Source organism: Saccharothrix sp. NRRL B-16314, from assembly GCF_000716595.1.
Taxonomy (GTDB): Bacteria; Actinomycetota; Actinomycetes; order Mycobacteriales; family Pseudonocardiaceae; genus Actinosynnema.
Window position 1 is genome coordinate 57,672 of sequence record NZ_JNXC01000006.1, and the last position, 230,686, is coordinate 288,357.

Below are 230,686 nucleotides of genomic sequence, written 5' to 3' on the forward strand. Positions count from 1 at the left end.
CGGTCGCCGCCGTCACCAACACACCGCCGGCGAAGGAGCGCGAGCCGCACCTCCTCGACCGGATCAACCAGGTGGACAGCTACGCCGACTGGCTGACCGGGCGCGGCCTGGTCGACGTCGAGGTCGTGGCGCACGAACTGCGGTTGGCCATGACGCCCGAACTGGCCTGGCTGGTGATCATCGGTTCCGGGTTCCGGCGCGGTCTCGCCGGGCTCGACGCCGACACCGTCGAGGCGGTGCGCCGGCAGTACCTCGACTTGCTCCGCGCGGATGGCGTGACCGAACTCGACACGACGACCTTGATCGGCTCGGGCACCACCGGCTCGGCACAGGAGCAGTAGGCACCGGGGCGGGCGAAACCTGTTCGCCCCGGCCGAACCGCGGGCGGTCCACTGTGGACAGCCCGGTCGAGGTGCTCAGTTCCGGCTCGTGACCGGCTCGGGTGTCTCGACCTCGCGGCGGCGGCGCTTCTTCGACGCGGCCAACGACGCCGCAGCGGACTTTACGTCGTCGCCGACACCGACCAGGAGGCTGGTCAGCATTGCCTCGTAGGCCCGGTCCGCACCGACCGGGTCGATCAGGTACCCGCCGAGTTCGAGGTTCACCAGTCCGTGCGTGGTGATCCACATCTCGTGGGCGACCAGCAGCGGGTCCGCTTCCCCGAACCGGCCGGCGGCGATGCAGCGGCCGGCGCAGTCGACCACCGTGGCCAGGGTGTACCGACCGTGCTGGCGGTCGTCCTCGGTGAGCGAGAAGCCCGCCAGGGACTGGCCGCCGAACATCACCGCGTACAGGTGGGAGTTCACCCTCGCGTTGTGCCGGTAGGCGTGGCCGAGCACGGCCATGTCCGCGACCGGGTCGTCGGTCTGCCGCACCCCGGCGAACTGCTGCTCCAGCCGGGCGAAGCCCTCGTGCACCATCTCGCGGACCAGGCCGCTCATGCTGCCGAAGTAGGTGTAGACCGCCATGGTCGAGGTACCCGCCTCGGCCGCGATCTTCCTGGTGGACAGCGCGCCGGCGCCGTGCTCGGCCAGGAGCCTCGCCGCGATGTCGACGAGGGTGGTTCGGGTGTCCGGGTCCAGCTTCCGCGGGCTCACCCCGGCAGTGTTGCACAACGCCGTTATTCTTCACCTGACAACGTTATGCGAAACGCGGAGGCCGCCGTCCGGGCCGCGGAACCGCGCGGACGGGCCGGTACCAGCCCATCCGCGCGGCAGGGGCGGCCGTCCAGTCCTCAATGGACATGCACGCCGCCCGTGCGCACGGCTTCCGCGCGGGCTGGGGGTCCCGAGGGGGAAGCCGAAACGCGGCCCCGGGGCGGGCTCGACCCGCTTCGACACCGTGATCCGAAACCCTACTAGGGGTCAGTCCTGACAAGCAACCAAGTTGGTGCGGGTCCGCACATCACCCGGCCGGACGCGTCCATCCGTACCGAACCGCGCTCAGGTGGGCGAAAGAGCACGGGAAACCCTTGCGGCGTCGACGATGCGTGCTTCGATAACGTTGTAATGGGATCGACCGGGCCAGGCGCTCGCACCAGGAGGAACCATGGTCGACTTGCACCCCCAGTCCCGCACCGCCGGGGGTTCGCTCAACACCAGCCGGCACAAGGTGTCGCTCTACGCGTTCATGGTGATCGTGCTGGCGCACTGGGTCGAGCACATCACCCAGGCGGTGCAGATCTACGTGATGGGCTGGCCGGTGCCCGCGTCCAAGGGTGCGCTCGGCCTGTGGTTCCCCTGGCTGGTGACGTCGGAGGTCATGCACTACGGCTTCGCGCTCGTGATGCTCGTGTTCCTCTTCCTGCTGCGCAAGGGTTTCGTCGGCCGCTCGGCGACGTGGTGGACCATCGCGCTCGGCTTGCAGTTCTGGCACCACATCGAGCACCTGCTGCTGATCATCCAGTCGTCCACGGGCGCCTACCTGCTCGGCAAGCCGGTGCCGACCAGCGTCATCCAGCTCCTCATCCCGCGGGTGGAGCTGCACCTGTTCTACAACTTCGTGGTGTTCGTGCCGATGGTGGTCGCGATGCTGGTGCACCGGCGGCCGACTCCGGTGGAGCGGACGGAGATGCGCTGCACGTGCGCCGTCCCGGTCGGTGCGTCGGCCTGACGCCCGTGCACAACCACGGCGCCGTCGGCCTGCCGCTCGGCTTCACCCTCCTCCGGCTGATCCTGCTCGGCTCGGTGACCGTGGTCGCGTGCTGGGCCCTGGTCCGGCCCTTCGTCCCCGCCGCGCAGGGTGTCGTGACCCGGCGGGTGGTCACCGGGTCCGCCGGTTTCGGCGGGATCGTGGCGCTGCTCATCGCGGATGCGTCGTGGATGCCGGGGATCGCCGCCGTGGCGTTGATCGGCCTGCTGGTGGTTCCCCCGGTGCTTCGCCAGGCGCAGCCGGTGCTGGGCCGGTGCGTGGTGGCCGCTGCCGTGTCCACGACGGTGGCCGCAGGGGCGTGGCTCTCCGGGCCTCCGTCGGCGTTCGCCTACATCGTGCTGATGGCGGCGTTCGTCGGGGTGGCGTGGCTCGCGCTGTGCCCTCCGACGGTGCCGGTGCGGCTCGTCGGCGCGGTGCTGGGCGCTGCGCTGCTGGCGGGCCTCGGCCAGGTCACCGTCTCCGGGCAGCTCGCCACGCCACCCGCCGGCGACCCGCTGCTGACGCGGGTGGCGCTCGGCGACCGCCCCGTGGACGTGCTGGTGGTGCCGCACATGCCCGGCTGGAACCTCGTGCAGACCACGGATGTCCCGTTGTCGGTGGGCAACGCGCCGTCCGCCCTCGTGCCGGCGTTGTCCCGGACGGGGGTCGGCGGGCGGTGGGCGTTGGTGTGGCTGGCCGAAGGGCGCGGCGAGCTGTGGCTGGACCGGGCGGGCGAACGGACCACCGTGCCGGTGAACCCGGGCCGGGTGGCGTGGGCCGGGCCGGACGTGCGCGGGCCGGAGGGTCCGGACTACGCGTCGGCGGTGCTGGCGGCGAAGTTGACCGGCAGGCGCGGTGACCTGCCGTGGCCACGCCTGACCGACGCGGACGCGGCAGTGCTGCGCGCCTGGGTCGCGTCGGTCAGGGGGCCGTTCACGGTCGTGGCGGACACGTCGGACCGGGCGGTGGAGGCGTCGAAGGTCGTGCACGAGGAGGCCGCACGCCTCGGTTACGCCGTCACGTCCGGCGCGCCCGACGTCCTGGTGCTGGGCGGCGTTCCCCCTCCGGGTCGCCACCACCTCGCACCGTGGCTGGCCCCGCCGGACCTGACGACGACCGAGGCGCACCGGTACGTGCGGGTGTTGTCCTCCGCCTTCCCCGGTGCCGCGCCGTCGAGTTCGGGTCTGGCGGCGTGGACCGGCTGAGCACCCGTTGTCAGAGGACCGGGTAGCCCTTGAGCCCGACGTACGTCGTGAACGTCATCCTGTTCCCGCCGGCGGGAGCGGGCAGGCCGAGTCGGCGGTTCACCAGCCGGTCCAGACCGCCGCAACCCTGTGCCCCCGGCACGGCGAACTCGTTGTCCTCGATGGTGAACTTCAGCACCTTCGGGTCGGTGGAGATCACTTCGTGCCGGCCGACCCTGATCGGCCTGAACTTGATCGGGTCCTCGTCGCTGCCGATCGTGCAGGTGCCCGGCAGCAGCGGGGAGATGACCCCGAGCTTCAGGTGCTGCTCCCCCATGCGGTCGCCGACGGAGAGGAAGTCGGAGTAGCCCGCGTACTCGAGGCGCAGGTCCAGTCGCAGCTTCGGGTTGTGCGCGTCCGTTCCCGGGACGCCGAGCAGTCCGCCGGGCACCGGGGTCGGGTCGGCCCGCAGCGCGCCGAAGACCTGGGCGAACTTCCCGTCCAGCTGCCCCTCGGCGAACGTCAGCCGCATCGTCCCGGTCGGCTGCTCGGGCAGGCTGCCGAACCTGAACGTGCCGCTGGACACCAGCACCTCGCACCGCCACAACGCCGGATCAGCACCGGCCGGGATCGACGGGCAGTCGGCGAAGTCGAAGGTGGGCACAGCGCCGTTGGTGGGTGCCGGGTCGTTGGTCGGTGCGGGGTCGGCCGATGCTTGTGGGGTCACCACAGCAGCGAACCCGATCGCCGTGGCGCAGGCCAGCGCCACCGCAGAACCACGGCGGGAAGTCTTCGATCTCGTCATGCCGAAGAGCTTTCCCCGCCGCGTCGCACAGATGATCAGGCGAACCCCTGGGATCACCCCGAATCAACCCCGGACTCCGACTGAGGGTCGGCGGTCGCGGGTCCTCCTTGCCGGACTCGTCGGCGCGCGGATGCCGACACGTTCACACCGCGCCGTTCTGCTCCTCCGCTGACCGAACCCGACCGACCGCTTCCGCCGCCTTGATCGCCTTGATCGCCGCCGTCCTGGCCGCCCCCGCCGCCTCGTCGGCTTCGTCCATCGCGTCCACCGCCGCCCGCACGGCCACCTGAGCCCGTTCAGCCGCTTCGGCCGCGCGCCCGGCGGCTTCCTCCGTCAGATCGGCCTGCTCCCGCGCGCCGGCCAGCCTTGCGGCGTCCGCCTTCTCCCGCGCGAGTTCTGCGGCGGTCAACGCCTGCGCCGCCGCCCGATCGGCGTCCCCCACGGCCTTCTCGGCCCGCTGTGCCTGCACCATGTCGCCCAGTGCCGCCGCGGCCTGATCTCGCAGCGACCGCACGTGTCCCTCGCCGAGGGTGATCTCGATCGTGTCACCGATCACCAGGAACGCCGTCGCGCCCAGGCGTCCGCGCAGGTCGATCGACACGTACTCGTCCAAGTGCATGCCCAGGCTGGTCACCAGCTGGTTGCCGCTCACGAAGCCGATCCCCGTTCGCACATGTGCACCTCGATCGTGTTCACCGCAGGCATGAAAGCCTGCGTGCCGGACAACGGTTTGCAAGATCAGAGTTAAACACGTACGTGCCTTTTCAAGCGCGACTCATCCGGGTGAAGTCGCTACTCGATCGAGTGTACGTACGGTAAACACGTACTGCCGCCCTGCGTGGGTGATCACGAAGAGGAGTGCCGCCTTGGCGATGAACAGCGACGACAGCGCGATCAGCCAACGTCGTCAACTCGGTGCCGCGATGCGCAGCTTCCGCAAGGAAGCCGACATCGACCGCGACGCCGCAGCCGAGCTGATCGACGTCACCGGTCCGACGCTGACGCGCAAGGAGAAGGGCCAGTTCAAGTTCCGGCGGCAGGAGGTCGAGACGCTGGCCAAGGCCTACGGCGTGGACGACGACGAGATCGCCATGCTGGTCGAGCTGGCACGGGAGGTCCGTGCGAGTACCAAGCGCGGCGAATTCCCGATGTTCGTGCCGGTGAAGTCCCGGGCGTTCCTGGAGCTGGAGCGCGACGACGCGGTGGAAATCCTGGTGGTGACGCTGACTTTGATCCCGCCGTTCTTCCAGACCGAGGCGTACATGCGGGAGTTGTGGCGACGCAGCGGCGACTTGCTCTCCACCGAGCACGTCGAGGAGCTGGTCCGACTCCGCAAGGCCCGTCAGCAGGTGGTCACCCGGTCGAACGCACCCCTCATCCGCGTGGTCCTCCACGAGTTCGCGCTTCACCTGCCGGTCGGCGGCCCCGACCTGATGCGCGAGCAACTCCGCCACCTGGCGGTGGTGTGCGACCTGCCCAACGTCGAGATCCAGGTCCAGCCCAGTTCCAGCGGCGCGTACCCGGCGATGGATTCGAGCTTCAACCTGCTGCGCTTCGCCAACGGCCCGACCGGCGACGTGGTGCAGGTCTACGGGCACGCCGAGTCGTTCTACCGCGACCGGGAGACCGCAACCGCGCCGTATCGGGTCGCCTGGGACCGGCGGAAGGTCGCGGCACTGGACTTGCAGGCGTCGAAGGCGCTGATACTGGACGCAGCGGCCCGTTTCGGGGCCGCAGGCGACAGCAGCCCTGCGACCTAGCGAGATGACGTGATGACCGAACACCTGACGTGGCGCAAGTCCTCCTTCAGCACCGGAGACGGCAACGGCAACGAGTGCGTCGAGCTGGCGACCCTGCCCGACGGCGGGATGGCCGTGCGGGACAGCAAACAGGGGCGGACCAGCCCGATCCTCACCTTCACCCCCGGCGAGATCACCGCATTCGTCCACGCCGCCAAGGCCGGGAACTTCGACACCCCCGCCTGAATCCCGAAACCCCACCGCACGACCAAAACGGTTCCGGTCGCCCCTGTCGCCGAGGGGCGACCGGAACCGCCGGGCCAGGTGGCCTAGTTGATCGGTACCCGCACCACGACCATGCCGTCCAACAGCCACGCGTCGATCCGCTCCACGTCCACCGCAGCCGGAACGGTCGCGCAGTAGTAGAACGTGCGCCGGGAACCGGTCGGGCGCACCGTGATGCCGACCCGGTCGCGTCGGACCGGTGTGCCGTCCGCGTGCAGGTCGTGGTCGCGGATCTCCACCCGCACGTCCTCGCGGTGCACGTCGTGCAGCAGCGTGGCGAAGAAGTAGGCCTGCTCGGTCACCGCGACGTCCACCGACAGAGGTCGGTCGTCGGCGATGCTCAGGTCCCAGTCGAGCCCCAGGTGCCGCCCGATCCGGTCCCACCACACGTCCATGTCGCGCACCGGGTCCGGCCAGTCCTCCGGCTCGGCGCCCGCGCAGGGATTCCGCCGCCGGACTGTCAGCCGCTCCACCACGACGTCACCTTCCCGTTTACCCCGACGTCTGACCGGGAAGTACCCCGGTCCACCGCGTTTCACGCTCGGGCGAACGGGTGAACGCGTGCGGTGGTACGCCGGCGGCGGGTTGATTCGGCCGAACCTACGACGGGTACTCCATCCGCGCACGAGACAACTGCCCCCAGTCCGAAGGAGCATGGAGGAGGACCAGCCCATGCACCGCGAGAGCAGCAAGCACGGCCCGGCCAAGGACGACGAGCTCAAGCACGAGCTGGAAGCCACCTTGCGCGGGAACCGCCCGAGCCGGTCGGAAGAATGGCGCGACCCCGAACTGGCAGCGGACGACGACGTGACGGCTCCCGGTATCGACGAGCCCCGCTGACCCGCATCGACGAGTTGACCGCCTCGACGAGCCTCCCGCAAACCCCGAGCCCCACCAACGGACTCCGGCCCGCACACGAGGGACGACGTGTGCGGGCCGGAGGTCTGATCAGCCGATGAAACCGACCGTCAGCAACACGTTCGCGTAGTGCCGGACATCGCCGGTGGCCACGCAGACCGCGAGTTCGGGCGAACGGCACGCCTCGTAGAAGTCCTGCCGCGCCAACGGTTGCAACGGCAGGTCCGGGCCGAGGAGCTGTTCGTAGTTCGTCCACGCCTCCGGCGTCGAGAGGTCGTCCGGGCGCATGGTGTGCACGAACTCCACCGGGGTCGCCGACAGCACCGGTTCCAGCACCTCGTCCACCGTGACCAGACCGGGCCGCAGGTTGAGGTGGATCAGCGTGGCCCGGTGGTGGATGTTGGTCCGGTGCGCGTAGTTGGAGTCGGCGAGCAGGACCTTCGACCCGTGGCCCGCCGTGGCCAGGGCGTGGAGCAACGGCGGGTGCAACAGGGGGTAGCGCAGCACTTTTCTGACGACCTCTCGATGTGACGGCGGTAGAACCCACGTCGTGGGCTGCTCGGGTGAACGTCCGAGGATGTCATTCCAGGACGAACGTGGCGTCGGCACGGGCGACCGAGTCCGACGCGGTGGTCAGGTTGACGGTCGTGCCGTTGTGGCGCAGGTACTGGCCGGCGAAGTTCTGCGCCTCGAACGACACCCCGGAACCCGAGGCGAGCCCCGTCCGGCGGAAGAAGCTCGCGTCGGCGCGGAACGCCGCCGTGCCGTCGTTGCGGTCGACCCAGAACTCGTAGTTGCGGTGCCGCAGGTAGTAGCCCGGGAAGTTGGTCGACTCCAACGACACCGTGCCCGAGCCGTTCAGCCCCGACACGACCCGGAACTGCGAGTCGGCCAGCGGGTTGACGTTCGCCTCGACCCGCGCCCGGTACTCCCAGTGCCGGACGAACCGGTCCGGGTAGTTGTACGACTTGAGCCGGACCGGCGTGACGCCGTCCGCGACCGGGGTGCCGAAGTTCGGCGTGCCGTCGGCGTTCCAGTAGACCTTCTGCACGCGGGTGCGGCGGTTCGGGTCGCGCAGCGGGTCGCCGCTGATGTCGCGGTAGTTGCGATCGTGGTAGACCAGGATGTCGCTCTGCCCGTCCTCGGACACGGTGAACGAGTTGTGGCCCGGCCCGTACTGCCCGGTCGAGGCATTGCTCTCGAACACCGGGTTCGGGCTCTTCGTCCACGACGACGCGCTGAGCAGGTTCGCCGACGCCGACGCGGTCAGCATGCCGAGGCAGTAGTTCGCGTCGGTGGCGCTGGCCGAGTAGGTGAGGAAGATCCGCCCGTTGCGCTGGATCACCGTCGGCCCTTCGGCGACCTTGACGCCGCCGCGCATCTCCCACGCCAGCGTCGGCACGGTCAGCCTGGTCACGGTGCCGGTGATGCTCCACGGGGTCGAACCCATGCGCGCCAGGTAGACGTTGGAGTTGGTGGCGATGCCCGGTTCCGACTGCGCCCAGGTCAGGTACCGCACGCCGTTGACCTCGAACGTGGACATGTCCAGGGAGAAGGTGTCCCACGGGACGTTGACCTTCCCGCGCTCGGTCCACGTGCCGGTGAGCGGGTTGGCGCTGCTGTTCTCCAGCACGTACGGCCGGATGCGCCACACGTCGTCGGTGCGACCGGCGGCGAAGTAGACGTACCACTTGCCGTTGATGAAGTGGATCTCCGGCGCCCAGATGTGCGCGCCCATCTCACCGCTGCTGTGCTTGCGCCAGATCACCGACTCCGGCGCCGACGCCAACCCCTGGATGGTGGTCGCCCGGCGCAGCACGAGCCGGTCGTACTCCGGGACGGTCGCGGTGAAGTAGTAGTAGCCGTCGGTGTGCTTGAAGATGTGCGGATCCGCGCGCTGGTTGGCCAGCGCGTTCGTGTACTGCACCGCGGGGGACGCCTGTGCTGCGGGCGTCACCGCCACGAGACCGGCGAGCGCGGTGGCGACCGCCACCGCCACCACGGCGAGCTTGCGGGCGAGCCACCGGGGAACAGCACTGTTCATCGGTTCCACTCCATCGCGGGGTCGGGACAGGCGTGCTGTTAACGCTAACAGCGAGGCTTGCTCCAGCTCAATACCCCATTACGCGGCAGTTGCGACTCCGATGGCGCAGACATCCGCTCATTGGTCCGGTTCGGCTCGCGACGTCGTACTCCGAGCCAGTTCGGGACCGTCGACCGAGGCAAGGCGGTCCGATCGGGCATTTCCGCCGCGGCCGTACTGCGTGCACGCCTAGCACTGTTAGCGATAACAAGATTATTACCCGAAGCTCTTGCCGCCGACGAAAAGCGTGCGCTACGTTCGCCGGGAACCACTCCCCCGCCGCACCGACGGCAACCGAACTTGCCAGGTGGGCGGACGCGACTCTCCCCCCGTCCGCCCACCCGGCGTCCACCCTCGTCCAGGCGGTGGCTACGGGCGGAACGCGGCGAGCCCCGCCTCCCGCATCCGCCCGGCGGCGATGAGCGCCTCGACCTTGCCGACGTTGATCCGCGACCACGAGCTGGTCGCTCGGCGCGGCGAGTACCGCTGCAGGTAGTAGTCCTCGTCGAGCGCCCTGCGGTGGCTGTCGATCCAGCCGTGGCAGAGGGCGACGTCGAGGGCTTCGGTGATCGTGACCGACGTCCGGGCCGACCCCTTCTTGGCGATCCTGATCCAGACATCGGCCGCGCGGGCGTGGTGCTCGGCGAGCCAGGACTCCCACTCGGCGGCGTCCGCGAAGTCGATGACCTTCGCACGATCGAGCGTTTCCATCAGGTCCTCCTGGGTCCGACGACGACTGGACCCATCATGCGGAGGCAAAGTGCTCACCGAGTGAGCACTTTGCCGCTCGGCCATGGTCTCGATGTGGGCCGGCGACTCAGCCCGCACCAGGAGGACGAACTCCTCGGCGTCGTCGTCACGCGCCGAGGCAGGTCAGGCGGTCAAGCGTCGGACTCGCGCCGTTCGACCATCGTGTCGGGCGCGGACTCGGGGATCTCGGTGCGCACGTCCGAATCGCGCAGCACCTCGCGCGCCTGCGCCTCCGGGTCGGCGCTGCCCGTGTCGAGTTCCTCCGGGAGCAGGTTGGCCCGCGTCCGCGCCCGGCGGTCGACGTCGTTGCGCTCGTCGAACACCTCCGGCCGGTCGAGGTCGTGGGCCCGCCTGACGCGCGACTCCTCGTCCGCCGACAGTTCCGTCGTGCCGAGGTCGAGCGGTTCCTGATCCGTCATGTGCTCTGCCATACCCACCGGGCGGCAGTTTGACGCCACCTGCCCGCGCGGTCAGGGGTGGGACCGGGACCTGCTGTGGTGGCGGCGGGCCTTGAGGCGGTTGCCGCAGCCGGTCATCGAGCACCACAAGCGCCTGCCGGTGCGCGAGGTGTCCTGGAAGTGCAGGACGCAGTCGGGGTTCGCGCACTTCCGCAGCCGGTCCGGCGTCGCCGCGCGCAGCCGGACGTAGTCGTGCAGGCAGGCCCACGCCGCACGCCACCCGGGATCGGCCACGTCGGCATGCTCGACCAGACCCCGCTCGTCCACCGCCAACCGCACCCGCCCGTGATCGAGCAGGGAGTTCAAGGCAGCGCAGTCCGCCGGGTCCGCGATCACGGCCGCCAGCGCGTCACGCGCGTCGCGGAGCTGCTGCCGGGGCACGGGCTGCGCGGACTCCAGATCCCGGTCCGCCAGCCACCCCTCCGTCAGGTCGACGTGGTCCAGCAGGTCGTAGGCGACACCGCCCGCCACCCAGCGCGTGTTCAGCAGGTCGATCCCCAGCGGTTGGTCCACGAGCGGACGGGCGGGCCAGCCCTTCGCCAGGAGGGCCGCCGCCAGCGCGACGTCTGCGCCGAGCACGGCGACCACCCCCTAACCGTTCAGACTCGCTTGACAGGTTAACACGCACGTGCCTAACCTGGCCGCGCCCTCTAACCCTTCAAACGCAGTTGAACGGTTAGATAGTCCGAGCCAGGAGAAGACGATGACCTCGTACCGCCACGCCGACATCAACGGGCAGCGCGTGTTCTACCGGGACGCCGGCCCGGCCGACGCCCCCGTGCTGGTGCTGCTGCACGGGTTCCCCACCAGCTCGCACATGTTCCGCGAGCTGATCCCGGCACTCGCCGACCGCTACCGCGTCATCGCGCCCGACCACATCGGCTTCGGCCACAGCTCGGCCCCGTCCGCGGACGAGTTCGACTACACCTTCGACGCCCTCACCGACATCACGCTGGCCCTGCTCGACCAGCTCGGCGTCCGGGAGCACGCGCTCTACATCCAGGACTACGGCGCACCCATCGGGCTCAAGATCGCGTCACGCCACCCGGAGCGGGTCACCGCGATCATCACGCAGTCCGGCAACGCCTACACCGAGGGCTTCACGCCGTTCTGGGAACCGCTGTTCGCCTACGCCACCAACCCCGGCCCCGACACCGAGCCGGCGGTGCGCGCCCTGCTCACGTCCGACGCCACGCGCTGGCAGTACACCCACGGGGTCAAGGACCCGAGCCGGATCAGCCCCGACACCTGGACCCACGACCAGGCCCTGCTCGACCGCCCCGGCAACGCCGAGGTGCAGCTCGCCCTGTTCCGCGACTACCGCCACAACCTCGACGCGTACCCGGCGTTCCAGCAGTACTTCCGCGACACTCAGGTGCCGCTGCTCGTGGTGTGGGGGCGGCACGACGAGATTTTCGGCCCGGACGGCGCGCGCGCGTTCCGGCGCGACCTGCCCGACGCCGAGATCCACCTCCTGGACACCGGCCACTTCGCCCTGGAGGACAGCCTGGACACCATCGCCGGCTACATCCGGGGCTTCCTCGGCCGAGTGCTGAACCAGTGATGGCAGCGTTAACAGATCCCGGTCACCCTCGTTGACCTGACGGGGCGTCCACGCAGCCCAGGCGGGCGAGGGCGTGTGTTAGCGATAACAGACAATCCTTGCCCGCCTCGGGCGGACTGCGTTACGGTGCCTGGAAGCGCTCCCGGCCAAGGTGACCCCTCGGCAACACGGACCGGAGGCGCCTCACGATTCCTGCTCGCAAGGAGGCGACGCACGAGTCCGTCTCCGTCCACTCCGGACACCCCTCGCCGCCGCACCCGATCCCCCGAGACATCGAGGAAACCGTGGCTGCACTGAGGAAACGCGCCCTGACCCTGTTCGCCGCGCTCGCCATGACGGCCGTGTCCGTCACGGTCGCGCCGCAAGCGTCCGCCTACCCGGGCCCCGGCCTGGTGACCGGCGACATCAACGTGCACGACCCGAGCGTCGTCAAACGGCCCGGCGGCGGCTACCTCGTCGCGCACACCGGCGACAACGTCGCGCTCAAGACCTCCACCGACCGGACCGCGTTCCGCAACGCCGGCGCGGTGTTCCCCAACGGCGCGTCCTGGACCACGACCTACACCGGCGGCAGCCGGAACCTGTGGGCGCCGGACCTGTCCTACCGCAACGGTCAGTACTACCTGTACTACTCCGCCTCGACGTTCGGCTCGAACCGGTCGGCGATCTTCCTGGCCACCAGCACCAGCGGCAACTCGGGCACGTGGACGAACCAGGGCCTGGTCGTCGAGTCCCGCACCTCGGACAACTTCAACGCCATCGACCCCGACCTCGTCGTGGACGACCAGGGCCGCTGGTGGCTGAGCTTCGGCTCGTTCTGGTCCGGGATCAAGATGGTCGCCCTGAACTCGTCGACGGGCAAGCGGTCCGACACCACGATCCGGTCCATCGCCGGGCGCAACGGCGGCGCGATCGAAGCGCCGAACATCGTCAAGCGCGGCTCGTACTACTACCTGTTCGTCTCGTTCGACCTGTGCTGCCGCGGCGCTTCCAGCACGTACCGGGTGATGGTGGGCCGCTCCACCGACGTGACCGGGCCGTACCGCGACCGCAACGGCGTCGCCATGACGTCCGGCGGCGGCACGGAGATCCTGGCCGGGCAGGGCAGCATCCACGGCCCCGGCCACCAGGACGTGTTCGGCGACAGCGACAGCGACATCATCGTGTACCACTACTACGCGGACAACGGCGCGTCCCGGCTGGGGATCAACCTGCTCGCCTTCGACTCGGCGGGCTGGCCCTACCTCCGATGACGACGATCCCGGTCCCCGCCCCAGGACACCGCGACCAGCGGTGGCCCGGGGGCGGCGGGCCGCGGACCGCACCCCTCACCGCACCCAAAGACCTCCGATCGGCCGCCGCGAGACTGCCGAAGTGGGCATTGACGTTCGCGCAATGTGCTCGTAGCCTCCCGGAAAGCGCTTTCCCCTTCGCATCGCGCGGCACGCTCCCAGCGGTCACAACCGGAGGAATCTCGAATGGGTGCACTGAAACGTTTCAAGGGCGTGGCGACCACAGTGGTCGCGATGCTTGCCGTCACCACGGCCGCTGCTTGCGGTGACGGCGGCAGCGGCAGCGGTGACGAGACGCAGGCCGGTCCCGCCACCCTGCGCTTCTCGTGGTGGGGGAACGCCGAGCGCGCCGAGCTGATGCAGAAGGCGATCGACCTCTTCCAGCAGAAGAACCCGGAAATCAAGGTCACGCCGAGCTTCCAGGAGTTCGAGGCGTACTGGCAGAAGATGGCCACCGAGACCGCCGGCGGCAACGCGCCCGACGTGCTCCAGATGGACTTCGCCTACATCCGGGAGTACTCGGACCGCAAAGCTTTGTACGACCTGAAGAAGCAGGACGGCAAGAACCTCGAACTCGGGGACCTGCTGCCCGGCCTCAAGGGCGCGGGCGAGATCGACGGCAAGCTGTACGGCGTGCCGGTCGGCGGCAACACCTGGGGCTACATCTACAACCCGGCGTTGTTCGCCCAGGCCGGCGTCGCCGAGCCGAAGGAAGGCTGGACCTGGGACGACTACCGCGAGGCCATGGCCACGATCATGGCGAAGACCGGCGTGCACGGCGGCGGCAACTACGTCGGCAGCTACTACAACCTGGAACTCCAGCTGCGCCAGGAGGGCGGCCTGCTCTACACGGAGGACGGCAAGCTCGGCTTCGACAAGGCCCGGCTGGCCAAGTTCTTCGGCGAGGGCAAGCAGCTGGTCGACTCGAAGTCGACGCTGCCGATCGAGAAGAGCGTGCAGATCAAGCCCGCGTTCGCGCTCGAAATGGACCTGATCGCCGGTGACCTCGGCTGGGACAACTTCATGGCCCGCTACGACAAGGGCGCCAAGGCCGAGCTGAAGCTCGGTCCGGTGCCGACCGACAACGCGGGCACCAGCGGCCAGTACCTGAAGCCGTCCATGCTGCTCAGCGTGTCGCAGAAGAGCGAGCACCCGGCGGCGGCGGCCAAGCTGGTCTCGTTCATGGCGAACGACCCGGAGGTCGGCAAGCTGTTCGGCGCGAACCGCGGCCTCCCGCCGACGAACGCCCAGCGCTCCGCCGTTCAGCTGGACGGTGCGCTCGCCCTGGTGGCGGCGTACGAGGAAGACCTGAAGGACAAGTTCGGCAAGACGCCGCCCGCGCCGCCGAAGGGCGCCGGCACCTTGGAACAGGCGTTCATCCGGATCGCCGAAGAACTCCAGTACGGCCGCATCTCCGTGGACGAAGCCGTCGACCAGTTCTTCACCGAGGCTGAGGAAACCCTCGGGTCGTGAGCAGGGCGACGATCACGCCGGACCTCGACGACGGGGTTCGCACGACGGGGTCGACGGGTCCGCGCAAGCGGGCCCGTCTGCCCGGCGACGGCATGGCGGGCTACCTGTTCCTCTCCCCCTGGCTCATCGGGATCCTCCTGCTGACCCTCGGGCCGATGGTGACCTCGCTGTACCTGTCGTTCACCGACTACGACCTCTTCAACAGCCCGACGTGGATCGGCCTGGAGAACTACGAGAAGATGTTCTCCGATCCGCGCTGGCTCAGGTCGGTGCAGGTGACGGCGATCTACGTGGCGCTGGCGGTGCCGGTCAAGCTGGCCGCCGCGCTCGCGGTGGCGATGCTGCTCAACAGCAAGCGGCGCGGGCAGGGCTTCTACCGGGCGGCGTTCTACGGCCCGTCGCTGATCGGCGGCAGCGTCAGCGTCGCGATCGTGTGGAAGATGATGTTCAGCGACGACTCGGTGGTCGACAAGCTGCTGCTCGGGGTCGGTATCGACACCGGCGGCTGGGCGGGCAACCCCGACTACTCGGTGATGATGCTCGTGCTGCTGGCCGTGTGGCAGCTCGGCGCGCCGATGGTGATCTTCCTGGCGGGGCTCAAGCAGGTGCCGCGCGAGCTGTACGAGGCGGCCGAGGTCGACGGCGCGGGCCGGTGGCGGCAGTTCCGGTCGATCACCCTGCCGATGATCTCGTCGGTGGTGTTCTTCAACCTGCTGCTGGAGACGATCAACTCGTTCCAGGTGTTCACGTCGGCGTACGTGGTCGGCGGGCCGAACGGGCAGCCGGCCGGCAGCACGCTGTTCTACACCATCTACCTGTTCGACCGCGGCTTCGGCGACTACCGCATGGGGTACGCGTCCGCGATGGCGTGGATGCTGCTGCTCGGCGTGGGCCTGGTGACCGTGTTCCTGTTCCGCACCGCGCGCGGGTGGGTCTTCTACTCCGGTGACTCGGGGGACAAGCGATGAGGCGACGAGTGGCCACCTCCGACAAGGCGGGTGGGACCGCCAGGGTGCGCAGTGTGGTGTGGCACGTCGGCGTCCTGCTGCTGCTCGCGGTGGTGCTGTACCCGATCGTGTGGGTGCTGGCGGCGACGTTCAAGCCGTCCGAGGACATCGTCGGCAGCCTGCGACTGCTGCCGAGCGAGGTGACGACGGCGAACTACGACCGGGTGTTCGAGGGTGTCGTGGGCGTCGGCATCGGCCGGTTCTTCCTGAACTCGGCGGTGCTGGCGGTGCTGTCCGTCGTGGGCACGGTCGCGTCGTCGGCGTTGGCGGCCTACGCGTTCGGCCGGCTGCGCTTCCGCGGCCGGACGGTGATGTTCGGCATCATGATCAGCACGCTGCTGCTGCCGTTCCACGTGTTGATCATCCCGCAGTACATCGTGTTCCAGAACCTCGACCTGGTCGACACCTACGTGCCGCTGCTGGCGGGGAAGTTCCTGGCGTCGGAGGCGTTCTTCATCTTCCTGATCGTGCAGTTCATCCGGAACCTGCCGCGTGAGCTGGACGAGTCGGCGAAGATCGACGGCGCGAACCACTGGCGGGTGTTCTGGGACATCATCCTGCCGCTGTGCCGGCCGGCGCTGATCACCACGGCGATCTTCACGTTCATCTGGAGCTGGAACGACTTCTTCGGGCCGCTGATCTACCTCAGCACGCCGGACAAGTACCCGCTGCCGTTGGCGTTGCAGCTGTTCATCGACGAGACGTCCGGCTCGGACTTCGGCGCGCTGATGGCCATGTCGATGCTGGCGCTGGTGCCGGTGATCCTGTTCTTCCTGTTCTTCCAGCGCTTCCTGGTGGAGGGTGTGTCGACGCAAGGGCTCAAGGGCTGAGGAGTCGGAGGGGTGACGGGATGAAGCGGTTCGCCTTGTTCGGGGAATGCCTGACCGCGGGTTTGCTGGTCCTGCTCGTGGCGCTGCCGGTGGTGACGTTGCTGCCGGCCCTGGCCGCCGGGTGCGCGCACATCAAGGCGCACGTCGACGGTGAGACCACGGCGGTGCGGGCGTTCTTCGAGCGGGTGCGGGCCGCGCTCCCCGGCAGTTGGCCGGTGTCGATCGGGGTGCTCGCGGGCTTCGCGGTGCTGGCGGTCGACGTGGTGTTCCTGCGGACGCGCGTCGCCGGCGGTGGGTTCGTGGCCGTCGTGTGCGTGGTCGCGGGGATCGGGCTCGCGGTGGTGGTCCTGCGCGCGGCGGCTGCCTGGTCGCCGGACGTGCGGTGGCCGGACCTGATGCGGGCGGCGTCGCGTCGCGCGGTCGCTGACCTGGGCGGGTCGCTGCTGCTCGTCATGTCGTTCGGCGTGCTGCTGATCGTGACCTGGCAGCTGCCTCCCCTGCTGCTGCCGATGGTCGGCTGCGTGCTGATGGCGTCCGTCGCGGTGGATCGCCGCCGGGCCGGACACCTTACCGAAAAGGCCCGCTGACCTGGGGTTTTCCCAGTTCGGCGGGCCTCTTCGAGCGGGTCTGTCAGTCGTTGCCGGATTCCAGGGCGACGTGGTCGAGCAGTTCGTCGTCCGCCACCTCGCCGCGCGAGGCGATCACCTCGGCGCCGCCCTCGGGCATCGCGCCGATCAGCTCGGTCGAGGCGACCTGCGCGGCGCTGATCAACGCCGACTGGCGGCTGCCGACCATGCCGAACCCGGCGTACAGCTCGAGCTTGGCGCGGGAGTCGGCGATGTCGAGGTTGCGCATGGTCAGCTGGCCGATGCGGTCGACTGGGCCGAACGCCGAGTCCTCAGTCCGCTCCATCGACAGCTTGTCGGGGTGGTAGCTGAACGCCTGGCCGGTGGTGTCCATGATGGAGTAGTCGTCACCGCGGCGAAGGCGCAGCGTCACCTCGCCGGTCACCGCCGTGCCGACCCAGCGCTGGAGCGACTCGCGGATCATCAGCGCCTGCGGGTCCAGCCAGCGGCCCTCGTAGAGCAGCCGGCCGAGCTTGCGGCCGTCGTTGTGGTACGCGGCCAGCGTGTCCTCGTTGTGGATCGCGTTGACGAGGCGTTCGTACGCGGCGTGCAGCAGCGCCATGCCCGGCGCCTCGTAGATGCCACGGCTCTTGGCCTCGATGATCCGGTTCTCGATCTGGTCGGACATGCCCATGCCGTGCCGGCCGCCGATGGCGTTCGCCTCCAGCACCAGGTCGACGGGGGTGCCGAACTCCTTGCCGTTGATCGTCACCGGCCGGCCCTGCTCGAAGCCGATCGAGACGTCCTCGGCGGCGATCTCGACCGCGGGGTCCCAGAACCGCACGCCCATGATGGGCTCGACCAGCTCGATGCCCGCGTCGAGGCTTTCCAGCGCCTTGGCCTCGTGCGTCGCGCCCCAGATGTTGGCGTCGGTGGAGTACGCCTTCTCGGTGCTGGCCCGGTACGGCAGGTCGCGGGCGATCAGCCACTCGGACATCTCGGTGCGGCCACCGAGCTCGTCGACGAAGGCGGCGTCCAGCCACGGCTTGTAGATCCGCAGCGAGGGGTTGGCGAGCAGGCCGTAGCGGTAGAACCGCTCGATGTCGTTGCCCTTGTAGGTGGAGCCGTCGCCCCAGATCTGCACGTCGTCCTCGAGCATGGCGCGGACCAGCATGGTGCCGGTGACCGCGCGCCCGAGCGGCGTGGTGTTGAAGTATGCACGGCTGCCCGACCGGATGTGGAAGGCGCCGCAGGCCAGCGCCGCGAGCCCTTCCTCGACCAGGGCCGCCCGGCAGTCGACCAGCCGGGCGATCTCCGCGCCGTACACGTGGGCGCGTTCCGGGACCGTGGCGATCTCGGGTTCGTCGTACTGGCCGATGTCTGCCGTGTACGTGCACGGCACCGCGCCCTTCTCACGCATCCACGCGACCGCCACCGAGGTGTCGAGTCCACCGGAGAAGGCAATGCCGACGCGCTCGCCGGCGGGAAGGGAAGTGAGCACCTTGGACACGCCGCTGATTATGCACGGTTATGAATGACCATACAAACCGGGGCTCAGGTCACCGGTACGCCGGGTACACGGCCTGGCTCGGCGGCAGGTCCGGCCACCGGTGCCGGAGTGCGGCGATGGTCCGCTCGAACCAGGCGCGCAGACCGAAGGGCGCCCGACGCGGCCGAGGCGTCCACGGCCACCTGGAGGGTGTCGAGCAACTGCCCCCGCCGGGAGAAGCCCAGCGGGTGCGGGTCGTCGCGGGCCAGGAGCTTGGGCAGCCGCACGCCGTGCCGGGCGGACCACCCCTCGGTCACGGGCGTGACGGACCGAACCGCCGCCGGCGCGCCCGACCGGTCGTCGAGGAGTGCGTCGAGGAGTTCGCCGACCCGTTCCGCGACGTCCGACCGCACGAGTTCAGGCGCTCTCGCGGAGGACCAGCGTGGACGGGTAGCGGGTGAGCGGTGCCGTGGTGCGGCGGTCCAGCACCGCCGTGGCGGCTCCGGCGGCGATGTCCTCGACGGGGTGGGTGGCGGTGGTCAGGCGGCTCAGGGCGGCGAACGCGATGTCGTCGAAGCCCGCGACCGCCACGTCCCCCGGCACGTCCACGCCCGCGCGGCGAAGGGCGGACAGGGCTCCGAGGGCGGACAGGTCGCCCAACGCGAACACGGCGTCGGTGTCCGGCCAGCGGGTCATGATCTCGGCCGCGGCGACCTCGCCCCGTGCGGCGGTGAAGTCGCCGGGCACCAGCCGGGGTGGCGCGCCCGCCTCGTCCACGACCCGGCGGTAGGCGGCGACGGCGCGCTCGGTGCACGGCAGCCACGGCGCCCCGGTGATCATGGCGACCCTGCGCCGGCCGCCGGCGAAGAGGTGTCCGACCACGCTCGCGGTGCCGGCGGCGTTGTCGACGTCGAAGGACGGCACGTCCCGTGAGCCGATGCCGATGGCCGCGATCCGGCCACGGGCGGATTTCGGCACCACGTCCAGCGCCGGTCTCGTCGGGTTGAGCAGGACGATGCCGCCGATGCCCCGGTGCTCCGCCAGCCGCCCCAGTTCGGCCGGGTCGTGCAGCGGCAGCCAGTGCAGGGACACGCCGACCTCGTGCGCGGCGGCGACTTCGGCGGTGGCGGTGACCACGCGGCCCACGTACGGGTCGTTCAGCACGTGCGCGGTCTGACCGCCGACCACGACGGCGATGCGCGTGCCGCTGCGGGTGGCCAAGGCGCGGGCGGCGGCGTGCGGGACGTAGTGCAGTTCGGCCGCGGCCGAGGCGACCCGGTGACGCGCAGCCTTCGACGCCGGTCCCCTGCCGCTGAGCACGCGCGACGCCGTCGCCACCGACACGCCGGCGAGCCGTGCCACGTCGTCCAGCGTCGCGTCGCGCTGCTTCCCCACCACAGCGCCGAGTGTGCCGGCTCTTGTGGTGGAAGCGCTTCCACGGGTGGGGTCGACTTGTCTTCGAGGAGAGGAACCCGCATGTCGACCACCGAGGTGACGTCCGACCCGGCCGCCGTCCGCGGCACCACGATCGGGGTGGCCGTGGCGTTCGGGCTCAACGGCGTGGCGGTGGCGTCGTGGTTCGCCCGCGTCCCCGCCGCCCGGGACGCGCTGGGGCTCGGCGTGGGCGCGCTCGGGCTGCTGCTGCTCGCCATGTCGGCCGGCGCGACGTTGGCGATGCTCACGGCGGGCGAGGTGACGCACCGGCTAGGGCCGCGGCGGACGGTGGTCATGTCGACGACGGGAGTTTCGGCCGGGCTGGTGGTCGCGGGCGTCGCCATCGGCGCCTGGCCTTCGGCGGTGGCGACGGCGGTCGGGCTGTTCGTGCTCGGCTACGGGTCGGGCACCTGCAACGTGGCGATGAACGTGGAGGCGGCGGCGGTCGAGCGGGTCATCGGGCGGACGGTGATGCCCCGGTTCCACGCGATCTGGAGCCTCGGCACGGTGGCCGCCGCCGGGTTGACCGCGTCGGCGGCGTGGCTCGGGTTGCCGGTGACCGCGCACCTCGTGGGCGTCGCGGCGCTGGTGTCGGGCGGCACGCTCGTCGCCGCCCGTTCGTTCCGGTACGGCGGTGAGCCGGTCGGCGCGAAGAGCGGTGTGCTGGAGGCTTGGCGTGAGCCCCGCACGGTGCTGATCGGGTTGCTGGTGCTGGTGCTGGCGTTCACCGAGGGGACCGCGAACGACTGGGTGGCGGTGGCGTTCGTGGACGGCTACTCGTTCGGGCCGGCGGCGGGCGCGGTGGTGTTCGGCGTGTTCGTGGCGACGATGACGTTCGGCCGGGTCGTCGGCACCGTCGCGCTCGATCGCTGGGGCCGGGTCCCGGGGCTGACCGCCACCATGCTGCTGGCCATCGGCGGTGTGGCGATGGCGGTGCTGGGCGGCTCACCGGTGGTGGCGGTGGCCGGCGTGGCGTTGTGGGGCCTCGGCACGTCGCTGGGGTTCCCGGTGGGGATGAGCGCAGCCGCCGACGAGGAAGGTCGGGCGGCTGCGCGGGTGAGCGTGGTGGCGGTGATCGGGTACACGGCGTTCCTGGCCGGACCTCCGGTCGTCGGGTTGCTCGGTGATCAGGTGGGTGTCCTGAGGGCGCTGCTGGTCGTGCCGCTGCTGCTGGTGCCGGCGCTCGCCCTCGTCCCGGTGCTCCGGCCGCGGTAGCGCTACTCGGTGCGCAACGCGGTGGCGGTGGACGTCCTGGCGGCCCAGGTCGCCGGCAGCAGCGCGCCGACGATGGCGATCAGCAGACCCGCGACGCCCATCAGGAGCAGTTCGGGCAGGTCGTGGACGGCGAAGACGGAGGCGGGCAGGCCGAGCCCGGCGCTCTTCTCCATCGCGGGCATGACCGCTCCGTGCAGGGCGACCCCCGCCGGCACGCCGATCGCGGCGCCGACGACGCCGGTGACCAGGACCGACGAGACGACCATGGTGATGGTCTGCTTCGGCGTCATGCCCAGTGCCCGGTGGACGCCGATGTCGCGGACGCGTTCGCGGGTGTCCAGCACGACGGAGTTCAGCACGCCCAGGGCGGCGACCGCGACGAGCATCAGCGTGAGCGTCGCGGTGAGGCTGTTGATCAGCACGATCGTGTCGCTGCCACCATCGGTCCGGGCAGGCCGGGCGGACGTCCCGAGCGGCTTCAGCGCGGTGTCCAGGGCGCCGATGTAGGCGGTGACGTCGGTGCCCGGCCGGACCGCGATGTGGTGGCTCGCGCCCATCGGCCCGGGAGCGGCGGCGAACGTGGCCTCGTCGGTCAGGACCACCATGCCCTCGCTGGACATCTCGAAGACGTCGCCGACGATCCGCACGGTCACCGACTTCCCGCCGTCGTCCAGGGTGACGGTGTCGCCGACCTCCGCGCCGGTGGCGGTCAGGAACGGTCTGGCGGCGACGGCCTCGCCGGGCGCCTGGAACCACCTGCCGGCGACCATCTCGTAGCCGTCCCAGGTGGCGTCACCGCTGAACGAGACGATCGTGCTGGTGCCGGCCACGCCCGCGACGCTCACCCGGGTCCTGGTGGTGCTGTAGTGCGCACGGGTGCCTGGCTGCGCTTCGACTGCGGCGGTGACGGCCGCCGAGTCGACGTCCAGCCGCGTGCCCGGCCCGGACGGGACGGCGTTGCCGTTCCCCTCGACGCCGATCCTGACGTCGGCGTTGTCGTGGTCACGGGCGATCTGCAACTCGTTGAGCGACGACGCCAGGCCGACGGCGAACGTGACGGCCGTGGCGCCGAACAGCACCGCCGCGCCCATCGCCATCGCACGGGCCGGCCGCGCGAACGGACGGGCCAGACCGAGGCCGACCGGTCGGGGCAGCGGCAGGCGCGCGGTCAGTCGCGCCGCCCACCGACCCCGGCCGTGACGCGGGGTGCGACCGACCGCGATGGCGTCCACCGTGCGCAACCGCCCGGCCCGCAACGCGCTGGTCAACGCGGTCACGGCCACCATCCCGAGCGCACCCGCGATCACCACGGCGGCCACCACGGGCGACACGGCCGACGTCACCGTGCCGTACACCTCCTCGGTCTCCGCGAGCACCGGGATGGTCAGCAGGTTGCCCACGACGACACCGATCGCGGTGCCGACCGCGGCCGGGATCAGGGCTTGCGCCACGTACGCCCACACGACCTGGGCCGGGGTGAACCCGAGGGACTTCAGGATCCCGATCCGCCGCGTCCCCGCGCCGACCGCGCCCGCCACCACGTTGCCGACCACCAGCAACGACATGACCAGCCCCAGCAGCCCGAACGCGACCAGGAACGGCACGAACACCGCGACCGCGCGATCGGCCGCCTTCTTCAGCACCAGCCACGACTGCGACCCGCTCAACGCCCCTTCCGGTGCCAGCGCCGCCACCGCGGCACGGCCCGCGTCGACCTGTTCGGCGGTGTCGGCGGTGGCGAGGCGGTAGAGCACCTGGTACCCGGTAGGCGCGGTGATCAGCGACGGGAGCACCCAGCCGTCGGCGGTGCGGCTGATGGACCTTGCCACGCCCACCACCGTCAACGTGGGGCTGCCGGGCAGGTCGGGGAAGGTGAACCGGCGGCCGACGCCGGACCCCTCGCGGTAGTGGGCGAACGGACCGTCCGCCGACACCACGATCTCGTCCACCGCGTCGGCCCAGGCGCCGTCGGTCAGCGTCACGGCGTCCACCGGGCCTCCCGGGTCCGCCCGGCCCACCACCGACATGGGCGCCGGGTCACCGGGGCCGTCCGCGGTCGGGGTGGTCGTCACGGTCGGGAACGGTCCGGCCGACGCCGTGACGCCCGAGGCGGACGCGGTGGCCGACAACTGCGCGGACGTCGTCCTGCCCGCGTCGAACTCCGCGGCCAGGTGCGCGCCTTTCTGCTCGGCGAACGCGTTGTCGAACGGCGCGGCGGACGCGACCAGCAGCGAACCCCCGAGCACGGACGCCGTCACCGCCATCGTCGTGGCGAGCCCGATCACCACGGTCTGCACGCGGCGGCGTCCCACGCCCGACCGCACGACCCTGCCCAGCCCGCTCATCGGGTGGGCTCCGGGTTCGCTGCGACGTCCCCGGCGATCTTGCCGTCGACCAGCCGGATCGTGCGCCTGGTGCACGACCGGGCCAGCGCGAGGTCGTGGGTGACCACGACGATGGTCTGGCCGTCGGCGTTCAGCTCGGTGAGCAGCGCGCTGACGTCCTCACCGGACGCCGTGTCCAGCGCACCGGTCGGTTCGTCGGCGAGCAGCAGCGCGGGGCGGTTCATCAACGCCCTGGCCACCGCGACCCGCTGTCGCTCACCGCCGGACAGCCGACCGGGGTAGGCACGGGCGTGCCGGGCGATGCCGAGCGTGTCGAGCAGTTCCGCCGCACGCCGGCTCGCCTCACCGCGGGCCATGCCCGCCAACTGCGCGGGCAGCACGACGTTGTCGGTCACGGTCAGGTCGTCCAGCAGGTTGAAGAACTGGAACACCATGCCGATCCCGGCCCGCCGGAAGCGCGCCGACGCGGCCTCCCCCAGCCCGTCCACCCGCTTGCCGGCCACCGTGACCGTGCCGGTGTCCGGCCGGTCCAGTCCCGCGATCAGGTTCAGCATCGTGGACTTGCCGCTGCCGGACGGGCCGAGGATCGCGACGGCCTCCCCCGCGTGCACGGTCAGCGACACGTCCCGCAACGCCGGTGGCCCTTCGTCGTACCTGCGGCTCACGTCACGCAGCTCGATCACCGGCGTGGTCATGGTTTCGGTCTCCCTCGATCGTCTCTTCAGGCGGATCGCCTTTCCGGCGCGGTGGACGCTAGGAGCGCGGCGGTTCCGGGCGCGTCGGTCGCGGGAGGCATTTCCGGTAGCCCGCCGGGATGAGGGCGGTCCGCGTCATCCCTGCGATGTAGGCGAGCGGTGTGCATCGAGGGGGCGTGCGGGTGGATGCCGCGGCGCACGGCCGTCCGAGAGAATGAGACGGTGACGAGCGCGCCGGTGGCGGACCGATTGCGGCACTGGGCCACCCTGGTGCTGCTCCCGACCGGTCCGCTCCCCCGGCCCGCGCGGCGCAACTACGTCTTCGACGTCGTGCTGGCGCTGGTGCTCGGCATCGTGTCGGTGGAGTACGCGCTCGACGCGGGCGACTTCCCCGCGCCGGTCAGGTTCCCCGGCCAGGACCTGTCCGAGTTCCGGACCGAGCCGGGCGGTGAGGTCGGCGCGGTGGTCGTGGCGGTCGTCTCGTCGGCCGTCCTGGCACTGCGCCGCCGGTACCCCCTGGTCGTGCTGTGGATCGTGCTCGAAGCGAACCTGATGACGCCGACGGAGTGGCCGAGGCTCACGTTCTACGCGTGCGTCATCGCCGCCTACTCGGCCGCCGCGTACAGCCCGCACCGGCCGCCGGCGTTGGCGAGCCTGGTGGTGACGGTGCTGTCGGTCGCGGTGCTCCGCGATTCGGAGCTGCCGGTCGTGCCGAACCAGTACGTCCCGCTGGTCGTCCTGGTGCCGCTGATCGTCGCGGCGAACGGCCTGCGCACGTGGAAGGTGCGGACCGACGAAGGGCTGGCGCAGGTGTCGGCGCTGGAACGCGAGCAGGCGGAGGCGTTGCAGCGGGCCGTCGCGCACGAGCGCTCCAGGATCGCCCGCGAGCTGCACGACGTGGTGACGCACCACGTGAGCGTGATGACGATCCAGGCCGGCGCGGCCCGCAAGGTGATGGCGACGGCGCCCGACCAGGCCGAGGAGGCGTTGCTCGCGGTGGAGGCCGGTGGGCGGGCGGCGATGACGGAGCTGCGGCACGTCATGGGGCTGCTGACGATGGACGGCGCCGATCCGGCCGAACTCGCGCCGCAGCCCGGCCTCGATCAGCTGGAGGCGTTGGTGTCCCGGGTGCGCGACGCCGGGTTGCCGGTCGAGCTGACCGTGACCGGTGTGCCGCGCCCGTTGCCGTCGGGGGTCGAGCTGACCGCGTACCGGGTGGTGCAGGAGGCGTTGACGAACACCGTGAAGCACGCGGCGGGCGCGCCGGCGACCGTGACCGTCGACTACGGGGCCGACGACCTCCGGGTGGACGTGGTCGACACCGGCGGCGAGCCCGGTCCCGGTGCGGCCGGCGGTGCCGGGCACGGGTTGATCGGCCTGCGTGAGCGCTTGGCCGTGTACGGCGGCACCCTGAACGCCCGGCGGCGCCTTGGCGGCGGGTACCGCGTCACCGCCCTGATCCCCTTGGAGGCACCGTGACCGGATCGCTGCGCGTGGTGGTCGCCGACGACCAGGCGCTGGTCCGCACCGGTTTCCGGATGATCCTCAGCGCCGACGGCATCGACGTGGTGGCCGAGGCGGCCAACGGCGCGGACGCCGTGGACGCGGTCCGGCGCACGCGGCCCGACGTTGTGCTGATGGACATCCGGATGCCGGAGCTGGACGGGCTGGAGGCGACCCGGCGCATCCTCACCGGCGCGGACGGCGAGCCGCGCGTGATCATCCTGACCACGTTCGACCTCGACCACTACGTGTACGCCGCGTTGTCGGCCGGTGCCAGCGGTTTCCTGCTCAAGGACGTGACGCCGGAACACCTCGTCGCGTCCGTCCGGATGGTCCGGGCGGGTGACGCGTTGCTGGCCCCGACGATCACCCGGCGGCTGGTCGAGAGGTTCGCGAACCGGGGTGCGGACACCGCCGCCCCACACCGCGACCTGGCCGCCTTGACGCCGCGTGAACTGGAGGTATTGCGGCTGTTGGCGCGGGGGTTGAGCAACGCGGAACTCGCCGATCGGTTGCACCTGTCGGAGGCGACGGTCAAGACCCACGTCGCCCGGATCTTGGCGAAACTCCGGCTGCGGGACCGGGTGCAGGCCGTCGTGGTCGCCTACGAGACTGGTCTGGTGAGCCCTGGCGGGGAGGGTTAGGTGTCCCGGTGTCGTGCGGCCTGTTGGGCTGGCGTGGCCTGCTCGGCTGGCATGGTTGGCTCGGCTGGCACAGCTCGTTCGGCTGGCGTGGTCTGTTCGGCCCGTACGGCCGGTGTGGCTGGCGCGGCCTGTTGGGCTGGCGCGGTCGGTGTGGTCTGTGCGGCCGGCGCGGCCTGTTCGACTCGTGCGGTGATCTCCTCGGCCTGGCGGTAGTGGTCGGCGGCTTCGGCGTGCCGTCCCAGCGCCCTGGCCAGGTTGCCGAGGTGGCGGGCGGTGGGGCCGAAGGTGAGCAGGCCGCTGCCCGCACCGGCCAGTTCCCCCGAAGCCGGAAGCAGCCGGGCGTAGAGGCGTTCCATCATGGGTCGGTCACCGGCTTCGACGGCGATCTCCGCGTGCAGACAGGTCCGCGCTTCGAACAGCAGGTCGTGCGGCGAGTCCGGCACGTCGGCGGCGAGGGCTTCGTCGCGCTCACCCCGCGCCAACAGGACCAACGGTCGCGCCCAAGGCTCGTACGGGCCCCAGTCGGCGTCCTGCACCTCGCCGACGCCGAGCAGTGCCAACGGCAGGATTCCGCGCTCCAGCCCGGACATCCCGGTGCCGGTGAGCCTGGTCGCGGCGGCGCGGTAGGCGGTTCGGGCTTCGGGCCGTCGGCCGGTCGCGGCCAGCCGGAGTGCGGCGTACCAAGCCGTGAACACACCGACCAGCGGCAGGTCGTGGCGTTCGGCGAGCACGTCGGCGGCGGTGGCGTGGTGGTCGGCGGACGGCAGGTCGGCGAGTGCGGCGTGGGACTGGACGAGGATCAGGTGTGCCAGCACCTCGAACGTCACCAGGTCGTGGCGGCGGGCCAGGTCGAGGAGTTCTTCGCCGATGCGGGCCCGTTCGGGCGCCAGACCGGCTCGGTGGAAGGTCTGGAGGAAACGGCCGTTCAGCGCCAACGCGAGCAGCGACGGGTCGTCCAGGTCACGGGCGATCGTCTCGGCTTCGCGTGCCGCCGCCAGTCCGCGTCGTCCGGCGTCGGCCCGTCGCTCCATCGCGATGGTGATCAGGAGGCGGGCGCGTTCCGCCTCGTGCCCGGGCGGCAGGACGGCGAGGGTGCGCTCGGCGGCCGTGACGAGTTCGGCGGACAGCGCCTCGTCGTCGTTGGTCGTCCAGATAGCGGGCACGTCGAACGAGCCGATCGTGCGGGCGACCCGCACCGGATCACCCACCGCCGCCGTGACGGCCTCCGCGCGGTACCGGCGTGCCTGCGCCAGGTCACCGGTCACGGCGAGCGCCCGCACCAGCCCCATCAACGCCTCCAGGCGAGCCTCACCCGGACCCGACCGGTCCAGCGTCTCCCGCCACAGGGTCGCGGCTTGGTGCGGTGCGAACCGGCGTTCCGCGCGTTCGGCCGCCGCACGGGTGTAGTGCGCGGCACGTGCGGCGGTGGCGCGGTTCCCGGCTCGCAGGAGGTGGTGGGCGATGGCCTCCACGTCGTCCGGCCGGGTCCGCTCGATGACGTCGGCGGCTGCGGCGTGCCACCGGGCACGGCGGGCGCGCGGGATGTCCTCGTACAACGTCTCGTGGACGAGTGCGTGGGCGAAGCCGAGGCGGTCGGCGTTCCGCTCGACCAGGAAGCCCGCGAGCACAGCGGATTCGACGGAGTCCAGCACCGCGTCCTCGTCACCGGCGAGCTGGATCAGGACGTCCAGGTCGACGTCCTGGCCCAGAACCGATGCCTGGCGCAGGTGGGTCCGAGCCGTGTCACTGAGCTTCGTCAGCCGGTGGCGGATGACGTCGCGGACACCGGCGGGGACGGTGCGGAGGGCTTCGTCGCCTTCGGACTGCCAGAGACGGGTGAGTTCGCGGACGAAGAACGGGTTGCCGCCGCTGCGGGCGTGGACCGTGCGCACGTCGGCCGCCGTCATCTTGTGGTCGGTGATGGCGTCCACCAGTTCCCGCACCCCGGGTTCGGTCAGGCCTCCGAGGTAGATCCGGGTCGGTTCGGCGCGGGCGGCCCGGCCCAGGGCCTCGGCCAGACCGGCGGAGATGTCGGTCGAGCGGTACGTGCCGACGACCAGCACGGGTCCGGTGTCGGCGTCGGCCAGCGCGGTGAACAGGGCGAGGGTTTCCTCGTCGGCCCAGTGCAGGTCGTCGAAGACCAGCAGGACCGGGTTCTCCGCGGCGATCGCGGCCAGGTGCGAGGCGATCGCCCGGTGCCGGTGGAACCTCGCGGCGACGGGGTCGGCATGTCCTGCCGCGGCAAGGGTTTCGCTCATCTGCGTCCACGGCCAGGCAGGGGGTGCCGGTAGTTCCGGGCACGTGCCCCAGGCGGTGGTCCAGCCGGCGGCGGCCAGTCGTTCGGCCAGGGCACCGGCCAACGCGGTCTTGCCCGCCCCGGCGGCGCCGGAGATCAAGGCGAGGCGCGTCGCCCGCGCCAACGCGGCCAACTCCGCGGTGCGACCGACGAACGGGTGCTCGGGAGGCGGCTGTGGGGTTTGGACGGTGAGGTGTGTGGCCTGGGCGAGGACGTCCGCCTCCAGCTGCCGCAGGCCTTCACCGGGGTCGACGCCGAGTTCGGTGCGCAGGACTTCACGTGCCTGGCGCAGCGTCGCCAACGCGTCGCCCTGCCGGCCCGTCCGGTACAGCGCGAGGGCGAGCAGCCGTCGGCCCTCCTCGCGCAGCGGATGCCCCGCCACGTGCGCCCGCAGGCCCGGCACCGTCTCGGCCGCCTTACCGAGGGCCAACGCCGCCTCGGCCCGCCGTTCCACGGCCAGCAGCCGCACTTCGTCCAGCCGGGCAGCCTCGCCGCGTGCCCAGTCGTGGTCGAACTCGGCATAGGCGGGTCCTCGCCACCGGCCCAGCGCGTCGTCCAACAGCACGAGGGCCTGCCCGGCGCGACCGTCCGCCAGCAACCGGGCCGACGCCGCGACCTCGTCCTCGAACCGCCAAGCGTCGACCTCCTCCGCCCGCAACGCGTAACCGGGCGGCGCGGTGACCAGCAGCCGGGCGGGAGTACGGGGTGGACGGTCCGGTTCCAGGGCCTTCCGCAGCGCGCCGACGAACGTCTGCACGGCGCCCAGAGCACCGTCCGGCGGGACGTCCCAGAGGTCGTCGATCAGCCGCGTGACCGGCACGACCCGTCCCCTGGCCACCAGCAGCCGTGCCAGCACGGCCCGGTGCCGCAGGCCCTTGAGGTCGACCGGCCCGCGCTCGTCCTCGGCCTCCAGCGGCCCCAACACGCCGAAACGCACCATCGCCGGACAACGTAGCCGACCGGCCGTCCGGGCACCGCTGATCCGACGCTGACCGGGCGCTGATCGCGGTACCGCAGAGTCGTCCACCGAGGACGTTCACAGCAAACACGAGGAGCCACGAAATGCCCCCGAGGATCACGTCGTTCACCCGGCAGCGAGTACTCGTCGCCGACGGTGTGTCGCTCAACGTCGCCGTGGGCGGGTCGGGCAGCCCGATCGTCCTCCTCCACGGCTTCCCGCAGACGCACCTGATGTGGCGGCACGTCGCCGTCGACCTGGCCGCCGACCACACCGTCATCTGCCCTGACCTGCGTGGTTACGGCGACAGCGACAAGCCGGCCGATGACGGGCAGGCCTACTCCAAGCGGACCATGGCGGCCGACGTGGTGGCCGTCGCCCGTGCTTTCGGGCACGAGCGGTTCGCGTTGGCCGGGCACGACCGGGGCGCGCTGGTGGCGTTCCGCTTGGGCCTGGATCACCCGGACGTGGTCACCCACCTGGCGTCGTTGGACGTGCTGCCGACCCTCGACATGTGGGACGTCATGCACGGCACGACGGCCGCCGTGGGCTTCCACCTGTACCTGATGGCGCAGCCGCCGGGGTTGGCGGAGACCATGATCGCGGCGTCGGCGGACGCGTTCTTCGGCCACTTCCTCGACGTCTGGGTGAACGACCCGACGTCCATCCCGGCCGACATCCGTGCCGCTTACCTGAAGGCGTCCCGTGAGGCGGTGCCGTCGATCGTCGCCGACTACCGGGCGTCGGCCACCGTCGACGTCGAACACGACCGGGCCGACCAGGTGGCCGGCAACCGACTGCGGATGCCGGTGTCCGTGCTCCAGCAGGACTGGGGTGCCGCCCTCGGTTTCGACGCCGCCGCGCGGTGGCGTGAGTGGGCGACCGACTTGGAGCACAACACCGTGTCGTGCGGTCACTTCATGGCGGAGGAAGCACCGGCCGACGTCGTGAAGGCGTTGCGGGACCTGCTCGCCCGGTAGTGCACGAGTGTTGAATTCATGCGTTCCGAACGTAGGACTCACGTGTCCTGAGCGTAGGACTCACGTGTTCTGAACGTTGGACTCACTGGTCTGGGTGTTGGGCTCGCGTGTTCTGGAGGTGCGACTCGCGCGGGCGCGGGAGGATCTGGTTCATGGGCAAACGGATCTTGGTGACGGGTGGGACCGGGCTGCTGGGCCGCAGGGTGGTCGAACGGCTCGAACGCGACGGCCACGACGTGCGGGGCCTGAGCCGTCGCCCGCAGCCGTCACCGGGTTGGGTGGTCGCTGACCTGAAGACCGGGCAGGGGGTGCGGGAGGCGGCGGCCGGGATGGACGTGATCGTGCACTGCGCGACCGCGTTCGGCCGGGGTGCGGAGGCCGCCATCGCGGGCCGGGTGGTCGAAGCGGCCGGACAAGCCGGCGCCCACCTCGCGTACGTCTCGATCGTCGGCGTCGACCGCGTACCTCTGCCCTACTACCAGGGCAAACTCGCGGCCGAACGGCTGATCGAGCGGTCCGGCCGACCGCACACGATCCTGCGGGCCACCCAGTTCCACGACCTGCTGCGCGTGCTGTTCGCCGGAGCGGCCCGGTCACCGGTGATGCCGGTGCCCGCGCTCCGCTTCCAGCCCGTCGACGCGGGCGACGTGGCCGACCGGCTCGCGGACCTGGCCGTCGGAGAGCCGCTGGGCCGAGCGCCCGACTTCGCCGGACCGCAGGTCAGGGACGCCCGCGACCTGGCCGGGGCGTTCCTCCGGGCCACCGGACGCCGACGGGCGGTGGTGCCGGTCCGGGTGCCGGGCCGCACCTTCCGCGGCTACCGCGACGGCGGCCACCTCGCCCCCGACCGCGCCGACGGCACCGTGACGTTCGAGGACTACCTGGCCGCGCACCCCGACCCGTGGGCGACCTCGTACCGGGGGAAGCGGTCCTGAGGGAGTGGCTGCGCGACGGGCTCATGTCGTCGCCGTCAGCCGGGGCCTGACCGACGCGGTCGCCCTCGGGGTGGCGCGTCCGGCTGTTCTCCCGGAGCTGTCCCGGCACGCGCTCGGCGGGCCCGCAGCGAGCCGGGCCGCGCCGTCACCGACGGGTCGCGCCGGGTCTTGGCCAGGCTCGCGACGGTGACGACGACGAGCACCACGACGATCACGGCCAGGCTGACGAACGTCGGCACCTCGGGCACCCTCGGGTCGATGTCGGCGTGCGCCCACTGGAGGATCAGCTTCACCCCGATGAACGCCAGGATCAGCGACAACCCGGTCGACAGGTACACCAGCCGGTCCAGCAGCCCCTTCACCAGGAAGAACAACGCCCGCAACCCCAGCAGCGCGAACGCGTTGCAGACGAACACGATGTAGGGCTCCTCGGTGATGCCGAACACCGCGGGGATGGAGTCCAGCGCGAACAGCAGGTCGATGCTGCCGATCGCCAGCAGCACGACGAGCAGCGGTGTGGCCACGAACCTGCCGTCGTCGCGGGTGAAGAGCTTCCCGCGCACGTAGTCGTCGGCGATCGGCAGCACCCGCCGGGCGGTCTTGACCACGATGTTGTCCTCGACGTCCGGGCTCTCGTCCCGGTGCCGGAACAGCTGCACGGCCGTGTAGAGGAGCAGCAAACCGAAGATCAGGAACGCGAACGAGAACAACGACAACAGCGTCGCGCCGACCGCGATGAACACCGCGCGCAGGGCCAGCGCCATCACGATGCCGAACGTCAGCACCTTGTGCTGGTGCTCCTCGGGCACCGCGAACGTGGACATGATGATCACGAACACGAACAGGTTGTCGACCGAGAGGCTCTTCTCCACCAGGTAGCCGACGAAGTACTCGGTGCCCAGCTCGCCTCCGTTGTGCAGCGTGAACCACACGCCGAACAGGATCGCGACGGCGATGTAGAACACCGACCAGCCGGTCGCCTCGCCGATGCCTACCCGGTGCGGGCGCACGACGGCGTGCACCATGTCCACCGCGAGCAGCAGGACGATCAGACCGATCGTGAGCACCCACGTGAGTCCGCTGACGGTCAGCACGGCGTCAGCGGGCGGACGTCGGCGGCACCGGCCGGGGCATCGGCTCGGGTGGCACCGGTTCGGGTCCGGGCGGCTGTGGTCCGGACGGCCGGGGTCGGCCCGGCGACGGGTCCGGCGGGATCAACGGGTCGGGCGAGTCGGGCTCGTGCCCCCGCGGGTTCGGGCCCGGCGAGTGCGGACGTTCGGTCACGACGTTCCTCCTGGTAGCGCCTGGTCGCGGTCGCGGTGCACCACCGCCACGGAGCACGGCGCGTGGTAGAGCACGGCGTGGCCGACCGAGCCGAGCAGCGCACGGCGGATCGCGCCGCGGCCGTGGCTGCCGACGACGAGCAACGCGGCCGTGCGGGCGTTCTCCAACAACGCGTGCGCGGGACCGTCGAAGGCCACCGCCCGGCTCACCCGCACGTCCGGGTACTCCTCGCGGTGCGGTGCCAGGCTCCGGTCGATCAACGCCTCGGCCTGCGCCTCCACGTGCGGCCGGTTGGCGTCCTGGTTGCGCAGCGGGGCCAGCGCCTCCAGCGGCAGGTCGGCCCACGCGTGCACGGCGAGCAGGTCGCCGCCGCGGCGGGAGGCGTACTCGAACGCGAAGGCGACCGCCCGGTCGCTGGTCTCCGACCCGTCGACCCCGACGACCACCCGGCCGTCCTCGCGGCCGTCGCCGCGCACCACCACGGTCGGGCCGTGGTGGGCGTGCACCAGGTCCGCGGTGGTCGAGCCGAGCAGTGCCCGGGACAGCCCGGAACGCCCCGACGAGCCGACCGCGAGCAGCTCCGCACCCCGCGCGACCCGGCTCAGCACGTCGGCCGAGTAGCCGTCCTCCAGCGACGTGCGCACGTCCAGCCCAGGAGTGCGCTGCTCGCACTCGGCGGCGACCTCGGCCAGTTCCTTCTCGGCGAACCCGCGCACCGCCTCGTCCGTCACCGCGTCGGGCAGCGGCACGGCCATCGGCGACATGGCCAGTTCCGGCATCGGCCCGCGCAGCACGTTCACGACCAGCAGGCCACACCGCCGGCTGGCCGCTTCACGCGCGGCCCAGAACGCGGCCAGCCGGGACGGCTCGGAACCGTCGAAACCGACCACGACCGCGCCGTGCGCGCCGCCGTGCCGAGGGCTGGACATGCACCACCTCCGCGGTTCTCCGGGAACCGGAGGAATACCCCGGCGAGCGCACGGGGTAACCGGTTTGAGCCTGGACGTAACGTCCGGCGCGGCCGACGCGACGCCACTGTCACACCGCCCGGTCCACGGAGGAGCGTTGCGATGACCGATCTGCACCCGTCGGACGGGGATCTCGCCGTCGAGACGACCGAGGTGCGCGGCCTGTCCGTCACCCGGGTCACCGGCGACGTCGACGTCGTGGGCGTCGACCTGATCCGCGCCGAGTTGGACGCCCAACTCGACCTGCGGCCCCCGGCGCTGGTCGCGGACCTGTCCGACGTGACCGTGCTGGGCTCGCTCGGCATCGCGGCCCTCCTCGAGACGCACCACCGCGCGGTCGCGGAGGGCGTGCCGTTCACGGTCGTGGCGAGCCGCCGCTCGGTGGTCCGCCCGCTGCGCCTCACCGAGGTGGACCGGTTGCTCAAGGTGGTCCCGACGCTGGACGACGTGGCCACGACCCGCGCGGGCTGACCCCGACCCGCCGCGTAGCCGGGCGGCGACCGGGGTAGTCCGACGTGTGGGGTCGTTGTCGATCGACCACGGGTTCACCGCGTACGGCACTTCCCACTGGGTCGTGCTGGTGCTGTTCGCGGTGGGCGTCGCGGCGGTGGTGGCGATCGGGCGTCGGCGGCCTTCACGTCGGTTCTCGCGCTGGTTCGCGGGGGTCGTCCTGGTCCTCGAAGTGGCCATCCACGCGTATCTGATGCTGCCGCCGCGCTGGGACGTCCAGCACTCGCTGCCGCTGCAACTGTCCGACCTGGCCGGGCCGGTCGCGGCGTACGCGTTGTGGTCGCAGCGCCGGTGGGCGTTCGCGCTCACCTACTACTGGGGGCTGACGCTGAGCGTCCAGGCCCTGGTCACGCCGGTGCTGCGGGTGGACTTCCCCGACCTCGGGTTCCTGCTCTTCTGGGCCACGCACCTGTTCGTCGTCTGGGCGGCCGTCTACCTGACCTGGGGGCTCGGCCTGCGGCCCGACTGGCGCGGGTACCGGCTGGCCGTGTTGATCACGGTGGTGTGGGCGGCGGCGGTGTTCGTGCTGAACCTGGCGCTCGGCTCCAACTACGGCTACGTCAACCGGAAGCCGCCGACCGGGTCCGTGCTGGACCTCCTCGGCGACTGGCCGTGGTACCTCGTGCCCGAGAGCGCGGCCGTGCTCCTCGTGTGGGCGTTGATGACGTGGCCGTGGACGCGGCGGGGCAGCCGAAGGTCATGAGCGAGCCCCAGGAGGTCCACCCGAATGGGGGCCCTAAGGTCGTCCCCGTGGAACCGGGGGGAATCATGCGCAACGTTGTGATGGGCGCTCTGGTCGTGCTGTGCGCGGTCAGCGGCTGCTCGACCGCGAGCACCGACGAGGTGCCGGCGGCTGCGGTGGCTGAAACGGTGGCGACGACTGCGGCGACGACTGTGGGAACGACTGCGTCAGCGGTGCCGGTCCCGTTGGCCAAGGACGAGGCCGCTCGGCGCTACCTGGACATCGTCAAGCCCTACAACGAGGCGTTGGAGCACTTAGAGCAGGGCCTCAACGATGGCCGCCCGATCGCCGAGGTCCAGGCACTGGCCGACGCCACCGCCAAGGCCAACCAGGCCCACGTCGCCGAACTCCGGGCCGTCGTCTGGCCCGCCGACGTCGTCCCGGCCATGACGGCGTTGATCGCCGAATCCGAGCCGGCGCAACCGCACTGGGACCGCGCCGCCCTCGCCCCGACGCGGGAAGCGGTGATCGAGGCGGTCAAGGCCGCGATCCCGGGTGGTAGCAGCGAGGCCGCCACCACCATCCGCACGCTGCTGTCCCTCGACAAGTACGACGAGCGCGACTACCCCTGAGCTACCGGCGCATCTCCTCGACGGTCGCCAGGGTGTCCGCCAGGCGTTCGCGTTCCTCGGCGGTCAGCGGAATCGCGCTCAACTCGGCCAACACCTCCGCGGCGCGCGTCCGGTCCTCCAGGATGAACGCCAGTTCGGCCCGGTAGGCCAGGGCTTCCACCCGTTCCACCGGACTGGCGTCCTCGGCCTTGGCCAGCGCGCCGTCGAGGATCTTGGCGGCCTGGGCCACGTCGCCGCGGCTGTCCGACTGCACGACGGCGTTCTCGACCGCCTTGGCGAGCTTGCCGGAGGGCGTGGTGGGCGTGGCGGATTCGGCGGTGTGCGCCGCCGGGAAGATGCGGATCCAGTTGCCACCCGGGTCGATCACGGTGAAGCCGGCCAGGCCGTCGACGTTCTTGCGGGGACGCGGCCGGGTCATCCGGGGAATTCCCGCCACCGGCACCTTGCCGTACGCCGCGCGCAGCCCTTCGGCGAACGCGCTGTGCAGGACGCCGGTGTCGGGCACCTGGATCACGCAGCTGCCGTAGGAGTCGGCCGGGTTGAAGCCCGGGATGGTGCCGAAGTGCAGTTCGATGTGGTCCAGGCGCATCCCCAGGTAGGGGTTGGGTTTGGTCTGCCGGTACGTGCGCTCGAAACCCAGCGCCGAGTAGAACTCCTCGACGTCGTCGATCGACGCGCAGGGCAGTAACGGGATGACGGTCATCGGTCCTCCAACAGGTCGCCGAGGTCGCGCAGCGTGCCGGTGACGGCGCGGAGTTCGGCGAGGGCGATGCGGCCGGCCAGGTCGTTGGCCCAGGCGGCCTGACGGCGTTCGACCTGGCGCAACGCCGACCGGCCGCGTGGGGTGAGCGCCAGGAGCTTGGCGCGGAGGTCTTGCGGGTTGTCGTGGAACTCGGCCATGCCGTCGCGGACCAGGCTGGTCGCCGTCTGCCGCACTGCTTGCCTGGTCAGGCCCATGATCCGGGCCACCTGCGCGATCGTGCACGGCCCGTGGTCGACCACGCCGAGCACCTGCCACCGGGCGCTGGTCAGGCCCGCGGGCTCGGCCAGCTCGTCGCCGGCGGCGAGGAGCAGTCCGTTCACCCGGAACACCTCGAGCAGCAGGGCGGAGAACTCACGTCCACGGTCGGACAGCGCGGTCACAGCGGACAAGGTGCCAGATTGACAAGTACCTGTCAAAGTGGGGCGGGGTGAAACCCGGTGGACGCGCGGGCGGTGGGCAACGACCATGCGCACGGTGACAGCAGATGACGTGCGTTTCGTCGAGTTGGACGGCCGTGTCCTGGCCGCCCTGCTCGCCGGTGACCTGACTGCGGCCGAAGTGCCGTTGACCGACTACTTCCTGACCGACCGGGCGCGGTGGGTGTGGCGGTACCGGCTGGACCAGATCGCCGCCGACCCCGAGAACGCCCGGTGGATGGCGCGGCTGGCCGTGGTGGTCGGCGGCGGTGCGGTGGACGGTGCAGGCGGCGGTGTGGTGGACGGCGGTGCGGTGGGCGCCGGCCGGATCCGCGGCGGCGCGGGCGGCGGCGCGGGCGGCGGTGGCGCAGGCGGCGGTGTGGTGGGCGGTGGCGCAGGCGGCGGTGTGGTGGGCGGTGGCGCAGGCGGCGGTGTGGTGGGCGGTGGCGGTGTGGTGGTGGGGCACGGTGGGTTCCACGGGCCTCCTGACGAGTCCGGCATGGTCGAGATCGGGTACGCCATCGACCCCGCCTTCCGCCGTCGTGGCTACGCGCGGGCCACGTTGGTCGAGTTGCTGCGCCGGTCCGCCGCCGAACCGGACGTTCGAACCGTCCGGGCGACCATCAGCCCGGACAACGCGGCGTCGCTGGCGACCATCGCGGGGTTCGGGTTCGTGGAGGTCGGCGAGCAGTGGGACGACGAAGACGGGCTGGAGCTGATCTTCGAACGCCCCGCGTGACGCTGACCCCCGCGACCCCGGCCCCAGCGACCTCGACCCTGGTCACCGACGGCCGGAAGCCGTGCCGCCGCCCAGGTTCCGGTTCGACAGGAAGCGCATGTACTCGTCGTGGTCGAGCGGGTTGCCGTCCGTCCTGGCCCGGGTCGGCGCGGCACCGCGGACGCGACGGGCGGGGCCCGGCTCGTGCCGGATCGCGCCCTCGCCGCGGGTCAGGCCGGGCAGCGCTGCCGCCAGGTCTTGCAGCGCCCTGGCCGGGATCACGCCCGGCACGACCCACGTCGAAACGGACTCCACCGCCGGACCGGACTCCACCGCCGGACCGAGGTCGGCACCGACCGACAGCAGAAGACCGGTCACCGCGCTCAGCGAGTCGCCCGGCACCTCGACCTCGACCGCGTAACCGGGCTCGTAGACGGCATTCCCCGCCCGCTCGAACGCCTGCACCACCACCAACGGGGTCAGGTTGCGGAAGTCGGCGGCCACGGTCATCGGCGCGAGACAGCCGACGTGCGTGATGGTCACCGCGCAGTCGGTCACCTCCCAGCCGTGCAGGCCCTGCTGGAGCGTCGCCATCACGGCGTCCTCGATGGCGCGGTGGTACGCCTTCGGCAGCAGCCCCGATTCGGCCTCCCTGACCAGCGTGTTGCCGGTGCCCGCCGGCAAGGGCTCGACGCGCACGCCCACCGTCTGCCAGAACTCGTTCGGGCCCCGCTTGCCGAACTCGTGGACGGCCTCGCCCCGACGCGTCGGCCGTTCGAAGTACACCGGCCGAACCTGCTCGAACACCGCGTCGATCCCGTACTCGCGCTGGAGGCGTTCGGCGATCACCTCCCGCTGCACGGCCCCGTACAGGAGGACCGACGTCGCACCGCCGGCCGCACGGGTCCGGATCAGCGGGTCCTCGTCCGCCAGTCTGGTGAGCGCGGCGTGGAGTTCGGCTTCCCGGCCGTCGCACGCCGGTCGGACGACCGACTCCAGGATCGGCGGCGAGAAGTGTGCCCGCAGCGGCCGACCGTCCGAACCCAGCCCGACTTCCGAACCCGGCCCGACGTCCGAACCCAGCCGGTCGCCCACGCGCACCAAGGGCAGACCGCGGAGCTTGCCGATGTCGCCCGCGGTGAGCCGGCGGGCCGACGCGTCGCCCACCACCTCCAGCCCGGCGACTCGCCCCCGGTACTCCTCGACGACACCGGAAGCGTCCCGACGGCGGAACGTCACCTGCTGCCGGCCGCGCAGCACACCGGAGAAGAGACGCAGGTAGGCGACCTTCTCGCCTTTGTCGGTGCGTTCGACGGCGAACACCGTGCCGCGAAGGTCGTCGGACCGCACCGGGCGCGGCGCCAGCAACTTACTCAGCCCGTCCGTCAACTCCGCCATCCCCGCGCCCGACATCGCCGAGCCGAAGAACACCGGGTGCACCAGTCCGCGGGACGTCTGGTCCCGGAGCGGTCCGATCAGGTCCGCGGGCACGTCACCGTCCACCACGCGACCCAGCAGCGAGAGGTCGTTGTCGGCCAGCAGCTCGGCCACCTCCAGCGGGAACGCCTCGTCGCCGGACCAGCGGGACGACACCGGCGGACCGCGTGCCGAGCCGTTCGACCCGCACCACCGGCACGACGGCGGGGGTGAGCCTCCGGCGGATCTCCGCCAGCAGGGCGTCCTGCCGGGCGCCCATCCGGTCGATCTTGTTGACGAAGACGAGCGTCGGCAGCCGCAGCCGCCGCAGCGACCTCATCAGCACCCTGGTCTGCGCCTGCACGCCCTCGACCGCCGAGATCACCAGGACGGCGGCGTCGAGCACGGACAGGGCGCGTTCCACCTCGGCGATGAAGTCCGGGCGCCCCGGCGTGTCCACGAGGTTCACCCGGAGATCACCCGACAGAGGGTCACCCGACAGGGGGGTGCGCAGCACGAACCAGGCCACGGCGGAACGGATGGTGATGCCGCGACGCCGTTCCAGGTCGCCGGCATCGGTTTGGGTGTCACCGGCGTCGACGCTGCCGAGCCTCGGGATGGTCCCGTGGTCGAACAGCAGCCGCTCGGTGAGACTGGTCTTACCCGCGTCGACGTGCGCGAGCACGCCAAGGTTGAGAGTGGGGATGACGGTCCTCGGAGGTGTGGGTAGGGGCACCGGGCCGGACAACACCGACGAGTCGCCGCATCTCGAACCTCCTCAGGAATCGACCTCTCCACGGATCGACAGAGCCACCATAGGGACCACACCGAACGTCCGCCGGCCAATTAGACCGGCGCTGGAACGGCACGGGGCCGCGCGGTGGCACACCGCGCGGCCCCGTCCGGACAGCGGCTCGTCAGCCGTCGAAGCGGAACACGTACAGACCGTGGTCACGGTCGCTGGCCAGCACGTACTGCTCGCCGGTCTCGTCCTTCCACACCTCGACACCCCAGAAGTTGTTGCCGCCCTCGTCGATGAAGGCGCCGACCTCTTCGATGCCGTCCTTGCCGTACTTCACGACCCGCAGCCCGGCGGCGTAGTACGACAGGTAGGCGGTGTCGCTGTTCTCCGGGTCCATCGCCACCTCGTGCACGGACAGGTCGCCGAACCCGCGCGCGTACGCGGCGTCCTGCGACTCCGGCACGGCGTAGGTGTCGATCTGCCGGATGGAACCGGTGGCGCCCGGCCGGGTCGGCACGTCGGTGCCGAACAGCCGCACGTAGCCCCAACCGTCGAACGCCGCCCGGATGGTGGTCGCCTCGCCACCGCCGGCCGGGGTGGTCGTGGTGCACGCGTTGGCCTCGGTGACACCCGGCACGCCGAGCAGGCGGAGACCGGCGTACCGGTTGGCGAACACGAACGGGATCTCGCCCGAAGCCGCCATCGACACACCGCTCAGGCAGTCGGTGCGGTGGTTCTGGAACACGATGCCCGCCGTGTAGCCGGCGGCAACGACGGCGTCCAGCTTGACCTGGAAGCTGCACGTGCCGCGCTCGACCAGGGCGGTGCCGCTGCCCGCGGGCAGCGTGCCGCAGGCGTCACCGACGTAGGTGACCACGCCGCTGATCGTGGTGTTCTCGTCGATCTGCTTGGCGTCGGGGGCGGGGGTGGCGGAGTACTCGGTGCCGGCGTACGGCCCGGAGTCGATCTTCGCCACGATCCGGAACGGGCTGAAGTCCTCGTCCGTGCCGATCATGAACTTGCGGTTCGGCGACAGCTCGGACTGGTGCGCGTTGCCCTCGGGGCTGATCTCGTGCCCGCGTGCGGCCCGCTCCTCGTCCAGCGCCGCGTAGTCGCTCTCGGCGATCAGCGTGACCTTGCCCGGACGCGGGTCGGTGACGTCGAGCAGGACGTACCCGCCGTCCCAGTAGTTCATGTTCATCACATAACGACGACCGACCTTGGTGATCATCATGTCGTGGCTGAACACCGACGTCAGATTGCCGGGGTCGGCCTGCTCGACGCCGAACACCGCGCCGAGGTCGAGCTCGTCGTTGACCATCACCGGGTGGAACGGGTCGGTGATGTCCATGATGTCGACGTCGTTGGCCTCTTCGTCGTCGACCAGCACGACGTAGGTGCGGTTGGTGAACACGTCGGTCCACATCCGCATGCTGTGCGTCTGGTTCGGCGCCGCGTCGAGGCCGCCCTGCGGGTTGGTGAAGTCACCGGTGTGCAGCGCCACGGGCTTGGGGCTGCGCGGGTCGGTGACGTCCCACAGCGAGATGCCGCCGGAGTTCGGCGTGGGCGCCGCGTTGGGGCAGGTCTCGTTCTGGTGGATCAGCAGGTCGCCGCGGAAGTAGGCGTTCTCGACGCGCTCGACCTGGATGCCCTCGCCCGCGTACGACCCGTCGCTGGTCGGGATGAACGCGCCGGTCACCTCGGCCGGGTGGGCGGGGTCCGAGATGTCCATGACGTGCACGCCGGTCCGCTCGCACGTCGGCTCGCGGAACGCGGTGAGGTAGGCGTAGTCGCCGAACGCGGTCACGTCCGCGATGCGCCCGGTGTTGCCCGCGCCGGACGGGTTGGTCACCGCGGCCTTGCCGACCAGGGTCACGTTCCGCGACACGGCGGGCAGGTGGCCTTCGTCCCCGTCGTGCTGCTTGTAGGAACCGTCGGCGACCCCTTCGCCCGGGAAGTCCTCCCGGGCGCCGCCGTGGTCCGGGTGGGCGCCGGACGAACCGGCGGTGGCCAGGCCCAGCGTCAGGATCGCCACGCCGAGCAGAGCAGTTCTGCGGACACGTCGTGTACGTCTACCGCGCATTGTCAAACCTCCGAAATCGGAGCCGTTACGCCTTACGACGCTCGCACCCTACGTATCCCGGTACTAATTGAATAGACATGTCCGGTTGCATTTCGAACAACGGGCGTTCAGGCGCGCGGTGCCCTGCGGCGGGCGAGCACGACGCCGCCCACGACGAGCAGCACCAGCACCGCGAGCAGCGGCCACGGACCCACGGCGGTGACGGCCTCGACCAGAGCGCCCTGGACGGCCGCCGCCGCGTCGATCACCGGGTCGGCCGGATCGCCCTCGCCGAAGAACAACCGGAGTTCGTAAACCCCGTAGTAGGCGACGTAGGCGCCGACGAGGACGAGCAGCACGCCGCCGATCCGCGACATGTGGGGCAGCAACGTCCTGGTGCGCGTGGCGAGGGTGCTGTCGGTCATGGTGGCGGCGACGGCGAGCACGCCGACCACCAGCCCCATGCCCAGCGCGTAGGCGAGGAACGCCACGATGCCCTCGACCACGTCCGCGCCGCCGAGCGCGGTGCCGACGACCGCGAGGAACGGTCCGATCGTGCAGGACAGCGACGCGATCGCGTAGGCGACGCCGTAGCCGAACATCGACCCCAGCCGCCGGGTCGGCGCGCCCTTCGTCGGCTTGGGCAGCAGCAGCGAGAGCGTCTTCCCCGCCACCAGCAGGCCGCCGGTGACCACGAGGGCCGCGCCGATGACCACGGTGACGAACGGCAGGTAGCGCTGCACCGACGCGGCGACCGGTGCGATCACCACGCCGAAGACGCCGAACACCACCGCGAACCCGGCGGTCATGACGGCGCTGGCCGCCAGCGCCCGGCCGATCGCCGCCGTCCGGTCACGGCCGTCGTCGCCGTGCACGACGAGGGCGAGGTAGGCGGGCAGCATCGCGAAGCCGCACGGGTTGACCGTCGCGACCATGCCCGCCAACGCCGCCAGCAGGACGACCTCGGTCATCACGACCCCGCGAGCGCGGTGACCCGGTCGCGGAGCTGCTGCTCGGACAGCTGGGTCGTCACGACGTCCACCTTGCCGTCCCGGCCGACGAACGCGTACGCGGGCTGCGCGGTGACGCCGAACCGCTTCCACACCGCCGCGTCCTTGTCGGCGAGGTGCGTGAAGCCGCCGAGCGCGAACCGGTCCACGAACTTCGCCATGGCGGGCACCTCGTCCAGCGCGGCGACACCGAGGAAGGTGACCGCGCCGTTGTCCTTGGCGGTGGCCGCCACACCGGGCGCCTCGCGCTGGCACTTCGGGCACCACGGCGCCCAGAACCACAGCACCGCGGGCTTGCCGGCGAGGCTCTCACCCGAGAAGTCGGCCCCGGCGACCGTCTTGGCGGTGAACTTCAGCTGCTCGGCCACCGGCGCGCTCGGCGCGGGCTCGGGCGAAGCCGTCGAACCGGGTGTCGCGGTGCTGGACGTCGTCGGCGCCGCGGTCGTGGACGGCGAACCCCCGCTCGACGTCGGCGCAGACCCGCAGCTCACCACCAGGGTCAGCAGGCAGACAACGGACGCGGACTTCCACAGCATCGACCACACCTCCAGGGGACAGGTCTTGATCGTCCCCCACCGGAGCGCGAAGTGGGCCATTACGAACCGCTGACGTTCGCCGGACGGCCGGTCGACGCCGGTGGAACCCCGAACCCCCGAACGAACCCCCCGAACGCCCGGAGCACCGGAGCGCGGACGGTCGACCGCCCGTGCTCCGGTGCTCCGGATCAGTCCCCGCCCCCCGACGGACGTGGAACCGTTCCCCCTGCTTCCCCCTGCCCCCTCGTTCCCCCGGTGTATCACCTGCGCCGGCCTGCGACGGTTCCCCAACCCCTCGCTGACCTGCACCAATAATGATCCACTGGTGAGGGCCGGACAACGCCGCACCTCGGCCGCTCCGCCACCGGGTTCTTTGCCGAGCACCGGCAAGGAGGGCTTGAAGACGCGCCTCGGGCCTTCGACGCAGCCGGACGAGCGCGGATGCGAAGCGTTAATTCCATACCACGGAACGCATTGTTAGAAAATCTCCCACTTGGCCGCTGTGGGCAACCAACCCGGGTCCTAAGCTGGCCGTCGACCCCTGCCGCATCCCTTGCTCCCACCCGGTCGACCCCGGGTCGACGAGGGCTGCCCGTCGAAAGGACAGTCCCATGCGTAACGGTCGATTCCGCACCGCCGTCGTGGCCGCTGCCGCCGCCCTGTTCACCATCGCCGGCGCGACCAGCGCCGCCGCCGCACCCGGCCCGTCCCACGAGGACGTCGTCTTCCAGCCGGCCGCCGAAACCCCGGTCACCGCACTGGTCACGAAGCTGACCCACGCCCAGGCCGCCGACCGCTTCCGCGCCGCGGGCATCACCTGGTCGTCCAGCGGCAACTGCAGCAACCGCTACAACTCCACCTGCACGTCGTTCGACCAGATCAACCTGACCACCGTCCAGGGCGCCGAGACCCTGAAGCGCGCCAGCGGCTGCTCGATGAACATCACCGGTGGCACCGAGACCGGCCACGCCAGCGGCACCTACAGCCACTGGAACGGCTACAAGCTCGACTACAGCCTCTACACCTGCCTCGGGAACTACATCCGCGGCAACTTCTCGTACATCGGTGGCAACAAGTGGCGTTCCGGCTCCGGGAACATCTACTACCTGGAGAGCAACCACTGGGACGTCACGTACTACAACTGCGGCGGCTGCTGAGCCGCTGTGCCGAGGTGGGGGGATCGGTCGCCACGACCGGTCCCCCCACCCACTCCTCAGCCGAACGCCTTCACCTCCAGCAGGCCGACCGAACCGGCCCCGCTCTGCAGCACCACCCGCAACCGGGTCGTGCTCACCCCGGTGAACGTCACCTCGTGGTACCGGTCAGGCCCCACCGGGTACCCGCTCGCCCCGGCCACGTCGACGTAGGCCGAGCCGTTCCAGTGCTGCAACCGCCACGACGCGGGCACCCGCACTCCCCCGTTGTCGTCGAAGAAGTACACCTGCGCCGACCGCACGGACCTCGCCGCGTCCCACGTCAGCTCGGCCCACTGCTCGCCGGTGTTCGGCCAGGTGCCCCACCGCCGGTTGACGGTGTCGTCGGACGCCGGCGGATCGATGCCGTCGTTGACCGCTGCCACGGACTCCCACGGCGACGTGTAGGACGCCGACGGCGTCGCGGTCAGGGCCAGGTTCACCGGCGGTTCCGGTTCGCCACCGCCGCCGCGGTGGTAGACCTTCACCTCGGTCAACCCCGTCTTGAACCCCGGGGCGTGGGTCAGCCGGACGCGGACCCGCTGCGTGACCACCGGGGTGAACCGGACCTTGTTGTAGTTGGCGCGCGGCGTCACCGGGGTCTTCGACTGCGCTGCCGCGCTCACCCACGCGCTGCCGTTCCAGTACTGGACCTCGTACGACGACGGCGCCCGGTAGCGGTTGCCGGCCCGGTCGTCGCGGAAGTGGAGCCTCACCTCGTCGGCCGTCCGCTGCTGCCGGAAGTCGATCTCGTACCAGTCCGAAGCGTCGGGTGAGCCCGAGGTGCCCCACAGCGGTTCGTTGGTCGGAAGCCCGTCGACCGCGGCTCCGGCCGAAGTGCCCGAGGCCGTGTACGACGCCGTGACGGCCGCGCCCTGCGCCAGGTTGGGCGTCGTGGAGGTGAGGTCGACGCCCGCCTTGGCGAAGACGTCCACCATCAGCGCGCCGGTGTGCGCCACGTCCTGCGGAGCGCGCAACCCGGCGACGGCGACGTTGTGGTTCACCACGCCGGCCCCGGACGGGAACGTGACCTGACCGGTCGCCGGGTCGTAGACCACGCGGGTGAGGCGGTCGACGGTGAACGCCCGCGTGCCGTTCAGGTAGACCGAATACCCCTGTGGCACGCCGTTGTAGCGGGTCACGCCGTCGGCGGGGTCGTCCCACACCACGCTCAGGTCCATGTTGCGGTAGCGCAGGTTGTTGACCGCGAAGTGCGACCAGCCGATGTTGATCGGCGAGAGCTCGATCCGGCTGTCCGTGCGGGGCCGCAACCCGGCCACGTCCTCCACGACGGTCCAGTTGCTGCTGCCGAGGATGTTGTGGTGGATCCACGACCGGTAGTCGATGGTGCGGGAGCCGGCGTTCCAGTTCGCCCAGAACTCGTTGGCGTCCGGCCATTGCGTGTTGCCGCCGACGTACTGCGCCCAGGTGTTCCAGTAGAGCAGCTTCTTGTAGTCCTCGGCGGTCATCCACTGGTTCGGGTAGTTGCGCAGCACCGACGAGTACAGCCTGAACTGAACCGTCGAGTTGATGGTGGAGAAGTTGTTGGAGCCGGGGTGGCCCGCCTGCGCGGCCTCCGCCTTGTCCCGCTGGTTGGCCGTGTAGAAGGGGAACACCGGGTACTCGGCCGGGTCCGCGAACAACCGGAGCGCCTCGCGGTACTGGGCCGTGTTCGGCATCAGGCCGACCGAGTACGGGTAGTAGTTGTTGATCTCCTTCCACGGCACGTGGGCGTTCGTGGCCACGTGCTTGTGCTCCAGCAGCTGACGGGACGGGTTCCACAGCGTGTTCACCACGCCGTTGCGGATGCGGTCGGCCAGCGCCTGCATCTCGTTCGCCTTCGCCGTGTCGCCGATCAGCGCGTACGCCTGCTGCGCGGCCATCGCGCCGCTCCACACGTACGCCGTCTCGGCCCGGTCGAGGTTGCCCGCCCGCCAGTCGAACGACACCGCGTCGGCGTCGTTGCCGGTCATGGCGCCCCAGTCGTACTCGATGACCCCGTTGCCGTTGGAGTCGTAGGTGGCCAGCTGGCCCTTCACGTCACCTTCGGCGTACTTGGCCAGGTTGCCCGCGACGCCGGGCTGGCCGCCGTGGATCTGGTAGCTGCGCCAGGCCGCCTCGGAGATGTACTGGGTGTAGGAGTTGGACCAGTTCTCCGGGTCGCCGGGGTTGTCCATGAACCGGCCGCCCTTGGACGACTGGCCGACCGACAGCCACGGCCCGTACGAGTAGACCGGGTCGCGCAGGTACTTCAGGTCGTCGATGTGCATCGGCTGGGTCAGCGCGATCGCGTTGTTGTAGCCGGTGACGCCCTCGATCGGGACGGGGAACTGGAAGTCCTGGCCGGGGATGTCGACGTCGAGGTGGTTGAAGCGCATCAACCACCAGCGGTAGTAGACGTTCTTCTTGATCGCCGGGTCGGGCACGTCGATGTACGGGATGTTGTCCGCCCACCAGCGGTTGTAGTCGCGCACGTGGGTGGCGAACGCGACGGACGGCGAGTGGCCGCGGTAGGCGTTGTACTCCGTCAGCGACTCCGGGATCTCGTCGGTGACGAAGCCCATCACGACCTTGGCGGTGGCCGACTGGCCCGCGCCCAGCGTGACCGACCGGGTCAGCGCGCCGCTCGCGGCGGTGAACCCGTCCGCGGCCAGCCTGGGCCGGATGGTGGTGAGGTTGTTCTTCACCTGCCGTGAACCGGTCAGCTCCGCGCCGCTGACCGTCGTCGCGTACGGCGAGGTCACGCGCAACGGCAGGGTCGCGGACGCCGACCCGGTGTTGGTGACGGTCAGGTTGGTGACGGCGACGTTGTTGTGCGTGATGAACTTCGCCACCTCCACCCGCACGCCGGCGCCGGTGTAGACGCCCTTCCAGTGGCTCGGTGCCTGCCAGCGGCCCGACACCTGCTCGGTCAGCGTCCCGGAGCCGACGGTGACGACGTAGGCGTTCTGGCTGCTGATGTTGTCCCAGTACGCCGCGTTGCCGCCGAACCCGATCACGGCCGGGTTGTGCGTGTTCATGAACAGGCCGCGCCCGCGGGTCATCAGCCACGTGCCGGCCGGGTCGTTGCCGGGGCGGGCCAGCAGGCGGTCCACCCAGAAGTCGGTGCCGCCGCTCTCGGCGTCGTAGATGGCGCGCATGGTGCTGCCGGTGCTGTAGCCGACGGGCGGCGCGGGCACCGACGGTCCGGTGAACGTGGGATAGCCGATGGTCTGCGCGGCGGACGCGGACTGCACGGGCACGAGGAGCGAGCCCAGCACCACGACGGCCGTCAGCAGCCGGGTCACGCCTGGAACGCTTGCCATTCCAGCACTCCCGTCGAGAAGTCGGGCTTCGAGGTGATCGACAACCGCAGCCGAGTGGTGTTCACGGCGCTGAACGTGGTGGTGTTGGAGGTGTTCCCGGCGACGCCGCACGCCGACTGGCCGGGCACGGGCGCGTAGGCGCTGCCGGTCCAGTACTGGACCTGGCACGACGCCGGCAGGTCGATGCCCTGGTCGTCGTCGAACCAGTACGTGGACACGCGGTTGACCGACTTGGCGGTGGGCCAGGTGTACTCGACCCACTGCGTGCCGCGTTCGGGCCAGTTGCCGTAGGCGAGGTTCGAGCGGTCCGCGGAGTTCGCGGGCGTGCCGCCGTTGTTGACCGCGGCCAGGTTCTCCCACGGCGAGACGTACGAGGTGGAGGCGGTCGCGGACGGCGCCAGGTTCGTGCCCGTGCCGCCCGACGGGTTCGGCGGTGGCCCGGTGGTGGTCTGCACGACCTTGCGCATGGTGCCGTCGGCGTTGAAGTGCAGCAGGTCCACCGCGACGGAACGGCGGAAGTTGCCGCCGCCGGGCGCGTTGGCGTTGTGGTAGACGATGTACCACTGCCCGTTGAACTGCACCACGCCCGCGTGGTTGGTGGTCGACGAGACCTGGTCGAGCACGACACCGCGGTGCGTCCACGGCCCCAGCGGGCTGGTGGCGGTGGCGTAGCGCTGGCAGGCGTAGCTGGACGACGTGACGCAGCCGTTGGTGTCGTTGGCGGCGTACACCATGTAGTACAGGCCGTTGCGCTTGAACATCCAGGGCGCTTCCCAGAAGTCCGTCAGGCCTTGCGGCGTGACCACCGGCCCGTCCAGCTCGATCATGTTGGGCTTGAGCTTCGCCGCGCGGGCGCCCCAGTAGCCGCCCCAGTAGAGGTACGCCTGCCCGTCGTCGTCGGTGAACACGGTCGGGTCGATGTTCAGCCCGGACGAGTTGGGCGTGCTGTCGCTGATCAGCGGTCCGCCCTTGGCGTCGCGGAACGGGCCGAGCGGGCTGTCCCCGACCGCGACGCCGATGTCCATCCACCCCGGTCCGTTGCCGTTGACCGAGGTGTACCAGTAGTACTTGCCGTTGCCCGGCTCGACCTCGCTCGCCCACGCGTCCGCACCCGCCCACGCGAAGGTGCCGATGTTCGCCTTCGCGCCGTGGTCGGTCCATGTGGCGGCGTCCGTCGAGGACAGCACCCGCCACTCGCGCATGAGGAAGTTGTCGTGCCCCACGGGCGCCTCGTCCCGGCCCGCGTAGACGTACATGGTGTTGCCGACGACGAGGGGCGCCGGATCGGCGGTGTAGTAGGCGGTGACGATCGGGTTGGCCGCTGACGCGGTCGGGCCGGCGACGGCGGAGGCGGCGAGCGCGAGCACCGCGCCGAGCTTCGTCGCCCGTGATCGGATGCGCATGGGTGTCCTAACGTCTGAGGTCGTCTCGGGTGCTAGCGGCCGGTGGCGTGCAGGTCGGCCACTTCGGCGGCGGTGAGGGCGCGGCCGTGGACGCGGAAGCCGTCGACGGCGCCGTCCAGGTACGGGTCGCCCGCGTACTGGGAGCGGCCGATCCAGTTCTGCGTGGTGCTGCCGAGCGCGGCAGGCCGAACGGTCAGCGCCGTGTTCCGTGCCGCCTCGACGCCGTTGACGTAGAGCACGCCGACGTCGCCGACCTGCGTCACCGCGACGTGCGTCCACACGCCCGAGGGCAGCGGAGCGGGCGCGTCGACGCGTTGTTCCGCGCCCGCGCCGCCGGTGGTGATGGCGAACCGGAGCCCGCCGGCCGAGCTGCGCGGGGTGAGGAACAGGCACGTGCTCGGGCCGGCGCCGAAGTCGAACACCCGCGCCCAGGTGGTCACCGACCCCAGCCACACCCAGGTCGCCACGCTGAACGCGGTCGCGCCGGCGAGCAGGCCGGCGGGCAGCAGCACGTGCTCACCGGAACCGCCCAGGTCGACCGCCGAGCCGCTGCGGCCCGTGGTCCACCGGGCGCCACCGGCGAGGGTCGCGGTCCGGCCGTTGCCGGTGGCGTCCGCCGCCACCGACCCCGCCGCCTCGTCGAACGGGTAGTGCGCGATGAACGGCGGTGGCGCGGGCGTGTCGGTGACGTTCCAGTACACCGCGTACCGCTGCCCGTGCAGTTGGTAGAACGGCAGCAGCGTCACCTGGCCGGTGCTCGCGGTCGCCGTGTACCGCAAGGGGGTGGTGGTCGCCCGGAGCGTCGCCGGCTGGAGCGTCGGCATCGACGTCAGGTTCGTCGTCCCGTACCCGCCCGCCAGTACGACCGGGCCGTGCCGGACCGCCTGCACGGCGGGGTTGTCCGGTGCGCTCTCCCTGGTCAAGGTCATCGGCAGGCTCACGTCCACCAGGTCACCGCTGGACCACGTCCGGTCCAGCCGCGCGTAGGTGCCCGGCACGACCGGGACGTCCTGCACCACGCCGTTGAGCCGGAGCTGGGCGCCGGCGGCCCAGGACGGGATGCGCACCCGCAGGTCGATCGGGCCGGAACCGGTGACGGTGAGCCGGGTCGCGGGCGACTCGGGGAACCCGGTGTCCTGCCGCACCGCGATCCCCCGGCCCGGCCAGCTGAGCACGGAGGCGATGAACAGGTTGACGTACAACGTGGTGCCCGCGTGGAAGTAGGCGCTGTCGGCGTGCTTGGTGTTGGTCTCCATGCCGGTGCCGTGGCAGCACGTGAAGTCGTAGTAGTCGTTGCTGTAGGTGCGTTGGCCACCGGGACGCAGCGGCACGTAGTAGCTGTGGTGGCCGTGCGCCGACGCCGGGTTCTGCGCGCCCAGCAGGTGGTTGTAGAGGGCCTTCTCGTAGAAGTCGAAGTAGTGCGCCCGCTGGTCGGTGCGGAACAGCTGCCGGGTCAGCTTGAGCATGTTGTAGGTGTTGCAGCACTCGCACGTGTGGTCCGACAGCTCCGACGCGATCCGGCCCGGTGACTTGAAGTACTCGCCGTTGGAGTTGCCGCCGATGGCGTAGGTGTGCGCGCCGACGACGATGGTCCAGAAGTTGGTGGCGATGTCGCGGTACCGGGTCAGGCCGGTGGCGTGGTACTCGCGGATCGCGCCCAGCGCCTTGGGGATCTGCGTGTTGGCGTGATAGCCGTCGAGCGCGTCGGTGTCGACCGCCAACGGGTCGAAGACCTCGGCGTGGTCGAAGTACTGCGCGGCGGTGAGGTGTGCCGGGTCGCCGGTGAGCTGGTACAGGTTCGCCAGCACCTCGTTCATGCCGCCGAACTCGGTCTTCAGCATGTTCTGCCGCTGCGCGAGGGTCAGCCTGCCGTTGCGCCAGCCGACCCAGGCCGCCATCCGGGTGAGCACGGTGAGCGCTTGCGCGTTGCCCGTGAGGAGGTGCACGTCCAGCAGCCCGGCCATGATCTTGTGCAGCGTGTAGTACGGCGCCCAGACCGCTTGGCGTTCCTCGACCCTGGTGATGAAGCCCTCCGGGAACGCGGACAGGTAGCCGGTGTTGAACCCGGCGGCCTGTGCCCGGTCCTGGCAGACGGCGAGCTGGGCGACGAGGTGGTCGCCCTTGGCGCGGAACGCGGTGTCGCCGGTGCGCGCGTAGGCCTGGGCGAGCGCCGTCAGCACGTGCCCCGTGGAGTGGCCGCGCAGCTCGGTGGTCGGCGACTCCCACCCGCCGCACGCGACGGCCGTCGACGGCAGGCCGACGTTGAGCCGGAACGTGTGCAGCAGGCGTTCCGGGTCGAGGAACTTCAGGTAGGCGTGGGTGCGGGTGGTGTTGGACTGGAACGGTCCGGCGAGCAGGCTCACCGCGCCGAGCGGGAAGGCCTCCGCCGACACACCGGCATCCGGTCGCGCGGCGGTGGTGGTCGGGACTGAGGCGTGCGCGGTCGTGCCGGGCAGGGCGGTGGCCGCCGCGGCGACCACCGCCCCCGCGCGCAACACGGCCCGACGGGATGGCGTCGGCATGCGCGTCACCTTCCGTAGCGGTTCTTCAGGTGCCGCCACCAGTCGCGCAGCATCCAGACGTCGAACTCGGTGATCGTGGACGAGCTGCCCGCCTTCATGATGAAGCCGCCGACGCCGGTCGGCGTCCAGTCGTAGAAGTCGTCCAGCCCGAACGTGTGGCCGATCTCGTGCAGGAGGATCGTCATGCTGTCGTTGTTCAGGTTGTTCACGAAGTACTCGCTGGCCATCCGCTGGCCCCAGTCACCGCCCGCGCCGCCGCCGAAGCCCGTGGTCAGCCACAACGACTGGTCGTAGTGCCGCGGGGTGCCGCCGGGGCAGTTGGGATAGCTGCCGTTGCGGTTGAAGAAGCGCCCGCACGCCTCGGCGCACTGCGGCGCGTTCTCACGGATGTCGTTGACGTAGATGTCGACCGAGGAGTCCGTCCACTGCAACTGGGCGCGGTCCCGCACCGCCCAGCCGACGACCTTGATCGGCACCGTGGCGTACGGCCAGTTGTTGTGGCCCACCATGACGTCCGTCCACTTCTTGTACTGCTGGGCGAGCTTGGCGTGGATCTGGTCGCGCAGGGTCGCGGACACCGGTGCGGGCGAGTCCCAGCGCACGCAGAAGTTCAGGTAGCCGCCGTTGGCGAAGACCTGGTCCCAGCCGTAGTTGCGGAACCCGTACAGGTCGCCGTAGGTGCTCTCCTGGTGCGCCCACACCTCGTTGAGCGGGGTGACCAGGTTCGCGGGCGGGTTCCAGCTGCCGGGGTTGCCGGGGTTGCCGGGCGCGTTGGTGTGCGCCTTGACCTCCAGCAGGCCGACGGACGCCGTGCCGCTGGTCAGCAGGACCCTCAGCCTGGTGGTGCCGACGACGTCGAACGTGACCAGGTTGTAGCGGTCCACCGCGATCGGGTACCCGCTCGCACCCGTGACGTCGACGTACGCGCTGCCGTTCCAGGACTGGAGCTTCCACGACGCGGGCACGCGGACACCGCCGCCGTCGTCGAAGAAGTAGACCTCCGCCGCCCGGATCGCCTGGGTGGCCGTCCAGGTCAGGTCGACCCACTGCTGGCCCTGGTTCGGCCAGGTGCCCCAGCGCGGGTTCTGCGTGTCGTTGGAGCGCGGCGGGTCTATGCCGTCCCTGACGGCGGCGACGCTCTCCCACGACGACGTGTAGGACGCGGTCGCCGTCGCCGTCCACGCGAGGTTGTCGCCGGGCGCGGCCACCGCGGTGGTCGGCGAGACCGCACCGCTGACGGCGACCGCGCCGACGATGACGGAGAGCACCGCTCTCTTCCAGGATCGTGCCATGACGATCTTCCTTCCGTTGTGCCGGAAGGGTTCAGCCCTTGATTCCGCCAGAGGTGAACCCTCGGACCTAGCTGTGCTGCGCGGCGGCGAAGATCACGAGGCAGGGCGCTGCCAACGGTCGAGCAAGGTTGAGCACACGGTCGAGCACGGTTGAGCGCGGTCTGGACGGTCTGGACGGGGTCAGGTGGTGGGCAGCCAGACCCGCATGGTCGACGGGCCGCGCCGGGCCCAGCGGTGGTAGGGCACCAGGTCGAGCGAGGTGGTGCCGTGGGTGGTGGCCGGTCGGGGCTCGGCGGGGCCGTAGGGCCACGGTTCCCGGCCGGGCACGTCGAACCGCGCACGCACCGTGACGCCCGCCGCCGTGCCGACCGGCGGGACGGTGTCGTCCACGCGCAGGGTGTCCAGGTCCACGTCGTCGACCGCCTCGGCGCAGTACACGAGCGGCCCGCGTTCTACTGCTACGCACCCGCGCGTCGCGTCGATCCGCGGGTCCGGCGCGGTGAACCGCGGTCGCATGGGCAGTTCCAGCCGGATCTCCTCGCCCACCGCGAACTTGCGGTACACGACGATGTCGCCCGCCGACACGTGACGACGTCCGTACGTGGTCACGAGTTCCGCACCCGTCGCCCACTGCGGCACGCGCAGCGTGATCGACCACGGCTGGTCGTCGGTCTTCGTCACGCGCACGATGACCACGCCGTCCTCCGGGTAGCCGGTGCGCACGGTCAACCCCACCTCACGCCCGTCGGCCAGGCAGGTGGAGACCTCCGCGTCGGCGTACTGGTGCAGCCGCAGCCCGGTGTCGTCGACCGTGACGAGGTAGCACGACAGGGCGGCCAGCAGCCGTGCCGCGTTCGGCAGGCAGCACGACACCTCGAACCACGGCGCGCGCGGTCCGCCGCCGAACCCCAACTGCTCCTCGTCGTCCGGGAGCGCGGCGGGCGCCGTTCGCTGGTGCAGGGTGTGCGCGTAGAAGAACGAGCGTCCGTCGTCGCCGATCGCGGTCGCGACGACGTTGTAGAGGATGCGCTCGATCACCTCGTCGTAACGCCCGTCGCCGGTGGCCAGGAGCAGCCGCCAGGCCAGCATGATCGCGGCGACCCCGGCGCACGTCTCGGAGTACGCCCGGTCGGCGGGCAGCACGAAGTCGTCGCCGAACGACTCGTCCGCGTGCCGCGAGCCCATGCCACCGGTCAGGTAGGTGCGCCGGGCCCACGTCCGGTCGAACTGGGCCGCGACGGTCCGGAGCAGTTCGTCGTCACCGGTCTCGACCGCCACGTCCACCGCGCCGGCGGCGAGGTAGAGCGCGCGCACCGCGTGGCCGTGCAACGTGGTGGCCTGCCGCACCGGCTGGTCGTCGCTGAAGTAGGACCAGCCGAAGTGGTGCGGCGGCAACGTCCGGTGGCCGCGCCGGTCGACGAACAACGCGGCCTGGTCCAGGTAGCGCCGCTCCCCCGTCAGCCGGAACAGCTCCACCAGGCCCAGTTCGATCTCGGGGTGCCCGCAGACGCCGGCTGTGCCGTCGGGGCCGAAGGTGTCGCAGACGTGGTCGGCGGCACGGCGGGCGACCGCCAGCAGCGGATCCGCGTGACCGCCACCGGTCCGAGCCCGCGCGACGGCCGCCTGGAGCAGGTGCCCGGTGCAGTACAGCTCGTGTCCCCACAGCATGTCGCTGTACCGGGCGCGCTGGCCGGGGCGCCCGAAAGCCGTGTGCAGGTAGCCGTCCGGGGCTTGGGCCGCGGCGACGACAGCGGTCAGCTCGGCGATCCGGGCCTCCAGCGCGACACCGCCCCGGCCGACCTCCCAGGACATGGCCTCCAGCAGCTTGTAGACCTCGGAGTCGGTGAACTCCCGGCCACGGCGGTCGGCCCGCGCGGAGTCCGACCCGGCGAAGCCACCCGTCCACCCGAGCCGGTCCATCCACGACCGGGCGTGCGGCAGGGTGGCGGCGGCGTTGACCTCCTGGCGCGAGTGCCAGAAGCCGCCGGTGATCCGGACCTCGCGCTGGCCCAGCGGTCGGAGCGCGCCGCGTGCCGGGACGACGGGGCGCCCTCCGACGGCAGTGCTGTCCGGCGACGTCACTGTCATCCCAACCTCCCGCGGTCCGGTCCCGTCCAGCACTCTGGCAGCCGAAAACCTTTTCGGCAATCGCCTCTTCGGTAGTGTGGAAGGCACCGGCAGACAGCGGTTCACGGTCGTGAAGTGCGTCTACCAGTTCCGCGTTCGACAAACTTTTCGAAATGATTTCGCCGGGAGGTGGCGATCGGACGAGCCGCGTCAGGGGGTGACGAGAGCCTTCATCCGCTCCACCTCGTCGGTCTGGGAGACGGCCACGTCGTTGGCCATCTCCTCGACCCGCACGTCGGTGCCGGACGACAGCACCTCGATCGCCATCGTCACCGCGCCCTCGTGGTGGGCGATCATCAGCTGGAGGAACAGCCGGTCGAACTCCGCGCCGGTGGCGGCCTTCAGCGCCGCCATCTGCTCGGCGGTGGCCATGCCGGGCATGGACTCGTGGCTCACGTCCGGCAGCTCGGCGTTGTGGCCGTGCCCCGGAGCGGATTCGGCGTACTGCCGCTGCCACTGCTCCATCGCGCCGATCTCCGGCCCCTGCGTGTCGTGGATGCGCGAAGCCAAGCCGCGCACGGTCTGGTTCTGCGCGCGTTCGGCCGCCAGCGCCGACATCTCCAACGCCTGCTTGTGGTGCACGATCATCATGGCCACGTACTTCAGGTCGGCCTCGCTCGGCGCGACCCACCGGTCGGTGCCGAAGTCGTCGGGCGACACCGTCTGCGCCTGCTCGCCCGGCCCTTGCGGCACGATGATCGACGGCTGGTCGTCGGCCGTGGACGAGCAACCCGCCAGGACGGCCACCAACACCGCGACGAACACGATCCGCATACCGCTACCCCCTAGTGCGTCCAGTCGGCCGTCAACGTACCCGCCCGTCCGACCAGCGGGAAGTCGCAAAATTCCCGCCGATCAGCTCTGGTCTTTAGCCTTGCGAACGGGTAATACTGCGGCTCCTGCATGGTTGGAAGGGGAACCTGAATGGATGTACGCGATTCGACCGGACGCCGCAGAACGTCGGTCGCGGCCTTGGGTGCTTTCGCGCTCAGCCTGTCCGTCCTGACCTGGGGGCCGCAAGCGACCGCCGCGCCGGACGACGCCGACCTCGCCGGACTGTCCGAGACCCAGTTGTCGAGCCAGGAGCAGTCGGCCACCGACATCCCGGCCGTCGACGAGATCCGCAACTCCCGCAACGTCAAGCACCTGGCGAACCTGCCGAAGCCGGCGCCGTTCACCGCCACCTCGACGTGGTCCGACCTGGCTTTCCAGGGCGACTACGCCTTCGACGGCAACTACGACGGCTTCGTCATCTACGACATCAGCAAGCCGCACAAGCCGACCATCGCGGCTTCCGTGTGGTGCCCGGGTTCGCAGAACGACATCTCGGTCAGCGGGAACCTGCTGTTCCTGTCGACCGACTCGTCGCGCTCGGACAACACCTGCGCGAGCACGTCACTCTCCGCGACGAACAAGAACGCGTGGGAGGGCATCAAGGTCTTCGACATCAGCGACAAGACCAGCCCGCGCTACGTCGCCGCGGTCGAGACCAAGTGCGGCTCGCACACGCACACGCTCGTGCCGGACAAGGCGGGCAAGGACGTCTACCTGTACGTCTCGTCGTACGGGCCCAGCGCGACCTTCCCGGACTGCCAGCCGCCGCACGACCTGATCTCGATCGTCAAGGTGCCGCTGGCGAACCCGGCGGCGGCCTCGCTGCTCGGCGAGCGGGTGCTGTTCCCGGACGGCGGCAACCCCGGTCGTGACGGCACGGTGGAGACCGGCTACGTCCGCGCCACCTCCGGCTGCCACGACATCACCGTGTACCCGGCCAAGGACCTCGCGGCCGGCGCCTGCATGGGTGACGGCGTGCTGTGGAACATCTCCGACCGGGAGAACCCGCGCGAGATCGACCGCGTCCAGGACGACGTGAACTTCGCGTTCTGGCACTCGGCGACCTTCAACAACGCCGGCACCAAGGTCGTCTTCACCGACGAGCTCGGCGGCGGCGGCGCGGCGACGTGCAACGAGAAGATCGGCCCGACCCGCGGTGCGGACGGCATCTACGACGTCACCGGCGAAGGTGACGCCCGCGAGCTGGAGTTCCGCTCGTACTACAAGATCTCCCGGACCCAGGGCGACACCGAGAACTGCGTGGCGCACAACGGTTCGCTGATCCCGGTGCACGGGCGCGACATCATGGTCCAGTCCTGGTACCAGGGCGGCATCTCGATCTGGGACTTCACCGACTCCGCCAACCCCAAGGAGATCGGCTGGTTCGAGCGCGGCCCGCTGCCCGACGGTCGGGGCGGCGGCACGTGGTCGGCGTACTACTACAACGGCTACATCTACTCGTCCGACATGGCCAAGGGCCTCGACGTGCTCGAGATCCGCGACCCGCGGACCGCGCCCGCCAAGGCGATCCGCGTCGGCGAGCTGAACGTGCAGACCCAGGGCACCTACCGCGACCTGTTCCCGCGGTGACCCGCACGGCCTGACCGGATCGACGCACCACGAGGGGCCCGCCGCACACCAGCGGCGGGCCCCTCCGTCTGCCCGTCAGCCGCACGGCGGCGTGTGAAGACTGCATATTCCCCCTTTTAACACCACATTCCCACGTTTCGATACTCCTTAGCGGTGAATTCGTCCACGCACTGACCGATTCCGCGTAGGATCTGGGACGATTCCTCTTCACGAATTCCTCGCGAGGAGTATTTCCATGCCGGACATGACCCTCTACCGGGGTGAGCGCGACAATGTCTGGCCGGCTCCCGCCGTGCGCCTCATCTGGGGCGGTATGACCATTCGGGACCCGTGGCCCGGCGCGCGGCTGCCGAACCAGACAGCGACCGGCGCGTGGTCCGCGCTGTCGCGGGCGATCAGCAACGGCGGCGGTGGTCCGGCCGGGTTCTCGCACACCCTGCGCACGGCGGCCGTCCCCTACGGCCTGACGTTCGCCCGCACGCCGGTGCCGGTCGAGTCGGAGTCCGACCACCACTACGTGATCACGATCCACCACGCGCGCACGTTCCTGCTGCGCTACGGCGGCGTCGGCGGCTGGACGCTGGGCGACGAGGTCCCGTGGGTGACCGACCCGACCCTGGCCGACCAGGACTACGTGGTGCTGAACGGGCCGAGCGTGAGCCGGTCGACGGTCCTGGGCTACGGCCACTTCGCGGGCCCGCCGGAGGTCACCCTGTTCACCGATGTGCCGACGGGGTGGGTGACCTCGGTCAACGGCCTGCCCATCGGCGCGCGGGGTGTGCGCGTGTTGACGGATTCGGCGTTGTCCGAGGCGGAACGGGTCAGGCTGACGAAGCTGCGCCGACCGTAGCGCCACGCCGCCAGGGGAACACCAGGCGCCGGGGAACACCGAGCGGCGCGGGCGTGCGCACCACCGAGCGGCACCACCGTCCGCACCGCCGCGGCCGGACCCGTGCCCGCGAACGGCGTGGCGCGCACGCCGGCGAACCAACCGGATCTGCCCGGATCGGCGCACAGGGCTAGGCCGACGGCCTCAACCGACAACATCAACGGTCACCGTCCGGATCGCGCGACTGGGCCGTTGGGGCGAGTCGCGTTCGGAAAGGGATGAACCCCGGACCCGATTTCTGCAGAATTGCCAACCCGCCTTTCCGGACGGGGTAACGCGTTCCGATCCACCCCCGACATGGGGTTGTCACGTGACGGAAATGCCCCGAATACCGTTGAAACCCCACCAGAAGGGCAGATCCATGGTTCACCCCCGAAGATCCCTAGCGCTGGCCACGGTCGGTGCGCTGCTCCTCCCCTTCGTCGTCGGTGTGCCGTCGGCCTCGGCCGCACCCGTCCCCGGCGAGGACGTCCTCTACACGTTGGACGCGGACTTCGACCAGGGCGTGCTCCAGGACGTCAACCACGACGCCCCGAACAACGACCAGCTCCAGCTGAGCCGCCAGAGCGTGTTCTTCCCGTTCGTCAACGTCGCAGCCTCCGCGCGCGGCACGATGGTCCGGATCGACGTCGACACCGGCGAGATCGTCGGCGAGTGGCTGTCCGCGCCGGAAGGCCGTGGGCGCAACCCGTCCCGCACGACCGTGGACAAGCTCGGCAACACCTGGCTGTCCAACCGGAACGAGGACACCGGCGGCCAGGGCTCGGTCGCCCGCGTCGGCGTGATCCGGGGCGGCACCCGGGCGAACGCCGACGGCACGGCCAACCCCGCCGGCGACTACCTGAAGGGTCCGTTCGGCTACAACACCTGCGCCGACCGCGACGGTGACGGCCTGATCGCCACGTCGCGCGGTCTCGGCGACATCCGGCCGTGGACCAACGCGGGCGGCGTGGACTCGGACGGCGGCGTCGACACCGCGGCCGACGAGTGCCTGATCACCTACAGCCGGGTCGCGGGCACCAACACCCGCACGGTCGCCGTGGACGCGGACAACAACCTGTGGACCGGCGGCTCCAACACGCAGCACCAGCTGATCTCCGGCGCCGACGGGACGCCGCTGTCCGCCCCGGTGAGCTTCGGGTGCGGCGGTTACGGCGGCCTGGTCGACAAGGCGGGCACGTTGTGGTCCGCCCGGTTCGGGGCGAACCTGCTGCGGTACGAGCCGGACACCGCCACGGGTGCCTGCCTCGACACCACGCACGGCGACTACGGCCTCGGCATGGACCCGGTGACCGGCGAGATCTGGCACACCCAGGTCAACTCCGGCAACACGGTCAAGTTGGACCCGGCGGGCACCATCCTCGGCACGTTCCCGCACGGCCACTCGCGCGCGCAGGGCGTCGCGGTCGACATGGACGGCAACGTGTGGGTCGCCCACGCGCTCGACTTCGGCACCATGACCGTCGGCCACCTGCGCACCGACGGCACGTTCGTCGGCAACGTGACCCTGCCGGGTGGCAACGGCCCCACCGGTGTCGCGGTCGACACCAACGGCAAGGTGTGGGTCACCAACATCCACTCCAACAACGCGCAGCGCATCGACCCGAACGCCGGTCCGGTGGGCGGCGGCGGGTTCCCCGTGGGCGCGGTCGACCTGACCGTCGACCTCGGCGCGGGCGCCGGACCGTACAACTACAGCGACATGACCGGGTCGGTGCTCGGTGAGATCACCGCGCCGGTCGGCACGTGGTCGGTGGTGCAGGACGGCGGCGTCGCGGGGCAGACCTGGGGCACCGTCACCTGGAACACCGAGGCCGAGGGCAGCGTGCCCGCGGGCACGTCGATCACGGTGGAGGCGCGCACGTCCGACACCGAGGCGGGCCTGGCCGGCGAGACGTTCACGCCGGTGTCGAACGGGGTGAAGTTCGCCCGGGTCGGCCGGTACATCGAGGTGCGGGCGACGTTGACCGCGAACCCGTCCGGTGACACGCCGGTGCTGTCGGACCTGCGGATCAGGACGTCGGAGCGGACCGGCGTGTTCTCCTGCCAGGCGACCGCGCTGAACCTGGCCGGGATCATCGTGGCCCGCGCCAACCCGCCGGACGTGCCGTGCGTGGACGACTCCAAGACGGTGGCCAACGTCAACCTGTCCTCGGGCATCCTGAACGTGCGGGCGAACGCGTTGACCGCGAAGACCGACCAGACCCCGGACGACCTGCTCGCCACGCCGCCGGCGCCCGGTGACGGCTCGTCGGCCAGTGCCAGGGTCGAGTACACCCGCATCTCCACCCTGCTGGTGAACATCGAGGTGGGCGTGATCGAGGCGAGCGCGTCGGTGACGTGCGACGCGGCGATGAACCCCGTGTTCGCGGGCAAGTCGCGGATCGCGAGCCTGCGGATCAACGGGCTGGCGGTGGACGTGGGCAGCGCGCCGCTGACCATCCCGCTGGTGATCGGCTCGTTGCAGTTGAACAGCACCACGATCACGGCGGACAGCGTCGTGCAGCGGGCGTTCGCGTTGGACACCCTGCTGACCGACGTGGTGCTCGGTGAGGCGAAGGCGAACGTGGAGCCGTTGCCGCGCGAGCCCGGCGGCAGCCCCTGCCGGGTCTGAGTTCCTGCTCCGCCGGTGGCCGTGTGTGACGCGGCTGCCGGCGGAGTCGCTTGTGGACTGAGAAGCTACCCCCGTCAAGGCGAGGGACTCTCAGTTCGGTGCGGGTAGCGTCCCGCCCATGGTTGATTCGGGTCGCACCCGCCGCTGGCCGGCGTACGCGGTGGCGGCACTGTTCCTCGGGTACGCCGCGGGGAAGGCCGTGTTCGCCGCACAGGCCCGCCTGGGATTCCCGGGCGGGCCTCCGGTGTCCGCGGCCGAGGCCGAGGCGTACTTCCTGGACCCCGCCACGGCGCAGTGGTTCGCCACCGCGTCCGGTGTGGCGGGCGCGTGCATCGCCCTCGCCACCGTCACGCCGTGGGGGCGCAGGGTGCCGAGGACGTTGATGTTGTTGGCGCTGGCCGGGATGGCGTTCGCCGTCGTCGGCGGCGCGGGGATCATGGCCCTGGACGGGTTCATCGGCCTGGGCGTGGGCTGGCGGTGGTACCACGGCGTACTCGGACTCGTGGTGGGCGCGCTGTTCCTGGAAATGGTGCGGTCCTACATCGTGGTGACGCGACGTGTCACGACCTGATCGGGCCCGCTTCGGCGCTTACGGCGCGGCGGTGTGCGCGGCGGCGTACGGGTCGATGAAGCTCGCCCAAGCGCTGGGCGCGAACGCGTTGGCGGACAAGGACCCGCTGCCACCGCACCTGCGCGAGAGGTTGCTCGCGCGAGACCCGCTCTTCGTGGCGAGTCACTGGGTGCTGGCCGGCGCGGCGGTCGTCGGTGTCGTGGTCGCGCTCGCCACCGTGCGGCCGTGGGGTGCGGTCGTACCGCGCCGGCTGCTGATCCTGATCGCCTGGACACTGGGTGTCTTCATGATCGTCCGGTCGGTCGGGCTGGTGGGGTTCGGCTTCGTCGGTGACGCGCTCGTGCTGACCGGCGTCCGCCCGCCTCCGGCCGGACACGCGGACCTGGCCCGCACCCTGGCGTGGTGGGACCTGTTGCTGTGGTCGCCCTTCTTCTTGTCGTGGGGCGTCTGCTGGGCAACGGCCGGGTGGCGGCTCGGCAAGCGCGACCGGCGCACCCCGTAGTCGGGACGCGCCGGGAGGTTCGCCGGGTGCACCCGACCTCCCCGAAGTCACTGGAGCGTTCGCCACTCGGCCTCCAGTGAATCGATGTCCTCCTGGGACAGCGACACCAACGGCAGGTCTGACGGCGTGTACCCGCCCGCTTCGGGCCTCTCGGCGTGCCGGGCGATCCCCTCCAGCGCCCGCGACCACCTCTCGGCGAGGCGACGGACCTCCTCGTCGGAGAACAGGGCGGCAGGCCAGGTCCAGGTGGCGGTCAGCCGAGGTCCGCCGGCGTCTTCCCGGACGAGCACATCGAGTTCGAGCGCGTGCGACAGCGGCGTGCCGGGGCTCGCCGGTGCACCGAGGGGCGGTGCACCGGCGAGCGGCGCCCACTCCGGCTCGGCACCCGCCGGGGAGCCGAACCGACCGAGGTAGTTGACCAGGACCTGCGGGCTGTCCAGGGCGGAGAGCCGCGGCCCGGCGACCGGGTCGAGGTAGCGCAGCAGACCGAAGCCGAGACCGTTGCGCGGCACCGATCGCAGCTGTTCCTTGAGCAGGCGCAGCACAGTGCCGACGATCGGTCCCCCGGCGGCGAACTCGTCGAAGTCCACCGGTCCCGGGGTGAGCCGGACCGGGTACATCGTGGTGAACCAGCCGACGGTCCGGCTCACGTCCACGCCCTCCGCGATGTCCTCGGCGATGTCCTCGCGGCCGTGCCCCTCCAGGTCCACCAGCAGGTCCGGCCGGTCCAGCCGGGACCCCACGGCCACGGCCAGCGCGGTCAGCAGGATGTCGTCGACCCTCACGTGGTACGCCTTCGCCACCGTCGTCAGCAACGACTCGGTGCGGTCGGCCGGCAGGACGTGGGTGTGGCTGCGAGCAGTGGCGGCGACATCGCGCGTGCGGTCCAACGGCTTGCCCGCCAGCGGTGTCGCGCCTGGTCGCAACACGTCGAGCCAGTACGGCAACTCGGCCCGGCCCGCCTCGGCGGCAGTGCGCAGCACGCTTGACCACCGCCGCAGCGAGGTGCCCACCTCGGGCAGTTCCGGTTCGCGGCCCGCCCGCACCGCTTCCACAGCGGCCCGCAGGTCCGGCAGCAGGATGCGCCAGGACACGCCGTCCACCACGAGGTGATGGGCCATGATCAGCAGCCGGCCGGGGCGGTCCGGGCACCCCGTGTCGAACCACACGAACTGGAGCATCACCCCGTCCCGCGCCGACAGCCGCTCACGGGCGGCGTCCGCGTGGCGCCTGATGGCCTCGTCACTGGCCTGCTCGCCCAGTCCGGTGAGGTCCACCCGCCGCACGACGGCCTCCGCCCCGACCGTCCCGACCGGGTCGATCGTGAGGGTGAACGGCAGGTCGAGCCGCATCCGCAGCGCGTCGTGGTGGTCGAGCAGGGCCTGCACCGCGCCGGTGAGGTCGGTCTGCCGGAGCGATGCGGGCACCGCGACGAGCACGGCCTGGTGGATGCCGTCGAGCGGGCCGCCGAGATCGCGCCACCAGCGCACGATCGGGGTCGGCTCGACCTCGCCGGTGGCGACGTCGTCGACCGGTTCGGCGGAGCCCGTGTCCTTGTTCGCCCGGCCGGCCGCGAGCTGTGCCAGCCGCTCGACGGTCTTGTGCGCGAAGATGTCCTTGGGCATCAGGTCGAGGCCAGCCTGCCGTGCCCGGGCGACGAGCTGGATGGACACGATGCTGTCGCCGCCCATCTCGAAGAAGCTGTCCGTCAGGCCCACCTCGGTCACACCGAGCAGGTCGCCGAACAACCCGCGCAGCAAGGTCTCCTCCGGCCCGCCGGATGCCTCCGGCCCGGTCGCGCGCGCCCGTTCCGGTCGCGGCAACGCCTTGCGGTCGAGCTTTCCGCCGGCGGACAGCGGAAGGGATTCCAGCGACACGATCGTCGACGGCACCATGTAGTCCGGCAACCGTTCGGCCACCCAGTCGCGCACCGCGGTCACGTCGTCCAGCGCGGGCACGACGTACCCCACGAGCCCGCGCACGCCCGGCTGGTCCTCGCGCACGACCGCGACCGCGGCGACCACTCCCGGGGCGCTCGCCAGCACGGACTCGACCTCGCCGAGCTCGATCCGGAATCCGCGGAGCTTGACCTGCTCGTCGATCCGGCCGAGGTACTCCAGGTCACCCGTCCTGTTGTGGCGCGCGAGGTCGCCGGTGCGGTAGAGCCGGCCGCCAGGCCCGCCGAACGGGTCGGCGACGAACCGGGTCGCGGTGAGTCCCGGCCGGCGCAGGTATCCCCGCGCCAGCTGGGCGCCGCCGATGTAGAGCTCACCGGCCACACCTGGCGGCACCGGGCGCAGAGCCGAGTCCAGCACGTACAGCTGGGTGTTGAACGTCGGCCGTCCGACCGGCACAGCTCCGGTGGGCGTCGCCTGCCCCGGGTCGAGCCGGTACGCAGCACAGCCCACCGTCGCCTCGGTCGGACCGTACTCGTTGATCACCGCGGCGTCCGGGTGCCGTCGGCGCCACTCGGTCAACGACTCGCCCAGCAGCTGCTCGCCGCCGACGACGAGTTCGCGGGACGGCGAGACCGAACCCTGCTCCAGGGTCAGCAACGGCAGGTGGGACGGGGTGACCTTGCTGAAGCCCGGCTCCGGGCCGGGCTCGTCGATCTCGGCGACGACGATCCGGCCGCCGTTGATCAGCGGGCCGTAGAGAGTGGTCACCGCCATGTCGAAGGACACCGGTCCGTGCAGCAACGCCTGCCCGGCAAGGGATTCGTAGCTCTCCTTGGCGTAGTCGAGGTACTGGGCCAGCGAACGGTGCTCGACGGCCACGCCTTTGGGACGTCCGGTCGACCCGGACGTGTAGATCACGTAGGCGATGTCGGACTCGTGGCGGCGCACGCCGGACGGGTTGCCCGCCGGGCATCCCGCGATCGCTTCGCGCACGTCCGGCTCGTCCACCACGAGCGTCCGCACACCCGCGTCGGGCAAGCTGTCGGTGAAGGCCCGTGTGGTGAGCACGAGCACCGGGCGGGCGTCGGAGAGCATGAACGTGAGCCGCTCGCCCGGGTACTCCGGATCCACCGGCAGGTATCCCCCACCGGCCTTGAGCACCGCGAGAACCGCCACGACCAGGTCGGCCGACCGGGGCAGCGCGAGCGCCACAAGCCGTTCCGGCCCGACACCTTCGGCGATCAGGAGGTGCGCCAGGTGGTTCGCCCGTTCGTTGAGCTCGCCATAGCTGATCCCGACACCGTCCGCCTCCACCGCGGGCGCGCCGGGCCTGCGTGCGGCCTGCGCTTCGAACGTCTCGGTGACCAGCGTGGCCGGCCGGGGCCTGGCGGTGTCGTTGAAGTCCCGGACCCAGCGCTCCCGCTCGCCGGGCTCCAGCACGTCGATCCGGTCGATCGGCTGGTCCGGCTCGACCACCACGGCCTTGAGCACGCGCAGGAACCTGCGGGCCATCGCTTCGGCGGTCGCCGGTTCGAACAGGTCGAGGCTGTACTCCAGCCGGCACCGGATCCCCTGCTCCGGGTCTTCCTCGAAGCCGAACAGCAGGTCCACCTTGGCGCTGCGCGGATCGATCTGGTACGGCTCAGCCGCGAGGCCGGGCAGCGACACGGTCTCCGTCGTCGCCTGCTGCACGTCGAGCATCACCTGGAACAGCGGGTTGCGGCCGAGCGAGCGCTCCGGGTTGAGGGCTTCCACCAGCCGGTGGAACGGCACGTCCCGGTTGGCGTAGGCGCCGAGGTCGGACTCCCGGATCCGGTCGAGCAGCTCGCCGAAGCCCGGCGACCCACCGGTGTCGGTCCGGAACACCAACGTGTTGATGAAGCAGCCGATGACGTCGTCGAGCGCGTCTTCGGTGCGGCCGGTGACCGCCATGCCGAGGGGGATGTCCGTGCCCGCGCCGAGCCGGGTCAGCAACGTCGCCACCACGCCACGCAGCACCATGAACATGCTCGCCCGGTGGTCCAGGGCCAGCTGCGCGAGCGCGCGGTGCGTGCCGGGGTCGATCTCGAAGCGAACGGTGCCGCCCGTGTAGTCGCGGTCGACCTGCCTCGGGAAGTCCGTCGGAAGTGGCAGTTCGTCGGGGATTCCGGCGAGCGCGTCGCGCCAGTAAGTCAGCTGACGGCCCAGCGGGCTGTTCGCGTCGCGCTCATCACCGAGCACTTCCCGTTGCCACAGCGCGTAGTCCGCGTACTGCAACTCCAACGGCGGGAACGCGGGCGACCGGCCTTCGGTCCGTGCGGCGTAGGCGGTCGCGAAGTCGCGCGCGAGCGGCGCCAGCGACCAGCCGTCACCGGCGATGTGGTGCAGGATCAGCAACAACACGTGGTCGGTCGGCGAGACGCACAACAGGTGCCCTCGGATCGGCAGCTCGGTGCTCAGGTCGAATCCGGTCGACGCCGCGGCGGTGACGGCCGCGTCGAGACCGGGCTCATCGACGTCCACAGTGGACAGAGCGCCACCGGCACCGGCGGGCTGGAGGATCCGTTGGTACGGCGTGCCGTCATCGTCGGGGAAGACGGTTCGCAGGCTCTCGTGACGGCGGATCACATCCGTCAACGCCTCGGCCACCGCGTCCCGGTCCAGGCAGCCACGCAGCCGCAGCGCGAGACCGGTGTTGTACATGCCGCTCGCACCCTCGGTGCGGTTCATGAACCAGAGTCCGCCCTGCAACAGCGACAGCGGCATCCGGGTGGGCCGTTCCCGCGGGGCGAGGCGCGGCACCGCCGTGGTGGCCAGCGCGACCACCTCGGCCAGCGCGGCCACCGTCCGCCGCTCGAACACGGTTCGCAGCGAGATGTCCACACCGAACTCGGTCTTCATCCGGCCCGCCAGCCGGATCGCGGTCAGCGACTGACCTCCGAGCTCGAAGAAGTCGTCGTCCGGGCCGGTCTCGGCGAGCCCCAGCACCTCCGCCACCAGCCGGCACAGCCGCGCTTCCCGCTCGTCGCGTGGCGCCCGCAACACCGACCCGTCGCTCGCCGGCTCCCGGGGCGCGGCGCGATCGACGTCACCGATCGGGGTCAGCGCGGTGGTGTCCGGTGGCTGTTCCGCGATGACCGTGATCACGCCGTCCGGTCCGCACATCGCCGTGACGCCGGTCGCGTACATCCGCCGCCCAGGCCGGCCACACGGGTCGGCGACCACGGTGGTCGCCGTGCGGGCGGGGTCACCCAGGACGGCGTCCGGGGCAAGGGCCTCGGTCAGGTACAACCGTCCTGGCACTGCCGGTGGCACCGGACGCATGGCGGCGTCGAGAACGTAGGCACCCTCCGCCAAGGACTCGGCGGTCCACGGCGGCGCGGCCGGCGGCACGTCGAACCGGTCGCGAAGGTCTTCCGGCAACGGGTCGTCGCCGAGGACGACCTGCCGGAGCACCCCGGCCGCCCCGGCCGCGAGCACCCGGGCCAGCAGAGGCGCGCCGACGTGTGCCACGGTGACGCCGTCGTCGGCGATCAAGTCGGCCAGGTATGCCGGATCCGACCGCAGCGCCGGGTCGGCGATCACCGACGTGGCGCCGCAGGTCAGCGCCAGCATGGGTTCCCAGGCCGACGGCGCCCAGTCGCCGGGGACGCGGTACAGCACACGGTCCCGGGGATCGATCCGGCAGCGCAGCGACAACAGGTCCAGCCGAGCCAAGGCGGTCGCGTGGGAGACGACCACGAGCCGGCCTGCGTCATCCGGCCTGTAGTCGAGGTACGCGGGACTGGCGGCCGACAGCGGGGCGAGCCGGTCCGCGTCCGTGACCGGCGTCGGGTCGTAATGGGCCCACGGATCGGCCATGTCCACGATCCGGGTGCCGTCCGGCAGGTCCGGCACCAGGCCAGATCCGGTGACGATCGCGATGCCGGGTGCGGCGGCGGCCAGCAAGGCCGCGTTGCGTTCAGCGTCCCCGGCTGGGTTCACCAGCAGGAAGGCCGCACCGGCCCGCTGCACCGCGAGCAGGGCGAGCACCTGGTCCGGAGAGGCGGTGCCGACGACTGCCACCACGTCGCCCGGTCCGGCACCTCGGTCGACAAGCAGCCGGGCGAGCCGATTCGCGTCGCGGTCGAGCTCGGCGCGGCTGACCGCGGTCCCCCGCCACATGAGCGCGGGCACATCGGTGCTCGTGTCCAGCTCGATGTCCGCCAGCGTGCCCCGCCGGTACTCGCGGCGGCTCGCGGCACGCGCCGCGAGCTGTTCCCGCTCCCCCGGTGCGGCCACGTCGAGCAGGGCAACCGGCCGGTCCGGGTCCGCGTGGCCGATACCGCGCAGCAGCCCGGTCAGTCGCTCGTGGTGCCTCGCGAGATCCGCGCCGGTGTAGAGGTCGTGGTTGGCGTGCAGCTCCAGGCTGATGTCCGTGCCCGACCTGCCGTCCACGACCAGGGTCAGGTCCTCCTCGGGGCCTGCGGAGAAGCCGCGGACCTTGCCCGTCGCCTCGCCGAAGACCGGGTCCTCGCCGTACAGCATCAGGTTGACCTCGGGGCCCCACAGCCGTTTGCGGTCACCGACCAGGCGCAGCTCGCGGTGCAGGTCCTCGGCCCGGTAGCGCTGGTGGCGCGTCGCCTGCCGCACCTCGGCCGACACCTGCCCGAACAGCTCGGCCAGCGACATGTCCGGGCGGACCGTGAGCACCAGCGGCACGGCGTTGGACATCATGCCCGGTGTGGTGCGGCCGACCTGACCGGTGCGACCGGTCACGGCGAAACCGAGCACGATGTCCTCGCGGCCGGTCATCAGGTGCAGGTAGGCGGCAATACCGGCGATCGTCACGATCGGCCAGGACACACCGCACTCACGGCCGGTGCGCCGCAGCCCTTCGGTGTCCGTCGCGGGCAGCGTGCCGTTCCGGCGCAGGTGGCCGGGGGGAACACGGGTGGGCCGTCCGGCGAGTCGCGCCGGCTCAGCCAGGCCCGCGCAGTGCTCCAGCCAGTACGACCGGTCCTGGGTGAAGTCGGCCGACTCGCGGTAGGCGACATCCGCGGCGACCAGCTCGGTCAGCGGGCCGAACGGGCTGGGCGGGCAGGGCCGTTCGGCCACGAGCGCGCTGTAGATCTCGGCGACGCGAGCCGTGAACAGGGCAGAGCTGTAGCCGTCCGCGATGCTGTGGTGCAGCTTGATGAACCACCGGTGCTCGTCGTCGGCCAGCCGTAGCAGCGCGAACGTGAACAGCGGACCCGTGGTCAGGTCCACCGGCTCGCTCAGCGCGGCGATCATCCAGCGCTCAGCCGCGCCGGCCGGATCGGCCGCGTCACCGAAGTCCGCGTGGCGGATCGGGCACTTCGCCACCGGCTCGACGACCTGGCGGGCGGTGCCATCGCCGGCGACGAACCGCACCCGCAACGCGTCCACCTCGTCGACCAGGCGTTGGAGCGCCTCGTCGAACAGGGCGGGCGCGAACCGACCGCGGATCTCCACGCACTCCGCGATGCTGTACATCGGGTTGCTGGAGTCCACCTGCTGTGCCAGCCACATGCCAACCTGGCCGGCTGTCAACGGGAGCGGTGATTCGTGCATGCCAGACATCGCACCATTCTCGGTAGGATTACGGTGGCGAAACCACGTCTGCGATCAGTCAAACAACGCGATGGCAGCGACGGCAACGGCACATCGAGAAGCTTGAAATCCCGGGTGGACCGGCGTGCGGGCCTGGACACTGGGCACCATGCCGCCGGCGGGCAGGCTCGACCTGTTCATCCCCGAGTGGGACGCGCACGAGGTGCACCGGCTGCGGATCGACGCCGCCCGCGACCTGGTGATGACCACCGTCGCGGAGGTCGCCGGGGGCGAACCCCGGCCGGCGAGGGTGCTGCCGCCGCTGATCGGCAACCGGTTGCCGGGTGGTGAGCCGATCGTCGACACGTTCGGCGGCCTGGCCGGCGCACCGGGCGAGCAGCCGGACGAGTTCGTGTTCGGCGCCATCGACCCGATGACGGATGACGCTCCCACCACACGCGATCAGGCGGCGGGTTCGTCGGGGTGGCCGAGCTCAGACCAGGAACGGACGGCGGGCCAGGCTCAGACTATCCGCACTTCCGGCACGTACAGTATCCACTTGCCTCCCGCGTCTCTGAACGCCTTCTCCTTCGCCATGATCTCGTCTGCGTGGTTCCAGGCGAACAACAGGGCGTAGTCCGGGTAGGGGTCCGCGAACTCCGCCGGCGGGCGGACCGGGATGTGCATCCCCGGTGTCAGCGTGCCCTGCTTGGACGGGGTGGAGTCGCACACGAACGGGACCAGGTCCGGGCCGATGCCGAAGTAGTTGGCCGTGGTCGCGCTCTTGGCCGTCGCTCCGTAGCCGACGATGCTGTGCCCCTTGCCTCGCAGGTCGGTCAGCAGGTTCAGCAAGGCGTCCCTGGTCGCGTCCACCTTGGACACGAACCGGGCGAACGTGGTGTCGTCGGCGAATCCGGCCGACTCTTCTCCGGCGAGCAGCTCGTCCACCGCCGGGGCCGGGAGGCGGCTGTCGCGGCGGGCGACGGAGTAGCGGATCTGGCCGCCGTGCACCGGGATGCGTTCCACGTCGACCAGTCGCATCCCGAAGCGGTTCGCCATCGCCTGCACGGACTGGGCCGTGAAGTAGTAGAAGTGCTCGTCGTAGATCTGGTCGAATCCCGTCCGGGCGAGCACCTCGCCGAGATACGGGTCCTCGAACACGAACAGGCCGTGGGGCGCGAGCAGCACTTCCAGGCCCGCGAAGATCGAGGCGACGTCGGGCTGGGCGCAGACAGTGTTGGCCGCGTACACGATGTCGGCCGGGCCGTGCTCGGCGCGGATCTCGGCCGCCGACACCGCGTTGAAGAAGGCCTCGTGCACCTGGACCCCGGTGATGCCGGACGGGTCCACGGCCAGGTGGCGCACACCGGCTTCGCCCAGGGTGTGCAGTACCACCCCGTCGTTGCAGCCGATTTCGACTACGAAGGGGTCCGGTCCGGTGAGCGTCGTCTCCAGCCACCGGGCTGCCGTGTCCTGGAAGTGCTTGTGCATCACGGTCGAGTTCGTGGGGTGGTACGGGTACCCCTCGTGGACCATCTTGTCCGGTGGGATCTCGTGCATCAGCTGGACCAGGGCGCAGTCGGCACATCGTCCGACCACCAGCCGGTAGAAGAACTCCGTCGCCAGGTCCTCCGGACGCACGAACGCCTGGGCCAGCGGCTGGCGGCCGAAATCGGCCAGCTCCCGCAAGGGCCCCGCGCATACCCGGCACGCCGTCATGATTCCCCTCCGCTCAGGCTCTGCAGGCAGGCCACCAGGCTTCGTGCCTCGACGTTCACGTAATGGCTGTGCCGCAGCAGTTCCACCAGCTGGTGCACTGTCATCCAGCGGAAGTCGGGGTGCTCGTGCGCCGGACCGGCTTCCACTTCGGCGATCACGTAGCGGTTGCGGGCGTGGTAGAACCGGCCGCCTTCCTCCGACAGCGTGACGTCGTAGCGAATCCGTTCCGGTGGAGCGGCGAGGACGTCGTCCAGGAAGCGCGGACGGGCCTCGGCGGGCAGTTCCTCGTAGTTCTCCGGCGCGCACTGCACGGTCGGCGCGAGCTCGGCGACGTCCAGGCATCCGGGCTGGACGAGCGCGTGCACGAGAACGTGCAGTACTCCGCCGATCCGGCTGACCAGGAACGCGACCACGCCCTCGCCGATCGGCCTGATCATCGGCTGGGTCCACTCCTGGACCTCGCGCCCCTCGGCCCGCACCCGGACCGCCATGACTTCGAAGAACCGGCCGCTGTCGTGCGCGAGGACGTTCCCGGTGTTGTGCCAGTGCCGGACGTCCCTGAGCGGGATCATCCTGGTGTGCACCTCGGCGCGGCTGCGCACGTCGGTGATCCAGTTCAGCACCTCGCCCGTGGCGAGCAGGCCGCCCGCCTCCGGCCCGCAGGAGCGCACCAACGCCGCCTGGAAGCCGGTTCCGTCCGCCACCAGCGCGTCCACCAGGCCGACACCGCTGAACGGCAGGCAGGACAACACCGTCCGGGCATCCATGTTGATCAGGTCGTCGACCGCCAGCAACGCGTGGAGCTGGCCGAGGGTCAGCCACACGAACCCGTCGAGGACCTCGACGTCCTCGGTGACCTCGACCACCATGTTCCGGTTGCGCTTCTGGTAGAACCACGAGCCTTGTTCGGATTGCCGCACGTCGGTGATCACGCGGTGCCGTGAGGTGTCCCGGAAGTACTCCAGGTAAGGCACCGCCAAGCCCTTGTGCACCTGGGTGTAGTTGCTGCGGGTGGCCTGCACGGTCGGGGACAGCTGGAGACCGTTGGCGTTGCCGGGTTCCACCTTGGCCTGCATCAGGCAGTGCAGCACCCCGCCGAACTGCTTGACCACGATGCCGAGGATGCCGATCTCCGGCTGGTTGATGATCGGCTGGCTCCAGCCGCCCACCGGCCCACCCGGAACCCTGACGTCCACCCCTTCGATGCTGAAGAACTTCCCGGAGTGGTGCCTGATGTTGCCGGAGTCGAAGTCCCTCGCCCAGCCGCTGAGCGCGGTCAGCGGAATCGGCTCGACCTCGACGAAGGACCGCAGCCCCATCCCGGTGAACCAGGACCAGAAGTCACCCGGTCCGATGTGGCCGCCGGCCCGGTCGAGCACCGAGCCGGCCAGCAGCTCGGGAATCCGGCGCTCGTCGGCGCGCACCAGGGTCGCTGCGGTGGTGGGGAGATCTGGCACGACGTTCTCCTTGGTGCGAGAGCGGCTGGGGTCAGACGGTCCGCAGCACTTGGCGCAGGGCGTCGATCACCTTGTCCTGGACGTCGCGCGGCAGTGACGGGTACATCGGAAGCGAGAAGATCTCGTCGGCGAGCTTCTCGGTGACCGGCAGCGACCCCTTCAGGTAATCGAGGTGCGCGAAGCCGGTCATGGTGTGCACCGGCCAGGGGTAGCTGATGTTCAGGCTGATGTCGTAGTCCCGCAGCGCTTCGATGATCTTGTCGCGCCGCGGGTGCCGGACGACGTAGACGTAGTACACGTGCTCGTTGCCCGGAACCGTCCGCGGCAGGACCAGGTCCGTGTCACCGAGGGCTTCCTGGTAGCGATCAGCCACGGCACGCCTGCCCGCGATGTACTCGTCGAGCCTGCCGAGCTTGCGGCGGAGGATCTCCGCGTGCACCTCGTCGAGTCGGCTGTTGTGTCCCGGGGTCTGCACCACGTAGTAGCGCTTCTCCATGCCGTAGTACCGCAACCGGCGGAGGTTCTCGTCGACCTCGTCGTCCGCGGTGATCGTCGCACCGCCGTCGCCGTAGCCGCCGAGCACCTTGGTGGGGTAGAAGGAGAAGGCGGCGGCCTTGCCCATGCTGCCGGCGATCCGGCCGCGGTGGCGGGCTCCGTGCGCCTGGGCGCAGTCCTCCAGGATCGGCAGGTCGTGCTCGGCCGCCAGGGCTTCCAGCGGCGCCATGTCGACGCACTGGCCGTACAGGTGCACGGGCAGCAGGCAACGTGTCTTGGGTGTGATCGCCGCAGCGACCTGCCCGACGTCCATCAGGTAGTTGTCGGCGTGCACGTCGACGAAGACCGGCGTCGCGCCGACCGAGTCGATGGCGACCACGGTGGGCGCGGCCGTGTTGGAGACCGTGATCACCTCGTCGCCAGGCCCGACCCCAAGGGCCTGGAGGCCGAGCTTCAGCGCGTTGGTGCCGTTGTCGACGCCGGTGCAGTGCTTGACACCGTGGTAGGCGGCGAACTCCTCCTCGAAGCCGCGCACGCTGTCACCGAGGACGAGCCGGCCGGAGGAGAAGACCTTCTCGACCGCACCGAGGATGTCCTCCCGTTCCCGCTCGTATTCCGGCAAGTAGTCCCACACGAGAGTGGTCATTCGTCTCCGCTCCGCCTCTTGTCGGGCTCTTTGGTCGCCGGCCACGGCTGAACAGCCACATTGCCAATACGCGGACCAGATGGATTACTTGAATTCGACCGTTCCGGCTCCACGCCGGGCAACCCCTATCGCCCCCAGCCGGACCGAGAAGCTGTGACCAGCCGATCGACCTCGGTGTTCAGGGGGTGAGCACAGCTGCCACACGTGCCTAGAATCGGCCCGGAGCGCCGATGCGCGAATTCTGTGGGGTCTGCCGAAGAAAGGAACGCCGTGCCGGACGAGAAATGGGACGGAAAAACGGTCGCCGTCACCGGGGGCGCCGGCTTCATCGGCTCCCATTTCGTCGAGGAACTGCTCGGCCGGGGAGCCACGGTGCTCTGCCTGCACCGGCGGGACCGGCACGGTGTACTGGCTCAGCTGCCGCACACCGGAAGGCTGCGCCCCATCACCGTGGACGTCACCGACGAGGCCGCGCTCGGCGCTGTCTTCCGTTCAGGCGGGATCGACGCGGTGTTCCACTGCGCGGCGACGACAGGCACGTTCGAGGTGCGCCGCAACCAGGCCGCGCACATCCTGGAAGCGAACATGCGGGCGGTGACGGCCATCCTGGACCTCGCCCGCAGGCACGACGTCCCGGACGTCGTGCTGCTCAGCTCCAGCGACATCTACCTGGCGCCGGCCACCGACCCGATCAGCGAGAACGACGACTACCGCACGTCGATGCACTACTCGCCGGACGGTTACTACCTCGCCAAGCTGTACACGGAGATGCTGGCCGAGGCCCACCGCCAGGAGTACGGGTCGAACGTCTTCCTGCCGCGTGCCACCAGCGTGTACGGCCCGCGGGACAACTTCGGCTCCGACATCCCCCGGGTCGTGCCGCAGATGCTCGACCAGGTGCACAGCGGCGGCGAGATCGAGGTCTGGGGCGACGGCAGCCAGACCCGGACCTACATGTACGTCACCGACATGGTCCGCGCGGTGCTGACCATGGTCGAGAAGAACAAGCACCACGTGCTCAACATCGGGACGTCCGAGACCGTGTCGGTGCTCGACCTTGCCCGGCTGGTGTGCGCCGTGCTCGGGAAGCCCGAGCGGATCAGGTGCGACCTGTCCCGCCCCAGCGGCCGGCGCAGCAGGACGTTGGACCTCACCAGGATGCACGAGATCATCGACACGCCGCCACGTCCGCTGAGGGAGGGCATCCGGCAGACCGCCGAGTGGTACCTGCGTCATCGCGCCGGCGCCATGGCGGTCACGTGACCTGGGCCAGTTCGGCGGGCAGGTCGTTGCGGCTGCGGACCTTGAGCTTGCGGTACACCCGCGTCAGGTGCTGTTCCACCGTGCTCACGGTGACGAAGAGCCGCCGGCCGATGTCCCGGTTCGAGTGTCCGAGCGCGGCCAGCGTCGCGACCCGGCGCTCCGCGGTGCTCAGTGTCGTCACGCCACCGGATTCATCCTCCGCCTGGTCCGCGTCGCCCGCCGAGGACGCGGCAGAACCGTTGATGCCGCAGGCCTTCGCTTCTCGTGCCGCGCGACGGGCGAGACTGCGTGCCTCGCGCATCGCCCCGACCTCCCGGAACGCGACGCTCGCTTCGGACAGCGCCACGGCCAGCTCCAGCCTGTCGCCGGACTCGTGCGACAGTTCGGCCGCCTGCCGGAGGATCGCCGGCCGCTCATCGGCCGGGCTCACGGCCGCGAGCAGCCGCAGCGTTGCGCCGCGGACCCGGGTGCTGTCCACCGGACCGGGGTGCGCCAGCTGGTGTTCCAGCAACGTCCTCGCCGCCGCCGGACGGCCGAGGCTCAGCTGGACCGACGCCAAGCCGGTTCGCCACGGGACCAGCCCGGGAACGTCCCGGCCGAGTCCGGTGAGAACGGCGCCGCACTGCTCGAGATCGCCGAGCGCGGCGATGTTCCGACCACGGGCGTGGTGGTACAGGCCGCGGGCGTACAAGTAGCGCATCCCGAAGACACTGCGGTACATGCTCTCGGGCACGACTCGGCCGAGCACTTCCCGCGGCACTTCGAGATCGTTCTGCACCGTCGCGGCACGGACGAGCACGGACAGCGGAAGTCCGAGCAGGACTCCCCAGCTCTGCTTCGGCAGCAGCCCGAGCGCGGCGTCGGCACGTTCTCGCGCACCGGTCACGTCGCCGCGGCGCAGCGCCATGTCGGCGCGCACACCGGTGAGCACGGCGAGCCAGGTGGTTCCCCCTCGGGTCGCGGCCTCGTGCAGCAGCTGGTCGCACCACTTGACCGCCTGGTCCGGGCTGCCCGCGTACTCCAGCACCAGCAGGGCGTTCGCCACGGCATGGATGTCGGTCTCACCGAGGCGGCGCTCCAGGATCAGCTCCGCGCCGGCCGCCGTCCCGGTGTCAACGCCGTACGTCCAGACATCGTTGAGCGTCGCGGCTCGCGCCCACGCGTTGTCCGCGGTCGGTGGTCGACCGTCGAGCCGGCCGTAGGAACCTTCGTAGGCCAGCTCGATCTCGGCGATCGCTTGGGCGTCGCCCGGACCGGAGCGCTTCCTGACCTGGTTGATCAGTTCAACGATCCCGTCGAGGTGTCCGTGCCACAGCGATTGCGTGATCACAGTTGCCGCGTCCCGGGCCGGCAGTCCCCCGGCGCGCAACGCTTCCCGCAAGCTGGTCAGGTGCCGTGCGGCCACGGCAGGGTTGTCACGCCACTCCACGCGCGCGAGCGCGGCCTGGTCCGGTGCGCGGTCCCGCTCATCCCCGCACGCGGCCAGCGTCACGGCCAGGCTGCGTGCCGCCAGGTCGGTGTCGTCCTCGCGAAGCGCCTCCTCGGCGGCGTGGCGCAACACGTCCACCGCCCACCGATCGGGCGCGGTGCCCGCCGCGACGAGCAGCCGGGCGATGTCCATCCAGTCGGCACCCTGCTCGTACAGCAACTCGGCGGCGCGGAGCCGGACGTCAGCCGCGGACTTCAGCTTGTCGGCCACGGTCGCCGCGATGAGCGGGTGGCGCAGCCGGCCGTCGTGGACGAGTCCGGCGACCGTGAGGATGTCGATGGCCTCCTCGGCCTCCTCCGCACCCAGTCCGGTCAGTCGGCCGATCAGCTCGGGCGTGGCGTGCCTGCCCATGATCGCCAGGCCGTGCGCCACGTCCATCAGGTGCGGCTCCCAGCGTTGCAGGCAGTCGAGCACCGCACGCCGATAGGCCGCACCACCGGTCGGGTCCTCCGCGAGAGCCGCTACCAGCAGCGGGTTTCCACCGCTGAGCCGGTAGTGCTCGGCCGGCACCTGGGTCTCGGTCAGCCGCTGGAGCACGATACGCAACTCGGGGCGCCGGGTGACCTCGGCGTGCACCAGCGCGGCGCACGGGCGCGACCGCGCCCACTGCGCGAGGACCATCAGCACCCGCGCGGAGGAGATCCGGCGCCGCAGGTAGGACAGCACGTGCAAGGACAGCGCATCGGCGAACTGGATGTCGTCCACGTTGACGACGATCGGCTGTCGCCGGGACAGCTCGACCAGGGTCGCACCGAGCTCGTGCAGAGCCGCCGCGGCGGTCGTGCCCAGCTCATCCGATCCATCCGAAGTGGACGTCAGCTCGACCGCCGCGAGCCTGGCGCGGCTGGGCAGCCGCGAGTCGCGCATGAGCTGGTCGAGCAAACCGCCGCGCAACGTGTGCTCGGCGCGGGAACCGGTCGCAGTCAGCACCAGCGCACCGCGCTGAGCGGCCTGGCCGGCGAAGGCGCGCAGCAGCTCCGTCTTGCCCGTGGCCAACCCGCCGGTGACCAGCGCCAGACGCCCGCTGCCACCCGCGCAGCCGGCGAGCGCCTGGCGCAGCCGGTCGAGCGCGTACTCGCTCTGCGTGAACATCAAATTGGCTTCCCCTTCCCCAGAAAGCAAAGCCGCCTGACAGCCCATTTGTACCGGGGCGGATTCCCCGGGTGCCACGGCGTATCGAAGTTCTTTGGCCGCACTGCCAACCCGTGCTCGCCACACCTAGCATTCGAACCTGGCCGAGGCGTGTCCGCACGGTAGTCCGGGAGCGTGGAGTGAAGATCCTGATCTATGCATGGGGAAGCCGCGGTGACGTGCAGCCGTACCTGGCGCTGGCCCGAGCCCTCAACGAGGCGGGCCACGAGTCGACCCTCGCCGCCCCGGCGCCGTTCGAGTCCTTCGCGGCCGAGCACGGCGTGCGGTTCTTCCCGCGCGACGACACCCAGTTGCACCTGCTCGAACGAGACGACGTCCGGACCTTGATGTACAAGGAGGCCAGCCGGGTGCTGGGCACCCAGACCAAGGCGGAGAAGAAGGAGTTCAAGGCCGAGGCGAAGGAACTCATGTCGGGCATCCGCCCGATCGTGGAGCGGACCTTCGTGCCCATGCTCGAAGAGCAGTTCAAGGCGGCCGAATACGGTCCGGACCTGATCGTGCCGACGCACGACGACATGGACTACGGGCATTTCGTCGCCGAGAAGGTCGGTGTGCCGCACGTGGTCGCCGAGCTGTACCCGTTCTACACGCCGTCCTGGCACTACCCCAGCATGGCGTTCCAGGAGAAGGAATGGCCTGGCCTCTTCAACCGGCTGAGCCACGTGCTGCCCAAGGTCTTCATCCCGATGAAGCGCAAGGCCGACCGCTGGCGCACCGAGTCGCTCGGCCTGCCTGCCCGCCGCGGCAGGCACAACCGGATGCGCACCGCGGACGGCCGGCCGGTGCACCTGCTGAACCTGTTCAGCGAGCACCTCTTCCCGCGCGCGTCCGACTGGCCGGACAACGTGCACAGCATCGGTTCTCCCCTGCTGCCGGTGGAGAAGCAGTACACCCCGCCCGAGTCGCTGGTGCGGTTCCTCGCCGCTGGTCCGCCACCCATCGCCATCGGGTTCGGCAGTCTGAGCAACCCGGACCCGCACCGGAACGGGCGGATGGTCAGCGAAGCGGTCCGCGCGGCCGGCGTGCGGGCGGTGGTCATCAGGGGCAGCGGCCGGTGCATCGAGATCGAGGAACCGTCCGACGACATCGTCGTGGTGGACAGCGTGCCCTTCGACTGGCTGTGCCCGAAGATCCGCGCGATGGTCCACAGCGGCGGCCACGGCGTCGTGCACGACGTGCTGGCAGCGGGAATCCCCTCGGTTTCGTGCCCGCTGTTCAAGGAATCGGCGCTGTGGGGAAACCAGGTGCGCAAGGCCGGCGCCGGGCTGGAACCGCTCTGGCAGCCGTTCATGACGACCGAGAACCTCACCACCGCCCTGCGGCGACTGGCCACCGACGACACCATGGCCGCCGCCGCCCGCCGGATGAGCGAGAAGATCAAGTCCGAGCCCGGGCACGCCGCCGCCGTCTCGATCATCGAGCAGGTCGCCGCGGGCAAGGTACCGGCCGCGGTCTGAACAGCGGTAGGCCCTCACGCGAGCTTCCGGCGTGAGGGCCTACCGCTGTTCCATCACAGCGTGGTGCGGTCGACCGGGTCGCCCATCGCGACGATCACCTCACGGCTTCCCGTGAAGGGCTTGCGGCTGTGGGCCGTGGAGATGTTGTCCACCAGGAGCAGGTCGCCCGGCTGCCACGGCACCGTCACGGCATGCCGCTCGTAGACGTTGTTCAGCTCGTCGACAACAGCCGCGGTGAGCGGCTTGCCGTCGGCGTGCGCGGTGTTGAACGGCAGGCCGTCCCGGCCGAACTCGTACACCAGGTACTCCCTGATGTCCTCAAGCATGGTCCACTCGTTGAGGAACGCGATCTGGTTGAACCAGCACCGCGCGCCGGTGATCGGGTGGGTCAGCACGGCGGGCCTGGCCTGCCTGGTGCGCAACAGTCCGCCTGGCCGCCATTCGACCGTGATGCCGTTCGCGGTGCAGTACGCCTCCAGCTCGGCGCGGTCCTCCGTGCCGAACGCCTCCTGCCACGGAATGCCGGTCTCCGGGTGGTAGTTGCGCACGAGCTGCCACCCGTCGCCGGTGAAGCCGGCGAAGCGCTCCGCGGGCAACGCGGAAAGCACCGAGCGCGCGTCGGCGATCTCGACCTCGCCACCGGAGTCGGCCAGGCTCAGGCAGGCGAACATCATCATGCCGGGGAACGTCCTGGCGTAGCTCAGCTCGTGGTGCATGCACATCGGCATGTCGTCTGTCCACGCCGACGACGAGTAGACGCCGGGCGAGTACACGTGCCGCTTGGCGAAACCCTCGCGCTCCACCATGAGCTCGTTCGCGAGCCGTCGCGCCACGGCCGCCACTCCCCCGGCGTCGCGCAGATCCAGGCCTCGCACGAGCACCGCGCCGGACTCGGCCACCGTGGCCCGCAGTTCTCCCCGATGCCCCTCCGCCCACTGCTCGGCGTCCTCGACAGTCCGGATGTCGCGGGCCGAGACGACCCTGAGCGACGTCGCCGGTCCGGTGTGGATCGTCGTCATCCAGACCCCGCCTCAGTTCGCCGAGCGCTTGGTCATCGCCACGAGGATGCGGCGGTCGCCGGTGAACGGCCGCCGGCCGTGCGACACCAGGATGTTGTCGATCATCAGCACGTCGCCGGTCTCCCACGGCTCGGCCAGCAGCGGCGGGTCGAACGCCTGCGTGATCAGGTCGAACTCCTCGTCGGTGATGGGCGAGCCGTCGCCGCAGTACGCGTGGCGCGGCAGGTCCTCCTCGGAGAAGATGCTGAGCATGCTGTCCCGCACGTCCTTGGGCAGGTTGTTGACGTGGAACAGGTGCGCCTGGTTGAACCAGACCGTCCTGCCCGTCACCGGGTGCGTGACCAGAGCGGGGCGCAGCTGGCGCGTCCGCAGCATGTCACCGGACCACTGCGTGCTGATCCCGTTCTCGGCGCAGTACTTCTCCACCTCGTCACGGTCGCCGGTCTGGAAGACCTCCTGCCACGGCAGGCCGACCGCGTCGTGGTACGCCCGGGTGTAGACCACGCCGTGCGTCGCGAACCGGTCGACCAGCTCCTCGGGCAGCTGGGCCAGCACCGCGGCGCTGTCCGCGACCGGCGTCTCGCCGCCCGTCTCAGCGGCGAGCGCGCAGTAGAAGAACAGGTTGTCAGGCCAGTTCACCGAGTACGCGCTCTCGTTGTGCTGCGGGATGGACTGGTCGGCCGGGTAGTGCGTGGAGGTGTAGACCTTGCCGGTCACCTTGCTGCGCGGGGTGGACCGCTCGGTGTAGTCCAGCGTCCGACCGCCGATCTCCTCCGCGATCGCGCCCAGTTGCGAGTCGTCCTCGGCCGGCACCTGTTTGATCATCACCGCACCGCAGTCGAGCATCGCCGCGCGCACCAGCTCGACGTTCTCGGTGATCCACGCCCGCGGGTCGTCCCCGCGCGGGCTCACCCGGCACAGCCGCGTGCCGTTGTGCTCCACCACTTCGACGTCGGCGGTCGCGCGCAGCGCGGCGAAGGGTGTTCCGGCCAAAGCAGAATCAGCCATCGGTTCCTCGCAGATCATCCGGTTCCCGGCAGGTGCCGCCAGCCTAGGAAGCAACCGGCCGGTCAAGCGGCCGAGGATGGAACTGTCGATATAGAAGACTTCGAAGCAGGGCGGGCACGGCACAGCGGCGGTGCTTCTATTCCGGCGGAATACCAAGGGGGAGTGGAACCGTCCCCAGAGGGAGGGATGTCCTCGTGACCGAGCACCTGCTGACCGAGGCGATGCCGATGCCGACCGAGGGAGAGGAAGCGCTCCTGTCGTGGGCCAAGCGGATGCGTGACGGAAATCCCGTGTGCTACGACCCGAAGTTCGACATGTGGCACCTGTTCCGGCACGCCGACGCGCAGCGCCTCTTCTCCGACTACAAGACCTTCGCCGCGAACTTCGGTGACAACGAGTCCGAGGGCAACGCCTTCGGCCGGGGCAACCTGACCCAGATGGACCCGCCGGAGCTGACAGCGCGCCGCCAGCTGGTGAGCCAGGCGTTCTCCCGGAGCACGGTGGCGTCACTCGCGCCGCGGGTCACCCGGATCACCGAGGACCTGCTCGACGGGGTCGCCGGGGTGGAACGACTGGACCTCGTCGAGGCCGTGGCCTATCCGCTGCCGGTGATCGTGATCTCGGAGATGCTCGGCGTGCCGTCCAGCGACAAGGCCCTGTTCCGCGAGTGGGCCGACGGGATCTTCGACCCGAACGTGGACGCCTCGGCCGAGCCCGACTCGGGCGACACCATCAAGGCACGGGTCGCGCCCATGCAGGAGTACTTCTACCAGCACGTGGCCGACCGCCGCGCCAAGCCGCGCGAGGACCTGATCACCGGCTTGACCCAGGCCGAGCTGAACGGTGACCGGCTGGACGACGAGGAGATCGTCACGTTCCTGACGATCCTGCTGATCGCCGGCCACATCACCACCACGCTGATGCTCGGCAACACCGTGCGCTGCCTGCACGAACGCCCGGACGTCGCGGCCAAGCTGCGGGCCAACCCGGAACTGATCCCGCAGGCCGTCGAGGAGTCGCTGCGGATGAGGCCGCCGTTCACCTTCGCGGCCCGGATGTCCACCACGGACGTGGAGTTGTCCGGCGTGACCATCCCGGCCGGCAAGGCGGTGACCGCGTGGCTGATCTCGGCCAATCACGACCCGGCGGCGTTCCCCGAGCCCCGCACGTTCGACCTGGAGCGCTTCGCCCCCGGCCAGACCCCCAGCCCGCACTACGCCTTCGGGCACGGCGCGCACTTCTGCGTCGGCGCCCCACTGGCCCGGCTGGAGGGCAAGATCGCGACCGGCCTGCTGTTGCGGCGCTACTCGGAGATCGCGCTGGACGAGGACGACCCGTTCGAGTTCTTCGCCAACCCGGGGACCAACGGCGCCAAGCGACTACCCGTGGTGGTCCGCCCGGCTTGACGGTCCGACCGAACCGGGAGGAGGTGTGCGCCTGACTCGTGACGGCGACGTGTGAATGAGCACCGTGGTGAGGACATTTGCCACGGTGCCCTTTCTGTTCACTCGTTCGACCGGGGGTGAGGCGTTCCGCCGCCCGCCACTCACATCGCCCATCAACCCTTCCCAAAGGGAGAGTTCAGCATGTCCAGAGGAACGTCATCCAGCTTGTCCGAGCGGTCGCCGTGGTTGCAGTCCTTAACGGGACTGCGCTGGTGGGCCGCTCTTCTCGTGGTGGGTCAGCACATCGCGCTGGCCTCCTCCGAATCCTGCCCACCGGAGGGCGGGCCGTTCGGGTGCGCCGTGCTCAGCCAGGGTTTCATGCACGGCTTCGTCGGCGTCACCTGCTTCTTCGTGATCAGCGGTTTCGTGCTCGCGTGGTCAGCGGACCCGGACGCGTCCACAGCCGGGTTCTGGCGGCGCAGGTTCGCCAAGATCTACCCGTTGCTGTTGTTGAGCAACGTGCTGGACCTGCTGATCACCTGGCTCACCGGTGACGAACCGATGCCCTCGACCAGTGCCGTGATCGCCAACCTCTTCGTGGTGCAGGCGTGGGTGCCCGGCAGCGACTTGCCGCTGCAGATGAACCAGGTCACCTGGTCGCTGAGCTGTGAGGTGTTCTTCTACCTCTGCTTCCCGTTCATCTTCGCGTGGCTGTCCCGGCTGTCCACTCGGGCACTCAGAATCCTGACCGTCGGGTTGGTCTTCTGGCCGGGCCTGATCTACTTCGCGGCGACGCTGCTGGCGCCGTCCGCGATGCAGGACCCGGGCTTCGGGTCCCAACTGCTGTACTTCCTCCCGCTGACCAGGATCTCCGAGTTCGCCATCGGGATCACCGCAGCGCTGCTGGTGAAACGCGCCGCGTGGCGCGGGATCCCGGTCGCGGCGGCAATCACGGTCGTGGTGCTGGCGTACCTCGCCGGTATCCCGCTCCTGCCGGAGCTGTCGATGAACGCACCGATCCTGGGCGCCGCGATGGTGCCTGTGTTCGTGCTGCTGATCGTGTCGCTGGCGAACGCTGACCTGACCGGTTCGTTCTCGCCCATGCGGGACAAGGTCTCGGTGCTCCTGGGCAACAGCTCGTACGCGTTGTACCTGTTCCACCTGTTCGTCGCGCAAAGCCTGAGCATGTCGCTCGGGTGGGGGAACTCCTGGCAGATCCTGAGCAACGTGGTGACGATCATGGTCTTCTGCACCCTGGTCGCCTGGCTGTTGTACCAACTGGTCGAACGTCCCATGCAGCGGCTGCTCAGCCCGCCGCCGAAGCAACACAGCCAACCGTCCGAACCGCTTGCCACCACCGCGGCCTAGCAACCGAACCGGGATGGGGATCTGCCGGGCCACCTACCACGTCCGGCAGATCCCTTCAGCTGCGAACGGCGTCGTCGACTTCCGCCTCCACCACCGGCCCGGACGGAGCACCGAGCCCGCAGTGCGGGCATTCCCCACGCCGGCGCAGGTAGTACGCGACAGTCGCGGCGCCGAGGGCGAGACCCCACAACGGCCAGAGCAACCCGGGACCGAGCATCGCCCACTCCTGGGGGTCGATGCCCCGGATGAAGGCCATCCTGATCTCCATGATCCCGGCGGGGACCACGAACACCGACACGAGTCCGGCCGGCACCATCGCCAGCGCGAGCGGTACGCGTTTGCCCTTCTTGAACCAGATCCAGCGGGGGTAGACCTCGCCCCAGCGCTGGACCAGGCCCATGGTGAGCACCGCCCCGCCGATGGCCATCAGCGCGATGGCCAGGCCGCCGATGAACATGCCGGAGTCCACGTTCTCCTCGTAGAACGAGCGCGGGATGCCCAGCGGGATGCCCAGCGCCCACGCGATCCGGGTCGCCGCATAGATCAGCGGGACCACGGTGGCCACCGCGACTGCCCGCCGACCCCAGCGGCCGGCCGCCTCCGGGCTGGTCCACCGCGCGCCGTGAACCCCGCGGCCACAGTGGAGGCACACCTGCTTGATCCGGCGTGAGTACGCCAGCGCGGCCATCGCCCACAGCAGCCCGCCGAGCACGAGGACCAGCAGGTTGATCCGCGCCCACGGCACCAGGTCCCCGACGGTGAGGCCGCCGGGCACCCCGGTGAACGCCCAGATCGGCATGAACGGCAGCCGCGTCAGCAGCATCAACACCCGGAAGTCCGGGATCACGAGGGCGAGCGTCGCCGCGGTCACACCGGCGAAGCCGAGCATCAGCCGGGCGAGGACGCCGTGCCCGCGCCCCTGGGCCATCAGCAGTCCGATGACCGCGCCGGCCAGGCCGAGCCCGGCGATGACCGGCCCGCCCACGCCCGGGTTCGCGCCGGCCAGCAAGGAGAACACGTCGTCCGCTTCCCGGTCGTAGCCGCGCCCGAAGGGGAAGCCGCTGCCTCCCACCGCCCAGTACAGCCCTAGGCAGCCGTAGACGAACGACCACAACGCGGCTGCGTAGCCGGACCACACCGGCCACCGTGACCACGCGGCCGAGACGCGCTTCATCCAGGATCTCCTTCGCTCTGCACTCACCACGATCCACCTTGCCACAAGCCCCTGCCGGGAGGGATCCGTCCCAGGTATGATCCCTCCCCCGCATGGCTTCATTCCGTCATTGCGGTCCGCATGGCTGGGACGGAGCCGCCACACGTGAGCGGACTCCGGAGCCCGAAACCCGCACCGGCTCGGGTAAAGCGGTGGCCTGGATTGATTCCCACCGAGAACCGGAGCTAGAGCCCTGCCAGCCGCTCGGTCAGGATGCGAGCCACGTCGGCGACCGGACCGGCATGCAGCAGCCGCCTGTGTTCGCTGTGCACGGACTCCACGATGATCTCGCCGGCCACGAACGGCCGGAGCCGGCCGACCCTCGCCCGAACCTCCTGTGCGGCCTGATCGGGGTCCGGCGTGGCGACGATGAGCAGCAGGTCACCGTCGAAGACGTCGGGCACGTGCCCGACGGCGAGCTTCCAGTTGTTGTCGGAAACCCGACCGATCCTCATGATCAGCTCCTCGTCGAAGGTCGCCAACGGGCTTCCCTCGGCGCGCAGCGCGGCCATCACCTCGGCGTGCTCCAGCGGGCCCGGCCCGAACACGTCGCGTTCCAGGCCGACGAAGTCCAGCAACGCGGTCAGGACGTTCTGCTCGTCGGTCGCGGTGTTCTGGCCCTCGACCATGTCCCGCGTCATCGGCGGTTGGTCGATGTTGACCAACAACGCGATCTGCTCGCCCCGGCCGCGCAGGCGGGTGGCGATCTCGTGCGCCAGCAGCGCGCCCATCGACCAGCCGAGCAGGTGATACGGGCCGTTCGGCTGCACCGCGCGGATGTGGGCGATGTAGTCGTCCGCCATCTCCGGCAGCGAGCGCGGCAACTCCTCCTCGTGCGCCAGTCCCCTGGGCTGGATCGCGTAGACGGGACGGTCACCCGGGACGTGCCGCAGGAGACCCGCGTACATCCAGCCGAGGCTGCCGACCGGGTGGAGGCAGAACAGCGGCGGCCGATCGCCCGCGGTGCGCAGTGGCAGCAGGACGTCGAGGCCACCGGGCGTGTCACCGCCCTCGTCGCCGTCGCCGAGCAGGCCGAGCACGCCGATCGGCGTCGGCGCCTGGAACAGGCTGCGGTTGGACAGGTCCGCGCCGAACACCGAGCGGATCCGGCTGGTCAGCTGGATCGCCAGGATGCTGTCCCCGCCGAGTTCGAAGAAACCGTCGTCCAGTCCGACCTTCGACACCCCGAGCACCTCGGCGAAGAGGCGGCACAGCAGTTCCTCCCGGGGGGTGCGCGGTCCACGTCCCGCACCGTCCACTTCGAACTCCGGCACCGGTAGCGCCTTGCGGTCGAGCTTCCCGTTCGGCGTCAACGGGAAGCGGTCGAGCGTGACGAACACCGCGGGCACCATGTAGTCGGGCAACGTGGTGCCGACGTGACCGCGCAGGGCAGCGGAGTCGACAGCCCCACCGGCTGGCACGACGTAGCCGACGAGCCGCTTGTCCCCTGGCCGGACCTCGTGCACGAGCACGGCGGCCTTGGCCACCGCGGGATGGGTGGCGAGAACGGTCTCGATCTCACCGAGCTCGATCCGGAAGCCGCGGACCTTCACCTGGTGGTCCACCCGGCCGAGGAAGTCGAGCTTGCCGTCCCGTCCCCACCTGGCCAGGTCGCCGGTGCGGTACATGCGCGCGCCCGGAGCGCCGAACGGGTCGGCGACGAACCGTTCCGAGGTCAGCGCGGGCCGGTTGAGGTAGCCCCGGGCCAGGCCGTCGCCCGCGATGTACAGCTCACCCGGAACGGTGGCGGGCACCGGCCGCAGGTTGCCGTCCAAGACGTACACGGCGGTGTTCCAGATCGGACGGCCGATCGTCGGCGCGCCCGGCCGGTCGTCCAGCACGGCCGCAGTCGACCAGATCGTGGTCTCCGTGGGGCCGTAGAGGTTCGTGACCTCGCCGGCGACGTCGCGCATCGCGGCGGCTTGACCGGCGGGCAGCGCCTCGCCACCCACGAGCACCCGCAGTCCGCGCAAGCTCTCGGCGTCGTGGTCGAGCAGGACCTGCCAGAGCGACGGCGTGGCCTGCACGACCGTCACCCCGGTGCGCACCGCCAAGTCGGTCAACGCCCGCGGCTCCAGCACGGTGTCCTCGTCCGCGACCACCACACCGCCACCGGAGATCAGCGGCACGTACAGCTCGACCCCGGCGATGTCGAACGCGATGGTCGTGACCGCGAGCAGCCGGTCGTCCTGCCCCATCGGGAAGCGCGCCGCCATCGACAGCACGAAGTTGGTCAGCGCGGCGTGCGGCACCACCACGCCCTTGGGCCGGCCGGTCGACCCGGACGTGTAGATCACGTACGCCGGGTGCGTGCCGACCACGCGGACCCCGGGGTCGGTCACCGGGCCGGTCGGGCTGAGCTGGTCGAGCCGCAGGGTGGGAACCTCGCCTGCCGTGGAGCCGTCGGTCACGAGCAGGACGGGATCGGCGTCCGCGAGCATGTGCCCGATCCGCTCCGCCGGGTGGTCCGGGTCGAGCGGCAGGTATCCGGCACCGGTCTTGAGCACCGCGAGCAGGGTGACCACGAGTTCAGCCGACCGGGACACGGCCACCGCGACGAACCGCTCCGGCCGGGCGCCTCGCGCGATCAGCTCGTGGGCCAGCCGGTTGGCCCTGACGTCCAGTTCCCGGTAGGTCAGCTCGGTTCCGCCTGCGATCAGCGCGGTCGCCGTCGGCGTCCGCTCGACCCGGGCCCGGATCAGGTCCGCCACGGTCAGCGCCGGCACGGCAACCGACGTGTCGTTCCAGCCGGTCAGCAGCTGCTCGCGCTCGTCGGCGGCCAGCAACTCGGCCGCACCGAGGCGCTGGTCCGGATCCGCGACCATCGCGGTGAGCAGTCGCACCAGCCGGTCGGCCATCGTCCGCACGGTGTCCCGGTCGAACAGGTCGAGGTTGAAGTCGATGCTGCCGAGCACCGTGCCGTGCCCGCCGTCGGTGAAGTCGAACGACAGGTCGAACCGGGCCGTGTCCTCCGGCATCGGCTGCGGTGCGAGCGTGAGCCCCGGCAGGCTGAGTTCCGCCTGCGCGTTGTCCTGGTGGCTGACCATGATCTGGAACAGCGGGTTGCGCGCCAGCGAGCGAACCGGGTTGAGCTCCTCGACCAGGCGGTCGAACGGCACGTCCTGGTTGGTGTAGGCGGCGAGGTCGGTGTCCCGCACCCTGGCCAGCAGTTCCCGGAACGACGGGTCGCCGGACGTGTCCGTGCGCAGCACGACCGTGTTGACGAAGAATCCGATCAGGTCGTCGAGCGCCTCGTCGGTCCGGCCCGCGACCGTCGTCCCCAGCGGGATGTCCGTGCCCGCGCCGAGCCTGGTCAGCAACGCCGCGACTGCGGTGCGCACCACCATGAAGACGCTCGTGCCCGTCGCCTTGGCGAGCTTGGTCAGGCCCTGGCCGACCTCCGCCGGTATCGGCACCGCCACCACGTCTCCCCTGGTCCCGGCCACGGCCGGGCGGGGGCGGTCGGTGGGCAGCGCCAGCTCCTCCGGCAGCCCGGCGAGCGCCGAGCGCCAGTGATCGAGCCGGCGGGAGATGGCACTGTCCGGGTCGTCTTCGCTGCCCAGCACCTGGCGCTGCCAGAGCGCGTAGTCCGCGTACTGCACCGGCAACGGCGAGAACGCCGGCGCCGCACCGCGCACTCGGGCCGCGTACGCGGCACCGATGTCGCGCGCGAGTGGCGACATGGAGGCGCCGTCGCCCGCGATGTGGTGCAGCACGAGGAGGAGCACGTGTTCCCGCGGCCCGAGCACGAAGAGGTGCGCCCGCAGCGGGATCTCGGTGGACAGTTCGAAACCACGACCGGCCTCGGCCACCAGCAGCCCGTCCAGTTCGACGGCGTCGGCCTCCCGGACGACCAGGTCGATTCCGGCATCCGTGACGTGCTGCCGCGGGACCCCCTCGGTGTGCGGGAAGGTCGTGCGCAGGCTCTCGTGCCTGGCCACCACGTCCGCGAGGGCCGCGTTCATCGCGGCCACGTCCAGCTCGCCGATCAGCCGGACCGCGAGCGGGATGTTGTAAAGGCCCTGCGTGCCGTCCATGTTGTCGATGAACCACAACCGGCGCTGGGCGTACGACAGCGGCAGCACCTCCGGCCGCTCAGCCGGAACCAGCGGCGGGCGTGCGGCGTCCGCGCCGGCCAGCACCTCCGCCAGACCGGCGACCGTCGGCGCGTCGAACACGGCCCGCACCGGCAGTTCACCGCCCAGCTCGGCACGGATCCGGTTGACCAGCCTGGTCGCGGTGAGCGAGTGCCCGCCCAGAGCGAAGAAATCGTCGTCGATGCTCACCGATCCGACCGCGAGCACCTCGGCGAACAGCTCGCAGAGCGTGCGTTCAGCCGGTGTCCTCGGCAGGCGTCCGTCACCGGCAGCAGCGGGTTCGGGCTTCGGCAGCGCGCGCCGGTCGACTTTGCCGTTCCGGTCGAGCGGCAGGCCGTCCAGGATCACGAACACCGAAGGGACCATGTGCTCGGGAAGCCTGCCGCGCAACCAGTCCCGCAGCGTTCCAGCGTCCAGGTCGGAACGGACCGCCAGGTAGCCGACCAGCCTGCGCTCGCCGGAACCGTCGTCCTGGGCCACCACGGCCGCGCGGTCGACCGCGTCGTGCCCGGCCAGCACCGACTCGACCTCACCGGGCTCGACCCGGAAGCCACGCACCTTGACCTGGTCGTCGGCCCGCCCGGCGAACTCCAGCTGCCCGTCGACCGTCCACGACACGATGTCGCCGGTGCGGTACATCCGGGAGCCCGGCGGGCCGAAGGGATTCGCGACGAACCGCTCGGCGGTCGTCCCGCTCGCGTTCAGGTAGCCTCGGGCCAGTCCGTCGCCGGCGATGTACAACTCCGCCCGGACGCCCGGTGCGACCGGGCGCAGCCAGCTGTCCAGGACGTACACCCGGGTGTTCCACAGCGGACTTCCGATCGGCGGCCGGACCGCCCCGGACAGCGGCCCGCTCATCGTCGCGGCGACGGTCGTCTCGGTCGGTCCGTACGTGTTGACCATCAGACGGTCCGCCGACCACCGCGAGACGACGTCCGGCGGGCACGGCTCCGCTCCGACGGCGATCGACCGCAGGGACGGCAACAGCGGCAGCGTGCCGAGCACGCCGGGGGTCAGCTGGACGTGGGTGACCCCGGCCCGCTCGATGATCTCCGCCAGCTCGGCGCCGACCGGGACCTCGTCACCGGGCAGCACGAGCGTCCCGCCGGCCGACAACGTCATCGCGATGTCCGCGACGGACGGGTCGAAACTGGGTGACACCAACTGGAGCACACGGCTTCCTGGGGTGACGGCCAGACGTTCCGCGTGCGCTCCCGCCATGCCCGCGAGGCCGGCGTGCGTCACGACGACGCCTTTGGGCCGTCCGGTCGAACCGGAGGTGTAGATCACGTACGCCGCGTGCCCGGGCAACAACGCCACGGCCGGATCGTCAGTGGGCCGGCCGGCCACGTCGAGCGGCTCGGCGATCACCAGTGCCGCTCGCGTGTCGGCCAGCATGAGGTCGACCCGTTCGGCCGGGTGTCCCGCAACCACGGGCAGGTACGCGGCACCTGCCTTCAGCACGCCGAGCACCGCCGCCAGCCACTCGGGCGACCGGGCCAACCTCACCGCGACCACGTCGTCCGGCCGGATGCCCCGACCGGAGAGGAAGTGCGCGTACTGGTTGGCCCGCGCGTCGAGCTGCCCGTAGGTCCACTCCTCACCGGAGGTCGCGTCGTGCACGGCGACCGACCCGGCACTGCGCCGGACTTGGGTCCGGAACAGGTCGAGCAGCGTCGCCGCACCCACGTCGTGCGCGGTGTCGTTCCACGTCACGAGCACCTTGCGGCGTTCATCGTCCGTCAACGGCTCGATACCCGCGATCGGGCGCAGCGGATCGGCGATGAACGCGTCCACCAGCCGCAGGAGCTTCGCCGCCAGGGCCTCGACGTCGAAGAGACCCGGCCGGTGGTGCAGCGTCAGGACGGTCGAGTCGGTGTCGCTCGACGTCGCCAGCGCGAGCGGGTAGTGGGTGCCGTCCTGGATGCGGACGTCGGACACACCCAGCCCCTGAGCGGGCTCGTGCAGGACGTCCGCGTCCACCGGCTGGTTCTCGAACACCGTGGCGGTGTCGAACAGTTCACCGGCGCCGGCCAGCCGCTGGATCTCGGCCAGTCCGAGGTACTGGTGGTCGAGCAGCTCGGTCTGCCGGCGCTGCAACCGGTGCAGCACGTCGAGGACGGTGTCGCTCGACTCGGTGCGGACGCGGACCGGCAGGGTGTTGATGAACAGCCCCACCATCCGGCCGGCGCCGGGCATCTCGGCGGGCCTGCCGTTGACGGTCTCACCGAAGACGACGTCGGTCCGACCGGTCAGCCCGCACAACAACAGCCCCCACAGTCCCTGCACCACCAGGTTCTTCGTCAGGCCGTGCCGCCGGGCCTGTGCGGTGAACGCGATCGCCTTGTCCTCGGCGAGCCGCAACCGCGTCGACTCGGATCGCACCACGGGCCCGCCCGTGGCCGGCGCTGCAACGAGGGTCGGCTCCACCGGACCTTCGAGGGCGTCGCGCCACGCCTGCTCGGCTGCCTGCCGGTCTCGGCCGGCGAGCCACGCGAGGTAGTCGCGGTACGGCGGGACCGGTGGCAGGACCGAGTCGTCACCACGGCTGCCGTACAGCTCGAACAGCTCACCCAGCACGATCGGGCCCGACCAGCCGTCGAGCACGATGTGGTGGTTGGTGAACAGCAGCCGGTGTTCCCCTGCGGCCAGCTTGATCAGCGTGAACCGGACCAGCGGCGGCTGCCGCGGGTCGAACCGCCCGGCCAGGTCGGCGGCGAGCAACCGGGCCGGCTCGGTGTCGCGCCGGGCCGGCTCCAGCTCGCTGAGGTCGACCTCATGCCACGGAACCTCGACCGCGCGCGGGATCACCTGGAGCGCCTGGCCGGTCCCGTCGGAGTGGAACGCCGCCCGCAGGTTGTCGTGCCTGCGCAGCAATGCCCCGGCCGCGTCCCGCAACACGCCCGCGTCGAGCGGGCCGTGCAGGTCGATCACGGTCTGGACGTTGTACATGTCGGCGCCGCGATCGTCGTACAGCGCGTGGAAGAGCAGGCCTTCCTGCAAGGGAGAGAGCGGCAGGACGTCGGTCAGCGCCGGCGCGTCGCTCTCCAGGTCGTCGATCTCGTCCTGCGACAACGACAACAACGGCAGGTCGGACGGCGTGAATCCGCCGCCGTCCGCGGCCACAACGGCTTCCAGCGCACCGAACCAGGCCTCGGCCAGTTCCCGGGCGCGATCCTCGGTCAGCAGTTCGCCGGGCCAGCTCCAGTCCGCCACCAGGCGCGGCCCGTCGGGGTAGGTCACCGTCATCGCGTTGACGCTGATGGCGTGGGACAGCGCCATCCCCGCGTCGGCGGGCGTGCCCGCCGGGATCTGCTCGTCCTCGTCCGTGGCCGTGCCCATCCGGCCGAGGTAGTTGAACCCGATCTGCGGACCGGCGTACCGGGCCAGCGCGGGCGCGGTCTGCGGGTTGAGGTACCGCAGCAGGCCGTAGCCGATGCCGTTGTCCGGAACGGCGCGCAACTGCTCCTTCACCCGTTTCACCGCGGCCTCGACGCCATCGGCGCCCGGGTCGAGCCGGACCGGGTACGAGCTGGTGAACCAGCCGACCGTCCGGGACAGGTCGGTCCCCGGGAAGATCTCCTCCCGGCCGTGTCCTTCGAGTCCGACGAGCACAGCCGGATCCGTGCCCGCCCGCCATCCGGTCACCGCGAGGGCCAGCGCGGTGAGCAGGACGTCGTTGATCCCGGCGTGGAACGCCGCGGGCACCTTCCCCAGCAGGGGTCCGGTCACCGCGGTCGGCAGGACGAGCCGCAGGTGGCCCGCCGAGCCGAAGGTGTCCTTGACCGGGTCGAGCGGCCGATCGGTGATCACCGGCTCCGGCGTGCCGAGGATCTCCCGCCAGGTCGCGAGTTCCCTCATCCGGGCCGGTGAACCCGCTTCCTCTACCAGCTGCCTCGACCAGGCCCGCAACGAGGTGCCCACAGGCGCCAGTCGTACCGGACGACCCGCCACCACGGCGTCGAAGGCCTCCTGGAGATCGGGCAGCAGGATCCGCCACGACACACCGTCGACCACCAGGTGGTGTGCGGCGATCGTCAGGTACCCCGGTTCGTCCGGACCGGCGTCGAACCAGACGCATCGCAGCATCACGCCGTCGTCCGGGTCGAGGCACAGCTGTGCCGCCTCGACGTGGGCGGCATCGATCCCGGAGGTGACCCGGTGAACCACGTCCTCCGCGCGCACCGCGCCGGGCGGGGCGATCTCCAGCGACCACCCGAAGTCGTCCCCGAGCCGCGTCAACGTCGTCCGCAAGGCGTCGTGGTGGTCAAGCAGCTCCTGCACCGCGGCGTGCACGACCTCCTCGCCGGCGCCGGGCGGCACGTCGGCCGTCATCGTCTGGTTGAAGTGCTCGATCCGCCCGCCGCTCTCCCGCAGCCAGTGCATGATCGGTGTGAGCGGGACGTCGCCGATGCCGTCCGACGAGACCGGTGTGGGCGTTTCCACCGCCGCGGTCGCACGTGCGACCGCGGCGAGAGCCTCGGGCGTCCTGTGCATGAACACGTCCCGCGGGCTGAAGACCAACCCGGCGGCGCGGGCACGGGCGACCAGCTGCATCGAGACGATGCTGTCGCCGCCCAGTTCGAAGAAGCTGTCGCCCACCCCTGCCGTGGGCACGCCCAGCACTTCCGCGAACAGCGCGCAGAGCAGCCTCTCCTGCTCGTCACGGGGTTCCCTCGAGCCGGCACCGCCGGTGAAGTCCGGCGCGGGCAGCGCCTTCGTGTCGAGCTTGCCGTTGACCGTCATCGGGAAGGTGTCCATCCGCACGACCGCAGCCGGAACCATGTGCTCCGGCAACGCGGTGGCGACGTGCGCACGCAGCACCCGGCTGTCGACATCGCGTCCCGCGACCGGAACGACGTACGCCACGAGCCGGCGACGACCCGGCTGGTCCTCGCGGGGGACCACGGCGGCCCGGTCCACGTCCGGGTGCGCGGCCAGCACGGACTCGATCTCCCCCGGCTCCACGCGGAAGCCGCGGATCTTCACCTGGTTGTCCGCCCGGCCGACGTAGTCCAGCTGGCCGTCGGACCGCCACCGCGCCAGGTCCCCGGTCCGGTACAGCCGCCCGCCCGCGGGGCCGAACGGATCCGCGACGAACCGTTCAGCGGTCAGTCCCGGCCGGTTGAGGTAGCCGCGGGCCAGTGCCGGGCCGCCGACGTACAGCTCCCCCACCACACCGACCGCGACCTGCCGCAAAGCCCTGTCCAGCACATAGGTCCGTGCGTTCCACAGCGGGCGGCCGATCGGCGGAACTCCTTCGGTCAGCGGGTCGCTGATGGTCGCGCACACGGTGGTCTCGGTGGGGCCGTAGGCGTTGACCATCAGGCGGCCCGGGGCGAACCGCGCCACCAGTTCAGGTGAACACGCCTCACCGCACGGCATCAGCGCCATCCCGTCGGGCAGCCCGTCGGCGGGCAGCACCGACAACGCGACCGGCGGGAGCATCGCGTGCGTGACGTTCTGCTCCTTGAGCAGCCGGGACAGCTCCGGGCCGGGCAGCAGCCGGTCCGGTGGCGCCAGCACCAGCGCGCCACCGGCGAGGATGGTCGCCGACATCTCCGAGAACGCCGCGTCGAACGCGGGCGAGGCGAACTGCAGCATCCGGCTGCCGGGCCGGACCTGGAAGATCGTCGACTCGCCGATCCCGAGGCTCGCGGCGCCCGTGTGGGAGACCACCACGCCCTTGGGTCGGCCGGTCGAGCCGGAGGTGTAGATCACGTACGCCGCGCTCTCCAGCGGAACCGCCACCGCGCCGGGCAACGGCTCGGCGTCGAGCGGCTCGTCCAGCAAGATCACGTCCGCCTCGGTCGCGGGCAGGTCGACGTCGCCGTGTGTGATCAACGCGGCCGGACGTGCGTCATCGAGGATGTACGCCAGCCGTTCGGCCGGGTAGTTCGGGTCCAGCGGAACGTAGGCGGCACCGGCCTTGAACACCGCGAGCAGCGCGACGTGGAAGTCCACCGACCGCGGCAGGGCGATCGCGACGAAGTCCTCGACCCCGATCCCCCGCCCGGCCAGCACCCCGGCGAGGTGGTTGGCGCGGTGGTCCAGCTCGGCGTAGGTCACCACGGTGTCGCCGGACACGAGGACCGGTGCGTCCGGCGTGGCCGCTGCCTGTGCCTCGTACAACTGCGGGAACGTCGACGCCGGTACGTCGCGTGCGGAGTCGTTCCACCCGGTCAGCCGGGAGCGCTCCACGTCGGACAGCAGGTCCACCCGGCCGGCAGGCAGGTCGGGGTGCGCGGCGAACGTCTCCAGGACGCGGAGGAACCGGCCCGCCAAGGTCTCGAACGTGGCGTCGTCCAGCAGGTCGGGCCGGTACGTCAGGTACATCTCCAGGTCGTCGCCGCGCTGGGTCGCGGCCAGCCCGAGCGGGTAGTGGGCGGCGTCCTCCACGGCCGCGTCGAGAACTCCCAGCTGCCGGCTGGAGGCCTCCAGGGTCTCCACGTCGACCGGGTAGTTCTCGAACACGACGATCGTGTCGAACAGCTCGCCGACCCCGGCCAGCCGTGCCACCTCGGTCAGGCTCAGGTACTGGTGCGCCAGCAAGCCGGACTGCCGGTGCTGGAGCCCGGCGAACAGGGCGGCGAGCGGGGCGGCCGGGTCGATGCGCACCCGCACGGGCAGCGTGTTGATGAACAGGCCCAGCATCTTCTCCACGCCGGGCAGCTCCGGCGGGCGCCCGGACACGGTCGCGCCGAACACCACGTCGTCGCGGCCGGTCAGGTGGCTGAGCATGAGCGCCCATGCGCCCTGCACCACGGTGTTGACGGTGAGACCGCTGCGGCGTGCTGCCGCGGCGATGCCGGTGGACAGCTCGCGGGGCAGGTCCAGGGTCCACCGCTTCGGCGGGGCCGGGTCGCGAGCCGGGTCCGCGGGCACGACCAGCGTGGGGTCGCCCAGGTCGGCGAGCGCTTCGCGCCACACCTGCTCACTCGCGCGGACGTCCTGCTTGGACAGCCAGGCCAGGTAGTCGCGGTACGGCGTGACGACCGGCAGCGTCGTGTCGTCGCCACGGACGTTGTACAGCTCGAACAACTCGCCGATCAGCAGTGGCATGGACCAGCCGTCGACCAGGATGTGGTGCACCGTGATCACGAACCGGTGCCGGTCCTCGGTGAGGCGGATCATCGTGCAGCGCAACAGGGGCGGTCGAGCCAGGTCGAACCGCGTCGCGCGATCCTCGGCGAGCAGCCGGCCGAGTTCGGCGCTCCGCTCGGCTTCGACCAGGCCGGTCAGGTCGACCTCGGTCCACGGCAGCTCCACCTCACCCGGGATCACCTGCCAGGCCTGTCCTCCGTCACCCGTCACGAAGTACGCCCGGAGGTTGTCGTGCCTGCGCAAGACGGTCTTGACGGCGTCCCGCAGCACCGCCGAGTCCACCGCGCCGCCGAGTTCGAGCGCGGCCTGGATCGTGTAGACGTCCGAGCCCTGCTCGTCGTAGTGCGCGTGGAAGTGCAAGCCCTGTTGCAGCGGCGCCAACGGCAGGACGTCGACGACATCCGGCCGGGCGGCCTCCAGCCGGTCGATCTGCTCCTGGGTGATGCTCACCAGCGGCAGATCGGACGGTGTCAGCCCGCCGTCGCCGGTCTGCTCGCCGAGCGACCGGAGTTCTTCGGCCCACAACGAGTTCAGCGCGAGCACCCTGGCGTCGTCGAGCAGCTCACGCGACCACGTCCAGGTCGCCACCAGTCGCAAGCCGTCGGGGAACCGCTGGACCAGGACGTTGAGTTCCAGCGCGTACCCGAGCGGCATGTCCGCGTCCGCGGCACCCGCCATGTCGTGGATGCCGCTGTCCGGCTCCTCCGCCGCCTCGCCATGGCGACCGAGGTAGTTGAACGCGATCTGCGGCTCGGCGAACCGCGCGAGGGTCTCGGAGGTGTCCGGGTTGAGCCACCGGAGGAGCCCGAAACCCATGCCCTTGTCCGGGATCGCGCGCAGCTGCTCCTTCACCGTCTTCAGCGAGCCACCGGAGTCGATCGCCACCGGGTAGGCGCTGGTGAACCAGCCCACCGTCCGGGACACGTCGGCGCCCGGAACGATCTCCTCCCGGCCGTGCCCTTCCAGGTCCACGAGCACCGGACCGCTCGTGCCACGCCACTTCGCCACCGCGGACGCGAACGCGGTCAACAGCACCTCGTCCACACCGGCGTTGAACGCCGCGGGGATCGCGCCGAGCAGCGGACCGGACACCGCCGCGGGCAGAACCGCGGTGTGCCTGCGGCCCACTCCGACCACGTCCTCGGCGGAATCAACCGGCCGGGCGCCGAGCAGCGGGTCTTCGACACCCAGCACGGCCTGCCACAGGTCCAGCTCGGCCACGCGATCCGGCTGCGTGGCGAGCGAAACCAGCCGGTCCGACCAGTGCCGCAGGGAGGTGCCCACCGGCTCCAGCTTCACCTGCCGGTCGGCGAGCAGCGCCTCGAACGAGGAGTCCAGATCGGGCAGCAGGATGCGCCACGACACGGCATCGACCGCCAGGTGGTGCACGACCAGGGTCAGGCCGTCGTCGAACCAGACCGCCTGCACCATCCGACCGTCGACAGGCGACAACCGTGCTGCCGCGGCGGCGATCGCATCCGGGTCCTGGGCGCCCGCGACTCGTCGCAGGCAGTCCTCGGCGCGCACGGAGCCCACCGGCAGCACCTCGAGCGACCACTCCGGGCTCAGCCGCAGGCGCAGCGCGTCGTGGTGGTCGATCAACGCCCGCAGCGCGGCAGCCATCATCGGCGCGTCGACACCGGCAGGAACCGGTGCGGTCACCGTCTGGTTGAAGCGGTCGACCGGCCCGCCCTTGGCCCGCAGCCAGTGCATGATCGGGGTCAACGGCACCGGGCCGACACCGTCGTCCGTGGGGACGCCCGTGTCCTCCAGTGACCGCGCGACAGGTGCCAGTTCCGCGACGGTCCTGTGCTCGAACACGTCGCGCAACGTGAACTTCAGCCCGGCCCGGCGCGCCCGGCTGGACAACTGGATGGAGGTGATGCTGTCGCCACCGAGTTCGAAGAAGCCGTCGTCGATGCCCACGGTGGGCACTCCGAGGACTTCGGCGAACAGCCGGCACAACAACTCTTCGCGTTCGTTGCGCGGAGCCCGGTACTCGGCTTCACCTCGATCCACCGCCGCCGGGGCACCGGCCACGGCGCGCAACGCGGCCGACTGCCAGTCGCCGTCCAGGGAGTCGACGGTCCGGTGCGGGTCGTCGACGAACGCGGTCAGCACGTGGACGACCCGGTCGAGGATCTCCCGGGCATCGGTACCGGCGATCAGGTCCGGCCGGTGGTCCAGGCGCAGCAGCAGGTCCCGGCCCTTGAGGGTGCCCTCCAGGTTCAGCACGTAGTGGGTCGCGTCCGCGCTGGTCGCCGCCTCCGCCCCGATACCGCGGGCGGCGGCCTCCAGGTTGTCCGCGTCGACCGGGTAGTTCTCGAACACGGCCATCGCGTCGAACAGGTCGCCGTGACCGGCGAGCCGCTGCACGGTGTGCAGCCCGATGTACTGGTACCCGGCCAGTTCGGCCTGCTGGTCCTGCAGCCGGCGGGCCACGTCGCGCAACGACGACCCGCGGTCCAGGCGCACCCGGACCGGAAGGGTGTTGATGAACAGGCCGACCATGCGTTCCGCGCCGGGCAGCTCCGGCGGACGGCCGGAGACCGTGCCGCCGAACACCACGTCGTCCCGGCCGGTCAGCCGGCCGAGCACGAAACCCCACGCGGTCTGCACCACGCTGTTGAGCGTCAGGCCGAGCGACCGGGCCCGCGCCACGAGCGAGACCGCCAGTCCGGTGGGCACCTGTTCCAGGAGCATCCCCGGCAGCACCGGTGTGCGGGCCGTGCCGGGCGGGGCGACGAGCGTCGGTCCGGGCAGGCCCCGCAGCACGTCGGCCCACGCCTGTTCCGCCTCGCCCTGGTCCTGCTTGGCCAGCCAGTCCAGGTACCGGCGATACGGCACGACCGGTTCGAGCGCCGACTCGTCCCCGCCGCTGTTGTACAGGTCGAGCAGCTCACCCAGCACCAACGGCATGGACCAGCCGTCGAGCAGGATGTGGTGCGCGGTCAGCACGAAGCGGTACTCCCGGGCGGCCAGCTTGACCAGGGTGAACCGCAGCGGTGGCCGGGCCAGGTCGAACCGGGCGGTCCGGTCGTCGGCGATCAGCCGGGCCAGTTCGTCCGCCCGGCCCGTCTCCGCGACCCCGGTCAGGTCGACCTCGTGCCACTCCGGCTCGACCTCGCGCAGGATGACCTGCACCGGCTCGCCGGACTTGCGGTCCCGGAAGGTCGCCCGCAGGTTGTCGTGCCTGCGCAGCACGGTCCGGACCGCGCGCCGCAAGGTGTCCGCGTCCACCTCGCGGCGGAGGTCCAGGGTCATCTGGATGACGTAGACGTCCGTGCCCTGCTCCTCGTACCGGGCGTGGAACAGCATTCCCTGTTGCAGCGGGGACAGCGGCCACACGTCCACCAAGCCGGGCTTGGTCATCTCGCCATTCCCCTTCATCAAGCCAAGTCGCTCTCGAACTCGTCGATCTCGTCCTGGGACAGCGTCAGCAGCGACAGGTCCGACGGGGTGACGCCGCCCCGGCCGGCTTCGGTCACGATCGTTTCGAGGCGGCGGAACCACAGCTCCGCCACCGCGCGGACGTCCTCTTCCTCGAACAAGGTCCCGGGCCAGGACCACACGGCCACCAGCTGCGGGCTGCCCGCGCGGTCCTGGACGAGCGCGTTCACGCTGAGCGCGTAGGTCAGCGGCTTGCCCGGATCACTGCCGCCGCCCACGGTCTCCTCGGCTTCGGGCGGTGTGGCCCAGTCCTCGGTCTGCGCGACCTCCTCGGTGGCGTCGAACCGGCCGAGGTAGTTGAAGCCGACCTGGGGCTGCGCGAAGCTCTGCAGCACCGGAGCGGTCTCCGGGTTGAGGTACCGCAGCAGCCCGTACCCGATCCCCTTGTCCGGGATGGTCCGCAGCTGCTCCTTCACGGCCTTCAGCGCGACACCGACGTCACCGGTGCCCGGGTCGACCGCCACCGGGTAGGCGCTGCTGAACCAGCCGACCGTCCGGGCGACGTCGACGCCCTCGACGACGTCCTGCCTGCCGTGTCCTTCGAGCCCGACGAGCAACGCGGTGCCGTCACCACGGCCGCGGTCACGCCGCCAGTCGCCGATCGCCAGGGCCAGCGCGGTCAGCAGCACGTCGTCCACGCCGGTGTTGAACGCCGCGGGAACGCGGCCGAGCAGCGGCTCGGTCACCTCGGCGGGCAGCACCAGCCGGATCTGCCTGGCCGAGCCGACGACGTCCCGCGTGGGGTCGACCCGCCGGTCCGCCAGCACCGGGTCGGGCGTGCCGAGCACACCCCGCCACAGGTCGAACTCGGCCACCCGGTCCTGCTTCGCGGCCAGCGACGAAAGCTGCTGCGCCCACCGGCGGAATGACGTCCCCACCGGTTCGAGCGCCACTTCCTCGCCCGTCGACACGGCCTCCCAGGCACTGCGCAGGTCCTCCTGCAGGACCCGCAATGACATGCCGTCGACCACCAGGTGGTGCAGGACCAGCATCAACCGGCCACGGCGCCGCGTTCCACCGTCGAACCACACCGCACGCAGCATCCGCCCGTCCTCCGGGGACAGTCCGGCCTGCGCGATCCGCTGCTGCTCGACGACGACCGTCATCAGCTCGTCGGTGGGCACATCGGAGATGTCGACCTCGGTGATCAGGTCGGCGGCGGCGACCGAGCCCTTCGGCGCGATCTCCATCCGCCACACCGACAGGCCGGTGCCGTTGTCCGGGTCGTACCGAAGCCGGGAACGCAGCACGTCGTGGTGGTCCACGACCGCTTGGAGCGTGCGTGCCAGCGCGTCCTCGTCGATGCCTGCCGGGACCTGGAGCAGGTTGGCGAGGTTGTCGCGGCTGGAGGCGCCGTCCCGCTCGATCAGGTCGAGCATGATCGGGGTGAGCGGGAACTCGCCGACGGCGTCCTCCGGCCGCTCCTCGGTGCTCGTGTCCTGCTCGTCGGCCGCCGTCCTGGCCAGCTCCCGCACGGTCCGGCTGACGAACACGTCCCGCAGGGTGAAGACCAGGCCGACCTTGCGTGCCCGGCTGGAGAGCTGGATCGACACGATGCTGTCACCGCCGAGCTCGAAGAAGTCGTCGTCCAGCCCGACCTCGTCCACGCCGAGCACCTCGGCGAACAGCCCGGTCAGGATCTCCTCGCGGGCCTCGAGGTCCCCCGCCGGAGCACTCGGCTCCAACTCTTGGCGGGCGGCGCCGACCCGCTGCTCCAGCTCCGGGCGCAGGGTGGTCCACAGCGCCGCCAGCTCGTCGTCGGCGACCTGCCCCACCGGCCGCTCGGGCTCCGCGACCATGACGGTCAGGATGCGCCGCAGCCCGGCGGCCACCTGCTCGACCTCAGGCCCGGTGAACATGCCCGGCTGGTAGCCGATCCGGTAGCCCATCCCGGTACCGGCCTGCCAGGCGTCGAGGGTCAGCGTGTAGTGCGTGGCGTCGCTGGTGTGCAGGTCGACCGCACGGACACCTTCGTGCTCGGCCTTCGACTCGTCGAACGTGTCGGTGTCCACCGGGAAGTTCTGGAACGCCAGCAGCGTGTCGAACAGCTCACCGAGACCGGTCAGCCGCTGGAGGTCGACCAGCCTCAGGTGCTGGTGGGCCATCAACGCCGCCTGCCGCCCACCGAGACCGCGGATGGCGTCCGCGACCGAGCCCGCCGCGTCGAACGCGACGCGCACCGGGATGGTGTTGATGAACAGGCCCACCATCCGCTCGACGTCTTCCACCTCGGGTGGCCTGCCCGACACGCTCGCGCCGAAGACCACGTCCTCGCGGCCGGTCAGCCTGCTCAGCAGCAGCGCCCACGCCGTCTGCATGACCGTGTTCACCGTGACACCGCAGTCGGCCGCCAGCTCGGTGATCCCCGCCGCCAGCTCGGCCGGCAGGTCGGTGGTCAGCTTCTCCGGCAACTCCGGCACGCGGTCCGGGTCGACCGGGGCGAGCAGGGTCGGGTCGGACAACCCGGCCAGCTCACCGCGCCACACCTCCTCGGAGGCCTTCCGGTCCTGCTCGGTGAGCCAGGTCAGGTAACGCCGGTACGGCGGCGGCACGGGCAACGCCGAGTCGTCACCACCGGACTCGTACAGCCGCATCAGTTCGTCCACCAAAGTGGGCGTGGACCACCCGTCGAGCAGGACGTGGTGCAGGGTCACCACAAGCCGGTACCTCGCCTCGCCCAGCTTGAGCACCATGCACCGCAGCAACGGCGGCTTCGCCAGGTCGAACCGCTCGGCCCGAGCCTCGGCGAGGACCCGTTCCAGCTCGCCCGGACCTGCGTCGCAGAGATCCAGCTCCGACCACGGCACCCGCACGGCGGCCGGGAGGAACTGGACCGGATGGGTCAGGCCGTCGTGGGCGAACCCGGCCCGCAGGTTCTCGTACCGCAGCGTCAACGCCTGCACTGCGGCGCGCAGCGCCGTCAGGTCCACCTCGCCGGCCAGGTCCAGGCCGAGCTGCAGCGTGTAGACGTCGACGCCCTTGTCGTTGTAGAGGGCGTGGAAGACCAGGCCTTCCTGCAGCGGGGCCACCGGCAGCACATCCGCCAGGTCGGGATGGACGGCCGCGAGCGCGTCGACCTCCCGCTGGGACAACCGGACCAGCGGGAAGTCCGAGGGGGACCGCCCGCCGACGCCGTCCTGCCCGGCGTACGCGATCAGCTCCTCGGTCACCTGCTCCCAGGTCCGGGTCAGGCCCAGCACCTCGTCCTCGGTGAACAGCGCCTCCGGCCACGTCCAGTGCGCCTGCAGCCGCAACCCGTCCACGTGGTCCAGGTTGGACAGCTTGAGGCCGATCGGGTGCGTCACCGGGGTGTCCGGGTGGTCGGCCTGGTGCGCCAGCTCGGTGCCGATGACCGCCCAGTCCCCGGTCTCCGGCTCCTCGTTGGCCTCCAGCCGGCCGAGGTAGTTGAACAGGACCTGCGGACCGGCGAACCGGGCCAGCACCGGCACGGTCTGCGGGTTCAGGTGCCGCAACAACCCGAAGCCGACGCCCTTGTCGGGGATCGCGGCCAGCTGCTCCTTGACCAGCTTGACCGCCGAGCCGAGGTCGCCGTCCGCACCCGTGTCCAGCCGCACCGGGTAGGCCGCGGTGAACCAGCCGACCGTGTGGGACAGGTCCGCGCCGCCGATCGCCTGCCGGCCGTGCCCCTCGGCTTCGATCAGCACACCTGATCCGCCACCGAGTCCCCGTCCGTCCCGCCATCGCTGGACCGCGATCGCGAGCGTGGTCAGCAGGATCTCGTTGACGCCCGTCGTGAACAGCGCCGGGATTCGGGCCAGCAGCGGCTCGGTGGACGCCACCGGCAGGGTCTGCTCGATCTGCCGCACCGTCCGGGTGACGTCCCTGGCCGGGTCGAGCGGTTGTGCCGACAGCGGTGGGTCACCCGCGCCGAGGATGTCGGTCCACAGCGCCAGCTCGTCGATCCGCTTCGGGCTCGACGACTCCGCGACCAGGCCCTCGGCCCACTGCTTGAACGTCGTGACGACCGGCTGCAGCAGGGGTTCACGCCCGGCGGTCACCGCCTCGTACGCCTCGCGCAGGTCCGGGACCAGGATTCTGGTGGACACACCGTCCACGGCCAGGTGGTGCATCACCAGCAGCAGCCGGTGCGCGGCGTCTCCGCCGTCGAAGTAGACCGCCCGGAGCACCACGCCGTTCTCCGGCGCCAGCCGCTCCTGCGCGGCCTTCTCGTGCTCCTGGAGAGCCTCGATCAGCGATTCTCCGGCGAGCCCGCGCACGTCCACGGTGGTCAGCAGGTCGGCTGCGCGGACGTCGGCCCTCGGCAGCGCCTCAAGGCTCCACACGTGGTTGCCGACCCGCCGGGTGAGCTTGAGCCGCAACGTGTCGTGGTGGTCGAGCAGGATCTGCAGTGCCGCGGTCAGCCGCTGCCGGTCGCAGCCGGCCGGCAGCCGCAGCAGCGTCTCCTGGCTGAAGTGGTCGATCGGGCCGCCCCGCTCGCGCATCCAGTGCATGACCGGGGTGAGCGGGATCTCGCCGATGCCGGCGTCCGGCACGGCCGGTGCGTCGGCCCGCGCGCCCGCCCAGGTCGCCGCCGCGGCGAGTGCCGCGACGGTCCGGTGACGGAGCACGTCCTCGGCGGTCACCTCCATGCCGGCCTTTCTGGCCCTGCTGACCAGCTGGATGGAGATGATGCTGTCGCCACCGAGCTCGAAGAAGCCGTCGTCGATGCTCACCGACGGAACGCCCAGCAGCTCCCCGACCAGCTGGACGAGCAGCTTCTCCTTCTCGTCCCGTGGCGCCCGCCCGCCGCGGCCGGCCTCGGCCACCGGCGCGGGCAGTGCCGCGCGGTCGACCTTCCCGTTGGCGTTCAGCGGAAGCTCGTCGAGCACGGTGAACGTCGCCGGGACCATGTAGTCCGGCAGGCGCTTCGCCAGGTACTCGCGCAGCCCCGACGGCTTCGGCGGCCGGATCGCACCGCTGACCACGTAGGCGGCGAGCTGCCGGTGCCCGTTCTGGTCCTCGTGGGTGCCCACCGCGACCTGGTCGACCTTGGGGTGCCCGGCGAGCACGGCCTCGATCTCCCCGAGTTCGATCCGGAAGCCGCGGACCTTGACCTGCTCGTCCGCCCGGCCGACGAACTCCAGCGCGCCCGAGGCGTTCCACCGCACCACGTCACCGGTGCGGTACAACCGCGATCCGGGCGGCCCGAACGGATCCGCCACGAACCGCTCCGCGGTCAGCGCGGCCCGGTTGAGGTAACCACGCGCCAGGCCCGCACCTGCGACGTACAACTCGCCCTCGACGCCCGGAGCGACCGGACGCAAAGCCGCGTCGAGCACGTACACCCGGGTGTTCCAGGCGGGACGGCCGATCGGCGGGTGGATCGCGCCGGACAGCGGCTCGCTCATCGTCGCGCAGACGGTCGTCTCGCTCGGACCGTAGACGTTGATCATCCGGCGTCCGGCCGACCACTGGGCGACCTTCTCCGGCCGGCACGGCTCGCCGCCGGTGACGAGCGTGCGAAGCGTCGGCAACGGCTTGGCGGGCAACGTGGCCACGACGCCGGCGGTGAGCTGGACGTGGGTCACGTCGTTGCGTTCGATGACGGCGGCCAGTTCCTCGCCGACCGGCTGCTGGTGGCCGCTGGGCAGCACCAGGGTCGCGCCGGTGAGCAGGGTCATCGCCAGGTCGGCGATGGACGGGTCGAAGCTCGGCGAGACCGCCTGGAGCACTCGGCTCTCCTCGTTCACGACCAGCTTCTCCGCGTGCGCGCCGGCCATGCTCGCGATGCCGGCGTGCGTCACCACGACACCCTTGGGCCTGCCGGTCGAGCCGGACGTGTAGATGACGTACGCCGGATGTGCCGGCGACAGTGGCCGGACCCGTTGCGCGTCGACGGGATCGGTGACCGGCGCGGCCGACGCTTCGGCGCGGGCCGCTTCCGAGTCGACGACGAACGGCTCCGGGACACCCGCCTGCCGCATCTGGTCCGCCGCCGCGGCGGTGGTCAGCACCAAGGCGGGACCGCTGTCCGCGATCAGCAAGGCGATCCGCTCGGCCGGATGACCGGGATCCACCGGCAGGTAGGTCGCGCCCGCTTTGAGCACGCCGAGCGTCACGGCCAGCCAGTCGACCGAGCGGGCCACCGCGACGGCGACCAACTGCTCGGGCCCCACACCCCGCGCGATCAGCACGTGTGCCCATTGGTTCGCGCGCTCGTCGAGCTGCTCGTAGGTCAAGCTCGCGGCGGGCAGACCGTCCGGGACGACCGCGGTGCGCCCGGGGACACGCCGCACCTGTTCCTCGAACAGCGCGGGGAAGGTGGCGGGCGCCACGGGCCGGGCCGTGTCGTTCCACTCCTGTGGTGTCGCGCCGGTTCGGCCGTCGATCCTGCTGATCGGCGCGCTCGGGTCGGCGGTCACGGAATCCAGCACGGAAACGAGCCTCCTCGTGATCATCTCCACGGCGCCGCGGTCGAACAGATCCGTGCGGTAGGTGACACGGCCGGTCAGCCCGGCCGGGTCGCCGTCCGGGCCCCGCTGGTCGGACAGCTCGATGCCGAGGTCGACCTTCGCGGCGGCCAGGTCGACCGACGCCGGCCGCACCGTCAGTCCGGGCAGCCTCAGCTCCGGCATCGCGTTGTTCTGGAACGCCAGGAAGACCTGGAACAGCGGATTGAAGCCGCGGAAGGCCCGGAACATGTCGACCAGCCGGTCGAACGGCACGTCCTGGTTGGCGTACGCGGCCAGGTCGGTTTCCCGGACGCGGGCGAGCAGCTCGGTGAACGCCGGATCGCCGGACGTGTCGGTCCGCAGCACCAGCGTGTTGACGAAGAACCCGACCACCTCGTCGAGTGCCTGGTCGCCCCGGCCGGCGACCGCGGTGCCGATCGGGATGTCGGTGCCCGCGCCCAGCCCGGTCAGCGTGGTGGCCAGCGCCGCCTGCACGACCATGAACAGGCTGACCTGGTTGTCCCGCGCGAGCTGGACGAGCCCGGCGTGCCGGGAGGCGTCGATCTCGATGTCGACGGAGTCACCGTGGTCGCCGACCTGCTGCGGCCTCGGTCGGCCGACCGGCAGCGCCGGCTCCTCGGCCAGGCCCGCGAGCGCCGCCTCCCAGTAGTCGAGCTGCTGGGAGGCCAGGCTGTCCGGGTCGTCCTCGGCGCCCAGCAGCTCACGCAGCCAGAGCGTGTAGTCGGCGTACTGCACCGTGAGCGGCGTGAACTCCGGCGCCCGGCCGGAGACCCTCGCGGCGTAGGCGACTGACAGATCACGGGCCAGCGGTGCGTTCGACCACCCGTCGGTGGCGATGTGGTGCACGTTGAGCAGCAGCACGTGCTCGGTCGCGGTTGTACCCGCAACCTCGAAGAGCGTGACCCGCAGGGGGAGTTCGACCGTGAGGTCGAAGCCACGCGCACCGGCGGCGGTGAGCGCCTCGTCCAGTCCGGCCTCGTCGACTCGGACCACCTCGACCTCCGCTGGCGCCGGGCGGTGCACGTGCTGGCGCGGACGGCCATCGATGTCCGGGAAGGTGGTGCGCAGGCTCTCGTGCCGTGCGACGACATCAGCCAGGGCAGCGCGCAGCGCGGCGATGTCGAGCGTTCCCGACATCGCGATCCCGATCGGGACGTTGTAGGTGCTGTTCGGCCCGTTCAGCGTGTTCAGGTACCACAGGCGCCGCTGCGCGAAGGACAACGGGATCTCCGCGGGCCGGTCCACCGCCCGCAGAGCGGGACGCCGTGCCGAGGCCTCACCGGCGGCGATCCGGCGCGCGAACGCCACCGGGGTCGGGGTGTCGAACACCGCACGGACATCGACCGACCGGGCGAACACCGTCCGGACCCGGCTGATCAGCCGGATGGCGTTCAGCGAATGCCCTCCGAGGGCGAAGAAGTCGTCGTCGGGGCCCACTTCCGGCAGGTTGAGCACTTCGGCGAACAGTCCGCACAGGATCTCCTCCTGCGGGGTGAGCAGCCGTGCCGCCGTGCCACCCGCTGTCCGGTCCGGTGCGGGCAGCGCGGCCCGGTCCAGCTTTCCGTTGGTGTTCAGCGGCAAGCTGTCCAGCACGACGAACGCGTCCGGAACCATGTACTCGGGCAACGCGCTCGCGGCGTGCCCTTGGATCACGGGCACGTCCACGCGTTGTCCATCGGCGGGCACGAGGTAGGCGACGAGCTGATCGTCGCGGACGACCACGGCTTGCGCCGCTACCTGGTGGTGCCCCGCCAGTACCGCGCCGACCTCCCCGAGCTCGATCCGGTACCCGCGAAGCTTGACCTGGTCGTCGGCGCGGCCGGCGAACACCAGGTCACCGTCCTCGGTCCAGCGGGCCAAGTCGCCGGTCCGGTACATCCGCTCGCCCGCGGGCCCGAACGGATCGGCGACGAACCGCTCCGCCGTCAGCGCGTGCCTGCCGAGATAGCCACGGGCCAGGCACGGGCCCGCGACGTACAGCTCACCGGTCACGCCGGGAGCCACCGGCCCCAGGGTGGCATCGAGCACGTAGGCCCGGACATTCCCCTGTGGCCGGCCGATCGGGACCGGACCGGACGGCGCCGGGGCACCCGGGTCGAGCCGGTACTCGGTGCAGTTCACCGTCGCCTCGGTCGGACCGTAGACGTTCCACACCGTGGCGTCCGGGTGCTTGTCCCGCCACGGCGCGAGCGCCTCTCCGAGCAACGCCTCACCGCCCAGCAGCAGTTCCGCGACGGGCGAGAACTCGTTCGGCAGCGCGTCCAGCAACGGCAGGTGGCTGGGCGTGGCCTTCATGAAGGTGCACGGCGTGCCCTTCAGCCTGGCGGAGACCCCGACGTCCTCCACGAGTTCGACGAGCAGCACGGTGCCCCCGACCACCAGCGGGGTGAACAGCGCCGTGACGGTGAGGTCGAACGACACCGGGGAGTGCACGAGCGCGGTCCCGGTGGCACCGGGGTACGCCCGGCTCGTCCAGGTGAGGTAGTCGACCACCGAGCGGTGCGCGACCACCACGCCCTTGGGTCGCCCGGTCGACCCGGACGTGTAGATGACGTAGGCCGGGTGGTCCCGCCTCAGCGGCCTGGTCCGGTCCGCATCGGTCGGGTCGGTGTCCGGCAACCCCTCGGCCTGCCGGATCCGCAGTCTCGGAATGCCGGTGTCCGGCAGCGTCGCGGTGCTCACGAGCAACGCCGGGGCGGAGTCGGAGAGCATGAACGCGATCCGGTCGGCCGGGTACGCCGGGTCGATCGGCACGTACGCCGCGCCTGCCTTGAGCACCGCGAGCAGGGTGACCACCAGGTCCGCGGACCGGTCCAGCGCGACCGCGACGAACTGCTCCGGCCCCACCCCGCGCGCGATCATGGCATGTGCCAGCCGGTTCGCCCGTGCGTTGAGTTCCGCGTAGGTCAGCTCGGTGTCACCGGAGACCAGCGCGATCGCGTCCGGGGTGCGCGCGGCCTGTGCCTGGAACAGGTCGGTGACCAGTGCATCCTGTTCGGGCACGACCGGACCCTCCCGGCCGGGCGCGGGCTCCCGCACGGCAAGGCCCAGATCGCGAACGGTGACGTCCGGGGTCTCCGTGAACGCGGCCAGCAGCGTGATCATCTGCTCGCCGATCCAGTTCACGGCGACGTCGTCGACCAGGTCGGGCTGGTGGTACCAGTTCAGCACCATCCGTTGCCCGTCGTGCATCACCACCACGCCGAGCGGGTAGTGGTTGTCACCTCGGGTGTCCACATCGGACAGCGCGAGGCCGTCGGAGAGCTGTGCGGTCTCGGCGGTCGGGAAGTTCTCGAACACCACGGCGGTGTCGAACAGCGGAGTGTGCCCGGCGGCCCGCTGGATGTCCGACAGGCCGAGGTGGTGGTGCGCGATCAAGTCGGCACGCCGGCCCTGTGCACCGCGGAAGACCTCCAGCAAGGTGTCGTCCGGGTCGAACCGGATGCGCACCGGGACGGTGTTGGTGAACAGCCCCACCATGGTCTCGACGCCGGGCAACTCCGGCGGGCGGCCGGAAACGGTCTCCCCGAACACCACGTCGTCGCTGCCGGTGAAGTCACCGAGCAGCAGACCCCAAGCGCCTTGCACGACCGCGTTGACGGTCAGCCCGTGCTCGCGTGCCCGGGAGTTCAGCTGCGCGGTCAGCCGGTCGGGCACTTCCAGCACGACGCGACCCGGTGGCAACGCCTTGCGGTCCGCGGTGATCGGCGCCACCAAGGCCGGTCCGGGCAGGCCGTCGAGCGCGTGGCGCCACGCCGAGACCGATGCGTCCCGGTCCTGTCCGGCCAGCCAGGTGAGGTAGTCGCGGTAGGGCGTGACCTCGGTCATTGCGGAGTCGTCGCCGTGGGAGCCGTACAGCTCGAACAACTCCGCCGAGAGGACCTGCAGCGACCAGCCGTCCAGCAACAGGTGGTGCGCGCCGACCATGAGCCGGTACGCGCGGTCGCCGAGTCGCACCAGCGTGAACCGCAGCAACGGCGGGTTCTCCAGGGTGAACCGGGTCGTCCGTTCCGCCGCCAGCAGCCGGTCCAGCTCCCGCCGCCGTTCGCCCGCGGTCCAGCCACCCAGGTCGATCTCCCGCCACGGCAGCTCTGCCTCGGCCGGGATCACCTGAACCGGCCGGCCGTCCTCGGTGTACCGGAACGCGGCGCGCAGGTTGTCGTGCCGGCGCAACAACGCTTCCGCCGCCGCTCGCAGAGCCCGCACGTCCAGGTCGCCGTGCAGCTCCATCGCCGCCCTGGCGATGTAGACGTCCTCTGTGGACCGCTCGTACTCGGCGTGGAACAGCAGGCCTTCCTGGAGCGGCGACAGCGGCAACAGGTCGACCAGCCGCGGCCCGCCGGTCGTCAGCCGGTCGATCTCGTTCTGGGACAACGAGATCAGGGGCAGGTCGGACGGCGTGAGCGCGGTGCTGCCCTCCGCCTCGGCCACCAGGGCGGTCAAGGCGTCGAACCAGGCTTGGGCCACCTGCCGCACGTCCTGCTCGGGAATCAGGTCCGCCGGCCAGGACCACGTGGCGACCAGGCCCGTGCCGTCGGTGAAGGAGTTGACGACGAGCGAGTGCGGCAGCGGTGTGTCCGGGTGCGCACCGCCACCGATACCGTCCTCGGTCGCGTTGTCCAGGCGACCGAGGTAGTTGAACGCGATCTGCGGCTCGGCGAACTCGGCCAGCGCCAGGGCGGTGCGGGCGTTGAGGTAGCGCAGCATCCCGTAGCCGATCCCGTTGTCCGGGATCGCCCGCAACTGCTCCTTGACCGCCTTCACCGCGTCGACCAGCGCGCCTTGACCGGGGTCGAGCCGCACCGGGTAGCGGCTGGTGAACCAGCCCACCGTGGTCGAGAGGTCCATGTCCGGCTCGATCTGCTCACGGCCGTGCGCTTCCAGGGTCACCAGGACGGCCGGGGAGCTGTCCGGGCCACGGCGGTGCCAGCCGCCGACGGCCACGGCCAGCGCGGCCAGGAGGATGTCGTCGACCCCGGCACGAAGCGCCGCGGGCACCTGGCCGAGCAGCGGTTCGGCGACGGCCGCGGGCAGCCGGAGGGTCAGCTCCGCGAGCGAGCCGACCCTGTCCCGGGCCGGATCCAGCGGACGATCGGTCAGCAGCGGGTCGTCGGTGTCGAGGATCTCCCTCCACAGCGGCAGTTCCCGCATCCGCTTCGGCTCACCGGCCGAGACGGCCAGCTGCTGGGACCAGCGCCGGAACGAGGTACCCACCGGATCGAGCTCGACCTGTCCCCCGGCGGCCACCGCCGCGAAGGCGACGGCGAACTGCGGGAGCAGGATCCGCCACGAGACACCGTCGACCGCGAGGTGGTGGATCACCAGCAGCAACCGCCCAGGCCGGTCGCCCGCGTCGAGCCAGACCGCGCGGACCATCGTCCCGGCGTACGGGTCGAGTCCTGCCGCGGCCACTTCGAACTGCTCGGCGGCCACGGCTTCGGCCTGCTCGTCGGAGATTCCCGAGACGTCCACCCGGGACAGGCAGCTCGCCGCGGTGACAGCGCCGCGGGGTGCCACCTCCAGCGTCCACTCCTCGATCTCGGCCAGCACGCTCAACCGCAGCCGGAGCGCGTCGTGGTGGTCGAGGAACCCCTGCAGCACCGCGGCGATCCGCCGCTCGTCCAAGCCTGCCGGGACGTCCACCGGCATCGCCTGGTTGAACTGCCCGACCGGGCCGCCGAGATCCTTGAGCCAGTGCGCGATCGGCGTCAGCGGCAGGCCGCCCACGCCGTCGTCCGGTGGTGCCGCGACGGGGCAGTTCTCCGCCGGAGTGGCGACCGCGGCCAGCGCCTCGACCGTCGGGTGGGTGAAGACGTCCCGAGGGCTGAACCTGAGGTCCGCCTTGCGCGCCCGGCTGACCAGCTGGATCGCGATGATGCTGTCGCCGCCGAGCTCGAAGAACCCGTCGTCGATGCTCACCGCACCGGCTCCCCGGGACGACAGGCCGAGCACGTCGGCGAAGATCCCGCACAGCAGCCGCTCGCGTTCGTTGCGCGGGGCACGACCGCTCGATGCCTCGAACCGCGGCTCGGGCAGTGCCTTGTGATCGAGCTTGCCGTGCTGGGTCAACGGCAGCTCGTCGAGCTTCACGAACAGCGCGGGCACCATGTACTCGGGCAGCAGTCCGGCCAGGTGGGGCTTCAGTTCGGCGGGATCGACCGCACCGGCCAGGTAGGCCACCAGCCGCTTGACGCCCGAGCCGTCCTCGTGGACGACCACAGCCGCCTGGGTCACGTCGGAGCGCCGGGCCAGCACGGTCTCGATCTCGCCGGGCTCGATCCGGAAACCCCGGATCTTGACCTGGTCGTCGGTCCGGCCGACGTACTCGAGGGTTCCGTCGGCACGCCGGCGCACGACGTCACCGGTGCGGTACATCCGCTCACCCCTGGTTCCGAAGGGGTTGGCGACGAACCGCTCGGCGGTCAGGCCGGCCCGGCGGTGGTAGCCGCGGGCCAGGCCGGCACCGGCCACGTAGAGCTCACCGGGCACACCCGGCGCGACCGGCCGCAGCGCGCCGTCCAGCACGTAGGCTCGCGTGTCCCGCACCGGTCGGCCGATCGGCACACCCGTGCCCGGCACGAGCGGATCGCTCATCGTGGCCGCGACCGTGGATTCGGTGGGGCCGTAGGCGTTCACCATGCGACGGCCCGGTGCCCAGCGTTCGACCAGTTCCGCCGTGCACGCCTCGCCGCCGACCACCAGCGAGGTGAAGTCCGGCAGCGGCGTGGCCGGAACGCTGGCCAGCGCGGCCGGCGGGATCAGGGCGTGGCTCACCCGACGGTCCGCGAGGACCTCCGCGAGGACCTCGCCGGCCAGGATCTCCGGACCGGGCACGATGATCGCCGCGCCGGACAGCAGCGTCATGCACAGCTCCAGCACCGACGCGTCGAAACTGGGCGAGGAGAACTGGAGCACCCGGCTGTGGGGCGTCACCGCGAACCGGTCGATCTCGGTGGCGGCGAAGCTCGCGATCCCGTGATGCGCCACGAGGACGCCCTTGGGCACACCGGTCGAGCCGGAGGTGTAGATCAGGTAAGCGGGGCTGTGCGGCGAGATCGCCGGCGACGCGGGCGACTCCCTGCCGACAGGCTCCCTGCCGACCAGGTCGGACACGTCGTGCACCGCCATGCCGTGGACGTGCGGGACCGACGCGGCCCACTCCCGAGTGGTCAGCACGACCTCGGGATGCGCGTCGGACAGCATGAAGGCGATCCGGTCCGCGGGGTAGTCCGGGTCGATCGGCAGGTACGCGGCGCCTGCCTTCATCACACCGACCGACGCCACCACCGAATCCACCGACCGGCCGAGCACCTGCGCGACCACGTCCTCACGCCCGACACGCATGGCCGTCAGGTGCCGCGCCAGCCGGTCGGTCCGGGCGTCCAGTTCGGCATAGGTGAGGGACACCTCGTCCGACTCGACGGCCACGGCGTCCGGTGTCGCGGCCACCTGCCGGGCGAACAGCTCCGGGAAGGTCGCCGGCGTGGTGTGCGGGGTCTCGTTCCAGACCGCCAGCGCCTGGTGGCGCTCGGCCGGGGAGAGCACGTCGACCCGGCCGAGCGGCTGGTCCGGGTCGGTGGTCACCGCCCGCAGCACGCGGATCAGCCGGTCCCCCAGGGCTTGCACGTCGTCGCGGCCGAACACCTCCGGCCGGTGGCTGAGCACCAGCCGCAGCCGGCCTTCCCAGACGTGGGCCACGAGGTAGAGCGGGTAGTGGGTGGCGTCGAGGACGTCGAACCCGGTGATCGTCAGATCGCCTGCCACATCGCGCATCGCCGCCATGTCGAACGGGAAGTTCTCGAACGCCACGCACGTGTCGAACAGCTCGCCGTGCCCGGCTGCGCGGTGCACCTGGCTCAGGCCGATGTACTGGTACGAAGTCAGGTCCAGGTGGTCGCTCTGCAATCGGCGCAGCGTCTCGGCCAGCGAGTTCCCCGGTGCCAGCCGTGTGCGCAGCGGCAGCGTGTTCACCAGCATCCCGACCATCCGCTCCACGCCGGGCAGTTCCGGTGGGCGGCACGACGCCACGGTGCCGAACACGACATCGTCCGTTCCGGTCAGAGCGCCGAGCAGGATCGCCCACGCCCCGTGCACGGCGCTGCTGACCGTCAGGTCACGGCTCGCCAGCCGCGCGGTGAGTTCGGCGGTGGCGTGCTCGGACAACTCGAACGAAACCTGCTCGGGCACGGTCGCCACGCGCGAGCGATCGGCCGGGGCCAGCCGGGTGGGCCCTTCGATGCCTTCGAGCGCCCGCTGCCACGCCAGTTCCGCCTTGTCGACGTCCTGTCGCGCGATCCAGCCGAGGTAGTCGCGGAACGGCACCACCGCCTCCAGGGCGGCGCGGCCGGTGTACAGCTCGAAGAACTCCCTCAGCAGCAACGACATCGACCAGCCGTCGAGCAGGAGGTGGTGGAAGGTGAACAGCAGCCGGTGCTCCTGCCCGCCGAGCCGGATCAGCAGGAACCGCATCAGCGGCGGGCGCGCCAGGTCGAACCTGGCCGACTGCTGCGCCGCCTGGAGCCGTTGTGACTCCGTGGCACGGGTTCCGGCGTCGAAGCCGGTGAGATCCACCTGCTCCCACGGCAGCTCGACCGTCCGTGAGACGACCTGCACCGGCCGGCCGCTCTTCGGGTGCAGGAAGCCGACGCGCAAGTTGGCGTGCCGGCGCAACAACTCCTCCGCGGCCACGCGCAGCGCACCGGCGTCAAGAGGACCCCGCAGGTCGAGGACGGCCTGCACCGCGTAGACGTCGATCCCCTGCTCGTCGTAGAGCGCGTGGAAGAGCAGGCCTTGCTGCAAGGGCGACAACGGAAGAATGTCCTCGGGGCCCGGTTTCGTCATCGCAGCGTCCTTCACTCGACTTCCTTCCCGCCTGGAGCAAGCACCGGAAATCGACCCTATGGTGCCGGTGGACGTTGCCGGACGGCATATGAAAAACGTTGTGACCACAGGGAAAGCCGCATCGGATTCATTGAACTACGGTGGGCTGCGGCATCCGGTCCGAGTAGCTTGCGGTCCCGGACGCCAGTCCGGCGAACAGCCCGGCGCACAGCTCCCGGTGCCGGTCGAGCTGCGGCCCGAGCGCTCCGCCCAGGCTTGTCAACAGCTCGGCGAACGCCGCCTCGCCACCACGTTCCACGACGTCCGCGACCGCCCGGATTCCCTCGGCCAGCGCCTTCCTCGCCGTCGCGGCGTGCGGGTTGGCGGACTGGACGTCCCAGTAGACCTCCGGCGTGCCCGAGGCGATCCGGGCGAGCAACGCCAGCATCGTCGTGTGCGGCGGTGGCGCGATCGCACCGAGTCGTTCGACGTCCACGTCCATGGCGCGCAGTGCCACACCGAATCCGAGGACGGACGCATGGGTGAGCGCCTGCGCCGCGGCGGTGAGCCGATCATGCTCGTCGGCGCCGGTCAGCACGACCCGGCCACCCCACTGCTCGATGAGCCGCAGCAATTCCCGGACCAGGGGCCCGTCGTGCACGACGACCGCGGCGACCGGCCGGCCGGCCATGCCGAGCGCGGGGGCGAACATCGGGTTGAGACTGACCATCTGCACGTCGTCGGGAGCCGCGGCGACGACTCTGCTCTTCACCGACAGCGTGTCCACCAGCAACGCGCCCGGCCTGATCAGCTCGGCCACCGGGCCGATCGCCGCGAGGGCCACCGGCTCCGGCACGGCCAGCAGGACCAGGTCCGCGGCCCTGAGCCGGTCGGCGAGCGCGTCGTCGATGTCCGTGATGTCACCGCCCCGCACGGGGTCCACGACCTCGACGACCGCGCCGCTCTCCGCCAGCGACCTGGCGAACATGCCGCCGACCGCGCCCGCACCTCCGACGAGCACGCAACGGCGGAGGAGCGTCACCGCTCACCCGCGACGCGCGGGACGGCGGTCGCCGCGACCGCCGCGATCATGGCGCGGGACTTCACCAGCGTCTCCTCGAACTCCTCCTCGGCGTCCGACAGCGACACGATCGCGCCGCCCACCCCGAAGCTCACCCCGTCGTCCGTGGCCACCACGGTGCGGATGACGATGCTGAGGTCCGCGGCACCGCTGAGCGAGAACCAGCCCATCCCCCCGGCGTAGACGCCCCGCGGGCCTTCCTCCAGCCGGTCGATGATCTCCAGGGTGCGGATCTTCGGCGCGCCGGTCATCGAGCCCCCGGGGAACGCCGCGCGCACGCACTCGACCGCGGACACCCCCGGGCGCAACCGGCCACGGATGGTGGACACCAGTTGGTGCACCGGGGCGTAGGTCTCGACGTGGAACAGTCGGGGAACGTGCACCGAGCCGATCTCGCACACGGTGTTGAGGTCGTTGCGGACCAGGTCGACGATCATCAGGTTCTCGGCCCGGTCCTTCTCCTGGTCCAACAGGTCCAACCGCAACGCCTCATCGTGCGCCGGGGTCTCCCCGCGCGGCCTGGTTCCCTTGATGGGCTTGGACTCCACGCCCGACCGGCTGTCCACGGTGATGAACCGCTCCGGTGAGGCGCTGAGCACGGCGAGGCCCGGGAAGTCGAGCAGGGCGCCGTACGGGACCGGGCTGATCCGGCGCAGCTCCGCGTACGTGGTCAGCGGATCGATCCGCACGTCCATCGTCAGGTGGTTGGTGAGGCAGATCTCGTAGGACTCGCCGTCCTTGATCTCCTGGAGGCATTCGGCGATCCGTTTGAGGTAGGCCTCTTTGTCATGTCTGAAGTGGACGGCCTGGAGCAGGTCCGGCTCGGTCGCGCCCAGCACGGCGGGCTGCTGTTCCGCCGGTTCGTAGCCTGGCAGCGCGACCAGCCGGGCCTCGGTCTCGTCCAGCCACGCCGTCGCCGCCGAGTGGTCGTCCCCGGTGCTGAGCGTCAGCAGGTGACACGCGCGTTCGACGAAGTCGAGCACCAGCATCCGGTCGGTGAACAACAGGGCGGCGTCGGGTGTCTCCGAACGGTGCGCCGCCTGCCCGCCGGTCTCCGACTTCAACTCGTAGCCCAGGTAGCCCACGTACCCGAGGTTGAAGTCGTTCGGCAGGCCTTCCGGGGTCGGCACGGCACGCCGCGCCAGTTGCTCGTCCAGGTAGTCGAAGAACCCTCGCCGGACTTCCTGCCGGGTGCCGTCTGCCCGGCTCACCCGCACGACGCCTTCGTCGACGCGGTAGGTGAGGTACTCGGCCAGCGGACCACTGCCGTTGCCCATGAAAGCGAAGCGGGACAGGCCTTGGATCACCGCGCTGGCGTCCAGCCAGAAGGCGTGCTCCGATCCGGCGAACAGCTCGCGGTAGGCGGTCTCCGGGTCCGGCAGCACCGGGATCCTGCGGGTGATCACCTCGTAGGCGCCGGAGCGGGCCGGCTCGGGGCCGGCGCGGTGCGCCAGCGCCAGGTCGCGGAAGTTGGCCAGCAGCTCCCGACCGTACTCGCTGTCGATCGACTCGGGGTGGAACTGCACGCCCCAGATCGGCAGAGACCGGTGCCGCAGCCCCATGATGACGCCGTCCGCGGTCCACGCCAGCGCCTCGAGTTCGTCCGGCAGCGAGGTGACCGCCAGCGAGTGGTAGCGAACCGCGGAGAACGGCGACGGCAGCCCGGCGAAGACGTCCGCCCCGGTGTGGTGCACCGGCGAGACCCGGCCGTGCATGGGTTCCGGCGCGTGCTCGACGACACCGCCGAACAGGTGCCCGATGCCCTGGTGTCCCAGGCAGACGCCGAGCACCGGCAGCCCGGACTCCAGGATGGCCGGTGCGCTGATGCCGAAGTCGCGGGGCCGATCCGGCCGGCCGGGGCCGGGCGAGATGACGATGCCGTCGAAGTCGCCGAGGTCGATGCGCGACCAGTCGACGTCGTTGCGCACGACCGTCGGCGCCCGGCCGGTCACCTCACCGATGTACTGGTGCAGGTTGTAGGTGAACGAGTCGTAGTTGTCGATCACAAGCGTTCGCATGTGCGCTGGCTCCCGTCAAGCTGTGACGTTGCCGATCACGAGGTCCTCGACGCGGCAGGTCTCGGCGATGACGAGGTCGTAGAGGTTGCGCAGGAAGTCCCCGTCCACTCCGTGCTCCCGGCCGTACTCGGCCGCGCGCTGCTGGACCACACCGATCCGGTGTGGCTGCATCATGGGCACGCCGTGCTCGCGCTTGTGCTCGGCGATGCGCACGCAGAGCTCGATTCGTTCCCGCAGGACGTCGAGGAATCGGAAATCGATCCGGTCGAGTTCCGCACGTAATTCTTCAAGGCGCTGATCGGCGTCACTGTCAGGCACCGGCTACCCCTTTTCCGCATTCGACCGGCAGGTCGACGATCGTCCGGACAAGAATGTTCATCTGATAGCGCACCTTGGCCGGGTCGATGGCCAGTCGAATATCCGGGAAACGCTCGAACAGCCGCTGGAGCCCGACTTCGGTGATCACTTTGGCCAGGTGCGCGCCGGAGCAGTAGTGGATGCCGAAGCCGAAGCTCAGGTGCGCGGGCTTCTCCCGGTCGATGTCGAACTTCTCCGGGCACCGCGGGAACTGCCGCTCGTCCCGGTTGGCGGAGAGGAAGGAGATGATGACGACCTCGCCCGCCGGGATGACCACGCCGCCGATCTCGACCGGCTCGGTGGTGACGCGGTGCAGCGCGTTGTGCGTCGGGGTGGTGTACCGGATCAGCTCGTCCATCGCCTTGGTCCAGCCGTCCGGCTCGCCGATGATCCGCTCCCGCTCCCGCGGGTGGGTCAGCAGGGTGAGCAGGACACCGCCCATCATGCTCGCCGTGGTGTCGTTGCCACCGCTCATCAGGGCGAACCCGGTGGACAGGATCTCGGTGTGGGTCAGCCGCCGCTCAGGGGCCGCGTGGATCAGCGCGGACATCAGGTCGTCGCCGGGCGTGCGGGTCTTCTCGGCGATCAGGTCCGTCATGAACTCGGAGAGCTCGCGCACGTTGCGTTCGAGCTCGCCGTCCGCGGCGTCCAGCGGGGAGAAGTCGCGCTGGGCGTTGGACCAGCGGATGAAGTCCGGCCAGCGGTCGGCCGGGGCGCCCATCAACTCCGCGATCGCCATCACCGGCAGCGGCACGGCGAACGCCGCCATCAGGTCGGCACGTCCCCGGCCGTCGATCCGGTCCAGCAGTTCGTCGGCGAGCTCGGCGATCCGCGGTCGCATCGCCTCCGCCCGGCGCGGCGTGAACGCGAAGCTGATCGCCCGGCGCAGCGGGGTGTGCCGGGGTGGTTCCAGGTTGGCCAGGTGGTTCGCCTGCTCCGGCGGCGGCGTGACCTTCCGGCCGAGCTGACGGGACATCAGCTCGTAGTGCACGTTGATGTCCCGGCTCATCCGCGGGTCGTTGAAGGCCGCCTTGGCGTCCTCGTACCGGGTGATCACCCAGGCGCGGCCACCGTTGGGCATCCCGACCTCGCACACCGGCTTTTCCCGGCGCACGTATTCCAGCACCGGGTACGGATTCTGCGCGAAATCGTTCGTGAGCATCCAGTATCTGGAAAGCGTCCGGCCGGCAGCCATCCCCGCTCCTTCAACGCCGTCGTCTTCGATCGAGCCTAGTTGGAATCGAGCGCCTCGCCGCGCTGGTACAAATTCTTCGATCACCCCGGAAGACCGAAGGTGGCCGCCCGGCAGGCAACCACCTTCGGTTCACCGCGTGTTACCTCGGCGGGTCGGCGCTGCCGCCGATCGGGCCGACCACGGCACCGGTCAGGTCCGGCTCGTTCGGCCCCGGTTCGAAGCCGTTGAGGTTGCGCACGTTGACCGGATCGGCCTGCGGGTACTGGTACATGATCGCCACCATGCTGTTGTCGACCGTGCCGATGGCGTGGTACCGGCCCATCAACGGGTCCAGTTGGCGCAGGCCCTGCACGACGAACGACAGGCCGCCGGCGTGCTCGGTCCGCTTGTACTGCGAACCGGCCCAGGCGTACTCGCCGCCGTTCTGGTTCGGTGGCACGTGGTCGGCGTCGACCCGGCCGTCGGGCGTCAGCGGCGCACCGTACGGCGTGTAGGCGTAGAGATCACCCATCTGCTTGCCGTCGCCGCCGGCGACCATCGAGATGTCGCCTCGCACGTTCGGGTAGCGCCAGGTCTGGCTGCCGCTCGCGATCGACGCGATCACACCGCCGGGCAGCGGCACGGTCCGACTGACGACCCGCTTGTCCGCCTTCATCTCCAGCACCTCGGAGGCTCCGGAGAGGTTGGTGTGGTAGAGGGTCTGGCCGTCGTCGCGCTTGCTCCCCTCGACCGTGCGGCTGGTCACCGAGTCGAGGTTGTCGTAGCCGTAGGTGACGTGCGCCGGGTCCGGCCCGTCGATCGACACACCGGTGTACCGCTCCGCCACGTCGTAGGTGATCTTGACGCGGTTGCCGTCGAGCGTGTACTCCGCCATGTGCCCGGCCGAGCTGTACTTCACGTCCGACACGGTGTCGGCGCCGGTGGCCGCGAGCAGCCGGTCGGCGCGGTCGTAGCAGAAGTCCGTGACCGCCTTGCCCGCACCGGTCTCGTCGATGATCTTGACCGCGCTGTTGTTGCGGCCCGCGTTCGGCTCGGTGCCCTGCGGGCAGCTCGCGGCCGACGGCGACGTGTAGTCGTAGGTGTAGTGGTGCCCGTTGACCCACGCCTCGATGAGCCGGCCCGCCGCGTCGTACTGGTAGTTCGGACCGTCCTCGCGGGGGTCCTGGCCACCGAGCGCGTAGTCGACGACCGTTCCGGCCCGCGTGCGCTGGACCGTGCTCGCCACCTGGCGGCCGTCGGAGAGCTTCCAGTTCAGGGCGGTCACCCGGCCGGCGGCGTCCCGGCCGATGGACGACAGCGAGCTGCCGTTGGCGTACGCCACCGACACCAGCTCACCCGCCTTGTAGGTGGACGTGGCCAGCGACTTGTCCCCGGACCGGACCTCGAGCAACCGGCCGGCGTCGTCGTAGCGCCGGGTGATCGTGGTGCGCGGGTCGGCCTGGTTCGCCGGGATCGTCGTCTGGCTGGCGATCCGGCCCGCTTGGTCGTACGCGGTCGTGGTCTGCACACCGTGGGTGTCGGTGTACGTGAGCGGCCTGTTCAGCAGGTCGAAGGAGGCGGTGATGGCGCCGAACTCGTCCTTCGTGGAGAACCGGAGTGGGTCGCCGCCGACCGCCCAGTCGAACTGGATCGTCCGGTCGGCGTGCGCGCCGTCGCCCTGGGTGAGGATCTTCACCGCCCGCTGCCGGGCGTCGGACTCCACGCAGGCCCACTTGTCCGTGCCGAAGTTCATCCCGGCCGCGAACCCGCTGGCGTCGTAGAAGTAGTCGTCGATCCGGCTGACCCCGGCGGCGGACGCCGGAGTCTTGTTGGTCTTCAACGATCCGCGCTGCGGCACGGGCTGCCCGCCGTAGCAGGGGCTCACCGCGGTGTCCGCCGGACCGTAGTAGTCGTACGTGATCTCCGAGCCGGAAGGCAGGGTGATCGACCGCGGCCGGAAGAACTCGTCGTAAACCGTCGCCGACGTCAACTCCAGACCACCCGGGTCGAGCACGGTCTTCAACGGCACGCCGAACTCGTTCGCCGTGACGGCCGTCTTCTTGTCCGGCACACCGTCCGACTCGACCGTGGTCATGGTCATGGTGCCCGCGGCCGGGTCCATCGCCATCCGCTGGACCGGCACCCGCTCGCACCCGGCAGGCGCCGGGTCGACCGGCTCACCGGACGCGGTGAAGCACTCCTTCGGCGCGGGACCGTACGTCGCCAGTCCGTCCGGCCCGGCGACAGTGGTGGTGCGCCTCCCGGTGGGGTCCGTCCTGGAGAGCTGCTCGTCCGACGGTGCCCACTGGTACTCGGTGGTCAGGCCGGTGGCGTCGGTGTCGGTCAGCACCCGGCCACCGATGTCCCGGGTGATCCGCCGTGCCCAGCCCTGCTTCGGGTTGAGGCCGGCGATCCGGATTTCGGTGGTCCCAGTCCCGTTGTCGCTGCCGTAGGCGTAGTCGTGGATCTGCCGCTGCGTGGGCCGCTGCGCCGATCCGGTCGGTTCCGGGCTCTGCACCCGCACCGCCCGCCCGGTCTCCGGCTGGTAGCCGATCAGGTAGGCGGCGGCGTCGGTGTCGCGGCGCTTGGCGTCCACCCCGATCCAGTCGGTCACGTTCGACGGGCGAATCCTGGTCAGCTGGTTCGCCCGGTTGAAGGCCATGTCGGTGACCTGGTTGCCGGGGTTGCGCACCCTGGCCAGCTGCCCGTTGACGTACGACAGCTGGGTCAGCGCGCCGGTCGGCAGGCTGACCGCGCACAGGAAGCCGGCCGGGGCCGAGGCGTCCGGGCACTTGTCGCTGCCCGAGTAGTGGAACTGGATCTCCTGGCTCTCCTCGGCGGCGGTGGCCGTGACGCGAGTGACCGGGTCGGCCGCGGTGGCGGCCTCCGACTTCACGTGGACCGGCGCGGAACCGGCCGCGGCGGGCGAATGCCCGCGGGCGCCCGCCTGGTTGTCCGCCGGCTGGTCCGCCTGGCGGCCCGGTGTCATCGACTTCAGGACGCCCTTGGCGTCGAACAGCGACGTGACGCCTTCTGCGGAGACCGCTTTGACACCATCCTTGTCGTCCCGGGTCAGGGTCGCCGAGCCGGACGCGGCCTTGAAGCTGCCGTCCTCCTGCCGGGTGAAAGCGGTCGACGCGCCCTTGCCGTCGGTCAGCGTCATGCCCGATTCGGTGGCCTCAGCGGCGATGAAGCCGCCGGGACCCGGGCTGACGGTCCAGCCGGGCGGTAGGACCGACGCGGTGGTCGAGAGCCAGGACGCGGGCACCGGTGCCGCACGGCCGCCGTCGACGCGCGTCCACAGCTGGAGGAACGACGGGAAGCCGGCGGCGCGGTAGTCGATCCGGACCGGGTAGGCCTGACCGGCTTCCAGCCGGACACCGCTGCCGTACCGGGAGGTTTCCTGGACACCGGCGCCCCAGCCGTCGTAGGCCTGCTGGTCGGCGACCCACACGCGCAGGCCGGACCGGTGGATGCCGCCGAAGTCGTAGACACCGCTCTGCGGCACCCGGATGAAGCCCTGCCAGCGCACCCGGAACCTGTCGCCCACGCCGGCCGGAGGCGTTCCCCTGACGTTCCAGAAGAACGAGACCTGCGGGTCGGTGCGCACCGCGACCGGCTGCTCGTCGTCCTCGATGGACTCGGCGTCGCCGGCGAAGTACGAGCCGGTCAGGCCGGTGCCCGACGCCGCCGCGAGCGAGTTGTACGTGAACTGCACGAACTGCGGGCCGAAGCCGGACATCATGAACTGGCTGGTCAGCGACGTGGTCACGTTGCCGGTCGCGAGGTTCACGGTGACCGGGCCGACCGTGTCGGTTGGCACCGGGCCGCTCGGATCCTGCTCGCCCAGCCGGAGGTTCACCACCAGACCGCGGCCTTCCGCCGCCGACCCGGCCTGACCCGAAGCGCTGTCGCGGGCCTGCACGGTCCACCGGTACTGGCCGCCATCCGCCAGCACACCGGCCGGCACGACCCACTCCGGCCTGCTGATCCAGCCGGACGTGATCACCTGCCCGGCGTCCGGCGTCTCCCCCGTGCCCACGGTGAACTGGTAGCGCACATGGCCGGGTAGCGCGTTCGCGCGGAGCTGCGGTCGCAGGGTCGCGACAACCGCGCCGTCGTCCGGCGACGAGAGCACCGGTGCCGCGGGCGCAACTGCGGTCCGCGCGTTCGGACGCGCCGACGGCACACCGCCGGCCGCGGTGAAGTCACCGTCCGGCCACTGCGGACCTGGTAACGCGCCACTGTCGTCGGACATCAACGGCACATCGAGCGAGCTGCCCGGTTTCGCCTCGGACGTCGACGGCACCTGCACCACGACGGCCACCGCGGCCACGAGCGCGATCCCGGCACCGACCCACCTGACGCCCAGCCGGCTGAAACCGGGGCGGTTCCATAGTTTCATCTTGCCTGACATGGCTTCTTCTCTCTGGTTGTCCCCTGTTGGACACTCGCTGCCCCGCCAGGTGGCCCGGGCACGAGGCTGATCGCCCGCACCGGGCACAGGCGCTCGGCCTCCCGCACACCCTCCATCGTGGATTCATCGGGTTGCCGCAGTACGGTGACGATGCCGTCGTCATCCGAGTCGAAAACGTCCGGTGCGGAGATCACGCACCGACCCGCGCCGACGCAACGCTCCTCGTCCGCGCGGACAACGACCTCCGTCACCAGGTGACCTCCAGCTCGTACGGCCCGAAGATGGCGCTGGTGAACTTGAACGGGATCTCGTCGACGTCGTCGACCAGCCGCAGACCGGGAATGCGCCGGAACAGCGTCTCGTAGGCGATCTCCAGCTCGGCCCGCGCCAGGTTCTGGCCGAGGCACTGGTGCACGCCGTCGCCGAACGCGACGTGGTGGCGGGCGCCGCGGCGGATGTCGAACGTGTCCGGGTCGTCGAACGCGCGCTCGTCCCGGTTGGCCGAGGCGCCCAGCACGTAGATGCCCTCACCCGCCCGGATCAGCCGGCCACCGATCTCGATGTCCTCGGACGCCATCCGGTCGAACGCCACCCAGTCGGCGATCGAGTTGTAGCGCAGCAACTCCTCGACCGCACCGGGCAGGAGCGCCGGATCGGCGCGCAGCAGCGCCAGCTGCTCCGGGTGCTCCAGCAGGGTCAGCACGCCGAGCGGGATCTGGTTGGACGTAGTCTCGTGGCCGGCCATCAGCAGCAATTGGGCCATGCCCACCAGGGCGTCGTGTGCCAGAGCACCGGGGTTCACGTGTTCCTCGACCAGCCGGCCGATCAGGTTGTCCCCCGGCTCTCGCTCCGCCCTGGTCACCAGGTCGCTGAGGTACGAACGGATCTCCAGCAACGCGGCGGTCGAGGCGTTGGGGTCGTGGGACATCGTCAGGATCTGCGCGGTCCTGGTCTGGAAGTACTCGTGTTCCTCGTACGGCACGCCGAGCATCTGGCAGATCACCAGCGACGGCACCGGCAGCCCGAACATCTCGACCAGGTCGACCGGCGGGCCCTGGCGCAGCATCTCGTCGACCAGTTCGTCGACCACGCGCTGGATGCCGGGCCGCAGCGCGTTGATCCGCCGGACGCTGAACTCGCTGATCAGCATCCGCCGGTAGACGCCGTGCTCCGGCGGATCCATGTCGATGAACTGCCCCTGCCGCGCCTTGGCCAGCTCGGCCCGTTCCTCCGGCGTGGGCGTCCGGCCCACCGGGCGAAGCGAGGGGAAGTCGGGCCGGCTGGTGTCGGTGCTGACCGCCGGGTGGCTCAGCACCCTGCGCGCTTCTTCATGCCTCGTCACCAGCCAGATCCGGGTGCCCGAGGGTGCGGTGACGTACGAGAGCGGACCCGCGCGCCGCATCTCCCGGTACTCGGGAGGTGGTTCGAACGGGTCCCGCCGGGCCATCGGGAAGCGCGCCACCGCGCGCGGGTCCCGGTCAACCGTGGTCATGTGTCGCCACCATTCCCATTGGGTCCGTCAGTCTCGTTTGAAGCCGCGCACGGCGAGGCTCGCGCCGACCAGGCTGATGCAGCCGCAGATGAGCAAGGTCACGTAGAGGGCCGTGTCGGGGGCGTTGCCCAGGGACAGGTTCCGCGCGGCGGTGATGCCGTAGGACAACGGGTTCACGTGCGCCACGGCCTGGATGTAGTCGGGCAGCGCCGCCACCGGGACGAACGCGCTGGAGGCGAACTGCAACACGATCACCACCAGCACGCTCAGCGCCTGCACGTTCTCGGTGGCGCGCAGCCACGTGGCGGTGGCCAGGAACAGCCAGCCGAGGCTCCACCCGGTGGTCAGGGCGAGCAGGAGTGCCCCGGCCATGCCCAGCACACCACCGGACGGGCTGTACCCGAACACGAGGGTCGCCAGGATCAGCACCAGGGCCAGTTCCATCGCGCCGCGCATGAGGTCGGCCACGCTGCGGGCGATGAGGACGGACACCGGTCGCACCGGCATCGACCGGAACCGGGCCAGCACCCCGTTGCGCAGGTCGTTGGTCATGCTGACGGCCGACTCCGAGGCCACGGTGGTCGCGGTCATGAACAGGATCGCCGGCACCAGGTAGTCGATGTACGACACGCCCTTGGGGAACAGCGGCGTGTCGGCGACGCTCCGGAAGACCTGGCTGAACAGCAGCAGCATCACCAACGGCTGCAACAGGCTGAAGAACACCCTCGCCGGGTCGAGGAAAACCGGCCGCAGCGCCCGGACGGCCAGCACTGCCACCTGCGTGACGAGCCCGCTGGCCCGCCAGGTGGCCGTTTCGACGGTGTCGCGCGTCACGGTCTGCTCCAGTGCGGTCACGATGTAGTCGTCCTCACCCAGGTCAGGCGGCGGTCGCCGGCGGCTCGTCGGTGACCGCGAGGTACACCTCGTCCAGCGTCGGCTCGGTGAGCGTCAGCTCCGCGAGTTCCACGTGCTCGTCGTCCAGGGCCCGCACCACCCTGGCCAGGTCCTTCGACCCGATGCCGGAGATGACCAGCGCGTGCCGGTCCGCTTCGTACGCCGGGGAGAGACCGAGCCGACGGATCGCCTCGACCGCGACGCCCGACATGTCCGGGTCGTCCAGCCGGGCGGTGATGGTCCGCTGGCCGATCTCGGCCTTCAACTCGGCGCTGGTGCCCGTGGCCACGACCTTTCCCCTGGACAGCACCGTGATCCAGTCCGCCAGCCGGTCGGCCTCCTCCAGGTACTGGGTGGTCAGCAGCAGGGTCGTGCCGTCGTGGACCAGTCCCTGCACGATCTCCCACATGGCGGTGCGGCTGGCCGGGTCGAGACCGGTGGTCGGCTCGTCGAGGAAGACGACCTCGGGCCTGCCCACCAGGCCGGCGCCGAGGTCGAGCCGGCGGCGCATACCGCCGGAGTACGTGGAGACCTTCCGCCGCCCGGCGTGCGCGATGTCGAAGACCTCCAACAACTCCTCGGCGCGCCGGCGTGCCTGCGCCCGGTTCGCGCCCAGCAGCCGGGCGATCATCACCAGGTTCTGCAAGCCGGTCATGTCCTCGTCGACCGAGGCGTACTGGCCGGTGAGCCCGATGCGCTTGCGCACCTGCTCACCCTGCCTGCGCACGTCGAACCCCGCGACCCGGGCACTGCCCGAGGTCGGGGCGAACATGGTGGTCAGGATGTTGACCAGAGTGGTCTTGCCCGCGCCGTTGTGGCCGAGCAGCCCGAGCACGGATCCCTGCGGAACGCCGATGCTGACCCCGTCCAGCGCCGTCACCTTGCCGAACTTCTTCGTCACGTCGACTGCCTCGATGGCGGGCGCCCCCGTGTCCGCGTGATCCATGCGGTCAGCTCGACTGGTCCATGAACGCGACCAGGCTCTTGGGCCGCATGTCGGTCCAGCTGCGCTCCACGTAGTCCAGGCAGGACTGCCGGCTGTCCTCGCCGTGCACGACCGTCCAGCCGGCTGGGATCTCGGCGAACGCGGGCCACAGCGAGTGCTGGCCCTCCTCGTTGACCAACACGCGGAAGTTGGCCTCGGTGTCCTCGAACGGGTTGGTCATCGGTACTTCTCCTTCACGACTTGTCTGCCGTCGATCGTGGTCACCCGGCGGCCCGGCTACAACGACGCATCGAAAACCTGCAAGCGCCCGAGGTCGCCGACCTGGTCCGGGCCGGGCGTCACACCCGGCCCGTAGATCTCGGACACCCAGCTCTGGTGGTAGACCGTGTCCAGGTAGCGCTCACCGAGGTCCGGCGCGATGGCGACGGCGGTGAGCTCCTCGCCGGACCGGTTGCCCGCCAGCCACTCGCGCGCTCCGCTGACGACCGTTCCGGTGGAACCACCGAACAGGAAGCCCGACGCGGCCAGCTCGTGGCACGTCCGGACGGTGTCCGCTTCCCGGACGTGCAGCACGTCGTCCACGAAGGACATGTCGACCAGCTGCGGACGCACGCTGGTGCCCAGTCCGGGGATCATCCGCGTGCCGGACGGCGTTCCGAAGGTCACCGAACCGACGCTGTCGATCCCGACGACGGTGACCGACGGGCGGTGCCTGCGGAAGTAGCGCGCGCAGCCCATCAGCGTCCCGGTCGTGCCGGCGCCGACGAACAGCACGTCCAAGTCCGGAAACTCACGGGCGATGGCCGGTGCGGTCGTGCGCTCGTGCGCCTTCCAGTTGTTGGCGTTGGAGTACTGGTTCAGCCACAGGTACCGGTCGTCGGACTCGCAGAGTTCGCGGATCAGGCGCAGCCGGGCACCGAGGTAGCCCTCTTCCGGGTGCCCGGCGGCGATCACGTGCACCTTCGCGCCGAACGTCTCCATCAACTGCCTGGTCGCCATGTTGCAGCGGACGTCGGTGACGCACACGAACCGGTAGCCCTTGTTCGCCGCGACCATCGCCAGCGCGACGCCGAGGTTCCCGGACGACGACTCCAGCAGGATCGTGTCGCCGCCCAGCGCTCCCTCCCGCTCGGCGGCCTCGACCATCTCGGCCGCCGCCTTCAGCTTCACCGATCCGGCGAAGTTGAACCCCTCGCACTTGAGGTACAGCGGTAGGCCGAGCGGGGTCCGGAGGTCGACGTAGAGGTCGTCCACGTTGAACTGCTGGGGTGCGGAGACGATGGGCATCTGCTGTCACCTCGCCGAAGAGCTCTGGGGCCCCGGGTCCCGGTGCCCGTACCGGCTCAGCTCGTGGAAGAAGTCGGGCACGACCAGCAGCTCGCCGTCGGCGCCGACCTGGTCGTAGACGTACTTGCCGACCGCGAGGTCGAGCACGCCCAGCCCGAACGGGGAGAACACCAGCGGACGCGTGCCGTCGTGCTCCGGCGCCTCGCCGCGCATCACGTCGTACAGCGTGCCGTGCAGGAACTCCTGACCGCCGGTGCGCTGCTCGGCCAGGTGCACGGACGTGTTCGCCTTCAGGCAGTGCTCGACGTCGTCGACGATGTTGGTCGACGCCAGGATGACCTCGGGGCCGAGGTCGCGCAGCGAGACGTGCAGCACCAGCGGGTTGTGGTCGAACCACGCCGTTTCGGTCACGTGCGGTGCGCCGGCGACCGTCGCGAACACGATCAGGTCGGACGACGAGATCAGGTCCTCCGCCCGCTCGTGGACGGTCACGTTCGCCGCCCCGGCGCCGGCGAGGTAGCCGCGGAAACCGTCCGCGTGCTCGGCGCTGAGGTCGTGCACGCCGATCTCGTCGAACTGCCAGCCGGTGCCGGCCAGGTACGTGTGGACGTAGCGGGCGATCAGTCCGGTGCCGACGAACCCGAGCCGCACCGGCCGACCGTGCTTCCTGGTCAGCCGGTCGGCGGCCAGTGCCGCGGACGCCGCGGTGCGGGCGGCGCTGATGATGGAGGACTCCAGGCAGGCCAACGGGTATCCGGTGTCGTGGTCGTTGAGCACGAGCACCGCCGACGCCCGCGGCACGCCGGCCGCGACGTTGTCCGGAAAGCTGGATATCCACTTCAGGCCGTCCACCCGCACTTGACCGCCGATGGACGCGGGCAGCGCGATGATGCGTGAGGTCGGGCGGTCCGGGAAGCGCAGGAAGTACGACGGCGGGTTCACCGTGTCGCCTTCGCCGTGCACCCGGTAGGCAGCCTCCACCAGTTCCACCACGTGCTTCTCGTTGCCGCTGAGCACACGGTCGACCTGGGCGCCGGAAATCACGGCGAAGGGCTGTGGTAGCTGGGACATCCGCGACTCCGAATCGGGTTCTCAGGGACTCACTGCGGGCGTGCCGGACGGCATCGCTCTACAACGGCGGGAAGGGGTCGACGCTCGGGTTGCCGTCGGCCAGGCTGACCGGGCCGGTCATCACCAGGGCCACGGTGCGGTCGCCCGCGTAGGCATCCCGACCAGGGGCCACCCGGACGTTGTCGACGAGGAGCAGGTCGCCCCGCTGCCACGGTTCTCTCAGGGCCGAGGTCTCGTGAGCCTCGTTGATCGCGCGCACGGTGTCGGTGGCGATCGATGTGCCGTCACCGAACCTGGTGTCGAACGGCAGGTCGGCGGACGGGACGTCGGCGCGCTTCCCGGTCGAGGGGTGGCGGATCACCGCGGCGCGGCACTGCCGGGTGCGCAGGCCGCCGGACGGTTGCCGCTCGAACGCGATCCGGTTGTCCCGGCAGTGGTTCTCGACGTCGGGCCGGTCCTCGGTTTCGCACGCCTCCTGCCACGGCAGCACCCCGTCGCCGTCGTAGCGCCGGGTCACGATCCAGCCGCGCATCCGGAACTTCGCCACGACGTCGGCGGGCGGGACAGCATCGTCGTGGCGTCGGCGAGGGTGGTCGCGCCACCGCTCAGCGGCACCGAAAGGCACGCGTACAGCAGCAACCCGGGGAAGGTCAGCGCGTAGCTCGGCTCGTGGTGCGGGTTCATCGGCTGGTCGGCGGGCCACTCGGCACTGGAGACGACACCGCGGCAGTGGTGGAGGCGCCGGCCGAACGGCTCGGTGTCCGTCACCGGGAGGGTGTCCATCCGGTCCCGGTCCTCGGCGAGCACCGCCGGATCGGTGACACCCTCTCCCCGGATGAGGACGGCGCCATGCCCCAGCAGCAGGGCGTGCAGGTCGTGGATGTGCGTGGAGATCCAGTCCGCCACCGGGCCGGTGGACGAGACTTCGAGGATCGCGGGCCTTCCCGCCTCCACGATCGGGGTGAGTTGGCCGGGCTGTGCCGCCACGCACTTCGCGGCCGACTTCCCGTTGCCGCGCAGGGAGATCACTGATCATCGGCGGCACGCCCTCCAGGCGTCGCGTCGATGAGGCCCGCGAGTTCGCGCAGCACCGGGTGGCTGGTCACGTCGGCGAGCGAGACCTGCCGGTCCAGGCGCATGCTGAGCCGGATCGCGGTCAGCGAAGTGCCGCCGTGGTCGAAGAAGTGGTCGTCGCGTCCGACCTGGTCGACCGGCACCTTGAGCACCTCCGCCCAGGCGTCGGCCAGCAGTTGCTCGGTGGCCGACCTCGGTGCCTGCCGGTCGGCGACCCGCGACCTGCCGAGTTCACCGGCCAGCCGCGTCAGCGCCTTCTTGTCGATCTTCCCGTTGCCGGTCAGCGGAAGCGTTTCCAGCCAGTACAACGCGCCGGGCACCATGTACGCCGGCAGCAGGTCGGCCAGCAGCGCCCGTGGTTCGTCGGCCGGGATCGACTCGGCGGACGAGTAGAACCCCGCCAGGCTCCGCTCGCCGTTGTCCTCGCTGGTGGTGACGACCACGGCGGCGTCGCGGACGCCGGGCACCCTCAGCAACTGGTTCTCGATCTCACCGATCTCGATGCGGAAGCCCCTGATCTTGATCTGCGCGTCGCGCCTGCCGAGGAACTCGAGCTTGCCGTCGGGCAGCCAGCGCCCGAAGTCCCCGGACCGGTAGAGCCGCTCACCCGGGCGGTGCGGATCGGTGAGGAACGCCGCCCTGGTGCGCTCTTCGTCGTTGATGTACCCGCGCCCGACGCAGACCCCCGAGAAGACGATCTCCCCCGGCGCACCGAGCGGCACCGGGTTCAGCGCTTCGTCGACCACGTACACGCGCACGTTGTTCACCGCGCGGCCCAGCGGGACGGTGTCGTGCCGAGGCACCTCGCTCATCACCTCGTGGTTGGTGTCGTCCGAGGTCTCGGTCAGGCCGTACGCGTTGGCCAGCTTGATGTCCGGGCAGGCGGCGAACCAGCGGGCGGCGAGTTCCTTCTTCAACGCCTCCCCGGTGGCCGACACGCACCGCAGCCGGCCGAGCGGCCTCGGCTCCTCCTCCAGTTGCGAGAGCACGACTTCGAGGTACGACGGCACGACCTGGAGAAACTCAACCCCCGAGCTGGTGATGAGGTCCAGGTAGCGCTGGACGTCCAGCACCGCGTCCTGCTCGACGATCAGCGTGCGGCCTCCGACGAGCAGTGCGGAGATCAGCTGCCACAACGAGATGTCGAAGCACTGCGGCGCGGTCTGGGCGACCACCTGCCCGGCGCCGATCCCGAAGTCGTCGATCTTGGCGAACAGGTGGTTGAGCATCCCGGCGTGCTCGCACATGGCGCCCTTGGGCTTGCCGGTGGAGCCGGAGGTGAAGTAGATGTAGGCGAGCTGGTCCGGACCGACGTGGACGCCTGGATCGCCGTCCTCGTGGTCTTCCTGGTAGATCGCCTCGATGTGCTCGATCCGAACGCCCGCCAGCGCAGTGGCCGCTTCCCGCACGCCCGCGTCGCTGCGCGGCTCGCTGAGCACCAGCCGGCATTCGCTCTGCGACAGCGTGGATTCGATCCGCCCGGCCGGGAACTGGGGCTCGATCGGCAGGTACGCGGCGCCCGCCTTGAAGACGCCGATCACGGCCGCCAGCCAGTCCAGGTCCCGCTCGGTCACCACGGCGACCCGGTCTTCCGGCTGGATCTCCCGGGCCAACAGCGCGTGGGCGATCCGGTTCGCCCGGCGGTTCAGCTCGTCGTAGGTCCAGGAAACCCCGCGGCTCACCGCCGCGACGGTGTCCGGGTGCTCGCGCACCCGCTCTTCGAAGAGCTCGTGGAACCGGCGGTCCGGCAGCGGTCGGTCCGGACCGGCCAGCACGTCGAACTGTGTCCTGCGCTCGGCTTCGGACAGCAACGTGGCGGACTCGTGCGGACTGTCTGGTTCGGACACGATGGCGTTCAGGGCGGCGACGTGATACCCCGCGATCCGCTCGGCGTACTCGTCGTCGACCAGGTCGGTCCGGTGGTGGACCACGATCCACAGCAGGTCGCTGTCCTGGTGGAAGCCCACCCGCAGCGCGTCCTGCGACGGCTCGGCTTCCCGCAGCGGGGTACCGGGCGACAGGTCCAGAACGGTCTCGAAGGGGTCGCGCACGATCCCGAGCTCGGCGCGGAGGTCGTCGACGGGAAAGGCACCGTGCGCCACCAAGTCCGCTTGGGTCCGCGCCGCTCGCGCGACGAGCTCGCGCCAGGAACCGTTCTCCGCGTCCAAGCGGCACGGCAGCGGCTGCTGCGCTCGGGAACCACCGGGGACCAGGCCGGTCACCACCTCGCGCTCACCGGTCAGCGCGCGCAGCACCTTGGCGTGCGCGGCGATCAGCAACGCTGACGTCGGCACGTCGAACTCGGCGGCTGCCCGGGTGAGGGACGCGACGAGCCCAGAGGGCAGGAGCCTGCGGTGCGAACCGACCTCCGACCGCGCCGGCTGGGAGGCCCATCGGGCGATCGGCACCGCCGCACCGGCGGCCAGCACACCCTTCCAGAACTCACGACTGGCCGGCGTGTCCGCCTCGGCCCTGCGCACCCCCATCGTTCTTCCTTTCCGCAGAAGCGTTTCAGCGAGGCGCGTTCGCGGCCCGGCCGGAGCACCTTCATCGAGCGCAATCTCGACCGTCGTGAGAATCGGCGCTACGTGGAACAAGCGAGAGCAAATCAGTCAGCCACAGCCACCGGCATGGCCCGCGTCGGCCCCGACTCCCGCGCGCTCGGCCAGTTCCACTGCACCGACCTGCCACGGCACGTCCGACACCACGGTCACCGGCTCACCCCGAACCGTCGCGGCGAACGCCGCGACACGCTCCACGCCCCAGAACTTCTCGGGTCCGCACACGAAGAACGGCACACCGAACAGCCCGTCCGCCGCCGCACCCGCCAGGCATCGCGCACCCTCCTCGCGCACCGCGGGATCGTCGATCGCGGCGAGCATCCCGTCCGGGTCCAAGCCGATCTCCTCGGCCACCCGCGCGATCGTGGCGCGGTCGGTGATGTCCTCACCGCGTTCCCAACGTTCCCGGTACACCGCCGCCACGTAGGCCCGGCCCTGGCCGGCGGCCACGGCGGGGAAGTACGGCAGGTGGGCGACCTCCCAGTCCGGGTCCCGGTCGGCCGGCCACGTCATCTGCCAGCCTCGGGCCCGCGACCAGCGCCGGGCGTCCTGGAGGATGTAGAAGTTCTTCGCCCGCGTCATCTGCGAGTACGCGAGCTTCACCCCGTCCTGGTCCAGCAGGCGTTCGGTCTCGGCGTCGGGATCCCAGTACGGGATCCACTCCACCGCGTCGAGCACATCCGGGTAGCGTTCGCCCAGCTCGCGGTAGGCGAACCAGGAATACGGGCTGCGCAGGGAGAAGTACCACCGCGGTGGCCGCTTGGTCCTGGTCATGGGCCTGGACCGTCCTTTCGTGCTCAGATGGTGATGCCGCCGTCGATGTGGAAGACCGAGCCGGTGATGTACCCGGCCTGCTCGCCGGCCAGGTAGGCCACCAGACCGGCGACCTCGTCCGCGGTGCCCATCCGGCCGAGCGGCACCGATTCCAGTGCCCGCTTGCGCGCCTTCTCCGTCAGCCCGGAGGTCATGTCGGTCTCGATGAAGCCCGGGGCCACCACGTTGACCCGGATTCCGTGCCGGGCGGTCTCCTTGGCCAGCGCCTTGGAGAAGCCGATGATCCCGGCCTTGGCCGCGGAGTAGTTCGTCTGGGTCGGGTTGCCGTACACGCCCGCCACCGACGAGATGTTGACCACCACACCGCTCCGGCGCTTCATCATGCCGAAGACCACCGACCGGCAGACGTGGTAGACGCCGTCCAAGTTGGTGTCCAGCACCGCGTTCCAGTCCTCGTCCGGCATCAGCACGAGCGGGTTGTCCTTCGTGATGCCGGCGGACGTCACGGCGACCGACACGTCACCCAGCTCCTGCTCGGTGCGCTTGATCCACGAGCGGACCGCCTCGGCGTCGGCCACGTCCGCGGCGACGGCCAACGCTCGCACTCCCAGCTCTTCGATCTCCTTCACCAGCAATCGAGCGGCCTGCTCGTCCGAGCGGTAGCAGAAACCCACGTCGAAGCCGTCGCGGGCCAAGCGCAGCGCCGTCGCCCGGCCGATGCCCCGGCTGCCCCCGCTGACGACCGCCACCCCGGGCTTGTCGTCCGTCATCTCGTTCCTCCTGCCTGCTGATCGGGCGCGCGGAACGCCATCACCATCCGGTTCACCGTGAGCACCGGCTCACCGGCTGCCACGCACTCGCCTTCGAAGATCACCGTGTCGCCCAGCGAGCGGAACACCTCGACCCGGTGTTCGAGCACGTCGCCGGGCAGCACCCGCCGGTGGACGCGCACACCGGACATCGAGCCGAACAGCATGACGCGGCCGTCCAGCAGCTCGGTGCCCGGCTCGCTGAGCAGCGCGAGCACACCGGCGGCCTGGCCCCACGACTCGATCAGCAGCACCGGCGGGTACCCGGGATCGCCGCCCTCCGAGTACCACGGTTCGTCGACGGTGATCGCCTTCACCGCGGTCAGCCCCTGTCCTGGTCGGACTTCGAGGACGCGGTCGAGCAGCAACATGGGGAAGCGGTGCGGGAGCACCGCCCGGACGGCGTCGGCCTCCAACGCGACGGACTGCCTGATCAGCGCGTCGGTCATGAGGTCTCACCGACCCGGTACCGCAGCCGCACGGTGGCCACCTCGCCCCGGTCGGTCGAGGCCTTCGCCAGGCACAGCCAGTCCGGGCTGTCGGACTTCCAGGTCAGGTCCATGCGCAGCACGTCTCCCGGGTAGACCGCGCCGAGGAAGCGTGCCGACTCCACGTCGGTGAGCGTCACCGCGCCGGACGGTTCGGGAACAGTCGCGAGTGCGCTCCGGTGCACCGACTCCACGACGCACACACCCGGGAAGATCGGGAAGTCCGGGTAGTGGCCGGCGAACACGGGCTCGGTGATGTCCACACCGACGGTGGCCTGCGCGGTCCAGCCCGTTTCGCAGGCCGTCGACTGCCGCACGACCCGGACCGGCGCCCTCACGACGCGGGTCACGAGCCCGTCAACTTGGCGCTGACCACCCGGTGGGCGTCCCGGACCGTCCGGACCTCGCGCATCTCCCGCTCGGCGAAGCGCACACCGTACTCCTTCTCCAGCACGGCCAGCACTTCCAACGCCATCAGCGAGTCGACCCCGAGGTCGTCGACGAAGTCCGTGTCGTCCGCGAGCCGGTGGACGTCCTCGTCGATGGTGTCGGCGAGAATCCGGCGCAGGTCCTCGATCGGGACCTGGGCCGCGGGCGCGCTCGACATCTGTCCGCTCCTCACTTCTCCGCCTTCCCGCGAAGGCCCCTGGAGAGACCGATCTTCGGCGGGCAGTGCACCAGCAGCCGCAGCACGGCGCAGGCCACTGTCCCGTCCCTGTCCACGGTGGTCACCACGGCCGCGTTCCCGGCCGCGCCCGGGGTGCGTTCCGCGACGGCGAGCAGCGACACGATCTGGAACGCCGAGGTCGCGGCGGACGTGTCGCCGAGCCGCCCGACGTCCGGGACCCTGGTGATGGCCGAGCTGTCGAACATCTCGCTCAACAGCGCGCGCTCCTGCTCACCGACCGGACCGGGCAGCGCACTGGGCGGGGCCGCCCACACCTCGGACGCGTTGACCTTGGCGTTGCGCAGCGCCCGTTCGACGCACTTGCGCAGCGTGGTGGTGACGTCGCCGCCCGGGTAGACCATCGACTCGACCGCGAGGATCTGCGCCATCGGCGGGCGGTCGCGCCGGTCGCCAGGCTCGATCAGCAGCATCGCAGAGCCTTCGCCGAGCACGACATCGCCCGCGTCGGCGCCACGGGTGTGGCGGTCCAGCCACGAGCGCGCCCCGGAGAACTCCTCCGCCGCGCCGCAGAGCACCTTGCTCGCGCGGCCCGAGGCCAGCAGCCCGGCCGCGTAGCCGAGACCGAGCAGGGTGGAGCCGCGACCGCCGGCGACCGTCGTGTTCGGCCCTCTGAGCTGGTGCCGGATCGCGCATTGACTGGCCGCGCAGTTCAGCACGATGTTGGGGATCACCGCGGGGTCCACGTAGAACGGTTGCTCCGCGGTCATCGAGGTCCTGGTGAAGTCCATCATGCTCTGCACGCTGCCGGTGGTCGTCCCGAGCACCAGGCCGATGTCCCGGCCGTCGCCCTCGACCGGGGCGTCTCGGAGCAACTCGCCCGACGCGGTGACCGCGAGCGCGCTCACCCGGTCCATCGCCCGGGTCCCCTTCTTGCCGAGCACGTCCCGGATCTCGAAGCCCGGCACTAGGCACGCGTGGTCCTCCGCCGCGTGCCACCGGTCCTGGTCCAGCCGGACGACGGTATCCGGTTGCGACCCGATGCCCTCGACGAAGGCGTCCCGGCCGATGCCGTACGGGGACACGGCCGACCACAGGGAGATCGTCGGCCGGACCGCGCTGATGGCCGTCGCGCTCATGCCACACCTGCCGGCTGCGCGGCCCGCTCACCGCGGAGCGCGGCGAGGGCGTCCTCGTCGAAGTTGACCAAGGCCCAGTCGTTGGCCTCGCGTTCGGTCATGTAGCCGTGCGTGATGGTGCCGGTCGCTACGGGCACCAGGTTCCCGTCCCGCACCACGTAGCAGTCCATCGTGGACGTGTAGAGCAGGTCTTTGAACACGTCCTGCACGGTGTAGACGGTGTACAGGTCCTCTTCCATCAGCACCTCGTCGACCAGCTCGACCTCCGAGCGGGTGACCACCGGGATCCAGCCGCGGCCGTGCAGCACCGGCCTGATCGGCAGGCCCCGCTCGGCCAGGAACAGGTCGACGACCTCCTCCAGCACCCGCAGGAAGCCCGACATGTGCATCCGCTCGGAGAAGTGGCAGTAGAAGTACGGCACCCGCCACTTCCAGCCGAAGGCGTTGCGGCCCGCGACCAGCTCGTCCAGCACCGGGTCCGGCCCGGTGGTCCCCCGGCCGGTGGTGAGGTCGAGCGACGTGCCCGGCCGCGCGGTCAAGGGCTGTGGCGCAGCGGTGGCCAGTCGTGGCACGGCGAACGCGGCCAGTTCCGCCGGGACCGGCTCGGCAGGCTTGACGTGGTCGTCGATCCGCAGCGCCACCCGCACCTTGGACGTGACCGCCTTGGTCTCGCGGCCGTCCCGGTCGACGGACATGGTGACCGCGAACCCGAGGGTGGTGTCGCCGTCCTCCGTGGTGGGACGCACCTCGCACTTCACGCTGTCGTCGCCGTGGATCACCGAGCCGAGCCTGGTCGTCAGGTGCACGACGTCGAAACCGAGCCCGAACTTCTCGTACAGCACACCGGGTGCCAGCCCGGCGCTGCGGAAGTGCTCGAGCACCGCGGCCTCGGCCAGGTAGTTGACGTGCTTGAACCCGATGGCGAAGCTGATGTTGCTGCCCTCGAACGAGGGTCGCAGCGCCACCTGGGTCGGCCCGGCCAGCAGTGTTGTCATTGCTGTCGATGTCACAGTTGTCTCCCACCGGTGACGGGAACGGCGGTCCCGGCCGGGACCGTGAGGGACTCGAGGAACGTGTCCACCGTCGACGCGAACGCCGCGGGCTGCTCGATCATCGGGAAGTGGCCGCACCCCTCGAACAGGCGCGCTTGGGCAGCCGGCAACGCGTCGGCGAGGACTCGGGCTTCAGCCGGAGGCGCCGTCCGGTCCTGGCACCCCGCGATCGTGGTGCAGGGCAGGCCGAGCAGTTCAGGTCGCAGCCAGGGCGTGCGCAGGTAGGAGTCGAGGAACCGCAGCCACCCGTAGGGGCCGACGCGCTCGCACACCAGGCGCGTCATCTCGGCGTGGATGCCCTCGTCGATCCGGCGTCCGGTGCGCGTCCGGATGCCTTCGCGCATCGCGAGCTCGAACTCGTGCACCAGCTTGCCGATGACCTCGAAGCGGAACTCCTCGCTCGTCCTGCGGTAGAACGGCGATACGAGCACCATGCCGCGCACCCCGTGCGCTTCCGCGACGTCAACGCCACCAGCCGCTTGACGGGTGAGCAGTTCCAGGGTCAGCACCGCTGAGAACGAGTGCGCCACGACGGCATCCACGCCACCGGGGACGGTGCCGAGCACGTCGGCGATCCAGTGCGCGGGATCGGGGTGATGGCTCCAGGCGGGCTCGCCGCCACCACGCCACGGCAGGTCCGCGGCCCACACTTCGACGTGTGGCGCGAACAAGGGCAGCACCGCGTCCCACACCGCCGAACTGCCGGCCATTCCGTGCAGCAACAGGATCCGCTGCGTGGCCACACCGGATGCCGCGCGCCGCCGCGTCGCGCTCGGCGACAGCTCGGACTCAGTCACCCGTGACCCCCGCGTACAACAGGACTCCTGCGGTGGCGTCGTCGGAGTCGTTCCCCGCCAACGCCATGACCGGCCCCTCACCGCCTTGGGCGAACCACGCCACTGCCGCGGCGCATTGCAGGACTCCGAGTGCTCCAGAGCACAATCCCCGTCGGCCGGAGATGTCGAGCCGCACGGCTCCGGCGAGTGCTTCGGGGCGTATTCCGGTGCCTTCCGGCGTGAACCAGACGTGGGGGGTGTCCCCCGAAGACAGCCGGTCGGCACACGCGGCCATGCCCGAGGTCCGGGCGTACCGGCCGACCTCGGCGTGCACCGTGACGCCGCGGCCCCTGGCGTGCTCCGGGTTCTCCAGGACGACCGCGGCGGCACCGTCGAGCACTCGCCCGGCATCGGTCAACTGGCGGACCACCTCGTTGTCCGGCTCGACCCCGAGCACGACGACGTACTCGGCCCGACCGCCTCTCAGCACCGTGCTCGCCCAGTGCACGGCGTCCAGCCCGGACGTCGCGCCGTTGCACACCATCAGGTTGGGTCCGCGCAGCCCGAACCGGATGGCCACCTCGGACGCCAGGATGTTGCTCGAAGCGTTCGGGGTGTCCATCGGGCTGGTCGCACGGGAACCCTCGTCGCCGATCGTCTGCGCGACCCGGCACACGGTGTCGATGTTGCCGAGGTTCGAGCTCACGACCACGGCGACCGAGTCCCCCGGCACGGTCAGCCGCTCACCGGGGTCGAGGTCGAGGTCCCACAGTCCGGCCGCGCGCAGCGCCTCGTCGGCAGCGCACAGCCCCAACTGGGTCGCACGGTCCTTGTAGCGCAGTCCCTTCCGGCCGAGCCGGGCGGCCGGGTCGACCGCGCTCGCACCGGCCGAGGCCGGTTCGAGCAGGTCCGCTGGCGACGCATCGCCCGGTACCGCCAGGCCGACGCCGGTGATCGCCGACTTCATCGTGCGGCCTCCACGATCGCGACCGCGTTGACGCCGCCGAAGCCGAACCCGTTCACCTGCGCCACGGACAGGGGTTCCGCGACCGCCGTGCCCAGCACCATCCGGTAGCCGGCGACCTCGTCGATCGGATCGTCGACCGCGGTGATCGGCGGCACCTTGCCGGTGGCGAGTGCGCGCAGCGCCACGATCAGGCTGAGCACGCCGGCCGAACCCGAGGTGTGCCCGGTCATCGATTTGATGCCGGTCAGCAGCGGCCCGCCCGCGTCGGCACCGAACACCTCGCCGAACGCACGCGCTTCCACCGCGTCGTTGAGCGGGGTCCCGGTTCCGTGCAGGAGGACCAGGTCGATGTCCCGTGGCCGCACTCCGGCCAGCTCGTGCGCCCGCCGCATCGCGGTGGTGATCCCGTCCAGGTCGGGCGCGGTGGGGTGGTGCGCGTCGCAGTTGATGCCGACCGACCGCAGTACGCCGTGGCGTCCCGTGTCCCTGCGCAACACGACCGCGGCTGCGCCATCACCCAGGATCGTTCCCCTGCGGTTGCGGTCGAAGGGCCGCACTCGATCCGGTGGTGACGGCTGGACCCGGTCGGCCAGCCCGTACATGCTCGTCGTGACGGAGTCGACACCGGCGACGATCACGGTGTCCGCCTCGTCCAGCCTGATCAGATCGGCGCCGAAGGCCAGGGCGTACAACGAGGCTGAGCACGCGTTGGCGAAGGTGTGGGTGTTGGCGGCGCCGAAGCGTTCTCGCAGCGCTGTGCCGAAGTGCAACCGGTCAGCCTGGAACTTCGCACCTTCCCGCCACCACAATTCGACCGAGCGCAGTTCGCGCAGCCCGGTGCCCACCAGGACCGGGATGTCGTCCAGCTGCTCGGGCAGGCCCGCGTCGGCGACGGCCTGACCGACCACGTCGAGCAGGAACGCCGTGGCCCGGCCGGGGACGTCGGCACCCGGCTCCGGGCGGTCGTCGATCTCGAACAGGTGGTCCGCGGAGAACCAGGACGGGTCGAAGCCGCGCATGACGTTCGGCGCACCCCGGCCGGCGCACAGGTTCTCGAACACCTCGGCGGCGCCGTGGCCGACACTGGCCATCGCGCCGATTCCGGCTATGCGCGGGCTCATCGGTCCTGCCCGGTGTACTTGCCGAGGATGACGACGGAGTTGTTGCCGCCGAAGGCGAGCCCGTTGTTCTGCACGATCCGCAGGTCCGCTTCGACCGCGTGGTTGGGCACGCAGTCGATCTCGCACTCCGGGTCCGTCTCGCGGTGGTTGATCGTCGGCGGGATGAAGCCGTGGGTGATCGCCAGCGAGCACGCGATCGCCGCCAGCGCGCTCGCGGCACCCATCGTGTGGCCCAGCATGGACTTCAGCGACACCGTCCGGGGCGGGGTGGCGCCGAACACGCTGCGGATCGCGCGGGTCTCCGTGATGTCGTTGGCCTTCGTCCCGGTGCCGTGCGCCGAGATCAGGTCGATCTCGTGCGGCTTCACGCCCGCGTTCTCCTGGGCCAGCGCCATGCAGCGGGCCACACTGTCCTGATTGGGCGCGACCTGGTGGTAGGCATCGCAGTTCAGTCCGTAGCCGAGCACCTCGGCGTAGATCCGGGCACCCCGTGCCAGTGCGGACTCCAGGCTTTCCAGCACCAGCACACCGGACCCCTCGCCGGTGAGGATTCCCTTGCGGTCGGCGTCGAACGGGCGGCAGACGTCCGGCGCGATCGTGCCGAGCCGGTAGAAGCCGGTGAAAGTCTTGCGGCAGACGGCATCCGCGCCACCGCACAGCGCGAAGTCGACCTCGCCGGTGCGGACCATGTCGAACCCGTAGCCGATCGAGTAGTTGCCCGCCGAGCAGGCCGTCGCGATCGTGCACGCCTCCACATCGGTCAGTCCGAGCTCCCGGGCGATGGCGACGGACAGCCGCTGCGCGTTGATCCGGCCCGTGACCACGGGTTCCATCGCCGCCGGTCCGCCGGAGAGCTCGCTCGCGACCAGCTGGTCCAGTTCGTACGACTCGCCGTCGGTCGTCCCGATGGAGATCAGTCCGCGTTGCCCGCGCAGCTCGTCCTCGGTGAGACCCGCGTCCTGAACGGCCATCCGCGCCGCCGCCGTGGCGAACCTGGTGGCACGCCCCAATTCCCGCACGGGGGTGTTGGTGATCCACTTCTCCGGCTCGAAGCCGGCCACCTCACAACCGTTGGCGTGCGCGAAACCCTCGGTGTCGAACATGGTGATCGGCTTCGCGCCGCTACGGCCGGCGCGCAGCCCTTCAGCGAACTCCTCGGCGCCGATACCGATGCTCGAGAAGACCCCGAAACCGGTCAGCACCACGCGTTTCGGTGCGGTGACCGCCGCGACGACGGGAGAAGCGATCGCCATGATGTCCCCTCAGCTAGCGCCGGTGCCTGGGCGGATCCCGATCCCGCGCCACGGTTCACCGGACCTGTCCCGACACCGGCCGACGGCGGCTCGTGCCGTCGAGGCCAAGGCTACGTATCCGGCGGCGGCGGGCCAGTGCGCTTCGACAATGTGGATGCGAGGTTGTTGCGCCTGCTGGGTTCTGCTAAACCTGCATTCGCCTGATGAGCGGTGTACTCAAGAACTTGAAGCCTGCTTGTGGCCCGGCGGCGAATTCCACTAGGACAGGTGGGGCAATCGCCGGTAGGAGCCGGGAACGCACGCATGAAGGAGTGGCCCGAGGTGACAACCGCCATCGACACCGCACGCATGGCTCGTATCAAGGAGATCGTCTGCGAGATCCTCGAACTGGAGGAGGACGAGGTCACGGCAACCAGCCTGTTCAGCGAGGACCACGACGCGGACTCCCTGCGGGCGATCGAGATCCTCGCCTCCCTGGAGAAGGCCTTCGGTGTGGTGATCAACCAGACCGAGCTGACCCGGATGGTCAACCTCGCCGGTGTCTACGAAGTGGTGACCGAAGCTGTCAACGCCCGCTGAGCGTCCGGCGTGACCGGCTGACCCGGACGGCAAACAGGTGCGGCCCCGAGGTGGTGGTTCACCTCGGGGCCGCACCGGTCTAGCGGGTCCGCTTCACTTGATCCCGGCCACCTGCGGCAGGGCAGCCGACGCGGCCACGGTCCGGTGCGAGACGTCCTTGATGTTGTCGAGCAACATCAGCACCGCGCGCACCGACGGCAATATCATTCTTCCCTCGGACGTCAGCTGTGCGCCCGTGGGATTGCGGACCAGCAGTTTCATCCGAAGTGCCTGCTCAAGGCACTTGATGTGGTAGCTGATCGCGGGCTGCGAGTAACCGAGCTTCTTCGCGGCCATGTCCATCCGCCCGATATCGGCGATCAGGACAAATGCCCTTAATTCACGCTCATGCATGACAGCCTCCCTGGCTTGGAACTACGCGCATTGGATCCGCCCCCTGGATAACGTGGATCCGCTGCCGCGACGGTCCTTTCCCTGACGCCATTCACGATGCGTCAACGACCTACAGTGGAATTCCTCGCCGACCCGCGCAGACCTTGGACGTGGGCCGTCATGTCCGTTCCGGCGTGCGATTCCCCACGATTCGCGCACCGGCAGGCCTCGTCGCGGCGCCGACGCGACCAGGTCCAGGTACTTCGGTCTTCCCTCCGTGCCCGGCGACTCCCGCCGCCGGTGTCCGGAACCACGTGTCACGCCATCGATCACCGGTCTTACCCGGTCATCGCCCCGGTCGTGCACGCGCCCGCGAACAAGACATTCCGCAACCCCCCGTTGAACCTGCGTGGATGGCCGAACGACTCAGCCCGGTGAGCTACTTCGAAATACTAAATTCGGCGGACGGACCGCCGCACGCAGAACTCTGCATCAGCACATCGATACGCACATGTCACCCCAGACCACCTGCTCCCGGATGCGATCAACCCAGTCTGCCCAGGCCCCCTAACAATCCCCTAATGGATCGATCATTGGTCCACGCTGAAGCGGTTCCAGGTTGCCGGCGGCGGGCCGCCAGGATGACGTCCAGTTCCCACGCGCGGCCGAAAACACCCAGCTCCTCGCCCGCGGCGTCGGCCAGCCGCCGCACCGCCACGGACGCGGCCACACCCCGGACGTGCAGCGCATCCATCGCCTTCCGGTGCTCGGCGTGCACGCCCGGCTCGGCACCGTCGACCGGCCGGAACGCCTCCCACGCCTGCTCCGTCAACTCGACCGACTCCTTGGTCTCGCCAAGCATCTCGTGGACCCGACCGAGCGATATCCGCAGATAGGCCGACGCGATCGGTTGATCAAGCCGGTCCAGGAGTTCGATCGCGCGGCGGCACGACTCGCCTCCCTGGTCGATCGCGCCCAGCTCGATCAACGCCGTGGACAGGCTGCTCAGCACGACCGCGTGCAAGTCGACCTCCTTGGACTGTTCCGCGAGTGTGACCGCACGGCGGAGTTCCAGGACCGCTTCGGCGGCGTCGCCGCGACTGGCCAGCACGTGACCGAGCTGCCGCAGTGCCCGGATCGTGGCGCGCGGCTCGTCCGTGCCGCGACCGGCCCGCACCGCCCTGCGCGCCAGCGTCTCCGCCGCTGCGAGATCACCTTGCTGCCCTCGGCAGAAGCTGAGCAACACCAGGCTGCTGGTCAGCGCCGGCATGTCGCAGGCCGCCTCGAACACGTCGCGACTCCGGGTGAGGACGTCGGCGGCGTCGGCGAACCGGCCGGCCCGCACCCAGACCTGGGCCAGGCTGAAGCCGGCCCGTGCCCTCGCCCACAGGTCGTCGCCACAGGCGGCGGCCACCGCGGAGGCCAGCTGCTCGATCTCCGCCATCCGGTGCCTGATCGACAGAAAGCCGCTCAACCGCTCGGTCGCGTCGAGCGCCTCGCGGTACCAGCCCAGCTCCGCGGCCTTCGGCAGCACAGCCATCAGGGTGTAGATCTCCGCGCTGTACCAGCGAAGTGGGTCCTGCCGGACGAAGTCGCACACGTCGGCGGGCAGGTCGACCTCCGGGCCGGCCGGCCGCGGCGCCAGCCAGCCCGGTGGCGGCGGCACGTGCTGGTGGGCGAGCCGGACAAGCGAGTGCAGCGAGCCGAACAACCGTCGGAACGCCGCGCGGGCGGGCGATGCGAGGTCGGTGACCGCCCCGTCGGTTCGGGACAGTTGTTCGAGGGCGAAGGCACGGACCACGTCGTGCATGGTGTACCGCTCGTACCGGCCGGCGACGGGCTCGATGAGGTGACTGGTCAGCAACTGGTGGATCACGCGGTCGGTCGACCGGTCCGGATCGACGTCACCGCCGAGCGCGGCCAGCGCCCAGGGGGCGAGGGTGTCGGTCGGGGACAGGGCGAACCGGCGGAACACGACCCGTTCGAGTTCACCGAGGCCGCCGTGGGAGACGGCCAGGCCGGCCCGGACGTCGAGCTCACCGATGGTCAGCTCGTCCAGCAGCTGGTGCTGGTCGCTCATCCGCGCGGCGAGCGCCGACATCGACCAGTGCGGGCGGGTCGCCAGCCGGGAGGCGACGACCCGGATGGCGAGCGGCAGGCGTCCGCACAGGTCGACCAGCTCCCGCGCGGATCCCGGTTCCCGGCCGACCCGCTCGGCACCCAGGATCGTGCCGAACAACGTCCACGCCTCGGCTTCGGTCAGCGGGCCGAGCTGGACGGCCGTCGCGGAGCTGAGCCCGGCGAGCATCCTGCGGCTCGACACCAGCACAGCGGTGCCGCCGGTGCCGGGCAACAACGGCCGCACCTGTTCCTCGTCCACCGCGTCGTCGAGCACGACCAGCACACGCCGGCCCGCGAGCCTGCTGCGGTATTCCGCAGCTCGTTGCCCGGGGTCGTCGGGGATCGTGGTATCGGGGACGCCGAGCGCGCGCAGCATCTCACCCAGGATCTCCCCCGTCGTCCTGACGCCTTCCGCGCCGCCGAGGTTCACGTACAGCTGCCCGTCGGGGAACTGGCTGGCCACCATATGTCCGATATGGACGACAAGCGCTGTTTTGCCGACGCCTGGCTGCCCGCTCACGCACACCGTCACGACCGAGCGGCTGTCGTCGAACAAGCCGGTCAGCCGTCGGATGACGCCGTCGCGGCCGACGAAGTCCGCCACCGCCATCGGCAGCTGGCGCGGCGGATCGGTCGTCGCCGCGCCGACGACCGGGCGCCGTGGCGGGTCACCGGCCAGGATCTGGCCCTGCAACACGGTCAGCTCGGGACCGGGCTCCAGGCCGAGTTCGTCCACGAGCGTGCGCCGGGCCTCGTCGTACACCGCCAAGGCCTCGGCCCGTTCGCCGGACGTCCACAGCGCACGCATCAGCAGCACCCGCAGCTGCTCCCGCAAGGGATAGCGGGCGACCAGCTCGCGCAGCTCCATGACCACGTCCCCGTGCCGGCCGAGTTCGATCTCCGCTGCCAGGCAGTCCTCGTGGACGGTGACCGCGGCGTGCGCCCAGCGCTGCGCCATTTCGTCCACCAGCGCACTGGACGCCGCCTGGCCACCGCCCAAAGAGCCGTCACCCGGCCAGAGCTTCAACGCGCTGCGCAGCAACAGGACCGCGGTTTCCTGATCCCCTTGCCGGGCAGCGGCCTGCCCCTCCGCGGCGAGCTGCTTGAACTCGACGAGGTCGCACTCGTGCGGTTCCAGGTCGAGCTGATACCCCTGCGAGGCCGAGCGAAGCCGGTGCTGACCACCCGGAGAGGCTTGCGCGAGCACACCTCGGAGCGCGGAGACGTAGTTGTGCAGGCTCGCGATGCTCGTCCGTGGTGGCATGTCGCCCCACAACGCCTGGACCAGCCTGTTCAAGGTGACGATCTGCCCCCTGCTGGCTGCGAGAACCAGCAGCAGCACCGTCATCTTGCCCCGGGCAACCCCGATCTCACGACCGTCGTCACCCAGCAGTCGCACCCGGCCGAAAACGTCGAGCCTCACGCCACCCCCAGCGCCATGAAGCGTCATATGCAATTCGTATCAATGCGCCACCGTAAACCCAAGTAAACCCTGCGTCAACTGTCGTAATGCCGGGAACATAATGAAATACCTTGGCCGCCGACACCTTACGCGCGAGGCACGTCAACAGGTCGGCGAAGTATGCACCGAGCGTAGTCTTCCGGCCGTGGGCCTACTCGCGGGTCGGAATCTCCGGCACACCGCAACCTCACCGATCACGACGGCCGTGATTGGCGCCCCAAAAGTGTATCCGGCGAGATCGCAGGCGTGATCCTCGTTTCCGGGCGCACGTCATCATCCAAAATGGACATCCGCGCGCACCGGGCGCGAACCTCGACCACCGACTCCGCAAGGTGACCTCCCGACTCTCGCCACCTGTGCCGTCGAACACGTACAGCCACCTGCACCGAGTCCAGCACGAGACCTCTCAGCAGCCAACGCGCACTTCACACCCACGAACGGCAGCCAACGCGCACTTCACACCCACGAACGATCGATCCGCGCGCGTCCCGCGTGGGCGCCGCCGCACGCCGGGCGCCCCGCCGCGACCACGTGCCCGCACCGCGACGAGCCCGTCCACCTCCACCTCCAGCGCCGGAGCGAGTACGCGCGAACCCCCGGTCACCTCGACTGCCTCGCGGGTGACCGGAGAGCGACCGCGACCCCACACACTCGACCACCCGCGAGGTACGTCCTCGCCAAGCAGCTTCGCATCCCCGAACTCTCCGAGGGCATCGACCGAGGATGCGCAGCGCAGGCGTCGGCGTACTCGTCCGGTTCAGGCGGCGGACGGGCCGCTCCTACCCATACCGGACAAACTGGTCACCAAGCACACCCGCACGGCGTCGCCACGACCGGCGGGCACCGTCGCGCGCACGACGTTCCCGCTGGTCGCCCCCGACAAACATCAGAACGCCTTTCACCCTGCCCGCCTCCCCGGCAAGCGAATCACGTCCGAATATCTTCACATTCACACTTCCGACCGAGGGGTCGATGAATAGAGCCCGCTTCGATCCAGGATTTGCAGGTCCGAGGAAGGCGACACGTCATGGGATTCGTCGACAACCCGTCGCGCAACACACGATCGACAACCGATCGGCTCGCCTGGGAGCAGGCATGCACCGGGTGGTCACAGCACGTGCTCCGCGGGGTTGCGCCCACGCGGCCTGCCGCCTTGTCGGCGGGACCCGTGCCCGATGCCACAGCTGATCGTCACGTTATGAGATCAGCGATTCCGCTGGTGTCCGGTGAACACCGGACACCAGCGGTTCCGCCCCCCCCTGGCCGGGTGCGGTGACCGGGTCACCGCGCTACAGCCTCGGGTCGACCGGCTCGGACTCCAGCGCGAGCACGGCGAACACGCACTCGTGCACCCGCCACAAGGGCTCGTCGCGGGCAACGCGCTCCAACGCCTCCAGGCCCAGCGCGTACTCGCGGATCGCGAGCGAGCGCTTCGCGCCGAGACCACGCTTGCGCAGGCGCTCCAGGTTCTCCGGCTCGGTGTAGTCCGGGCCGTAGATGATCCGCAGGTACTCGCGCCCGCGCACCTTCACGCCCGGCTGCACCAGGCCGCGCTCACCGCGCACCAGGTTGGCCAGCGGCTTGACGACCATGCCCTCGCCGCCGTCCGCCGTCAGGTCCTCCCACCAGCGGATGCCCGCCGCGACCTGCTCGTCGTCGGTGGTGTCGACCACCAGGTGCCGCGTGCGGGTGAACAGGTCGCCCTGGAGCCGCCCGAGCACGTCGAGGTGCCACCGGTGGTCGCGGTCGTGGAACGTCCGGCCGCGTGCGGCGAGCAGCTGGAACGGCGCGATCGTGACGCCCGCCAGCCCGTCGGTCGGCCGGCAGTACCGCCGGTAGGCGTCGCGGTAGCCGATCGCGTTCGCCAGCCTGCTTTCGGTGCGACGCAGGAGATCCGTGACGTCGATGCCACGCCCCGCGGTCTGCGCCAGCACGTCGACCGCCGGGCCGAGCGCACCCGTGGCCGCCGCGCCGACCGAGGCGTACTGCTCCTTGATCAGCCCGGCCGCCTTGGCGTTCCACGGCAGCAGCTCCGCGTCGAACAGCAGCCAGTCGGTGTCGAACTCCTCCCACAGACCGGCCTTGGTCACCTCCTCGCGGACGCGCGCCAGCAGTTCGTCGGCCAACGGCGCGTCGAAGAAGGCGCGGCCGGTGCGCGTGTGGATCACACCGCCGTCGTCCCTGCGCACCAGGACGACCGCGCGCGAGCCCATGTGCTTCTCCTCGCAGATCACCTCGCGCACGCCCACGTTCCGGTAGTCCGCGAAGGCGTCCTCCGGGTGCTCCAGCACGTCCTCACGCCGCGAGGTCGCCGTGGGCGCCATCGTCGGCGGCAGGTACAGCAGCGCGTGCGGGTCGATCGCGAAGCGGCTCATCACCTCCAGCGCGGACGCGGCCTGCTCGGGGCGCACGCCGATCCGGCCCCGGTGCGCCGTCTCCACGAACCGGTTGCCGGTGACGTCGGACAGGGCGAGCACGTCCGGCTCACGTTCCGCTTCCGGCACGACGAGCGGGCGCACCGGCTCGTACCAGGTCTCGTGCGCGTCGACCGAGACGACCTCGCGCTCCGGGTAGCGCATCGCGGTCAGCCTGCCGCCGAACACCACACCCGTGTCCAGGCACATGGTGTTGTTGACCCACTCCACCTCCGGCATCGGCGTGTGCCCGTAGAGGACGGTCGCCTTGCCCCGGTACTCGGTCGCCCACGGGTAGCGCACCGGCAGGCCGTACTCGTCGGTCTCGCCGGTGGTGTCGCCGTAGAGCGCGAAGCTGCGCACCCGCGCCGACGCGCGGCCGTGGAAGCGCTCCGGCAGGCCGGCGTGCGCGATCACCAGGTTGCCGGCGTCGAGCACGTAGTGCGCGATCAGGCCGTCGCAGAACCGCTCGACCCGCGCGCGGAACTCCTCCGGCTCGGCCGCGAGCTGCGCCAGCGACTCGGCCAGACCGTGCTTGACCTGCACGTTCCGGCCGCGCAGCGCGCGCACCAGCTTCTGCTCGTGGTTACCGCACACGGCGAACGCGTGCCCGGCCTCGACCATGCCCATGACGAGGCGCAGCACACCGGGCGTGTCGGGGCCGCGGTCGACGAGGTCGCCGACGAACGCCGCGCGCCGGCCCTCGGGCGGAACGGCGTCCACCGGACGTCCCTCCGCGTCGCGCACCAGCGCGTAGCCGAGCTTGACGAGCAGGTCCTCCAGCTCGGCGCGGCACCCGTGCACGTCGCCGATCACGTCGAACGGTCCGGTCTCGTGGCGCAGGTCGTTGAGCAGCTTCTCCGGCACGATGACCGCTTCGTCCACTTCGGACTGTGCGCGCAGCACGTGCACCCGCTTGAAGCCCTCCTTGCCGAGGAACCTCAACGACTTCCGCAACGCCATCCGGTGCCGCCGCACGACGTGCGCGCCGAAGTCGCGGTCCGGGCGGGTGGCGTTGCGCTCCAGGCAGACCTCCTCCGACGTGTCGAGCACGATGGCGACCGGCAGCACGTTGTGCTCGCGGGCCAGCTCGACCAGGTGCGCGCGGTCGGCCCGCTGCACGTTCGTCGCGTCGATCACGGTGGTCCGGCCCGCGTCCAACCGCTTGCCCGCCACGAAGTGCAGCACCTCGAACGCGGCGGCGGACGCCGACTGGTCGTTCTCGTCGTCGGCGACCAGCCCGCGGAAGTAGTCGCTGGACAGGACCTGGGTGGGTAGGAAGTGCTTGCGCGCGAACGTGGACTTGCCCGAGCCGGACGCGCCGACCAGGACCACCAGGCACAGGTCCGGGATCTTGAGCTCCATCAGTTGTCCTCCCCCGTGCGGTCCTGCTCGACCAGGCTGAACGCGGCGAGCTGCGTCGGCGCGCCGCGTTCGGCGTCCACCGGCCCGATCGGCAGGTGGGTCACGGTGTAGCCGTGCCTGGCCGCGACGCCCGTCGTCCACTCCTCGAACTCGGCCCTGGTCCACTCGAACCGGTGATCCGAGTGCCGGTGCTGCCCTGCCGGCAACGTCTCGAACAGCGCGTTGTACTCGACGTTCGGGGTGCTGACCAGGACCGTGCGCGGGCGCGCGACGACGAACACGGAGTGCTCCAACGCGGGCAGGCGGTCCGGGTCGAGGTGTTCCACGACCTCCATCAGCACGGCGGCGTCGTACCCCTTCAGCTCCGGGTCGGCGTAGGTCAGCGAGGACTGGCGCAGCGTGAGCCGATCGCGCTGTCGGTCCGACATCCTGTCCAGCCTGAGCTTCCGCGCGGCGATGGCGAGGGCGCGCGCGGACACGTCCACGCCCTGGACACCGGTGAACTCCGGGTGTTCGAGGAGAGCACGCAGCAACGCGCCGTCACCGCAGCCGAGGTCCAGGACCGTGCGCGCGCCGGCCTGCCTGAGCTGGTCGACGATCGCCTCCCGGCGCTGCACGGCCAGTGAGATCCTGGGTTCGGTGAGCGCGTTGTCCAGCTCCTCCGGCTCGACCTCCTCCACGTCGGCCAAGCGGGACAGCGCGGACTGCACCAGCGGGCGCCGGCGCATCAGGTACCGGGTGGTGATCAGCTCGCGGTCCGGGTGCGCACCGAGCCACCCCTCCCCCGCGCGCAGCAGCTTGTCGACCTCGTCTTCGGCGACCCAGTAGTGCTTGTTGCCGTCGAGGACGGGGAGCAGGACGTAGAGGTGCTTCAAGGCGTCGGACAGGGTGAGGGTGCCGGTGAGGGTCACGTCGGCGTACCGCGAGTCGTCGTCACCACCGTCGCCGTCGCCATCGCCACCGTTGCCGTCGCCGAGCGGGATGGGGGTGATGTGGGTGGTCCAGCCCAGCGGCGTGAAGAGGCGTTCCACCAGGCGGTGCGGCAGGACCGGGACGCGGACCGTCAACGGGATCGGTGTGGCGGCAACGTCCCCGCGCGACTTGCTGCGGCCGTTCATCGCGGTGCGGAAGACCGAGCCGAGGGCGACGGTCAGCAGCGATCCGGCGACGTACGGGCGGTCGTTGACGTATTGCGTCAGCGTGCTGCCCGGCCCGCGCACCAGGGCGACCGGGTCGACCTCCAGCAGGAGCGCCACCGTGCACTCCTCCTCGTCCGCCCGCGGGTAGAAGACGTGGGCGGTACCGGAGGACGTGGTGAACGACTGCGCGCGCTCGGGATGCTTGTGCAGGAGGTGGCTGAGGTCGGTGGCGGGGCGGTGGGTCGTGGTCAGGGTGAGCAGCACGCGGTCGAGTGTGGACGACCGCGTGCCGCTCCCGCTGCCGAATTACGGGTAGAGGTTCTGCACCGACGCGTAGTCGGACGCGGTGTGGCTCCGCAGCCGGCTCGTGTGGATGCCGGTGTCCGGGTTCTCACAGCTCGGGTCCGGGCAGAACATGAACGAGTTGATGCCGCCGATGATGCCGAGCCGCGTGGTCGAGTCGAAGGCCGCCAACCACGGGCCGCCGCTGGCGCCCGGACCCATCAGGCAGTCCGAGTAGTGGTAGCGGTTCTGCCACACCTGGACGGTGTCGACCAGGTCGGCGCACCGGACCTGGTACTCGCCGCCCAGGCCCACCCAGGTCGGTCGGGCCGGGTACCCGTACAGGTGCATCTCCACCTGCCACACGTTCTCGTAGCCGAACGAGATGCCGTTGGCGCCCGTCACGTCCTGGATCGGCACACCGTTGTTGAAGTGCGCCACGCCGAACGCCCAGTCGCAGGCGGTCTCCACGTCGGTGTAGCAGGACGACGTGAAGGCGGCGGCGAGCCACCACACACCCAGCGGCGCCGTGCCGTAGTCGTACCGCGGTACGAAGGCGACCGCGTCGATGCCCGGGGTGTCCAGGCAGTGGGCGGCCGTCATCACCGTGGACCTGTTGTTGGCCACCACGACCGCGGCCGAGCACAGGGACCTGACCGTGTCCCCTTCGAGCATGAACAGCTTGCCCACCGCGGACGACGGGGTCGTGCCGTCGTAGGTCAGCGCGGCGGGTCGGATGGTGCCGTCCGCCGTGGAGGCTGCCACGCCGGTTGCCGTGCCGACGACCGGCGGCACGGTGATCTCCACGCCCCTGTCGACGTCCACCCGCTCGTCGACCACACGCTCGTCGACCGCCTTGTCCGGCACCGGCCCTCGCGCCGGCACCTGCGCCGTCAGCGGCGGCTGGTCGAGCGATTCCAGGTACGCGATCTGGTCCTCGGTGCTCCAACTCCGGATCGAGGACTGGACGTGCGCGCCGCCGTGCGCCCTCGGCTCCCCGAACTCGATCTTCCGCGGCGCCTGCCACCCGCTCGGCGGCTGCACGCGCTCCCCGTTGACCACCAGGTCTTCCCGCACTTCACCCTGCCCGACCGCGACGCCACCGCTCACGGCGGCCGACATCGCCACCACCACCGCGGCAAGGCTCAAGGACAGCACTCTTCGACGCATTTCCGTCCCCCACAGGACATCGCCCCGACGCCCGTCGCCGGGTACGGCGCTGAATGCTTTCAGCGGCCTTGTCCCGCCGTGAACCTCCGCGGGACCGCAGAGCCGTTCCGCTGCCCGGCGCAGTGGGCTGGTGCGTTGGGACGGAAGCCGCGCAGGTCAATGGTGGGCCGGCGATATCCGGTGACAAGCGTCATATCGCACCTGCTCCGGCAACCTGCGAAATGGTTCGGCGCGATCGGGCAATTCGCTGATAAATTGGCGGATAACAGGAGACAATGAGAGGCCACACGGCACCGGAGTACCGCTGCACCGTTTGGCCCACAGTGGCACATCCGACCGTGGACTACCCTCGATCGTGCCTCGCCGCGCCGTTCGGCGCGGCATTGCACGTGCTGCACCGGCGACCGGAAGATATCCATGCGAATTTTAGTCCTGCACCGCGTTCCGGACACCCTGGTCCGGTATGCGGAGAGCATCGACCACCACGCGCACGAGGTCACCTACATCGGTGCGCCCGACCGCGTGGAGACGATGCCGGCCGACGTGCCGGCACGTCGTCTCAGCCGCCCCGGCACGGGGCCGGCGCACGAGGAGATCATCGCCGCGCTCGCCGGTGAACCCGCGCCCGACGTGGTGATCGCGCTGTCCGAGTACGACCTGCTGACGGCGGCCCGGGTGCGGCAAGCGCTCGGCGTTCCCGGTCCGGACGAGGCCGAGGTGCTGCCCTACCGGGACAAGGTGGCCATGAAGGCCGCCGTCGCCGCGCGGGGGTTGCGCGTGCCGTACTTCCTGGGGTTGACGGCCGCGCTGGCCGCCCCCGACGAGGTGCCGTGGTCGGGCGCGACCGTGCTCAAGCCGCTTTCCGGCGCGTCCAGCGAAGGCGTCACCCGCCACCCGAGCGTCAAGGGTGCGCTGGAAGCCGCGCGCGGCATGGGGGTCGACGCGGCCGAGTACGAGATCGAGGAGTTCGTCGAGGGTCCGATCATCCACGTGGACGGTCTGGTCGCCGACGGCGCGGCCGTCACCGTGATGGTGAGCCGGTACGTGAACACCTGCCTCGCCTACGCCGAAGGGGAACCGCTCGGCTCGGTGCAGATCGACACCGATCCCGACGTCGTGGACTGGGTGCTGCGCTGCCTCGCCGCGGTCAACATCGCCACCGGCCCGTTCCACCTGGAGGCCATCGAAGGGCCGGACGGCCTGGTGTTCCTGGAGGTCGGCGCGAGGTTCGGCGGCGCGGACGTGGTGGACACCTTCGAGTTGGCGACCGGCGTGCGACTCCCGTCGGCCCAGTTGCGGCTGCTGGTGGAAGGCGCGAGCGCCCACATCCCGCACCGCGTGCCGGCGCCGGACGCGAGGTACGGCTGGTTCGTCTGGCCCGGCCACCTGCTCGGCACGACGCACTGCCGCGTGTCCGGCACCGAGGAGTTCGCGGACCACCCGCTGGTGTGGCGCTGGGTGCAGCGCCCCGAGGACGAGCCGGTGTCGCAGACGATCACCTACGCCGACGCGCACGTTCCCCTGGCCGGCGTGACGGGTCCGGCGGGCAGCGACGACATGGCCCGGCTGATGGCCGAGATGTTCGCCGCGGTCAAGGTCGGGCCCGCCATGCCGGAGACCGAGGCGTGACGGCCACCGACTCGCCGTCCGCGCGCGGTCTGCGTGCCCGCGCACGGGCGTTGCTCCCCGAGGGGCGCGGCGCGCGCTGGCTGGTCGGCGCGTCGTTCATCGACTCGCTCGGCACCGGGCTGTTCATCGCGGGCTCGGCGCTGTTCTTCACCAAGGTGCTGGACCTGAGCACCGGCCAGGTCGGCATCGGCCTCACCATCTCGGGCATCGCGGGCCTGCTGGGCACGCCGATCATCGGTCGGCTCGCGGACCGGATCGGACCCAAGCGCGGCCTGGTCGCGTTGTACGGCTGGCGTGGCGCGTGCTTCGTGCTCTACCCGTTCGCCGACAACCCGGTCCTGTTCTACGTGGTCGCGTTCCTGGTCGGTTTCGCCGAGTGGAGCAGCGGGCCCATCACGCAGTCACTGGTCGGCACCATCTCCACCGGTGACCGCCGGGTGCGCACGATGGCGGTGATCGGCTCGGTCCGCAACGTGGGCTTCACCGGCGGCGCCCTCCTCGCCACGGCTGCCGTCGCCGCCGGGGATCCGCGCTTCTACACGGCCCTGGTCCTCGCCGACGCGCTGACGTTCTTCGCCGCGGCCGTCATGCTCGCGAGACTGCCGCTGGTCGGCGCCGCGCCGGTCGGCGAGGACGGGAAGACCCCCGCGACGGCCGCCGTCGCCAAGGTGCGCGACCTGAGGTTCCTCGTGCTCACCGGGCTCAACGGCATCCTGTACCTGCACTCGATCCTGCTGACCGTCGGCCTGCCGCTGTGGATCAGCACGCGGACGTCGACCCCGTTGGCGGTGGTCGGCGTGGTCGTCGTGGTCAACACGGTGATGGTGATCCTGCTCCAGGTGCCCTTGAGCCGCGGTGTCGAAGGTCTGCGCCCGTCGGCCCGCCGGCAGTTGTGGGCGGGGTGGCTCCTGGGCGCGTGCTGCGCGCTCGTCGCGTTCACCCCGAACGTCGGCGCGACGTGGGCGGTCGTGCTCGTGCTGGCCGCCGTGATCGCCATGACGCTGGGCGAGATCTGGCAGTCCATCGGCGCGTGGGGCATCTCCTACGCGCTGAGCCCGGAACACCGCCGGTCGACGTACCTCTCGGTGTACCACCTGGGCCTGACGGGGTCGAGCGTGGTGGGGCCCGCGCTGATCACCTTCGCCGTGATCGACGTGGGGCCGGTCGGCTGGCTCGGCCTCGGCGCCGCGTTCGTGCTGACGGGCTTCGCCGTGTCGCTGATCTCGCGACGTGCGGACGCGCCGGCGATGGCGCACAACTGACGGATCGTTTCGAGAACTGGGGGTAGGCGGCGTGCAGACGCTGTTGTTGGTGGGTGTCGGGCGCATGGGGCTGCCGTACCTGGCGGCCGGACGTGCGCTGGGCGCCAGGGTCGTGGCCGTGGAGACGGCGCAGAAGGCGGAGTCGATCGCGGGGCTCGTGGACCGCCTGATCGTCACCCGCGGCGCTTCCGACGAACTGTGGGCCGAGGGCGCGTTCGCCGCCGTGGCCGCCGAACGGCCGGACGGCGTGATCGCGTTCAGCGAGCCGCAGGTCCTCGCCGCGTCGATGGTCCAGGAGGAGCTGGGTGTTCCGGGTCCGTCGCTGCGGGCGGGCGTGATCTCGCGCAACAAGGCGCTCCAGCGCGGCCGGTTCGCGGCGGCGGGCATCGCCCAGCCGGACTACCTCGTCGTGGACGACCTGGCCGGCGCGTCCGAGTGGGCGCTGGAGCGGCTGCCGGTGGTGGTCAAGCCGCTGTCCATGGCGGGCAGCATGGGCGTCGAGCTGGTGCCGGACGCGGCGGCGTTCGCGGAGGTGGCGGCGCGGCGCGCGGGTGAGGGCCGGCTGCTGGTCGAGCGTGCGGTCGAAGGACCCGAGTACAGCTGGGAGGCGCTGGTCGTCGACGGCGCGGTGTGGTTCGCCAACGTCACCGCGAAGGAGACCACCGGCCCGCCGAACTTCATCGAGGTCGCGCACCGGTCGGCCGCCGACATCACCGACGACGTGCGGGCCGGGGTAGACCGGTTCGGCGCGGACGTGCTGGCGGCGACGGGGATGCGCAGCGGCCTGGTGCACCTGGAGTTCCGGCTCACCGACGCCGGTCCGGTGCTGATGGAGATCGCCGTCCGCACCCCCGGCGACCACCTGATGGAGCTGCTGGGCCTGACCTACGGCCTGGACTGGTTCGAGCTGGTGGCGCGCGTCGCGCTCGGCCGCGAGCTGCCGGCGGCCCCGAGCGGGCCGATCCGGTACGCGGCGAGCTACCTGCCGCTGGCCACGGCCGGCACGGTCACCGCGGTCCACGGCCTGGAAGCGGTGCGCGAGCACAAGGCCGTCGTGGAAGCGGGCCTCAGCGTGGCCGTCGACTCCGTGATCGAACCCGCGCGCTCGTCCAACCAGCGGGTCGGCCAGGTGCTGCTGGCCGCCGGCGACCGGGCCGAACTGGAGGCCGCGCTGGCCGAGGTCCGCCGGACCCTCGTGGTGGAGACGCGCTGACGTCCGGGTGCGCGGCGGTGCGTACCACCGCCGCGCACCCGACGGCCTACTCCGTCGGCGTCACCGTGAACAACTCGTCGGTGTGCCGCGCCGCCAGGTCGTCCACATAGGACCGGAACAGCTTGGCCTCGTCCTCGGTCGGCTCGGCCTTGAACACCTCCAGCACGCCTTCGCGCGCGAGGTAGGACGTGGTCGGGCGGGACGTGTCGCCGACCTTGGCGGTGATGTAGAGCCCCAGCTCGTCCCGGGACAACCCTTCCACCGGACGCACCTCGCTGATCGTGCCGGGGGGCGCGTTGAGGAACGCGGTGGCGCCGACACCGCGCGCGGTGCGCGGGAACTCCGGGAAACCGTCGAACGGCCGCAGGTAGGACGCGTAGTGCACGTCGTACGGGCTGTACCCGTACACGCGGTCGATCAGGTCCATGATCCCGTCGCCACCGGGCCGCGCCGCGACCTCGACCACGCTCAGCCGGTCACCGTTCACCAGCACCTCGACGTGCGCCAGGCCGCGGGTGATGTCCAGCGCCGCGCACGCGTCCAGGGCCACCTGCCGCAGCGCTTCGTCGTCGCTGTCCTGGCTGGGCACGAGCTGCCCGCGCTCGGTGAAGTACGGCGCGCCGGCCTTGGACTTGTCGGTCACCGCGAGCACCGCGCGGTGGTCGTCCCAGTTCGCCACCTCCACGGACACCTCGTGGGTGGCGTCCACGAACTCCTCGGCCTGGAAGCGGCCGTCGGAGAAGTCGTAGATCGGCGCGATCTCCAGCAGCGAGTCGCGGCAGTAGTCGAACGCGGCGGGCAGCTCGTCGGGGTGGTCGACCTTGATCGTGCCGACGTTGCCGGCGAAGTCGCGCGGCTTGAGCACGAGGGGGAACGTCAGCTCGGCCGCGCCGGACCGCAACTCGTCCAGGGTGGAGAACAACCGGTGCTTCGCGCACGGCACACCGGCGTTCTCGAACGCCACCTTCATGGTGTGCTTGTCCCGCGAACGGGCCAGCGCCTCGTCGGACAGCGTGCGCAGCCCGTAGTGCTTGGAGATGGCGACCGAGACGTGCACGCACATCTCGATGATCGGCGCCACGGCCTGGGGTCGCAGCCCGGTCCGCTGCTCGAACTCGCGAACCGCTTCCAGCGCCTCTTCCGCGTTGTAGTAATCCGCTTCGAGGACGTGGTCGAAGAACCGGTTCAGCTGACTGGCCGCGGGAGACGCGCTCATTCCCAGCACGGGCCCGGGGTAGGTGCGCAACGCGGAGACGATCGCGCGTTCGCGTAACAGGATGTCCGCACCGAGGACCAGGAGGTACCGGTCCCCGGTGGCTGCCGCCGCGGAATGGTGGAACATGCGTTTCCTCCGGTGCACAGGACGACCGGCTGCCTCCCTCGGTGAGAACGGGGGCGACAGCCGGTCGGCGTGGTGTCAGTAGCAGTGCTCGCCGGTGGCGGTGCTCGTCACCGGCGGAGCCGTCAGTAGCGGTAGTGGTCCGGCTTGTACGGGCCTTCCGCGTCCACGCCGAGGTACTCGGCCTGGACCTTCGTGAGCGCCGTCAGCTTGGCGCCGACCGCGCTCAGGTGCATCCGCGCGACCTTCTCGTCCAGGTGCTTCGGGAGCATGTAGACCCCGACGCCGTACTCCTCGCGCTTGGTGTGCAGCTCGATCTGCGCGATGGTCTGGTTCGAGAACGACGAGGACATCACGAAGCTCGGGTGGCCCGTGGCGTTGCCCAGGTTGAGCAGGCGGCCCTCGGACAGCACGATGATCGAGTGCCCGTCCGCGAACTTCCACTCGTGGACCTGCGGCTTGATCTCGACGCGCTCGATGCCGGGCACGCGGGCGAGACCGGCCATGTCGATCTCGTTGTCGAAGTGGCCCACGTTGCCCACGACCGCGTTGTGCTTCATCTTGGCCATGTCCGCGGCCATGATGATGTCGCGGTTGCCGGTGGTGGTGATGAAGATGTCGCCGTCGGCGATCACGTCGTCCAGCACGACGACCTGGAGGCCGTCCATCGCCGCCTGCAGCGCGCAGATCGGGTCGATCTCGGTGACCACGACGCGGGCGCCCTGGCCGCGCAGGGACTCGACCGCGCCCTTGCCGACGTCGCCGTAACCGCACACGACCGCGAGCTTGCCCGCGATCATCACGTCCGTGGCGCGGTTGATGCCGTCGATCAGGGAGTGGCGGATGCCGTACTTGTTGTCGAACTTGCTCTTCGTCACCGAGTCGTTGACGTTGATGCCCGCGAACAACAGCTTGCCGGCCTTGTGCAGCTGGTAGAGCCGGTTGACGCCGTTCGTGGTCTCCTCGGTCACGCCGATGATGGACTTCGCCATGTCGGTGTACCGGGTCGGGCTGGACTCGAGCGAACGCCGCAGCGACTCGAGGATCAGCTTGTGGTCCTCGGGGTCGTCCTCGGCGGCCGACGGCACGGCGCCGGCGGCTTCGTACTCGACGCCCATGTGCACGAGCAGCGTGGCGTCACCGCCGTCGTCCACGATCGAGTCGGGGCCGCTGCCGTCGGGCCAGGTCAGCAGCTGCTCGGTGCACCACCAGTACTCCTCCAGCGTCTCGCCCTTCCAGGCGAACACCGAGCTGCCCTTGGGGTTGTCGACGGTGCCCTCGGGGCCGACGACGACCGCCGCGGCGGCGTGGTCCTGGGTCGAGAAGATGTTGCAGCTCACCCACCGGACGTCGGCGCCGAGGGCGGCGAGCGTCTCGATGAGCACGGCGGTCTGGATCGTCATGTGCAGCGAACCGGCGATCTTCTTGCCCGCGAGGGGCTGCTGGGGGCCGTATTCCCTGCGCAGCGCCATCAGACCGGGCATCTCCTGCTCGGCGAGCTGGATCTCCTTCCGGCCGAACGGTGCCAACGACAGGTCCGCGACCTTGAAGTCGGCCACCGAGCCCCCACTGTCGGCGGTCAGCTGGATCGTCACGTAGTTCTCCTCCGGGTCGCGTGTGACTGACAAACTCCGGCAGGGCGCGTGCACGGCGTAACCGGTCGTCCTCGTCACCCGGCCGAGCGTCGTTCCCCCACCTCGGGCGAGCCCTCGTCTCGCCGCCAGCGAGCTTATCGCGTTGGGGACAACCGCCACGCCGTGCCGCTGCGTGGGTGCGATCAGGCTGATGGATACCGCGTCGACCAGGTCAGATGTGCCCGAACCTGGCCAGCAGGTCGGCCAGGGTCGCGCCGCCGTTGATGAGGTCGCGCACCACGGCCTCCTTCTCCAGCAGCTCGTGCACCTCCGCCAGCACGGTGTCGGCCACGGCCGGTGGCACCACGCCGACGCCGTTCTCGTCGGCGACCACGATGTCGCCCGGGTTGATCACCGTGCCGCCGACCTCGATCGGCACGTTCACCCGGACGGGTTCACTCTGACCGGGTACCGCGGGTGGGCAGCGGCGCGGCACGACGGACCGGAACCACATCGGGAAGTCGAGGTCGCGCACCTCGTCGACGTCGCGCACCGCGCCGTCGACCACGCAGCCCGCGATGCCCGCCATCTGCGACAACGTGGTCATCAGGCCGCCCCACATCGCCAGGTCGACCCGGCCCTGGCAGGCCAGCACGACCACGTCGCCCGGCTGCGCGCGCGGCAGCACGGGGAGGATGTCGACCAGCAGGTCGGCGGGCAGGTCGACGGTGAGCGCCGGCCCGGCGATCTTGTGCTCCCGCTTGACCGTCTGCCAGCCGCCGATCGCCCCTACCTCCGGCGACGCGTCGGCGACCAGGCAGCTGGGGCTGTAGAAGCGCAGGATGTCGTTGAACGCCTCCACCTGCGCCTTGTCCGGGCGGACCAGATCGTTGTAGACGGCTTTCATCGTGTGCCTTTCTCGCGGGGGAAGGTCGGCCTGGTGCCTGGTCAGCGCCGCGCCCGGTCCGACGAGGCCAGCGCCGAGGCGAGCCGGCGCACGCCCTCCGGGATCGTCGCGTCGTCCACCCGGCTGTAGGACAGGCGCAGTTCGCGCTCGCCGCGCTGGTCCGGGTAGAACGCGGCGCCCGGCACGTAGGTGACGCCGGCGGCGCGGGCCGCCTCCTGGAACGCGTCCGGGTCGACCGTGTCGGGCGCGGTCAGCCAGGTGAAGAAGCCGCCGTCGGCGCGGGTGAAGCGGACGCCCTCGTGCAGGTGCTCCGCCAAGGCGTCGGTCATGATCCGGCACCGCGCCCGGTAGAAGGACCTCGACGCGAGGATGCCCTGGTCGAAGCGCCCGGACCGGCCGTAGTCCTCCAGCAGCAGCTGCCCGAGCCCGGAGGAGCACTGGTCGGTGTTCTGCTTGGCCCGGACGAGCTGGCCGACCAGGTCGGCGGGCGCGGAGATCCACCCGATCCGCATACCGGGCGTGAACGTCTTGGAGAACGTGCCGACCTGCGCCACCACGTCCGGTGCGAGCGACCACAGGCTCGGGCGGCGGTCGTCGCCGAAGCCGAGCTCGCGGTAGGCGACGTCCTCGACGATCAGCAGGCCGTGCCGCCGGGCGAGCGCCACCAGGGCGTGCCGGCGTTCCGTCGAGAGGCTGACGCCGGTCGGGTTCTGGTAGTCGGGGATCGTGTAGAGCAGCTTCGGCGGCGTCCCCGGGCCGGTCAGCAGGCGTTCGAGCGCGTCGACGTCCAGGCCGTCGGCGTCGACCGGTACGGCCTCGGTCCGGGCCGAGGCGCGCTGGAAGCTGACGAGTGCGCCCATGAACGTCGGCGCCTCCACTACCACCCGGTCACCGGGGTCGACCAGGCACTTCACCACCAGGCCGAGACCTTCCATCCCGCCGCTGGTGATCATCAGCTCGTCCTCGGCGGGACGCGTGCCGTCGTGGTCGGCCAGCCAGCCCGCGAACCAGTCGCGCAGACCGGCCAGACCGGCCGTCGGGCCGTACTGGAGGCTCGCCGGGTCCTGGAGGATCCGGGTGAAGCTCTCCTCCAGGGCTTCCCGCGGGAACGTCGCGGGGTGCGGGAACCCGCCGGAGAAGGCGATGGTCCCGTCGCCGCCCGCCTGCTTCAGGATCGCGGTGATCACGTCGCCGCTGTCGTCCGCGACGTGGCGGGCGAACATCCGCTCCCAGGGCAGTCGCCCGACCGCGTTGGGTGTCGTCACTGGCCGTTCCCCCTCCTCGTCTCACGCGTCCGCCAGTCCTCCGCCGGCCATGCCGGCGTGAGCGTGCGTGGTTCTCCGTTGTAGAGCAGCAAGGGCACGCCGTCACGCGTCCGAACGTGGTCGACCGCGGCCACGTGCAGAACGTGGTCGCCGGCCGGGTGCGACGCGCGGACCGTGCACACCAGTTGGACGAGTGCCCCGGTGATCAGCGGGATGCCGTCGTCCCAGGTGAAGTCCACCGCGTCGGCCATCGCCTCGATGCCCGCGAAGTGCCGCGACAGCGCGTGCTGCCCGGCGTTGAGCACCGAGACGCCGTAGCGACCGGTTTCGGTGATCCGCCGGTTCGACTTCGCCCGCGCCGCCACCGAGACCAGCACCAGCGGCGGCGCCAGGGACACGGACAGGAAGGCGTTGGCCGTCATCCCGTGCGCCTCCGGACCCGCCGGCCCGCCGGTGGCGGTGGTGATCACGGTCACCCCGCTGGCGAAGCGGCTCATCGCGCCGCGCAGGTCGCCCGGCGCCACACCGGCGGTGTCGAGCAGCCGTTCGGTCGTGCTGTCGGTCATCGACGTCCCCTCGACGTGCGTGGCCCGCGTCAGCCCCGGGCGACGACGGAGATGTCCGACGGGTCGTAGAGACCCGGCTGGGTCCAGCCGTCGAGGTCGTACTCGGACATGCACTTGTCGACGAAGCCCTTCAGCTCGTCGGCCATGCCGGAGCCCTCGTACGCCCACACGGTCTGGAAACGCACGGCCTCGTGGTCGCCGCCGTAGTTGCGCTCGTAGAGCTCGTGCCGGCCGCCGAACTCGGTGCCGATCGAGTCCCACAGGAGCTTCATCAGCTTGACCCGGTCGATGGCCTGCACCCCGTTGGAGCCGCGCAGGTACTGGTCCAGGTACGGGCGGATCTCGCCGTTCTTCCAGTCGGACGCGTGCGAGTTGAGGTAGATGAGGCTGCTGCCCAGGGTCTGCTCGAGGATTTCCTTGATCCGCGGGTAGCCGACGCCCATGAACGTCCGGTAGGCCATGCCGAACCGGCCGTTCGGCTGGACGCTGTCGCCGACCCACGCCTCGGGCGACTTCGCCATCGCGTCGGACAGGCCCCAGAACAGGTCGCGCCAGTTCAGGATCTCGCCGACCTGCGCCTGCACACCGCGGAAGGCGGACGTGCCGGTCATCTCGACGGCCTTCATCGCGCACCCGGCGATGAAGTCGAGCTTCACGGCGAGGCGCGTGCAGCCGTGGAACGTGAAGCGGTTGACGAAGCCCGAGCCGTTCGCGAACGCGTTGGCGGACTCCGCGTCGTACATGAAGACGTTCTCCCACGGCACGAGAACCTCGTCGAACACCATGATGGCGTCGTTCTCGTCCATCCGGCTCGACAGCGGGTAGTCGAACGGCGTGCCCATCGCCTTCGCGGCCATCTCGTAGGACGCGCGGCAGAACAGCTTGAGGCCGGGCGAGCCCATCGGCACGGTGAACACCAGGCCGAACTTCTTGTCCCGCAACGGCAATCCGTAATGCGCGATGAAGTTCGCGTTGGTGAGCGCGGAACCGGTGGCGACGACCTTGGCCCCCGACACGATCAGCCCGCTGTCGGTCTCCCTCTTCACGTGCACGCAGACGTCGGCCGTCTCGTCGGCCGGCTTGTGCCGGTCGATCGGCGGGTGCACGATCGCGTGGTTGAAGTACAGCAACCGCTCCTGCGCGTCCTTGAACCACCGCAGCGCGTTGGCCTGGTATTCGCCGTAGAACTCGGAGTTCACGCCGAGCGTGCCGAGGAACGCGGCCTTGTAATCGGGGGTCCGGCCCATCCACCCGTAGACCAGGCGCTGCCACGCGACGATCGCGTCGCGCGACTTCACCAGGTCGTCGGAGGTCCGCGCGGACTTGAAGAACGGGTGGGTGAAGCCGCCGTTGCCCGTCTCCGTCGGCACGCGCAGGACGCCTTCGGCTTCCGGCTCGTGCAATGCGTCGTAGAGGCGGGCGATCGAGCGCGCGCTGTTGTAGAACGCGGGGTGGGCGGTGACGTCGCGCACCCGTTCGCCGTAGATGTAGACCTCGCGGTCGTCGCGCAGTGATTCGAGGTACTGCGCGCCCGTCATCGGTCGGACATCGTTGGCCGTGCCTGCCGACTGGGGGTTGGGTGCGACGGTGGTCATGGGCTTCCTTCCCTGAACTGCGGTCTCGGGTGTGCGCGGCGTCATGCGGTCTGGAGGGTGGTGCCCGCCGCGGGCAGTCCATTCGCGGGTTCGAGCAGGAGCAGGTCGTCGACGATGTCCCGCGCGCGGTCCACCAACGACGGCATGCCGAAGGTGAAGAACAGGCTGCCACCGGCGAGGTCGCCGAGCGCGTGGAAGCGGTGGTCGGGAACGCCGTCCACGGTCAGCCGGCTGGTGGCCCGTTCGACGTGCACGCCGCCGCGCGGGTGCGCCTGGGCCAGCCCGGCACCCACCAGGCCGTCGACCAGTGGTTTCGCCATCGCCGACGTCGAGCGGACGGCGGGGTTCACCGCGTTGATGACGACGTCGACGGCCGTCGTGCGTTCGGCGACCGTGAAGGTGAAGCCCTCCCCCGCCACGGCGACCTGCCGCACGCCGGGGACGATCTCCAGCTGCCCGCGGTCGACCAGCCCGACGAGCTTCTGGGCTGCGGCTGCGGTCATGGGGCAGCAGATGCTCATCATCGCGCGGTAGTGGCGTCGGATCAGGCCGGACTTGTCCTCCTCGGAGAGGAGCGTCCACACGTCCGGTCCGGTCGCCGGCACGGCGTACTGGAGGATCCGCAGTGCGCGGTCGGGTGAATCGACGGCGGCGAGGTGCCGGCGCAGTCTGGTGGTCGGGTCTTCCCGGTCGAGCGAATCGAGTTCCGCGAGCACGGTCGCGGGGTTCTCCCCGGCGGAGATCAACTCGGCCCGCATCATCTCCACGAGCCGGTCGAGCCCCAGGGTCTCACCGCGTAACGCGGCGTCGCGTAACTCGTCCGGGCGGAAGTGGACCAGCTGGTGCGACAACGGCGTCTGCCGCACGGTCGGCAGCACCCCGCTGCGCGACAGCATGTGCACGCGCCCGCGATGTCCTTTTGCCGCCAACGCGAGCACGACGTCCACTCCGGTCAGCCCGCTGCCCAGCACCGCGACGTCCTGGTCCGGGTCGACCTGGCCGAGGGTCTTCGCCAGCGGGTACGGGTCGACCACGTAACCTGGCGTGCCCTTGAGCCCGTAGTCGTCGGGTGGCGCGCCACGGCCCGTGCAGAGGACGACACGGTCCACGACGGACACATCGCCGTCGTCGGTCGTCAGTATCACCCCATCATCCGATGTGTCCGCGGAGACGACCTGCTTGCGAACCACGGACACCCGCCACCCTGATTCGGCGAGGTGGACCAGCGCATCGCGGGCGGAGTCCTCCAGGTACTCGCCGTACATGGCGCGCGGGATGAACTTGATGCCGCACAGCGGGTCCATGTAGTCGTTCTCGCCCTGCGCCTTCGGGTACCGCGCCGCGAGCCATCGCGTGAAGTGCGCTTTGTCCCCGCTGCGGATCGTCATGCCCTCGGGTGCGATGTTGACCCGGACAGCGGTGACGTCCCGTTGGTACGGCCTTCCCCGCCAGAGGTGCGGTGAGGGGTCGAATACGGTGATCGCCCCGCCGCCTACGTCCGACCGGGCGAGTGCGTCGAGCAGGCACACGGTCGAGGCGCCGCCGCCGACGATCCCTATTCGTCTGTCGCTACGCATGGCGTCGAGCTCACCTGAGTCCCTCCTGGATCGTGCACGCACACGCCGACTGCCCCCGGTTCGGAGGCAGCCCAAGGGAGGCGCGTGCGAACGCGCCACTGGTCAATTGGAAGAATGGGATGCCCCAGCGGTGAAATGCAGCCAAGAAAAGTCCCCAGACCGGCTGCAAGGCGACTGGCGAGTTACCAGAACGCCCTCCCCTGCTTCGACGCTACCTGTCCGGATACCCGGGGTCAACCAACTCGTCGAGGGGTCCCACAGTGCGGCTTCGAACGCACTTGCTTGACCGGTCGGGGTCCCGTGTGGAAGATGGATCGAGGTCACCGGGGGGCGTGTTCACGTGGCATACCTTGAGCCATTCGGCCGAGGAGATGCCGACGGAGTCGTCCTTTCGGATTAATCTTCCACCCTCACCCACCAGCATCGCTCCAGCCCGGAGCGATGCTCCCGCACGCCGCGAGCAGAATCGCGGCCGACGTCTCAGATCTGCGCCGATAAGATTTCTCGATGCCGGTGTCCGCAATGCGGACGGAGTTGGGGAGATTTATGTCCGCAGCACTTGACGGACAAACCGGGCAAGTCCTCCCGGAAGTGCGACACCTGATCAACGGCGCCTCGGTGCCCGCAGCCGGCGGGGAGACGTTCGACACCCGTGACCCGCACGACAACACGGTGCTGGCGGCCGTCGCCCGTGGTGGCGCCGAGGACGCGCGTGCCGCCCTGACGGCGGCCCGCACGGCGTTCGACGAGGGCCCGTGGCCGCGGATGACGCCGCGCGAACGGGCCCGGGTGCTGCACGCCGTCGCGGACGCGGTCGAGGCGCACGGCGAAGAACTCGCCCAGCTGGAGACCCGTGACGCGGGCAAGATCATCCGCGTCACGCGGCACGCCGACATCCCGCGAGTGGCCCACAACCTGCGGTTCTTCGCCGACTACGCCAGTTTCGCGGCGGACTCGGCGTACCCGGACGGGCCACTGCTCTCCTACACGCTCCACCCGCCGGCGGGCGTCGTCAGCGCGATCAGCCCGTGGAACGCGCCGCTGATGCTGGCGACGTGGAAGCTCGCGCCGGCCCTGGCGTTCGGGAACACGGCGGTGCTCAAGCCCGCGCCGCAGACCCCGCTGACCGCGGCCAGGTTCGGGGAGATCGCCCTGGAGGCGGGCCTGCCCGAGGGCGTGCTCAACATCGTGCACGGTTTCGGCGGTGACGAGGTGGCCGGACCGCTCACCAGCGATCCGCGGGTGGACCGGATCACCTTCACCGGGTCGACCGCCACCGGGGTGAAGATCATGGCCGCGGCGGCGGCGAATCTCACACCGGTGTCGGCCGAATTGGGCGGGAAGTCGGCGAACATCGTCTTCGACGACGCGGACCTGGACGTCGCCGTGCCGGAGTCGATCAAGGCGGCATTCGCCGGCAACGGTCAAGTGTGCTTCGCGGGAACCCGCCTGTTCGTCCAGCGCGGCATCCTCGAAGAATTTTTGGCGCGGTTCACCGAAGCCGCGGCCAAGATCGTGGTCGGCGATCCGAAGGACCCGGCTTCGGACATGGGGCCGCTAATCGAGCAGCGCCACCTCGACAAAGTGCACGGCTATGTCGAACTGGCCGCCGAAGAAGGCGGGGAAATCATCGCCGGTGGTGCGCGGATGACGGCGGCCGGTTTGGCCGACGGTTTCTACTACACCCCGACGATCGTCACCGGGTTGTCCAACGACAGCCGCACCGCGCAAGAGGAGATCTTCGGACCGGTGGAATCGGTCATCCCCTTCGACACCGAAGAGGAAGCGATCACGCTGGCGAACGCGAGCCGTTACGGCCTGTCCGGAATCCTGTTCACCCGGGACCTGGACCGCGCGCACCGGCTGGCCGCCCGGTGGCGGGCCGGCACGGTGTGGATCAACACGTACTTCGACCGCGACCTGCGCCTGCCGTTCGGCGGGGAGGGCGCCAGCGGTGTCGGCCGGGAGGGCGGCCAGTACTCGCGCGAGTTCTTCACCGAGCCGCGAGCCGTCATGGTGCGCGTTCGCTGAGCCGTCGAGCCGAACCGTCGAGCCGAACCGGGCCGTCGGGCCGCGCCGTACCGAGCCCGTCGCGCCATCACAGGACGTCCACGTACGAAAGGGGAGGAATGGTCTCGACCGAGATCGCCCAGGAGAAGCAGGGCAAGCACCCGCCCGAGCGCCCGACGCGCCCGTACGGCTACCTGGTCACCGCGACGTCGCGGGTGGCGCAACGCGCCCTGGGCGTGGACCGGCCGGTGTTCGCGGAGCTGGCCGCCGCGGACTTCCGGCCGGAGCACCAGCCGATCGACGTCCGGTTCACCGCGCCCACCGTCCAGACCGGACTCGCGTTCGTGCTCGGCCGTCCGCTCGCGGGACCGGACGTGACGGTGGTGGACGTCGTCCGCGCGGTGGACCACGTGCTGCTCGCGGCCGACATCAGCGAATCGCCGGAATCGGAGGCACCCGCAGGGGCGCGCCGGGTCGTGGTGCTGGGCACACGACCGTCCGGTGTGGACGGTATCGACCTGCGGCTGGCGGGCTGCCTGCTGCACCGCGACGGCGAGCTCGTCGAGACGGGCGCCGGCGGGATGATGCTCGGCTCCCCGCTCAACGCCCTGGTGTGGCTGGCGAACGAGGTCTGCGCGGAAGGGCTCGCGCTGGCCGCGGGCCAGGTCGTGCTCGTGTGCTCGATGACCAGGCCGGCCGCCCTGCCGGCGGGTGCGGCGGCCGTCGTCTCCGTGCCCGGCCTTGGTTCGGTCACCGCGGTGCTCGGGGCGTGACGGCGATGGAGGGAACCCAGATGACCGGAGCCACCGACATCCGCCCCGGCGACGTCGCCCGCGCCGCGCAGGTCCTGCTGGACGCCGAGCGGTCGCGGACCGCACGAGGTCCGATCACCGGGCTGTGGCCGGACCTGGACCTGACCACCGCGTACACGATCCAGTTCGAGGCGCTGCGCCGCCGCCTGGACCGGGGTGAACGGCTGATCGGCGTGAAGCTCGGCCTGACCTCGCGCGCCAAGCAGCGGCGGATGGGCATCGACTACCCGTCGCTGGCCTGGCTGACCGACGCGATGGTCCTGCCCGCCGGCGCGCCGCTGCCCCGGGAACGGCTGATCCACCCGAGGGCGGAGCCCGAGATCGTGTTCGTGATGGGTGAACGGCTGGTCGGGCCCGGAGTCACCGCGGCAACGGCACTGCGCGCCGTCGCGAGCGTGCACGGCGGGATCGAGGTCATCGACAGCCGGTACCGCGACTTCAAGTTCACCATGCAGGACGCGGTCGCCGACAACAGCTCGTCCGGCCTGTTCGTCCTCGGGCCGGTCTCCGTCGCGCCCGAACGGCTCGACCTCGCGCACGAGGCCTGCCTGTTGGAAGTGGACGGCCAGGTCGAGGACGCCGCGACGGGCGCCGCCGTGCAGGGACACCCGGCCGAGGCGCTGGCGCTCGCGGCCAACCTCCTCGGCGCCAGGGGTCTCGCGATCGAACCCGGCTGGCTCGTGCTCACCGGCGGCATGACGGACGCCGTCCACGTCACGCCCGGCGCCCGCGTCGCCGCCCACTTCACCACCCTCGGAACCGTGACGCTCGCAGGAGGCTGACCGTGCCGTTCATCGACGTTTCCCTCGGGACCGGGCGCACCCCGCAGCAGATCCGGGACCTGATCCACGAGCTGACCGAGGCCGCGCACCGGGCCGTCGGCGCGCCGAAAGCCAACATCCGGGTCGTCATCAGAGAGGTCGAGCCGGAGCACTGGGCGGCAGGCGACGTCACCATCGCCGAGCGGACTTCCGCCGCGGCGGCCACCACCGAGCACAGTGAACAGGAGAAATGACGATGTCCGACCTGGACCCGGAGTTCCGCCGGCACGAGATCGCCCACCTGGCCCGGGTGGAGTTGCACACACCCGACCCCGACGGCACCCTGTGGTTCTTCAAGGACCTGCTCGGCATGTACGAGACCTACCGCGAGGGGCAGTCGGTCTACCTCCGCGGCTACGAGGACCCGTACCAGTGGAGCCTGAAGGTCACCGAGGCCGCGCAGCCGCGGATGGACCACTTCGCCATGCGGACCGCGTCGCCGGACGCCCTGGAGCGGCGGGTCAAGGCGATCCGGGACGGCAACGTCGAGGGCCGCTGGCACGACGGCGACTACGGGTACGGCAAGACCTACCAGTTCGACACCCCCGACGGCCACCGGATGAACCTGCTGTGGGAGGTCGAGAAGTACCAGGCGCCGCCGGAGCTGAAGAGCAAGATCCTCACCCGGCCGTCGAAGAAGCCGTTGCAGGGCCTGCCGATCAAGCGCATCGACCACCTGAACCTGCTCGCCAGCGAGGTCACCCCGACCAAGAAGTCCTTCGAGCGCTACCTGGGCATGCAGACCCGTGAGCGGGTCGTCGACGGCGAGGTCGAGATCGGTGCCTGGCTGAGCAGCAACATCCTCGGCCACGAGATCGCGATCATGCACGACGCACGCGGCGCGCGGGGCCGCCTGCACCACGTGGCGTTCTACTACGGCGTGCAGCAGCACACCGTGGACGCCGCGGAGATGTTCCGGGACTACGACATCAAGATCGAGGCGGGACCGGACCGCCACGGCATCACCCAGGGCGCGTTCCTGTACGTGTTCGAGCCCGGGGGCAACCGGATCGAGCTGTTCGGCGACCCGGGGATCCTGGAGCTGGAGCCGGACTTCGAGACCAGGACGTGGACGATGGCGGACATCGACACGGCCACCGCCATCGGCGGCACGAACCTGCCCCAGGAGACGTACTTCACCTACGGCACGCCCCCCGTGGACGACCCCGAGGCCGAAACGGCCTGACGCCTCGCACGGTCTGCCGGTGCCGCCGGTGGTGACGAGTGGCCCACTCGTCACCACCGGCGGCGCCACCACGAGCACTCACCAGGAGGAAGGCGTGACGACCACACCCGTTCGCAGGAAAGCGGCCAACTTACGGGGAAGGGCCGCGTTGTTGGGGCCCGCCTTCGTGGCCGCGATCGCCTACGTCGACCCCGGCAACGTCGCGACGAACACCGCGGCCGGCGCGCGTTACGGCTACCTGCTCGTCTGGGTCCTCGTCGCGGCGAACGTCGTGGCGGGTCTCGTCCAGTACCTGTCGGCGAAGCTCGGCCTGGTCTCGGGGCGCTCGCTGCCCGAGGCGGTCCGGGACCGGCTGCCCAAGCCCGCTCGGCTGGCGTACTGGGGGCAGGCCGAGATCGTCGCGATGGCGACCGACCTGGCCGAGGTGCTGGGCGGTGCCATCGCGCTGAACATCCTGTTCGGCCTGCCGCTGCTGTGGGGCGGCCTGATCACCGGCGTGGTGTCGACCGTCCTGCTGTTCGTGCAGGACCGACGGGGTCAGAAGCCGTTCGAGCGGCTGATCACGACGTTCCTGGTCGTCATCGCGTGCGGGTTCGCGGCCGGGCTGCTCGTGTCACCGCCTACTGCCGAGGTGTTCGGTGGCCTCGTGCCCCGCTTCGACGGCACCGACAGCGTGCTGCTGGCCGCCGGGATGCTCGGCGCCACCGTGATGCCGCACGCCGTGTACCTGCACTCGGCGCTGGCGCGTGATCGCCACGGCCACGTCACGGGGTCCGCGGTCCGACGCGTCCTCGCCGCCACGCGCGCCGACGTGGTGATGGCGATGTTGCTGGCGGGCGCGGTCAACCTCGCGCTGCTGCTGGTCGCGGCGAGTGCGCTCCGGGGTTCGGAGAACATCGACGAGGTGTCGGGCGTGCACGCCGCCATCGGCTCGACCCTGGGCGGCGGGATCGCCTTCCTGTTCGCGATCGGCCTGCTGGCTTCCGGTCTGGCGTCGACGGCCGTCGGGAACTACTCCGGCGCGGTGGTGCTCGACGGGCTCCTGCACGTGCGGGTTCCGCTGATGCTCCGCCGGGTCGTCACGCTCGTCCCGGCCCTCGCGCTGCTCGCATCGGGGTTCGACCCGACGGACGCGCTCGTGCTCTCGCAGGTCGTGCTGTCGATGGGCATCCCGTTCGCGCTGGTCCCGCTGGTCCGGCTGACGTCGTCGGTCGCCACGATGGGAGACCACGTCAACCGGCGGGCGACCACCGCGTGCGCGTGGATCGCGGTGGTGGCGATCATCGCGCTGAACCTGACCCTGGTCGCTCTGGTGGTGACCGGTTGAGACGGGGGCCGTTCGGCTGAACGATCAGCCGACGAAGTGCAACCAGCGTCTCAAATCATTCGCCGGAAACCCGAAGTCCCCAATGTCTTCTGCGTATTCGGCAATGGCGCCCGAAGATTTGCTGCTCTAGCGTCTGCTCACGTTCGCGCGAACACGTTCGGCACGCCGTGACCGGTGAGCGGCCTGTCCCGCTCGCCGGTCCTGACGCTGGAATCAGGGAGTGAACGTGAAGGAACCTGTTCGCCGATCCTCAGCCCGACGGGTGGCGATGGCCGGGGTGGCCCTGGCCGCCGCGTCCGCCGTGCTCGCCCCGCCCGCCGTCGCCCAGGCGGAGATCAGCCCGGCCGCCTGCGCGAACCCCGGTCAGGTGCTGGTCAACCCCGGCTTCGAGAGCGGTCCGACCGGCTGGGACGGTGCAGACTGGTCGATCCACACGTGGACCGGGGATGCCGCGCCCCGCACGGGCAGCTGGTCGGCGTGGCTGGGTGGCACAGCCGCACCCACGGTCGAGTCGCTGCGCCAGACCGTCACCATCCCCGCGGGCTGCACCAATTCGACGCTGTCCGTGCACGTGAAGATCGACACGGCGGAGACCCTGCCGGTCGCGTACGACACCCTGACCGTGAAGGTCGGCAGCACCGTGGTCGGCCGCTTCTCCAACGTGGACAAGGGTGACTACCGGCTGCGGTCGTTCAACGTCGGCGCCTTCGCCGGCCAGACCGTGACCGTCAGCTTCACCAGCCGCGAGGACTGGGACGTGCAGACCTCGTTCATCCTGGACGACGTCGCGCTGACGACCGGCTGACCGGGTGTCCGCGTGCCCGGCGGAACTCTCCGTCGGGCACACGGCATTCCGACGTCGCGGGGGCGGGTGAGTAGACGACGAGCGCCTGGTCGGCTTCCGGCACCAGCAGGACGTCGCAGTCGAAGGCGAGGCGGCCGAGTTCCGGGTGCCGGACGGTGATGGCGGTGGTGCGCACCCGCCCCGAACGGCCGGCCCGCCACAGCCGGTCGAAGCGTTCGCTGCCGGCGCGCAGTTCGGCGACGAGCTGTTGGAGATCGGGGTCTGCGGGATAGCGGGCGTGCGCGGTTCGCAAACACCCGACGCAGTCGGCGGCGGTCGCGTCGTCGTCTTCCGGGGTGAGCGCCATCGAGGACGGACCGGTACCGAGGAATCGCTGTCGGATGACGTTGCGCTGCGCGGGTGGCCATTCGGCGAAGTCGCCGAACAGCGCGGCGGCGAGTGGGTTCCAGGCCAGCACATCGGATTTGGCCGACAACACCACGGCGGGCACGTCCCGCATCCGGCCCAGGAGGCGGGCGACGCTCGGACCGACCGCCATCGGCACGCGCCCGGCTCGCGGCGGTTCGGAACCGGCGAGCCGGAACACCAGGTCCCGGTCGTCGTCACCGAGCCGCAGGGCTCGCGTCAGCGCACCCAGGACCTGGCCGGACGGCTTGGGCCCACGTCCCTGTTCGAGCCGGACCACGTAGTCGACGCTGAGGCCCGCCAGGTGGGCGACCTCCTCGCGGCGCAGTCCCGGCACCTGTCGGTGCGAGCCGGGCCGGAGACCGACGTCGACCGGTTTCACCCGCGCGCGTGCGGTGCGCAACACCGCGGCCAGCTCGGCTCTGTCCACTTGTCCATCGTGCCCCGAGGCGTGATCGTCGGGGTAGGACCGCGAGTCCCAGGCGTTGGCGGTCCTGGTGGACGCCCGTTCCGGCCCGCGATGCTGACGGCATGACGACGACGGCGCTGGTGACCGGTGCGAACAGGGGTTTGGGGCGCGAAACGGTGCGGCGGCTCGCTTCGCTGGGCTGGCGGGTGTTCCTCGCGGCACGGGACACGACGCGCGGCACGGCGGCGGCGGCCGAGCTGGCCGCGGCCGGTCTGGACGTGGAGTTCGTGCCGCTCGACGTGACCTCCGAGTCGTCCGCGGCGACGGCCGCCGGGCTGGTGGAGGTCCGGGCGGGGCGACTGGACGTGCTGGTGAACAATGCCGGTGTCGGTGGGCCGGACCTCCCGCCGGCCGACACGGACGGCCGCGCCCTGCGGGAGGTGTTCGAGGTGAACGTGTTCGGGCCGGTCCGGGTGACCCGGGCGTTCCTGCCGCTGCTCCGGGCCGCCGAGCACCCCAGGGTCGTGATGGTGTCCAGCGGGACTGGGTCGGTCGCCACCGTCACCGACCCGAAACTGAGCGGCCTGGTGCCTCCCGTGCTCGGCTACCCGGCGTCCAAGGCGGCGTTGAACATGATCACCACCCAGTACGCCCTCGCCCTGCCCGACATCAGGGTCAACGCGGTGGACCCCGGCTACACCGCGACCGACATGACCGGCCACGCGGGCTTCCAGACGGTGGTCGAAGGCACCGATGCGATCGTCCGGCTGGCGACCACCGCCCCGGACGGCCCCACCGGCGGGTTCTTCGACCGGACCGGACCGGTCCCGTGGTGACCGCAGGCATCGACGATGGAGACCTTGTGGACGTTCCGAGCACCGTCCTGTCGGTCGGACTGCACCCCGGTGCAGTCGACTACAGCCGCTACCCCGGCCTGGACCGACCCACCCTGACCGCGCGGATCGAGGCGGGCGAGGCCGCGTTGCGCGCGGCCGGGTTCGACTTCGTCTCGTGCCAGGTGTCGGCGGTGCCGGACGAAGCGGAGGCGACGTTGCGGGCGTGCGCCGCCTCCGGACCGTTCCGGGTGGCGATGATCGGTGCGGGCGTCCGCATGGCGCCCGACCACACCCTGCTGTTCGAACGCCTGGTCAACGTGCTGGTCGAAGTCCAGCCGAGCATCAGGTTCTGCTTCAACACCTCCCCCGAGACCACCATCGACGCCCTCCGCCGCTGGGTCCGACCGTCCTGATCGGATGACGGTCCCGGTCGGGTGCCGCGCCGGCCGGTGACCGCCGGGAATTGTCGGTGGTCGCCGGTAACTTGTACGCCGTGGATGCCGGGGAACGGATTCGGGAACTCGCGGACCAGGTCGTGGTGCTGCGTGACGCTTACTACCGGGGTTCGCCGTTGGTGGCGGACGCCGAGTACGACGCGATCGAGGACGAGTTGCGGGGGCTGATCGACGCCAACCCCGGGTTGGCGCCCGACCCCAACCCGCTGGAGCAGGTGGGCGCGCCGGGGGTGCTGCACGCGCCCGTCCGGCACTCGCGGCCGATGCTGTCGCTGGAGAAGGCGACCCGACCCGAGCAGGTCGCCGCGTTCTTCGACCGCTTCCCCGGCCAGCCGGTGGCGGTCATGCCGAAGCTGGACGGGCTGTCGCTGGCCCTGGTCTACGAGGACGGGAGGCTGGCGCGTGCCGTCACCCGCGGCGACGGCACCACCGGTGACGACGTGACCGTGCTGGTGAAGGCGCTGGTCGACGGGGTGCCGGTGCGGGTCGCCGCGCCGGGGCGGGTCGAGGTGCGCGGCGAGGCGGTGATGCTGCGCTCCACGTTCACCGCTTACAACGTCGCGCACCCGGACAAGCCCCTGATCAACCCGCGCGGGGCCGCCGCCGGCACGTTGCGGGCGAAGGACCCGGCCACGGTCGCCGAACGCCGCCTGACGTTCTTCGCCTTCGACCTCGACACGTCCACCGACCCGGACGCCTGGAACGACCTGGAGAACGGCCTGCGGGCGCTCGGGTTCACCGGCGCCGACATGCGGCACTGCGTCGACGCCGCCGAGGCGCAGGCGGTGATCGGGGAGATCGAGGCGCAGCGCAACGACCTCGACTACGACCTGGACGGGGCCGTGCTGCGGCTGGCCGACCGGAGCGCCTACGCCGCCGCCGGCACCCGCTCGAACTCGCCCCGCGGCGCGTTGGCGTTCAAGTTCGCCGCCGAGGAGAAGACGACCGTGCTGGCCGATGTGGTCTGGGACGTCGGCAAGACCGGCAAGATCGCCCCGGTCGCCTGGCTGGAGCCGGTGTTCGTCGGCGGCACGACGGTGACCAGGGCGACGCTGGCCAACCAGGAGGTCATCCGGGCGCGCGGCATCATGATCGGGGACACGGTGCTGGTCCGCCGCGCGGGTGACGTGATCCCGTTCGTCGCCGGGGTGTTGGACGAGTCGAAGCGCACGGGCGCGGAGCGGGAGATCGTGCCGCCCGACGCGTGCCCTTCGTGCGGGCACGGGCTGACCGAGCAGGGCAACAGCCGTGAGCTGTTCTGCACCAACGTCGCCTGCCCCGCGCAGACCGTGCGCAGGTTGATCCACTGGGCGTCGCGGGCGGCGGCGGACATCGAGGCCGTCGGTCCGGTGTGGATCGAACGGCTCGCCGAGGCAGGCATCCTCGAACACCCGTCGGACCTGTACAGCCTGACCAAGGAGCAGCTGCTGGAGTTCGACCGCATCGGCGAGACCTCCGCGACCCGCATGATCGAGTCGATCGCCGCGAGCCGGGCCGTCGGCCTGCGCCGGGCGCTGATCGGGCTCGCCATCCCGATGGCCTCCGAGGGCACCGCCACCCGCCTGTGCCGCGCGGGGTTCGGCTCGCTGGAGGAGGTCGCCGACGCGGGCGAGGAACGGCTCGTGGCGGTCGACGACATCGGGCCGAAGGTCGCGGCCTCCCTGATCGAACACCTCACCCGGCTGCGGCCCGAGCTGGAGCGCCTGCGCGAACGCGGCGTCTCGCTGGACGTGCGGGAAGAGGACCTGCCGCCGGTCGTCGCGTCCGACGCGCCGCTGGCCGGCAAGACGGTGGTGATCACCGGCGCGATCAGCGACCCGCGTTCCGGCGAGAAGGTGCCCCGCCCCACCTTCCAGCGGCTGTGCGAGAAGGCGGGCGCGACCACCGCGTCCTCGGTGTCGGCGAGCACCGACATGCTCATCACCGGCGCGGACGTCGGCGCGAGCAAGATCACCAAGGCCGAGAAGCTGGAAGTCGAGGTGGTCGACCAAGGCGTGATCTGGCAACAGCTCATCGCGGCGGGCGTCGCCTGAGCCCTTGGCGGCACGTGCGTCGGGAGCGCCGCGTACCGGAATCGGGTGGTGATGTGGTCGCGGCGCGGGCAGGATCAGGGGGTGCAGTCACCTATTCGGCCGGACCTCGCGATCCGCGAGGCACGTGATGAGGACTGGCCGCGGATGTGGCCGATCGTGCACGACATCGTCACCGAGCAGCAGACGTTCGCCTATGACCCGTACATGAGCGAGCACGACGCCAAGCGCATGTGGTTGGTGGCCGCGCCGGCCAGGGTGGTCGTCGCCGCCGAGGCCGACCGGGTACTGGGTACCGCGAACATGTACGCCAACCGGCCGGGTCCCGGAAGCCATGTCGCGTCCGGCAGCCTGATGGTCGCCAAGGACGCGCGAGGCAAGGGCGTGGGGCGGGCCCTCGCCACCGACATGATCACCTGGGCGCGTGGCAACGGGTTCGCGGCGATCCAGTTCAACGCTGTGGTCGACACGAACACGGCCGCGATCAGCCTCTACGAAAGCCTCGGGTTCAGCACCCTGGGAACAGCGCCCGGGGCTTTCCGCCATCCGGTCCTGGGAGACGTCGGTCTCCGCATCATGTGGTTGGACCTGCGGCCACCGGCACAGGTCACCGGCTGACCCGGCACCACGTCTATCGGCGGCACGTCAGGGGACGTGCAGCGGATCGCGCCTGACCCGCCGTAGCCACGCTCCCCCGACGCCTCCGCCGACCCGGCGGACGTGGCGGTGCGATCAAGACAAGAGGTTGCTGTCCCGTGCGACAACCCTCGCTCCGCCACACCCACGTTCCCCGCGCGCTCGACATGACCTGCCAGGGCACCGCACGGCGGAGGTCGACCGGGTGGAACGCAAGCCGGCCGTCGACCGGGAATGACCTGGTCGCACCACGGCGGAAGTCAGCCGCGGTGGGGTTTCGTGTAGGCCACGAGCGCGCCCTCGTACAGGATCGCCATGCCACCGCACGTGCAGCGGCAGTACTCGACGCCGCCCTCGGACGTCGGGTGCCTGGACAGCAGCTTCCACGAGTGCCGTTGCGGGGCGGACATGCAGCCCCAGTCCGTCAGGGGGCACAGGTCCCTCAGCGGTTTCCCCGGCGACTTGGTCAACGTCTCGTTCAGCGGTTCGCGCGACAAAGCCATCACCTCCCGGTCTGCTCGGTGGTCGTCAGCGACGGTTCAGCAGGTGAAACGGGTGAAACGGGTGAATCCGGCGGCGGGGGTCGGTCGGCTTGCCCGAAGACCGCCGGCTCGGGCAGCGACAGGAACAGCAGCCAGGCCAGGGCGGGCATCGCGATGAGCGGGATCAGGGCGGTCTGCAGCGAGGTGGCGTCGGCGATCGAGCCGAGCACGGGCGTCGCCAGGCCGCCGATGCTGATGGTCAGGCCGAGCGTGATGCCGCTGGCCGTGCCGACCCGGGTGGGCAGGTAGTCCTGGCCGAGCGTGACCTGGAGCGAGAACGGGATGTAGAGGCCCGCCGAGGTCATGGCCACGAACAGGTACAGCACCGGGCCGGGGATGAACACCACACCGGCGGTGGACGCCACCGTGGCCAGGTACGACCAGCGCACCACCGTGACCCGGTCCCACCGGTCGGCCAGCTTGCCGCCGAGCACGGTGCCCACCGCGCCGCCGAGGTAGAGCACGAACAGCGCCAGCGTGCCCGTCGCCGTGCCGCCACCGAGCCGCTGCTCGACGTGCAGCGAGACGAACGTGCCCAGCCCGATGAACAGGATCGACCGGCAGATCACCGCCAGCGACAGCTTCACGAACGACGCCTTGTCGTCGACGCCCTTCTTGGCCGACGCGCCGGAGCCACCGGGCGTGGACCTGTTCAGCGCGCGCAGCACCGGCAGGCATAACACACTGCCCACCAAGGCCGGTAAGACCAGCAGCGGGGTGAACGACAAGCCGCCGTTGGCCACCACCAGCGCGACCATGATCGGCGCCACGGCGAAGCCGAGGTTGCCCCCGAGCGAGAACCACCCCATCCCCGAGTTGCTGCCCCGGCTGGCTATCCGGGCGAGGCGGGCGGATTCGGGGTGGTAGGCGGCGACGCCGATCCCGGCTATCGCCACGAACACCAGCGTCAGCGCGTAGTCGCCGCTGATGCCGCTCAGCCCGATGCCCAGCCCGCCCAGGATCGTGCTCACCGGCAGCAGCCAGGGCATCGACCACCGGTCGGTCAGCACCCCGAACAGGGGCTGGGCGACCGACGACAGCAGCGACGCGGCGAGCACGATGCCGGACGCCGCGGCATAGGTGTACTCCCGCTCGGCGATGAAGAAGGGGACGAGTGCGGCCACCGCGCCCTGGTAGACGTCCACGCAGGCATGCCCGACGGACAGCAGGATGATCGACTTGTTCCTCGGCACAAGGCAATGTTCGCGACCCGCGCCGTGTCACGCTTTCGATAAACTGCCAAGTGATGACGAAAAGCCGCCACGTCCAGGTGGCCCCGACCCGCGCCCAGTCGCTGGCGCCCGGGGCCGGCATCGACGCGCACCGCCACGACGACCACCAGATCGTCTACGCGGGACGCGGGGTGCTGGCCGTCACCACGGACGCGGGCTCGTGGGTCGCGCCGGCCACCCGTGCCATCTGGGTGCCGGCGGGCACCGTGCACGCCCACCAGGCGCACGGCCGGCTCGAACTGCACCTGGTCGGCCTGCCCGCGACCGAGAACCCGCTCGGTCTGGACCGGCCGACGGTGCTGACCGTCGGCCCGCTGCTGCGCGAACTGATCCTCGCCTACACCCAGCCCCCGCACGACGACAGCCCCGAGCGCGAGCGGCTGCGGGGCGTCCTGCTCGACCAGCTCCGGGCGTCACCGCAGCAGCCGCTGCACCTGCCGGCGCCGCGTGACCCCCGGTTGCGGGCGCTGTGCGCGATCCTGACCGCCGACCCCGCCGACGACCGCACGCTGGCCGCGTTGGGCAAGGAGGTCGGCGCCAGCGACCGCACCCTGGCGCGGCTGTTCAAGTCCGACCTCGGCATGAGCTTCCCGCAGTGGCGCACCCAGCTGCGGCTGCACCACTCCCTCGTCCTGCTGGCGGACGACCTGCCGGTGACGACGGTGGCGCACCTGTGCGGCTGGTCGTCGGCGAGCGCGTTCATCGAGGTCTTCCGCCGCGCCTTCGGGCTCACCCCCGGAGCGCACCGGGGGTGAGCCCGGGCGTCACGACGGGATCAGCGCCTTGCGGAACTTCTCGATCACGTCGTCCAGCGCCTCCGCGCTCTCCGGCAGGATCCGCAGCGCACCGCCGACGCGCTCCATGTGCTTGTCCAGCAGGAAGAAACCCTGCACGACGTGCCGAGCGCCGAGCGAGTGCACCACCGGGCGCAACGCGTAGTCGAGGACGAGGACGTGCGCGGCGCTGCCGCCGGTCGCCAGCGGCAGCACCGCCTTGCCGGTGAACCCGTACTGCGGCAGCAGGTCCAGGAACACCTTGAGCAGCCCGGAGTAGCTGGCCTTGTAGGTCGGTGTGGCCAGCACGACCCCGTCGGCGCGGGACACGCGTTCCAGCGCCTCGCCGATCGCCGGGTCCGACGTGTCCGCGCTGAGCATCGCCTGCGCCGGCAGGGTCCGCACCTTCAGGTGTCCGGCCTGCCACTCGTGCTCGGCCAACCGCCGCGCGACGTGGTCACCGACCAGCTCGGTCTTCGACGTCGGGGACGGGCTGCCGGAGATCACCAGGATTTCGGACACGGTCGCTCCCTTGCTGGACGAGGGTGGGGGACAGCAGCGGGTGTTCACGCGCCGGCTGGGCGTCGCGCAGCCACCGGCAGAAGCCCTCGACCACACCCGCGCAGCCACCGCACCCGGTGGTGGCACGGGTGACGTCGGCGAGGTCGCGCGCGTTGTGCGCGCCCTTGCGCCAGGCGGCGGTCAAGGACTCCTTGGTGACGTTGTTGCAGCGGCACACCACCGCTTGGTCGGGCAGGTGTTCGGGGCCGTCGACGACTTCGGCAGCCGTGCGCCCCACCAGGAGCGCGAGCCGGTCCACGGGGAGGGGCGCGTCGGCGTCGAAGAGCTGGGTGACCGTGCCGACGGACTGGGGGAAGCCGAGCAGGATGGCGCCGACGACGCGCTCGTCCAGCACGACCAGGCGGGCGTACCGGCCGCGCGCCGGGTCGGCCAGCGTGACCACCTCGGCGTCGTCCGACTCGTGGTTGCCGTCCCCGATGACGGCGAGGTCGACGCCGCGGGCTTTGAGTCGGGCCAGCGTGCGGGTGGCGGTGTACGGCCGGTGGCCGCCGGTGAGGGATTCGGCCAGCGTCTCGGCCTGGTCCCACGCGGGAGCGATGAGGCCGGGGACCAGTCCGGCGTGCTCCGCGCAGTCACCGATCGCGTGGATGTTCGGGTCGCTGGTGCGCATCCGGTCGTCCACGACCACACCGCGTCCGACCTGGAGTCCGGCCCGCCTGGCCAGGTCGGTGTCGGGCACGACGCCCGCGGAGACGACGACCAGGTCCGCGGGCAGCGTGGAGCCGTCGTCCAGGGCGAGCCCGCCGTCGAGGTACGACATGGCCGTGCGGCCCGCGTGGACGCGGATGCCCAGGCGGTCCAGGACGGCGGCGAGCGTCCGCCCGGCGGGTGCGTCGAGCTGGCGTTCCATGGCGTGCGGGCCCATGTGCACGACGTCGACGTCGTGGCCCCGCTCGGTCAGCGCGCGGGCGGCCTCCAGTCCGAGCAGTCCGCCGCCGAGCACGACGACCCGGCGTGCGGCGGGCAGGTAGCCCTCCAACCTGCGGCAGTCGGCCAGGGTGCGCAGCGCGACCACGTTCCCGGCCGGGTTGCGGTCCTCGTCGACCAGGCCGGGCAACGGCGGCACGAAGCACCGCGCGCCGGTGGCCAGCACGAGGTCGTCGTACGGGTGGGCTTCGCCGTCGGAGGTGAGGACCACCCGCCGCACGCGGTCCACGTCGTCCACGACGACTCCGGTGCGGACGACGATCCGGTCGTCGCCGTGGTCGGTGAGCCGGGTCGCCTCGGCGGTGAGCTTCCCGGCGATCACCGAGGGCAGCAGCACCCGGTTGTAGGCCGGTTCCGGTTCCGCGCCGAACACGGTGATCCGCATCCGGGGGTCGCGGGCGCGCAGCAGTTCGGCCACCCGGTGGCCCGCCGGCCCGTGGCCGACGATGACGACGCGGCTCACCGGTCACCACTGCCGTTGGTCGGCTGGGGCACGCCCAGCGGCTCGACCCGGACCGCGCAGACCTTGAACTCCGGCATCCGCGACACCGGGTCCAGCGCCGGGTTGGTGATCAGGTTGGCCCGACCGCCGTCGGGGAAGTGGAACGGCAGGAACACCGTGTCGGTGCGCAGCGACTCCACCGTGCGCGCCCGTGCGACGGTCACCCCGCGCCGGGACACGACCCTGACCAGCTCGCCCTCGACCACCCCGGTGCGGCGGGCGGTCTCCGGGTGGATCTCCACGAACGCCTCGCCCACCACGTCCAGCAGCTCGGGGACGCGCCGGGTCTGGGTGCCGGTCTGGTAGTGCGCCAGCACCCGTCCGGTGGTGGCGCGCAACGGGTACGTCCCGTCCGGCAGTTCCGCAGCGTCGCGGTGGGTGACCGGCCGGAATCGGGCCTTGCCGTCGGCGTGGCCGAAGCGGTCCAGGAACAGCCGCGGCGTCGAGGCGCCGCCCGCCGGGAACGGCCAGTGCGCGGGCTCGTCCAGCTCCTCGGGGTCGATGCCGGAGTAGTCGGCGAGCCCGCCCGCCGACGCACGCCGCAGCTCGGCGAACACCTCGGCCGGGTGGGCGGGGAAGCGCTCCGCCGGCTGACCCATCCGCGTGGCCAGCGCGCGCAGCACCCACAGGTCGTCGCGCACCCCCAGCGGCGGGTCGACCACTCGTCGGCGCCGCAGCACCCGTCCCTCCAGGTTGGTCATGGTCCCGTCCTCCTCGGCCCACTGGGTCACCGGCAGCACCACGTCCGCCATCCGCGCGGTCTCCGACGGCACGAAGTCCGCCACCACCAACAAGTCCAGCGACGCCAACCGGGCGGTGATCCGCCGGGCGGCGGGCGCGGACACCACCGGGTTCGCGCCGAACACCAGCAGCGCGCGCGGTCCACCGGGCCGGCCGAGGGAGTCCAGCAGCTCGTAACCGCTGGGCCCCTCCCCCGGCAGGTCGTCCGCGTCGACGCCCCACACCCCGGCGACGTGCGCGCGCGCCGCCGGGTCGGTGATCTTCCGGTAGCCGGGCAGCTGGTCGGCCTTCTGGCCGTGCTCCCGACCGCCCTGCCCGTTGCCCTGCCCGGTCAGGCACCCGTAGCCGGAGCCCTCCCGTCCCGGCATGCCCAGCGCCAGCGCCAGGTTGATGTACGCCGAGACGGTGTCGGTGCCCTTGGCGTGCTGCTCCGCGCCGCGCCCGGTCAGCACGTACCGGCGGCGGGCGGCGGCGAGCAGCCGCACCGCCGCGTGCTGGTCGGCGACCGGCACTCCGGTGATCCGTTCGACGCGTTCCGGCCACCACTCCGCGGCCCGTTGCCACGCCTCGTCGAACCCGGTCGTGCGGCGCTCCACGTAGTCGCGGTCAACCAGGCCCTCCGTGACGGCGGCGTGCAGCAGACCCAGCGCCAGCGCCAGGTCCGTGCCCGGCGTCGGCTGGAGGTGCAGCGCCGCCCGTTCCGCGGTGGCCGACCGCCGCGGGTCCACCACGACCAGGTCCGCCTGGTCCAGGTGCCCCATCAGCGGCGGCATGGTCTCGGCCACGTTCGCGCCGGCCAGCAGGACGACTTCGGCCGACGCCAGATCGGTCACCGGGAACGGCAGGCCGCGGTCGACGCCGAACGCCGCCGAACCGGCCGCCGCCGCGGAGGACATGCAGAACCGACCGTTGTAGTCCACTTGGGACGTTCCCAGCGCGACGCGCGCGAACTTCCCCAGCGTGTAGGCCTTCTCGTTGGTGAGCCCGCCGCCGCCGAACACCGCAACCGCGTCCGGCCCCGACTCGGCGGTGATCCGCCGCAGCCGGGCGACGACGTGCTCCAGCGCGGTGTCCCACGACACCGGCCGCTGTTCCTCCCCGGTCCGCCGCCGCAGCAGCGGTGTGGTCAGCCGGTCCGGCGCCGTGAGCACCTGCGCGGCCGTCCACCCCTTCGAGCACAACCTTCCTGCGTTCACCGGGAAGTCGTCGTCCGGCGTCACGAGCACCCCGTCGGGTGACGGCTCGATCCTGGTCCCGCACTGCAAGGCGCAGTACGGGCAGTGCGTGCGCACCATCATCGACTCCTCACCGCGGTCCGCCCGGCCCGTTCCCGCCGTTCCCCTCGCAGGTACACCACTCGCACGACCGCCACGCACACCAGGTAGAAGACCAGGAAGAGGGCGAACGCCGGTTCGGCCGAGCCCGCGACGTCGAACGAGAACTTGAACGCCAGGTTGATCGCCACCCCGCCCAGCGCGCCGACCGCGCCGGCGATGGCGATCACCGCACCGGCGGGCACCGGCGTCCGTCCACTGTGGTCCTGTCGGTGTTCGCCGAACACCTCGGAGATCATCCGGTAGGTGGAGCCGTTGCCGAAGCCCGCGAGCACGACGAGCGCGGTGGAGGCGACGATGAACGCCGGGAACGAGTCCAGCGCGGTGGCCAGGCACACCAGCGCCGTCCCGACCGCCATCGCCGACAGCACCCGCAGCGTGACCCGCGCGCCACCGAACCGGTCGGCCCAGCGTCCTCCGACCGGGCGCGCCAACGACCCCAGCAGCGGACCGAGGAACGCCAGCGACGCGGCTTGCAACGCGGTGAACGCGAACTGCGCCTGGAGCACCAGGCCGAACGCGAACCCGTAGCCGATGAACGACCCGAACGTGGTCAGGTAGAGCAGGCACAGCAGCCAGGTGTGCTTGTCCCGCAGCGCCGCCCGCTGCGCCGCGACCTGGGGCTGCAACGTCGGCAGGTTGTCCATCCAGAGCGCGGCGGCCAGCGCGGCCAGCGCGATCAGCGGCAGGTACAGCGACACCAGGTACACCGGTTGCCGCGCGCCGGCCACCGCCAGCACCGCGAGCCCGGCCAGCTGGGTGGTCGCCACGCCGAGGTTGCCGCCCCCGGCGTTGACGCCCAGCGCCCACCCCTGCTGGCGCCGGGGGTAGAAGGCGTGGATGTTGCACATCGAGGAGGCGAACGTGGCGCCGCCGAGCCCGGCCGTGGCCGCCACCAGGAGGAACACCCACAGCGGCGTGCCGGGCAGCCGCACGAACACCGCGGCGAGGACAGTCGGGACTAGGAGGAGCAACCCGGCGATCACGGTCCACGTGCGTCCGCCGAACCTGGTCACGAGGTAGCCGTAGGGAAGCCGCAGCAGCGCACCGACCAACGTGGGGGTGCTGATGAGCATGAACTTGTCGGACGAGCTGAAGTGGAAGCCGTTGTCCGGCCCGAGGAACAGCACGAGCACCGACCACAGGGTGAACACCGAGAGTCCGATGTGCTCGTTGACGATCGACACCACGAGGTTGCGGCGGGCCACCCGACGTCCGGTGTGCCGCCAGAACCACTCGTTCTCGGGATCCCAGTCCGCCAGTGCCGACCGAGGCCGGTCCTGCACGTGAGTCATCGCGCCTTTCCCCCATCGCAACGCGTCTGGCAGTGCCGGTGACGGCACCGATCGGAGGAGCGGGGCACGGGCCGACCGGCCCGTGCCCCGCGTCACCTGCGTCAGGCAGGCCAGCCGAAGGCGCTGACCTTGTCGCGCTCACGGCCCGGCTGCGGGTCGTTGAACACGAAGCACCTGGTGTTGCTCACGCTGCCGCCCTCCGCCTGAGCGGTGGAGAAGATCAGGACCGGCTTCGGCGCGCCGTCCTTGGTGACGAAGTTCGCCCGGAAGTTGATGATCGGGGAGTCCTCGTCCCAGCGGGACAGGAAGTCGTCGAGCAGGCCCTGGTCCTCGTAGATGCGGCGGATGTGCCCGCCGACGTACTCCGACGGCGTCGCGCTGTACTCGACCAGGGCGACGTCGGCCGGGTTGGCGTGCATCACGGTGCCGTTGGCGCCGATCAGGTGGATCGCCACCGGCGCCACCAGGTAGAACTCGCGCAGCAGCGCCTCGGAGGCCGCCGTGGGCGTCAACTTCGGGAGTTCACGCTGGTCGACCGCGCGGATCCACGCGGCGGCGTCGGACATGGCGTGGTCGTCCGTGCTGGTGTCCGACACCGGCAGCCGCTTCTCCAGCTCCGGCCGACCGACCCAGTGGACCCGCACGCCCTTGCCGTCGCTGATCCGCACGGCGTTCATCGCGCCCGACCGGTCCTTGCCGTCGACACCGCGGAAGACGACCTGGACGTTCTCGAACCGACCGTCCTTCTCCAGCCGCTTCAGCAGCTCGGGCACGCCGTCCGTGGAACCCTCGACCCGGATCCGCCCGCCGAGGTCGGAGACCTCGCCGCCCAGGAGGATGGCCAACGCCTTGTTGTGCAGCGCGACGGCACCCGTGCCGTCGGTCACCGCGATGCCGACCGAGCTGTTCCCGACGACGTCGATCAGCTGCTCGACCGAGGGGAGCTTGTCCTTGTCAACAGTCATTTCCCACTCCATTTGCTATCCGTTGCGGAACTGTCGATGGCAGTCAGAACGTGGTGCGGTGTTGCCGTGCGCGGGTCACGACCCGCTCGATCGCCTCCGCGACCGACGCCGGATCGGCCCGGTAGTACTCGTGCCCGCCGTCGAAGGCGAACGTCCCCAGAAGCGGACCGCTGGTCCACTGCTTCCACTCCTCCATCTCCTCAGGCCGGACGAACGCGTCGGAGCGCCCGGCGAGAAGTGCGATCGGCGTGCCGAGCACCAGTCCCGGCATCCGGTACTCCCGCCGCATCCGCAGGTCCCCCAGCAGCCAGGCGCCCTCGTCGTCGCCTTCGCCGCCCCCGCGCTGCTCACCCCGCAGCGCGGCGAACGCCGTGCTGACCAGGGTTCGCGCCGGTTTCGCGGGATCTCGTGCGCCGGACACGATCAGACCGGCGACACGACACTCGGTGCCCCCGAACCCGGCGTTCCCCCGCTCGGCGTTCCCCCGCTCGGCTGGGTCCTCGAACCGGGTGGCGAGCTCGTAGGCGAACAACGCGCCCAGGCTGTGCCCGAACAGGTGGAGCCGCCGTCCCGGCAGCAGCGCGCCGAGATCGTCGACCCACCGGTCCACCGCGTCCGGAACGGAAGTCGGCGCCACGCGGTGTGCGAGGCGTCCCCGTCCGGGCATTTCGCAGTGCACCGCGGGCAGCGCGGCGGGCAGGTGGTCGCCGATGCCGAAGTACGGCGACGTGACGCTGCCCGCCGGTGGCAGGAAGACGACGACGTCCTCGGCTTCCTCGGCACTGCCCTGCACGACGATGGATCGTCCGGATGTCATGGCGAACTCCTGCCCGCGCTGCGGTCGGTTCGGGGCGCGCTCCGATGCCGGCGTTCATCGCCGGTGGTCGCGCCTGGTTCGGTGATCGCCGTGGACCGGTCGTCCCGAACCCGTCGGGAACGCCTGTCCGCACGGCTTGTCGTGACCGGACCTCGTGGTTACCCGACGAGGAAGTTCGCCTCGATGTCCTTCAACGTGCGGAAGGCGTCGAGGTCGACCTCGTCGGACTGGAGCATCGTGCCGCGCAACTCCTCGATGTAGAGGATCAGCTCCACGAACTGGAGCGAGTTGACGATGCGCGTCTCGATGATGTCGGTTTCCTGGTCCAGGTCGGTCAGGTCGGGGTTGCGGTCGAGGATCCAGGAGCGCACGTCCGTCCAGCTCGCCGCCATGGCCACTCCTTGTCTTCGCGTTGGACTGGTTGACACCCGGCACACCGGACTAGCGACCGCCCGCCGCGGTCAGCTGCGTGGCGAAGGCGGTGAACGCCGCGACCCCGCCCGCCACCTCGGAGATCAGCGCCAGGTCGCTCGCGCTGATCGGTCCCCTCCGGTGCGCTGCGCCACGGACCAGCACCAGGTGGCCGCCGGGAACGCCGCGGAAGGCCAGTGACACGGCCACCGCCGAGTCGGCGTCCCACCCGCGCAGCAGTTCCAGGTGCGCGGGATCGGTCCGCTTGGCCAACCCCTCGTGACTGCTGATCACGAACTGGTTGTCGGTGGTGGCCTTGGCCAACGTGCGCACGCCTTCCAGCGCCGCCGCGAACTGCGCGGGGCACTGCACTACCGGCTCGTCCTGCGTCGCGGGTGCGTCCAGGGAGATCGCCGAGCCGAGGAAGGGCACGCACACCGCGGCCACCGCGGGAATGACGTCCGGGATCTCGCGGGTGTCGCGGATGGTGCCGCTGACGTGGGCGAGGAACCCCAGCGACTCCTCCGCGGCCTTCCGCCCCGCGATGTACTTCAGTGCGGTGTTCCAGTTCTCGACAGGACTTTCCGTGCTGTTTCCGGGCATACTCGACCCCTCGACTGGTGAGATTGATGCGTGTGTGATCCCGGCGGTATCGCGGCAGCGTTCGCCACGGTCATCGCGAAAAGGAGAGAACGAGGACCGGAAGGCACGTAATGACAGCTCGCAGCGTGAGCGAAAAGCGGCTTTCCGTGCTTACCCCGTTGATTCTTCGGAGTAGATCCCCCAATTTCCCCATCACGAAGCTAACAGCGACACCGAGGCTCCACAAGACCTGTGGCGCAAGTCACATACAGTGATATGGAAATGCATCTAGCACGGTGAATCAAGCCCCAGCTACCGCCGATCGGGGTAGCAGCGGCGCGGCCCGCGCGCCGGAAATCAAAAACTGTCGCCGAAGTCTCGGAATCCGGCCAACTACGCTTCGTCGGACTCGCGCGCGGACTCCATCGTGGAGGCTCGCATTTGCCGCTGGTAAGCACCCGGCGTGACATGCAGGAACTCCTTGAACTGGGTGATGAACGAACTCGGCGAGGTGAACCCGCAGCGGTAGGCGGTGTTGTTGACCGACTCGCCGTTGGCCAGGTGGGTCAGTGACGCGACCAGGCGCATCAGGGTCCGCCACTGCGGGAACGACATCGCCAGTTCGGCCTTGATGAGCCGGCGCAGCGTGCGCTCGCCGATGCCGAGGTCCTGGGCGTGCTCGGCGAGGCTGCGCCGGTCGTCGGGTGCCTGGACCAGAGCGCTGCTCAGCGCCACCAGCCGTCGGTCCCGCGGCGTCGGCAGGGACAGTGGCCTGGCGTTCTGGTAGCCGTCGCGCAGCTCGTAGCGCAGCACGCTCTCCAGCGCGGACCGCTGCCTGGCCAGCCGATCCGGCTCGGATAACGCGGCCAGGACGTGCCTGGCCAGTGGCGTCAGGCCCACCACGACGGGCCGGTCACCCGCCATGGCGGGCATCGGCGGGTAGGCCAGCATGATCGTCGTGACCACGCTGTGGGTGTGCGCTCGGTGCGCGTGGTCGAGGTTCGCGGGCACCACGATGGCCTGGTCCGGCGCCGCCACGACCCAGGTTCCCGAGGTCGTGGTGACCGCGAGGACACCGGTGTGCGGCAGCACGATCTGGGCGTGCTCGTGCCGGTGCGGGGTGACCGTTTCATCCGGGCTGAGGACGAACCGTTGGACGACGTCCTGCGCTTGGCCGAATCGAGGAATCATGTGGCCGATTATCGACTACCGGTCACCTCGGTTCCTTTGGAAGGCTGCGGTGTATGGGGGCATCGAATAGCGTTGAAACTGGGGAGTACGGACCACATCACGCACCGCGCGCCCGGCTGAAGTACCTGGCCCATTGACCGCACGGTGAACTGATCCCGAACAAGCGCGGACGTCGCGCTGCGCGGAGTCGGGCGGGTATCCACTGTACCGCGCCCGGCTTCGCGCGGTGGGCGCCGCACGAGTGCCACCGATCCGCCGCACCGACATATCGGCAGTCTTTCCGGACACTACGCCGTACGCCGACCCGGTAAAACCGGACCGGCCCGTCAAGCGTGCCGGTCCGACGGCGCGCGGACCCGCCCCGACACTTCCTTGGAAAGGGCTGAGATGGCCATGCACCTCATTACACCGTCTTTACCGTGCGCGAGATGCGCGGGGCGGACCGCGGCGCGTTCCCGCTCGACGCGGTCGAGTGGGGGTGACGGTGGCGCATGAGCGTCATGACCGGGCCCCACGAACTCCTCCACAGTGAGGTCTACCTCGACCTGCGGCCCAGCCTCGGCATCCCGCTGCACCTCGCCTGCGAGGGCTTGAACTTCGCAGGCTCGATCAAGATCCAGCCCGCCGCCGCGATGATCGCCGCGGCCCAGCGCGACGGCGTGATCGGCCCGGACTCCGTGCTGGTCGAGTCCTCGTCCGGCAACCTCGGCGTGGCCATCGCGATGATCGCGGCGGCGAAGGGGCTGAAGTTCGTCTGCGTCACCGACCCCAACTGCAACCCCGCGACGGTCAACCTGATCCGCGCGTTCGGCGCGGAGGTCGTGGTGGTCACCGAACCGGACGCCAACAACAACTACCTCGGCGCGCGCAAGGCGATGGTGCGGCAGCTCTGCGAGCGTGGACCCGCCTACGTGTGGCTCAACCAGTACGAGAACCCGGCCAACTGGGGCGCGCACTACGAGGGCACGGCCGCCTTCGTGGACAAGCACTTCCCCGACCTGGACACGCTGTTCGTGGGGGTCGGCACCGGCGGCACGCTGATGGGCTGCATCCGGTACTTCCACGAGCACCGGCCCAGGGTCCGGGTCATCGCGGTCGACAGCGTGGGTTCGGTCAGCTTCGCCGGCACGCCCGGCAGGCGGCACATCCCCGGGCTCGGGGCGAGCGCGCCCATGCCGCTGATCGAGCCCGATCTCGTGGACGAGGTCATCCGCGTGCCCGAGATCGACACCATCCGCACCTGCCGCCGGCTCGCCGCCCGCGGCCTCCTGCTCGGCGGTTCCTCCGGCACCGTCGTCAGCGCCGCCTCCGGGTGGCTCGCCGAGCACGGCTCCCCCGACCACACCGCCGTCGCCATCGCGCCGGACCTCGGGGAGCGCTACATCGACACCGTCTACAACGACGTCTGGGTCGAGCGCCACTACGGCCGGGACGCACACGAACTCCTGGGGACACCATGAACAGCCACGCCGACATCCCGACCTTCTCCGTGGTGCCGGGCGCCACCGTGCACGAGGTGCTCGACGGCAGGCAGCAGGAGGTGGTCGAACTCGTGGAGAAGGCCTACCTCCTGCACGGCGAGGGGCAGACGGTCAACCCGCCCTCGTACTTCCTCCGCTTCCCGGACCGGCCCACCGCCCGCATCATCGCCCTGCCCGCGTCGGTCGGCGGCGGTCGACCGGTCGACGGGGTGAAGTGGATCTCCAGCTTCCCCGCCAACCTGGACCGCGGCATCCCCCGCGCCTCGGCGGTCCTGATCCTCAACGACCCGGTCACCGGCTACCCGTACGCCTGCCTGGAGAGTTCCATCATCAGCGCGGTGCGCACCGCAGCGTCCGCCGCCGTCGCCGCGCGCGCCCTGGTGGCCGGACGTCCGGCGCCACGACGGGTCGGCTACCTCGGCACGGGGCTGATCGCCCGCTACGTCCACTCGTACCTGTCCGCGCTCGGTTGGACGCCGGAGGAGTTCGGCGTGCACGACCTGTCCGCCGAGTACGCCGGCAGCTTCGCCGACCACCTGCGCGGCACGGCGGGCGGTGCCGCGGTGCGCGTCCACGGCTCTGCCGAGGACCTGATCCGCGCGTCGGACGTCATCGTGTTCGCCACCACGGCGGCCACCCCGCACGTCACCGACCCGTCGTGGTTCGGCCACCACCCCTTGGTGCTGCACGTTTCCCTGCGCGACCTGGGCACCGAGGTGATCCTGGACAGCGTCAACGTCGTCGACGACGTCGAGCACGTGCTCAAGGCGAACACCTCGGTCCACCTCGCGGAGCAGCAGACGGGCGGACGCGACTTCCTCGACGGCACGTTGTGCGACGTCCTCACCGGTCGGGTCACCGCACCCGCCGACCGCACGGTGGTCTTCTCGCCCTTCGGCCTGGGCGTGCTCGACCTGACCGTCGGCGAGCACGTCCACGCCCGTGCACGAGAAAGTGGCCGGCTCCTGGTAGTCGAGGACTTCTTCCATGACCTGCAACGCCACCGCGACCCCGGCAAGGAGGTGGCGGCCCGATGACCGCGACACGGCACTCCGACCAGGAAGCGCTCCGCTGGGCCGAACTGCCGCTGGCCGCGGGTGCGGTGGACCGGGCGAACGCCTTGGCCCTGCGCAACGTCCGCGAGGTGGACACCGCGACGAGCCTGCTGGAGCACGTGATCCGGCACGCGGAGGCCGGTCCGGACCGGCCCGCGATCAGCGAGGGCGACCGGGTGCTGAGCTACCGGGCGCTGGTCGGCCGGGTCGCCGCCGCGCGCGACGCCCTGCTGGCGGAAGGCGTCGGCCCTGGTGACGTGGTCGCCGCTGTCGGCACGCGCAGCACGGGCACGCCGGTCGTGTTCCTGGCCTTGGAGAGCCTGGGCGCTTCCTACCTCCCGGTCGACACCACCTGGCCCGCGGACCGGGTGCGCGACGTGCTCGACCGGAGCCGGGCCGCCCTGCTGGTGGACTACGCCGAGAACGACAACGCGAGCGGCGCCGCGCGCTCGGCGGCCGAGGCCGAGCGGGTCGCCGTCCTGCGCTTGACGTCGTCGGCGACCGGCGGCAGGCAGTTGCCCCGGGAACCGGCGGACCGCTCGCTCGAAGCCCGCTACACGATCTTCACCTCCGGCACGACCGGCCGTCCCAAGGGTGCGACCGTGCAGCACCGGGGCATGCTGAACCACCTGTGGGCCAAGGTGGTCGACCTGGAGCTGGGCGCCGACGACGTGGTGGCCTTCACCGCGCCGCTGGTGTTCGACATCTCGATCTGGCAGATGCTGTGCCCGCTGCTGGTCGGCGGTCGCGTGGCGGTCGTGGACGACGCCACCATGCGGTTCCCGCGCTGGCTCATCGGCGCGCTGGACACCGGCGACGTCACGGTGGTCGAGCTCGTGCCCACCGTGGTGGGCTGGCTGGTGGACGAGGCGAAGCGGCACGGCGGTACACCGCTGAGCGGGTTGCGGCACCTGCTGTCCACCGGCGAGGAGCTGCACCCGGCCATGGCCGGCCGCGTCCTGGACGCGCTACCGCACGTGTCCGTCGTCAACGCCTACGGGCCGACCGAGTGCTCGGACGACGTCACGCACCACCCGGTCGTGCGCGCGGACCTGGACCGGCCACGCCTGCCCGTCGGCGCACCGGTGATCAACACCTCGCTGTACCTGCTGGCGCCCGACGCGGACGGCCGGTGGCGGGCGGCCGAGCCGGGGGAAACCGGTGAGCTGTTCGTCGGCGGAACCGGTGTCGGGCTGGGGTACCTGAACGACCGCGACACCACCGACCGGGCGTTCTTCCGCGATCCGTTCGACCCTGGTTCGCCCACGGGCAGGCTCTACCGCACCGGCGACCTCGCGCGGTTCGACCAGGGGTTGGTGCACTACCTCGGCCGGAGCGACCGGCAGGTCAAGGTCTCCGGCGTGCGGATGGAACTGGACGAGATCGAAGCCGTGCTGAACCGGCACCCCGCGGTCGGCAACTGCGCCGTGGTGGTGTCCGGCGACGGTGAGCAGAGCGAGCTGGTGGCCCACTACAGCCTGCTCGCCCAGGTCACGTCGGACGAGTTGCAGCGGGTGCTGAGCAGCGCGCTCCCGCCGGCCATGGTGCCGCGACGGTGGCGGGAGTGGGACGCGCTGCCGCTCACCCACAACGGGAAAGTCGACCACCGGGCCCTCCGGCTGGCCGGACCCACCTCACGAGAGGACGCGTGTTGACAACCTCCCCTCCCTGAAGGGAGAGGATTCCCCGTCGGGCTCGCGCCCGCCGGTTCCTGCTTCTTCTCCCTCGGAAGGGAGGTTTCGCCGGATGCCTCGCCGACTAGCGTCGGGTCGGTCTCACTCCGGCTCCACAGGCTGCGACCGCCTGCCCGGCGGCCAGGATGTTGCGCGCGGCGTTCACGTCGCGATCGTGCGAAGCCCCACAACCGGGACAAATCCACCCACGCACCCGCAGCGGTAGCGTGTCCAGCAGGAACCCGCAGGCCGAACAGGTCTTGCTGGAGGGCAGCCACCGGTCGACCACGACCAGGTCTCGGCCGTACCACTCGCACTTGTACTCCAACATCGACCGCAGATCCGACCAGGCCACGTCGGAGATCGCGTGGGCCAACGACCGGTTGCGCAGCATGTTGCGGACCGCGAGATCCTCGATCACGACCAGTTGGTTCTCCCGGACGAGTCGAGTGGTCAGCTTGTGCAGCACTTGCGGGACTTGAACCGCGGATACCGCGACCGCTTCTCCCAGAACGCCGCGAACGCCGACTGCAAGTGCCGCAACGACTGCTGCAACGGCACCGACGACACCTCGTTCAGAAACCCCAGCCCGTCGGACTTCTTCCTCGCCGAACCACGCCGCCGTACGAGCCTCCAACGCCCGGTTGTACACCACACGCACACACCCGAACGTCCGCAACAACTCCACTTCCTGCGCCGCAGACGGGTAGAAGCGGTACCGGAACGCCCGCTTCACCACCGACCCCGACGACACACCTCACACGCTAGCAACCCAGCTGATCAGCCCTCCGCCGATGCGGTCGAAAGCATCCGATTCCGCCCCGGTGTGAACGCCAGGGTATACACCGACAGGAGCCCAGATGACCACGGAGCAGGTCCTCACCGCGCCGACGCGGACCGCGAACGGGAGCGCGGGCCCGAGCCTCGCCGAACGTGCCGCGGCCGTGGCCGGTGTCGCCGAGCAGCACCTCGCCGAGACCGAACGCGACGCGGTGTTCCCCGAGCAGGCGCTGGCGGAGATGCGCCGCACCGGCCTGCTCGGCCTCCTGGTGCCGGTCGAGCACGGCGGTCTCGGCGGCACGGTCGCCGACCTGGTCGACGTGACCGCGGTGCTGGCGCGCACGGACATGTCGGTGGCGATGATCTTCGCGATGCACTGCCAGCAGTCGGAGGCGGTGGTGCGCTACGCCAAGTCCCCGTTGCGCGAAGAGCTGCTGGCGATGCTCGCTTCGGGTGACCTGTACTTGGCTTCGGTCACGACCGAGGCGGGGAAGGGCGGTCACCTGTTCAAGTCCTACGCACCGCTCGCCGAGGGAGAGCGGACGCCGGAGGGCGAGCAGACGCTGGAGATCGACCGGACCGCGCCGATCGTGACCGGCGGCACCGCGGCGGACGGCTTCCTGATCACCATGCTCAGCCCGACCGCCACCGCCGACCACCACGTCTCCCTGGTGTACGCGCACCGCCACCAGCTGGTGGTCGAGGTCACCGGCGAGTGGAACCCGATGGGGATGCGGGCGAGTCACAGCCTGCCGGTGACCCTCAAGGGCACGATCCCGGCCCACCAGGTGGTCGGCGAGCACGGGGCGTTCCACCAGATCGCCCAGAACGTGTTCGGCCCGTTGGCGCACATCGGCTGGTCGGCGGCCTGGCTGGGCACCGCCGGCGGCGCCCTGTCCAGGGTCGTGCGCCTGTTGCGCGACCCGAAGCAGCGCAAGCGCTACGACCTCGGGTCGGAACTCCTGCTGACGAGGCTGTCCCGGTCGCGGCAGCGGCTGGACACCGTGCACGCCTTGCTGCGGCGCACGCAGGACGTCGTCGCGCGGCAGGCGGACCTGTCGTCCCCCGCCGTGCAACTGCTGCTGAACAACTTGAAGATCACGGCGGCCGAGGAGTGCCACGCGGCGGTGAACGACCTGGTCGACGCGGTGGGACTGCGGCACGGTTACCTGCGGGACTCCCCGACCCGGCTGGAGAAGTGCCTGCGGGACCTGCGATCCGCGGCGCTGAACTACAGCAACGACCGCCTGCACCTCGCGGACGGCCAGCTGTGCCTGCTGGACCCGGATGTGCGGCTGGCGTGACGGGCGCGGCGGCCCTGGCCGTGCCGGGGTTCGGCGGGGTCCGGCCCAGCGGAGTCCGGTTCGGCGGGGTCCGGTTCAGCGAGGTTCGGCCCAGCGAGGTCCGGCCCAGCACGGTTCGGCCCAGCGCAATCCGGTCCAGCGCGATCGGACCCCGTACGGCCCGGTTCAGCGCGGTCTGGTTCAGCGACACCTGGATCAGCGCCGTCGGATCAGCGCCGGCCCAGCTCAACCCGGATTAGCTCAACCCGGCTCAGCGCCGCCCGCATCCGTCGGACTTCTTGGCCTGCTCAAGCGCCCTGATGTACCTGGGCAGCTCGTCCACCGCCCGCCGCAGCCTTCCGCCGGTGACCTGCTCGTGGAACACCGCGTCCACGACGGCGCGTTCGACGTCCGGGTGGACGCGGTGGAGGTCGGCCAGTGATGCGCCGTGCAGCAGGTCGACCAAGCGGAGGCGGCCGGTGACGGCGGCCAGGGCGCGTTCCAGCTTCGCGATCACCCGATCGGCGTCCGCCGGTTCCAGCACGAGCGTGCCGTCGTCCACGAGCCGGAGGAACAGGTCACCGTCGAACTCCCTGTCCGGTACGTCCACTGGAGACCTCTCCTTCGGGTTCCGGCTGCCGCGCAGGCCACCGTCCACACAGGCGTGATCAACAGCACCGTGGTGATTTCCTCGCGACGGCTGCCACAGGAAGGTGGAACGACTCGCCGCGAAACTAGCACCGTCCGCCCGCCGTACCGAAGGGCGACGACCAGGCATTTCCCCTTCGTACCAGCGAGGTGCCCGTTCAGCCACTGTCCACTCGGGCGACGCCGGGAACACTGCGGTGGGTGGAGCCGGCAAGCCCCAGCCGACGAGCCCAGCCGACGAGCCCGGCCGGTGAGCCCCACCCACCGGCCGGATCAACCGCCGAGCCAGTCCAGGTCGGCGTTCGGGTCGAGTTCGACCTGCTCGGCGATCCGGAGGACGTCCTCGCGGGTCAGGGCCGGCGCCGCCGAATCGGGTCCCGATCCGGCGTGCACGGCGAGCCGGCGTCCGTCGCCGAGGTCGACCGTCAGCACCCAGTCCGTCCGGTACCCGACCTGGGTGTCCGTGTCACCGCTGGGCTTTGCCAAGCGGGCCGCCACGCCCCGGACGGTCACCGCCTCCCCTTCGCCGGTCGCCACCCGGTCGGTGGTGCCGAACCGGACGGAGACGTACGCGGCCATCGTGCGTTGCGCGAGGAGGCTCGCCTCCCACGAGTCCGGCGACTCCCCGTCCACGGTCGCGAACTGGGCGACGACGCCGCCGGGCAGCGGACCGGTGCGCAGCGGCAGGTGGAGCCGCGTGTCGTCGGGCTGGACCGAGCGCGCGATGCGGAACAGGTCGTCCTCGGACAGGCCGAGTTCCGGCGCGACGAGCATCAGCTTCGTCGCCGGGTCGACCTGCCACGTGATGGTCGACCGGCCGTCGTAGTAGCCGGGCTTGCCGTTGATCTCGACCTCGCGCCCGGGGTCCGTCAGCTCGATGGTCGTCCCCTCCGCGTTCACGACGACGGGAGGCGACGGCGGCGACTTGTCCTGCCGTGAGGAGTAGGCGTAGAGGCCGAGGTTCGCGATCTCGTCGGCCGGCGTGGTCTTCCAGATCCGCACCACGCTCGCTTTGGTGTCCGGTTCGGACGTGAGCGGGACGCTGCGCTGCCACTCGGTCAGACCGGACGGCAGCCAGGTCGGCTTGAAGCGCAACGGGGCGGTGGCCGTGCCGGGCGACGGTGCCGCGGTGGACGGCGCGGTCGGCGTCGGCGTGGCGGGTGACGACGCCACTCCCACGTCCGCCGCTTCCCTCAGCACGACGGTCGGCACGGCGACCGCCACCGCCACGGACGCCGCCGCGGCCACAGCGATGAGCGTCCGGGTCCGGTGCACGCGCACCCGGCGGGCTGCCCGCGCGGGCAGTGCCGCCCGGATGCGGTCCGGGTCGACGGCGAGCTCTTCCTGCCGCCGCACCGCGTCCCGGATCAGGTCGTCGATGTCGTTGTTCACCTGCACTCCTCTAGGTCCTGACCGAGCGGGCGGGCAGCGCGGCACGAAGCGTGGCCAGCCCTCGTGAGAGATAGCTGCGGACGGTCCCGGTTCGACAGCCGAGGTAGTCGGCTATCTGCTCGTCGGACAGGTCCTCGTAGTACCGCAACGCGATCGCCGCCCGTTGCTTCGGCGGCAGCCCGGCGATCAGCCGGCGGGTGAGGTCCCGGTCGTCCACGGCGCCGGTGCGGTCGGGGACGTGCGGCGCGATGCCGTCGAGGGTCTCCTCCGGCAGCAGCACCAGGTGCGCCGCCTTGCGCCGCCGCCACGACAGGAACTCGTTCAGCACCATGCGCTTGACGTACTGCTCGGGCGCGTCGAGCCCTCCGATCCTCGACCACCGGGCTTGGGCCCGGACGAGGACGTCCTGCGTGATGTCCTCGGCCAGGTGCGGGTCCCACGTCACGACGGTGGCGTACCGGATCAGCGCGCCGAGCCGTAGGGCGACGAACTCCTCGAAGGTCACGAACTCTCCTGCGACAGGTCGAACAGGCCAAACCCCAAACGCATCGGAACCGCCGATCCGTTGCACGCAACAAACCGCACGTCCCGACGCGTCTTCTCCACGAAGCGATGCGGACGGTCCGCATCCGCTCATTCACAGAGGGTGGACGACGTTGGGACATGGGATGCGCAGGTCGACCACCGCGGTCGTCACGATGGTCGCGGCTGCCGTGGTCGGCACGATCTCCACACCGCCGGTCGACGCCGCCGCGGAGACGCCGCCGACCGGGCTCGGGACGGTGAACCACCGGTGGCTCACCCTGGTCACCGGGGATCGGGTGCTGCTCGACGGGCCGGCCGGCGACGAACAGGTCGTGCAGGTGATCGCGGGCGAAGGCCGGTCCGGCATCACTTTCACCCGCGACGTCGGGCCCGGGGCGGTGCACGTCATCCCCAGCGACGCGGCGCCGCTGGTGGCCGCGGGCCGGGTCGACAAGAGGCTGTTCGACGTGTCGCTGCTGGCCGGCGCCGGCTATGACGACGCGAACCGGACGACCGTGCCGCTGGTCGTGACGCACGCCCCTGGCACGCGGACCAGCGTGGCCGCCGCGCGGGAGGAGGTGCACCTGCCCAGTCTGGGCGCCACCGCGGTCGAGGTGGCCAAGGCGGAGACCTCGCTGTTCTGGGGTTCGGTGACCGGGGCGAACCCGCAGACGCTCGCGGCCGGGGTCACGGAGGTGTGGCTCGACGGCCCGGTGAGACCGAGCCTCGACCGGAGCGTGCCGCAGATCGGCGCACCGTCGGCGTGGGCGGCGGGGCTGACGGGTGCCGGCGCCACGGTGGCGGTGCTGGACACCGGCGTCGACGCCGCGCACCCGGACCTCGCCGACGCGGTCGTGGGGGCGCAGGACTTCACCGGCAGCGGCGCGGGTGACCGGATCGGGCACGGCACGCACGTGGCGGGCATCGTCACCGGCAACGGCGCCGCCTCCGGTGGCCGACACCGAGGGGTGGCGCCGGACGCGAAGCTGTTCGACGGCAAGGTGATCGCCGACGACGGCCAGGGGCAGGAGTCGTGGGTGATCGCGGGCATGGAGTGGGCGGTCGCGCAGCACGCCGACGTGGTCAACGTGAGCCTGGGCAGCGGCCGGCCGGGTGACGGCACCGACCCGATGTCGCAGGCGGTCGACCGGCTCACCGAGGAGACCGGCACGCTGTTCGTGGTCGCCGCCGGCAACAGCGGGCCCTTCGAGCAGTCCGTCGAGAGCCCCGGTGCGGCGGACGCGGCGCTCACCGTCGGGGCGGTCGACCGGGACGACACCCTGGCGACCTTCTCCGGTCGCGGCCCCCGGACCGGAGACAACGCCGTGAAGCCGGACATCACCGCGCCCGGCGTCGGCATCGTCGCACCGCTCGCGGACGGCTCCGAACTGGTCGGCCAACACCCGGTGGTCGACGGCCGCTACGTGGCGCTGTCCGGCACGTCGATGGCCACGCCGCACGTGGCCGGCGCCGCCGCCCTCCTCGCCGGCGGGCACGCCGAGTGGGACGCCGACGAGCTGAAACCCGTGCTGATGGGCAGCGCCACGCCGAAGGACGGGCTGAGCGTGCACGAGCAGGGGGCCGGACGGGTCGACGTGGCCCGCGCGGTCGCGCAGCAGGTCCACGCCACCCCGGCGAGCATCGGCCACGGCGTCGTCCCGTGGCCGCACGACGACGACCGGCCCTTGCCGACCACGCTCACCTACCGCAACACCGGCACCGAGCAGGTCGCGCTCGACCTGTCGGTGGACGTGCGCGGCCCGGACGGCGCACCGGTCCCGGCCGGGGTGTTCACCCTCGACCGGACCGCCGTGACCGTTCCCGCAGGAGGCAGCGTCGCCGTCGTGCTGACCGCGGACACCTCGGTTCCGGCACCGCCCGGCGCCTACGAGGGGCGGGTCGTGGCGACCGGCGGACCGACCACCGTCCGCACGCCGCTCGCCGTCACCCTGGAGCCCGAGAGCTACGACGTCACGCTGACCGTGCTGGACCGGGCGGGCAACCCGACCCCCGACTACTTCGTCCGCTTCGTCGACCTGGCCGTGCAGGCCGAGGTCGTCCCGTACCACGAGTCGGGCACCGCGGTCGCGCGCCTGCCCGCGGGCACGCACTTCCTCGACGCCCTGATCACGTCGTTCGAAGGCACCTGGAACCACTCGCTGGTCGTGGAGCCGACCTTCGTGGTCGACCGCGACGCGACCGTCGTGCTGGACGCCAGGGAAGCGCGGCCGGTCGGTGTCGAACTGGACGAGCCGGACGCCGCCACCGCTCGCGGCGAGGTGTCGTCGCTGCGCACCGCGGAGTGGGGGCCGACGGGGTTCATCGTCTCCGGCAACCCGGACCGCATGTACGTGCGCCCGTCCACCACCAGCGCGCCGTCCGGGCAGTTCACCTCGTCGGTGCAGGTCGAGGCCGCGCGACCGGACGGCGCGGGTGGCTTCACCGGCAGCCCGTACCTGTACCACGTCAAGTGGTCGGAGGACGGTCGCGTGCCCGCCGACCTGGTGCGCCGGGTCGGGGACGGCGAACTCGCCACCGAGCACACCCGGATCGCGGCGTCCGCACCCGGGCAGTGGGCGTCCAAGGACTTCCTGGTCGACCTGGAGACCCCGGCCACCCTGACCGAGCGCTACTCCCCCGGCGTGGCCTGGTCACCCGCCCTCTACCTGTACGGCACGCCACCGCCGCCCACCCCCGGCGTCCACCGCTTCCCACTGGCCAGGATCGCCGGCGCGCCCGTCACGTTCCAGCCCGGCGAGCACCGCGTCCAACGCTGGAACACCGGCGTGTTCGGTCCGGCTTTCGCGGACGACCCGGTGCTCCAGGCTCGCGGGCCGCACGTCAGGCGGACCGGTGACACGATCGACTACAACCTGTGGCTGTTCACCGACCAGGGCGCCGCGCACTCGGGGATCGCGTACCAGCAGACCGGGCCGACCAGGCTGTTCCGCGACGGGCAACCGGTCGGCACGTCCGGCACCGCCGGCAGCTTCACGGTGCCCGCGGGCGAGTCGACCTACCGCCTGGAGGCCGACCACGCGCAGACCGTCGCCACGGTGTCCACCGACGTCACCGCCGCGTGGACGTTCCGCTCGGGTCACGTCGCGGGGACGGCCCCGGCGGCGTTGCCGCTGATGGCGGTGCGGTTCGCGCCCGACCTGGACGAGCACAACCAGGCCAAGTCCGGCCGCCTGTTCACGGTCCCGGTGTCCGTGCAGCGGCAGGCGGGTGCCTCGTTCGGCACCCTGCGGCCCCTGTCCGTCCAGGTGTCGTACGACGACGGCGGGACGTGGCGACCGGCGACCACCACCGGCTGGGGGTCGTGGCAGGCGGTGGTGCTGTTCCACCCGCCGGGCCCCGGTTCCGTCTCGCTGAAGGCGGTCGCGTCCGACAGCGACGGCAACGCTGTCGAACAAACGATCATCCGGGCGTACACGCTCACCGGCTAGCGGGTAGCCGGCGGCACCGCGCACCACCTGCGTGCGCGGTGCCGCCGGCTCGAACCAAGAGCGACCATAAGCACATCCCTCTTGTTCGAACGAACATTTTTTGCGACTGTTGTTCGCGTGAAGAGCACCGACCGGCACCGGGTGATCGTCGATCGGCTCCGCTCCGGCGCGCAGGTCGCGGTGGCGGAACTGGCGGAGGCGACCGGGGCGTCGGAGATGACCATCCGCCGCGACCTCGACCTGCTCGCGGCGAGCGGCGTGCTGCGCCGGATACACGGCGGGGCCGTGCCGCTCAGCCCGGCGGGCGTCGAGCCGCCGTTCACCGCGCGCGCGGCCACCGCCACCGCGACGAAGCGCGCCATCGCGGCAGCCGCCGTCGAACTGGTCCGGGACGGCGAGACGATCGTGCTGGACAGCGGCACGACGGCGGTCGAGGTGGCCAAGCTGCTGCGCGGCCGTGCGGTCACCGTGATGCCGTTGTCCCTGCACGCGGTGCGCGAACTGCTCGACGCGCCCGAGGTGCGGCTGCTGCTGCCCGGCGGCGAGCCCAGGCCCGGTGAGCTGGCGATGGTCGGCCCGCTGGCGCTGGCGTCGCTGCGGGCGCTGCGCTTCGACGTCGCCGTGCTCAGCCCGTGCGCGTTCGGCCTGGAAGCCGGGCTCACCGCGCACAACCTCGCCGACGCCGAGGTCAAGCAGCAGGCGATGGCCGTGTCCGGCCGGACGATCGTGCTCGCCGACGGCACGAAGTTCGACCGCACCGCACTCGCCCACGTCTGCCCCGCCGACCGGCCGGACGTGCTGGTCACCGATCCGAGCGCCCCTGCCGGAGTGCGCCGTGAACTGGCCGAACGCGGGGTGCTCGTGCACGTCGCCGAACCACTGGAGAACCTGTGACGCCCGCCCTGCCGCGCGCCGCCCGCGTCGCGACGTGGATCTACTTCACCCTGAACGGGTTCGCCGTCGGCCTGTGGGTGGTGCACATCCCGGAGGTCGAGCGCGCCACCGGCATCTCGCACAGCGCGCTGGGCGGGCTGCTGCTCGTGCTCGGCGCGGCGGCGTTCGCCGGCATGCAGGTCGCCGGTCCGCTCGCCGACCGGTTCGGCCAGCGCAAGCTCCTGCCCGCGGCGGGGGTGCTGCTCGGCACCGCCCTGTTCTTCCCCGGCCTGGCCGAGTCCTGGTGGGGACTGGGCCTGGCCCTGCTGTTCTTCGGCTTCGGCAACGGCACGATCGACGTGGCGATGAACTCGCACGCCGTGGTCGTGGAACGCGCCTACCCGCGGCCGATCATGGCTTCGTTCCACGCGATGTGGTCGATCGGCGGCGCGTTCGCCGCCCTGGTGGGTGCCGCGACGCTCGGCGCCGAGGTGCCGACGGCGGTGACGTTGAGCGCCTGCGGCGTGTTCACGATCGTGGTGTCGCTGCTGACCGGCCGGTTCCTGATCGACGCCGACGTGCCCGAGCCGGAGGAGACCGCGCCGTCCGCCCCGGCGGCGAAGCCGTCCACGAAGCTGGTGTGGCTGCTGGGCGCTATCGCGTTCGCCATGATGCTCGCCGAGGGTGTCGCCAACGACTGGGCCGCCCTGCACGCCGAGGACGTCCTGGGCACGTCCACCAGCACCGCGGCCTTCGCCTACGGCTCGTTCGCGGTGGCCATGACGATCGGCCGGTTCGCCACCGACCGGGTCGCGGCGATCGTCGGGCCGGTCGCGATCGTGCGGTACGGGGCGGCGCTGGCCGCGTCCGGGCTCACGCTCGTGGTGTTCTCGCCTTGGGTGCCGTTGGCGTTCGCGGGGTGGGCGTTGTTCGGTCTCGGTCTGTCCGGCAGCGTGCCGCAGCTGTTCTCGGCGGCGGGCAACCTGGACAAGCGGTCGTCCGGCGCGTTGATGGCGCGGGTCGTCGGCCTCGGTTACGTGGGCCTGCTGGCCGGTCCGGCGCTGATCGGCGGCCTGGCCCACTGGATCCCGCTGAACGTGGCGTTCCTGGTGCCGGTGGCGCTGTGCCTGCTCGGGGTGGTGTTCGCCAACGTCCTGGCGCCGCGACCCGAACCCGTTGTGCTACAAGGCCGCTGATCACGGTCGGACCGGAGCGGCCGGCGCCGGCGCCACCGCCGCACACGCCTCGGAGCACGCGTTCACCAGCACCAGCGACCGCCTCGGTCGGTCCACCCCGTTCGACGTCGACCGCCGAACGTGACACCGCAGCCGGCCGTACCCCGCCCTCACCTCATCGTGGTGCGGGTGGTCCGCAGGCTGGTGACCACGGTGACGGTCAGGATCGCGGCGACGACGGCCAGCGAGAACCACGTCGGGATCTTGTAGAGGTCGAGCAGCAGCATCTTCACGCCCACCCACACCAGCACCAGCGCCAGACCCAGTTTGAGGTACACGAAGCGATGCATCAGGTCGGCCAGCAGGAAGTACATCGCGCGCAGGCCCAGGACGGCGAAGGCGTTCGACGTGAACACCAGGAACGGTTCGCGGGTGACCGCGAAGATCGCCGGGATGCTGTCCACCGCGAACACCACGTCGGTGACCTCGACCAGCACCAGCACGGCGAGCAACGGGGTGGCTACCCACCTGCTGCCCTCGCGGACCAGGAACCGCCCGCCGCGGAAGCCGTCGGTCACGGGAACGAACCGGCGGAACAGCCGCAGCACCACGCTGCGCTCCGGGTCGATCGTCTCCTCCCGGTGCCGCGCCATCCGGATGCCCGTGAAGACCAGGAACGCGCCGAACAGGTAGAGGATCCACGCGAACGACGCGATCAGCACCGACCCGGCGGCGATGAAGACCGCCCGGAACACCAGCGCGCCCAGCACGCCGTAGAACAGCACGCGGTGCTGGTGCTCGCGGGGCACGGCGAAGTAGCTGAAGATGATCGCGAACACGAAGACGTTGTCGACGGCCAGCGACTTCTCGATGACGTACCCGGCGAAGTACTGGCCGGCGAACTCGCCGCCCCACGCCCACCACACCACCGCGCCGAACGCCAAGCCGAGCGCCACCCACACACCCGACCAGACAGCGGCTTCACGCACGCCCACCACGTGCGCGCCACGGTGTGCGTACAGGTCCACGGCCAGCATCAGCAGGATCACGCCCAGCACGGCGGCCCAAGCCCACAAGGGTACGTACAGCATCCGGTGCACCTCCGGTTCATCGTCCGTGAACCGAAGGTCTCCCCACGCCCGACGCGGACGTCACCGGGACCGGGCGGGCCACGGGGCCTGCCGTATTGACGATCCGGGTGAATCGGGTACTCCCCTTCGCCCCACCAGAATGACGAACTGGAGTTCGTCTGTCAAGCGGTCTAGTGTTTCAACCCATGCGGCCCGATCACGATGACCGCGGCACCACTTGGACGTTCCTGAGCAACCACGCCCACGTGCTGCTGTACCTCGCCTCGGACGGCGACCAGACGCTCCCGGTGATCGCCGACAAGGTCGGCATCACCACACGGGCCGTGCAGCTCATCGTCACCGACCTCATCGAGGGCGGTTACGTGGAGCGGACCAAGCTCGGTCGCCGCAACCACTACCGGATCAACCCGGACGGACACCTGCGCCACCCGATGGAGTCGCACCACCGCGTCGCGGATCTGATCGCCGCCCTCGGCCTGGACAACCAGTCCCTCCCGACCGGGCGGCAGGGCGGGCGGGAGCTGTCCTGACCGCGAGTCCACAACGGAGTCCCGACCGGACCGCCACGCCGACGACGCGGCCGGAGATCCCTTGTCGACAGAGGTCGCGCACCGGTTCGAGGCCGTCCTAGGCAGTTCGAGCAGCCTTATGCGCACCGAGGGGCCGAGCATCCGGAAGAACTCGGCCTTGGCCTGGTGCAGAGCAGGTGGTCCGCGCCCGACCGCTGCCGGCGCGGTGTGATGCGCAGGTCGAAGCGCGTGGTCACGCCGGTCGTCAGACGGGAACCGCCGTGACGATCACGTTGTCCGAGTACGACCGGGCGCCGCTGTCGAAGTCGCCGCCGCAGGTGAACAGCGTCAGCCGCGGCGCGCCGTCGCGTGCGAAGTAGGGGGCGAGGTCGAGATCCTGCTTGGGGCGCTGCTCACGGGCCACGACGCGGTACCGGCGTTCTCCGCCGTCCTGCCCCGTGACCAGCGCCTCGTCACCCGGTTCGAGCTCGGCCAGGCGGCGGAACGCGCCGGGACCGTCGGTGGCGCTGTCCACGTGGCCGCCGAGCACCACGGACCCGGTCGGCTCGTCGAGGCCGGGTCCGAGCCGGTACCAGCCGACGACGTCCACCGACGGGGGGACGGCGAACTCGCCGCGCTCATCGACTCCGGTGGGCTCGACCGCGGCGGTCACGCCCAGGGAGGGCAGGGTGAGAGTGCGGGGCGCCGTGACCGGCTGCGGGGTCGGGACGGTGGCCGCCACTGTCGGCACGGCCGGTGCACCGAACGGCGCCGACGCGGGCGTGGGTGGGCTCGCGGACTGGAGTGCTCGCACTGCCTGCGCTCCGACGGTGGGGGCCGGTCGTCCGGTCCACCACACCGCGATCAGGACGCCGGCCAGGACGAGCACGGCGGCGAACCCACCCACGCGCCTCATCGCGCCACGTCCCCCGCCGGGCGGGCCGAGCGCCGCCGGAGGGCTGCCGTCGCCGCGACGAGCAGCAGGGCGAAACCGCTCAGCAGTGGCCACGGCGCGCTCGTGTCGGCGGCGCCACCTGTACCGGCCGGCATGCCGGTGGGCGCACCGCCCAGGCCGTCGACGACCTGGGAGGCCAGGCCGAGCGTCTTGCCCTCCGCTGAACCGATCGCGTACACGATCGTGGCGCTGCCCGCCTTGAGGTTGACCGACTGCGGCCCGAGGACGACGGTACTGGTACCGGCCAGCACGACGTCCGCCTCGACCGCACCGGCGGGCAGGTCGGCCTTTGCCTCCTTGGGGTTGGTCAGACCGGTGAACACGGGCTTCCCTCCCGCGCGGACGTCGACCGCCGGGGCAGCGGCAGCGTGCCGCACGATCAGCCTGGCCTGGCCTGCCGCGACGGCCGCGGTGTCGTTGACGAACGCGGTCAGGGCCGGCTTGGCCGCCGCATCCAGGTGGGCGGCGAGGCTGAGGTTCTTCCCGCCGGGCACGGACAGGGCCTGGTTGCGCAGGATGGCGCTCCCGACCGGCTCACCGGGTTTGGTGAGCGCCACGTCGTAAGTGCCGGCGGCCAGTTCCAGGGGACCGGCGACCGTTGACGGTTCGAACTTGTCCAGTGTCTTGGCGCCGTTGACGTAGACGTCGACGGGCTGGCCGGGGATGCCGTGCACCACCGACACCATCGACACCTCGGCGGCGCTCGCGAAGGGCGCCGCGCCGACGGTCGTGCCCAGAACGAGCGCGGCTGCGGCCAGGACGCGGGGAATCGCTGTCTTCATGGTTGCTCCAGAGAATCAACGAGCAGGACATCCACCGATACGACCGCCGACCCTGCCGTGGATGCACCGCATCCGGAACGCACCGCGGTAGCGAACCACTCTCGTGGGTCCGTCATGCACACCCGGTGCACAGGCTTGAGGATCGGTCAGGTGGTGCGACGATGGTTGCGGTTGTGACCGCGCTGCCGCCCAGCGGTGAGACCGCCGGGACAGATGACGACCTGCCGGTGCGGTTCGCGGCCGGCGAGCCGAGAGCGCTCCGAACGGTCTACGACCGGTACGGGCCGGCGGTGATGCGCGTGGCCCGGGCGAGCCTGGGCAACGTGCACGACGCCGAGGACGTCGTGCAGACGACGTTCGTGTCGGCTTGGCAGGCGCGGGACACGTTCGACTCCGGCAAGGGCAGCCTGTTGGTGTGGCTCCTCACCATCGCGCGCCGCCGGGCCGTGGACCTGTTGCGCGCTCGCGGCCGGCACGAACAGGTGACGCGCGTGCTTCACTCGATCGGCGGACCGGTTCACCAGGAACCGGCCGAGCACCGGTCCGACCGGGTGCTGGACCGGCTCGTCGTGCTCGACGAACTGGCGACCCTGCCGGCGGAGCAGCGCAGGGTGCTGGTGCTGGCCTTCTACGATGATCTCACCCACCAGCAGATCGCGGCACGGACCGGCCTACCGCTGGGGACGGTCAAGAGCCACCTGCGGCGGGGCGTGGACCGGCTGCGCAAGCGATGGGAGGTCGACCGTGCGGCACGTTGACCTCGAACGACTGACTCTCATCGCGATCGGTGATCTCACCGAAACGTTCGAGGACACCGATCACCTGCGCGAGTGCGCGGCGTGCGCCCAGGAGTTGCGAGCGCTGCGCGACGTGGCGGCCCTCGGCCGCGAAACCCGGCACGAGCGCCACCTGCAGTCCCCGTCGGAGTCGGTGTGGGAGCGCATCGCCGCCGAGACCGGTCAGGACGGCGAGCCGGCCGCCACACCGCCGCCCGTGGTGCCGTCGCCGACGAGGCGCCGCCCTGGCCCGCGCTTGCTGGCGGTCGCCGCGGCGGCAGCGGTGCTGGGCGCCGGCGGCGCGGTCGCGGTGAACCTGGCCGCGATGCCCAGGCCGCTGCCCGAGCCTGCCGAGCAGGTGATCGCCCGCGCGGACCTGGACCGCCTGCCGTCCGCGCCACAGAGCGCCGACGGCGAGGCACGGGTCGTGCGCACGGGCGATCGGGTGGTGCTCCGGCTCCGCATGGACGGCATGCCCGCGCCCGAGGGCCTCTACCAGATCTGGCTCTACGACGGTGCCGACACGATGATCCCGCTGGGCGTGCTCACCGGTGGGCAGGCGGACGTGGCGGTGCCCGACTCCATCGACCTGGCGGATTACCCGATCGTGGACGTCTCGGCGCAGCGCCTCGGTCAGCAGGAGCACGGAGTGAGCATGCTCCAGGGCAATCTCACGTGACCAGGCAGCGTACCGGTCAGCCGAGGTCCACGGATGGCGTGCCGTGCGCAGGAGTCCTCGACGACGGGCTGTGCGCGGCGCAGGTCGGGGGCGTGGCATGTGTGGGAACAGGTGGTGCTTGAGACGTGCCCGAGCCGGAGGGGACCGCGCCGTCCACCCCGGTGGCGAAGCCGTCCACGAAGCTGGTGGCTGCTGGGCGCGATCGCGTTCGCCATGGTGCTCGCCGAGGGTGTCGCCAACGACTGGGCCGCCCCGCGTCGCAACCCGCCGGCGCGGTGGGCGAGTGATCTGCGGTGACGAACGGTCCACGGTGGACGGCAGGTGATCGGTAGAGCCGATCACCTCTGCCGAACTTCCGGCCCGTGACGATCATCGTGGACGTCCGGGCCGCCGAGCGGCGGTAGCTTTCGGTCATGGAGTTCGCCGTCCACATCACGACTTCCTCGCCCGCGCACCGCCGGGAGGCGTTGCCGCCGAGCCGGGCGCTGTCCGCGGTGGAACCGGGAGCGCTGTGCTGGTGGTGCGGGCTGGAGGTCGCGCAGGGTTGGCCCGCCGCTCACCCGGCGGCGTCCCTGGTCCCCTCGACGCCGGCATCCTCCGGTCGCGCCGCCGCCGGCACGTGGCCGGAGCACCGGTTCTGCGCCGACCCGGTCAACCGCCGGTTCGACCTGGAGGACCCCGACGCGTCGGTGCCGGTGCGGCGTGCGCGCCTGGCGTTCGCCGTGCGGCTCGCCGCAACGGGCGACCTCGCGCAGGCGCGCGAGTGGCGGCGGTTCCAGCGGGGCGGTGATCCGGAGCGCACGACGGTCGCGCACCTGCGGTCGCTGCTGCGCCTCGGCGTCCGCCCCCGTTCGGCCGACGTCGTCGCCGTGCTCTGCGGGCCGCTGACCCGTCGCCTCTACCTGCTGCGGGTGCGCAGGTGGTCGCGCCGGGCAGCACTGGTCTCCCAGGTCGCCCGGGTGCCTCGCCGTTTCGCGCCGTGACGCGATAGCGGAGGTCGTACAGTGGCGCGATGGTGAACGCGAGCCGCCGGGTTCGAGCCGCACGCCGGCGGAAGCGCCGGATGGGTCGGGTGGAGCACGACCTCGATGACGCGCAGTGGCAGGCGCTTCAGTCGGCGTGGGGTGGCTGCGCCTACTGCGGTGCGAACGACGGACCGTTGCAGCGGGACTGCGTGCTCGCGATCTCCCGTGGTGGCCGCTACACCTTGGACAACGTGGTCCCCGCGTGCCGTTCGTGCAACGCCAGCAAGTGCAACACCGAGGTGACCGCGTGGCTCCGCCGCAAGAAGCTCGACGAGGGCGGGTTCCTGCTCCGCCACGCCGAGATCGGGGCGACGCTGCCGGGCCTCGGTCAGATCGGCGAGCAGTCCGGCTTGTCGGTCCAGTCCACACCGCAGCGGTAAAGCGTGATCACGGAGTTGTAGCCGTACCTGGCGCCCAGGGTGTTGTACTCGTTGACGTCGACGCGGCCGGCGACGTAGTGGTCGGTCGGCGTGCCGCGGGCGGTGTCGGTGTGCGACGGCGGCGTCGACGTGGTGGTGCTCGTGGACGTCGGTGAACCGTCCACCAGTCCCCAGAACCGGGCCATGTGGTGCGCCGCGCAGATGTTCACGTCGAGGATGTAGGCCCCGGCCGTGCCGCACTGCCCGGCGCCCGTCCCCGGGTCGACCGGCTGGCCGTGGCCCATGCCGGTGATGTCGTAGACCTCCACCGTGCCGCCGTAGACGCGGTGCGGGTAACCGGCGACCGTGTCGCGCACGTCGGCCGTCTGGTCGGTGCCGTTGACGTCGGTCCACTGCTCCACCAGCTCGGTGGCGTTCAGCGGGCGCACGGTGTTGTCGGAGGTGCCGTGCCAGATGGAGACCTTCGCGCGGGTGCCGGTGTAGCCGGCCGCGGCCCGGACCCGGTCGCCCCACTGCGCGGGGGTCAGGTTCACGCCGGGGTTCATGCAGGTGTACGCGGAGGACACCGTGGTCGCGCAGCCGTGGGGCAGCCCCGCGACCACTCCCCCGCCGGAGAACACCTCCGGGTAGGTGGCCAGCATGACCGACGTCATCGCGCCGCCCGCCGACAGACCGGTGACGTACGCCGACGTCGACCCGATGTCCGCCTTCACCCGGTCGACCATCTGCTTGATCGACAACGCCTCACCGGAGCCGCGGCGGGTGTCGCCCGGCTCGAACCAGTTGAAGCAGGAATTGGCGTTGTTCTGGGACTTCTGCTGCGGGAACACCACCGAGAACTGCCACCGGTCGGCCAGCGCCTGCCACCCGGTCCCGTTGGCGTAGCCGGACGCGTTCTGCGTGCAGCCGTGCATCGCCACCACCACCGGCCGTCCGCTGCCCAGGCCCGTGGGCACGTACCGGAACATCTGGAGGTTGCCGGGGTTCGTGCCGAAGCCAGTCACCTCCTGCAGCGTGGCCGCGCGGGCGGGCCGCGACGTGCTCACCACTGACAGGGCGACGACCACCAGGACGGCCAGCGTGGCGACGAGCGCCGCGGCGGGACCGCGGCTACCGACGACGGGGTGACGATCGGGCACGGCGAACCTCCACGACGAGGACGGAGTGACAGCGGTCACACGGATGCCTCGATGCTAGGAACCGCCGCGATCCACGGCCGTGGCGGACGCACCCACTCTTCGCGGCGCCGGAGTGTGATCCCGGCACATCGACCCGCTCGCCGGTTCGCGCATTGCCCGCCGACGCGGGGGCGGGCGCCCGAAGACGCCCGCCCCTGACGCGCCGAACCCTCAGGCCAACGTGATCGCGTACACCTCCACCCGCGGGTCGTCGGGCAGCGTCACCGAGTGCACGGTCTTCGCCGGGTCGAGCGGGAGGGACAGGCCGAACAACCGGACCGGCGGACCGTCCACGCCCTGCCCCGCCTTGATGCGGTGCGGCATGTCCAGCACCACCGTGCCACCGGAACCGGCCCAGTCGCCGACCGTCATCGGCACCTCCGCGGTGGTGCCGTCGGCGTACCGGACGGTCACGGCCGTGGTCACCGGGCCGTTGTGCGACGCCGCCACGATCCGCAGCGCGCCGTGCTCGCCCGCGGGCAGCAGCATGGCCTGCCCGCGCGCTTCCACGAAGTTCGCGGCCGTGCCGGTCGCGTCCGGTGCCTGGTACGTCACGCCACCCCACGACACGGGACCGGCGGCGGGCAGCAACGCGGCGTCGTAGCTCCAGCCCTGACCGTCGAAGTTGCCCTGACCGGACGCGGCGACCGTCGCCGCGCCGTCGTGGTTCAGCTCCCGCGACAGGTCCACCGCGCACTGGTCGCCCGCCACCGCGCACGTCGCCGCCTGCCGCACCTCGACCACGGCCTCGCGCACGACGGTGTTCGACCCCTGCACGGTGACGCGCACCGGGTACCGGCCGATCGGCGTGCCGGCGGGCACCGTCACCACGACCTCGACCGACCGCTGAGCCGGCAGCCGGTCCGACTTGATCACCATCGGCGGCGTGGCGGGCGCCGACCAGCCGGCCGGCACCTCCGTCGTCACCTGGACCGGCACCGCGCCGGGCGCCTGGGCGAGCACGTCCAGCGTCAGCGGCACCGTCTGCGGCGAGTCCGCCGTCGGCACGACCGCCGCGGACTGCCGCAGCGACGCGTCGACGTGCCGCCGGTCGTCGGGCCGCGCGCGGTTGATCGAGGGCGGCTCGGAGCCGGGGTCGGTGCCCCAGGACGACGGCCTGGTGCCGAGCCGGTGGGCCAACGTGCCGCCGCCGGCGACGTCGTCCCAGTCCAGCCACGTCTTGCGCACGTCACGGCCGTTGAACGACACCTGCTGGACGTACCGGTTGGCGTCGCTCGCGCCGGGCGCGGTGATGGTCAGCGTTTCCTGTCCGGTCCGGACGGTCGCGCCCGGGAACTGGGGGCTGGACAGGGCCAGGAAGTCGCCACCGCTCATCGTCGGGTAGAGGCCCAGCGACGAGAACACGTACCAGGCCGACATCGTGCCCAGGTCGTCGTTGCCGGTCATGCCGTCCGGACCGGTGGTGAACAACGTCATCGCCGCCCGCACGACGGTCGCGGTCTTCGCCGGCGTGCGCGTCGACAGGTAGAAGTACGGCGCGAGCAGGTCGGGTTCGTTGTTGGGGTTGTACGTGGGCTTGCCGTAGTAGTCGTAGGGCTGGGTGATCCAGTCCTCCCGCACGGTCTTCACCGGGTCGGCGAGCAGCTTGTCGTAGGCGAAGAACGCGTCGAGCCGGTCCTCTGTGGCCGCGCGCCCGCCCATCAGCTCGACGAGCCCGTTCGGGTCCTGCGGCACCAGCCACTGGTACTGGAACGCGCCGCCCTCGTGGAACTGGTGGCCGGCGTCGACCGGGTTGTAGGGCGCCACCCACGTGCCCTCGGCCGTGCGGGGGCGGAAGTGGCCGGTCGAGGCGTCCCACAGGTTGCGGTACCACTGCCCGCGGTCGGCGAACACGCGCGCGTCGTCCCGCTTGCCCAGGCCTTCCGCCATGACCGCGAGCGACGCGTCCGCCGCCGCGTACTCCAGCGTCGCCGACGCCGGGTGCACGCAGTCGTTGTCGCCGCCCTTGTGCGCGCAGTCGGTGCCGAGCCGCAGCCCGGACGGGATGTAGCCGCGGTCGCCGTAGAACTCGACGCCGGACCGGCCGTTGTACGGCGAGTCGGCGGGCGGCACGGTGGTGGCGTTGCGCTTCAGCAGCTCGTACGCCTCCTCCTCGTGCCCGGCGAGCAGGCCCTTCGACCACGCCTCGACCAGGAACGGCGTCACCGGGTCGCCGGTCATGATGTTGGTCTCGCTGTTCGCCAGCGCCCAGCGCGGCAGCCACCCGCCGTCACGACCGCTCGCCACGACCGACAGCGCGACGTCCCGCGCGACCTCGGGTTCCAGCAGCTCCAGCAGCTGGTTCTGCGGCCGGTAGGTGTCCCACAGCGACAGGTTCTGGTACGGCGTGAACCCCTCGGCGGTGTGCGGCTTCCCGTCGAAGCCCATGTACCGGCCGTCGACGTCGCCGGCGAGGTTCGGGTGCAGCAGCGAGTGGTAGAGGGCGGTGTAGAAGGCGACCCGGCGTTCCGGCGCGCCGCCGTCGACCCGGATCGAGTTCAGCCTTTCCACCCAGGCCTGGTGCGCAGCTGCTTTCGTGGCGTCGAAGTCGTAGGAGTCGCCGGTCTCCTCGGCGAGGTTCTTCCGGGCTCCTTCGATGCCGGTGTACGAGAGGCCGACCTTGAGCACCACGTCGCGGTCGGCGGTCGCGTCGAAGGTCACCCACGCGCCGTTGCCGCCCTGACCCGCCGCGTCCGGCACCCCCGGCGCGCGGGTGGTGCCGCGCCACGTGCCGAAGCTCGCGAACGGCCGGTCGAACGTGGCCGTGAAGTACGTGGTGTGCTCGTCGTGGCCGGCGCAGAACCGGCCGGCGCGCACCCGTCCCTCGATGGTGCGGTCGCCGATGACGTGCACCTCGGAATCGAGCACCTGCTGGTTCGCCTTGCCGGTGTTGAACAGGACGTTCGCCTGCGCTCCGGCCGGGAAGGTGTGGCGCTGCCAGCCGGTGCGGGGCGTCGCGGTCAGCTCCGCGTCCACGCCGTAGCGGGACAGGCCGACGCGGTAGTAGCCCGGTCGCGCCTCTTCGTCGGCGTGCGAGTACTTCGACCGGTAGCGGGCGGTGTCAACGTTGTCCACCGGGCCGGTCGTCGGCATGACCGGCAGCTCGCCCGCGACCCCGCAGCCGACGCCGGACAGGTGCGTCTGGCTGAAGCCGTGGATCTCCTGCTGCTGGTAGTCGTAGCCGCCCTGGCCGCCGGTGTCCGGGCTCACCTGCACCATGCCGAACGGCATGCTCGCGCCGGGGAACGTGTTGCCGAAGTTCTGGGTGCCGACGAACGGGTTCACCAGGGTCGTCGGGTCGACGTCGTCGGGCTGGGCCGCCGCCGGCGTCGCGGCGAGCGGTGCGCCGACGAGCACCAGCGCGACGGCGAGCAGCAGTGGGTTGCCTCGTCTGAGCGGCATCGGCAAGGACCTCTCTGGGGTGACAACGTTGTCAGGTGATCCGATCGCCCGATCACCGCCCCGACTCTGACGCACGACGGCCCGCCAGTCCAGACCCCACGACCACCCTGACCGGTCAAATCCGGCGAGCGGGCCGGCACACGGCCCGCGGCCACCCCTCCGTCCGAACTGTCCGCAGTGTCCGGGTCACCGCCGCATCCTCGGATCATGGCTGGGGTCGTCGTACATCGGCGGACAGCCGAGGTGGATCGCTCCGGGACGCAGTTCGTAGTGCCAGGGTTCGTTGCGGTAGATCTGGCACAACCCGTACTCGGCGCCGTGCTCGGAAAGCCACGCCCTGGCATCGGAACGCCCGATGTCGACCGCGTCCCCCGACACGTGGGCCGACGTTTCCGGAGTGGCCACCCACCGGGCTGCTTCCTTTTCCGAGCCGTACAGGGAAACGGCGTCGCGCAATAGTTGATCCTGGTACTCCGGAGAACGCCAGCCGCCGTTGACGAAGAACTCGACCCCGTCGTCCTTGGCATCGGTCGCGGCTCGGCGCAAGGCGCCCAGCAGGCCTGGATCGAGGTTGACCACGGCCGGAACCCCGTCGTCGAAGACCGACACCGGGTCGGGAACCGCGCCGTGCGCCTTTCCGAGAACGCGCCGGACGTCCGACGAGAATGAGGACGCCGGCAATCGGGTGCGACGGGCCGCTGTTCGTGCCGGTGCGCGGTAGGGCCTGCTTCCTGGTTCGATGTAAGGCATGCGTGCAGTCAAATCAGCGCGGCGTTGCCGACACGTATGAGGTTCTCGATATGCCGACGATATGGACCGGCTCGTAGCATCGGAGCATGCGCATATTGGTCGTCGAGGACGAGCCCTACATGGCAGAGGCCATCCGTGACGGGCTCCGCCTGGAGGCGATCGCCGCCGACATCGCCGGTGACGGCGACACCGCCCTGGAGCTGCTGAGCGTCAACTCCTACGACATCGCCGTCCTCGACCGCGACATCCCCGGGCCGTCCGGTGACGAGGTCGCCGAGAGCATCGTCGCGTCCGGCAGCGGCATGCCGATCCTCATGCTCACCGCCGCCGACCGCCTCGACGACAAGGCCACCGGTTTCGGGCTCGGCGCCGACGACTACCTCACCAAGCCGTTCGAGCTGCGGGAGCTGGTGCTCCGGCTCAGGGCGCTCGACCGCAGGCGGGCCCACAACAGGCCACCGGTGCTGGAGATCGCGGGCCTGCGGCTGGACCCGTTCCGCCGGGAGGTCTTCCGCGACGGCCGCTACGTCGGGCTCACGCGGAAGCAGTTCGCCGTGCTCGAAGTCCTCGTCGCCGCCGAGGGCGGTGTGGTGAGTGCCGAGGAGCTGCTGGAACGGGCGTGGGACGAGAACGCCGACCCGTTCACCAACGCCGTGCGGATCACCGTCTCGGCCCTGCGCAAACGGCTCGGCGAGCCCTGGGTCATCGCCACCGTCGCGGGCGTCGGCTACCGCATCGACACCGGAGCTGACACCGCGGACCAGGCAGGTGACCGTGGATAGGCAGCCCGGTCTCAGCGTCCGGCTCAAGCTCACCCTCAGCTACGCCGGGTTCCTCATGATCGCGGGAGCGCTGCTGCTCGCGGTGGTGTGGGTGTTCCTGCTGCGCTACGTGCCCGAGTCCGTGACGCGCCCGCCCAACCGGCTGGTCCTCACCGGCCCCGACCGGTCCGAGCTCTGGGACGCCTTCGCGCCGAAGGCCACCGCGGCGTTGGTGTTCCTGCTGGTGTTCGGCCTCGTGGGAGGGTGGCTCCTCGCCGGTCGGATGCTCGCGCCCCTGGCCCGGATCACCGACGCCACCCGCCGGGCCGCGGACGGGTCGCTCTCCCACCGGATCTGGCTGCCGGGCCCGGGGGACGAGTTCCGCGAACTCGCCGACGCCTTCGACGCCATGCTCTCGCGGCTCGAAGCACACGTCGCCGAGCAGCAGCGGTTCGCGGCCAACGCCTCACACGAGCTGCGCACCCCGCTGGCGATCACGCAGACGCTCCTCGACGTGGCCCGCAACGATCCGAACAGCCACTCCCGCGAACTGGTCGACGCGCTCCGCGCCGTCAACACCCGCGCGATCGACCTCACCGAGGCGATGCTCCTGCTCAGCCGCGCCGACCAGCGGTCCTTCACCCGGGAACACGTCGACCTGTCCCTCGTCGCGGAAGAAGCCGCCGAAACTCTCCTCCCCCTCGCGGAGAAGCACGGCCTCACCATCCACACCACCGGCGACATCGCCCCCACGACCGGTTCGCACGCTCTGCTGCTCCAGCTGGCCACGAACCTCGTGCACAACGCGATCGTGCACAACCTGCCCGAACAGGGCGCTGTGTGGGTGACCACCAGCGTCGACCTCGAGACCGTCGTGCTCTCGGTCGAGAACACCGGCGACGAGCTCGCACCCCGGCTGGTGTCCACCCTGACCGAGCCGTTCCAGCGCGGCACCCAGCGCGTACGCACCCACAACGCGGGTGTCGGCCTCGGCCTGGCGATCGTCAAGAGCATCGCACAGGCCCACGACGGGACCCTCACCATCACGCCGCGGACCGGCGGAGGGCTTCGCGTCACGGTGCGACTGCCCGCCGCGGCCACCGACTACGCGATGGGGAAGTCGAAGTAGTCGTGCGGATGGGGTTCGTCCCGCAACGTGTAGTGCCACCACTCGCGGTCGTACCGGTCGAACCCGCAGGACTCCATGACGGAGCAGAGGTGTCGGCGGTTCTCCGCTTCGACCGGCGTGGTGCCCGCTGCCCCGTGGTGTGAGATCGAGTCCATCAGGTCGTGGCCACCGCCCATCGCGGCGAGTTCACCGGTGGCCAGGTGGTAGAGCGTCAGGTCGACGGTGCTGCCTCGGCTGTGGCCCGACTTCGCGGCCACGTAACCCTTGTCGACCATCTCGGACCTGTGGATGTTCGGGTAGTGCCGCAGCTTCGTCCGGCCGTCCTCCGGCTGGGCCGACCAGCGCAGGAAGCAGTCCACGGCCCGTTGAGGGCGGTACCCGTCCCAGAGGAGCAGGCCGAAGCCGAGGGTCGCGGCCTTGTCCCGGGCGCTCTCCAAGGCCGCGCAGAGCGCCCGGGTGCCGACGATCCGGTTCGCCAGGTACCCGTCCACCGGTTTGCCGGTGAAGTTGTCCCAGGTGGCGTACTTGGCATCCCAGCGAAGGCCGGGCACGAGCTCGTCGACGAACACGAAGTCGTCCTTCACCGGGCGTCCCCCGCCAAGGCCGACGAGACGACCCGGTCGATCACGTCGCCGAGCGACAACCCGGCGGCGGCCATCATCCTCGGGTACCGGCTGTACGAAGTCAGGCCCGGCAGGGTGTTGACCTCGTTGAGCACCACCGTCCCGTCCTGCTTGAGGAACATGTCCACTCGCGACAGTCCACGGCAGCCCAAGGCCCGGTACACGGCCTTCGCCGTCTCCTGGACGAGCGAGCGCGCCGCCGCCGGGATGTCGGCGGGAACGACCGGTGTGGAGTTCTCGGACCCGCTCTCCGGCTCGTCCTCCTGGTGGATCCGGAAGAAGCCGTGGGACAGGGCGATCCGATCCACCTCGCCCGCGACCAGGTCCGGGTCGTTCCCCAGGATCGCGCAGCCGACCTCGCTCCCGACGACCGCCTCCTCGATCAACACCTTCGAGTCGTACTGCCTGGCCGCCTTCACCGCGGTCGGCAGCTCTTCTCCGCGGGACACCTTGCCGACGCCGAAGGACGACCCCGAGCGGGCGGGCTTCACGAAGACCGGATAGGTGAACCGGTCCGGATCGGGGTTCTCGTCCGCAGTGACCGTCCAGAAGGTCGGCGTGGCGATTCCCGCGCTCCTGACGACGGCGTAGGCCAAGGACTTGTCCATGCACAGCGCGGAGCTCTGGACGTCGCAGCCGACGTAGGGGATGCCGGAGAGCTCCAACAAGCCCTGCATCGCACCGTCCTCGCCGAACCTGCCGTGCAGGACGGGCAGCACGACGTCCAGGCGGATCGCTTCGCAGTCCCCCTCCCCCAGCACCAGCAGCCCGTGGACGCTCCGGTCGGGTGACAGCACGACCGGACGGGCGTCGCCGTTCTCCCACCCCGCGCCAGGACCGTCGCAGAGCTTCCAGGCGCCGGACCGCGTGATCCCGATCCACAGCGGCTCGTACTTCTCGGCGTCGAGGTTCCGGGCGACCTCTTGCGCGGACTTGACCGAGACGGGGTGCTCCTCGGACGCGCCCCCGAAGATGATGCCGACCTTCAGCCTGTTCATGCCGTTTTCCCGTTCTCGAAGTTCAAGCAGTTGATGAGACTGTTCTCGACGGTGTCGCGCAGTGCGTGGTCCGTGTAGTAGGCCGTGTGCGGGGTTATGAGCACGTTCGACAGCCTTTGCAGCCGCAACAGCGCCTCGCTCCCGATCGGCCTGTTCCGGCAGTCGGCGTAGAAGATCCCTTCCTCCCCTTCCAGGACGTCCAGCGCCGCCCCTCCCAACCTGCCGCTTTCCAGTGCCGGGATGAGGGCTTCGGTGTCGAGAAGCGACCCGCGCCCGGTGTTCACGACGATCGCGCCGTGCTTCATGTGCCCGATGCGCCGGCGGTCGAGGAGGTGGTGCGTGTCCGCGGTGAGCGGGGTGTGGAGCGTGACGATGTCGCTCTGCCGCAGCAATTCGTCGAGCGGGACGTAATCGGCGGAAGCCCGGGGACGGGTGTCGAAGGCCAGGACTCGGCCGCCGAAACCTCGCAGGCGGTCGATGACCGCGGTGCCGATGCGCCCCGTTCCCACCACTCCGACGGTCAGGTCGCGCAGTTCTCTCCCGCGCACGTCATCCAGTCGGTAGTCGTGGACGTCGGCGCGGCGGACGATCGACTTCGCGTGGCGCACCGCCATCAACATCAGCATCAGCGTGTAGTCGGCCACGCTGTCGGGCGAGTACGCGACGTTGCCGACGGAGATGCCGACGCTCGCCGCGTATGCCACGTCGATGTGGTTGTACCCGATGCTCCTCGTCGACACGTACTCCACGCCCACCCGGCTGAGTGCGAGGAGCGTGGCGTTCTCGACTCGGGTCTTGTGGCCGATGCTGATGCAGCGCTGCCCGAGTGCCAGTTCGACGTTGGCCTCGGACACCGCGGCCTCGGTGATGGTCGGCAGGACGCCGAAGCGAGGCGCCAGCTGCCGGAACAGGACGACCTCGTCCTGACCGCACCCGTAGATCGTGATCCCCGTGACCGGGGCGGTCAGGGCGGACGTCGCCGGCGATCGGGTGCGAGGGGGCGCTGTTCGTGCCGGTTCGCGGTGGCTCATGCCCCCAGTCAAGGCAGTGGGCTGTTGCGAGCGCGTATCCGGTTTTCGATATGCTCACGATACGTTGGGCGAAAAATGCATCCCGAACAGGGATTTCACCGATCGGCGTCGGGAAATCATCGGGTTGCGAGAATAGGGGTGCTGCTCGGCCGTTCGGCTCTGTACAGGGTGTAGGGGTGCTGTTGGGATGTCCGGCATGTACAACGCCATTGTGATAGGTGGTCGGTGTGCCGGGGCGGCTGTCGGTGCGCACCTGGCCCGGCGAGGTCTCCGGGTGTTAGTGGTCGACCGGTCGCGGTTTCCGAGTGATGTGCTGTCCACGCATTTCGTTTGGCCGCACGGTGCCTCCTACCTGAACCGGTTGGGAGTGTTGGACCAGGTGAGGGCCGTGACACCCGCTCACACCGAGGTCACTGTGGTCAACAACGGGATCGCCTTGCGCGGCGGTGTTCCCGAGGAGCTGCTGCGCAACCAGTTCCGGTTGCTGCACGACGACGACAGCGGTATCACCACGGAGTACTTCTCGGTTCGCCGGCACGTGCTCGACAAGATCCTGGTCGACAACGCGGTTCAGGCCGGTGTGGAGTTCCGCGAGGGTTACACCGTCAAGGAGCTGCTGCGGGATGAAGACGGCACCGTCATCGGCATCAAGGGCCGGGACGGCACGGTCGAGCACGCCCAGGTCGTGATCGGGGCCGACGGGCGCAACTCTTTCGTAGCGCGCGCTCTCGGAGTCGAGAAGTTCGACGAGCGGCCACGGTGCACATTCGCCTATTGGAGCTACTTCAGCGGTATCCCCGACGCCGAAGCGCAGATCCACCGGCGGGGCCGGCTCGGAATGGCGATGGCCTCGACCAACCACGGGCAGACCATGGTGCTGACGTGGGGGCCGAGCGAGTGGGCCGCGGACTTCCGGGCCGATGTCGAGGGCAACTTCCACCGCGCGCTCGGGCTGATCAGCGAAGAGGCGGCGGACACCGTGGCGCGGGCGCGGCGGGAGGAGCGCTTCTACGGGACGCTCGACCAAGCCGCGTACCTGAGGCAGTTGCACGGGCCCGGCTGGGTGCTGGTGGGCGACGCCGAGTCGTTCAAGGACCAGTGCACCGCGCTCGGGATCACCCACGCCCTGCGCGACGCGGAGCTGGCCGCGGAGGCGGTCGGCGGGTGGCTCGCCGGCGAGACCGACCGGGACACCGCCATGGCCGGGTACGAGGCCAAGCGGCGCAGCCAGACCGCCGCGGCCTACTACGACTACGTGTGCACGCTCGCGGAGATGAAGCCGCTCCGGCACGACGAGCTCCAGCTGTTCGCGATCCTGCGCGGCAACCAGACCGAGATCGACCGCTTCATCGCCACCCACGTCGACGTGGCTCCGGTCTCCGAGTTCTTCGACCCCTCCAACGTGTTCCTGCTCAACGACACGGCGAAGGAGTCCTCGCTCGACCACAGCGCGTTCGCCGACTTCGAGGCGACCTACCGCGAGTACCAGCGGAACCCGTTCGTGCGAGTGGAAGCGGAGGCGACCCGATGACCGGCACCCTGGCCGACGAGCGCGAGGACGGCGAGGTCATCGCCACGCTCATCGCCGCCGCCGACGCGGCCGACACCGACCCGACCACCGCCGCCAAGGCGGTCGCCGTGGCCGCGCGCGAGGTGTCGGACATGATGCGGAACTGGGCGTCCCACATCCCGTGGGAGGACCTGGAGGACCTGGACACCCTCCCGGCGGACGAGGTGGTCCGCTTCTTCGGCGAGGAGTACCCGGCGATCCGGGCCGACCTGGAGCCGATGTGGGAACCGGCGACGACGGCCGCGCCCGCGATCGACCCCGACGAGGACTACGCGCTCGACAAGAACGCCTACGACTTCTTCCGGCCCGTCGGTGCCAACCTGCTCGACCGGACCGAGGAGTTCCACGGCTGGGTGGAGGCGCGTCGGCGCACCGAGACCTGGCAGTACTCCCGGGTCCTCGAGGCCGCGCCCGGCGGGGTCGCGACCATCACCAACGACTTGAGCAAACCCGCCCGCGGCATCAACTTCAACTCCCAGGACTACCTGTCGTTCAACGCCCACCCGGAGATCCGGGAGGCGGCGGTCCGGGCGATGCGCGACTTCGGCCCGCACAGCGCCGGGTCGCCGATGGTGCTGGGCAACACCCGCATCTCCGACGAGCTCGAGGTCGCCCTCGGCGAGATGGTCGGCCTGGACCACGTGACGCTGTTCTCGAACGGGTGGTCGGCGGGGTTCGGCACCGTCACCGGTCTCGTCCGCCAGGAAGACCACATCCTGATCGACCGCCTCGCCCACTCGTGCCTCCAGTCGGGAGCGCGTGCGGCGACCAGGAACATCACCCGCTACACCCACCTCGACGTCGAGGCCGTGCGCACCCACCTGGCCCGGATCCGCGCCGTCGACACCCACAACGGCATCATGGTCATCACCGACGGCCTGTTCTCGGTGGACGCCGACTGGCCGGACGTCGTCGCGCTGCAGGAGATCTGCCACGCCTACGACGCGACCCTGCTGGTCGACGTCGCCCACGACCTCGGCTCGATGGGTCCCGGCGGCACCGGCGTCCTGGGCATGCAGGACATGCTGGGCAAGGTCGACCTGGTCATGGGCGCGTTCTCCAAGACGTTCGCCTCGAACGGCGGCTTCGTCGCGGCCAAGTCGCCCGCGGTGAAGCAGTACATCAAGATGTTCGCCGGGTCGCACTTCTTCTCCAACGCCCTGTCCCCCATGCAGACCGCGGTGGTGCTCAAGGCGGCCCAGATCATCCGCACCGACGAGGGCGAAGCGCTGCGCGGGCGGCTGTTCTCCGCCATCCACGCCCTGCGCGACGAGCTGACGACGCGCGGGCTGACCTGCATGGGCTCGCCGAGCCCGATCGTGCCGGTGCTGATCGGCAACGAGAAGCTGGCCCGGACCGTCAACCGCCTGCTGTTCGACCGCGGTGTGCTCGCGTTCATGGTCGAGTTCCCGGTCACCCCGACCGGCGCGTCGCGCTTCCGGTTGCAGGTGCAGGCCGCGCACGAGCCGGAGCAGGCGAGGGACGCGGCCCGCATCATCGACGAGGCCCTTCGCGACGCGAAGGAGCACCTGTCCAGCGCGTTCGGCAACGCGTTCTAGCGGTACCGGCGGGACGGGGCGGTCGTGTCCGACACGAGCGTCCCTCCCCCGGTCCCCGAACAGCAGAGAAGAGGACGTGTGAGGCCGTCGGTGGACTCCGGGAAGCTCGCCCGCGCCGTCGCCGACACCGCCGTGCTGAAGGCGGACGACGGGGCGCGGGGTGCGAACCCCTATTACTGGCACCGAATCCAGGACCTGCTCGCGGCGGTGATGGACGCGGTCGGGTCGGGTGGTGACGCGGAGCTGTCCGCCGCCGTCGCGGCGCTGGCGGCCGATCCCGGCAGTGCCGCGCACTGGCAACGGGTTCGCGCGCTGGCGGAAGCCGCCCTCGAAGACCCCGGCCGCAGGGCGGACGAACTGGCACGGGCGGCTCGGGACCTGCTGCGGCGGTCCCGGCTGGGCTATCACGTGGGCGGCGACTACGACCGGACGGTGACCGACAGCGGCGACTGGCGGCGGTGGGAGGCGGCGAAGCCCAGCGGGTCGGGGGAACCGTCGGCGCAGATCGTGATCCCGTTCCGGAATCGGGACCGGGACGGGTACCGGAGCCGGAACCTGACGGCGTGCCTCAAGTCCCTGGCCGACCAGAGCGCCGACCGGTCCGCTTATCACGTCACCGTCGTCGAGTCGGACGATGAGCCGCGGTGGCGGGAGCAGGCCGAGAAGTACGCCGACGAGCACGTGTTCGCACCGCACGGCGGGCCGTTCAACAAGTGCTGGGCGGTCAACGTCGGCGTGGTCACCACAGCGCGGCCGGCGCCCCTCATCTGCGTCCTCGACGCGGATGCCCTGGTGGACCGGAACTTCGTCGAGCGCAACGTCGCCCGGTTCGACCGGGACGGCTCCGGTGGGTTCCTGCCGTTCCGGGACTTGACGTACCTCGACGAACCGGCGTCGGCCCGTGCGATCGCGGACCGCTGCGTGGCGGGCGCGGGCGAGGCCGACCCGGAGCGGTTGCGCGGCTTCGTGGTCCACCGCGCGCCCGGGATGTGCGTGTGGCTGCGGCGGGACGTGTTCGAGGCGGTGGGGGGCATGGACGAGCGGTTCGAGGGCTGGGGGCGCGAAGACCTCGACTTCGTGATGAGGGTGCAGCTCGCGACGGCGTTCGACCAGTACGACGACCGCATGGTGCACCTGTACCACCCGTCGTCGGCGTTGCTGGACAGCGGTCGGACCGTCAACGCCCACATCCCCCTGCTGTCGTGGCAGCCGGAAGAGGCGATCGGCCGCGTGGACCGCTATCGCGACTGAGCCCACCCGCACCGTTCTGCCGAAATCCTTTTCGCTGATGGCTGGAAGGCCGGAAGCTTGGTCTGGGACTACAGTGGGGTTCCGGTTCCAGGATCTTCGAAAGGCTTTCAATGGGCAGGCAGCGGTCGAGCTCCCCGACCCTCAACGACGTGGCCAAGCTGGCCGGCGTGTCGATCTCCACCGCGTCGAAGGCGCTCAACGGCCGCGACGAGGTCGCACCCGAGACGCGCGCCCGCGTGCAGCACGCCGCCGCCCGGCTGTCGTTCCAGCCCAACGCCCTGGCCCGCGGCCTCATCTCCGGCCGCACCCGCACCATCGGCCTGCTCACCGACGAGCTCGGCGGGCGCTTCTCCATCCCCGTGCTGCTCGGCGTGGAGAACGCCCTGGCCAACGAGCAGATGTCGGTCCTGCTGTGCGACGCGCGCGGTGACGCGATCCGTCGTCGGCACTACATCAGCACGCTGCTCGCGCGCCAGGTCGACGGGTTCATCGTCCTGGGCGACGACAACGACGTGCGCCCCTCGCTCACCCGGGACATCCCCGTGCCCGTCGTCTACGCGTACGGCGAGTCCGACGACCCGGACGACCTGTCGGTGCCGGCCGACGACGAGGGCGGGGCCCGGCTGGCCGTCGAGCACCTGGTGTCGTTGCGGCGCAAGCACATCGGCCACATCACCGGCCCGCAGAGCTACCGCGCCGCCCGTGACCGCGTCACCGGCCTGCAGCACGTGCTCGCGGAGCACGGGTTGACCCTGGCGGGCGGCGATCCCCTGTACGGGCAGTGGTCGCAGCGGTGGGGCAGGCACGCCACGCGCGCCCTGCTGGCCACCGCGCCCGAGGTCGACGCGATCTTCTGCGGCAGCGACCAGATCGCCGTCGGTGTCGCGGACGTGCTGCACGACCTGGGCCGACGGGTGCCCGAGGACGTGGCGGTCGTCGGCTACGACAACTGGGAGGAGTTCGCCACGGACTGCCGCCCGCCGCTGACCACCGTGGACCTCGACCTGGAACACCTCGGTGCGACTGCGGCCCGCCTGCTGCTCGACGCGCTGGACGGCCGGCCCGCCGGTGGCGTAGTCCGCCACCCGTGCCGCCTGGTGGTCCGAGAGTCCACCGCCCCAGCCACCGCTTGAGGTCCCGGGCCGGTGCCCGCCGCGACCACCAGTCGGTCGCGGCGGGCACCGGCCCGGTCGCGGTCAGCTCAGTGCCAGGTCCCCGGTCGGGAAGGTGCCGTGCGCGGGGTTCACGTCGGGTTCCCCGCCCCGGCCGTCGCACCCGCGTGACGGGTTGAACGCCAGGTAGGTGCCCGCCGAGCAGGCCGTGGCGAACTCGGCATCACCGCCCACCACCACGTAACCGGACAGGTTCGCCCCGTTCTGGATCAGGGCGTTGTCCTTGACCACGGCGTTGCCGCCGACCGTGCCGCCGTTGACCCAGCCCAGACCCTCGATGCGGGCGTTGTCCCGGACCGTCGCGTAGCCGTGCACCGCCGCCTTCGGCCCGACATACGCGCTCGCGGCGACCGTGGCGGTGTTGGCGACCCATCCACCGCCGTTGGAGTGCCAGTGGCCGCCGCTGCCCGCTGCGGGCTTGACGTGCCCCGGTTCGAACCCGGACGGCGTCGCGCCGGACACCCGGAACTCGTACGGGTAACGCCGCGCCTTGTCGTAGCCGTCGAGGAAGTTGTAGCGCGGCACGGCGGTCGGCGCACCGGTCACCACCAGCCACACCTCGCGCTCACCGGACTGGAGTTGGAAGGTGATCTGACCGTCGACGCCCACCGTGACGGGCGAGTAGCGCGGGACGCCGTTGCGGACGGCGACCAGGCCGAACGCCCACCCGGTCGCGCCGGTCTCGGCGTGGCCCTTGACCCGGACCTTCACCAGCGCGCCGTCCGCCGCGACCAGCTTGACCTTGTTGAAGCCGTAGTCCGACGGCGCGGCGCGGGTGTTCATCCGGAAGTGGCCGGCCGCAGCGTCGACCGGCTCGACCAGTCCGCCGTTGTAGGCCTTGAGAAAGCCGGCGCCGTACACGTTGTCGATGAACGGCATGAGGGTGGCGCGGTTGGCGAAGTCCCAGGTGACGTTGCGGGTGGCGTACTCGCCGATCCGCCGGTTCAGCTCGGTCTGACCGATGCCGGTCAGGCGGCGGTAGACCTCCAGCGGGTGCTCGTTGTCGCGCGCCTCGTTCCACATGCGGTTGAACATCGCGAGGCCGTCGCGGTCCTTGACGTACTGCATGAGCATCCAGTTGCCGTAGTGGTGGCGGCTGGAGCTCCAGTACAGGTTCTCCGACCGCAGCCACCGGGTGAGGTCGCCCGCCGCGGTCCCGGGCAGCGCCTGCATCGCCATGAACTCCGCGCTGGTCTCCCAGAACGTCCCCGCGTAGGGCGCGGTGAACCCGTACCCGGGACGGCCCAGGGTGGTGTACGCCTGGAACACGTGCGCCAACTCGTGGGCCAGGCCCCAGGAGCCGGGCAGCGCCGCGCCGGGGGCGACGTTGATGATGCCGACCCGGCCGTCGACCGAGCCGCCGGTGGCCCACGCGTCCAGCGCCGTGCGGTTCCACGTGCGGGTGATGATCACGATGATCTTGTGCTGGGCCAGCAGCCCCGTCTCGGGCGTGAACCTCATCGTGTTCACGTAGAACGTGTACAGGTTCTCCAGCTGCGTGATGACGCTGTTCGGGTCGAAGTTGTACGGCGCGGGCGCCGACACCGGGTTGGTGCCGGACTTCTCGCCCCACAACAGGATGAAGTTGGTCGACTCACGGGTGCGCTCGGGCGACCACGGCACTTCGCCCGTCTGCGTCCACCGGGCCGGGAGGTAGACCGTTTTCGCCGCCGCTGACGCGGTCGGCGGCGCGACCACCGCCACCAGCGCACCCACGAGCAGGGTGGCGAGCACCACCCGGATGCTCCTCATCCGCTTGCCACGCTTGTCGGACATCATCGTGCGACAACACCTTTCGTCGGATCGTGTCGTGTGGCGCGACATGGCGGCGGATCTCGCACCCGGTCGGGATGCTGACGAGCGTGGAGCACGAAAACGTTTTCGGCAAGGGTGGGCGCGGGTGTCCGGTGCGACGACGTTCAGGGACGCGCCGGTCCCGATCCGGCCGCCTCGGCACGGCCCTCGTCACGGGCTTGAGCGAGAAGTCGGTCGAAACGGCGGCGACGCGCGCGGGTCCGGAACCGGATGGCGAGCAACGCCGACACGACGAGGACCAGCAGGACCGCTTGGCCGACCGGGAGCGCCCAGGTGGTGACGGTGACGGTCACCGGCGCGGCGTCGGCGCCCGGGTTCACGGTGACAGTGGTGGTGATGCGGCCGAAGGGCCACGCCCGCGTGTCGCGGTGGTCGAAGCGGCGGGTGCCGCCGGGGAGGACTTCACGGGAGCGGGCGGCACCGGTATCGGTCCACGTGGTGTCGGCGAAGAGGGTCGAGCTGGTCACGCCGATGTCGGGGGCGACGCGGACGTTCCCGTTGTTGACGACGTCGTACCGCAGGTGCACCGTGCCGGCGGCGAAGGGGTTCCACGTCTGCTCGTAGGCGGCATGGACGTTGGTGACGGCGAGTTCGGCGGTGAGATCGCCGGTGACGCGGATGTCGAAGCGGACCCCGACCCGGTTGCGGACCCGGACCTGACCGGAGGCGGTGTCCAACGACGCGGTGACACCCGCCGGGTGGTCGCCGGGGGTGGCGTGGTCGGGCGCCGTGACGATCACGGGGACGACGGTGGTCGCGCCGCCGTCGACCGTGACGGTGTCGGGGACGGTGATCCAGGAGCCGCCGTCGACCGGGGTGACCTCGGCCGAGCGCATGTCGAAGACGCCCTTGTCGGTGAGGTAGCCGTCGTTGGCGTCGAGGACGAAGGCGACGGGCCGGGCCGAGTGGTTGGTGACCGCGATGTGCTCGGTGACCCGCTGGCCGGGTCCGACGTGCAGGTCGACCGCGCGGCGTCCGTCAGGCCCGTTCGCGGCAGCCGGGACGACCGACCAACTCACCTCCGCCGCGCCCGGCGGGGTCAGGGGTCGCCCTGCGGTGGCGGGGAGGACGGGAGCTGCCAGGAGGACGGCGGTGACGCACAGCAGAAGGCGACCGAGGACGGGCATCGGGTTCTCCGGGAGGGCCAGGAAGGTGCCGGGACGCGGGGTCCTGGGCCGCGCCCCGAACCAGGCCGGCTCAAGACCGCTCGGACAGGACAAGGCCCGGAACGCGGCGTCATCGGCCGCGTCCCGGACCGTGCCCACTCAGGACTGGTCGAACAAGGACAGGGTCAGCGTCGAGGTGTACTGGCCCGCCGTCACGTCGACCGGCGTGCGCAGCACCAAGTCGGCGTTGACGTCCCACGAGCCGGTCTCGTCCGCCGCGTTCGCCGTCGACACCAGCAGCTCCTGGCCGACCAGACCGACCGCGGGTGCGCCGGAACCGTCGTCGACGACGCTGGAGACCGCCTCGCCGACAGCCACCGCACCGGTCGTCGTGTCGGAGAGCAGGCGCGGGCGCCAGCCCAGGTGCTCCGCACCGAACCCGGTACCACCGCCCACGGGCGTGAACGCGCCGGCCTGGCCGACCACCGCCCAGAACGAGCCCGCCGGGATCTCCGCCGGGTCGCGGGTGTCGGTGACCGTGATCGTCGGGGTGACGCCGGTGAACTGCCGGGCCGAGGCGTTCGACCCCTGCTCGATCAACGTCACGCCGTCGTTCGCCGCCACCGTCAACGTCAGCGCCCCCGGCGTGTCCAGCTCTTCGATCGTGACGTTGATGTCGACGTCCGGTTCGTCGGCCGCCGCGGGCTGGACGGCCGCCCCGCACAGGGCGACGCCCAGTGCGGAAGCGACGAACAACCGGGCGGTGGTGGATCTTCTCATCGTGGTCCTCCTCGGGGAGTTCAGCGGCAGGTGACTGCGGAGTACGGCACGGAGACCTGGGCCGTGACGGGCCGGCCGTCGACGGTGCCGGTGGCCTTCACCGTCGCCGTCCCGGCGGGAACGGCCGACAGGCGGCTGTTGAACGCCTGGTACGCGGACTTGCCGGGCACCACGTTGGACACCGTGCGCGACCCGTACGGCGTGGCGAGTTCCACGGTGAGCGGCACGTCGTCGTCGTTTCGAGCGGTGACCGACACGTAGGCGTTGACGCCGATGCACTGCGAGCGGGCCCGGACGTCGACGTCCCAAGTCGGGCCGCCGTCGCCGACGACCAGCGTCAGCGTGGTCCGCGAGGTGCCGGACTCGCCGACGTAGTCGGGCAGGACGAGGTCGCCGTCGACGACGTACCGACCCGGCGCGTCCACGACGGCGGGGTCGAAGGCCCACCGGACGCCCACGGCCTGGTTGTCGCGGGAGCCGTCGTTGTAGGAGACCTCCACCTTGTCCGGCAGGTGCGGCAGTTGCCCCACGTCGACGGTCCGCTCGAAGGACTCGGCGCTCTGCACGGTGATGCCGTCCGGTCCCATGTCGGGCCGCACGTACACGCGCGCCTCGGCGATCAGCCCGTACGCATCGTTGGTGCCGTAGACGGTGAACGGGTCGGCGTTGGGCTCGGCGACCATCTCCTGGGTGATCGGCTGCCACACGAAGGCGACCTTGCCAGGGGCGCCGCTCGCGTAGACCCCGTCCAGCTCGGCGGGCAGCGTGGGCACCTGTCCCACCGTGGTGCGGACGAGGACCGGCGACCGCACAGACTCGACGGTCTCGCCGTTGGCCCGCCACCGCAGCACACCCGTGCCCGCGCCCTCGCCTTGGACGCCCCAGATGCGCACGCGCAGGTGACTGGTCGTGACCGGCTCGAAGGTGAAGCGGTTGTAGGTGTCGGTCGCGAGGCCTCCGGCGTAGGTGGAGCCGTCCTCCAACGTGACCGGCGTCCACGTGGTGCCGTCGTTCGAGGACTCGATGGCGTACGTGGTGGCCGTCGGCCTGCGGGTGCCGCCGCCGTCGTCGTACCAGTAGAGGTCGGTCGAG

General features: G+C 70.8%; 174 protein-coding genes and 1 pseudogene (2 of these 175 only partly in view). 67 read left to right on the top strand and 108 right to left on the bottom strand.

Translation table 11 applies throughout. The features are described from left to right. On the top strand, positions 1–341 hold the 3' end of the coding sequence (locus OQ02_RS12645; protein WP_033438578.1) for a class I SAM-dependent methyltransferase. 481 nt of this gene lie to the left of the window's left edge; only the last 341 of its 822 coding nucleotides appear in the window; its start codon lies beyond the left edge, outside the window; it ends in the stop codon at positions 339–341. 75 nt (positions 342–416) lie between these two features. Here OQ02_RS12645 and OQ02_RS12650 read toward each other — a convergent pair whose 3' ends face one another. Beyond that, positions 417–1,097, bottom strand: a complete 681-nt coding sequence (locus tag OQ02_RS12650) for a TetR/AcrR family transcriptional regulator (protein ID WP_033438579.1) — start codon at positions 1,095–1,097, stop codon at positions 417–419. A gap of 451 nt (positions 1,098–1,548) precedes the next feature. Between OQ02_RS12650 and OQ02_RS12655 the strand changes: the two genes are divergently transcribed. Together OQ02_RS12655 and OQ02_RS12660 are read left to right on the top strand one after the other, a co-directional pair. Next, the gene (locus OQ02_RS12655) at positions 1,549–2,112 is read left to right on the top strand and encodes a hypothetical protein (protein ID WP_033438580.1); all 564 of its coding nucleotides are present in this window, start codon (positions 1,549–1,551) and stop codon (positions 2,110–2,112) included. Continuing rightward, on the top strand, positions 2,082–3,335 hold the full coding sequence (locus OQ02_RS12660; protein ID WP_033438581.1) for a DUF6239 family natural product biosynthesis protein: 1,254 nt from the start codon (positions 2,082–2,084) through the stop codon (positions 3,333–3,335). The genes OQ02_RS12655 and OQ02_RS12660 overlap by 31 nt, the downstream gene beginning before the upstream one ends. A gap of 10 nt (positions 3,336–3,345) precedes the next feature. Here OQ02_RS12660 and OQ02_RS12665 read toward each other — a convergent pair whose 3' ends face one another. After that, positions 3,346–4,119 (bottom strand): hypothetical protein, encoded by a 774-nt coding sequence (locus OQ02_RS12665; RefSeq protein WP_033438582.1) that lies wholly within the window; start codon positions 4,117–4,119, stop codon positions 3,346–3,348. Positions 4,120–4,261: 142 nt separating this feature from the next. Continuing rightward, positions 4,262–4,792 (bottom strand): hypothetical protein, encoded by a 531-nt coding sequence (locus OQ02_RS12670; protein ID WP_033438583.1) that lies wholly within the window; start codon positions 4,790–4,792, stop codon positions 4,262–4,264. Positions 4,793–4,991: 199 nt separating this feature from the next. Between OQ02_RS12670 and OQ02_RS40880 the strand changes: the two genes are divergently transcribed. Beyond that, complete coding sequence (locus tag OQ02_RS40880; RefSeq protein ID WP_051772219.1) at positions 4,992–5,879, top strand: helix-turn-helix domain-containing protein; 888 nt, start codon at positions 4,992–4,994, stop codon at positions 5,877–5,879. A gap of 12 nt (positions 5,880–5,891) precedes the next feature. Beyond that, on the top strand, positions 5,892–6,104 hold the full coding sequence (locus OQ02_RS12680; protein WP_033438584.1) for a DUF397 domain-containing protein: 213 nt from the start codon (positions 5,892–5,894) through the stop codon (positions 6,102–6,104). Between the two features lie 83 nt (positions 6,105–6,187). On the opposite strand, the gene OQ02_RS12685 is transcribed toward OQ02_RS12680, so the two are convergent. Further along, the gene (locus OQ02_RS12685) at positions 6,188–6,616 is read right to left on the bottom strand and encodes an Hsp20/alpha crystallin family protein (protein WP_197043303.1); all 429 of its coding nucleotides are present in this window, start codon (positions 6,614–6,616) and stop codon (positions 6,188–6,190) included. A gap of 181 nt (positions 6,617–6,797) precedes the next feature. Between OQ02_RS12685 and OQ02_RS44755 the strand changes: the two genes are divergently transcribed. Then, a complete protein-coding gene (locus OQ02_RS44755) occupies positions 6,798–6,983 on the top strand; it encodes a hypothetical protein (RefSeq protein ID WP_033438586.1) in 186 nt (61 codons plus the stop codon). Positions 6,984–7,091: 108 nt separating this feature from the next. Here the strand turns inward: OQ02_RS44755 and OQ02_RS12695 are convergent, their stop codons facing one another. The 5 genes from OQ02_RS12695 to OQ02_RS12715 all read right to left on the bottom strand — a co-directional run bounded on the left by OQ02_RS12695 (position 7,092) and on the right by OQ02_RS12715 (position 10,871). Continuing rightward, the gene (locus OQ02_RS12695; RefSeq protein WP_033438587.1) at positions 7,092–7,508 is read right to left on the bottom strand and encodes an RbsD/FucU domain-containing protein; all 417 of its coding nucleotides are present in this window, start codon (positions 7,506–7,508) and stop codon (positions 7,092–7,094) included. A gap of 73 nt (positions 7,509–7,581) precedes the next feature. Further along, positions 7,582–9,045 carry a family 43 glycosylhydrolase gene (locus tag OQ02_RS12700; protein ID WP_081915570.1) on the bottom strand — a complete coding sequence of 488 codons (1,464 nt, stop codon included), beginning with the start codon at positions 9,043–9,045 and terminating at the stop codon, positions 7,582–7,584. A gap of 408 nt (positions 9,046–9,453) precedes the next feature. Further along, positions 9,454–9,795: a YdeI/OmpD-associated family protein gene (locus tag OQ02_RS12705; protein WP_051772220.1), complete on the bottom strand. Its 342-nt coding sequence runs from the start codon at positions 9,793–9,795 to the stop codon at positions 9,454–9,456. 170 nt (positions 9,796–9,965) lie between these two features. Then, the gene (locus OQ02_RS12710; protein WP_033438709.1) at positions 9,966–10,253 is read right to left on the bottom strand and encodes a hypothetical protein; all 288 of its coding nucleotides are present in this window, start codon (positions 10,251–10,253) and stop codon (positions 9,966–9,968) included. A gap of 51 nt (positions 10,254–10,304) precedes the next feature. Beyond that, on the bottom strand, positions 10,305–10,871 hold the full coding sequence (locus OQ02_RS12715) for a CGNR zinc finger domain-containing protein (protein ID WP_197043304.1): 567 nt from the start codon (positions 10,869–10,871) through the stop codon (positions 10,305–10,307). A 124-nt stretch (positions 10,872–10,995) separates the two neighbouring features. Here OQ02_RS12715 and OQ02_RS12720 point away from each other — a divergent pair, with 124 nt between their 5' ends. From OQ02_RS12720 to OQ02_RS43720, 6 genes are all read left to right on the top strand, one after another. Continuing rightward, the gene (locus OQ02_RS12720) at positions 10,996–11,856 is read left to right on the top strand and encodes an alpha/beta fold hydrolase (protein ID WP_033438588.1); all 861 of its coding nucleotides are present in this window, start codon (positions 10,996–10,998) and stop codon (positions 11,854–11,856) included. Positions 11,857–12,140: 284 nt separating this feature from the next. Then, positions 12,141–13,109 (top strand): arabinan endo-1,5-alpha-L-arabinosidase, encoded by a 969-nt coding sequence (locus OQ02_RS12725; protein WP_033438589.1) that lies wholly within the window; start codon positions 12,141–12,143, stop codon positions 13,107–13,109. A gap of 225 nt (positions 13,110–13,334) precedes the next feature. Then, the gene (locus OQ02_RS12730; RefSeq protein ID WP_051772221.1) at positions 13,335–14,621 is read left to right on the top strand and encodes an ABC transporter substrate-binding protein; all 1,287 of its coding nucleotides are present in this window, start codon (positions 13,335–13,337) and stop codon (positions 14,619–14,621) included. Beyond that, positions 14,618–15,589: a carbohydrate ABC transporter permease gene (locus tag OQ02_RS12735; protein WP_033438590.1), complete on the top strand. Its 972-nt coding sequence runs from the start codon at positions 14,618–14,620 to the stop codon at positions 15,587–15,589. Before OQ02_RS12730 ends, OQ02_RS12735 begins: the two co-directional genes overlap by 4 nt. Continuing rightward, entirely contained in the window at positions 15,586–16,458 is an 873-nt protein-coding gene (locus OQ02_RS12740) for a carbohydrate ABC transporter permease (RefSeq protein ID WP_033438591.1), read from the top strand. The genes OQ02_RS12735 and OQ02_RS12740 overlap by 4 nt, the downstream gene beginning before the upstream one ends. A 20-nt stretch (positions 16,459–16,478) precedes the next feature. Further along, a complete protein-coding gene (locus OQ02_RS43720; RefSeq protein ID WP_051772222.1) occupies positions 16,479–17,045 on the top strand; it encodes a hypothetical protein in 567 nt (188 codons plus the stop codon). A gap of 43 nt (positions 17,046–17,088) precedes the next feature. Here OQ02_RS43720 and argG read toward each other — a convergent pair whose 3' ends face one another. From argG to OQ02_RS12760, 3 genes are read right to left on the bottom strand one after another with little or no spacing between them, the layout of a single operon-like run. Next, complete coding sequence (gene argG / locus OQ02_RS12750; RefSeq protein WP_033438592.1) at positions 17,089–18,534, bottom strand: argininosuccinate synthase; 1,446 nt, start codon at positions 18,532–18,534, stop codon at positions 17,089–17,091. 44 nt (positions 18,535–18,578) lie between these two features. Then, a complete protein-coding gene (locus OQ02_RS12755; RefSeq protein WP_033438593.1) occupies positions 18,579–18,926 on the bottom strand; it encodes a hypothetical protein in 348 nt (115 codons plus the stop codon). A gap of 4 nt (positions 18,927–18,930) precedes the next feature. After that, positions 18,931–19,911: a LacI family DNA-binding transcriptional regulator gene (locus OQ02_RS12760; protein ID WP_033438594.1), complete on the bottom strand. Its 981-nt coding sequence runs from the start codon at positions 19,909–19,911 to the stop codon at positions 18,931–18,933. 78 nt (positions 19,912–19,989) lie between these two features. Here OQ02_RS12760 and OQ02_RS12765 point away from each other — a divergent pair, with 78 nt between their 5' ends. Continuing rightward, positions 19,990–21,162 carry an MFS transporter gene (locus OQ02_RS12765; protein ID WP_033438595.1) on the top strand — a complete coding sequence of 391 codons (1,173 nt, stop codon included), beginning with the start codon at positions 19,990–19,992 and terminating at the stop codon, positions 21,160–21,162. 2 nt (positions 21,163–21,164) lie between these two features. Here OQ02_RS12765 and OQ02_RS12770 read toward each other — a convergent pair whose 3' ends face one another. Next, positions 21,165–23,507 carry an ABC transporter permease gene (locus tag OQ02_RS12770; protein WP_033438596.1) on the bottom strand — a complete coding sequence of 781 codons (2,343 nt, stop codon included), beginning with the start codon at positions 23,505–23,507 and terminating at the stop codon, positions 21,165–21,167. Further along, positions 23,504–24,202, bottom strand: coding sequence for an ABC transporter ATP-binding protein (locus tag OQ02_RS12775; protein ID WP_033438597.1), 699 nt, complete (start codon positions 24,200–24,202; stop codon positions 23,504–23,506). Before OQ02_RS12775 ends, OQ02_RS12770 begins: the two co-directional genes overlap by 4 nt. A gap of 222 nt (positions 24,203–24,424) precedes the next feature. Here OQ02_RS12775 and OQ02_RS12780 point away from each other — a divergent pair, with 222 nt between their 5' ends. Both OQ02_RS12780 and OQ02_RS12785 read left to right on the top strand, forming a co-directional pair. Continuing rightward, positions 24,425–25,681: a sensor histidine kinase gene (locus tag OQ02_RS12780; RefSeq protein WP_231499987.1), complete on the top strand. Its 1,257-nt coding sequence runs from the start codon at positions 24,425–24,427 to the stop codon at positions 25,679–25,681. Next, entirely contained in the window at positions 25,678–26,349 is a 672-nt protein-coding gene (locus tag OQ02_RS12785) for a response regulator (RefSeq protein WP_033438598.1), read from the top strand. The genes OQ02_RS12780 and OQ02_RS12785 overlap by 4 nt, the downstream gene beginning before the upstream one ends. Here OQ02_RS12785 and OQ02_RS12790 read toward each other — a convergent pair. Further along, a complete protein-coding gene (locus tag OQ02_RS12790; protein WP_081915573.1) occupies positions 26,346–29,585 on the bottom strand; it encodes a BTAD domain-containing putative transcriptional regulator in 3,240 nt (1,079 codons plus the stop codon). The two genes, OQ02_RS12785 and OQ02_RS12790, sit on opposite strands and share 4 nt — an antisense overlap. 122 nt (positions 29,586–29,707) lie before the next feature. Here OQ02_RS12790 and OQ02_RS12795 point away from each other — a divergent pair, with 122 nt between their 5' ends. Both OQ02_RS12795 and OQ02_RS12800 read left to right on the top strand, forming a co-directional pair. Beyond that, positions 29,708–30,583, top strand: coding sequence for an alpha/beta fold hydrolase (locus OQ02_RS12795; protein ID WP_033438599.1), 876 nt, complete (start codon positions 29,708–29,710; stop codon positions 30,581–30,583). 152 nt (positions 30,584–30,735) lie between these two features. Next, positions 30,736–31,518 (top strand): SDR family oxidoreductase, encoded by a 783-nt coding sequence (locus tag OQ02_RS12800; protein ID WP_033438600.1) that lies wholly within the window; start codon positions 30,736–30,738, stop codon positions 31,516–31,518. Between the two features lie 35 nt (positions 31,519–31,553). Here OQ02_RS12800 and OQ02_RS12805 read toward each other — a convergent pair whose 3' ends face one another. Both OQ02_RS12805 and OQ02_RS12810 read right to left on the bottom strand, forming a co-directional pair. Further along, positions 31,554–32,612, bottom strand: coding sequence for a TerC/Alx family metal homeostasis membrane protein (locus OQ02_RS12805; RefSeq protein WP_051772223.1), 1,059 nt, complete (start codon positions 32,610–32,612; stop codon positions 31,554–31,556). 186 nt (positions 32,613–32,798) lie between these two features. Continuing rightward, positions 32,799–33,731 (bottom strand): universal stress protein, encoded by a 933-nt coding sequence (locus tag OQ02_RS12810; RefSeq protein WP_033438601.1) that lies wholly within the window; start codon positions 33,729–33,731, stop codon positions 32,799–32,801. A 141-nt stretch (positions 33,732–33,872) separates the two neighbouring features. Here OQ02_RS12810 and OQ02_RS40885 point away from each other — a divergent pair, with 141 nt between their 5' ends. The 3 genes from OQ02_RS40885 (at position 33,873) to OQ02_RS12825 (ending at position 35,594) form a co-directional block, all read left to right on the top strand. Continuing rightward, complete coding sequence (locus OQ02_RS40885; RefSeq protein ID WP_051772224.1) at positions 33,873–34,241, top strand: STAS domain-containing protein; 369 nt, start codon at positions 33,873–33,875, stop codon at positions 34,239–34,241. Positions 34,242–34,287: 46 nt separating this feature from the next. Then, on the top strand, positions 34,288–34,983 hold the full coding sequence (locus OQ02_RS12820; protein ID WP_033438602.1) for a YwaF family protein: 696 nt from the start codon (positions 34,288–34,290) through the stop codon (positions 34,981–34,983). Between the two features lie 65 nt (positions 34,984–35,048). Further along, positions 35,049–35,594: a hypothetical protein gene (locus OQ02_RS12825; RefSeq protein WP_156077016.1), complete on the top strand. Its 546-nt coding sequence runs from the start codon at positions 35,049–35,051 to the stop codon at positions 35,592–35,594. A 1-nt stretch (position 35,595) separates the two neighbouring features. Here the strand turns inward: OQ02_RS12825 and OQ02_RS12830 are convergent, their stop codons facing one another. Both OQ02_RS12830 and OQ02_RS12835 read right to left on the bottom strand, forming a co-directional pair. Next, positions 35,596–36,297, bottom strand: coding sequence for a hypothetical protein (locus OQ02_RS12830; protein ID WP_033438604.1), 702 nt, complete (start codon positions 36,295–36,297; stop codon positions 35,596–35,598). Next, on the bottom strand, positions 36,294–36,737 hold the full coding sequence (locus OQ02_RS12835) for a MarR family winged helix-turn-helix transcriptional regulator (RefSeq protein ID WP_051772225.1): 444 nt from the start codon (positions 36,735–36,737) through the stop codon (positions 36,294–36,296). The genes OQ02_RS12830 and OQ02_RS12835 overlap by 4 nt, the downstream gene beginning before the upstream one ends. Before the next feature lie 94 nt (positions 36,738–36,831). Here OQ02_RS12835 and OQ02_RS41880 point away from each other — a divergent pair, with 94 nt between their 5' ends. Further along, positions 36,832–37,512 (top strand): GNAT family N-acetyltransferase, encoded by a 681-nt coding sequence (locus OQ02_RS41880; protein WP_231499988.1) that lies wholly within the window; start codon positions 36,832–36,834, stop codon positions 37,510–37,512. A gap of 42 nt (positions 37,513–37,554) precedes the next feature. Here OQ02_RS41880 and OQ02_RS40060 read toward each other — a convergent pair whose 3' ends face one another. The 5 genes from OQ02_RS40060 to OQ02_RS12860 all read right to left on the bottom strand — a co-directional run bounded on the left by OQ02_RS40060 (position 37,555) and on the right by OQ02_RS12860 (position 43,089). After that, the gene (locus OQ02_RS40060; protein ID WP_231499989.1) at positions 37,555–39,084 is read right to left on the bottom strand and encodes a hypothetical protein; all 1,530 of its coding nucleotides are present in this window, start codon (positions 39,082–39,084) and stop codon (positions 37,555–37,557) included. Beyond that, positions 38,984–39,592 (bottom strand): GTP-binding protein, encoded by a 609-nt coding sequence (locus tag OQ02_RS45700; protein WP_231499990.1) that lies wholly within the window; start codon positions 39,590–39,592, stop codon positions 38,984–38,986. Before OQ02_RS45700 ends, OQ02_RS40060 begins: the two co-directional genes overlap by 101 nt. A 232-nt stretch (positions 39,593–39,824) precedes the next feature. Continuing rightward, positions 39,825–41,684: a PA domain-containing protein gene (locus OQ02_RS12850; protein WP_033438606.1), complete on the bottom strand. Its 1,860-nt coding sequence runs from the start codon at positions 41,682–41,684 to the stop codon at positions 39,825–39,827. Between the two features lie 155 nt (positions 41,685–41,839). After that, the gene (locus OQ02_RS12855) at positions 41,840–42,682 is read right to left on the bottom strand and encodes a cytochrome c biogenesis CcdA family protein (RefSeq protein WP_033438607.1); all 843 of its coding nucleotides are present in this window, start codon (positions 42,680–42,682) and stop codon (positions 41,840–41,842) included. Beyond that, positions 42,682–43,089 (bottom strand): redoxin domain-containing protein, encoded by a 408-nt coding sequence (locus OQ02_RS12860; protein ID WP_231499991.1) that lies wholly within the window; start codon positions 43,087–43,089, stop codon positions 42,682–42,684. Before OQ02_RS12860 ends, OQ02_RS12855 begins: the two co-directional genes overlap by 1 nt. Here OQ02_RS12860 and OQ02_RS45705 point away from each other — a divergent pair. Both OQ02_RS45705 and OQ02_RS12865 read left to right on the top strand, forming a co-directional pair. Next, positions 43,067–43,330: a hypothetical protein gene (locus tag OQ02_RS45705; RefSeq protein ID WP_231499992.1), complete on the top strand. Its 264-nt coding sequence runs from the start codon at positions 43,067–43,069 to the stop codon at positions 43,328–43,330. The genes OQ02_RS12860 and OQ02_RS45705 overlap by 23 nt on opposite strands. A 538-nt stretch (positions 43,331–43,868) precedes the next feature. Beyond that, on the top strand, positions 43,869–44,414 hold the full coding sequence (locus OQ02_RS12865; RefSeq protein WP_033438608.1) for a hypothetical protein: 546 nt from the start codon (positions 43,869–43,871) through the stop codon (positions 44,412–44,414). Positions 44,415–44,470: 56 nt separating this feature from the next. Here the strand turns inward: OQ02_RS12865 and OQ02_RS12870 are convergent, their stop codons facing one another. The 6 genes from OQ02_RS12870 to OQ02_RS12895 all read right to left on the bottom strand — a co-directional run bounded on the left by OQ02_RS12870 (position 44,471) and on the right by OQ02_RS12895 (position 55,873). Further along, positions 44,471–47,755, bottom strand: coding sequence for a discoidin domain-containing protein (locus OQ02_RS12870; RefSeq protein ID WP_033438609.1), 3,285 nt, complete (start codon positions 47,753–47,755; stop codon positions 44,471–44,473). Beyond that, positions 47,734–49,158: a glycoside hydrolase family 43 protein gene (locus OQ02_RS12875; RefSeq protein ID WP_033438610.1), complete on the bottom strand. Its 1,425-nt coding sequence runs from the start codon at positions 49,156–49,158 to the stop codon at positions 47,734–47,736. The genes OQ02_RS12870 and OQ02_RS12875 overlap by 22 nt, the downstream gene beginning before the upstream one ends. Before the next feature lie 32 nt (positions 49,159–49,190). After that, positions 49,191–51,680: a glycoside hydrolase family 127 protein gene (locus OQ02_RS12880; RefSeq protein WP_033438611.1), complete on the bottom strand. Its 2,490-nt coding sequence runs from the start codon at positions 51,678–51,680 to the stop codon at positions 49,191–49,193. Positions 51,681–51,685: 5 nt separating this feature from the next. Further along, positions 51,686–52,972, bottom strand: coding sequence for a hypothetical protein (locus tag OQ02_RS45710; RefSeq protein WP_231499993.1), 1,287 nt, complete (start codon positions 52,970–52,972; stop codon positions 51,686–51,688). Positions 52,973–53,152: 180 nt separating this feature from the next. Further along, positions 53,153–55,060, bottom strand: coding sequence for a glycoside hydrolase family 127 protein (locus OQ02_RS12890; protein WP_033438612.1), 1,908 nt, complete (start codon positions 55,058–55,060; stop codon positions 53,153–53,155). Between the two features lie 189 nt (positions 55,061–55,249). Beyond that, the gene (locus tag OQ02_RS12895) at positions 55,250–55,873 is read right to left on the bottom strand and encodes a DUF305 domain-containing protein (RefSeq protein WP_033438613.1); all 624 of its coding nucleotides are present in this window, start codon (positions 55,871–55,873) and stop codon (positions 55,250–55,252) included. A gap of 150 nt (positions 55,874–56,023) precedes the next feature. Between OQ02_RS12895 and OQ02_RS12900 the strand changes: the two genes are divergently transcribed. From OQ02_RS12900 to OQ02_RS12920, 5 genes are all read left to right on the top strand, one after another. Then, positions 56,024–57,523, top strand: coding sequence for an LVIVD repeat-containing protein (locus OQ02_RS12900; protein WP_033438614.1), 1,500 nt, complete (start codon positions 56,024–56,026; stop codon positions 57,521–57,523). 235 nt (positions 57,524–57,758) lie between these two features. Next, a complete protein-coding gene (locus OQ02_RS12905) occupies positions 57,759–58,373 on the top strand; it encodes a hypothetical protein (RefSeq protein ID WP_033438615.1) in 615 nt (204 codons plus the stop codon). 400 nt (positions 58,374–58,773) lie between these two features. Then, the gene (locus tag OQ02_RS40890; protein ID WP_197043307.1) at positions 58,774–61,026 is read left to right on the top strand and encodes a Vgb family protein; all 2,253 of its coding nucleotides are present in this window, start codon (positions 58,774–58,776) and stop codon (positions 61,024–61,026) included. A 118-nt stretch (positions 61,027–61,144) separates the two neighbouring features. After that, positions 61,145–61,597, top strand: a complete 453-nt coding sequence (locus OQ02_RS12915; RefSeq protein WP_033438616.1) for a hypothetical protein — start codon at positions 61,145–61,147, stop codon at positions 61,595–61,597. Next, entirely contained in the window at positions 61,584–62,099 is a 516-nt protein-coding gene (locus OQ02_RS12920; RefSeq protein WP_051772226.1) for a DUF3995 domain-containing protein, read from the top strand. Before OQ02_RS12915 ends, OQ02_RS12920 begins: the two co-directional genes overlap by 14 nt. Positions 62,100–62,146: 47 nt before the next feature. On the opposite strand, the gene OQ02_RS12925 is transcribed toward OQ02_RS12920, so the two are convergent. After that, positions 62,147–69,559 (bottom strand): non-ribosomal peptide synthetase, encoded by a 7,413-nt coding sequence (locus OQ02_RS12925; protein WP_081915574.1) that lies wholly within the window; start codon positions 69,557–69,559, stop codon positions 62,147–62,149. A 115-nt stretch (positions 69,560–69,674) separates the two neighbouring features. On the opposite strand from OQ02_RS12925, the gene OQ02_RS43725 reads away from it, so the two are divergent. Next, on the top strand, positions 69,675–70,166 hold the full coding sequence (locus OQ02_RS43725; protein WP_156077018.1) for a hypothetical protein: 492 nt from the start codon (positions 69,675–69,677) through the stop codon (positions 70,164–70,166). Here the strand turns inward: OQ02_RS43725 and OQ02_RS12930 are convergent. From OQ02_RS12930 to OQ02_RS12940, 3 genes are read right to left on the bottom strand one after another with little or no spacing between them, the layout of a single operon-like run. Further along, positions 70,052–71,248: a class I SAM-dependent methyltransferase gene (locus OQ02_RS12930; protein WP_033438618.1), complete on the bottom strand. Its 1,197-nt coding sequence runs from the start codon at positions 71,246–71,248 to the stop codon at positions 70,052–70,054. The two genes, OQ02_RS43725 and OQ02_RS12930, sit on opposite strands and share 115 nt — an antisense overlap. Further along, the gene (locus OQ02_RS12935; RefSeq protein ID WP_033438619.1) at positions 71,245–72,705 is read right to left on the bottom strand and encodes an NDP-hexose 2,3-dehydratase family protein; all 1,461 of its coding nucleotides are present in this window, start codon (positions 72,703–72,705) and stop codon (positions 71,245–71,247) included. The genes OQ02_RS12930 and OQ02_RS12935 overlap by 4 nt, the downstream gene beginning before the upstream one ends. 31 nt (positions 72,706–72,736) lie before the next feature. Further along, a complete protein-coding gene (locus OQ02_RS12940; RefSeq protein WP_033438620.1) occupies positions 72,737–73,846 on the bottom strand; it encodes a DegT/DnrJ/EryC1/StrS family aminotransferase in 1,110 nt (369 codons plus the stop codon). 270 nt (positions 73,847–74,116) lie between these two features. On the opposite strand from OQ02_RS12940, the gene OQ02_RS12945 reads away from it, so the two are divergent. Beyond that, the gene (locus tag OQ02_RS12945; RefSeq protein WP_033438621.1) at positions 74,117–75,109 is read left to right on the top strand and encodes an NAD-dependent epimerase/dehydratase family protein; all 993 of its coding nucleotides are present in this window, start codon (positions 74,117–74,119) and stop codon (positions 75,107–75,109) included. On the opposite strand, the gene OQ02_RS46660 is transcribed toward OQ02_RS12945, so the two are convergent. Then, positions 75,102–77,690, bottom strand: a complete 2,589-nt coding sequence (locus OQ02_RS46660; RefSeq protein WP_033438622.1) for a helix-turn-helix transcriptional regulator — start codon at positions 77,688–77,690, stop codon at positions 75,102–75,104. The two genes, OQ02_RS12945 and OQ02_RS46660, sit on opposite strands and share 8 nt — an antisense overlap. 179 nt (positions 77,691–77,869) lie before the next feature. Here OQ02_RS46660 and OQ02_RS12955 point away from each other — a divergent pair, with 179 nt between their 5' ends. After that, positions 77,870–79,207 carry a glycosyltransferase gene (locus OQ02_RS12955; protein ID WP_033438623.1) on the top strand — a complete coding sequence of 446 codons (1,338 nt, stop codon included), beginning with the start codon at positions 77,870–77,872 and terminating at the stop codon, positions 79,205–79,207. A 53-nt stretch (positions 79,208–79,260) separates the two neighbouring features. Here OQ02_RS12955 and OQ02_RS12960 read toward each other — a convergent pair whose 3' ends face one another. Together OQ02_RS12960 and OQ02_RS12965 are read right to left on the bottom strand one after the other, a co-directional pair. Continuing rightward, positions 79,261–80,226 carry a TauD/TfdA family dioxygenase gene (locus OQ02_RS12960; protein WP_051772228.1) on the bottom strand — a complete coding sequence of 322 codons (966 nt, stop codon included), beginning with the start codon at positions 80,224–80,226 and terminating at the stop codon, positions 79,261–79,263. Between the two features lie 12 nt (positions 80,227–80,238). Beyond that, entirely contained in the window at positions 80,239–81,234 is a 996-nt protein-coding gene (locus OQ02_RS12965; RefSeq protein WP_051772259.1) for a TauD/TfdA family dioxygenase, read from the bottom strand. Between the two features lie 194 nt (positions 81,235–81,428). On the opposite strand from OQ02_RS12965, the gene OQ02_RS12970 reads away from it, so the two are divergent. Continuing rightward, positions 81,429–82,640: a cytochrome P450 gene (locus OQ02_RS12970; RefSeq protein WP_081915578.1), complete on the top strand. Its 1,212-nt coding sequence runs from the start codon at positions 81,429–81,431 to the stop codon at positions 82,638–82,640. A gap of 180 nt (positions 82,641–82,820) precedes the next feature. Further along, positions 82,821–83,987 (top strand): acyltransferase family protein, encoded by a 1,167-nt coding sequence (locus tag OQ02_RS12975; protein ID WP_081915579.1) that lies wholly within the window; start codon positions 82,821–82,823, stop codon positions 83,985–83,987. 55 nt (positions 83,988–84,042) lie between these two features. Here OQ02_RS12975 and OQ02_RS12980 read toward each other — a convergent pair whose 3' ends face one another. The 29 genes from OQ02_RS12980 to OQ02_RS13115 form a co-directional block, all read right to left on the bottom strand. Next, positions 84,043–85,161, bottom strand: a complete 1,119-nt coding sequence (locus OQ02_RS12980; protein ID WP_051772229.1) for a hypothetical protein — start codon at positions 85,159–85,161, stop codon at positions 84,043–84,045. A gap of 224 nt (positions 85,162–85,385) precedes the next feature. Next, positions 85,386–99,773 carry a non-ribosomal peptide synthetase gene (locus OQ02_RS12985; protein WP_197043308.1) on the bottom strand — a complete coding sequence of 4,796 codons (14,388 nt, stop codon included), beginning with the start codon at positions 99,771–99,773 and terminating at the stop codon, positions 85,386–85,388. A 17-nt stretch (positions 99,774–99,790) separates the two neighbouring features. Further along, positions 99,791–115,126: a non-ribosomal peptide synthetase gene (locus OQ02_RS12990; protein WP_033438726.1), complete on the bottom strand. Its 15,336-nt coding sequence runs from the start codon at positions 115,124–115,126 to the stop codon at positions 99,791–99,793. A 127-nt stretch (positions 115,127–115,253) separates the two neighbouring features. Next, complete coding sequence (locus OQ02_RS12995; protein WP_051772230.1) at positions 115,254–116,147, bottom strand: prephenate dehydrogenase/arogenate dehydrogenase family protein; 894 nt, start codon at positions 116,145–116,147, stop codon at positions 115,254–115,256. Next, the gene (gene pabB / locus OQ02_RS13000) at positions 116,144–118,204 is read right to left on the bottom strand and encodes an aminodeoxychorismate synthase component I (protein WP_033438626.1); all 2,061 of its coding nucleotides are present in this window, start codon (positions 118,202–118,204) and stop codon (positions 116,144–116,146) included. Before pabB ends, OQ02_RS12995 begins: the two co-directional genes overlap by 4 nt. 15 nt (positions 118,205–118,219) lie before the next feature. Next, entirely contained in the window at positions 118,220–118,522 is a 303-nt protein-coding gene (locus OQ02_RS13005) for a chorismate mutase family protein (protein WP_033438627.1), read from the bottom strand. Next, the gene (locus OQ02_RS13010; protein WP_197043309.1) at positions 118,515–119,723 is read right to left on the bottom strand and encodes a cytochrome P450 family protein; all 1,209 of its coding nucleotides are present in this window, start codon (positions 119,721–119,723) and stop codon (positions 118,515–118,517) included. The genes OQ02_RS13005 and OQ02_RS13010 overlap by 8 nt, the downstream gene beginning before the upstream one ends. 172 nt (positions 119,724–119,895) lie before the next feature. Beyond that, entirely contained in the window at positions 119,896–124,152 is a 4,257-nt protein-coding gene (locus OQ02_RS13015; RefSeq protein WP_156077020.1) for a PA14 domain-containing protein, read from the bottom strand. Continuing rightward, complete coding sequence (locus tag OQ02_RS42360; protein ID WP_197043310.1) at positions 124,137–124,403, bottom strand: ferredoxin; 267 nt, start codon at positions 124,401–124,403, stop codon at positions 124,137–124,139. The genes OQ02_RS13015 and OQ02_RS42360 overlap by 16 nt, the downstream gene beginning before the upstream one ends. Then, complete coding sequence (locus OQ02_RS13020; protein ID WP_033438629.1) at positions 124,400–125,644, bottom strand: cytochrome P450; 1,245 nt, start codon at positions 125,642–125,644, stop codon at positions 124,400–124,402. Before OQ02_RS13020 ends, OQ02_RS42360 begins: the two co-directional genes overlap by 4 nt. Before the next feature lie 27 nt (positions 125,645–125,671). Continuing rightward, complete coding sequence (locus OQ02_RS13025; RefSeq protein ID WP_063747049.1) at positions 125,672–126,499, bottom strand: ABC transporter permease; 828 nt, start codon at positions 126,497–126,499, stop codon at positions 125,672–125,674. 22 nt (positions 126,500–126,521) lie between these two features. Continuing rightward, positions 126,522–127,484, bottom strand: coding sequence for a daunorubicin resistance protein DrrA family ABC transporter ATP-binding protein (locus OQ02_RS13030; RefSeq protein ID WP_033438630.1), 963 nt, complete (start codon positions 127,482–127,484; stop codon positions 126,522–126,524). A 4-nt stretch (positions 127,485–127,488) separates the two neighbouring features. Further along, a complete protein-coding gene (locus OQ02_RS13035; protein ID WP_033438631.1) occupies positions 127,489–127,704 on the bottom strand; it encodes an MbtH family protein in 216 nt (71 codons plus the stop codon). 56 nt (positions 127,705–127,760) lie between these two features. Beyond that, positions 127,761–128,771 carry a 2,3-diaminopropionate biosynthesis protein SbnA gene (sbnA, locus tag OQ02_RS13040; RefSeq protein ID WP_051772232.1) on the bottom strand — a complete coding sequence of 337 codons (1,011 nt, stop codon included), beginning with the start codon at positions 128,769–128,771 and terminating at the stop codon, positions 127,761–127,763. A 6-nt stretch (positions 128,772–128,777) separates the two neighbouring features. Next, entirely contained in the window at positions 128,778–129,842 is a 1,065-nt protein-coding gene (sbnB, locus tag OQ02_RS13045) for a 2,3-diaminopropionate biosynthesis protein SbnB (RefSeq protein WP_033438632.1), read from the bottom strand. A 58-nt stretch (positions 129,843–129,900) separates the two neighbouring features. Beyond that, positions 129,901–130,374 (bottom strand): TauD/TfdA family dioxygenase, encoded by a 474-nt coding sequence (locus OQ02_RS46665; protein ID WP_033438731.1) that lies wholly within the window; start codon positions 130,372–130,374, stop codon positions 129,901–129,903. Next, positions 130,356–130,871 carry a TauD/TfdA family dioxygenase gene (locus OQ02_RS46670; protein WP_033438633.1) on the bottom strand — a complete coding sequence of 172 codons (516 nt, stop codon included), beginning with the start codon at positions 130,869–130,871 and terminating at the stop codon, positions 130,356–130,358. Before OQ02_RS46670 ends, OQ02_RS46665 begins: the two co-directional genes overlap by 19 nt. Beyond that, positions 130,868–133,402, bottom strand: a complete 2,535-nt coding sequence (locus OQ02_RS13060) for a non-ribosomal peptide synthetase (protein ID WP_033438634.1) — start codon at positions 133,400–133,402, stop codon at positions 130,868–130,870. Before OQ02_RS13060 ends, OQ02_RS46670 begins: the two co-directional genes overlap by 4 nt. Before the next feature lie 126 nt (positions 133,403–133,528). Beyond that, a complete protein-coding gene (locus OQ02_RS13065) occupies positions 133,529–134,251 on the bottom strand; it encodes a 2-hydroxychromene-2-carboxylate isomerase (protein ID WP_033438635.1) in 723 nt (240 codons plus the stop codon). A gap of 23 nt (positions 134,252–134,274) precedes the next feature. Beyond that, positions 134,275–135,021, bottom strand: a complete 747-nt coding sequence (gene fabG / locus OQ02_RS13070; protein WP_033438636.1) for a 3-oxoacyl-[acyl-carrier-protein] reductase — start codon at positions 135,019–135,021, stop codon at positions 134,275–134,277. Further along, positions 135,018–135,509, bottom strand: a complete 492-nt coding sequence (locus OQ02_RS13075; protein WP_051772234.1) for a 3-hydroxyacyl-ACP dehydratase FabZ family protein — start codon at positions 135,507–135,509, stop codon at positions 135,018–135,020. The genes fabG and OQ02_RS13075 overlap by 4 nt, the downstream gene beginning before the upstream one ends. Further along, a complete protein-coding gene (locus OQ02_RS13080) occupies positions 135,506–135,898 on the bottom strand; it encodes a 3-hydroxyacyl-ACP dehydratase FabZ family protein (protein WP_051772235.1) in 393 nt (130 codons plus the stop codon). The genes OQ02_RS13075 and OQ02_RS13080 overlap by 4 nt, the downstream gene beginning before the upstream one ends. Next, on the bottom strand, positions 135,895–136,155 hold the full coding sequence (locus OQ02_RS13085) for an acyl carrier protein (RefSeq protein ID WP_033438637.1): 261 nt from the start codon (positions 136,153–136,155) through the stop codon (positions 135,895–135,897). Before OQ02_RS13085 ends, OQ02_RS13080 begins: the two co-directional genes overlap by 4 nt. A gap of 11 nt (positions 136,156–136,166) precedes the next feature. Next, the gene (locus OQ02_RS13090; protein ID WP_051772236.1) at positions 136,167–137,312 is read right to left on the bottom strand and encodes a beta-ketoacyl synthase N-terminal-like domain-containing protein; all 1,146 of its coding nucleotides are present in this window, start codon (positions 137,310–137,312) and stop codon (positions 136,167–136,169) included. Beyond that, positions 137,309–138,307 carry a thioesterase family protein gene (locus tag OQ02_RS13095; protein ID WP_033438638.1) on the bottom strand — a complete coding sequence of 333 codons (999 nt, stop codon included), beginning with the start codon at positions 138,305–138,307 and terminating at the stop codon, positions 137,309–137,311. The genes OQ02_RS13090 and OQ02_RS13095 overlap by 4 nt, the downstream gene beginning before the upstream one ends. A gap of 11 nt (positions 138,308–138,318) precedes the next feature. Further along, a complete protein-coding gene (locus tag OQ02_RS13100; RefSeq protein WP_197043311.1) occupies positions 138,319–139,161 on the bottom strand; it encodes an alpha/beta fold hydrolase in 843 nt (280 codons plus the stop codon). Beyond that, positions 139,154–140,107 carry a beta-ketoacyl synthase N-terminal-like domain-containing protein gene (locus OQ02_RS13105; protein ID WP_033438639.1) on the bottom strand — a complete coding sequence of 318 codons (954 nt, stop codon included), beginning with the start codon at positions 140,105–140,107 and terminating at the stop codon, positions 139,154–139,156. Before OQ02_RS13105 ends, OQ02_RS13100 begins: the two co-directional genes overlap by 8 nt. Beyond that, positions 140,104–141,228, bottom strand: a complete 1,125-nt coding sequence (locus OQ02_RS13110; RefSeq protein WP_033438640.1) for a beta-ketoacyl-[acyl-carrier-protein] synthase family protein — start codon at positions 141,226–141,228, stop codon at positions 140,104–140,106. The genes OQ02_RS13105 and OQ02_RS13110 overlap by 4 nt, the downstream gene beginning before the upstream one ends. Next, positions 141,225–142,481, bottom strand: a complete 1,257-nt coding sequence (locus OQ02_RS13115) for a beta-ketoacyl-[acyl-carrier-protein] synthase family protein (protein ID WP_033438641.1) — start codon at positions 142,479–142,481, stop codon at positions 141,225–141,227. The genes OQ02_RS13110 and OQ02_RS13115 overlap by 4 nt, the downstream gene beginning before the upstream one ends. A gap of 321 nt (positions 142,482–142,802) precedes the next feature. Between OQ02_RS13115 and OQ02_RS13120 the strand changes: the two genes are divergently transcribed. Further along, entirely contained in the window at positions 142,803–143,060 is a 258-nt protein-coding gene (locus OQ02_RS13120; RefSeq protein ID WP_231499994.1) for an acyl carrier protein, read from the top strand. Between the two features lie 93 nt (positions 143,061–143,153). Here OQ02_RS13120 and OQ02_RS13125 read toward each other — a convergent pair whose 3' ends face one another. The 5 genes from OQ02_RS13125 to OQ02_RS13145 form a co-directional block, all read right to left on the bottom strand. Continuing rightward, positions 143,154–143,453 (bottom strand): helix-turn-helix domain-containing protein, encoded by a 300-nt coding sequence (locus tag OQ02_RS13125; RefSeq protein ID WP_051772238.1) that lies wholly within the window; start codon positions 143,451–143,453, stop codon positions 143,154–143,156. Positions 143,454–143,976: 523 nt separating this feature from the next. Next, complete coding sequence (locus OQ02_RS13130) at positions 143,977–146,976, bottom strand: AfsR/SARP family transcriptional regulator (RefSeq protein ID WP_051772239.1); 3,000 nt, start codon at positions 146,974–146,976, stop codon at positions 143,977–143,979. Positions 146,977–148,304: 1,328 nt separating this feature from the next. Beyond that, a complete protein-coding gene (locus tag OQ02_RS13135; protein ID WP_033438642.1) occupies positions 148,305–150,794 on the bottom strand; it encodes a polynucleotide kinase-phosphatase in 2,490 nt (829 codons plus the stop codon). Beyond that, positions 150,794–152,197: a 3' terminal RNA ribose 2'-O-methyltransferase Hen1 gene (locus OQ02_RS13140; protein WP_033438643.1), complete on the bottom strand. Its 1,404-nt coding sequence runs from the start codon at positions 152,195–152,197 to the stop codon at positions 150,794–150,796. Before OQ02_RS13140 ends, OQ02_RS13135 begins: the two co-directional genes overlap by 1 nt. 42 nt (positions 152,198–152,239) lie before the next feature. Continuing rightward, positions 152,240–153,364, bottom strand: a complete 1,125-nt coding sequence (locus OQ02_RS13145) for a trypsin-like serine peptidase (protein WP_156077021.1) — start codon at positions 153,362–153,364, stop codon at positions 152,240–152,242. A gap of 438 nt (positions 153,365–153,802) precedes the next feature. On the opposite strand from OQ02_RS13145, the gene OQ02_RS13150 reads away from it, so the two are divergent. From OQ02_RS13150 to OQ02_RS13160, 3 genes are read left to right on the top strand one after another with little or no spacing between them, the layout of a single operon-like run. Then, on the top strand, positions 153,803–155,014 hold the full coding sequence (locus tag OQ02_RS13150; RefSeq protein WP_033438645.1) for an ATP-grasp domain-containing protein: 1,212 nt from the start codon (positions 153,803–153,805) through the stop codon (positions 155,012–155,014). Then, the gene (locus OQ02_RS13155; protein WP_051772240.1) at positions 155,011–156,276 is read left to right on the top strand and encodes an MFS transporter; all 1,266 of its coding nucleotides are present in this window, start codon (positions 155,011–155,013) and stop codon (positions 156,274–156,276) included. The genes OQ02_RS13150 and OQ02_RS13155 overlap by 4 nt, the downstream gene beginning before the upstream one ends. Before the next feature lie 31 nt (positions 156,277–156,307). Next, positions 156,308–157,489, top strand: coding sequence for an ATP-grasp domain-containing protein (locus OQ02_RS13160; protein WP_197043312.1), 1,182 nt, complete (start codon positions 156,308–156,310; stop codon positions 157,487–157,489). Positions 157,490–157,535: 46 nt separating this feature from the next. Here OQ02_RS13160 and OQ02_RS13165 read toward each other — a convergent pair whose 3' ends face one another. The 7 genes from OQ02_RS13165 to OQ02_RS13195 all read right to left on the bottom strand — a co-directional run bounded on the left by OQ02_RS13165 (position 157,536) and on the right by OQ02_RS13195 (position 166,312). Continuing rightward, positions 157,536–158,831, bottom strand: coding sequence for an ATP-grasp domain-containing protein (locus tag OQ02_RS13165; RefSeq protein WP_033438646.1), 1,296 nt, complete (start codon positions 158,829–158,831; stop codon positions 157,536–157,538). 122 nt (positions 158,832–158,953) lie between these two features. Then, on the bottom strand, positions 158,954–160,423 hold the full coding sequence (gene ahcY / locus OQ02_RS13170; protein WP_197043313.1) for an adenosylhomocysteinase: 1,470 nt from the start codon (positions 160,421–160,423) through the stop codon (positions 158,954–158,956). Positions 160,424–160,634: 211 nt separating this feature from the next. Continuing rightward, on the bottom strand, positions 160,635–161,309 hold the full coding sequence (locus OQ02_RS13175; RefSeq protein WP_033438647.1) for an RraA family protein: 675 nt from the start codon (positions 161,307–161,309) through the stop codon (positions 160,635–160,637). 41 nt (positions 161,310–161,350) lie between these two features. Continuing rightward, positions 161,351–162,574, bottom strand: coding sequence for an aminotransferase-like domain-containing protein (locus tag OQ02_RS13180; RefSeq protein WP_051772241.1), 1,224 nt, complete (start codon positions 162,572–162,574; stop codon positions 161,351–161,353). Continuing rightward, positions 162,571–163,140 carry a flavin reductase family protein gene (locus OQ02_RS13185; protein WP_063747050.1) on the bottom strand — a complete coding sequence of 190 codons (570 nt, stop codon included), beginning with the start codon at positions 163,138–163,140 and terminating at the stop codon, positions 162,571–162,573. Before OQ02_RS13185 ends, OQ02_RS13180 begins: the two co-directional genes overlap by 4 nt. 29 nt (positions 163,141–163,169) lie before the next feature. Beyond that, the gene (locus OQ02_RS13190; RefSeq protein ID WP_033438648.1) at positions 163,170–164,735 is read right to left on the bottom strand and encodes a 4-hydroxyphenylacetate 3-hydroxylase family protein; all 1,566 of its coding nucleotides are present in this window, start codon (positions 164,733–164,735) and stop codon (positions 163,170–163,172) included. Between the two features lie 41 nt (positions 164,736–164,776). Then, positions 164,777–166,312: an FAD/NAD(P)-binding protein gene (locus OQ02_RS13195; RefSeq protein ID WP_081915582.1), complete on the bottom strand. Its 1,536-nt coding sequence runs from the start codon at positions 166,310–166,312 to the stop codon at positions 164,777–164,779. A 591-nt stretch (positions 166,313–166,903) separates the two neighbouring features. Between OQ02_RS13195 and OQ02_RS13200 the strand changes: the two genes are divergently transcribed. The 7 genes from OQ02_RS13200 (at position 166,904) to OQ02_RS13230 (ending at position 173,273) form a co-directional block, all read left to right on the top strand. Beyond that, complete coding sequence (locus OQ02_RS13200) at positions 166,904–168,343, top strand: aldehyde dehydrogenase (RefSeq protein WP_231499995.1); 1,440 nt, start codon at positions 166,904–166,906, stop codon at positions 168,341–168,343. Between the two features lie 98 nt (positions 168,344–168,441). Further along, positions 168,442–169,095, top strand: a complete 654-nt coding sequence (locus OQ02_RS13205) for a hypothetical protein (protein ID WP_051772243.1) — start codon at positions 168,442–168,444, stop codon at positions 169,093–169,095. 20 nt (positions 169,096–169,115) lie between these two features. After that, a complete protein-coding gene (locus OQ02_RS13210) occupies positions 169,116–169,916 on the top strand; it encodes a 2-keto-4-pentenoate hydratase (protein WP_033438746.1) in 801 nt (266 codons plus the stop codon). 2 nt (positions 169,917–169,918) lie between these two features. Continuing rightward, positions 169,919–170,149 carry a 2-hydroxymuconate tautomerase gene (locus tag OQ02_RS13215; RefSeq protein WP_033438650.1) on the top strand — a complete coding sequence of 77 codons (231 nt, stop codon included), beginning with the start codon at positions 169,919–169,921 and terminating at the stop codon, positions 170,147–170,149. Between the two features lie 2 nt (positions 170,150–170,151). Further along, complete coding sequence (locus tag OQ02_RS13220; RefSeq protein ID WP_033438651.1) at positions 170,152–171,141, top strand: VOC family protein; 990 nt, start codon at positions 170,152–170,154, stop codon at positions 171,139–171,141. Between the two features lie 31 nt (positions 171,142–171,172). Further along, on the top strand, positions 171,173–172,468 hold the full coding sequence (locus tag OQ02_RS13225) for an Nramp family divalent metal transporter (protein WP_081915598.1): 1,296 nt from the start codon (positions 171,173–171,175) through the stop codon (positions 172,466–172,468). Positions 172,469–172,694: 226 nt separating this feature from the next. Beyond that, entirely contained in the window at positions 172,695–173,273 is a 579-nt protein-coding gene (locus tag OQ02_RS13230; protein WP_156077022.1) for a hypothetical protein, read from the top strand. Here OQ02_RS13230 and OQ02_RS13235 read toward each other — a convergent pair. Further along, positions 173,239–174,108 carry a helix-turn-helix transcriptional regulator gene (locus OQ02_RS13235; protein ID WP_063747051.1) on the bottom strand — a complete coding sequence of 290 codons (870 nt, stop codon included), beginning with the start codon at positions 174,106–174,108 and terminating at the stop codon, positions 173,239–173,241. The two genes, OQ02_RS13230 and OQ02_RS13235, sit on opposite strands and share 35 nt — an antisense overlap. A 101-nt stretch (positions 174,109–174,209) precedes the next feature. Between OQ02_RS13235 and OQ02_RS13240 the strand changes: the two genes are divergently transcribed. From OQ02_RS13240 to OQ02_RS13255, 4 genes are all read left to right on the top strand, one after another. Further along, the gene (locus OQ02_RS13240) at positions 174,210–174,923 is read left to right on the top strand and encodes an SDR family oxidoreductase (protein WP_033438653.1); all 714 of its coding nucleotides are present in this window, start codon (positions 174,210–174,212) and stop codon (positions 174,921–174,923) included. Positions 174,924–174,949: 26 nt separating this feature from the next. Further along, complete coding sequence (locus OQ02_RS13245; RefSeq protein WP_231499996.1) at positions 174,950–175,336, top strand: hypothetical protein; 387 nt, start codon at positions 174,950–174,952, stop codon at positions 175,334–175,336. Positions 175,337–175,416: 80 nt separating this feature from the next. Beyond that, the gene (gene ligA / locus OQ02_RS13250; protein ID WP_033438750.1) at positions 175,417–177,411 is read left to right on the top strand and encodes an NAD-dependent DNA ligase LigA; all 1,995 of its coding nucleotides are present in this window, start codon (positions 175,417–175,419) and stop codon (positions 177,409–177,411) included. Positions 177,412–177,492: 81 nt separating this feature from the next. Next, on the top strand, positions 177,493–178,026 hold the full coding sequence (locus OQ02_RS13255; protein ID WP_231499997.1) for a GNAT family N-acetyltransferase: 534 nt from the start codon (positions 177,493–177,495) through the stop codon (positions 178,024–178,026). 278 nt (positions 178,027–178,304) lie between these two features. On the opposite strand, the gene OQ02_RS13260 is transcribed toward OQ02_RS13255, so the two are convergent. Next, positions 178,305–178,547 (bottom strand): hypothetical protein, encoded by a 243-nt coding sequence (locus OQ02_RS13260; RefSeq protein WP_033438654.1) that lies wholly within the window; start codon positions 178,545–178,547, stop codon positions 178,305–178,307. Continuing rightward, complete coding sequence (locus OQ02_RS13265; protein WP_081915584.1) at positions 178,547–179,779, bottom strand: MFS transporter; 1,233 nt, start codon at positions 179,777–179,779, stop codon at positions 178,547–178,549. Before OQ02_RS13265 ends, OQ02_RS13260 begins: the two co-directional genes overlap by 1 nt. A gap of 53 nt (positions 179,780–179,832) precedes the next feature. Here OQ02_RS13265 and OQ02_RS13270 point away from each other — a divergent pair, with 53 nt between their 5' ends. Beyond that, positions 179,833–180,573 (top strand): AraC family transcriptional regulator, encoded by a 741-nt coding sequence (locus OQ02_RS13270; protein WP_033438655.1) that lies wholly within the window; start codon positions 179,833–179,835, stop codon positions 180,571–180,573. 9 nt (positions 180,574–180,582) lie between these two features. Here the strand turns inward: OQ02_RS13270 and ssuE are convergent, their stop codons facing one another. The 9 genes from ssuE to OQ02_RS13315 form a co-directional block, all read right to left on the bottom strand. After that, positions 180,583–181,113: an NADPH-dependent FMN reductase gene (ssuE, locus tag OQ02_RS13275; RefSeq protein WP_033438656.1), complete on the bottom strand. Its 531-nt coding sequence runs from the start codon at positions 181,111–181,113 to the stop codon at positions 180,583–180,585. Beyond that, positions 181,049–182,563: an FAD-dependent oxidoreductase gene (locus OQ02_RS13280; protein ID WP_063747052.1), complete on the bottom strand. Its 1,515-nt coding sequence runs from the start codon at positions 182,561–182,563 to the stop codon at positions 181,049–181,051. The genes ssuE and OQ02_RS13280 overlap by 65 nt, the downstream gene beginning before the upstream one ends. Beyond that, positions 182,560–184,638 carry a molybdopterin oxidoreductase family protein gene (locus OQ02_RS13285; protein WP_033438657.1) on the bottom strand — a complete coding sequence of 693 codons (2,079 nt, stop codon included), beginning with the start codon at positions 184,636–184,638 and terminating at the stop codon, positions 182,560–182,562. Before OQ02_RS13285 ends, OQ02_RS13280 begins: the two co-directional genes overlap by 4 nt. Then, positions 184,638–185,972 carry an MFS transporter gene (locus OQ02_RS13290; protein WP_051772244.1) on the bottom strand — a complete coding sequence of 445 codons (1,335 nt, stop codon included), beginning with the start codon at positions 185,970–185,972 and terminating at the stop codon, positions 184,638–184,640. The genes OQ02_RS13285 and OQ02_RS13290 overlap by 1 nt, the downstream gene beginning before the upstream one ends. A gap of 101 nt (positions 185,973–186,073) precedes the next feature. Continuing rightward, entirely contained in the window at positions 186,074–186,937 is an 864-nt protein-coding gene (locus OQ02_RS13295) for a PAS domain-containing protein (protein ID WP_033438659.1), read from the bottom strand. Between the two features lie 43 nt (positions 186,938–186,980). Further along, positions 186,981–187,754, bottom strand: coding sequence for a thioesterase II family protein (locus tag OQ02_RS13300; protein ID WP_081915585.1), 774 nt, complete (start codon positions 187,752–187,754; stop codon positions 186,981–186,983). Between the two features lie 158 nt (positions 187,755–187,912). Then, a complete protein-coding gene (locus OQ02_RS13305) occupies positions 187,913–188,146 on the bottom strand; it encodes a hypothetical protein (RefSeq protein WP_033438661.1) in 234 nt (77 codons plus the stop codon). A gap of 49 nt (positions 188,147–188,195) precedes the next feature. After that, on the bottom strand, positions 188,196–188,768 hold the full coding sequence (locus tag OQ02_RS13310) for a hypothetical protein (RefSeq protein ID WP_033438662.1): 573 nt from the start codon (positions 188,766–188,768) through the stop codon (positions 188,196–188,198). A gap of 372 nt (positions 188,769–189,140) precedes the next feature. After that, complete coding sequence (locus OQ02_RS13315; protein WP_051772245.1) at positions 189,141–189,938, bottom strand: helix-turn-helix domain-containing protein; 798 nt, start codon at positions 189,936–189,938, stop codon at positions 189,141–189,143. A gap of 491 nt (positions 189,939–190,429) precedes the next feature. On the opposite strand from OQ02_RS13315, the gene sbnA (OQ02_RS13320) reads away from it, so the two are divergent. Genes sbnA (OQ02_RS13320) through OQ02_RS13330 form a run of 3 tightly spaced genes read left to right on the top strand, consistent with a single transcriptional unit; the run spans position 190,430 to position 194,129 of the window. Further along, a complete protein-coding gene (sbnA, locus tag OQ02_RS13320; RefSeq protein WP_033438663.1) occupies positions 190,430–191,398 on the top strand; it encodes a 2,3-diaminopropionate biosynthesis protein SbnA in 969 nt (322 codons plus the stop codon). Further along, positions 191,395–192,456 (top strand): 2,3-diaminopropionate biosynthesis protein SbnB, encoded by a 1,062-nt coding sequence (gene sbnB, locus OQ02_RS13325; protein ID WP_033438664.1) that lies wholly within the window; start codon positions 191,395–191,397, stop codon positions 192,454–192,456. The genes sbnA (OQ02_RS13320) and sbnB (OQ02_RS13325) overlap by 4 nt, the downstream gene beginning before the upstream one ends. Then, entirely contained in the window at positions 192,453–194,129 is a 1,677-nt protein-coding gene (locus OQ02_RS13330) for an amino acid adenylation domain-containing protein (RefSeq protein ID WP_051772246.1), read from the top strand. The genes sbnB (OQ02_RS13325) and OQ02_RS13330 overlap by 4 nt, the downstream gene beginning before the upstream one ends. A gap of 103 nt (positions 194,130–194,232) precedes the next feature. Here OQ02_RS13330 and OQ02_RS44760 read toward each other — a convergent pair whose 3' ends face one another. Continuing rightward, on the bottom strand, positions 194,233–194,616 hold the full coding sequence (locus tag OQ02_RS44760; protein ID WP_051772247.1) for an RNA-guided endonuclease TnpB family protein: 384 nt from the start codon (positions 194,614–194,616) through the stop codon (positions 194,233–194,235). 201 nt (positions 194,617–194,817) lie between these two features. After that, a pseudogene (locus OQ02_RS46675) lies at positions 194,818–194,901 on the bottom strand (helix-turn-helix domain-containing protein); the annotation flags it as partial. A 106-nt stretch (positions 194,902–195,007) separates the two neighbouring features. Here OQ02_RS46675 and OQ02_RS13340 point away from each other — a divergent pair. Then, positions 195,008–196,231, top strand: coding sequence for an acyl-CoA dehydrogenase family protein (locus OQ02_RS13340; protein ID WP_033438665.1), 1,224 nt, complete (start codon positions 195,008–195,010; stop codon positions 196,229–196,231). Positions 196,232–196,481: 250 nt separating this feature from the next. On the opposite strand, the gene OQ02_RS13350 is transcribed toward OQ02_RS13340, so the two are convergent. From OQ02_RS13350 to OQ02_RS13360, 3 genes are all read right to left on the bottom strand, one after another. After that, complete coding sequence (locus OQ02_RS13350) at positions 196,482–196,820, bottom strand: hypothetical protein (protein WP_033438667.1); 339 nt, start codon at positions 196,818–196,820, stop codon at positions 196,482–196,484. A 311-nt stretch (positions 196,821–197,131) separates the two neighbouring features. Beyond that, the gene (locus OQ02_RS13355) at positions 197,132–198,250 is read right to left on the bottom strand and encodes a hypothetical protein (RefSeq protein ID WP_156077024.1); all 1,119 of its coding nucleotides are present in this window, start codon (positions 198,248–198,250) and stop codon (positions 197,132–197,134) included. A 10-nt stretch (positions 198,251–198,260) separates the two neighbouring features. Beyond that, the gene (locus OQ02_RS13360) at positions 198,261–198,755 is read right to left on the bottom strand and encodes a SigE family RNA polymerase sigma factor (RefSeq protein ID WP_033438669.1); all 495 of its coding nucleotides are present in this window, start codon (positions 198,753–198,755) and stop codon (positions 198,261–198,263) included. 163 nt (positions 198,756–198,918) lie between these two features. Here OQ02_RS13360 and OQ02_RS13365 point away from each other — a divergent pair, with 163 nt between their 5' ends. The 3 genes from OQ02_RS13365 (at position 198,919) to OQ02_RS13375 (ending at position 204,293) form a co-directional block, all read left to right on the top strand. Then, a complete protein-coding gene (locus tag OQ02_RS13365) occupies positions 198,919–202,224 on the top strand; it encodes a S8 family serine peptidase (RefSeq protein WP_033438670.1) in 3,306 nt (1,101 codons plus the stop codon). Between the two features lie 117 nt (positions 202,225–202,341). After that, positions 202,342–203,118, top strand: a complete 777-nt coding sequence (locus OQ02_RS13370; protein WP_033438671.1) for a DeoR/GlpR family DNA-binding transcription regulator — start codon at positions 202,342–202,344, stop codon at positions 203,116–203,118. After that, the gene (locus OQ02_RS13375) at positions 203,115–204,293 is read left to right on the top strand and encodes an MFS transporter (protein ID WP_033438672.1); all 1,179 of its coding nucleotides are present in this window, start codon (positions 203,115–203,117) and stop codon (positions 204,291–204,293) included. The genes OQ02_RS13370 and OQ02_RS13375 overlap by 4 nt, the downstream gene beginning before the upstream one ends. Positions 204,294–204,442: 149 nt before the next feature. Here OQ02_RS13375 and OQ02_RS13380 read toward each other — a convergent pair whose 3' ends face one another. Then, the gene (locus OQ02_RS13380) at positions 204,443–205,360 is read right to left on the bottom strand and encodes a TerC family protein (protein ID WP_033438756.1); all 918 of its coding nucleotides are present in this window, start codon (positions 205,358–205,360) and stop codon (positions 204,443–204,445) included. A gap of 188 nt (positions 205,361–205,548) precedes the next feature. On the opposite strand from OQ02_RS13380, the gene OQ02_RS13385 reads away from it, so the two are divergent. Continuing rightward, on the top strand, positions 205,549–205,893 hold the full coding sequence (locus OQ02_RS13385) for a helix-turn-helix transcriptional regulator (protein WP_033438673.1): 345 nt from the start codon (positions 205,549–205,551) through the stop codon (positions 205,891–205,893). Between the two features lie 244 nt (positions 205,894–206,137). Here the strand turns inward: OQ02_RS13385 and OQ02_RS13390 are convergent, their stop codons facing one another. Continuing rightward, a complete protein-coding gene (locus OQ02_RS13390) occupies positions 206,138–206,788 on the bottom strand; it encodes a class F sortase (protein WP_033438674.1) in 651 nt (216 codons plus the stop codon). Continuing rightward, positions 206,785–207,609 (bottom strand): DUF4397 domain-containing protein, encoded by an 825-nt coding sequence (locus OQ02_RS13395; RefSeq protein ID WP_033438675.1) that lies wholly within the window; start codon positions 207,607–207,609, stop codon positions 206,785–206,787. Before OQ02_RS13395 ends, OQ02_RS13390 begins: the two co-directional genes overlap by 4 nt. A 161-nt stretch (positions 207,610–207,770) precedes the next feature. Here OQ02_RS13395 and OQ02_RS13400 point away from each other — a divergent pair, with 161 nt between their 5' ends. From OQ02_RS13400 to OQ02_RS13415, 4 genes are all read left to right on the top strand, one after another. Next, positions 207,771–208,367, top strand: a complete 597-nt coding sequence (locus OQ02_RS13400; RefSeq protein ID WP_051772248.1) for an RNA polymerase sigma factor — start codon at positions 207,771–207,773, stop codon at positions 208,365–208,367. Continuing rightward, positions 208,354–209,064: an anti-sigma factor gene (locus OQ02_RS13405; RefSeq protein WP_033438676.1), complete on the top strand. Its 711-nt coding sequence runs from the start codon at positions 208,354–208,356 to the stop codon at positions 209,062–209,064. Before OQ02_RS13400 ends, OQ02_RS13405 begins: the two co-directional genes overlap by 14 nt. 413 nt (positions 209,065–209,477) lie before the next feature. Beyond that, a complete protein-coding gene (locus tag OQ02_RS13410; protein ID WP_033438677.1) occupies positions 209,478–210,047 on the top strand; it encodes a hypothetical protein in 570 nt (189 codons plus the stop codon). Between the two features lie 29 nt (positions 210,048–210,076). Then, positions 210,077–210,469 (top strand): HNH endonuclease, encoded by a 393-nt coding sequence (locus tag OQ02_RS13415; RefSeq protein ID WP_081915587.1) that lies wholly within the window; start codon positions 210,077–210,079, stop codon positions 210,467–210,469. On the opposite strand, the gene OQ02_RS13420 is transcribed toward OQ02_RS13415, so the two are convergent. The 3 genes from OQ02_RS13420 to OQ02_RS13430 form a co-directional block, all read right to left on the bottom strand. Beyond that, positions 210,418–211,608, bottom strand: coding sequence for an extracellular catalytic domain type 1 short-chain-length polyhydroxyalkanoate depolymerase (locus tag OQ02_RS13420; protein ID WP_231499998.1), 1,191 nt, complete (start codon positions 211,606–211,608; stop codon positions 210,418–210,420). The two genes, OQ02_RS13415 and OQ02_RS13420, sit on opposite strands and share 52 nt — an antisense overlap. Before the next feature lie 210 nt (positions 211,609–211,818). Continuing rightward, positions 211,819–215,049 (bottom strand): GH92 family glycosyl hydrolase, encoded by a 3,231-nt coding sequence (locus OQ02_RS13425; RefSeq protein WP_033438678.1) that lies wholly within the window; start codon positions 215,047–215,049, stop codon positions 211,819–211,821. 186 nt (positions 215,050–215,235) lie between these two features. Beyond that, a complete protein-coding gene (locus OQ02_RS13430; protein WP_231499999.1) occupies positions 215,236–215,628 on the bottom strand; it encodes a M15 family metallopeptidase in 393 nt (130 codons plus the stop codon). A 257-nt stretch (positions 215,629–215,885) separates the two neighbouring features. Here OQ02_RS13430 and OQ02_RS13435 point away from each other — a divergent pair, with 257 nt between their 5' ends. Next, positions 215,886–216,581, top strand: coding sequence for a response regulator transcription factor (locus OQ02_RS13435; protein WP_033438680.1), 696 nt, complete (start codon positions 215,886–215,888; stop codon positions 216,579–216,581). Further along, complete coding sequence (locus tag OQ02_RS13440) at positions 216,574–217,689, top strand: sensor histidine kinase (RefSeq protein WP_033438760.1); 1,116 nt, start codon at positions 216,574–216,576, stop codon at positions 217,687–217,689. The genes OQ02_RS13435 and OQ02_RS13440 overlap by 8 nt, the downstream gene beginning before the upstream one ends. Here OQ02_RS13440 and vanX read toward each other — a convergent pair. From vanX to vanH, 3 genes are read right to left on the bottom strand one after another with little or no spacing between them, the layout of a single operon-like run. Continuing rightward, positions 217,665–218,273, bottom strand: coding sequence for a D-Ala-D-Ala dipeptidase VanX (vanX, locus tag OQ02_RS13445; RefSeq protein ID WP_033438681.1), 609 nt, complete (start codon positions 218,271–218,273; stop codon positions 217,665–217,667). The genes OQ02_RS13440 and vanX overlap by 25 nt on opposite strands. Next, positions 218,270–219,310 carry a D-alanine--(R)-lactate ligase VanA-Sc gene (gene vanA-Sc / locus OQ02_RS13450; RefSeq protein WP_033438682.1) on the bottom strand — a complete coding sequence of 347 codons (1,041 nt, stop codon included), beginning with the start codon at positions 219,308–219,310 and terminating at the stop codon, positions 218,270–218,272. Before vanA-Sc ends, vanX begins: the two co-directional genes overlap by 4 nt. Beyond that, entirely contained in the window at positions 219,307–220,257 is a 951-nt protein-coding gene (gene vanH / locus OQ02_RS13455; RefSeq protein WP_442973612.1) for a D-lactate dehydrogenase VanH, read from the bottom strand. The genes vanA-Sc and vanH overlap by 4 nt, the downstream gene beginning before the upstream one ends. Before the next feature lie 280 nt (positions 220,258–220,537). Here vanH and OQ02_RS13460 point away from each other — a divergent pair, with 280 nt between their 5' ends. The 4 genes from OQ02_RS13460 (at position 220,538) to OQ02_RS13475 (ending at position 225,854) form a co-directional block, all read left to right on the top strand. After that, a complete protein-coding gene (locus OQ02_RS13460) occupies positions 220,538–221,872 on the top strand; it encodes an NAD(P)/FAD-dependent oxidoreductase (protein ID WP_197043315.1) in 1,335 nt (444 codons plus the stop codon). Further along, positions 221,869–223,470 carry an aminotransferase class I/II-fold pyridoxal phosphate-dependent enzyme gene (locus tag OQ02_RS13465; RefSeq protein WP_033438685.1) on the top strand — a complete coding sequence of 534 codons (1,602 nt, stop codon included), beginning with the start codon at positions 221,869–221,871 and terminating at the stop codon, positions 223,468–223,470. Before OQ02_RS13460 ends, OQ02_RS13465 begins: the two co-directional genes overlap by 4 nt. Before the next feature lie 78 nt (positions 223,471–223,548). Then, positions 223,549–224,721 (top strand): glycosyltransferase, encoded by a 1,173-nt coding sequence (locus tag OQ02_RS13470; RefSeq protein WP_033438686.1) that lies wholly within the window; start codon positions 223,549–223,551, stop codon positions 224,719–224,721. A 149-nt stretch (positions 224,722–224,870) separates the two neighbouring features. After that, positions 224,871–225,854, top strand: a complete 984-nt coding sequence (locus OQ02_RS13475) for a LacI family DNA-binding transcriptional regulator (protein WP_231500000.1) — start codon at positions 224,871–224,873, stop codon at positions 225,852–225,854. Positions 225,855–225,917: 63 nt separating this feature from the next. On the opposite strand, the gene OQ02_RS13480 is transcribed toward OQ02_RS13475, so the two are convergent. From OQ02_RS13480 to OQ02_RS13495, 4 genes are all read right to left on the bottom strand, one after another. Continuing rightward, a complete protein-coding gene (locus tag OQ02_RS13480; protein ID WP_081915602.1) occupies positions 225,918–227,669 on the bottom strand; it encodes a DUF6055 domain-containing protein in 1,752 nt (583 codons plus the stop codon). Positions 227,670–227,812: 143 nt separating this feature from the next. Beyond that, positions 227,813–228,835: a DUF916 domain-containing protein gene (locus OQ02_RS13485; RefSeq protein ID WP_033438762.1), complete on the bottom strand. Its 1,023-nt coding sequence runs from the start codon at positions 228,833–228,835 to the stop codon at positions 227,813–227,815. Positions 228,836–228,973: 138 nt separating this feature from the next. Further along, the gene (locus tag OQ02_RS13490) at positions 228,974–229,594 is read right to left on the bottom strand and encodes a hypothetical protein (protein WP_033438688.1); all 621 of its coding nucleotides are present in this window, start codon (positions 229,592–229,594) and stop codon (positions 228,974–228,976) included. 20 nt (positions 229,595–229,614) lie between these two features. Then, positions 229,615–230,686 carry the 3' end of a galactose-binding domain-containing protein gene (locus OQ02_RS13495; RefSeq protein WP_197043316.1) on the bottom strand. 3,656 nt of this gene lie beyond the right edge of the window, so the window shows 1,072 of its 4,728 coding nt (coding positions 3,657–4,728); the start codon falls outside the window, past its right edge — the gene reads right to left on this strand; the stop codon is at positions 229,615–229,617.

Bases quoted from the DNA above. Each gene is read 5' to 3' on its own strand.
- OQ02_RS12655 (WP_033438580.1), top strand. From the start codon at position 1,549: ATGGTCGACTTGCACCCCCAGTCCCGCACCGCCGGGGGTTCGCTCAAC.
- OQ02_RS12665 (WP_033438582.1), bottom strand. From the start codon at position 4,119: ATGACGAGATCGAAGACTTCCCGCCGTGGTTCTGCGGTGGCGCTGGCC.
- OQ02_RS40880 (WP_051772219.1), top strand. From the start codon at position 4,992: ATGAACAGCGACGACAGCGCGATCAGCCAACGTCGTCAACTCGGTGCC.
- OQ02_RS12680 (WP_033438584.1), top strand. From the start codon at position 5,892: ATGACCGAACACCTGACGTGGCGCAAGTCCTCCTTCAGCACCGGAGAC.
- OQ02_RS44755 (WP_033438586.1), top strand. From the start codon at position 6,798: ATGGAGGAGGACCAGCCCATGCACCGCGAGAGCAGCAAGCACGGCCCG.
- OQ02_RS12700 (WP_081915570.1), bottom strand. From the start codon at position 9,045: ATGAACAGTGCTGTTCCCCGGTGGCTCGCCCGCAAGCTCGCCGTGGTG.
- OQ02_RS12705 (WP_051772220.1), bottom strand. From the start codon at position 9,795: ATGGAAACGCTCGATCGTGCGAAGGTCATCGACTTCGCGGACGCCGCC.
- OQ02_RS12710 (WP_033438709.1), bottom strand. From the start codon at position 10,253: ATGACGGATCAGGAACCGCTCGACCTCGGCACGACGGAACTGTCGGCG.
- OQ02_RS12720 (WP_033438588.1), top strand. From the start codon at position 10,996: ATGACCTCGTACCGCCACGCCGACATCAACGGGCAGCGCGTGTTCTAC.
- OQ02_RS12730 (WP_051772221.1), top strand. From the start codon at position 13,335: ATGGGTGCACTGAAACGTTTCAAGGGCGTGGCGACCACAGTGGTCGCG.
- OQ02_RS12740 (WP_033438591.1), top strand. From the start codon at position 15,586: ATGAGGCGACGAGTGGCCACCTCCGACAAGGCGGGTGGGACCGCCAGG.
- OQ02_RS43720 (WP_051772222.1), top strand. From the start codon at position 16,479: ATGAAGCGGTTCGCCTTGTTCGGGGAATGCCTGACCGCGGGTTTGCTG.
- OQ02_RS12765 (WP_033438595.1), top strand. From the start codon at position 19,990: ATGTCGACCACCGAGGTGACGTCCGACCCGGCCGCCGTCCGCGGCACC.
- OQ02_RS12770 (WP_033438596.1), bottom strand. From the start codon at position 23,507: ATGAGCGGGCTGGGCAGGGTCGTGCGGTCGGGCGTGGGACGCCGCCGC.
- OQ02_RS12775 (WP_033438597.1), bottom strand. From the start codon at position 24,202: ATGACCACGCCGGTGATCGAGCTGCGTGACGTGAGCCGCAGGTACGAC.
- OQ02_RS12790 (WP_081915573.1), bottom strand. From the start codon at position 29,585: ATGGTGCGTTTCGGCGTGTTGGGGCCGCTGGAGGCCGAGGACGAGCGC.
- OQ02_RS12795 (WP_033438599.1), top strand. From the start codon at position 29,708: ATGCCCCCGAGGATCACGTCGTTCACCCGGCAGCGAGTACTCGTCGCC.
- OQ02_RS12800 (WP_033438600.1), top strand. From the start codon at position 30,736: ATGGGCAAACGGATCTTGGTGACGGGTGGGACCGGGCTGCTGGGCCGC.
- OQ02_RS12810 (WP_033438601.1), bottom strand. From the start codon at position 33,731: ATGTCCAGCCCTCGGCACGGCGGCGCGCACGGCGCGGTCGTGGTCGGT.
- OQ02_RS40885 (WP_051772224.1), top strand. From the start codon at position 33,873: ATGACCGATCTGCACCCGTCGGACGGGGATCTCGCCGTCGAGACGACC.
- OQ02_RS12825 (WP_156077016.1), top strand. From the start codon at position 35,049: ATGCGCAACGTTGTGATGGGCGCTCTGGTCGTGCTGTGCGCGGTCAGC.
- OQ02_RS12830 (WP_033438604.1), bottom strand. From the start codon at position 36,297: ATGACCGTCATCCCGTTACTGCCCTGCGCGTCGATCGACGACGTCGAG.
- OQ02_RS12855 (WP_033438607.1), bottom strand. From the start codon at position 42,682: ATGACCGAGGTCGTCCTGCTGGCGGCGTTGGCGGGCATGGTCGCGACG.
- OQ02_RS12865 (WP_033438608.1), top strand. From the start codon at position 43,869: ATGCGTAACGGTCGATTCCGCACCGCCGTCGTGGCCGCTGCCGCCGCC.
- OQ02_RS12870 (WP_033438609.1), bottom strand. From the start codon at position 47,755: ATGGCAAGCGTTCCAGGCGTGACCCGGCTGCTGACGGCCGTCGTGGTG.
- OQ02_RS12875 (WP_033438610.1), bottom strand. From the start codon at position 49,158: ATGCGCATCCGATCACGGGCGACGAAGCTCGGCGCGGTGCTCGCGCTC.
- OQ02_RS12880 (WP_033438611.1), bottom strand. From the start codon at position 51,680: ATGCCGACGCCATCCCGTCGGGCCGTGTTGCGCGCGGGGGCGGTGGTC.
- OQ02_RS45710 (WP_231499993.1), bottom strand. From the start codon at position 52,972: ATGGCACGATCCTGGAAGAGAGCGGTGCTCTCCGTCATCGTCGGCGCG.
- OQ02_RS12890 (WP_033438612.1), bottom strand. From the start codon at position 55,060: ATGACAGTGACGTCGCCGGACAGCACTGCCGTCGGAGGGCGCCCCGTC.
- OQ02_RS12895 (WP_033438613.1), bottom strand. From the start codon at position 55,873: ATGCGGATCGTGTTCGTCGCGGTGTTGGTGGCCGTCCTGGCGGGTTGC.
- OQ02_RS12900 (WP_033438614.1), top strand. From the start codon at position 56,024: ATGGATGTACGCGATTCGACCGGACGCCGCAGAACGTCGGTCGCGGCC.
- OQ02_RS12905 (WP_033438615.1), top strand. From the start codon at position 57,759: ATGCCGGACATGACCCTCTACCGGGGTGAGCGCGACAATGTCTGGCCG.
- OQ02_RS40890 (WP_197043307.1), top strand. From the start codon at position 58,774: ATGGTTCACCCCCGAAGATCCCTAGCGCTGGCCACGGTCGGTGCGCTG.
- OQ02_RS12915 (WP_033438616.1), top strand. From the start codon at position 61,145: ATGGTTGATTCGGGTCGCACCCGCCGCTGGCCGGCGTACGCGGTGGCG.
- OQ02_RS12925 (WP_081915574.1), bottom strand. From the start codon at position 69,559: ATGTCTGGCATGCACGAATCACCGCTCCCGTTGACAGCCGGCCAGGTT.
- OQ02_RS12930 (WP_033438618.1), bottom strand. From the start codon at position 71,248: ATGACGGCGTGCCGGGTATGCGCGGGGCCCTTGCGGGAGCTGGCCGAT.
- OQ02_RS12940 (WP_033438620.1), bottom strand. From the start codon at position 73,846: ATGACCACTCTCGTGTGGGACTACTTGCCGGAATACGAGCGGGAACGG.
- OQ02_RS46660 (WP_033438622.1), bottom strand. From the start codon at position 77,690: ATGTTCACGCAGAGCGAGTACGCGCTCGACCGGCTGCGCCAGGCGCTC.
- OQ02_RS12960 (WP_051772228.1), bottom strand. From the start codon at position 80,226: ATGACGACGATCCACACCGGACCGGCGACGTCGCTCAGGGTCGTCTCG.
- OQ02_RS12965 (WP_051772259.1), bottom strand. From the start codon at position 81,234: ATGGCTGATTCTGCTTTGGCCGGAACACCCTTCGCCGCGCTGCGCGCG.
- OQ02_RS12975 (WP_081915579.1), top strand. From the start codon at position 82,821: ATGTCCAGAGGAACGTCATCCAGCTTGTCCGAGCGGTCGCCGTGGTTG.
- OQ02_RS12980 (WP_051772229.1), bottom strand. From the start codon at position 85,161: ATGAAGCGCGTCTCGGCCGCGTGGTCACGGTGGCCGGTGTGGTCCGGC.
- OQ02_RS12985 (WP_197043308.1), bottom strand. From the start codon at position 99,773: ATGACCAAGCCCGGCTTGGTGGACGTGTGGCCGCTGTCCCCGCTGCAA.
- OQ02_RS12990 (WP_033438726.1), bottom strand. From the start codon at position 115,126: ATGACGAAACCGGGCCCCGAGGACATTCTTCCGTTGTCGCCCTTGCAG.
- pabB (WP_033438626.1), bottom strand. From the start codon at position 118,204: ATGCGAACGCTTGTGATCGACAACTACGACTCGTTCACCTACAACCTG.
- OQ02_RS13010 (WP_197043309.1), bottom strand. From the start codon at position 119,723: ATGCTCACGAACGATTTCGCGCAGAATCCGTACCCGGTGCTGGAATAC.
- OQ02_RS13015 (WP_156077020.1), bottom strand. From the start codon at position 124,152: ATGTCAGGCAAGATGAAACTATGGAACCGCCCCGGTTTCAGCCGGCTG.
- OQ02_RS13020 (WP_033438629.1), bottom strand. From the start codon at position 125,644: ATGACCACGGTTGACCGGGACCCGCGCGCGGTGGCGCGCTTCCCGATG.
- OQ02_RS13030 (WP_033438630.1), bottom strand. From the start codon at position 127,484: ATGGATCACGCGGACACGGGGGCGCCCGCCATCGAGGCAGTCGACGTG.
- OQ02_RS13035 (WP_033438631.1), bottom strand. From the start codon at position 127,704: ATGACCAACCCGTTCGAGGACACCGAGGCCAACTTCCGCGTGTTGGTC.
- sbnA (WP_051772232.1), bottom strand. From the start codon at position 128,771: ATGCCCATCGTCTCCGCACCCCAGCAGTTCAACGTGGACGACCTCTAC.
- sbnB (WP_033438632.1), bottom strand. From the start codon at position 129,842: ATGTCCCAGCTACCACAGCCCTTCGCCGTGATTTCCGGCGCCCAGGTC.
- OQ02_RS46665 (WP_033438731.1), bottom strand. From the start codon at position 130,374: ATGCGCGGCTGGATCGTGACCCGGCGCTACGACGGCGACGGGGTGCTG.
- OQ02_RS13060 (WP_033438634.1), bottom strand. From the start codon at position 133,402: ATGGGGGTGCGCAGGGCCGAGGCGGACACGCCGGCCAGTCGTGAGTTC.
- OQ02_RS13065 (WP_033438635.1), bottom strand. From the start codon at position 134,251: ATGACCAGGACCAAGCGGCCACCGCGGTGGTACTTCTCCCTGCGCAGC.
- fabG (WP_033438636.1), bottom strand. From the start codon at position 135,021: ATGACGGACGACAAGCCCGGGGTGGCGGTCGTCAGCGGGGGCAGCCGG.
- OQ02_RS13075 (WP_051772234.1), bottom strand. From the start codon at position 135,509: ATGACCGACGCGCTGATCAGGCAGTCCGTCGCGTTGGAGGCCGACGCC.
- OQ02_RS13085 (WP_033438637.1), bottom strand. From the start codon at position 136,155: ATGTCGAGCGCGCCCGCGGCCCAGGTCCCGATCGAGGACCTGCGCCGG.
- OQ02_RS13090 (WP_051772236.1), bottom strand. From the start codon at position 137,312: ATGAGCGCGACGGCCATCAGCGCGGTCCGGCCGACGATCTCCCTGTGG.
- OQ02_RS13095 (WP_033438638.1), bottom strand. From the start codon at position 138,307: ATGACAACACTGCTGGCCGGGCCGACCCAGGTGGCGCTGCGACCCTCG.
- OQ02_RS13105 (WP_033438639.1), bottom strand. From the start codon at position 140,107: ATGAAGTCGGCGATCACCGGCGTCGGCCTGGCGGTACCGGGCGATGCG.
- OQ02_RS13110 (WP_033438640.1), bottom strand. From the start codon at position 141,228: ATGAGCCCGCGCATAGCCGGAATCGGCGCGATGGCCAGTGTCGGCCAC.
- OQ02_RS13115 (WP_033438641.1), bottom strand. From the start codon at position 142,481: ATGGCGATCGCTTCTCCCGTCGTCGCGGCGGTCACCGCACCGAAACGC.
- OQ02_RS13125 (WP_051772238.1), bottom strand. From the start codon at position 143,453: ATGCATGAGCGTGAATTAAGGGCATTTGTCCTGATCGCCGATATCGGG.
- OQ02_RS13135 (WP_033438642.1), bottom strand. From the start codon at position 150,794: ATGGAGCTCAAGATCCCGGACCTGTGCCTGGTGGTCCTGGTCGGCGCG.
- OQ02_RS13150 (WP_033438645.1), top strand. From the start codon at position 153,803: ATGCGAATTTTAGTCCTGCACCGCGTTCCGGACACCCTGGTCCGGTAT.
- OQ02_RS13165 (WP_033438646.1), bottom strand. From the start codon at position 158,831: ATGTTCCACCATTCCGCGGCGGCAGCCACCGGGGACCGGTACCTCCTG.
- OQ02_RS13175 (WP_033438647.1), bottom strand. From the start codon at position 161,309: ATGAAAGCCGTCTACAACGATCTGGTCCGCCCGGACAAGGCGCAGGTG.
- OQ02_RS13185 (WP_063747050.1), bottom strand. From the start codon at position 163,140: ATGACCGACAGCACGACCGAACGGCTGCTCGACACCGCCGGTGTGGCG.
- OQ02_RS13190 (WP_033438648.1), bottom strand. From the start codon at position 164,735: ATGACCACCGTCGCACCCAACCCCCAGTCGGCAGGCACGGCCAACGAT.
- OQ02_RS13195 (WP_081915582.1), bottom strand. From the start codon at position 166,312: ATGCGTAGCGACAGACGAATAGGGATCGTCGGCGGCGGCGCCTCGACC.
- OQ02_RS13205 (WP_051772243.1), top strand. From the start codon at position 168,442: ATGGTCTCGACCGAGATCGCCCAGGAGAAGCAGGGCAAGCACCCGCCC.
- OQ02_RS13210 (WP_033438746.1), top strand. From the start codon at position 169,116: ATGACCGGAGCCACCGACATCCGCCCCGGCGACGTCGCCCGCGCCGCG.
- OQ02_RS13220 (WP_033438651.1), top strand. From the start codon at position 170,152: ATGTCCGACCTGGACCCGGAGTTCCGCCGGCACGAGATCGCCCACCTG.
- OQ02_RS13240 (WP_033438653.1), top strand. From the start codon at position 174,210: ATGACGACGACGGCGCTGGTGACCGGTGCGAACAGGGGTTTGGGGCGC.
- OQ02_RS13260 (WP_033438654.1), bottom strand. From the start codon at position 178,547: ATGGCTTTGTCGCGCGAACCGCTGAACGAGACGTTGACCAAGTCGCCG.
- OQ02_RS13270 (WP_033438655.1), top strand. From the start codon at position 179,833: ATGACGAAAAGCCGCCACGTCCAGGTGGCCCCGACCCGCGCCCAGTCG.
- OQ02_RS13285 (WP_033438657.1), bottom strand. From the start codon at position 184,638: ATGGTGCGCACGCACTGCCCGTACTGCGCCTTGCAGTGCGGGACCAGG.
- OQ02_RS13290 (WP_051772244.1), bottom strand. From the start codon at position 185,972: ATGACTCACGTGCAGGACCGGCCTCGGTCGGCACTGGCGGACTGGGAT.
- OQ02_RS13295 (WP_033438659.1), bottom strand. From the start codon at position 186,937: ATGACTGTTGACAAGGACAAGCTCCCCTCGGTCGAGCAGCTGATCGAC.
- OQ02_RS13300 (WP_081915585.1), bottom strand. From the start codon at position 187,754: ATGACATCCGGACGATCCATCGTCGTGCAGGGCAGTGCCGAGGAAGCC.
- OQ02_RS13305 (WP_033438661.1), bottom strand. From the start codon at position 188,146: ATGGCGGCGAGCTGGACGGACGTGCGCTCCTGGATCCTCGACCGCAAC.
- OQ02_RS13310 (WP_033438662.1), bottom strand. From the start codon at position 188,768: ATGCCCGGAAACAGCACGGAAAGTCCTGTCGAGAACTGGAACACCGCA.
- OQ02_RS13315 (WP_051772245.1), bottom strand. From the start codon at position 189,938: ATGATTCCTCGATTCGGCCAAGCGCAGGACGTCGTCCAACGGTTCGTC.
- sbnA (WP_033438663.1), top strand. From the start codon at position 190,430: ATGAGCGTCATGACCGGGCCCCACGAACTCCTCCACAGTGAGGTCTAC.
- sbnB (WP_033438664.1), top strand. From the start codon at position 191,395: ATGAACAGCCACGCCGACATCCCGACCTTCTCCGTGGTGCCGGGCGCC.
- OQ02_RS13330 (WP_051772246.1), top strand. From the start codon at position 192,453: ATGACCGCGACACGGCACTCCGACCAGGAAGCGCTCCGCTGGGCCGAA.
- OQ02_RS13340 (WP_033438665.1), top strand. From the start codon at position 195,008: ATGACCACGGAGCAGGTCCTCACCGCGCCGACGCGGACCGCGAACGGG.
- OQ02_RS13365 (WP_033438670.1), top strand. From the start codon at position 198,919: ATGCGCAGGTCGACCACCGCGGTCGTCACGATGGTCGCGGCTGCCGTG.
- OQ02_RS13385 (WP_033438673.1), top strand. From the start codon at position 205,549: ATGCGGCCCGATCACGATGACCGCGGCACCACTTGGACGTTCCTGAGC.
- OQ02_RS13390 (WP_033438674.1), bottom strand. From the start codon at position 206,788: ATGAGGCGCGTGGGTGGGTTCGCCGCCGTGCTCGTCCTGGCCGGCGTC.
- OQ02_RS13395 (WP_033438675.1), bottom strand. From the start codon at position 207,609: ATGAAGACAGCGATTCCCCGCGTCCTGGCCGCAGCCGCGCTCGTTCTG.
- OQ02_RS13400 (WP_051772248.1), top strand. From the start codon at position 207,771: ATGGTTGCGGTTGTGACCGCGCTGCCGCCCAGCGGTGAGACCGCCGGG.
- OQ02_RS13410 (WP_033438677.1), top strand. From the start codon at position 209,478: ATGGAGTTCGCCGTCCACATCACGACTTCCTCGCCCGCGCACCGCCGG.
- OQ02_RS13415 (WP_081915587.1), top strand. From the start codon at position 210,077: ATGGTGAACGCGAGCCGCCGGGTTCGAGCCGCACGCCGGCGGAAGCGC.
- OQ02_RS13425 (WP_033438678.1), bottom strand. From the start codon at position 215,049: ATGCCGCTCAGACGAGGCAACCCACTGCTGCTCGCCGTCGCGCTGGTG.
- OQ02_RS13435 (WP_033438680.1), top strand. From the start codon at position 215,886: ATGCGCATATTGGTCGTCGAGGACGAGCCCTACATGGCAGAGGCCATC.
- vanA-Sc (WP_033438682.1), bottom strand. From the start codon at position 219,310: ATGAACAGGCTGAAGGTCGGCATCATCTTCGGGGGCGCGTCCGAGGAG.
- OQ02_RS13460 (WP_197043315.1), top strand. From the start codon at position 220,538: ATGTACAACGCCATTGTGATAGGTGGTCGGTGTGCCGGGGCGGCTGTC.
- OQ02_RS13465 (WP_033438685.1), top strand. From the start codon at position 221,869: ATGACCGGCACCCTGGCCGACGAGCGCGAGGACGGCGAGGTCATCGCC.
- OQ02_RS13480 (WP_081915602.1), bottom strand. From the start codon at position 227,669: ATGTCCGACAAGCGTGGCAAGCGGATGAGGAGCATCCGGGTGGTGCTC.
- OQ02_RS13485 (WP_033438762.1), bottom strand. From the start codon at position 228,835: ATGCCCGTCCTCGGTCGCCTTCTGCTGTGCGTCACCGCCGTCCTCCTG.
- OQ02_RS13490 (WP_033438688.1), bottom strand. From the start codon at position 229,594: ATGAGAAGATCCACCACCGCCCGGTTGTTCGTCGCTTCCGCACTGGGC.